This window comes from Arenibacter sp. ARW7G5Y1, assembly GCF_003201775.1.
In the GTDB taxonomy this organism is placed as follows: Bacteria; Bacteroidota; Bacteroidia; order Flavobacteriales; family Flavobacteriaceae; genus Arenibacter.
The window spans coordinates 57,672-288,357 of record NZ_QJJZ01000002.1; the positions used below are offsets into that span (position 1 = coordinate 57,672).

Sequence of the window (230,686 nt, forward strand, 5' to 3'; positions counted from 1 at the left end):
AGCCCTTAAAAAATGTAGGTTACCAATCCATCCATTTGGGAAAATGGCATGTGGTAGGTCCCAATCCAGTAGAGGAAACGGCTTATCCATTTGAAAAACCCTTAAAGCAACCTGCTAACGGAAACTTGGATTGGTTGGCAGACCACTTATCCATCGATATTCAAAAATATTATCCTTTGGGAAAGGGGTTTCATGAGAATGTAGGAGGCACCTGGTGGGGTGATCCTGCCCGCGGGTATACGGAAGGCTACCAATCCGGAAGTGGAGGTTATAAAGCCCCTTTCAAAAATCCTTTTATTGAGGATAAGGAAGATGATGAATGGTTGACGGACAGGTTGACCGATGAGGCCATCCATTTTATAAAGCGCAATAAAAAGGAACCGTTTTTTGTAAACCTTCACTATTATGCACCACATCGTCCTACAGTGCCTAGAGACAAGGATTCGTTTCAGAAATTTATGGGCAAAGCGGCTGATTCCATAACAGGTCAAGGAGAAAATAACCGTGAAGAAATTGCCGGCTACGCCACCATGATTGCCTCCATAGATGAAAATGTGAAGCGCATTTTTGATTATTTGGATCAGGAGGGGTTGAGGGAAAATACAATAGTGATATTCACTTCCGATAACGGATTTAACGGTTTGCAAAGCGGCACAAATACCTTGCGGGGGGCCAAGGGAACTATTTATGAAGGCGGCCTACGGGTACCTGCTTTTGTAAATTGGAAAGGTCATGTTGCCCCTGGGGTTTCGGAAACCCCCATTTGCGGAATGGACTATTTTCCCACATTTTTAGAGTTGGCCCAGGTGAAGGATTATGACGGAAAACTTGATGGGGAAAGTTTGCTACCCTTGTTGAAAAACACAGCGTTGAAAGAGCGGGCACTATTTTGGCATGTGGCAAGTACCTATAAAAATCTGCCCTGTTCCATAATTAGAAAGGAGAAATGGAAGCTGATCCAGTATTTAAACGATGGTAGGGTAGAATTGTACAACTTGGAAAAAGATTTAAAGGAAGCGAATAATTTAGTTGATGAAAATCCGGAAATAGTTTCCCAATTATTGAATGAACTCATAACTTGGCGAAAAAACAATAAAGTACCGCTTCCAGCAGCGTCGGTACTACCATTTTAAGGAAAAATTAAAAACAAAAAAAGTTATGCAAAGATCAATTAAAGGCAATCTGTCCGTATTCTATATTTGTACGGCGATGGTAATACTTTTTTTGGCTAGTTGTAAGCCCAAAAACGAGGAGAAACCAAAAGAAGTAGAAGAAGTTGTAAGTCAATCGCAAGGGGCGACTACCACATTTACCTATCAGGAGATTCCGGGCATTGGTATAGATAGTCTTTACAACAGACGGGACAATAGCGACATCATCAAGGTGGGCGACACTTATTATGTGTGGTATTCTCGAATGGATAGTCCAACAACGGCAGGGTATTGGGCAACCATATGGTATGCTACCTCAAAAGATGATGGACATACCTGGGAGGAGCAGGGCATGGCCTTGGATGTTGGTCAGCAGGGTGAATTTGACAGTCACTCTGTATTTACTCCTAATATTTTGGCATATAAAGGGAAATACTATTTGTATTATACAGGGGTTAAGCCCACTCCCGGCAATGCCAAAAAAGAATTCGAGAACAATTCGGAAACCGATATTACGGCTATAGGGTTGGCAGTTGCCGATAGTCCGGAAGGCCCCTTTGTAAGGGTCCAGAATAACCCTATATTGGAAATTAGTGAGGTGCCCGAGGATTTTGATAGCTACCGCATTGATGATGCCGCTTTATTGGTAAAGGATAGTAAGATTTGGTTGTATTACAAGGGTCGATCCATTGTTCATGGAAAAAAGGGGCCTGGACTCACAAAAATGGGAGTCGCCATAGCCGACCAACCCGAGGGACCTTTTAAAAAGCACCTAAACCCCTTAATTGATAAGGGACATGAAGTATTGATCTGGAACCATAATGGGGGAATTGCATCCCTGGCATCAATTAGTAAAACCATACATTGGGCCAAGGACGGATTAAATTTTTCCCCAAGGGAAGAAAATCTAAAGAAAATTCCAATAGCTCCAGGCCTTTATCGTCCACATTTGGAGGATGGGAACCAAGCCATGGAAATTCCGGGATGGGGTATTTCCCTTAAGGGCAAAAAAGGAGTCGTCTACCTAGAGCGTTTCGAAATGGAGTAATAGGGATAGGGCTCCCACTAAAAAATTGGTTAGTGCTCATTGGCAACTGTGGCATTATTCCAAATTAGTTCCTGACGATCAAAACAAAAAAATCCAACCTATGCAACTAGGTTGGATTTTTTTGTTAGCCCGTAAGAGGGCTTAGTTTACCTTCTACGCTGCCCGGAATATTGCATGGCCTCTCCCTTTCCAAAGCCATAGCTAAAGCCTAGGGCTACAAATGTGCCTCTTTGACGGCGATTGTAAACCTCGTAATTGGCCTGGGCAATTTGGCTCTCGTCCACTCTGGAGGCAAACAGGTCCCTGACGCTTAAATTGAGGACGGCCTTGCCTTTCATAATGTTTTTTCGTAACCCTAAATCCATATAGAGATTATCGCTAACATCACTTTGTACAGTTTGGTAACTGGACTGATAGTTGCCGGTCATTTCCACATCGAAATCGGATGGAAGTTTAACCTTTGTCATTAATTTGGAAGTCCATTGATCATTGCTAAAATCGAAAACAGTGGTCTCGAAGATGCCATTCCTTTTAAATTGATTGTAATTAAAGTCCCCGTTCAAGGTAAGCCATTTGGCCGGACTGTATTTGGCGTTGAACTCTATACCGGTGGCTTTGTTTACTCCAATATTTTCGGGTCTATAGGTGCTTACATTGTTTTCGAAGGTAGTAATACGTTCTATAACGTCTGTGGTATATCGATGATAAACCCCAAAATTAATACTGGCAACGCCTAAAATATATATACTGGTAATCTCATAGGAATCGGTAAATTCTGGCTGTAATTCAGGGTTACCTTGGCGTACACTATAATTGTTTCTGATATTGAAAAAAGGATTCAAATCCCACATTCTGGGCCTGTAAATCCGTTTGGAGTAGCCTGCTTGGAGGGATATCTTGTCGCTAAATTTATAGGAACTATGAAGGCTGGGGAAAAAGTTGCCATAATTTTGACCGTTGGCCGAGCTTGTAGTGACAAGAAATGTATTCTGATCGGTCTGTTCCAAGCGCAGGCCTCCTTTTATGCCCCATTTTTTTCCTTCGTAGGATCCAGTGCCGTATAGGCCAAGAACTTTTTGGTCAAATTCAAAAACATTGGTCAAACCAGGGTCGTTTACAAAGGCGCCGTCCGCGAAATTATTTACCTCGTAATCATTGCTAACGTCGTTCAGGACATATTGGCCCCCTGTCTCTATAGTCCATTCCTCTGTAATGGGATTGGTATAATCCAGTTTAAAAGTAAATATAGCTTCTTTAAAATCGGTTCTAGTCTGTTGTCTACTATCATTGTCATCCCCAGTAATAGTGGTATTTAAGAATTCGGAGGATTGGTCCTTCCCAAAGAAATTTCCCAAACCACTAAAGAGCAGGGTATGGTCCTCATGGTTTTCAAAGTCTTTTTTATACTGTAGTTCGTACTGGAATTTGGGATTTTTTGCATCAGTAACTTCGGTGCGTTCCCATTCCGAGCTGACGGCATTGTTGGAGTCCAGAGCTACGAAACTGGTGTTGGAGGGTTGTTCCTCTATTTCCATGGCAAAGTTGCCTGAGAGAGTCAATACGTTATTATCGTTGATATGATAGTCTGTTCCCAGGACAAAATTGTAATAGGTTTCATTGCGGTATTCGGTACCATTACTAAGAATAGTGGTGTTGTTTTCCAAATCTACGTTACGGGTTTCAAGATCGTTGGGCATATCCCGAAGACCTACCCCTAGTTGGGTGAACAGGTTGAAATTCTCTGTACGCCTATTTAAGCTTACGCCCACACTATGGCTATCCGGGGCTCCGGTATTCACTGAAATGGAACCATTAAGGCCTTTTCGTTCTTCCTTTTTTAGAACAATATTGATAATTCCAGATGTTCCTTCGGCCTCATATTTGGCGGAGGGATTGGTCATTACCTCCACCTTCTCAATCATGTCTGCCGTAATGGTTCCCAAGGCATTGCCTTCATCACTTGCAATGATGGACGGCTTACCATTAATGAGAATCTGCACTCCCTGACTCCCTCTAAGACTAATACGCCCCTCTATGTTGACATTAACGGAAGGTACATTGTTTAAAACTTCCAAGGCACTTGCACCGGTAGTACTAAGATCTTTGCCGACGTTGAATACACGTTTGTCCAATTTAAATTCGGTACGTGAAACTTCGCCCTGTACCACTACTTCCTGTAATTGTTCTGCGTCCTCCGAAAGGGCCACATTCCCTAAATCTATCGTTTTCCCCTGGGTTGGTGGTGGTCCAAATGTTTTGGTCCTGAATCCTAAAAAACTTACTTCTATATAGTATTCGGAAGCATCCGTTTCCAAGCTAAAACTGCCATCATCCTTAGTGGTAGTTCCATTTATGGGCTTTTTGGTTTCGTTATCGCCGACCATAACCGTGGCATAGGCAATGGGCTGTCCATTGGATTCCTCCACTACAGTTCCCTTAATGGTTACCGTGCCTTGTTGCGCCAAGGCAACAGGACAACAGAGCATTAAAGAACCAGCAATTAACATTTGCACCAATATTTTTTTCATGACTTGCTTTAATAGATTAAAAATGGATTGTAACAATTGCAAAGATTCATTTTTTTATTGAGAAGGGTGGGGTATTTTCTGTGAACGACAAAAGTATTCCATTAAACAGCAGTTAGTAGTTTTCATGAAGGGCATGCGCTGTTTAGGGGTTTAATTTTGCCGTTGGCGTAGCACTATTTTTTGAAACGGGGGCAATAGCTTAGATTTGAAGTATGAAAAAAGCAAGGATATCCAGAAAGGAATTGTTCTTTCAAGTCGTACTCCATATCTTGGTGTTGCTTTTCTATTCCTTTGATAAGAACAATCCGGGGATTACATTTGCCCAACTGGTTTTCTTTTTGGCCTATACTATTTTTGCCGCTTTTATTACCTACTTTCTAATGCCTAGATTTTTATACCGAAAAAAATATTGGCAGTTTTTAGGATTGGTGGTTTTGGTATTGTTTGGACTTATTTGGGCCGAGGAGCTTTTGGAACTGGTTTTTTATCCAGGAACAAAAAAAGCCATAATTGTACCTGGGATTTATTATGCCATCTTTGATGTGTTGCCGGTAATTGCAATTTTGTCGGGGTTTAAATTTGCTTGGGATGCGATAAGTTCCCAAAGTGAAGTGGAAAAGTTAAAAATGTCGGCGCAGGAAAATGAACTTCAATTTTTAAAATCGCAGATCAATCCCCATTTCTTGTTTAACAACCTTAACAATCTTTATTCTTATGCCATTGACAACTCCCCAAAGACACCTACCATTATTTTGGAACTATCCTCGGTATTGCGTTATATGTTATACGATTGCAAGGAAAGGTATGTACTCCTATCCAAAGAAATAGAACATTTGAGAAACTATACCCAATTAAGTGAACTGCAAATAGAAAATCGGGGCGTTGTTGATTTTAATACAGATATTACAGGGTCAGGATACCACATTGCACCACTAATATTGACCGTATTCGTGGAAAATGCCTTTAAGCATAGTACCGCTAGCCAATCTGAGGATATTTTTATTAGTGTGGATATCAAAGTATCTGAAAATGGCCTTTTACATTTTGAATGCACCAATTCTTTTAGGCGCGAAACCAATACGGATGACCTCTCCCATGGTATTGGTCTACAAAACGTGAAAAAGCGCCTTCGGCTTATTTATCCCGCTGCCCATAGTTTATCAATTGATGAAACAGATACCACCTATTCGGTTAAGTTGGGCATTGACCTTAAAAAGGACAACACATGATTCGTTGTATCATTATAGAGGACCAACCGCCAGCACAGCGTGTACTTCAAAAGTACATAGGTGAAATGAAGAGTTTGGAGCTCATGGCTACTTTTGCGGATGCCCTCAAAGCCATGGATTACTTAAAGGCCGAAGAGGTAGATCTTATATTTTTGGATATCCATTTACCCAAGATTTCTGGGATGGACTTTCTTAGGGCCCTGAACAGGAAACCCCATGTTATTTTAACAACTGCCTTTTCGGAATACGCATTGGAAAGTTATGAATATCATGTGCTGGATTATTTATTAAAGCCATTTTCGTTTGAAAGATTTGTAATGGCCGTTTCCAAAATCCCGGTTCCTAACTTCCAAAGGCCTTCCATAGAAAAGGGGCTGGAAAGAAAGACAGTTCCAGAGGTGATTTTTATAAAGTCGGGCTACGAACATCTTAAAATTGCCCTTGCAGATATCTTTTATATCCAATCAGAGGCAGACTATACCGAAATTTACACGGCTGATAAAAAACATCTCACCTCACACTCCTTAAGGTATTGGTTGCAGACCCTACCCTTGGACCAATTTGCACAGGTACACAAATCCTATATTGTAAATACCCTACAAATTGTGAAGGTATCGGGCAAGCGCATTCTTTTCGACAAAGAAATCCATGTCCCAATAGGTCGTGCCTTTAAGGAAGGGTTTGTAGAAAAATACCTTAAATAATTGGGAACCTGTCCTTAAACAAATTATACGGTAGATAGAATATTCTCCTAGTCTTCCCTATGGATAAACTGCGCTCGGTACAAGGTGTATTTAAGACATGGGATTTCAATGGGCCCAATTTCTAAACTGTAGGACAAGTTAAATTTGATATATAAATTATGTTGAAAGCCAGAACTTTATTATATTAGTACAATCGATTGCATAAATCTTAATGTTATGAATGTCAGCCTTCGCTTTTTTCTAAATACATCACTCATTATTCTGTTTTTAGGTTCTGTTGCCACTGCCTGTAAGGAGGCACCAAAAGAGCAAAAGGAGGTTGTGGATGCATTTGCCGCTGCCGATAGGATAATTAAGGATATAGTAGTGCCTCAATTTCCTGATAGGGATTTTAATATTGTCGATTTTGGTGCCGTAGCAGATGGCGGTACAGATAATACCCAGGCCTTTAAATTGGCCATTGAGAGTTGTAATAAAGAAGGCGGAGGTAAGGTGATTGTACCGGAAGGAAGTTTTTTAACCGGGCCAATTCACTTGAAAAGTAATGTGAACCTGCACTTGGAGGAAGGTGCCGTAGTTTTGTTTAGTAAGGATTCCAAAGCGTATTTACCCGTTGTACATACCTCTTACGAAGGGGTGGAGATCATGAATTATTCACCGTTGATTTACGCCTATAAACAAAAGAATATCGCTGTAACCGGGAAGGGAGTTTTTAATGGACAGGCAAGCAATACTAATTGGTGGCCATGGTGTGGAGCGGAAAGATATGGGCATATGGATGGGGAACCGCAACAAAAGGATGGGCATAACTTGCCAAGACTGCGTAAAATGAATGAAGAAGCAACGCCGGTTTCAGAACGTTTGTTTGGGGAAGGTTACCAATTACGCCCTAGCTTCTTTCAACCTTTTGAGTGTGAAGACATCCTAGTTAAAGGCGTAACCTTCACCAATGCCCCATTTTGGGTTTTGCATCCCATAAAATGCAACAATGTTACGGTTGATGGTGTAACGGTGAAAAGCCATGGCCCAAACAATGATGGATGTGACCCTGAGTATTCCAAAAATGTGCACATTACCAATTGTGTTTTCGATACAGGGGATGATTGTATTGCAATCAAATCCGGTAGAAACGATGAAGGAAGAAGGGTAAATATTCCAAGCGAGAATATTGTTATAGAAAACTGTGTAATGAAAGATGGTCATGGGGGTGTGGTCATGGGCAGCGAAATTTCCGCAGGGGTAAGGAATGTGTACGTGAGAAACTGCAATATGGATAGCCCAAACCTTGATAGGGCTATTCGCATAAAAACCAATACGCTAAGGGGAGGTTTTGTTGAAAATGTGTTTGTTAAAAATATCCAAGTAGGGCAGGTAAAAGAGGCGGTATTAAAAATTAATACCTACTATGCAATTTATGACAATCAAGAAGGGAGTTTTATTCCTACCATCAAGAATATACATTTAGAGGATGTTGAGGTGGAAAACGGTGGGGAATATGGAATATTGATAAAAGGAAGGGCCGAAAGCCCAGTTGAAAACGTAACCTTGACCAATGTGAACATAAAGGGAGCTAAAACTCCATTATCTGTTGAAAATTCGCAACCTATTATATTCAAGAATACTACCATAAATGGAGTAGCGTATTAATCTATAAATAACCACAACGAATAAATTATGAAAAAAATAGCTGTACTAAGTTTTGCCCTTTTAGGTTTATTGGCCTGTAAGGATAAATCCGCCAAAAATGAAGCCATGACCCATGCTAGTAATGTCGTAGCCGATACACCGCTTAAAACCTATGCCGAAATATCCATAAAGGAGGGCGGGGAATGGATGGGCAGAAAGTATGTGGGTGGAGATGGTTTTAGAAATGTTCAAGAATTGGAGGTTCCTAAAAATCACACTGACCATTCTTTTTTTATTCGTTACGAGGGCCCGGGATGGGAAAACAATCAAATTGGTTATAGGCTATATTTGGATTGGAGGAACGCCATAGACATTTATGGCAAGAAGGTAGATTCTTTGGTCTTGCCCTATGTAGGGCAAGATGGTTTCGATTCCTATCACGAGCCCGCAGATTGGGGACAGGATATTTTGAAGGCCGGAAAATCCATGGGTATAGGCGGTTATGGTAGATTGGTAAATGACACGGTGGCCCATTTTAGAAATGTGGACAATACTTCTGTACAAATTGAAAATACGGAGAGTAACTCTACGGTGTATATTGACTACAAGGGTTGGGAAACGGGTAATGAAAGTATTGATTTGGATGCCACATTGTCCATTTTTAAGGAAGACAGGTACACACTTGCAACATTGACCCCGTCCAAAGCCATTTCAGGTATTTGTACTGGGATAGTGAAATTCCAGGATATTGCCCTAAAGAAAAAAGAAGGGATAAAGTGGGGGTATATAGCAACATATGGTGCCCAGACATTAGTGAATGACACCGATAAATTGGGGATGGCTATTTTTTATAGGATCGATCAAGTTGCCGAACAGAAAGAGGGAATCAATGATCATCTTGTTGTATTTAAACCAACCACAGATAAAATCGCCTACTATTTGCTTGGGGCATGGGAACAAGAACCCAATGGCATTAAAGATGAGGCATCTTTCATTTTGGATTTGGACAAAAAATTGGAAAGGCTAAACACTACTAATTCACTAAACTTATAAAGCATGAAAAATTTAAGAACTTACATTTCTATTTGTGTATTGACTATTGGTTTATCTGTTACTTCGTGTAAGGAGACCAAAGGGGAATCCAAACAAGTAACAGAGGACACTACTGCCTCGATAATTGTTCCTGAAAACCTTAAGTGGTCCGAAAGAATGCTGATGTCAGAAATTGAGCGTTTTCCGGATCCAACCAAACTGGATTTTGTAGATAAGCCAAGATGGAGCTATACTAATGGACTGGTGCTATCTGCCGCCATAAAAGTGTATGGGGAAACCAAGAAGCAAGAATATTACGATTATATCTATGCTTACGCCAATGATCTAATTGACAGTACCGGAACCATAAAAACGTATTCTTTGGAAGACCAGAATCTAGATATGATAAAGTCTGGGGATGTTTTATTGTACCTATATGATAAAACCAAGGAAGAAAGGTTTTTAAAGGCCATGCAGATTTTAAGTAGCCAAATGGATTCCCAGCCCAGAACATCGGATGGAGGTTTTTGGCACAAGAAGCGTTATCCCTATCAAATGTGGTTGGACGGCTTGTATATGGCAGAACCTTTTCATGCCCACTACACTAAATTATTCGAAAAAGATGGGGAGGAGGCAAAAAAAATCTATGATGACATTTTACTACAGTTCGATTTGATCCAAAAGCATTGCCATGATGAAAAAACGGGTCTTTTGTACCATGGATGGGATGAAAGTAGGGAACAAAAATGGGCAGATAAGAAAACTGGAACCTCACCTCATTTTTGGTCCAGGGCCATGGGTTGGTATGGCATGGCACTGGTAGATGTTTTGGACTTCTTACCAAAGGATCACCCAGGACGTGAAAGAATTATTACCTACCTAAATCAATTTGCCGAAGCCGTAACAAAGTATCAGGATACCTCAGGATTGTGGTATCAAGTATTGGATCAGGGCGATCGGGAGGGCAATTACTTGGAGGCTTCCGGTAGCTCAATGTTCACCTATACCTTTGCCAAGGGTGCCCATAAGGGATATTTGCCGGAAAAGTACTTGGGTATTGCGGAAAAGGCATACTCGGGAATATTGGAGAATTTAATATCTATTGAGGATAACGGTGTTGTAAACCTCAATAAAGTATGTGGAGTGGCCGGTTTGGGAGGCGACCCATACAGGGATGGATCCTATGAATATTATGTAAATGAAATTATTCGCTCCAACGACCCAAAGGGAACCGGTCCGTTTATATTGGCCAGTTTAGAATTGAATAAATAAACTGATAAGGAAATAACGGGGGTACTTCTGAGGATAAAGTTCTTAGGAACCCCCGTATGTGTAAAATAAAAAAGGACCAAAATGTTTTAATACAATTTGGTTATAACCACGATGGCCCATCAAATTATGACCCTGGGATCAGGGTTGGCATAAGGGGAATTGGGGAGGAAATAGACCGCTCACTTTCGGATAGGCATGTAGTTGTTCATAGTTACGGTTGGTATCTTGGAACAATGGTTGCAGAAATCAAAGAAAGTGGGGCCATACCCATTATTCGGCCCATGCTTTTGGGTATTGTTCCTTATTTTTAAATATGGATATAGTTGAATTGGGATAATACCATTTTAATTAGTGCTTATAAGCTGCCTGAATCAACAATTGCCATGAATTTTAAAGTAGACAGAATTTTGATTGGAATAAGATTTTGGCCCTTTTTTGTGTCCCTTATATTTTTTGGTTCTTCGCTCTGGGCCCAACAAAAACCTCATAAGGTTGAACCCTATACCATTGCTTCCACCTATAAAAAACTGAAAGCCGAATACCCTTTTGTTAAACCGATAAAATCTTTACGGTCCAATAAAATTAAATCAAAAAGGAATGTAGTTTATAAGGGGGATGGGACTAAAAAACTAAGGGCCGATATGTATTTTCCCAAATCAGGGAAGGGCAAAGTCTTTCCGGCCGTTCTTTTGATTCATGGAGGGGGGTGGATAACGGGAAGCAAGGAAAACTTGGGGGTATTGGCACAACATTTGGCGCTAAACGGCTATGTTGCCATAACGGTATCCTATACCTTGAGTACGGAAGCTCCCTATCCGGCCAGTGTTTTGGATCTAAAAACGGCCATTGCATGGATGCGTGCCAACGCAAAAAAATATCATTTGGATCCTGCCAAGATTGCAATTTTGGGAACTTCGGCCGGAGCCCAATTGGCTACCCTTGTAGGACTTACCCCTAATTCTCCCATTTATGGTAATAAAACGTCCTTTTCAGATGAAGTACAGGCCATTATCAATATTGATGGTATCGTATCCTTTGTACATCCCGAGGCACATGAGGAAGGAAAATCGGCCGGAATATGGCTTGGTGGGTCGAGAACGGAAAATTGGAAAAATTGGAATGAAGCCTCCCCCTTGGGCTATGCAGGACAACATTCGCCCCCGATTCTATTTGTCAATAGCGCACAACCCCGTTTTCATGCCGGAAGGGATGATTTGGTAGCCCTTTATAACGACCATGGCATTTATAGTGAGGTGCATACCATTTTGGATAGTCCCCATTCGTTCTGGTTACTACATCCTTGGTTTGGGACAACGCTTGGTTACACCCTTGGTTTTTTGGAGAAGGTCTTTGATCCTGGAAAATGAGGGATTCCTTTAAAGGATCAATCAAAATCCAACAACATTATGGTTGGGGATTTTTGGGCAAATTGCTGTGCCAATTCTCCTCTTGGGTCGCCGTTGATGGCCATACCGGTAAAGGAACCTAGGAGCAATTCGGGAAAGCCGTTTTGATCAAAATCCGTAGGCTCCATGATGAGCCATCTTCCCGAAGAAGCTTGTTCAAAAGTGCGAAGATTGCATGTAATGGAATCGCCAAAACTAGTGTTTTCCAAGTATATAAATCCTTCCTTAGGATTCCGTAATAGATCGGGAAAGAACGATATCATGGCAATGTCTTGGTCCCCATCATTGTCAAAATCGTGATTAATGGCCTTATAGGCACCATTTTGATGTTGAAAAAAGGCCTCGTTAAAATTGTTTTTGCCATCGTTGAGGTATATCCTGAGCCCGTGATAGGGTTTTAAAAACCTTGAAAAATCGGCATTATCCCCATTAACATAAATAATATCCTCATGGCCATCAAGGTTCCAATCTACCAATGAAAATGACACTGAACCGTATGAAGAAGGGAATTTTAATAAGGTACTGACTTTGAAATTGCCTTCTCCCAGGTTGTAATGAACATCAATTCTTTCGTTGCCTTGGGACATCAGAACAACAATATCGGGCCGGCCGTCTTGGTTTAGATCCCGTATAACCACTGCGGCTGCTCCAGGGTCCGTGGATAATATTTTTCTGGAGTATTCACCGTTGGGGTGTTTAATAAAAAGGCTGAGTTTTCCAGTGTGATTGCCGTATTCACAAACGATAATATCCTCTAAATGGTCTCCCGTTAAATCCGTAAAAGTGGTGTGGACCGGTCTTTGTAAGTTTTTTAAGATGCTCATAAAGCCTCGGTAGTCCTTTTCCCCTGGCCTTTTGAATATCTTTACCACACTTCCAGAAGGGTTGTCGGTGGGCATGAACCCGCCCATCAATGTAGCTATAATGGTGTCCGATTTACAATCTAAATATGAAATAGGGGAAGGGAGAGCCAAGGTACTAACGGATTTTAAATTATGATCCAATATATTTATGGCGCTATATTCTGTTTTGGTATCCGCTACATATACTTCATTGAGTTCGGGGTTATATTTAATTGCGGTTACCATTGGAGGGGAAACATGAAACTCGGGTACTTTCACATTAAGTCCCTTGATTCCCATTTGTATTTTCTTGTTCGGAATGACTAGGCTATCCGGAGCACTATCGATGTAATATTTTTGAATCAGATTCCATTGTTTTATTGATAGGATGGGCTTTGGGGGAAATATATTTTGCCGCTCAACTAGCTGACCTCCCGGATTGGATTCTATCAGGCTTTGTCTGGTCATATCTTCATATATTCCCATTCTATGGCCCATTTGGGGGAGCACTCCTAATTGCCAAGTTTTTTTATCCAACAATTCCGGTTTTGGAAAAACATGGCAGCTGGCACAATGGTTCTTTGCCAAGCTTTCTCCTGAGAGATTGATTGTTTCCTTATCTTTTGAAACCTCAATGGATTTGGCTTCAGGTTCTCCCTTGCAGGAAACGATCAAAACCTGAAGGCAGCCCAGGAAAATATATAAGGTATTATGCATAGAAGGTATCAGTGATAATGTTCTTCATATAAAAATGCAACAAATTCGGTACTTATAAAAGGATTTTCCAAAAATTTGGACAGGTTCTTCTGTAATGATAGGAGGGTATAATGGTCCCCTTTGTTTTATAAATAAAAAAGGGGAGAATTTTATCTCCCCTTTAACAACTTTGTTATGTTATGGATTTAGAATAGGTTAATATCCCGGGTTTTGTACCAGTTTCGGATTCTTGTCCAAGGCTGTCTGGGGCAATGGGAAAATGGTATTATGGTCATCAAGCTCATAGAAAGTAAGGTTGGGCGAGTATTGTGCTATTCTGTCCAACAAGGCCTGATCCGGGGTAAATACATCCCCATTGTCATCGTACATGGTAGGAACCGTATAAGTGGCGTAAGCCGTCTTATTGGACAGTAATTTGCCCTGTCTTACCAATTCCTCATAGTCTTGTCCTTCAAAGCAGAGTTCTTTTCTAAATTCGAGATAAATGGCCTCCCTAAGTTCTTCCTTGGTCAAACCTGATAAGTCGTCCAGGCCTGCTCTATCCCGTACCCTGTTCACATATTGGTAGGCATTTCCTGGACCCTCATCTTCGTTTGTAGCTTCGGCCGCGGTAAGAAGTACGTCGGCAAATCGCAACACCTTGATGTTGTAGGCCATACCATCCCCAACCTTGTTTTCTGGGTCCCTGTATTTATTTATATGTGGTAGCGGGTAGGTGTTTTCCTGCCATTGTACTAGTTCGCCTCCACCGTTCAGTTTAGGGAATTCTGTTAGCCATGTAGCCGCTTTTCTTTTATCGTTTTCCTCAAATTGATTGAACCACCAGAGGCTACCGATTATTGTTCCCCATTGTCCGGGCCCATAACCATTGTTATTGGGTTCAAAATTGTTGCCCAAAGCATGGCCTTGGGGAGCAACCCCATTGTATTGAACCTCAAATACACTTTCTATGTTATTGTCCACATCGCCATTGCCCATCCACCAATTGTCTTTTGGGTCTTCCATAAGGTCAAGGCCACTGGGAGAATTTATTACAGCTATGGCATTGGTTTTGGCATTGGCCCAATCTTTTTGATAAAGTTGCACTTTGGCCAAAAGCCCTTGTGCAGCTTCTTTGGATGCCCTTCCAACATTGTTGCCGGAATAGGAGGATAGGAGGGGCAATGCGCCCATGGCCTCCGTTAGGTCTTGGACAATTTGAGTATATACTTCGGCCTCTGTATTACGTGCCACCTGTAACTCTGTAATATCGGAAGACTTGGTTTCGGTTAAAATTAAGGGTACACCTCCCCATCTTCGTACCATATTGAAATAGGTCAATGCCCTTAAAAATTTGGCTTCCCCTATGATTCTTGATTTAAGGTTTTCATCCATTTCAATATCCGGAACATGGTCAATAACGGCATTGGCTCGGTTAACAGCTTGCCATACTGCTCCCCAAATCGCAATATTATAGCGCGAGCTTTTTACCATTCCGGCATCGTTCAACTGTATAATTTCGGCCCTATCCGAAGTAGTACCAAGACGGGTAAAGACCCCATCTGATGCCAATGCACTGGACGTCATCCAATATCTGGAATAATAGTCGTTTACCCTCAAAGCCGCATAGGCACCGTTTACTGCGGATTCGGCATCTTGAGCGGTTTGATAAAAGTTTACCGGCGAAATGGAATCCTTTGGAATCTCATCGAGATAATCAGAGCATGCGCTTGCAAGGATTGCAATGCATAACAGTATTAAGAATTTTAAATTTTTCATATCGTTTATTTTTTTATTAGAAGTCAAGTTTCAGTCCCATTAAAACGGTCTTGGCCAATGGGTAGGAACTGATGTCCCATCCAAAGGAGCCCCTTACATTGGCACGCCCATTGGTATCCGGGTTATAGCCTTTGTAATCTGTTATTGTGAACAAGTTCTGACCGGTAACATAGATTGATGCATTGGCATTTCCCAGTAGTCCTTTGGGCAACTCGTAGTTAAGGGTAATTTCCTTCATCCTTAGATAAGAAGCGTCTTCCAAGAAAAAGTCAGAATCTCCAAGACTTGCAGAACCACCAATGGAAGGAGGGGTTTGTATTGGAGTGGGCCATAGGGCATCAACATTGCTTGGAGTCCAATAATCCCCAACTTCCGCCAATACATTCTGACCTCTGGTAACAGTTGAATTAAACCTTCTCATGGAATTGTAAACAAGTCCACCCTTCTGTCCTTGTAAAAAGAGCCTAAGTTCCAAGCTTTTATAAGATATGGTCGAGTTTATTCCATAGGTAAAATCGGCATGCGGACTTCCGAGCACCGTACGGTCATCGGTATCTATTTCCCCGTCGTTGTTCACATCCACATATCTCGTCATCCCGGGAATAACGCCTGGTCTCAAGGATTGTTCCGCGTCGGCTTCCGCCTGCGAACGATATAGTCCATCTGTTTTATATCCATAGAATACGCCTACAGGTTCTCCAACAGTTACATAAGACCTTGGAGTGGAACCGGCAAAAGTAGGTTGTGCTATTTCATAGGATTGATCACCTTCTCCCACTTCCGCGGCAGATCCCAAGGAGGTAATTTTATTTTTGTTTTGGGAAATGTTAAATCCAAGGTCCCACTTAAAGTCATCATTTTGTACTACAGCTCCGTTCATGGATAGTTCCCAGCCAATATTTTCCATCTCTCCCAGATTCTGTACGGAAGGGTCCAAAATACCGGATGTTTCGGGAAGATTAACCTCTAACAATAGGTCTTCGGTCTTTTTTACATAATAATCAAAAGAGGTATTAAACCTACCTCTAAGCAGGGAGGCATCCAGACCAACATTGGTTTGGCTGGTGATTTCCCATGTTAAGCCCGGTACGGCTACACGTAAGGGGGCAAATCCACTTACAATGGTACCATCCCCAAAATTATAGGGATCTGCCTGTAATAGGGCCAAAGACCTATAAGTGGGCAATTCTTGGTTACCAACTTGTCCCCATCCAATCCTTAGTTTTAGATTGTCGAAGAAATCCGATTCGGCCATAAAAGCTTCGTTGGAAATCCTCCAAGCTCCTGCTACAGAGGGGAAAAATGCCCATTTATTACCTTCTGCAAATTTGGAAGAGCCATCCCGACGTCCTGTTGCGGTAATCAGATAACGATCCTTATAGTTATAGTTGATCCTTCCAAGGAATGACATAATACTAAATTCGGCATACTGTGAATCTACAGCTGGGGCCACTGATCCGGCACCCAGGTCATAAGGTCCTGTAATATCGGTGGCAAACCCACTAGCCGTAATCAACCTGTATTCTTCGGTTTCCTTTTGTACTGTAAAACCGGCCAACGCCTGTAAATTATGGTCCCCAAAATCTTTATTGTAGTTTAAGGTATTTTCATTTAATAGGGAGGTTCTATTTACAGAGCTGACATTGGCGGTATTGATAGGGCTGACAGCATCGAAGAGTGACGTTCTATATACATGCCTGTCACGGTTCTCCAAGTCGGCCCCAACACTTACCCTAAATTTTAAATCTTCCAGTAAGTCATATTCCCCGAACAGGGAGCCTAGAATTCTAGTGTTGACACTTTCATCAGAAAATTCATTGATAAAGGCTAAAGGGTTTCGGGTTCCCTGCGCATCAGGAACGGTCGAGGGCATGTCGTTCAGAACGGAGTAGGAGCCATCAGGTTGGTAGATTGGCAGTACAGGTGCCATTTGCAAGGCAGTGGCGGTTATACTATTGGTTGCCTCTCCTTCTGTTTCGGCGGCATTGTTTATGGATCTGGATACATTCAGGGAATTACCGAATTTTAATCGGTCACTGGCATTGATATCCAGGTTTACCCTTAAGGAATATCTGGTAAAGTCCGATCCTTTTATAATTCCTTCCTGATCAAAAACAGCTCCTGATAAACTGTATTGTATGGATTCGGAACCTCCGTTTATCCCAATTTGGTGATTCTGTATCAAGGCACTCCTGAAGATCAAATCCTGCCAATCCGTATCGTAGGCTGGTGCGTTGCCAAATACTACAGGATCCGGAGTGGGACTATTGGCAGCAGCCTCGTTGTATATGTTTTGATATTGCTCGGCATTCATCATATCAATTTTGTTGCTGATGGTCTGTATACCTGCATAACCGTTATAGGATATTTTTGGCAAGCCTTTCTTACCTCTTTTAGTTGTGATCAGAATAACACCATTGGCACCCCTAACCCCGTATATTGCGGCAGCCGAGGCATCTTTAAGAATCTCTATCGATTCAATATCGGACGGATTTAGTGCAGCAAGCGGATTTTGGTTAACCGTGTAGTCTGTACCCGTACTACTATCTAGTCCCCTACCTGCGCTGGTAGCAAATTGCGACTGTCCGGTTACCGGAAACCCATCGATTACATATAAGGGTTCACTTCCATTCAAAATAGAAGTAGTACCCCTAATTTTTACACTGATTCCACCTCCGGGAGCACCGGAATTGTTCGTTATGTTTACACCGGCTACCCTACCTTGTAAGCCTTGCTCCATGGAGGTAATGGGAGCCGCGTTGAGCTCTTCCGAAGAAAGTGACCCAACCGATCCTGTAAGATCACTTTTTTTCTGTGTTCCATAACCTACAACAACCACTTCCTCGAGCTGGCTGGCATCTTCCAATAAATCTACATTTATGGTGGATTGCCCACCTACCTCAATTTCTTGGGTCTTAAAACCAATATATCTAAAGACTAAAATGTCATTGTTGCTTGCATCAATGGTGTAATTACCATCGAAATCGGTTGCGGTACCCGTTGTGGTATTCTTAATAATGACCGATACCCCTGGTAATGGGGTTCCAGATTCATCGGAAACGGTACCAGTTACAGTGGAGGTGTCCTGCGCATAAATGGGCAGGTATAATATTACTCCAAAAAGTAGGAGATAATATTTCATGTTTTTTCTTGTTTTCATACGTCTTTGTTTAGTTGAGATTGTTTTTAAATTAATTTAGGTGATTTGAAAGTGTGTTCTTTTTCTTTCCATTTTTTTGTAATTTTAGTTAAGGTTTTTTATACAATCGATTGTATTTTTTTCTAGGTATTTTAACTTGATGTACGTTTTCCTCGGCTATAGAAAAATGTACAATAAGTCCATTCAACTAATGCAATCGATTGTACTAAAGTAATTAAAATATCATATCTTACAAAGAATTTGGAAAAAAATGAAGGTACTTTTTGAGGATTAGACAATTATCCTCCCGTAAAAATATCATTATAAAGGGCTAAAAGTCTTATGTCAATTGGGGTTTTTGGTTTTTATGACAGCCCTAAGGTTTTAAGATTTACTTTTCTTTTTTTCGATTTTAAAAGATGTTAATTGATAAAAAACTTAATTATTCACATAATTCATGGTCACCAAGGATATTAGGGAATAATAAATCATCTGTTCCGGACAGATTGCGTTACACTGTAATTTCCTAAAATAATGTATTGATCCTGAGACTTGCATAAAAATGTTAAAAGTAGATAATAGGGCTTTATAGTAATGAGTGGGAATATATATTCCCAGTCTAAGATACCGTTTTGGCCCCTTCATCGAGACAACTGGACAACAGTGTACAGGAGCCCTAAAAAGATAATGGGAATGATCGTGGAATTCAAATGAAGCATCATTTCGTAAGTTCTGGTTTTGCTCCATTAAAATTGAATTAAAAACAAAAAAACAATAACCAAATGAAAAAACAATTCTTATTAATATGTGTTACGGTAATATCGGTACAATCCATTCGTGCCCAAATTTCCGATAAATCCAACGTATTGGAGCATATGCAATTGGCCAATGAATACTTTATGAACAAATGGCCCGATGTTGGGAAAACGATCATTACCAACAAGGAGCGCCCTAGCAATATTTGGACCCGCGGGGTATATTATGAAGGACTTATGGCATTACATGATATTTATCCCAAAGAAGCGTATTATGATTACGCCTATGATTGGGCAGAGTTTCACGGATGGGGCTTTAGAAATGGCAACGCCAATCGCAACGCCGATGATTATTGTGCTGCCCAAACCTATATAGATCTGTACAATTTGGAGCCAGACCCCAAGAAATTGAAGAACACCAAGGCATGTATCAATATGTTGTTGAACACTCCACAAATGGACGATTGGTCCTGGATAGATGCTATACAGATGGGAATGCCGGTGTTTGCAAAATTGGGTGTTTTGGAGAAGGACCATCGCTATTATGAAAAAATGTATGGGATGTATATGTTTACAAGGGACAAACATGGCGATAAGGGCCTTTTTAACCCTATAGATGGCCTGTGGTGGCGGGATGCCGATTTTGATCCGCCATATAAAGAACCCAATGGTGAGGATTGCTACTGGAGCCGCGGTAACGGATGGGTAATTGCAGCACTTGCTAAGGTTTTAAGTATAATCCCCAAGGATGCCCCCCATAGGGATCAGTATATTAAGGACTTGAAATCTATGGCGGAAGCCTTGGTCCCCATTCAGAGAAAAGACGGATTTTGGAACGTAAGTTTGCACGACCCTAAACATTTTGGGGGAAAAGAGTTTTCTGGAACCGCACTTTTTATCTATGGGATGGCTTATGGCGTTAACAGCGGAATTTTGGATAAGGAAACCTATCTTCCCATAATAGAAAAAGGTTGGAAAGCTATGACCGAAGAAGGCTTGCATACGAGTGGATTTTTGGGATATTTGCAGTCTACCGGAAAAGAGCCAAAAGACGGTCAGCCCCTATCCTATGACAAGGTCCCCGATTTTGAGGACTATGGACTGGGCTGTTTTTTGTTGGCGGGAAGTGAAATATATAAAATGAAATTATGATTCGGAAAAGAGGAGTAAAATTATGTTTTTATGTAATAATTGCATTTTTTTCTTTTGCAGAGGAAGTAAGTATATATGCCCAGGAAGTGCTACCAGTTTGGCCTAATGGAGTGCCAAATTCGTTACTGAATAAGGAATATAACGAGGTATTGACTTATGATGAAGCCAATGAAATTAGAGGGGTAAGTAAGGTGACCAACTCTAGCTTGACCGTTTATTTGGCAGAGGGGAACAAATCCAATGGTGCTGCCGTAGTTATTTGTCCCGGAGGGGGATATTCGCATTTAGCTATCAATAAGGAGGGGTATAAGGTTGCCAAATGGTTCAATAGTATTGGAGTTTCAGCCTTCGTTTTAAAATACAGACTGCCCAATGATTTGATTATGAACGACAAATCCGTAGGACCTTTACAAGATGCACAGGAAGCTATAAGATTGGTGAGGCGTAATGCGGTTCAGTGGAAGATAAATCCGAATAAAATTGGGATTATGGGCTTTTCGGCAGGCGGTCATCTTGCCTCCACGCTTTCCACCCATTACAATGAAAAAGTGTATGATTCTGGGCCCCTTAGTGCCCGACCGGATTTTTCCATTTTGATCTATCCGGTTATTTCCATGGAAGATGGGGTTACCCACCATGGTTCCAAAAGAAATTTGCTGGGAGAGAAGGTCAGAGCTGACTTAGTTGATAAATTCTCCAATGAAAAGCAAATAGATGCCAACACCCCTCCTACTTTTCTGATCCATGCTGTGGATGATAAGGCTGTTCCCGTTGAAAATAGTATTAATTACTTGCTAAGGCTAAAAGAGAATAATGTACCTGCCGAATTACATATTTATGAAAAAGGGGGGCATGGTTTCGGATTGGGCAGGGAAGGTACCAGTACTTATTGGCCCGAGTCCCTCAAAACCTGGTTGAGTGCCAATGATTTTATATTGGATGAATCGGTGCTTTTATTTTCATATTTTAAGGGAAACGGAGAGGATGGTTTACACTTGGCTTACAGTAATGACGGTTATAAGTGGAGAGCTCTAAAAAATGACACCTCATTCTTGACTCCAGAAGTTGGGAAAGATTCTTTAATGAGGGATCCATGTATTATTAAAGGTGGAGACGGCAATTATCATATGGTCTGGACAGTAAGTTGGACCGATAAAGGAATTGGATATGCTTCTTCCAAAGACTTGATCAATTGGTCCAAACAGAAATTTATTCCGGTAATGAAACACGAAAAAGGAACCCGAAATACCTGGGCTCCAGAGATAACCTATGATGAAGATACGAAGGTGTATATGATTTATTGGGCGTCCACCATTAGTGGGCATTATCCGGAAACCCAATCCAAAGAGGAAAATGGGTATAATCATAGAATGTATTACACCACTACCCAGGATTTTAAATCCTTTGGTAAAACACAATTATTGTATGAACCTGGTTTTAATGTAATTGATGCGCATATTTTAAAACACGACAATAAATATGTAATGTTCTTAAAAGATGAAACGAAGGAACCGGCTGAAAAAAATATTAAAATAGCCTATAGTGATAATTTAACAGGACCTTATTCCAAAGCCAGTGAGCCCATTACCGGGGACTATTGGGCCGAGGGTCCAACGGCCATTCAAGTGGATGGCCAATGGATGGTATATTTTGATAAGTACATGGATGGAAAGTACGGTGCGGTACGTTCCAAAGATTTAAAAAATTGGAACGATGTATCGGACAAAATTGATTTTCCTAAGGGATCAAGACATGGAAGTGTTTTTAGAATTTCCTTAGATGAGTTTAAAGCAATTCAGAAGAAGTTAGGGGAGTAGTTCCATTCTACTATATATGCATTTAGAATTTTATATGTTGCTTTTCCAATTCGTCAAGGGCTAACTGGGCAACCAAGGTTGCTCCAATTACCGATAGGTGGGTATTGTCCACAATGCCATTTGGCCTGTGGGGATTTTCTCCTGGGGCAAAATGAAGATGGAGTTTTTTGGACCCTTCAACACCATATGATATTTCCATTTGTTCTGTCAATAATTGTAAGTCAATAAATGGCACTTTTAAATCCTTGGCCACCATTCGTGTAACTAAGGGGTAGGCACCATGAGTGTCTATCAACACCCCATTTTCGTTAAAATTTCGTCTTGTTATAGAGCTAAAAAGAATGGGAAATGCCTCTTTACTCCTAGCTTCTTTTACAAAACGTTCAAGGTTATAACGGTATTGGGTATAAGGGTTGGTATATCGCGATGAATCTTGGCGCTTTTGGTCATTATGCCCAAATTGAATAAAAATATAGTCTTTGGGTTTCAGCGAATCCAATACTTTTTGCCAGCGTCCCTCAGCTATAAAGCTACGACTGCTCCTGCCGTTAACAGCGTGGTTGTGTACATGCACAGATTCTCCCAATAATTCGGGAAGCATTTGTCCCCACCCACGTTCCGGATTATTTGTTGGATCGGGTTTGTTGGCCATGGTAGAATCACCGATTAGGTAAAGGCATGTTTTCTCTTGGGAGTGATCCGTTGTTTCATGCTTCTGGGCACTGACCACAACTGAAAAAACAAATAGGATCCATTGAAATATATTTTTCATATCCACGTGTATTAGGATTTAAAATTTAAATACCACTCCAACGGTTTATCTTGGACCTTTTCACCCAGTATATTTTTTGTGGTGTATTCTTTTGCCTGTGATTTTGTTAATTGGCGGCTCCATGAAACCCTTTGGGAGGGTTTGTATCCCGGTCCAAAACAACCGTACTCGCCATAAAAAGATTGTTTTTCAGCCTCTGTGTTGGACCAATTGTCCCATCCTATGGGGAGAATATGTTGACCCATGTAGCAATTAATGAAAACTGTTTTGGCATGGGTTCTCCATGGTCTTCCCAAATACACTTGGTCGGTCTGTGGATCTGCGGTTAGCCTACAGTCTATGAACACATATCCGAAGTCCATTCCTCTTGGGGTGGATGCAGCGGTAATAAAGGAATTGGATTTACTATGTATGGTACATTTTTCAAAAACTACAGTAGCGTTGCCAAAAATAAAATCCGTTGTTCCTTCTATAAAACAATTTTTGTAAAACTGTTTAAATCCCTCGCCAGAAGTATAAAGTGTATCTTGATTTCCAATTATCTTACAGTTTTCCACACGGGCTCTGTTCGCATTCACAGCAAGGGCTACTGCTTGTCCTACTGCTCCTGCCGTATTTTGAATGGTTAGGTTGCTGGCGTAGAAATCGTTGCCCTCAACAAGAAGGGTAGGAGTATGAAAAGTGCTGTTCCTGCCCAAATTAATCTTGTCAAAATAATCATCATAGGTAATAATGGTATTTTCCCGGTCCTGACCTATTAATGATATTTTGGGATTCCAGGAATATACGTTTACCTTCTCATAGTAAACGCCGTTCTTTATATGGATCAAGACTCTTTGGTCTGGATAGGCTTTGGCAGAATTAATGGCCTCTTGAATGGAAGTATAATCTCCACTACCATCTTTGGCCACGCTAATGTTATATCCTTTAAGGGATGCTGAAGTGCCTACAGGGTTGTTTTGAGCTAAAACGGATAGGTCTGCAAAGAATGTCAGAAGTAATAAAGTAAGGATAAACGAATTATTCATAATGACTCTTATGGTCCGGTCCACAGTATCTGAAACCAAGGGATTACATTTTTCAAATCTTTAATGTAATCGATTACACGAATATAGATAAAATATTATATCTTGTCAAGGTCGTATTTAATGATGGGATTTTTTAGGATGGTTATGGTAAAGTATATGGAATATTTGGTCCATATAATCTACATGTATTGGCTATATCCTTTAATTTTGCCCCAATTTAAATAGTAAACTAAGTTATCAATTTTCAGTGAACATTAGTGGTATTGTTATAAAAACCAAGTTAAATAATTCATGAAAAAGAAAACGACCATATATGACATAGCGGCAAAACTTGGTCTCACTGCTGCTACAGTCTCTAGGGCCCTGAACAACAATACCAAAATTAGTTTAAATACACGGAAGCTGGTTCTGGAGACTGCCTTGGAAATGAATTATGAGCAGAACAAGTTGGCTTTGGCTTTAAAAAGCGGTAAGAGCTATAATGTTGGTGTCATTGTTCCTAGAATAGATAGTAATTTCTTTTCGTCCGTTATACGGGGTATTGAAGAAGAATTGTACCCCAAGGGTTACCATGTTATAATCTGCCAGACCCATAATCAGGAAAATATAGAAGTCGAAAAAATAAATTCCCTTGTAAATGTACAGGTGGATGGTATTTTAATGTCTATTTCCAATGCCAATCTGGAAGAAAATAAGGGTTTTAATAAACTTCTAAAAAATAAAAATACCCCTTTGGTTTTTTTTGATAGGAAGAAAGATATTAAGGGTGTCAGTTCCGTAACCATAGATGATTTTAAAGGTGGTTATGATGCTACCCAACATTTGTTGGACCAAGGTTGTAGGCGTATAGCGCACTTATCCAACGACCGTAAGTTTGAAATTTTTAGGAATAGGTATTTGGGATATAGGCAGGCTTTATTGGACAATGGTATTGAATTTGATGAAAGCCTGGTCATTGAGACACATAGTAGTGTTCTTGATGGTAGAAGGGCGGCACGCCTTCTTTTGGATATGGAAACCCCACCGGACGCTATTTTTTCTTCCAGTGATTTCGCTGCTTTGGGTGTTATTCAGGAAATTAAGGAAAGTGGACTACATATTCCAGAAGATATTTGTGTTGTTGGCTTTTCCAATGAGCCATTTACCAGGTTTATGGAACTTACGACCATTACGACTGTTGATCAATATCCGTTGGAAATGGGAAGAAAGGCCGCCCAAGTTTTTTTGGAAGAAGTGGGCAATACAGAAGATGCCAAAACAACCCAGAATATAGTGCTTACCCCGGAATTGATCGTTAGGAGGTCATCTTCAAAAAAATGGAAAGGTTGAAGAAATGGAACAATTTCTTCAACCTTTAATTGGATCATGCCTAATTGTTGTTTTTATGTAAAAAATGGGATTATTAGGAATTGTCGTGTATTTTGATTTTAGGTTTTATTTATTGGTAAAAATCAAATTAAACTTATGTGGAAATTATTCTATCATTTTACTCAATTGGTTGTTATTGTTTTTTATCGGATTTCGTGAATCTTCGATTTCTTTGCTTTCCAATGAAACCGACGCAGGAGGTTCATAAATACCTTATTATAAAATAGAATGGCAATGAATAAAACGAAACCGCAGGTTCACGAATTCATCTTTAAGAAAATAACCAGCCATGAGCTAAATAAACCCGCCTTGCCGTCGGGCAGGAGAAAATACCATTCTTCACTAGGTGGCCCCTAAAATCGTGGGATTTTATGGACCAATGCCATGGCCTAAATTATTTCCAAGGCTTCAATAATTCTTGGCGGCCATGTCCTCTCCACTACGGAAGAAGATCGCCCTAACATTGCACTTTGGAGAAGATGTTCAACGGTATTCAGTAACGGTCAATGATTTATCGGAATTGGTTAGGTTGCAGGAACAAAGGACCGGCCTATTTTTATTTTAGTAGTAAATCAAGGGGTTTTCACACGGGGTGCCGGTAGGCGTCCAAAGAGCATTTCACCCTAGTGAAAGCGGTCTGGACGCTGCGGCCGTGAGAAGTCCGTAGATTTCAAGAAAAGAAAAATCAGCCTAGCGTTTTTTGGTTCGTTTTTTGGGCGATGCAAAAAATGAACAGAACATGAACTCTGGAATTGATTATTCTATCTTTTTCTAATTAACTCACAACTTTTGAGATAGATCTATTTAATTATTGAATATTCAGTGAAATAGTCCAAAATAAATTATAAAGACACGCCTCTACGCCATGGAATAAAATCATTTTGATTTAACAATTTTGCCTTGGTCTGAATTTTTCCACTGGCCACTTCGATTATAAAGTCCAACATTTCCCCCGCCATTTCCTCGATGGTTTTTTCACCTCGTATTACCGCACCGGTTTCAATATCAATTATATCGGGCATTCTTTCCATTAGTTCGGTATTGGAGGAGACTTTTATAATTGGGGCAATAGGATTGCCTGTTGGTGTTCCCAGACCTGTTGTAAACAAGACAACATTGGCTCCTGAACCTACCATGGCCGTAGTGCTTTCCACATCATTTCCTGGAGTACACAAGAGGTTAAGCCCCGGCTTGGTAATGTATTCGCCATAATCCAAAACATCTTGAATGGGGGAGGTGCCTCCTTTCTTAGCGGCACCTGCAGATTTCATGGCATCGGTAATTAATCCGTCCTTAATATTTCCTGGTGAAGGGTTCATATCAAAACCAGATCCGGCATCCACCACCGACTTTTCGTAGGCCTTCATTAACTTTAGAAACTTTTGGCCCTTATCGTCCTCAACACATCGGTTTACCAATTCCTGTTCCACACCACATAGTTCCGGAAATTCGGATAGTATGGCAGTACCATTCAAGGCTGCCAATAAATCTGAAACGGCCCCTAAAGTGGGATTAGCCGATATCCCTGAAAATCCATCCGATCCCCCACATTCCAAGCCAACTCGTAATTTGGACAGTGGTGCCGGTTTACGTTCGGTATTATTGGCTTTTTTAATGGCTTCAAAGGACTCTTTGACAATGGTGGACAACATTTCATCCACTGTGCCCATTTGTTGTTGTTCAAAAATGAGTACAGGTTTATTTAGGTTGGGATTAATGGATTTTAAGGCATCTTTAAATACACTTATTTGGAGGTTTTGGCAACCTAAACTCAATACTGTGGCTCCTGCAACATTAGGGTTGTTTACGTAACCTGCCAGGAGTTTTGCCAAACTTTCGGAATCCTGTCTTATACCGCCACAACCTCCTGGGTGTGTAATGAACTTTACATCAATATTGTTGAACACATTGCTGGAATTAAGATCTGCCGCAGTTTCTTCTATAGTATTGTTCACCAAAGATCGCAGTAACATTTGATGTGGGTTTACTTTCTGTTGCAACAACTCCTTTTCAAAAACTTCCTTCAAAACTTCTATGTTCCTATTTTCGCAGAAAACCAAGGGAAAAAAAAGCCATACGTTTTCTGTACCAACCTGTCCGTCTTCCCGATGGTACCCTAAAAATGTTCTGTCTTTCCACTTCTCCACATTAGGGGTGGTCCAACCAATGGTGCCCGTTTTTTCAAATACTTTTTCACTTTGGTGTTTAACATTTTCAGTAGTAAGTACATCTCCTTTTTCTATAAAACCATTGGCGCTCCCTACGAGAACACTATACATAATAATACGATCCCCGGATTCAAATTTTTGTAGGGCAATTTTATGCTTTGATTTTGTATCCGATACCACGGTGATTTCCTCACCTTCAAATGAAATTACTTCCCCAGCTTTTAAATCGACCAAAGCAACTGCTACGTTGTCCGTTGAATTTACCTTTATAATTTTACTTTTCATTTTATCAACCTCTAATTAGTTTTAGTTTAATGGCTTAAAACCTTTTACTGTAATTGGCATACCCTACTTCAATTCCATTTGTTTCAATTTCCTCCAGGGCTAGGGCAACTGCTTCGGAGAGATTTTTAACTTGCGTTAAATCCTCCCCCCAATAGGATTTGTTGCCCAAGGTTTTATTGGCGATTTCCAAATAATTATTGGATTCCCATATTTTGGCAAAGGCCTCCACTATTTCATCACTGTCATTTACGGGTAAATTTTCACCCTTCCAAGTTCCTTTGTAAAAACGTATTAGCGCAGCAAAGGAAAAAGTTAAGTTGGTAGGTATTTTTTTATGAATGTCCATATACTCCAATAAACTTGGCAGTACCCTTACCTTAAATTTTGAAATTGAATTTAAGGCAATACTGGATAAGTTATGAATAATAAAGGGATTTCTAAATCGGTCCAAAACCTCTTCCGCAAAGCTGTCGAGTTCTTCCTTGGCCATTGGTAGGGTGTGGTTTATTTCATTAAATATGGCATTGTTTACGAATTGGCCGGTAAAGTGGTTGTCTACCGTTTGTTTAACCGTAGTATTCCCATATAAAAGGGAAAATGGTACCATGGCGGTATGCGCACCGTTTAAGATCCTTACCTTCCTAGTTCTATAGGGCTGCATATCGTTTACAATCTTAACGTCCAGATCTGTTTTGTGAAAGGGTAATTTTTCTTTTAGAGCTTCATCCCCTTCAATGACCCACAGCAGAAATGTTTCGGCAGCGACTATTAAATTGTCCTTATAGGATAGTTGGGCATTGTACTCTTCAATTTCATCCTTTGGGTACCCCGGTACTATGCGGTCTACCAAGGTGTTATGAAACGAGGAATGTGTAGTAAGCCAATTCTTAAAGTCTTCACCAAGATTCCAGTCATCGGAGTATTTTAAAATTATTTCCTTTAAGGTGTCCGAATTATGATTTATCAGCTCACAGGGAATTATAGTTAAACCTTTACCGGGATCGCCCTTGAAGTGTTTGAAACGTTCATACAATAGTACCGTTAATTTGGCCGGAAATGAATTCGGCGGCTGCATTTCCATTGTGTCCGTGTCAACATAGGCAATACCGGCCTCCGTAGTATTGGAAATAATAAACTGAAGGGCCTCTTCCTTGGCTAAATTTAAGTATTCCGTGAAATTGCTGTAAGGGTCAACTCCCTTTACAATATTGGTGATAAGCTCTTTATGCTGAATTTCCTTGCCTTTCTGAATTCCCTTTAAAAACAAGGTATAAAGTCCATCCTGCCCATTAAGCATATTTACCAAACCGCGTTCAATAGGTTGTACCACCGCTATGCCGGCATCAAAATTTCCTTCTTGGTTTAATTTTTGGAATGCATAATCCACAAATGCCCTTAGAAAATTTCCTTCTCCAAATTGTACTACCTTAATGGGCGATGTCGATTTTAAATGGGTAACTGTTCTGTTTAATGGTTGCATATTATTTTTTTATTATGTTACTATGGCTTTAACGGATTACCAGGGGAAGCTCCTAAAAGCATTTTAGTTCATCCCATCATAAAAATGTAATCGATTGCACAAATGTAGTATAATTTATGTTATCTACAATTTATTTCATCTTGGTTCTGATAGATTTTTTTTGATTGAAGGTATTATGAGTCCAGTAAATAAAAGGTGTTCAGCTTCAGGCTTTTCCCAAACGCCGATTGTGTGCATGCCTTGTTGGACGCTGTTGAATTTATTCAACACCAATCTATTTGTCAGAGGCAGGCAATACCCGTTTCAAAATTAGTTCCTATCTATAATTCCACGACCCTCTTTTCCTTGTCGCTTTGCAGGGCCGCCTCGATTATTTTTATAACGTTCATACCATCTGTGGCGGATACCGGGACCGACTTATTATTTCTTAAAGCTTGGTAAATACCTTCGTAATACGCCATATAGTCTCCATTTAGAGTTGGGACGTATTCCCTGATAATTTTACCGTTCTTCTCTGTATGCAACAATCCTTTTTCTTTTTCCGGTTCGGCTCCCCAGTCCTTTGTATCCGGTGTTTTCCCGGCCTGTAGGGAAGCCTCCTGTACATCGGCTTTGGATTTAATAAAGGACCCCTTGGTTCCGTGCAGTATATTTCCCGGTAAAATTTCACGAACGTAATAGCTGGATTTTAATGTTACCCGGTGTGTACCATAAATTAATTTCACATCAAAATAATCTTCTACCTTGGAATTTGGGCGAAAAGTATCCAAATCGGCATATATGGCATTTGGCATGCCAAACAATACCAGTGCCTGATCAATTAAATGGGAGCCAAGGTCATACAGACATCCGACTGCAGCTGTGGGGGTTTCTTTGTGTACTTTGTAACTTAGACCTGGGTCATAACGATCATAATGGATCTCCGCCTCAACAATGGCTCCTAACCAGCCTTCGTCCAATATTTTTTTCACCGTTCTAAAATCACTATCATATCTTCTATTGTGATACACAGAAAGTGTTACATTTTTTTCCTTGGCCAATTGGATCAATTCTTCCGCTTGTGCAACTGTGGCGGTAAAAGGTTTTTCCACGATTACGTTTTTCCCTGAAATTAAAGCCTGTTTGGTAAAATCATAATGTGTTACACTTGGGGTATTCACCACTACCAATTCTATGTTTTCATCTTCCAGCATAACTTCCAGGTGTCGGAAGGTTTTTATATGGGGATATTTGGCTTGGGCATTATTTTTTGTTCTTTCCCAAACTCCATATAAATTGAATGCTGGATGTACCTCGATGAAGGGAGCGTGAAAAACGTATCCACTCATTCCAAATGAGCATAAGGCTGTGTTTATAGGTTTCATAAGCTTAAATTTTAAGTATACTAATTTATAGGTTTTAGATAATGACCAATTGAATAGTGGTCATTTGTACATTTTTTTAAGTTTCATTTTGGCGCCTGAAATATTAATACTTCCATAATTTCACAATAAGGATGAAACCTCAACCAAACTAGTTACAAATTAATCGATAACCAGGTTTGGCAACGCCAAGGAGAGCCACGGAAATAAAGTGACCAAAATTAGCACCAAAAAGCTTACCAACAGAAAAGGTAGTCCGGCCTTACTAACTTCCCCAATGGAAATCTTCCCAATGCTCGATGCCACAAAAAGACAGACCCCTACAGGGGGGGTGGTTAACCCAATAATTAAATTCAATACGGCGATTACTGCAAAGTGAATAGGGTCTACATCCACGGCAAGGGCTACCTTTAACAAGATTGGAAAAAGTATAAGCAAGGCTGCAATGGTTTCCATAAAGGTGCCCACCACTATCAATAAAAGATTGATCAATAGTAAAACCACATATTTATTGTCGGAAAAGCCCAGGATTTCATTGGATATGCTTTGTGGAATTTGCTCCGTAATCAAGATATAGCCAAAAAGGTTGGCAAAACCTACCAAGACCATCAAGGAGGCCGAAGTCTTCATGCTATCCAAAATAATGACCTGTGTATTTTTTAAATTCAATTTTTTATAAACGAATTTGCCTATGATCAGCGCATAGACCACTGCAATAATTGAGGCTTCCGTTGGTGTAAAGATACCCCCAACAATACCATAAAGGATAATAAAGGTCATCAACAACGACCAGAAGGTATCCACAAAACTATTTGCAACATCCCTAAGGCTGCTCCGCTTATGCTTGGGGTATTTTTTTCGTTTGGATATAAAATATGCCGTAAACAAAAGTCCAACCCCTAATAACAAACCAGGAAGCGCTCCCGCCAAAAATAATTTCCCTACGGACAGGCCACTCAAGGTGGCGGCTATGATCATGGGCACGCTGGGGGGGATTATAGGTCCTATAGTTGAGGAAGCTGCGGTAACGGCACAGGAAAAGTCCGTGTCGTAACCTTCTTTTTTCATCGCAGGTATCATTATAGACCCCATACTGGCCGTATCCGAGATGGCCGTACCGGAAATTCCAGCAAAAAGCATGGAAGCGCCAATATTCACTAGGGAGAGTCCGCCCCGAATATGACCCAAAAGATGGTTGCAGAACTTAATTATTTTTTCGGTGAGCCCGCCCTGGTTCATCAAATTTCCTGCAAGGATGAATCCAGGAACACTAAGTAGGACAAAAACGTCTATGCCCGAGTACATTTTCATGGGTACTATGATCAAAGGGACCCCTTTGACCACCAAATAGCTTAAACAGGCCAGTCCTAGGGCGAAGGCAATAGGAAAGCGAAGTATCAGACCAAGAATAAAAACGATAACCAATATCCAAATCATGGTCTTGTATTTTTTATAATTTTCATAACTTTTCTTAGGAGGTAATAACTTATAGACGCGGACATAATAAACATGCCAAAGAAGGCTATGCCCATATTGAAGCCCATGCTAGGGGATTTTTCCGGGATTCCCAAAATCACGAATTTAATGGCATAAATGGCCATAACAACAAAAAGAATCAGACTCATTGTGGGCACCGTTATATTTAATATTTTTTTTATCCTTTCCGGGAGTCGATTGTAGAACATATCCAAGTGCACATAAAATTCATTTTTCATAGCCAGACCTGAAGCGAAAGACATGGCATAGATAAAGAAAATGCGTGAAGCTTCCTCCGTCCAATGCGGAGTGTTGAAGGGTGTAAAGCGGCAAATAATCTGAAGTAATACAGTGAATATAAGTCCCCATGTACTAAGTAAAGTACCAATTTTCAAGATACGGCCTATCATTTTATTGAACAACATCTTCCACCTTTTTAAATTCGCGATATATTTTCTGCATGTTAGGAGACAGACTTTCAAAAATGGCCCTTTCGCTTTTTTTAGCAAAGGCTTCTTGGTCCACCTCAATAAATTGCATGCCCTCGGCCTTCAATTGTTCTTGTACGTTCTTTTCGTTTTCTAGGTAGAGGTGGTGCTCATAGGCCTGCATTTCTTTGCCCGCCTTTAGCAATATTTCCTGTAGGTCCGGAGGAAGTTTTTGAAATTGTTTTTCGCCCACAACAGGATATACCCAACTTATGACATGACCGGTTAAGTTGAGGTATTTCTGTACTTCCGAGAAACCAGCATTATGGATCATGGCGAATGGATTTTCTTGTGCTTCGATGGTGCCCTGTTGTAGGGAGGTAAACACTTCGGAAAAGGCCATAGGTGTTGGTTTGGCGCCGAGCGCACTCCATGTGGTTACAAATGCGGGCACATTGGGTACCCTAATGATGAGTCCTTTTAGGTCGTCTGGATGTCTTATTGGTCGGTTGGAAGTTAAGTGCCGAGGCCCCCTTTCAAAATGGCCGAGGGAGCGTAACCCGGCCTTTTTGATCATTTCCTCTTCCATTAACTGTCCTATAGGGCCATTAATATAGCGATTCATATCCGTTGAGTCGCGCATTAGAAAGGGTAGCTCACAAAATGTAGCAACCTCGAACCAATTCGTTAAAGTGGATCCAGTAGCGGTCATGTCGATGACTTCGGCCTGGATCAGGCGAATGGCCTCGATCTCTTTGGCCAATTGTTCCGAGGGGTAAATCTCTATTTGGATACGACCTTTTGAGCGTTCCTCCACAATTTCTGCAAAATAAGCGAAGGCCTTGTACCAGGTATGGTCTTCATTGACCAAAAGTGCCGCCCGCATTAAAAACTCAGGGCCTTTTTTTTGAGGTTCGCAACTGCTGAATAGGAATATGGAGAATAAAGAAAGTACAAATGTAGCACAGAAACAGGCCATCCGAAGAGGGTTATTCATGGTTTTGGTCCTAAAGTGATTATTCCATATAAATATAACTATTTAGTTTTAACGGCCATAAAAGTTATATGGTTACAATATGGGGCGTATATTTTCAGGAATTCAGGGATAACCTTGTTGCAAGCCGATTTATTAGAGGAATTAGTATAAGCACTTGGGATTACTGCTATGGTATAGGGCAAAAGTCCTTGGATCAAAGCTTATAATTATGCAATAAATTCATTCATTATTGTTATGGCTTCCTCATCGGAAACCTGATCGAAATCCATATAAAATTGTCCCACGGCCTGAAAATTAAAGGGTGTTTCCAAACATACCACCTCGTCAATATAGGGGGCTGCCTGTAATTTTTGTACCGTTAATTTGGGGGCTACTGGTATGGCGACCACTATTTTTTTTGGCTTTTGGTCATAGGCCAACTGTGCGGTGACCCGTATAGTGTTACCTGTGGCGATACCGTCATCGACAATGATTACCATCTTATCTTTTAAGGGAATGGGAGACTTATTTTTAAAGTATTTGGTTTGATTTTTTTTTAGCTTTTCGCGAAGACGTTTTTTTTCTTTCTCGATATATTCGATCGAAATTTCAATGTTGTCGTCCAGGACAATATTGTGGAGGCTAAGAGCCCCAATGGCAAATTCCTTGTTGAACGGATGCCCTATTTTTTTGGAAAGGGCAACATCCAATTTTGCGTTTAATGATCTGGCCACAATAGCGCCCAAGGGCAATCCGCCCCTAGGGATTGCCAAAATTACTACATTTCCCTTATCCCTGTATGGATGTAACTTGTTGGCTAGTTGCTTCCCGGCATCAATTCTATCCTTGAACATTTTTTATGGGATTTTAGTTAACAACCATTCTCCTAGGCTAGAATACGGAGAGTTCGGCTATTTTTCCAGCTTTCCCGCCTAGTCAAAAAGTCGGCCTGCATCCGAAATGGTTTCAATTTTACCTTCGCATTCCATTTTAACAAAGACCCGGATAGTCCTAGTACTGCCCAATCCTTTTCTCCAATTACAAATATTGATGCAGTAACCTTGGGTATTTCCTCAATGACAAGGTAGGGTATTTCGTTTTCTATAACATGACATTTAATAAAATAAAGTAATTATAAGTGTAAAACAATGATAAGGGTCATATACCAAAATCAACCATAAAAAAACCCTTGGGATCAAGGGCTTTTAATTGGAATGTCTTTTGCCGTGCTGCACGATTTATTAGCACAGGTGCTATATTGACCTACTAAAGTCTGACCAGCTCCTCTGTGTCAATAGCTTCCTTAAGCCTGGCTTTTATATAGCTATGGCTATTAAAAAAGCGTTTCCCGTTTTGTCTCTTAAGGTGCACTAATTTGCTACCATCGGGCATCACTATCATTTTGGAAACGATTACTTTGCTTTGGAAAAGGGTTTTGTAGTTTGGGATGCCCCCTTTCTTAATGACAAAATTCATCCTTGGAACTTCTATATGTTCATATAGATTTGCCGAAGGACTTCCAATCATTAATACCGAGCCAACTTCCAAATCATCAATTTCGTTTGTTGTTGTCGATGCTTGTAGTAATGTAATTCCCAAAAAGAAATAAATTGCTGTTAATACTGTTTTCATAGTTTTACAGTTGTTTTTTAATTGTTTTAATCATTTTTACCGCTTAAAAATACTAATAATGGAATATTTTATTTCTTAAGATTTTCATAAATCGGTTGAAACAAAATCCAAAGGGAGGGTCAGTGATTTTACAATGCTTTTTGGCGGACTCCGCTTATAACTATAGCGCTGTGGGGTCGAGAACGGGTAAATTGTTTTCATCCGGGAGTGCCATAGTAGTATATGGCAAAAGGATAAAGGGGGATTGGATAATTGGGGAAAAATAGGCCTTTGGTCTAAAGGCCATGACGATTAAATTTACCATAAACACCACTGGGCGAATTGAAATGGATCAATATCGCCCAGTAGGGCTTATAGCGCCATTATCCTTTGGAGGATTATTTATAAAGGATATTTGGCCTCTCCGCCAAGATTAATACGTTATTTTGTATATGGAGCCGTTTAGATCATCGCTTACATACAATTCACCGTCCGGTCCTTGCGCCAATCCACAGGGTCTGTGCTCAATTGGGCCACTGGGATTTGCGAGATCTATACCGGAAAAGTTATCTGCAAATACTTCCCAATTTCCATTGGGTTCGCCATCTTTAAAAGGTACAAAGGCCACGAAATATCCTTTTTTTAACTCAGGGGACTGTCCATGGAAGGCAACAAAAGCACCGTGTTTATATTTTTCAGGGAACATATTCCCGGTATAGAAAAGAAGATCGTTTGGGGCCAAATGTGCAGGGAAGGCCATTATAGGGTCTATAGCGTTTTCGCCGGCTGTTATTGCCCCGTCCCCACCATATTCCGGAGCTAGCATTTTCTTCTTCTTAAATTGATCGTAGTAGATATAGGGCCAACCCGCATCGTCACCATCATGAAGTTCATATAATGTTTCTGCAGGCAGCTCTGCACTGTGCTTGGCGGTATAGTGGTCAGGATAAAAATCATGGAAAGCCCCCCGTCCATGAACAGCAGCAAACAGGGAGTTGGTTTTGTAATTCCAAGCTATGGCCACGGCGTTTTTTACTCCGGTGGCATAGCGTTTACCATCGGCAAAGGTCTGGTTTAATTTGTTGGCCTTGAATTGCCATATACCACCTGCAGAATCCAGAATAGCACAGGGCATAATCCCATTTCCGGTACCCTCCTCACGACAGGAATCGTTCCATGAGCCTATGGTAACATAAAGGTTGGCATCATCATCCATTGTAAACGATTTGGCATTGTCACGTCCTTTATCAGCCAATCCGTCTACGATGTTCTCTGGATTTTCAATATCGATGATTTCTTCCTTTTCATTTAATTTGTAACGATAGACCCCAGAATTGGAGGAGGTATATAAATAATCATTTTTGATCAATATTCCTGTTCCAGGGAGATTGCCAAATGATTGTTCCATATCAATTTTTCCATCATTGTCAGTGTCCCTTAAGTGTATGATTCCTTTTTCATCTTTCAACTTGGATCTATTAACATAGATCTCCCCATTTTTTGAGACGGTCATATGTCTTAGGTTTCCCAAATCCTTGGCCATAAGTTCAACGGAAAATCCATCAGGAACCTCTATATTGGTATCATTGATAGGTTCTGCTTTTTTTGGGGATTTTTGCTTGCATTGGGTTGTAAGTGCCCCCAGCAAAACAATCATGGACAATGACTTAATGAGAGGGAAGGAGATTGCGTTCTTCATGAATATTTTTTAGTATGGTTTGATCAAGAGCTAAAGATAGTATATCAATCTTATTTTTTGGAAAAAAACCCCAAATTTGGCTTGGGAAGTTTTAATATTTTAAATTAATTCTCCCCATGGGCCAGTGTAAATAATATGCTTATTTTGGTTGTTGGATTATTTGTTCAAAGGAGCGCTCAGCAAAAACGAACCATGCCAATGGAGTATAACAAAATTCTAATTACAGCCGATGAGGCCATCAATATTGTCCTTGAAAATTTTAACATTCTAGGAAGCGCTAAACCCTTGCCCGGGGAAATCGATTTTAATTTTAAGATCGATGCAGCTGATGGTCGGGAGTATATTTTAAAAATCTCCAGGCCCAATGAGAATGAGGATTATTTGGATTTTCAACAGGAATTGTTGCTTTACGCCAGGGAACATGACGGAGATTTAAACACTCCCAAGGTCATTGAGGATATAAATGGAAATCCAATATCAGAATTTAAGGATAATTTTGGGCGGATACGAAAGGTGCGACTCTTGTCTTGGGTAGCCGGCAGGGTCTGGAGTGGGGTGAATCCCCAATTGGAGGAGCTGCGCTATAGCTTGGGGAAACAATGTGGGAGACTAACGCAAGCCTTGCAAGGTTTTGACCATCCGGAGGCCCATCGGGAATTTGTTTGGGATGTGGCCCAGGGCAATTGGACCACTGCCCACCTAAACCTCTTTGAAGGGGAGAAAAGAGAGATTGTTTCCTATTTTCAAAATTTGTTTAAGCTATCCCAGTCTGGTTATTCCCAGTTGCGCAAGGCCGTGGTACACAATGATGCCAACGACAATAACGTTATTGTTTCCCAAGACCTTATCGATCCCAAAGTGGTCTCGGCCATAGATTTTGGGGATTCGGTCTATACCCAGATTATTAACGATTTGGCCATCGCCTGTGCCTATGCCATTATGGGGCACAAGGATCCGTTGGAGGCGGCATTGCCCATTGTACGCGGCTATCACCATACATTTCCTTTGGATGAGAATGAACTGGAGCATTTGTATATGGCCATCGCCATGCGTTTGGTGATTTCGGTAACCAAATCGGCCATTAATAAGTTAGAGGAACCGGACAATGGGTATCTGTTGATCAGTGAAGAACCGGCCTGGGAGCTACTTCGAAAATGGAGGGATATCAATGCGGATTTTGCCCATTTTAGCTTTAGGGGGGCCTGTGGTTATACCGCTCATCCCAAAGAAGTAAAATTCTTGGCTTGGACCAGAAAGCATATTTTTTCCATGGAAAATCTTTTCCCCACAGTTGGTTCCAATACAGTGTTTCCTCTAGACTTAAGTGTGTCCAGCACGTGGATAGGGCATGAAAAGGACTTTAACGATCTGGACTACTTTCAATACAAACTCAATAAACTACAGGGAGAACATCCTTCCAAAATATTGGCGGGCGGCTATCTGGAGCCACGCCCTATCTACACCACTTCGTCCTATGATAAAATAGGGAACATGGGCAGGGAGAATAGGAGTATCCACTTGGGGGTCGATTTTTGGTTGCCGGCTGCAACGCCGGTACATGCTCTTTTTGACGGGGAAGTGGTTACCGCTGTAAATGATGCAGGGGATAAGCAATACGGCGGACTGGTAATTTTGAGGCATAAAGAGGAAGGCCTGGAGTTTTATACCTTATACGGACATCTATCAGTGGATAGTGCTACCAGCCATGTGGTGGGTGCTGGGCTAAAGGCTGGCGATACGATTGGGGTTCTGGGCAATCGTGCAGAGAATGGTAATTGGGCCCCTCATCTTCATTTTCAGATCATGCTTTCCATGCTCCATTTTAAAATCGATTTTCCGGGAGTAGGTTATTACAGTCAGGTGGACCTATGGAGAAGCCTTTGTCCCGACCCCAATATGTTGTTTAAGGAAAAGGCCTTGGCCCAAAGCGAGTCGGTTTCCAATTCGGACATCTTGGCCTATAGAAAACAGCATTTGGGAAAAAGTTTGAGCCTTCAGTACAAGCTGCCCATTAAAATGGTTCGGGGTGCAGGGCAGTACCTATTGGATGAATGCGGTAGAAAATATTTGGATACCGTAAATAATGTGGCCCATGTTGGTCATGAACATCCGGCCGTAGTAAGGGCAGGGCAGGAACAAATGGCCTTGATCAATACCAATAGTCGGTATTTGCACGAAAATATAAATGAGCTGGCCAAGGTGTTGTTGGAGACCCTGCCGCCAGCATTGAGTGTGCTCCATTTTGTAAATTCCGGTAGTGAGGCCAACGAATTGGCAATCCGAATGGTAAGGGCCGCTACGGGGCAGCGCGACATTATTGCTTCTGAGGTGGGCTATCATGGCAATACCAATATGTGTATCGATATCAGTTCGTATAAGTTTGACGGTAAAGGTGGCCAAGGCGCTCCGGAACACACCCATATTTTTCCGCTTCCAGATGCCTTTAGGGGCAAGTACCGTGGGGAAAATACCGGAAGATTATATGCAAAAGAGGTAAAGGGGCAAATAGATAATATACATGCCAAGGGAAGGGGAGTAGGGGCCTTTATCATAGAGCCGATTATTAGCTGCGGGGGCCAGGTGGAATTGCCAGAAGGATTTTTGGCCCTGGCCTATCGATACGTTAGGGAAGCGGGCGGACTCTGTATTTCGGATGAGGTGCAAGTGGGTTGTGGCCGTATGGGCACTACCTTTTGGGGTTTCCAATTGCACGGGGTGGTCCCCGATATCATTACCATAGGGAAACCCCTTGGCAACGGACATCCCCTGGCTGCCGTGGCCTGTACCCAAGAAGTAGCGGAAAGATTTGCCAATGGCATGGAGTATTTTAACACCTTTGGGGGCAATCCCGTATCCTGTGCCATAGGCGCCGAGGTCTTGAGGGTAGTGAAACGGGAGAGGCTACAGGCACATGCATTGAAGGTTGGAACTTATTTGAAAAAGGAGCTAAGAACTCTGGCAAAGGAGTTTCCTATTATAGCTGATGTAAGAGGTCAGGGGCTTTTCTTGGGAATAGAGCTGGTAAATGGCCACATGGAACCTTTGGCGGAACAAACCGATTATTTGGCCAACCGTATGAAAGATCACGGTATCCTTATGAGTACGGACGGCCCAGACCATAATGTTCTAAAAATAAAACCCCCTATGGTCTTTACCCAAGCAAACGCCGAAGAACTAATTTTTTATCTAAGAAAAATTTTGGCCGAGGATTTTATGAAATTGTAACTCATTGTCTGCAATTATCCCAATAAACATGATGATTGTACGGTCGAGTCTGTTTGCGGACAAGCAAGGCTCGAGGAGACGGCCCAAAAGGATCAATCGCGGATATTCAATATTGTAAGCCTCAATGCCTGTATAAACTAATCCATAATAAATTTGGCGCCCAATTCGAATATACTGGCACTTAGGCCGGTGGTTCTTTCATATTGGTTAAACCTAAAACTAATGCTCTTTAATCCAAATTTCCACACTTTGCTCTGGGTAAAAATGTCCTTGTAGGTTATGCCGAAACCGTATTGATTGCTATTAAATTCGGACAAGTCATAATCAGAGGTATAGTATTCATAGGTCGATAATGCCGTTTCTTTGGGATAAAAGTAATCGGAGGCTGTTTGGGTATAATAGCGGTACATGGGAAACACGGTAAACTTTTCCGATATTTTTATGGGGATTTCCAAACTTGCCGTATAGGCGCTAACCCCCCAATCGTCATAATAATATCTAAAATAAGCGCGTAGGCTCATTAGATCGTTAAGGTAGTACGAAAGCCTTCCACCAATGGGCAATTTAAATCTGGAAGTTGGCAATAGTTCCACATTGTCCGCCAACTGAAAATTCTCAATAAAAAAATTGTTCTTATCCTGTAAGTATACTCTTTGGTGGGGAGTAGAAAGTAATCCATCCTGTAGAACAAAATCCAACGACAGCGACGCTTGAAAACGTTTAGTGATAATCTGTGAAAAATTAAGGGAAAGTGAATAGGAATTTCGGTTCAAGTGGTTAAACTCATTAAATAATGGAGAATAGGTACCTGTTCCACTAATTCGGTCATCAAAAAAACCTTCCCGTAGTTCTATGGGATATTGTGGCTTATAAGTGTCCAAATATACTTGTGCACTAATTCCCAATTCTGTATTTTTTTCGTTCATGAGATGGGTATAACCGCCTCCGAACCCCACGGAAAAGTAATCGTACTCTGCAGAAATGGCTATGTTTCCGCTAAGGATGTTGTTTCTATTCTTGGAACTATGGGTAAAGGTAGGGTGGAAATAGGTAAGGGCATCGCTTTTGGAGGCGCCTGAAGACTCCACCCATGGGCTGGCGGTCTTGTTGCCGTCAAAAGGATTGATATTGCTGGAGGAAGCGGAAGTATAGGCGGATATTCCCGCATCCAAAGTAAGAACATTATCCTCTCCCAATGGGATACTGACAATAATGGTCGGGGTCATATCCGTTAATTTTTCTGTTCCCTCCCCACCGGTAACAGCGGCATTGTTCCCATCTTGACTATAGTAACTATATAGTAGCTCCACTTCAGGAGTTTCCAAGACTTTCTTAACGTATTCCTGATTGTTTCCTTGGGAAAATCCAGCCCATGAAATCAACCCCAAAAACAATATAGATCCTAATTTCTTCATTTCTTTTTAATTACATCCACATCCACCACCTGTTTTGCCCCCATTGGCTCCTGCAGCAGCTTCCCTATATATTTGAAAATTGGTTTCGAAGCGTTCCAGGCTTTTGGTGGCCAAAATCATCTCTTCGTCATTGAGGTAGACTTTGTCGTACTCCCTGACTGCAACGCAGGAGGATAGTGATAACATGCCCATAATAAGTATAATCAATTGTCGCATAATGCTATTGGGTTTTGTTAAGTTCAATATTTTTGGAAGTGTGGATGTTGTTCTCGTCGTCTATAATAATACATTCTACCCCTTTTATTTGATTAATTATATATAGGCCCGTTTCCACCCCGGTAATAAAAACGGAGGTAGCCAAGGCATCACATAATTCCGCACTTGGCGCAAAAATAGTAACACTTAGGATGCCAGTGGAAGGGTATCCTGTTCTTGGGTCAATAATATGGCTATATTTTACACCATTGAAGGTAACATATTTCTCGTAATTGCCCGATGTGGCAACGGCGGCATTGACTACCGGGAACCAGGAGAATATGTTGTCCTTGTTAAGGGGGTTGGTAATGCCCACCATCCAGTCCGTACCATCGGGTTGTTTTCCCCAGGTAGTTAAATCCCCAGAGGCATTTATTATTCCAGACTTTACGCCTTCCGTTTTTAGCATGGTTCTTACCTTATCAGCTGCATATCCTTTGCCAATGGCCCCAAAACCTATTTTCATACCTTCCAATTTTAGGAATACGGTTTGCGCATTCTTATCCAGTACAATGTTTTGATAACCAATTTTGGAAACCGAATTGGTTATGGCTTCCTTAGATGGCATTTGGGTCATGCTGCCATCATATCTCCATACCTTATCGATGGAGGCATAACTAATATCAAAAGCGCCATCGGTAATTTTCGAGATAGTAATACACCGTTCTATAAGGTCTATTAGTTCCGGATCAACTTTTACAGCTGATATGCCAGCATTTTTATTTATTTCAGAGGTTTGTGAGGAAGGATTCCATGAAGAAATCAACTTTTCAATTCTGGTGATTTCTGCAATGGCGGCGTCTATATAATGGTCAGCAGCAACCTCATCCTTTGCAACCACAGTTATATCGAACCTACTTCCCATTAATTTAGTGGTTCGCCTATGTGCTATGTCCTGAGCAAAGACGAAACATGGGATTAAAACTGCAAATGCAATTAATAATTGGTTTTTCAACCTTCAAATGATTTTAAAAGTGCTATGTATTCTTGCACGGATATGTTTTTAAATCCGGTTTGTCCCAGAATATTACCATTCGGGTCCAGGAGAAGTACCAAAGGGAAATATCCATTTTTATTGTATTTTTCAGCGAGTTGGGCGTTTTTAATCTTTTGATCCTCCGGGAGTAGATTCGCTTTTTTTCTGGGAAAATCTGCCCTTAGCATAGTCCAATGGTCCTTGGCATAATCCTGAAATTCGGAGGACTGCCAAATACTTTTATCCAGTCTAATACAAGGGGCACACCAATCGGAACCAGAAAAGACCAAGAGCACATTTTGGTGGTTTTGTTTGGCCAGGGCGGCAGCGGCTGTCCAATCGCTTTCCCATTTTTGAGCGGATAGGAAACTAGACAAAAGTAGGGTCATTATTAAAATCCGCTTCTCCATTCTATGAGGTTTTAATGATAAAAGTAAAGTTTTTGGGTCTATCAAAACATGACAACTATCATTAGATTTTGTCGGGCTTATATCAATACCTTACATCTATTGGTCCAAAACCATTGTTAAAAGAAAGTTCATTTCCAATAGAGTGGAGGATTATCATTTTAAATTGTTTAACCATCCTACCCATTGATTGGTCCATGTGGCCAAATGGGTGTCTTGTAGCCCCAGGGCAAAACCGTGACCTCCTGTTGGGTAGATATGCATTTCTGTGGGAACCTTATTTTTTATTAGGGCCGTATAGAACAAAAGACTGTTCTCCACGGGGACAGCGGTGTCGTCCGAGGCATGCAGCAAAAATGTGGGAGGGGTATCGGCAGTAACCTGTAATTCGTTGGAGAAATGTTCAACCATCTGTTGTGAAGGATTTTCCCCCAATAAGTTTCTTCTAGAGCCACCATGGGTATTTGGTTCTCCCATGGTAATAACTGGATAGGCCAAGGTCATGAAGTCAGGTCGTGCACTAAGGTTATCAATGGCATCTTTTTTGGGATATACCTCGTCATTATAGTGGGTACCCAAAGTAGAGGCCAAATGACCACCTGCAGAGAAACCTATTATTCCAATATTGGTAGGATCAATATTCCATTCCGAGGCTTTGGACCGCACTGTCCTTATGGCCCGTTGTGCATCCTGTAAGGGTACTTTGTGTATTTCTGTTTGTGATTTTAGACTGGGCAAACGATATTTTACTACTATTCCCGCTATGCCTTTGGCGTTAAGGAATTTTGCAAAATCAGTGCCTTCCCAGTCATACGCCAGTATACCATAACCACCGCCCGGGAAAATCAATACCGCCTGTCCGGTGGCTATTTTTTTCGCAGGAAGATATACTTCTATTTGTGGTACCTGTACTTTGGCTATCCTAACAATATCCGCGCTTACTACTTCCTCTTTTTCATCGGTCTTAATGGAGTTGGGTATGTTGTTGGGCCAAAGAGGCAGTACAGTGTTTTGGGCGTAAGTGGTCATGCTTAGTAAAGTGGAGAAAAGGAAAATAAATGGTTTCATTTTAATTTTTGAATAGTTTGATACGGATAAAGATAGAAAATATCGTTGAACAAGAAGGTTTAAAATTTTTCAGGCACATCTTGGCCCATAAGAAGGTTCGTATAATCAATTTTTGAAGCTGTACGGTCTATATTTTTGATGCCTTGTGGTTATTACAAGTGACATATTGATAATTGTATGATATTATTTATTTTATAAAACACTGATTAAGAATTGTTTATATATTTGCTAGACTGCTTAGTTCTCTTTTGGAAACATGCCTACAGCATAAGACTCCTTCCCCTAGACAGGGGAAGGTGGATCCTGCATCCAAGCGCAGGAGACGGAAGGGATTGAAAGTCCAAGACAAGTGAAATAAGCTTATAGCCAATACAATTCCTTAGGCAAAACCACCGAGCGTTATATTATACATTAAGTTCCAGCCAAGGATGTGCGATTCCTCGTCGTCCCGAAAAGGGGTTTGGTGTCGAAGTGACTATTGCAGTCATTTCGATCGATAGAGAGAAATCACACAAGTAGCTAATATGCAGTTTAATGAATACCCTTAAGATAAATAATCCCTTATCAAAATCACACAACTGGCTACCTTCAAATCTAAGGCTTATTCAAATCCAACAGAAAAGTCAAATATGTACAACTTCTCTCCCTAAGGTACCTATCTGGAGTTGCAAAAGGGCAACTCATTTCGAAGTGACTTTGGAGGTTCTTTTTGAGCTTTAATTTATTCTACTCTTTCTTTGTTGCAATCTCTATAACCCCGTGTTTACCTAATTTTCCATACTTATTGGAGGTGGATTCACCTGGTGCAAAACTGCCAATGCTTTCAATTTCCGAATACTTCATAGTAGGCACATAGTTTTTTCCCTTGTTTTCACCGTTGACAAAAATCACAGCTTTTTCCATCCCTTGCTTTCTATATGAACTTAAATCCAATATATCATCTGGGTCGTTCGTGTTGATACCGTAACCTACTTTCCATTTACTATTTGGAGTTTTGCCATCTTCCCCTTTTATGACCTCATTACTTTCATTGTAGCTCGTTACATTGGTAGTCCAGTTGGCGTTGGGATGTACGGCATTGTTGTTAGTGGATTGCACCTTCCATCCACTTTTTTTGGTAGTAATCTCTACTACGCCACTTTTTTTTCCTTTGATGCCATATTTTTTAAAGGCTGCTTCCCCTTTTAAAACGTCTATGCTTTCAATGGTGCTTGGAAGAATACTTCCCATGTCAAAATCCGAATCTTTTTCTACTCCATCGATTATAAATAGTGGTTCTTCATCGGACTTAATGTAGAGGTATGGATTATTTTGGGAAGTGTCTGGGGTTGTTTCTGAGACAATGGCATTTTGATAATTTTTAGTCGTGATCTCAATTGCCCCATTTTTTGCTTTTTCCCCATATATATTTGTGGCAGTGACTCCTTTTACCACATTAATACTGTGAATGTTCTTGGGATCTACTTCACTAACCTTGTAATCCTTGGAAACTTCAATGGCATCTATAATAATAAGAGGGTCGTCCGTCGCTACTGAATTTTTCGTCGTAGTGGACGCCTTGATACGGATCGTTTCGGAATCATGGTTGGTTTTTTTAATTTGTTGATAGGCCTTAAGTCCATTCATGTTGTCATTTCCCTCCAACGCATGCCCCATAGAAATAATTTTATTATCCTTATCGGTTTCAATATATATTGAAAATGGTTTTATACCATTTAGATCCTTAAATGTATTGGTGCCTGTCATGGTCGTCTCATCAAGTTTGGAAACTGTAAACGATGATGATATGTTTGTGATTGCCCCATTTTGATTTCGCTCTATGTCTGCGAAAGTTTGGGAAACGCTATAATTTTTTTTGAGAGTGTTGGAGATTTTCTCCAGGTCTTCTGGCGTACTGGTCTTGTAAATGGTAAATTCAACTTTGGTAGTGTCTGTATTGTTGTTCTCCAATGTTGATACCGGTAGGTTGGTCGGGGTACTTACCTGTGTTACCGTTTTGGTATTAAAGGCAACTAAAAAATAGGCAAGGAAAGGTACTACAAGCGTAAATTTCCAAGCTCTGAGATTGTTTGATCTGCTTTTGTTTAACATGACGATTCGTTTTTTGATTGATGAAGTAAAAAATGGATTGATGATTGATGAATATTGTTGGGCTGCCGAGGCGTTTTTCAGCAATAAGTATTGATATTCCTTAGAACTTCCCAAGTTATTTGAAACACATTGGTCTGCAATGTACTCCAGATTCTGTGAGACCGATTTTTTGTATAACCAGACAAAGGGATTTACCCATTGAAACGCAGAAAATAGATGGACCAACAAAATATCCAAGGAATGCCATTGAAGCGCGTGTATTTTTTCATGGGCAAGTATTTTTTCCAATTCATCGGGCTGGTGTAGGGCCGGATTGTAAACTATGAGATTGAAAAAGGAAAAGGGGGAGGTATCCGCCTTGGATTCTATTAACTTAAAAGCATTGACTTCCATAATTGTTCCCTGTTTTATCAATCGTCTTAAGGATAATAGTTGCATCCCAAGTCGGCCCAGGAAAAAGAGAACTCCACCGGCGTAAAGGATGGCAATTATGTTCCACCAATCAAATCCAGGAGTATTTATAGGAATGGATTCCACAGTCGCGGATTCCTCCAAAGTAAAGGGCAGGGGGTCTACCAGTACAATTTCGGTGAGTGTCCAAAGTGGAAAAAGTAAGGCTATTAAAATCCCAGAAGCCAGGAACACTCTATGTAAGGCAAATAGGGTTTCCTTTTCCAGGAAAAGTTTATGGCAACACCAAAAAATGGCAAGAACACCACTGCTTTTTATCAGGTAAATAAGGAAGTCTTCCATTAATTCTTATTTTCTATGAGCTTTATAATTTCTTTCAATTCTTCCACGCTGATCTTGTCCTCGGAGGCAAAATGAGAAACCAGATTCTTATAGGAATTATTAAAATAATCCTCAATGGCCCCGCTAATAAATTGTTTTCTGTACTCCTCCTTGGCTACCACTGGGTAATATTGGTGTGTGTTTCCATAGGCTTCATGGGACACATATCCCTTTTCTTCCAAGTTGCGGATAATGGTGGAAAGCGTATTATAATGGGGCCTTTCTTCGGTAAACTTGGCTAGAACGTCCTTTACAAAAGCTTTCTCCAATTCCCATAGAATTTTCATTACCTCTTCCTCCTTATTGGTCAATTTTTTCATGGATCCTTATTTTTTTGTGCGTTACGGCTTAGGCCGTCAGGCTTTACGCTACAAGTCCTCGTTCTGGTAGAACTGCGGGCTTTTCACTCCAATCCTTAACGCTATCCAAACATATAACTATTTTTTTAGTTATACAACTATAAAAATAGTTAAACAACTAAATATGTAGTTTTTATTGGGTAAAGTCAGAATTTTAGAGACTAAATGATCACGAATAATGTAAAATAGAAATGCCATGGGCTAAATCACAAGTGTAGATAAACCAAATCATTAATTGTGTGAATAGTGTTACTGATACGAACAATAAAAAAAATGTGCCGCGACCAAAACCAAAATATGTGAGACTTCGCTCCCGATAATCATCGGGAGTCCCAAAAAAGTGAGGCCGTCGAAGTGACTATTTTATACTACACTTGCCTTGTAGTAGAATGAGGTATCTTTGGTTATTCTATGGTTAGTTGGGAGTTGTCGTATGTTTGGATAGCGCTTTTTTTAAGGCATCTTTATAATTGGGGTCATCCGTGCTAATTTTACGGTTTCTTTGCTGATGGATATTTTCCGGTAAGGTATTGTTATAGGTTATGGCCGGAGTTTCTCCATTCGTGAATAAATAGTTGTTTTTTACGAAGTTGGTCTGGGCTTTATGAAAGCGTAAGGGAGATTTTGCTATATTATAGATAAGGTTGTTTTCCACTAGCACGTCTTTGGTTCCTTCATCCAAAAACATCCCGTTGCTTTCAGCCCTCCCCGCATTTACCGAAATATCATGAATATGATTGTCAATCAATTTACTTCCTGGTTGTAGGCCCAACATATAAATTCCCCCACCGTCACTAAGTTTTTGCATTACATGATGAATATGGTTTTCCGCTATGGTATTGTCCCTACAGGGGGTGGGTTCCGGGCTCCACATCCAACCTATAGAAATACCAGTGTAAGGCAGATTATATATTTCATTGTTCTTCAGTATGGTTTCAGCAGTTAATCCGCACCATATACCAACGGCACCGTAAAACTGTGTCCCACAATCTGAAATATCAGAGTCTACAACTTTGTTTCCAAGAGCTGCTTGGTGCGGGGCAATTTTCCACCAAGGCCCGCCAGAAACCCGTCGGTCTTGTCCTTCGCCTATCATAACTCCATTTCCTGAAATATCCCGGATCCTACAACTTGTGATAGTGCTATTTATCGTTCCAGTTCCTAACCAAATGCCACTTCCTCCCAAGGAAGAGAATTCACAATCTTCAAACCGAATATTGTGGGCCCATGTTGTCCGGATAGCGGTTGGCACCACTGCCCATTCTTTATTGCCCTGTTGCGTATCAAAATTACAGGCCTGTATTCCTGCATAAGTATGGTTAGGGATATTCCATCTGCAGTGTTTGAAGCTAATCCCTTCAAAGCTAATATTGGATATAGGATTCTGTTCACTGCCCTCCACGATCAATAGGGATTCTGCCAGTGGCACCTCTATGGATAGTTGGGAAGGTTCCAAGTCCGTTGGTAATTTTAAATATATTTTGGAGGCCAAGGAGTCCAAATACCATTCATATTCCGCATCCAAAAATTCAATATCATTTTCTAAGTAATATCGAGGGTTGGGTTCCCAATTATCCAGATTAAAGAAATTCAAACCTTTTGCCCCGATCGAATCCGAAGCGGTAATAGTGTGGGAGTCCAATGATATATCTTTAATCGGAATTCGCGTTATGGACCAATCGTGAAATACCACCAGTTCCACTTCCCCAGGTTTTTTTGGTTGTGGAAAGTCGCCTATGTGATAAGTGAAGTTGGTTCGTCTATCAGCCCCGACTTCCTTCACCCTAAGATATTCTTTGTTGGGATGTCTGGCCCGTATAGCGCGTTTGCCTTTAACGAACAATTCCCGAAAAATCCCAAGATTTTCGGGTACCTCGGAAACCCATATGCCATTATCTAAATTAGTCCAATCCTTGAGTTCCACGGCCCCGGATATTGTAGGACTTGAACCTTCAACCGCCTTAAATTTGAAGGTAGTTCCCCTTTTCTTTACGGTTGAATCTAATACAATGGCATTGCTTATGCGGTAGACCCCATCATTAAGCCAAACTACAATTTTCTCAAGTTGATGGGAATCCATGGCTCCCAATACAGCAGTTGCCCTACCTAGAGATTTAAGAGGTCTTTCAAAGGTTCCCGAATTGTTGTCGTCTCCGGAAGGCGATACATGGATTTCTCTAATTTCCTGTGCCAAGGAAAAGTTGGCCATCAAAACAAATACAGCAAAAAAAAGTATTTTAATAGGCGATTCTCTTTTCATATTACCGGCCATTTTGGATCTCTCCTTCAGATATGATTGCAGGCATCAAATTATTTTGCATATTTATGGAGAGGTTATTATTCACTAAGGTTTAAGCCATATTTCTTGCCCTGGATCGGTTTGTATGATCAGTGTATCGCCATCCCAGGTATGGGTTATTTTATCGCCAATGGAAATTTCTTTTTTCTGAAAGGGGTTCTTAAGCTTAATTTCCCCACCTCTTTCAGAAACGATCTTTACCCATTTTAGTTTTCCATCTTGTTTTTGGGCAGATATCAAAAAGGCCCCTTCTGTCCGTAATTTGCTAAATCCAACGTTTTTCCAGTCTGAGGGTATAGCGGGGAAAAGGCGTACGGTTCCTGTATGACTCTGTATCAGCATTTCCTGTAAGCCAGCGGCAAAGGCGAAGTTGCCTTCCAAAGTAAATGGTCTGTACGTAAAATTTGATTTTCCGGTACCCGATTGGTCACCGTTAACGTGAAAACTATTGGGCAGTACAAAGGAGGTGGCAAAATCCTTTAATGCTTTTGCTGCCCCTTCCCCATCAAAAGCCCTCGCTTTCAGATTTCCCAGCCAACTAAAGGAATAACCAACCCATTGGCTAGAACCAGTTGCGTCCAAGTTGGCAATGGTCTTTTCTATGATCTCCATATCTCTTGCGCCATTTGCCGGGTCTATCAATCCAAGAGGATGAATGGCCATTAAATGGGAGAAGTGGCGATGGGATTCATTAAAGGGTAGGCTGGGGGAGAACATTAGGCCTGATTCATCAACGGCATAATCCGGCCATTCCTTAAGTGATGCTTTCCATTGTTCCGCTTCCTCCTTTAGCCCCAGTTCCAAGGCCAGTTCTTCCGCATGGGAATAGGTCCATTTAATCAAGGCAAGGTCAAAATTGGTCATATCGCCAAACCAAGCTTCACGGGAATTATTATGTATTTCAGGGCTGGAACTCAAAGGCAGTTTTCTTTTTCCATCCTCATCCAAAATAGATAATTCATTAAAGTGTATGGCCACCTCCTTGATCCAAGGATAGGCCTCGTTTTTAAGAAAATCCTTGTCCATGGAATACCGCCAATGCAGATAGAAATGATGCCCCAACCAAGCCCCCACGGTAGGTCCAAAAGAATATTGGATCCAACCGCCCATGGGGTCTCCCGTTAGAGTGGTCACTCCCGGAACGTTAAGTCCGTTAGTACCATAAAAATCTTTGGTATACTTCTTAAAAGTAGGCTTGTAATGGGAAAGCCAGTCAATAAACCCCTGTTCCAAATCCAAATGATTTCCCGAATAAGTAGGCCAATAACTTAGTTGTGTATTTAGATCGTGGTGGAAATCACCTTTCCAAGGCGGCAATTTTCCATTATCTGCCGTCCATACACTCTGAAGTGATATTGGTGGTGCCCCTTGTCTGGCCGCCGACCCCAATTTGTACATTTCCATATACCATTGGTGCTGCAGAACAGGATCTGGAACCTTAATGGTAGACTTGTTCCAAAAGGAATTCCACCAACCCATATGGCTCTCCATAGCAGATTCAATTCCCTGTTGGAGCGATTTTGTTACCACCTGTTCCGCGGTTTCTACTGGATCTTTTTCCGAGCCTTGGGAGCTGATGCTCCAACTACCTTGTAACCCTTTTGGTGTAGGTTTCCACTGGGTGTGCACTTGAAATTTAAAGTCGGACCAACCCTTTTGGTCATAGGTAATAACATGGTCTTTTTGGGTAACCCTACCCCCATCATAATTTAGTCTTCTAAGGTCTTGCCCTGTTACCGGATTATCTGCGCCGGCCTCCTTTACTGAGACATAGGCAGGTGGAATTATGGTGGGGTTCAGATCTCCGCTAATGTTTTCAAAGATATACCAGCCCAAAGGTTCAGTGGCATGGACAAAAGTTTTTAAAATGGCGCCATTCTTCCATTTTACTTCGCATATTGCTGAATCCAAATTTAGCGTTACCGATGCTATCTCTCCCAATCCTTTTACATCAAATTCCAGGGCTCCCCCAGGAATTTTTGAGGGTGCCGGTAATTGGTCGTAGGGAGCATCATATCTATCCTGTACATTTTTATAGGTATCCTTTTCCCATTGCTCCTTTACCCAATCAAATCCATAGTTGGCGAAATCTAGATTTTCCATGGGCCGTAGGTCCCAGAGATCGGCCCGGTCCAGGGAAAGTCGAAGTTTTCCGTCTTTTTCCCAAACCAAGGCTCCTACAGTGCCATTCCCCAAAGGAATGGCTTCGTCCCAAGTCGTGGCCAGTTGATTGAACTTAAGTTTGTATTTGGGAATTCGGTCGAGCTCCACTTTTTTTGGCGTGGAATCGCAACTTGCCATGAAGAGAATTATGGCCAAGATGTAAATTGTTTTAGTCGTCATATGTTTTGTTTTATCGCTTAATAAATTACAAACCAAGTGCTGCCGTTGGCGGGGATTTCCACTTTTAAATCTATCGAATAATCCCTAGCCAATTTATAGCTTATTTTTTCTCCGTCCTTCTCCTGAATGTTTACTACCTGCGAATGCCCAGTATAATACATGGGGAGTTTTATGGTTTGCGACAAGGTTTTGTTGGTTGGGTTAAAGAACAATGCCAACCCTTTTTCGTTCAATTCCGGGTTAACGTGCATTATTCCATCCATGTCCCTTCCATTCGCTCTTTTAATATGTACTATGGGAGAATTAAGGATGTTACGGTATTTCTTGTACCAATCAACTACCTCTTCGACGGTGTTCTTGGTTTTCTCGGTGTCGTACAAACGAGGCCCTCTATAACAGGCCTGAACTCCCATGCCATAGTTTTGCACCATATGGGCCTTGTAGGCTTCTAAATGGGTGTCCAATGGCTCTATAGTGGCTTCTGCTCCGCCACCGTGGTATTCTGTAAGGGGAACAAAGGTCCAACTCATGCTTGGAAGCCTGTCGTAAGTTCCGTCATACATATTTTGCCTACCCAGTACCAATTGACGTTCTCGGGGTAGAGACCAATTGACTTCCCTATATCCAATTCCGTTTTTAGTGCTGCCACTTAAATAGTACCAATCTGGGATATTAAGGGAAATTCCTTTTTCATTGCACCACTTGTAGAAATCGGTAATTCGTTTCCAAGATTTCCATTGGGAATCCTCCAACCCCTTATGTCCCACATGACTGGTTGAAGCACATAATTGACCAGGGTAGGAACCATCGTGTTCCAAAAGATCAAAACCGGTCTTATTGAAGAAGACCGTTAATTTTTCAAAATAATCAATGCCCCACTGGCTATTTAAACACGGGGAACTACCGTGAATTACGCCACCTCTTTTGCCCGTTTCCGGATTAATTACATCTACTTCCTCACTGATCCATCTGCTGGATAAAAGGGAATATCCACCGAGTTCTATACCCTTGGAATGGGCATAGTCTGCCAAGGCTTTAAATTTATTTATATTGTTATCGGACAGATCTTCCATATTTAAACCACTGCCAAAACTTAAAATGACCATTTCATAACCCGTTTCCGCACATTGGTCAATGGCTGCCCTTACTTTGGCATCGTCCGTAGTGGTCAAATGTAAAAATAGGGGATTTTCCGTAGTCCAAGGGGCTATTAATTTGTACATGGCATTGGTATAAAGGCCCTTGCGCTGTTTGTCATAACTATCAAAGGGCATTTCCCAGACTCTAAAAGATTCAAAATTGGTTCCTGGGGTTATGGTTTCATTGGGTCCGAGGGGCAATTTACACTCCAACAAACATGGTGTGGACAATAAATAGCTGGCTTGTGAAGTATAACGTGGGTCTTTTTCCCAATGAACTACTTTGTTGGCATTTTTCATGGACATGGAATGAAATGCAAAATCGCTTTCCACATGAATATTGGGGGTCTCCCAGCCTTTTTGTTTTTCTACCGCACTTTCGGCCTCCACCATCGCCAGGATTTCACTTTTAAAATTGTTTAAGACAACAGGTTTTGATCCGCTGTTTTCAAGGGTGAACCATTTGCTGATCAAAGGAATGCCATCATAGATTTCATAATGCACTTTTACCAAGAGGTCTTGAAAATCTGGATGCGCATAGAAAAAACTTATTTGTTTTCCTTGGGTTGGACTTTTAGGTTGGGAAGACCATCTTTTATTTGGCCACTTAATGCGCTCTTGAATTTCATCAACCTTAAAATCGGTAAGTTGAAATGAACCGGCCGGACTCCACATTTGGTCCAACCATTCTTCTTTTAAATAACCGTATTCAATCTGTCCATCCAGACCGCCCACTGTATATTCCTGCCCGTTTATGGTAAGCATGGCTTCCGGACTTACACCGCGAAGAAGCGATTCTCCAGAAACAAGATTGTCAAAACCTACCGTGGCACAGTTTGGGGTGAGTCGGAATGTTCTACTGATCAAGCCGTTGGAGATTACAATTTCCTTTCCGTTGGCCTGTTGATATACCTGGGAAGGGAGACTTACTTTTTTAACCAACCAATCCGTTTTTATCCCTTCTTTAAATATGTCTTGACCCAGGGGTAATTTTTGTATTAGGGGCTTAATACGGTTATTAAAAATGGCATCGACGGTCTTTAATTTATTAAAATAGTTGGCATCTACCAGTTGTGGTTTAAAATTGGAATAGTTGATGGTTGCATTCGCCCAAACGGCATGGTCACCGGAGACACCATCACCACCATCCTCAACGCTGAGTTCCAAAACCTGGACACCTTGGAGGTTTAGTTCAACTGTTGTAGTTTTGCCCCCACCATTTATTTTTTTACTTTTCCACAATAATTTTCCGTCCCCTTTTATTAGGAATCTAACACTGCCTTTGCCCATGTTGTCTTTAGAGTTGGCAATGCCTACAAAGGTTTTATCCCCTTCGTGTTCGGAATAGAATAATTTATTGCCATCGCTTAGGGTGTTATATTCAACATCCTGCGGAAAGTTTTGCATATCCTGAATGCCTACTTGGGCCTTAAATTTTTTACTCTTACCATCCAGGAAAAAGAAGAGTTTACTTCCAGACAAGGTCCCAATACCATTTTTAAAAGATACCCCCCCAATTTGAATCGTTGCTCCGGTGATAGCCTTGTTTTTCTGGGCAGACCACCAAGGTTGTTCTGGTTTTTCAATATCCAATTCGGAAAGGCTTACCAGCTTTTTTTCCGTATGTTGCGAATGGGTGGATATGGAAAAAATGAGTAATAACGGTAAATATAGTTTTAGGAATTGCATTGTGATTTAAATCTGGAAATTTGGTGTTCTTTAGGTTATTAGGGTTTAAGAAAAATATAAATCTCAGTAATAGTGGTCGTGTAAAAGTTGTTTCGCTATTGCTGACTTATGGCTCTTCTCATTCGAATCTATTTGTTTAAGGTGAAAAAACCTACACTTTACATTATTAAAAATATTGACTCTTTGTTAAGACATTGTGAAAATATCGACCAATAGCGATTTCAGAAAGCTAAGTAACGGAATAAAAGCAATAGCTTTTCACTTCATTATGTACGCAGTAAACTCTTAAATAAAGGAATTTGTAATGTTTTGGGAATATTTGGAAAAATTAAGGACCTATAATTGAAGGAAAATGTTTTATGGATTCGGCAAGGTGATTTTTAATGAACCCATTAATTTCCCATTGATCCCCTAGCGGTATTTTAGTGTTTGCCTTGTATATTGAATAGGGATGTGGGCCATATTCAGGAGTAACAGTGATATAGGGGCGTTTTTTTGTTTGGGCAGACTTTATCATTAAACACCACCATTCAGTAAACAGGTCCAACTCAGTTTTATAATTCCCGTCCCGGGGGTCTATGACCTGCGGACTCTGGGCCGAACCTACCCTGGCATGGATGTGATAGGTATGTTCAATGGCCCTTTGAACTGCTTTGGGCTGATTTTCCAATAAGGATTCGGCAACGCAACACCAATGGGACAGGTCGGAAGTAAGTTTTAGAAAAGGGTATTCCTCCAAATACGGTAAACAGGCATGGGCGGCATAGGAAAAACGTGAGCGATGGGTTTCATGGGTAATGATAACCCCGGTTTCCAATTCTACTTTGTGGGCCATTTCAATCAAAGTGGCATTTTGGGAGTGGGAGAAAAAATCCATTCCGGTATGTGAATTCACGAATAGGGGATGAGCTTCCACGAGATTGTACAAATGCCTTCTGTACTGTTCTTGATGTTTGGTAAAATCCACCTCCTTGGTTTCCCAATGCTGTGCTACGAAATCTAGCTCCAAATCCTTCAGTATGGAACAAATTTCGTTCTTTTTAATGCTTTCTAAGGGAAGGTCTATTTCTACTCCCTCATAACCGGCATTTTTTATCTTGTTTAAAAAAACGGACCACCTTAAATCCGAACTTCCCCAACGTGGATATATAAATTTAATTTGCATGCATTGTATTATTTTAATTTCTCTGTTTTCTTTCCCCAGTATGATCTACCCCTTGTTCCCTTTCAAATTCGATCATTTTTTTGGGTCTAAAGTTTAAAATTAATGCTCTTCTTTGGGTTTCGGTAGTGTTGCCTTGGCTAAAGTGAAGCGTAAAACCATCATGAAAAGTACATCCGCCCGGATTTAAGGGTATGCTTAAGGCCTGTGAGCTGTCGGTTTCGCAATATAGGGCGCCCCCATTGGGTAGGTTTTTGTGGGGAAGAATAGGTATGCCGGTTGTTTTTGGAATAAACCACATACAACCATTTTTTTCATATACCTCGTCCAATGCAATCCAACAACTGGCCGATCTTTTATCTGGCATAGCTATCCAATAGGCAGCGTCCTGATGCCATGGCGTAGGGGTATTGGTGTAAGGCGCTTTATTGATCATCATATCGAAATCCAGTTCCATATCATTACCTAAAAGATCTTTGGCCCATTGTTCCGCCTTTTTATAGGAACTTTTCTCCAGCATTTCAGGAATTAAGGTGCTGGGTCTCATAATTTGGGTTATACGCTCCACCTTCTTGTCGGCATTATTGTCTGCGCCCGCAAGATCACTTCTGAGGTGGGCTGTTTTAACTTTGTCCTGTAACAATTCATCGTATATCATTCCAAGGCTGTCCACTTCCTCTGGTGTGATTAATTGGTCTATTTTAATAAATCCATCCTTGATGAATTTTATTCTTTTTGTTTCCATGTTGCTAATTTAAGTGGATCAAAGATGTAGTTAAATTACATTAATATCTATCAATTTTATACTATATTACTTTTTTATACATTTTGTGGATATGTCAACTCAGGGTAGAAAGGTGTTTAATCTTCAGGATTTGGGAATAAAAAGGGGCTTATCCTTTGGTTATTACCGGTACAAAGAGGTGAAGCCTGGTCTGGTGGGACATCAACACCCAGGGGCTTTGGAAATATGTTTTTGTATGAAGGGCCGACAATATTACAGGATAGGGGAGGAATTATTTGAACTAAATGGAAATGACATTTTTGTGGTACCGCCGGATACTGAGCACAGTACCGGTGAGTTTCCCGAGGATAAAGGGGAATTGTTTTGGCTACAAGTACTTGTAGACAGTTCATATGGGAAACTTTGTAACATGCCCAAAAAGCATTCCGACTTTTTGATGGCCGCACTTCTGGATAAATCCAAATATATATTTAAGGGTTCGTTTCAACTAAAATTTATTTTGGAGAAATTGTTGGATCAATTGGGCAAAGGGGATACCATGCTCTCCAACATAATGGTAGATCAATTAATTGCCCAACTCTTATTGCACACGGTTATCCTATCCCAAAAGCAGCAACAAAGTCCACCATCCATTAAGTTAAACACCTTGGAAATATTTATCAGAAAAAATCTGTTTAGAATTATTTATGTGGATGAAATGGCCAGTTTGGTGGAAATGTCCACAGGTTACTTTAAGGCTTGGTTTAAAAAAGAAACAGGAATGCCCCCAAAGGAATATGTGAACCGACTAAAGATGGAACAGGCCAAAATGGAATTACATACCGCCAAAACGATTACGGAAGTGGCATTTGGCCTAGGCTTTGGTTCCTCCCAGTATTTTGCCACCACCTTTAAGAAGTTTACTGGGGTTACGCCCAAATCCTATAGAAGACAGCACAGGGAATAACGAATCATTGATTTAAGCTTTATCATACCAAAAAAAAATCCGGAACCTAAAAGGTATCCGGATTTTTCAAAACTAACTCAACTCAAACTCTTATCAAGTTCATTCAGAAGAACTTGTAATTTTTAAAACTCAATTTTTCAACAATTTAATTACACTTATTAAATCGTATGCAAGATAAGCAGTTAGTGTCTATTTGGCTACCTATTTACTGACAAACACTGATAGTTTTTTTGCACTTTTATGTTTACTTGATAGTTTGGGGTATATAATTTTAATGAATATATGAAGAAACAAGGTGTAAGCTTTAATGAGATTTGAGCTGGCTCCCTGCCAGAAGTATGGTTTTGGTCATAGTATTTGGAGGGGTAAAATTTAATTACTGATCCAAAGTTTTGATCAACTACGGATGTACATAGCATAATAAACAAAGACACGGGTGGAAATTTCCTGCCCGTGTCTTGATTAGCCATCTATGTTCTGTAACCTAGTTAGGCTACAAAAAGAGAATGTTAAGTACTAAATGTTGTTTTGCCCTTGTGGAATAGCTGTTTCCACTTTTCTGGGGGCAGTATTTATTAGTAACCTGTATTTTGTACTAGATTTGGATTGTTCTGCATTTCTGAGGTTGGTATGGGAAATAGAAGTTCCCTTTCGGTTAGCGATTTATTGGGCAAGTAAGAAAAGTTATGGCCCACAAAATCTTCCAATGCATTGGTTTCAGGGTTATATGCCTTTCTCCACCTAGCCATGTCGAACCAAGTCTTGTTTTCAAAACTCAATTCGTGAATTCTTTCTATTCTCACCGCATCTCTAAAGGCGTCTTGTGAAAGGCCCTCCAATTCATCCAGTTCTGCACGATCCCTAATCTCGTTTATAGCGTTATATGCTTCTGTAGTAGGTCCGCTTTCAGCTTCATTTAAGGCTTCCGCGTACATCAGCAATACATCGGCATATCTATAGATACACCAATTCAAGTCGGATTGGGCGCTCCCTTCGTTCGCTTCAATATCAAAATGTTTAAAGATATAGGGTGCTCCTAGATTAACACTGCTGTTGCGATCGGCCTCTAACGAATAACTGGTAAAATAGAATTGTTTTTCTTCTGTCCGTTTATCACCTAGCTCGTAGGAGTCCACAAAAGCATTTGTTGAAAAGATACCACCGGTTTGGGCCGAATAGGCCGATATTCCTAAGTTATAGGGTAAAATTCCTGGTTGCCAGTTACCGGATTGAATTCCCGCTGCAAATTGGGTCATAAAGATATATTCCCCTGTGTTTTTGGTGGCAGGGTCATGTAGTTCGTCATAGGTGTCAAAAAGTGCAAACTCGTCCGAATCCATTACCTGTTTGGCCTTTGCGGCTGCAAGAGCATAATTTTCGGTTTTTTGAAGAGGGTAACCTGCCATGGTCAAATACACATCTGCCAGTAAGGTTTTAACAGCTCCCATTGATACCCTTCCAGATCCATCCCTCCATGGTAGGTCGGAGTTCTCTGCATCGGTGAGATCACTGACAATTAAATCATATACCGCTTCAGGGGAAGATTGTTCAGGGTATAATTGTTCCGACCCCAAATCTACCGAATTGGTGATGATAGGAATGTTTCCGAACATGCGTACCAAACCAAAATAATAATAAGCCCTAAAGAATTTGGCAGTGGCCAAGTAATTTTGCCTATCGGTCTCATCCATATTTATTTCAGGGATTTTTTCTATCGCCAAGTTGGCCCTAGAGATACCGGTGTAATATTCTGTCCAGAAACTGTTTCCATATCCATTGTCCGAATTGTTAATTAAATCCTTTACCAAATAAATATTGGTGGCCTGCCCCAGTGAAGTGTTGGCCAAACCAGTGGCGAATTCCAGCATCATCCAAGTACCGCCTCCAAAACCACTGTTCGTTATAGGTACCAAAGGTTCATATATCCCATTAACAGCACTTTCGGCATGTGCGGCCGTGGTAAAATAGGTGTCTGTTGTGAAGTTGGATTCATCTTCTTCATCCAAAAAATTACTACATGCCGTTATGCTCGAAATTGTGGTTAAGACGGCTATAGCTCTTATAAAGTTTCTATAGATTTTCATTTTTTTATCTTTTATATGGTTATAGTCCAACATTTAATCCTAACATAAAGGTTCGGGGCCTCGGATAATCGTAAAGGGAGAATCCTTGGTCGAAAGCTTGACTTCCATTTGAACTTTCAGGGTCATACCCTGGATATTTGGTGGATACAAAAAAGTTCTGTACCGAGGTATATATCCTGAGACGATTCAAGTGTAAGCGCTCTACCAATTCTGGTTTGAATACGTAGGATAACATTAAATTTCTTCCTCTTAAAAATGAGGCATCCTTTAATTTTCCTGAATCGTTATTGGTATCATAACCAGCAGCAATTGGTCTAATCTGGGCAATGTCGGTATCTTGATTGTCCGGAGTCCAGGCATTAAGAACGGTCTTAAAGCTATTGGCAATTGTCTGACGGTCTTCCGCCGAGTGCTCGTCACGGTACATTATACTGTTGCCATATTGAAATTGTAAGTCTACCAGTAGCTCAAAATTGCCATATCTGAAGGTATTTGAAAAGGTTCCGAAACCGTCGGCAATACCTTTTCCTATGATGGCCCGGTCATCGCTATTGATGGCGCCATCGTTGTTTAGGTCACGGTATTTGATATCTCCAGGTAATCTATCGTAGATGGCGGCCTGGGCTGCCTCATCGGTATTCCATGTGCCTTCATCAATATAACCGAAGAAAGTACCTACAGGTTCACCAACACGGATCAACGTAGACCCTAAGAAAATATCGGAACCTCCCGATAGTGCTTTTACTTCATTTTTATTAATTGAAATATTGAAGTTGCTGCTCCAGCCAAAAATTTCATTGTCTACATTTATCGTGTTCAAATTAATTTCAACACCCTTGTTTTCCAAACTACCAACGTTTCTAAATACATTGCTGAAACCACTGGAAGATGGAATAGGGGCATTGAGGAGCATATCCGTGGTCAACTTTCTATACAGATCGATCTCTAAGCCTATACGGTTGTTTAAAAGGCCCAATTCAATACCCGCATCTACCTGTTCCGTTCTTTCCCATTTTAGATCGGGGTTGGCCATACGGCCCGCTACAGTGTAAGAGGCAAGGGCATCATCAAAGATTACAGTGCCGTTGGATAGGCCTGCCAATGCTCGGTAGGCAGGTAGTTCAGAGTTACCTGTTGCACCGTAACTGGCTCTAATTTTTAGATTGGAAATGGTTCCATTCTCTCTGAGGAAATCTTCTTCAGAAACCCGCCATGCCAATGCTGCCGATGGGAAAAAGGCAAATTGATTTTCCGGTCCAAATTTAGAGGATCCGTCTGCTCTTCCCGTAAGGGTCAACAAATATTTGTTCATGTAATTATAGTTGACACGCCCAAAGTAAGAGTTGAGTCCGTAAGCGATTTTTTCCGAGGTGGGTGTCTGTGGGTTGGAGCCTGCACCCAGGTTGTTGAAGCCGTAAAAGTCATCGGCAAATCCTCTGGTCGATGCTGTTGCACTAAACTGGTCTATATGTTGCCAAGAAAGCCCTACCATGGCCGTTAGCGAATTATTGCTATCAAAATCCTTGTTATAGGTCAAGTAATTTTCAAATTGCCAAGAATTGTACCGTGCGTTTGTGACACTTGCAGCACCATCGGGCATGGCTATATATCTTAAGTCCTTACCTCCGTAATAATCGTTCCTTTGGTTAATGATATTGGTACCTAGGGTAGTCCTTAATTGAAGGTTTTCATTAAACTCGATATTGCCGTAAAAATTACCTAGAACAGTTTGGGTTTTAAGGAAATACCGGCGATCGTGTGCAACCGCCACAGGGCTGCCACCACCTTCCATACCCGGATAATGTATATTGGATCCCCAGCTGCCATCCTCATAACGTACTGGTATTATAGGCAAGGCTTCGTATACTTGGCGCATGGTGGTGATACCACCGCCCCCAAGTTGGTCTACCTGCTTTTCGTTTTGGTCGTTATAGCTCAGGCTACCTCCAACTTTTAGCCAGTCGGTAACCTCGGTATCCAAAGTAAATCTACCTGAATAGCGCTTCAACCATGATTCTACAATTAATCCCTCTTCATCCCTGAAACCCATAAACAATCCGAAATTGGATTTTTGGTTACCACCGGTAAAGGAAAGTTGGTGGTTTTGGGTAATAGCGTCCCTAATAGCTTCATCTTGCCAATCGGTGTCGTAAAGTGGGTTGCCATTGGTGTCAAAAAGTCTAGGATCGGTTCTTTTTAATCTAGGATCGGTATATCTACCACCTGCCCATCCATCCGGATCAAATTTTTCAGCATTGGCATAAGCAATTTCCTCAACGCGAAGAAACTCTTCAGAATTTAAGAGATCAAGTTTTTTAGGTAAAGTTCCTATGCTGAAATCCACATCATAATTAAGACGTGTTTCACCAGAAGTAGTGCCTTTTTTTGTGGATACAAGAATTACGCCATTGGCACCTCTGGCACCATAAATGGCTGTGGCAGAAGCATCTTTTAATACCTCGATGGATTGGATGTCATTGGGGTTCAGGTAATCTATGGGGGTACTCCCATTGGGTAAGCTGGCGGCATTCAGGATTACACCATCTATTACATAGAGTGGTGTATTGGCGATACTTACCGAGGTATTACCACGGATTCGTACAACGGTTCTACCCCCTGGTCGTCCAGAGCCGGAAGTTATGTTCACTCCTGCTACCTTTCCGGCCATTGCCTGGTTTAAAGAAGCCGCCGGTCTTTCTGCCAATTCTTCCGATTTAATAGAACCTACAGCACCGGTAAGGTCACTTTTCTTTTGCGTACCATAACCGATCAATACCACTTCGTCCAATCCTGCGGCACTTTCTTCCAAACTAACGGCAATAGTGGTTTGTCCGTTAAGAGCTACTTCCTTGGAAGCGAATCCAATATAGCTTATAACCAGTGTAGCATTTTCATTGGCTACATCAAGGGTGAAATTACCGTCAAAATCGGCAGTAACCCCATTGGTGGTTCCTTTTTCCACAATGTTCGCTCCAGGTAAGGGGGTGCCTTCGGTATCCGAAATGGTCCCACTTATAGTATTTTGGTCAATGCTATTATTTGCGTCGGGAATGGTTGTTTCCAGCTTGCCCGTTTTTAAGATAATCTGCTTATTCTTAACAGTGAAATAGATATCGGTAGCTTTAAATATCCTGTCCAAAATATTTGAAATGGGTTCCTTTTTTACATTTACGGAAACAATTCTCTTTAAATTAACCTTTTCATGGTTGTACAGAAACCTAAAATCTGAAAGTGATTCTATTTCTTCAAAAACCTGTTGAACGCTTACGTTTTTTAGGTTTAATGTGATTTTTGTGCTCTGTCCGTATGTGTTGGCCTGAATTTTAAAGAGAGAAACTATTAGTAATAAGGTCGTTAGTTTCATCTTTAAATGATGTTTGCTAAGCCAATCCGAACGGAAAGGCCCTACTAAATTTAATTTTTTCATACTTTTGTAAAGGTTTGGTGATTAAACATTTCGTTTGTTTATATCACTTTCTTATGCCGGGGAATGCGCCAACATTTTCCGGTTTTTTTGTAAAAGTGATACGTTTAGTGCTCATGTTTTCAGTTAATTTTCATTGGCATCTTCTTTAGGTTAATATTAGTCGAGTATTGTTATTTTTGAACCTTCCTGTATAAATTCAAAGGGAATGTCTTCCTTGAAGGCTTCCAAGATTTCCTTAATGGTCTCATTTCGAAAAGTGGCCGTGTATATTTGATTTTTCAATCGACCGCTTCTATCTTCTATGGTAATGTTGAAATGACGTTCCAGTTTTGATTTAATGTTGGAAAAGGGAGAGGCCTTGAATAAAAGATACCCGTCTTTCCAAGCGGTATAAATGTTGGTGTCCACCTCGTTAATGGTCATGGTATTACTAATCTTATTCCATGCAGCCCTTTGCCCAGGAACCAGCTGGGATGAAGTGTTTGTATTTATGTCTGCCCCTTCCTTGTAAAGGACTACGGCCCCTTCTACCAATACGGTGCTGATGTCCTCATCTTCCGGATAGTAGGAAAGGTTGAACTGTGTACCCAATACCCTAATGTTCATTTCGTCCGCATTTACAATAAAAGGGCGGGTCTCATCTGTGGTAACGTCAAAGTATGCTTCTCCTTTTAAATAGACTTTTCTATCCTCTCCTTTAAGGAAGCGCACGGGATATTTAATGGAGCTTCCGGAATTCAATTTTACTTTGGTGCCGTCGGAAAGAACAAGATCGAATTGTCTTCCATGCGGTATATTAAGAGTGTTGTAAACCAGTTTGTCATGAGCTTCAGCTCCGGTATATTGCAAAGTGTTCCCCTGCTGCGAAGCAACTAAATTTCCGTTGGTACTGGTAATTTTCCGTTCCCCGTTCTCCGAAATGGTTTCAACCGTACCATTGTCCAATTGTAAAGTAATTGAGTTGGACTTTGGGTTGTTTTCAATAATAAGTGGCGGGATGGGTACTGTAGTTGTGCCTACAGAATTTTGGTTATAAAAGTAGATGCCCATGAGCAATAAGAATGTCGCTGCCATACCAGACCAAAATCCAATATTCGTGTGTGCAAAAAATGGCTTAACTTTTTTTTTCTTTTCAATGTCCTCTATTTTATTTAGAATATTCTGCAATAAAACTTCGGAATCACCTTTTATTCTTTTCCTAATGGGCAGATTACCTTCTTTTGCACTATTCCAATGTCTGGCTAAAAGCCCATTCTTAACTTCATCCGGATCGGAACTATTAATAAGCTCCATTAAACAATCCAATTCCTTTTCGGAAATGGTATTGTCTACCAATTTCTGGAAGAGCTTGTCCATTTTGTTCTCGTTCTGCATCTACATTATTTTAATAGCAATATTATGGGCTATATAAGTAATACACTTCAATAATGCAAAAGTCCCAAATTAAGAACCATTTTTTTACGAAATAGATAAATTAAGACGTAATAAGTAAGATTGTTGTAAAAAAACAAATGGTATCAGCCAGATACGGTTTTAATTCCGCCCTGATAATTTGCAGTGTTTTCCAGAGATGGTTTTTTACTGTTTTTTGCGTAATTCCCAAAAGTTCCGCTATTTCCTCATTGCTTTTTCCCTGTTGTTTGGACAAAATGAAAATGCTGCGTTTTTGAGTGGGAATATTTTCTAGGATATCGTTTACCAAATCCTCATATTCGGCAAGGAGAATACTATTTTCGGTTTCTTCGTTTAATGAGCTAATGTTTTTCCAGTATTCCTTTTTTAAGGATTCCTGGGAGGCAATACTTCTTAAGTAGTTGTAAGCCGAATTTTTAGCAATAGTAAATAGAAAGGCATCAAAAGAATATCTTACATCAATGGTTTCCTTTTTTGTCCAAATTTTAATAAATACTTCTTGTAGAATTTCCTCGGAGGCATAATCCGACTTTGTAATGGAATGTATGTAATGGTACAACCGTTTTTCATACAGATCAAATATGGTCTTAAATGCTGTCCTGTTACCTTTTATCAAGGAAGCAATCAATTGGTCTAAGGGTTGTCCTGCCATTTTGAAAAAAGTTAAAGGATTTGGGTTCTAATAAAATACTTTAGGGTTCTAATCCATAAAGATTTAAATGGTACTTAAAGGGTAACGTTCGAAATTAAGTGGAAATTTCTTTCATTTCAACTATAAAATCAACATTTAGCAATACTTTTTTTGCCAATTTTTTGTCCGTATAAAAAAAGATGTATATTTAAAATCTCAATCAAGCCTTTTGTTATTTATCTTTTTATGAAATTACACCTTCTTAATAGGTCCAGTTTACAGAACAGCTCCTTTACAGTTACACATAATAGGTATTCCCATTTTTTAAAAATTTGGCATTACCACCCGGAATTGGAATTGGTATACATTGCACAAAGTACAGGGACCCGTTTTATTGGTGATGGAATTGAGAAATTCTCCCAAGGCGACCTCGTTTTGATAGGGAAAAATTTACCCCATATGTGGCTCAATGACGAGATTTACTTTGAGGCTGATTCGGGCCTGATTTCCGAGGCCATTGCCATACACTTTAAGGAAGATTTTTTAGGGTTGGATTTTCTAAATGCCATAGAAATGAAACCAATACTGCAATTGATCAAAAGGGCTAGCCAAGGAATTAAATTTTCCAATATTGATTCTAAACTTATTGAAAAAATTGAGAAACTTCAAAACCACGAACCTTTTGATAAGACAATAAAGCTAATTGAAATACTGTACAAATTGGCTAATCATGAGGAGTATCAATTATTGTCAAGCCCGGGATTTTTGAATTCCTTTAACAAGACGGATAACAAAGGCTTGGATGAAATTTATGAGTTTGTCTTTAAAAATTTCAATCAGCCCATAGGGTCCAAGGATGTAGCAGAGATAGCCAAAATGAACCCTTCTGCCTTTAGCAGGTTTTTTAAACGTATCCACAGAAAGACGTTTACCCGTTATTTAAATGAAATACGAATTGGGTATGCCTGTAAATTATTGATAGAGAACAAAAATAACATTACGCCGGTGTGCTATGAATCCGGTTTTAACAATATTTCAAATTTTAACCGACATTTTAAGTCCATAACTGGGATGTCTCCCTCCGATTATATTAAACTTCATACTCAAAATTGACAAAAATAGTAATGTTGGCAAAAAAAGTATTGAAATTGGTACTTCTTGTGGTTGCTATGGATGTGGTTTGGAATTAGTTTTGTCTTGATTAATATTTCACATAATGAACAGCAAAATTATTATAACGGATGTTCTGGTTAAAGATGTCCGATTTCCTACCAGCAAATCACTGGACGGATCAGATGCCATGAATCCGGATCCGGACTATTCCGCAGCTTATGTAATACTGAAGACCGATCATCCAGACGGACTGGAGGGCCATGGATTAACCTTTACCATTGGTAGGGGCAATGAATTGTGTGCTGCGGCCATCCATTCATTGGCGCCTTTGGTAAAAGGAAAATCTTTGGAGAGTTTTACTGCAAATATGGGGGCGTTTTGGAAGATGATCACCGGGGACAGTCAATTGCGTTGGCTGGGTCCTGAAAAAGGTGTTATTCATTTGGCAACGGGTGCTGTGGTAAATGCCGTTTGGGATCTTTATGCCAAGGTAGAAAAGAAACCATTGTGGAAATTGCTGGCCGATATGACACCGGAGGAATTGGTTTCCTGCATAGATTTTACTTACATTACGGACGCCATTACACCTGCAGAAGCTCTGGAACTTTTGAAGGCCAAAGCTTCTTCCAAGCAGGAGCGTATTGATAAACTTTTAAAGGATGGATATCCTGCATATACCACCTCTGCCGGTTGGCTTGGTTATTCGGATGACAAAATGAGGAGACTTTGCAAGGAAGCAAAGGCTTCTGGATTTAAGCATATGAAAATAAAGGTAGGATCAGATTTAAAGGATGATATGCGGCGCGCATCCATAATCCGTGAAGAGATCGGTACCGACCTAAAATTGATGATGGACGCCAACCAGAAATGGGATGTGGACGAGGCCATTGCCAATATGGCTGAGCTAAAAAAGTTTGATCCATGGTGGATCGAGGAGCCAACTAGTCCTGACGATATTTTGGGCCATGCGAAAATAGCAAAAGCCGTTTATCCTATAAAAGTGGCAACAGGGGAACACTGTCAGAATAGGGTTGTATTTAAACAATTAATGCAGGCCGATGCCATTGGTATCTGTCAGATAGATAGCTGCAGGGTAGGTGGGGTAAATGAAATTTTGGCCATTCTTTTAATGGCGGCAAAGTTCAATATTCCTGTTTGTCCCCATGCAGGGGGAGTAGGACTCTGCGAATATGTGCAACATCTGTCCATGATAGATTATATTGCTATAAGCGGTTCTTTGGAAAACCGAATAATAGAATATGTGGATCATTTGCACGAACATTTTTATGACCCTGTGGTAATAAATAATGGGGCCTATATGCCCCCGTCAATGTCGGGCTATAGCATCACTATGAAAGAACAATCTTTGGAGGATTATAGTTTTCCGGAAGGTGTAATTTGGAAGGATGGTGCAAAGGCCAAACAATAGGGAACAAAATAGAATAGTAACCGAGATAAATAACTTTAAGAAAATATGTCACTTTTTAGTCTAGAAAATAAAACAGCCATTGTTACCGGTGGTGCCAGTGGTATTGGTGAAGCTATATCCAAAGCCTTTGCCGGCCAGGGAGCGCATGTGCACATCCTGGAATTTAATGTGGAAAACGGAGAACGTGTAGTTGGGGAAATAGAAGCTAAGGGCGGTAAGGCCAAGTTTCACGCTTGCGATGTTTCCAATAATGCCCAGGTAGCCGAAATTATATCCGCTATTGGCGCCCAGAGTTATATTAATATTTTGGTGAACAATGCGGGGATAGCCCATGTGGGAAATTTGGAGGGAACCGCAGTAGAGGATATGGATCGCATATATAATGTAAACATCAAAGGGGTTTATAATTGTATGCATGCCGTTATCTCCAAGATGAAGGAGAAAGGAGGGGTCATTTTAAATATGGCTTCCATTGCCTCCACGGTTGGTATCTCGGATAGATTTGCTTACTCCATGTCCAAAGGAGCAGTGCTAACCATGACCTATTCCGTGGCCAAGGATTATTTGGATCTGGGCATTCGCTGTAATAGCATTTCTCCGGCACGAATCCATACGCCGTTTGTAGACGGATTTATAAAGAAGAACTACCCAGGTAAGGAAGCGGAAATGTTTGAAAAATTATCCAAATCCCAACCTATTGGAAGGATGGGCAAACCTGAAGAGGTGGCTAACTTGGCAGTTTATCTCTGCTCGGACGAGGCTTCCTTTATAACGGGAACCGATTTTCCTATAGATGGAGGGTATATAAAATTAAATGGATAGGTTATTCTGAAAACCTGTTTTTGGACCAATTTAAAAATGGAACTAAATATCAAATGGATGTTTTAGTTCCATTTTATAAAACCAGTAACACCTGCTCCGGGAATATTCGGAAATATATTCAAACATCAATTCTTAATGAATAAAATAGTTCAATACCTAGCCATAATATCTCTTTTGGCCGCTTGTACCCAGAAATCGGAGCCAAATGCCTTGGTGATGCCGGTGTCCAACACCATTGAAGTAAAAGATACGGACAGTAAGGATTCCATTTTGCTCAAGGCGGCCCATGTGGTGCCTACAGCCAATCAGTATGAGGCTCTGCAAAACGAGTTTATCGCTTTCATCCATTTTGGCCCAAATACCTTTACCCGTATGGAGTGGGGTAATGGGATGGAAGATCCTAAAATATTCGACTTACGGAATTTGGATACGGACCAATGGTGTAAGGCTATGAAGGCTGCCGGGATGAAAATGGTAATTTTTACCGCCAAGCACCACGATGGTTTTGTTTTATGGCAAAGCCGCTATACCGATCACGGGCTAATGTCTTCGCCTTTTAGGGAGGGCAAAGGGGACGTCCTCAAGGAATTGTCCGAATCCTGTAAAAAATACGGTCTTAAACTGGGGGTATATTTATCTCCGGCCGATCTGTTCCAAATAGAAAGCAAGGATGGCCTATATGGAAATTTAAGCGAGTACACGGATAGAACCATTCCGAGACAGGTGGAAGGTAGGCCATTTGAAAACAAGACTACATTCACCTTTAAAGTGGACGACTATAATGAATATTTTTTAAACCAGCTCTTTGAATTGCTTACCGAGTACGGACCCATCCATGAAGTTTGGTTTGATGGTGCCCACCCTAAAAGAAAAGGAGGCCAGACCTACAACTATTTGGCATGGAAAGAATTGATAAGGGCCTTGGCCCCTAAGGCGGTTATTTTTGGGAAGGAGGATATTCGTTGGTGCGGCAATGAATCTGGCAAAACCAGGGATACGGAATGGAATGTGATTCCCTATCTGGAAAACCCCCATCAAATGAACAGTTTTGCAGATTTGACAGAGGAATCCTTAGGAAGTAGGGAAGATCTTTATAAGGGGAAATATCTACATTACCAACAGGCGGAAACCAATACCTCTATCCGCGAAGGATGGTTCTATAGGGATGACACGGACCAGAAAGTCCGAAGTACGGATGATGTGTTCGATATATATGAAAGATCGGTGGGTGGTAACTCTACCTTTTTGCTGAACATTCCCCCGAATAGGGAAGGGAAATTCTCTCCAAGGGATGTTGCCGTATTGGAAGAGGTCGGCCAACGGATCAATGAAACCTACAGTGTCAATTTGTTGTCCAGCGCCAACGGACCTAAAGCTATTTTGGATGAAAACTTAAACAGTTTTGAATTGTTGGGCAAAGGACCTCAAGAGATCATAATTGAAAACAATGCACCAATCACTATAAACAGATTGGTTATTCAGGAAGCTGTAGCTTCCCATGGGGAAAGGGTTGAAAAGCATGCCTTGGATGCTTGGGTGGACAATGCCTGGAAAGAAATTGCCACAGCTACCAATATTGGTTATAAACGCATATTGCGATTCCCGGAAGTTGCTACCCAAAAATTGCGAATTAGAATCTTGGATTCGCGCTTTTATCCTGCTATAGCGAGCGTATCCGCCCATTATTACAAGGCAAGGCCACCCCAGCTCAGTATTGTAAGATCTTTGGAGGGAGTGGTAACCATATCGCCCAAAAAGGACACTTTTGGATGGAAACCACACGGGGAAGATATAGCGGGAAACATCAATTCTGGTTATAAAATTCGTTATACTACTAACGGTGGGGAGCCCACGGCCGAATCTACAATTTATAAGGAAGCTTTTGAAATACCGTCGGGAGAGGTGAAGGCAGTAGCCGAGGTCAATGGGCAATTGGGTAGTGTTGCTTCACAGCTTTTCGGAATGGTAAAAAAGGATTGGAAACCTGCAGGAGTGGATAGTGTTAAAGGGGAACATGCCGCCTTGAATGCTTTCGATGGCGATTCTGAAACCTACTGGAGTTCGGTTGAAAAATCTGGATCGCACTACATCAATATAGACCTTGGAAAAGTATATGACATGAGTGGATTTACCTATACCCCACAAACTTCCTCTTCAGAAGGGATGATAGAAAAGGGTGTTGTTAGGATAAGCGAAGATGGAAAAGCTTGGGAAAATGTGGAGGACTTCCAGTTTGGGAACTTAATAAACGATCCCACTGCCAGAACCCATATGTTCAAGGCCAAAATTAAATCAAGATATATCGGCATTGAAACGAAAGTGATTGCAGGAAATGGCAGAACTGCGGCTATTGCAGAATTGGATTTTTTATTGGACTAATATTTAGGATATGATTTCTTACTAAAATATAATGAAACAAAAGGCCTTATATTATTTTGTATTTGCCCTATCCTTAATTGGTTGTTCACCATCGGTCTCTGACATTTATATAACTGCCAATAGGGAGATTTATAAAAATGGAGAGCTGGTATTTGGCACTATCAATGAAGGGATAAATGCTGTGGACCAACTTCGCAAAGAGCGAAACAAAAATACCCTGACCCTTCATCTAATGGAAGGGGAATATAGAATAAGCGCGCCCATTAGAATATCACCAGAAATTGGCCCGTTGAATATTATTGGGGAAGGCGTTGGGAAGTCTGTGGTTAAGGGGTCCAAATTGCTCAACCCTCAATGGGAAAAGTTTAATGACCATATTTGGGTGGCACAATTACAGAAAGAGGATGATTTTGATCAGCTGTTTGTTAACGGGCATAAGCAAATATTGGCGCGTTACCCCAATTACGATGAGAATGGCGGGCATTGGCAAGGACATGCCGAAGATGCTATTTCCCCAGAGAGGATAAAGACCTGGGACAATTACATCGGGGTTATAGTCCATGCTATGCATAGTGGGGAGTGGGGCGGATTTCACTATGTTTCCACAGGGATTGATGAAAATGGGGACCTTATATTGTCCGGAGGGAATCAGAATAATCGTCCCTCAAAAATGCACGCCAAGTATCGTATGGTAGAAAATGTATTCGAGGAATTGGATGCTCCCGGCGAATGGTTCATGGATAGGGATCATAAATTATATTATTGGCCTACCGAGGGAACGGACATTGGGAATGTCTTGATAGAAGGGGTCCAACAAAAACATTTGCTGGAAATAGTGGGCTCTGAGGAGAATCCAGTTCGGGATATAGAAATAAGCGGAATAAGGTTTGAACATGCCCAGCGTACTTTTATGGAAAAGTATGAGCCATTGTTGAGAAGCGATTGGACCTTTTATAGAGGGGCGGCCATTATTCTTGAAGGGACACAAAACGTGAAAATTGGAAATTGCGAACTGACCAATTTGGGGGGGAATGCTATTTTGGTTAATAACTTCAACAGGGACGTGACCATTTCCAACAACCATATACATGACATTGGGGCGTCTGGTATCAGTTTTGTAGGTAGTCCCGAAGCCGTGAGATCACCATCGTTCCAATACGATGAATTTGTTCCTATGGTGGAAATGGATACCGTTCCCGGGCCAAAATCAAACAAATACCCCAGCAAATCCATAGCGGAGAACAATCTAATATATCGAATAGGAAGGGTAGAAAAGCAAACGGCCGGGGTACAGATTGCCATGGCCATGGATATTACGGTTAGTCACAATAGTATATATGACGTTCCCAGAGCGGGAATCAATATTGGCGATGGCACTTGGGGCGGACATATAATTGAATACAATGATGTATTTAATACTGTCTTGGAATCTGGAGATCATGGGGCTTTTAATTCTTGGGGCAGGGACCGGTTTTGGCACCCTAATCGCGAGACTTTGAATGAAATAGTAGCCGCCAACCCAGAAATGCCCAAATGGGATGCCATTCACACTACCGTAATCAGAAATAATAGGTTTCGCTGCGATCATGGCTGGGATATAGATTTGGATGACGGAGCCTCCAATTACCATATATACAACAATCTGTGTTTAAATGGTGGAATTAAATTGAGGGAAGGATTTTATCGCACCGTGGAAAACAACATTACCATTAATAATGGTTTCCACCCACATGTGTGGTTTAAGAGTAGTGGGGATGTTTTTAAACATAATATTGTATTTACGGAACACAAGGATATACGACTACAGGATTGGGGCAAGGAAGTGGATTATAATCTTTTTCCAGATGAGGCAAGCCTGAAACAAACCCAAAAAAAAGGGGTGGACAAACACAGTATTTTTGGTGATGCATTATTTGTTGATGCAAAATTGGGGAATTATACGGTTAAAGAGGAATCGCCTGCCTTTGAAATAGGGTTTAAAAACATAGATATGGATAGTTTTGGGGTTACCGATATTGAGCTCAAATCCTTGGCCAAAACCCCTACAATACCTACCATGTTTTTTGGTGATAGCGGTGAAGGGGACGCAGTGGTCCAATGGTTGGGTTCACAAATCAAAAGTGTAACTACAATGGCCGAGAGGTCGGCTTCAGGCCTAAACAAGACAGCAGGTGTCCTTGTATTGGCCATAGAACCGCAGACTGTTATAAGCAAATCCCCGCTTCAGGTAGGGGATGTTATTATATCCGCCGAAGGCGATGAAATAAATACGGTGGCAGATTTAATGAAAACTTACCAAAATAATAATTGGAAAGGGAAATTGAATCTAACTATATTTAGGAATCAAAAAGAAAGGCAGATTTCATTGACGACTAAAAAATAATGGATTGGAATTATGAAGGGTTGGTATAAGTATTTTATTGTTGCAGTTTTGATTGGTGGAACCATCTATGGCCTTAATGGCAAAAGATCCACAAATGTTGAAAAACAGCCGAATATTATTTATGTTTTGGCGGATGACCTCGGATATGGTGATATAGCAATCTATAATCCTGACAGTAAGATAAAAACACCCAATCTGGATGCTATGGGATCTGCAGGGATAATATTCACGGATGCCCATACCTCTTCCTCTGTTTGTACCCCTACGCGATATGGAATTATTACCGGAAGGTACAATTGGAGGAGTCCATTAAAAAGTTCGGTCCTTACCGGAAATTCCAAGGCATTGATTCCTAAAAATAGAACTACCGTGGCCTCCTTGCTTAAAAAGGAGGGCTACGAAACTGCATTTATTGGCAAATGGCACCTGGGATGGGACTGGGCTCTTAAAAATCCTAGTTTAGAATCAGGTGAAGGTTGGAATGCAGAGGATTTTGATAATATAGATTTTTCCAAAGAAGTTAAGAATTCACCAAAAGGCCTTGGTTTTAAATATTCTTATGGGCACTGTGGTTCCTTGGATATGGCGCCATATGTTTATGTGGAAAACGGTATGCCGACCATGGTCCCTGATACCGTTACAGAAAGCAAGGATAAGTATGGTTGGTGGCGTAAAGGGCCTACTGCCCGGGATTTTGATTTTGATGATGTTACCCCCAACTTCTTTAGAAAATCCTTTGGCTATATCAAAGAAAAATCCCAAGAAAAGTCTCCTTTCTTTTTGTATTTGGCATTGCCTTCGCCCCATACCCCCATTTTACCTACCGACGAATGGAAGGGAAAAAGTAATCTAAATCCATACGGGGATTTTATGATGATGATCGATGACTATATGGGACAATTGACAGAGGTGTTAAGGGAAGCAGGGATCGAAGATAATACCATGGTGATCTTTACCAGTGATAATGGTTGTTCCCCTGCCGCCAAGATTAATGAAATGATGGCCAAGGGGCATAGTCCCAATGGAATTTTAAGAGGCCATAAGGCAGATATTTTTGAAGGTGGACACCGTGTGCCCTTTATGGTAAAATGGCCCGCAAAGATTAAGCCGAATACCCAATCGGATAAGACCATATGCACCACGGATTTGTTGGCTACCTGTGCAGATATAGTGAATGTTGAATTGGAGGATGACGAAGGTGAGGATAGCTTTTCCTTTTTACCACTGTTGACCGATCCAGCGTCCAAAGATTATCATAGGGAGGCAACGGTACATCATTCCATCAACGGCAGTTTTGCCATAAGAAAGGAAAATTGGAAAATGATTTTCTGCCCGGGTTCTGGTGGATGGAGTGATCCCAAACCTAATTCGGAAGGTATAGGCGACCTCCCCAAATTTCAGTTGTATGACCTGAGCAAGGACCCCCGGGAAGAAAATAATGTTTACGGTCAGTTTCATGAAGTGGAAAGTGCCCTGACCAGACTATTGGTCTCTTATATTGAAAATGGAAGAAGTAGGATTGGGGAAAAGCAAAAGAACGACCCTGAAGGATATGGTACTAAGGATTGGAAACAATTGAAGGTATTTTATAATTGATTTGAAAATTTGAAATTGCTTAATTTGAATATTTATTCCCAAAACCATAAGCAAAAATTATATTAATAGTAATTCAATAAATAGAGACAAATGAAACTAATAAGATTTGGAGAAGTAGGAAAGGAAAAGCCGGGAGTGCAATTGGAAAATGGTACCCGATTGGACGTATCGGCCTTTGGAAGGGATTATAACGAGGATTTCTTTGGAACGGATGGCTTGGCCCAGCTAGAAGATTGGTTGGCAAAAAATGAAGGTAGTTGTCCTAAAGTGGCTAATGATGTACGTTTGGGTGCACCCCTGGTGAGACCATCAAAAATTGTATGTGTGGGTCTTAATTATGCCAAACACGCAGCAGAAAGCGGAATGGCAGTTCCTAAGGAGCCGGTATTGTTCTTTAAAGCTACCTCCGCAATGGTTGGCCCTAACGATGACGTGATTATTCCAAAAGGAAGTGAAAAAACGGATTGGGAAGTGGAGCTGGCCGTAGTTATTGGCAAAAAGGCGTCCTATGTTTCGGAAGCCAACGCTTTGGATCATGTTGCCGGTTATGTGTTGCACAACGACTACAGTGAAAGGGCCTTTCAAATAGAACGTGAAGGACAATGGGTTAAAGGAAAAAGTTGTGACACTTTTGCTCCTGTAGGACCTTTCATTGCCACCAAAGAGGAAATTAAGGACCCTAACAATTTACATTTGTGGTTAAAACTAAATGGGGAAACCGTACAGGATAGTTCAACTTCCGATTTTATCTTTAATGTGCAAGAGGTGGTGAGTTATATCAGTCAGTTTATGACCCTTTTGCCAGGGGATATTATTTCAACTGGGACTCCTTTTGGAGTAGGATTAGGATTCAACCCCCCTAAATACTTAAAAGCTGGGGACGTGGTAGAATTGGGCATTGAAGGGCTTGGAAGTTCCAAGCAAACTGCAAGGGCCTATAGCGGGAAATAAAACCAAACTTATTTTTAATGTACCCTAATATATGTGGACGGGTCCATCCCGATCACATATTTTAATTTTTGAATTGTTCAGGTCCTGCCTTTGCCTGTCTGCGGATAGGCAGGCCGTACCGGACAATATTTTATCCTTTAGTGTTCCTTCGAGCGGGATCGAAAGGTCATCGGTTTTGTACGCCACACAAAATCTATAGTGGAAACTTAATTTAAAAACGAAACTAACATGAAATCCAAATTCCAGGTAATTATATTGTGTCTATTGGCTACTATTAAGGTTGCCACAACATATGGACAGAAGTTGGAATGGACCGAGATCGAAAATGGAATTTGGAAAGCCAGTATAGGGGATCCGGAGGATATAAGCTTGCTTCGGGCTGCGGATATAGAGCCCATGGTAAAGGCTCTAAACAGATTGCCCGCCGCCGATTTTCCTTTTCAAAAAGATAGGATCAAAACTAAAATAGTGGACGGGAAGACCTATTTGCAGTTTCCGCTGACCAGGGAAGAGCAAATTTATGGCTTGGGACTCAACTTTAAAACAGTACACCAGAGAGGCCGTATCATGCAATTGCATGTGGATCATTACGGTGGTCGCGATGATGGCCGTACGCACGCCCCGGTTCCTTTTTATGTATCTTCCAAAGGGTATGGAGTGTTGATAGACGCGGCCAGATATATTACGGTGTACGCCGGAACGGGTGTTAGGGTGGAGGCCGATGATAAACCGGTTTTGAGGGACAGGAACACTGATCCCCATTGGCAGGCGCAACCTTATTCCGATGCCGTGGAGATTTTGGTGCCGGCAAAGGGAACCGATGTCTATGTATATGGCGGTTCTACCCCTATGGAGGCCGTACAACGTTATAATTTATATAACGGAGGTGGTTATATTCCCCCGAAATGGGGCCTTGGTTTTACCCAGAGGGTACCTACGCTTTACAGTCAGGCTGATATTGCCCAAGAAGCCCAAGAGTTTAAAGATCACGATTTCCCATTAGATTTTATTGGAGTGGAACCGGGCTGGCACAGTATGGCCTATCCCTGTACATTTGAATGGGACAGTACAAGATTCCCTGACCCAAAGAGGTTCAATAATGAATTGTTGGAGGATGGGATTAGAACAAATTTATGGTTGAACCCCTATGTGTCCCCAGAAGGTTCCCTATATCCGAAATTAAAGGGTCTCTCCGCTTCGCATACGGTGTGGAACGGTATAGTGCCCGATTTGATGCTTCCCGAAACCCGGGATATTTTGAAGGCACACTTTGTTCAAAATCATTTGGACCTAGGGGTTAGCGGTTATAAAATAGATGAGGTGGATGGTTTTGATTTTTGGATTTGGCCAGATGTAGCTACGTTTCCATCAGGCTATAGTGGCGAACAAATGAGACAGGTTTACGGACTGTTGATTCAGGACATGACGGCCAAATGGTTCAAAGAAAGAAATCAGAGAACCTACGGTTTGGTAAGGGCGTCCAACGCCGGGGCAAGTTCCTTGCCCTACGTTATTTACAATGATTATTACAGCCACAGGGATTTTATAACGGCCCTGGTAAATAGCAGTTTTATTGGAGTGCTTTGGACGCCGGAGGTAAGAGCTTCCAAGACGGCCGAGGAGTGGTTAAGGAGAATGCAATCTGTTTGCTTTTCACCTATGGCCATGCTGAATGCCTGGGCAGACGGTACCAAGCCATGGTCATTTCCCGAAGTGGAAGAGGCGGTACGGGATGTGGCCAATTTAAGGATGCAGTTATTGCCTTATATTTATTCTACCTTTTCCCAATATCATTTTGAAGGGTTACCACCTTTTAGGGCCATGAATTTGGTAGACGGATTTTCCTATGACCAAGAGATAGCCGAAGGGGAATTGGACTCTACGGACAATCCCTATAAAGTAGCCATTAAAAGTGAAATAAAGGATCAGTATATGATGGGCGACAATATTTTGGTGGCCCCCATGTTCGAAGGCGAAAAGGAGAGAAAGGTAATCCTGCCCAAAGGAAAATGGTTCGATTTCTACGACGGTAATTTCGTAGGTGAAAATGAAGTGATTACAGTTGCTCCCGGTTTGGAAAAAATTCCCTTGTTTGTCAGGGATGGGGGTATAATTCCTATGCGACCGGTTAGGAGACAGGCTCCAAAATTGGGCGAGAAAGTAGATTTGATTATTCGGCATTACGGAACAAAAGAAGGAAAGTATACTCTTTACGATGATGACGGACTAAGTTTCGATTTTGAAAAGGGACAATTTACCAATGTAGAAATACAGGTCAAAAAGGACCGCAAAGGAAAACTTGTAGGCACCATAGGTAGCCCTGAAAAAGGGAAGCCATATAGCTATAACAAAAAGGTGACCTGGGATTTTAAAACCAAATAATATCTATATAAGAACTGAAATATGAAAAAACTATTGGGATTGTTGCTCTTGCTTTTTGCCTCCAATACCTATGGAGAAATCTGGCTTCCTTCCATTCTTTCGGATAATATGGTGCTGCAACAAAAGTCGAACGTTACTATCTGGGGGTGGACCACAGCTACCAGCGAGGAGATTACGGTTTATGGTACTTGGAACAATGAAAAAGTGACCACCAAGGCGTTTCAAGGGGTTTGGTCCTTGCAATTGCCTACACCTAAGGCCGGAGGTACGTACAGTGTAATTGTGGAAGGCCACGAGAAATTGGAGTTGAGGAATGTCCTGATAGGCGAAGTTTGGCTGGGTTCCGGACAAAGCAATATGCAATGGACCCCAAAACACGGTTTGGACAATGCGGAAGAAGAAATAAAAAATGCCAATTACCCAGAAATACGGTTTTTTCAGGTAGCGCAGCAAATATCGGACAACCCCCAGGACCAACTAAGGGGTAAATGGGAGGTTTGCACGCCCGGAACTATGGAGAAATTTAGTTCCGTAGCTTATTTTTTTGGTAGGGAGCTGCATCAAAATTTGAGTGTCCCTGTAGGTGTTATCAACTCCAGTTGGGGTGGTACGCCAGTGGAAGTTTGGTTAAAAAAGGAATTAATTACCCAAGATGCCCAATTAAAGGAAGCGGCCAAGAAACTGAATGAAGTTGCCTGGTGGCCCAGTAAGCCGGGCTTGGCCTATAATGCCATGATACACCCCATTACTAAATTCAAAATAGCAGGTTGTATTTGGTACCAAGGGGAATCCAATAGGGTAAACCCGGTTTCCTATTACAAATCCTTTCCCTTGATGATCGAATCCTGGAGGGAGGAATGGGGCAAAGATCTACCCTTTTATTTTGTGCAGATAGCCCCATATAAATATGATGATCCCATGGATACGGATGCGGCACATGTAAGGGATGCGCAATTGTATACAATGCAAAATTTGGACAATACGGGTATGGTGGTTACCAATGATATTGGTAATTTGGAAAATATACATCCCACAAACAAGCAGGATGTAGGGTATCGTTTGGCACTTTGGGCATTGGCCAAAACCTATGGAAAGGAAGGGATGCAATATTCGGGACCTGTGTACAGGTCCAAGGAAATTAAAAATAAAAAAATTGTCCTCAGTTTCGATTATGCCGAAACGGGTTTAATGCAAAAAGGCAAGGACTTACGCGAGTTTTTTATTGCCGGGGAAGACGGGGTGTTTTATCCCGCCAAGGCCAAAATTAGGGGTAATACGGTAGAGGTGTCTTCTTCAAAGGTCAAAAAACCAGCAGCGGTCCGATTTGCTTTTACCAATGGGGCATTGCCCAATCTATTTAATTTAGCGGGCTTGCCAGCTACGGCTTTTAGAACGGATAATTGGGAATTGGAATAGTTTAAATTACTTAGTTTTTACACATGAAGAGACTTATTACCACTTTATTTATAATGTCGATCGCGACAAATTTAGCCCAAGAGCAAGCAGGTGATACCGTTCTGCGGAACGAGCAAAAGATGCAATGGTTTAAAGACGCCAAATTGGGAATCTTTATCCATTGGGGCTTGTATTCCGTAAACGGGATCGATGAATCCTGGTCGTTTTACAATGGTTATATTTCCCATGAAAATTATCTAAAGCAAACCAAGGGGTTCACCGCCAAAAAATACGACCCAAAAGCCTGGGCCGATTTAATTAAACGCAGTGGCGCCAAATATTCGGTGATCACTGCCAAACATCACGAAGGCTTTGCCCTTTGGGATACTAAATTTGGAGATTTTAACGCCGTTAAGAGCTCGGCGGCAAAAAAGGATGTGTTAACGCCCTTTGTTTCCGAACTCCGAAACAATAAGATAAAGGTGGGCATTTATTACTCCTTGCCCGATTGGTCATACCATGACTATACCCACTTTACTAGGGATTCCATTAGATATAAAATTTCCGAAGAACCAAGACGATGGAACAAGTTCCTAAACTATTATCAAGGGCAATTAAAGGAATTGTCCCATAATTACGATCCCGACCTTTATTGGTTTGATGGGGATTGGGAGCACAATTCGGAGGAATGGGAAGTGCCCAAGGTGCGACAAATGCTTTTTGACAAGAATCCCAATACCATTTTGAACTCCAGATTACGGGAACAAGGGGATTACGCCACTCCGGAACAAGGGATGCCCATTACCAGACCAAAGAACAAATTTTGGGAACTATGCCTTACTATGAACGATTCCTGGGGTTTTCAAAAAAACGATCACAACTACAAAACTACGGACCAGATTATTGGAATTTTTGCCGATGTAATAGGTAACGGAGGCAATATGTTACTGGATATAGGTCCCAAGGGCGATGGCAGTATTCCTGAGGAACAGGTTGCGATTTTGGAAGGTTTGGGACGGTGGACCAACAAACATAAGGAGGCTATCTATGGTACGCGTTCCGGGATTCCCAAAGAACATTTTTATGGTCCTACAACCTTATCCAAAGATGGGAAAATTCTTTATTTGTTCGTGAAGGGCAATTCGAATGGCGAGGTAGTTATACGAGGACTTAAAAATAGGATCAATCGAATTTATGTTGTGGGGGAGGGGACAAAGTTATCACATCAGGTTATTGGCAAGGTATATTGGAGCCATTACCCAGGGATTAACTATATAAAGTTGCCGGAACATGTTCTGGATGAAAACATGACCGTCCTGGCCGTTTTGTTGGATGGTAAGGTAGATCTTTATCGCGAAGATGGTGCAGTAATAGAGAGCAACTAAGCCTTGAATAGAAAAAATTTTTAACAGATGAAAAGACATTTACTTAGGGTTTTAAGCATTGGACTTCTAATATTGGGATGTAAGGAGACCACAAAACCTATTAATGCCAATAAAACCCAACCACCAAATATTGTATTATTCTTAGTGGATGACATGGGATGGCAAGATACATCTGTACCTTTTTGGAGTCAAAGAACGACTTATAATGATATTTATCAAACCCCAAATATGGAGCGATTGGCTAGAGAAGGGATGAAATTTACCCAGGCTTACGCTACTGCGGTATGTTCACCAACACGTGTTAGTCTAATGACAGGGATGAATGCGGCCAGACACAGGGTAACCAACTGGACCTTACATAAAGATAAATTGCAACCCATGGAAACCAACCATAAGGTACTCCAATTTCCAGAGTGGAACGTAAATGGGTTAAGTCCGGTTGCCAGTACTGAAAAAGCGGTGCATGCCACTCCCTTGCCTCAATTGTTGAAAGAGGCGGGGTACTTTACCATACATTCCGGGAAAGCCCATTTGGGAGCTATTGGCACTCCAGGGGAAGATCCTTTGAACCTTGGCTTTGTTGTAAATATAGCCGGACATGCTGCAGGAGCTCCAGGAAGTTATTTAGGTAAGGAAAATTTTGGGAATGGGAAAGCAGGAAAGAAAGTTTGGGCCGTACCTGGATTGGAGAAATACCATGGCAAGGATATATTTCTAACCGAGGCCATTACCCAAGAGGCAAAACAGGCCATGGATTCCGCCTTGGAAAAAAAACAACCCTTCTTTTTGTATATGGCACATTATGCAGTCCATACCCCCATTATGGCGGATAGTAGATTTGTTCAAAAATACTACGATAAGGGGCTGGATTCCACCGAAGCTAAATATGCATCCTTGGTAGAGGGAATGGACAAGAGCCTGGGGGATATTATGGATTACCTGGATGATAAGAAGATTAGTGACAATACTATAATCCTTTTTATGTCGGACAATGGTGGGCTCAGCGCCGGGGCCAGGGGAGGAAAAAAGCACACCCATAATAAACCCTTGAGCAGCGGAAAAGGCTCTGCCCACGAAGGTGGGATTAGAGAACCTATGTTGGTAAAATGGCCGGGAAAAACAGTGCCTAATTCCATTACTGACCAACAAGTTATAATCGAAGATTTCTACCCATCCATTATGGAAATGGCAGGGGCTAAGAGTTATGAATCAGTACAGAAGGTAGACGGCATTAGTTTTGTCCCAGTACTTTCGGGAAAGGGAGCTATTGGTGACCGGCCCTTATTTTGGCATTATCCCAACGAATGGGGGCGATCTGGTCCCGGAATTGGGGCTTCAAGTAGTACCCGGGTGGGCGACTGGAAGTTTATTTATTATTATAGGGACGGCAGTATGGAGTTGTTCAATATTAAAGAAGATATAGGGGAAACCAAGAATCTAATAAAAGAGCAGCCCGAAAAAGCAAGGGAGTTGGCCGTGATATTATCGGAATATTTAAGGAAAGTAGGGGCCCAGATACCTTATAGAAAGGATACCGGAGAGCAGATTGCCTATCCCGATGAGATTTTAAATTCTTACAAAAGCTAAAAGGAATATGAAGTTAAGATTGTTTGTACTTAGCTGCTTTTGTTTTGTTTTGGCTTTTGCCCAAAACAGGGAGGACGATTTATATCTATACGATAATTTCGGACAGGTGTCCAGGGATAACATTTTTAAAACAGACGCATACTACAATTGGGGAGGTTCCATAATCAAGGAAAAGGAAGGGAAATACCATTTATTTTATTCCCGATGGAAAAAAGAATATGGTTTTGGAGGGTGGCTTACCCACTCCGAAATTGCCCACGCCACAAGTAAAAACCCGGTGGGACCATGGAAATATAAGGAGACTGTGCTCAGTGGTAGCGGTAATGGGAATTGGGATGCCATTACGGCGCATAACCCAAAAATCAAATATTTTGAAGGGAAATATTATTTGTACTACATAGCGACCAATATGGGTGATAGGGCTTATTCGGATAATGAATTGGTGGAAACCGCCAAAACAGGTTACAACCATCCCAATTGGAAAATATTACGTCCCAACCAGCGTACGGGCGTGGCGGTATCAAATTCTTTGAAGGGACCCTGGAGGAGAATGGATAAGCCTTTACTGGAGCCCTCAGGACCCATTACCACACTTACTGTTAATCCGGCTATTGATAAGGGTGTGGATGGCAAGTACTATTTAATAGTAAAGGGTGATAAGCCCAACGAAAAGAGATTTATCAGGAACCAGGCAGTTGCAGTTGGGGAACATCCCGATGGCCCTTTTGAGGTTCAGGAGAAACCGGTAATAGATTATATGGACACCGAAGATATGTCTATTTGGTATGATAAAAATAGGGGCCGGTTTTATGGTGTTTTTCATGCCCATAATTATATTGGCTTGGTGACTTCGGTGAATGGTACCGAGTGGGAAAAGGCCAATGAGTTTGTCCTTAAGAATAAAGAAATTTTATTGGAAGATGGGACTGTCATCAATCCAGATAGAATGGAACGTCCTTTTGTATATCAGGAAAACGGAGAGCCCATTGTGTTGTCTGTAGCGGTAAAGAAAGGAGATGAATCCTTTAATGTTTTTATCCCCATCATCAAAAATGAATTCCCCGTCCCCAACAAGAGACAGTTGGCATGGCAGGAGGCGGAGTTGGGCGTAGTTTTCCATTATGACCTGCATGTGTTTGATGGGATAAAATATGGGCAGGGAAACAATAGGATTGATCCAGTAGCAGACTATCAAATTTTTAATCCTGAAAAATTGGATACCGACCAATGGGTAAAAGCGGCCAAAGATGCCGGGGCCAATTTTGCCATTTTAACAGCTACCCATGAGACCGGATTTGCATTGTTTCAATCCAAAGTAAACCCTTACAGTGTTAAAGCCTTGAATTGGAAGGACGGGAAAGGGGATGTAGTGGCAGATTTTGTTGCATCATGTAGAAAATACGGCATAAAGCCAGGGATATATCTAGGAATCAGGTGGAATTCCTTTTTGGGGGTGCACGACTTCAAAGTAAATGGAGAGGGCGACTTCAAGGAGAATCGCCAGGAATGGTATAACAGGATGGTAGAGGGAATGGTCAAGGAAATTTGTACCAATTACGGAGAGTTGTTCGAAATCTGGTTCGATGGGGGTGCGGACCATCCAAAAAACGGTGCCCCGGGCGTATTGCCCATTGTAAGGCAGTATCAACCAAATTGTTTATTCTACCACAATGGTCAATTGGCGGAGGCCCGCTGGGGTGGTTCCGAATCGGGCACGGTTGCCTATCCCAATTGGTCCACATTTCCCTATAGGGCTACAGGAGCAGGTGAAAGTGCCAAAAAGAAAATAGCGGACAACAATTTTCAATTGCTGAAGGAAGGGGATCCCAAGGGCGGGTTTTGGGTGCCGGCCATGGCAGATGCTCCTTTAAGGGGATTTAACGGCCGTCATGAATGGTTTTGGGAGCCAGGGGATGAGGCCCACATATTTCCTTTGGAAAATTTAATGGATATGTACTATAAATCGGTTGGAAGAAACGCCACTTTGATAATGGGGCTTACCCCTGGTCCTGACGGACTCCTGCCAGAGCCGGATGTGCAGCGTTTGAAGGAGTGGGGAGATGAAATAAAAAGAAGATTTTCCAATCCCTTGGCAAGTACCAATGGGAAAGGGCATCTGTTGGAATTAAAATTGAAAGAACCCATGGAAATAAACCATGTGATACTTCAGGAAAATATTGCTGACGGGGAAAGAATAAGAAAGTATCAAATTGAAGGTTATTCTGAGGGCCGTTGGAACGTCTTGGCCAGTGGAGAGAGCATTGGCAATAAAAGAATAGAAAAATTTGATACAGAAAAATTAAGTAGAATACGAATAAAAATTATAGATTCGGACGGTTTAGTACAAATTGGGAATATGAGTGCCTATTTTGTTGAGGAAAATGAACTATAAATAAAGGAAAATGGATTTACAACTCAAGGATAAAGTAATTTTAGTAACCGGAGGTTCCAAAGGAATCGGTAAGGGAATAAGTGTTCAATTGGCAGCTGAAGGAGCTATTCCGGTCATTATTGGTAGGGATAGAAAAAGTATGTTGGAGGTGGTTGCCGATATCGAAAGAAGTGGTGGTAAAGCCTCATTTGTGACGGCAGAACTTACAGATCCGGAACAATGTAGACTTGCTGTGGAAAGTACAGTGGAAAAATTTGGTAAGATTGATGGCGTCGTTAATAATGCAGGAGTCAATGATGGGGTTGGACTGGAGAATGGGAATTATGAAGATTTCCTGAGGTCCATTAACCGTAATCTTACCCATTATTATTTAATGGCACATTATGCGTTGCCAGAACTAAAGAAAACCCAGGGAGCCATTGTTAATATCGGTTCCAAGACTTCGGTAACGGGTCAAGGGGGTACCTCGGGTTATGCCGCGGCCAATGGAGGGCGCAATGCCATTACACGGGAATGGGCAGTGGAATTATTGCCCTATAATATAAGAGTCAATGCAGTTATTGTGGCTGAATGCTATACCCCATTATACGATAGATGGATAAAGACTTTTGATAATCCCGAAGAAAAATTAAAGGGCATAACCGATAAAATTCCGTTGGGACAAAGAATGACGACTGCAGAGGAAATTGCCAGTACGGTGGCCTTTTTACTTTCCAATAGATCTAGCCACACTACAGGGCAATTGCTCTTTGTAGATGGAGGTTATACCCATTTGGACCGTTCAATTTCATAAACATGTGAATAAATAATTAAAGCATAAGAAATCAATACAAAACAATAATCAACAATTCAATGAAAGACCAAAGACCGCCCGTAGTATCCAAAAAGGTGCTTATTCCCTTTATTTTAATTACCTCCCTTTTTGCCCTTTGGGGATTTGCCAATGCAGTTACAGATCCCATGGTACAAGCCTTTAAAAAGGTATTGGAACTATCCAATTCCCAAGCTGCTTGGGTGCAAATGGCCTTTTATGGGGGCTATTTCTGTATGGCCCTTCCCGCTGCGCTTTTTGTGCGTAAATACTCTTATAAGGTAGGGGTGTTAATTGGGTTGGCCTTGTACGCAGGAGGGGCTTTATTATTTTATCCAGCAGCAATTACGGAACAATTTTGGTTCTTTTGTTTGGGGCTTTATGTACTTACCTTCGGGTTGGCATTTTTGGAAACAACTGCCAATCCTTATATTTTGGCTATGGGGGCCCCGGAAACTGCCACCCAGCGTTTAAATTTGGCCCAGGCCTTTAATCCAGTGGGATTATTACTGGGATTGTTGGTGGCACAGCAATTTGTACTTAAAAAATTGCAATCCGATGATATTGAGGATTACTCATCCTTGGCAGAGGCAAAAAAGGCCTTGATCAGGACTACGGATTTAATGGTGATTCGGGACCCTTACGTTATTTTGGGATTGGTAATCCTTGCCGTATTTGTATTGATAGTAATAAGTAAGATGCCCCAGGCCAAGGATGAAGGGGGCATACCTAGTTTGGGAGATACTTTTAGTGGCTTGTTCAAAAATAAAAAATATGTCCTTGGAGTATTGGCCCAAGTTTTTTATGTAGGTGCCCAGATCATGTGTTGGACCTATATTTATCAGTATGCAGAGGCTATTGGGATGTCTAGTGAAGATGCGGCAACATACCAATTTGCGGCCTTTATACTTTTCTTGGTGGGTAGGGCCATTGGCACCTATATGTTGCGATTTATGAGTCCGGGAAAACTATTGATGTACTTTGCTGTTTTTGCAACCTTGTGTTGTTTGGGAACTATTTATATCGAAGGTATGATTGGCTTGTACTGTTTGGTGGGAATTACCTTTTTCATGTCCCTTATGTTCCCAACTATCTATGGTATTGCATTGAACGGACTCAATGAGGAAGAATCCAAGATTGGTGCGGCAGGTCTCGTTATGGCAATCGTAGGTGGGGCCCTAATGCCAAAGCTTCAGGGGATGATTATTGATGCCGGGGGGAATGCCGTAAACGATATACGGATTATGGGCGCTACGGAGGTGAATTTTTCTTTCATCCTTCCAGCACTTTGCTTTGTCTATATCGCATGGTACGGATTGCGTGTATTTAAAAAGTATGAACTACAGGCCTAAGGAATGGGACTGGTCCCATGGGTGGCTTTTGTAATAATAAACCAAAAAAATTAAAGTAATGAAAAGATATTGTTTGGCATTGGATCTTAAGGATGATCCCGAGTTAATAAAGGCTTATGATGATTACCATAAGAAAGTTTGGCCAGAGATCCTTCAAAGTCTAAGGGAATCCGGTATAAAGGATATGGAAATCTATAGGGTGGGGAACCGTATGTTTATGATCATTGATGCGGATGACAATTTTTCCTTTGAAAAAAAGGCAAAGATTGATGCCAAGTATCCGGAAAATGAGAAGTGGGAGGAATTGATGTGGAAATACCAACAGGCACTTCCATTTGCAAAACCTGGGGAAAAATGGATGTTGATGGAAAAGGTTTTTCAATTATAAAACTAAAAGGCAAAGACTAAATTAAACTGGTATGGAAAGTAGAGTTAACTTTTACGGATTTGGAATTGTTCTAAGATCAATAGTACTCTGCGCTTTTCTTAGTTTATTGGCTTGTAAAACAAAAAATGAACAAAGTGCAAATGCCCTGTCGAATGACGAAGTGGCGTTTTCCTTAGGCTCATTTGGATATGACCGGGAGTTTTTGTCCAGGTACTATAAAGACTTGGTGGTGCTGGAAAATGGGGAGTCGAGCATCTTGATTTCCCCGGAACTCCAAGGTCGGGTCATGACTAGTACTGCCTCTGGTGATGAGGGCCAAAGCTTTGGGTGGATCAACCATGATCTTATTTCATCAGGAGAAATAAAAGAACACTTTAATCCCACTGGTGGCGAAGAGCGTTTTTGGTTAGGACCTGAAGGCGGACAGTATGCCCTTTACTTTGAAAAGGATGCCAAGTTTGGGTTGGACAATTGGTACGTTCCCAGGGAATTGGATACCGAGGCCTTTGGTTTGGTGCGAAGAAGTGAAGATAAGGCCTTTTTTGAGAGGGAAATGAAACTGGTGAATTATACCGGAGCTACTTTCAATTTACGTGTTCAAAGGAATATTACACTTCTAACCAGGGAGGAAACCGCTCAAATCCTTGGAATCAGTATTCCTGAATCCATAAAAATTGTAGGATTTGCTTCCGAGAACAGTTTGACCAATATAGGGTCTGAAGATTGGGATAAGAAAACAGGTCTGTTGTCTATATGGATATTGAGCATGTTCAATTCCTCGGATCAAACCACTATAATTATACCTTTTAAAAAGGGGGATGAGGCCATTTTGGGCAAAAAGGTAACGGACGATTATTTTGGTAAAATTCCGAAAGAGCGATTACAGGTCAAAGATAGCGTACTATTTTTCAAGGCGGACGGAAAAGAGCGTGGTAAGATTGGAATTTCCCCCCAAAGGGCCCTGCCGGTCATGGGAAGTTATGATGCAAAGAACAAGGTACTTACCATTGCCAAGTTTAGCTTACGTGAAGGTGCCATGGATTACGTTAATTCATTATGGGAGTTGCAGGAGTTTCCCTTTTCGGGCGATGTGGTAAATGCCTATAACGATGGTGGTGGGTTAGGTCCATTTTATGAATTGGAAAGTTCATCCCCTGCCATGGATCTGAAGTCCAATGAAAGCAGTAGCCATATCCACCAGACCTTTCATTTTGTGGGTAACGAAGGAGAATTGGAGAAACTGGCTAAAGGCATATTGGGAGTATCCATTAAAGAATTATCGGGAGAGTAATAAAGAAAAATATCCAATCCCCTGTAAGTTGTCAATAGCAATTTGGGAGCGGGAAATTAAAAGAGAAAAATTCAAGAACAATTGCAGATAAAAATGCCATGGAGAAAAAAAAGGAAATAAGGATCAATAGCAAATATCCATCCGTTGTTGATTTAAGGAACAAAGCTCAAAAAAGGATTCCCAAGTTCGCATTTGAATACTTGGATGGGGGCTGTAATGAAGATGTAAACTTACATAAGAATACGGCTGAAATTAGGGACATAGAACTCTTGCCCTATTATCTTAGCAAGCATACCGGTTCCAGTATGAAGACAGAATTGTTCGGACATGTTTATGATGCTCCTTTTGGAATAGCGCCAGTGGGACTACAGGGTTTAATGTGGCCCAATGCCCCTGAAATATTGGCTAAGTCGGCCTTTGAACATAACATTCCGTTTATTTTAAGTACGGTTTCCACCAGTAGTATAGAACGCATAAGTGAGATTACCGAGGGGAGGGCCTGGTTTCAACTATATCATCCTACAGAAGATGTTGTTAGGGACGATATTATTAAAAGGGCCGAAGCGGCCGAATGCCCCGTGTTGGTTATTTTGTGCGATGTGCCCACTTTTGGCTTCCGTCCTAGGGACGTTCGCAACGGTTTGGCCATGCCTCCAAAAATGTCCGTTAAGAATATATTGCAGATAATGGGCAAGCCTAATTGGGCAATGCAGACCCTAATCCACGGTCAGCCCAACTTTGAAACCCTTAAGCCCTATATGCCCAAAGGCTTGGATTTGGCGCAATTGGGAAAATTCATGGACAAAACCTTTTCCGGAAGATTGAATGAGGAGAAGATAAAACCGATAAGGGATATGTGGAAGGGTAAATTGGTGATAAAGGGAGTTGCTAACGAGGCCGATGCGGAGAGCGCCATTAGACTAGGATTGGATGGCATTATAGTTTCCAATCACGGGGGTAGGCAATTGGATGCCGGCGAATCTACCATAAAGCCGTTAACAAGAATAGCTGCAAAATATGGCGACCAAATAAAGGTGATGATGGACAGTGGCCTTAGAGGTGGTCCGGATATTGCCAGGACCATGGCCAGTGGTGCGGAATTTACTTTTATGGGTCGGTCCTTTATGTACGGGGTAGCGGCATTGGGCGCCAAAGGTGGGGACCATACCATTTCACTTTTAAAAACTGAATTACAACAAGTAATGGAACAGATTTGCTGTGAGGAGGTAAAGGACTTCCCAAATCACCTTATTTAGTAATTCCTTTTCTTGAGAAATATTACAGTCCAGTAGGCATTGGGCCCCTAAAGGATTTTAGGGCTCCATTGGTCTGCTTTCCAATCTAGTATCAAAGGATATCTGTTGTAGCGCTTGGGTAGGTTCCTGGATCTGTTCTATAAGGATTCTCAATGCTTTTTGTCCTATTTCCTTAATGGGTTGATGGAGATAGGGGATAGGGTCTTCTAAGAAATTGTAGGATGAATTTTGATCGAATACAACCACATCAACCTTCTTAAGTATCTTTCTGTCCAGGCTCAACATTTGTGTTAAGCCCTCCTCAGCTAGGGTGTTGGTGTGAAAATAAATGGCATCCACTCCCGCGTCCTGTACCAATTCTTTAACAACATTTTGCATTTCCACTTTTAAGGACCCGTGATTAATTTTTTTTATAAGTTGGGCATCAATGGGCAAGCCGGCCTGTTTAAGGGCTTCTACGTAGCCCTGATGTCTTTCTTTGTAGTGGTGTAAGGTTGATTTGTAAAGAACAGCCCCTATTTTTTTGTTTCCCTTTCCCAGAAGATAGTTGGTGGCCTGCATAGAGGCCTTAAAATTATCTACGGTTACGTAATTGGTGGTAAGGTCATTGAAGAATCTATCTATCAATACAAAGGGAATTCCGGCTTTGGCCAGATCGGCAATTATATCCCTGGAACCTTCGGGCGCTGCGATGATAAAACCATCTACCTGTCTCATTTTAAGAAAATCCAACACCTTATTGAATTTTTCCACCTTTTCGTCCGAAGATCCAAAAATTACCGTATAGTCCTGGGAAAAGGCTTCGTCCTCTATAGTCCTTGCCAAATTGGAGAAGAAGGGGTTTGAAATATCGGCCACAATAACTCCTATAGACCTTGTTTTATTGGTCTTAAGGCTTCTCGCATTCCAGTTGGGATGATAATTCAATTCCTTGGCTACCTCCCTTATTCTTTTGGCGGTTTTTTCGGAAACCCTATTCTCCTTGCCTTTATTGCTCAATACATACGAAACCAGGGGTATGGAAACCCCTACAATTTTTGCAATATCCTTTAATGATGTTTTAGGTTTCATATTCGTCTTAGGTTAAAATTGACGGGTTGGGGTCAATCCTGTAGGTAATATGTTGTTAATAAGTAAGTTATTTGGTTTGTGGGAAGGGTTTTCAAAAGGTTAAAATTACGAAATTCATACCAAATGGGCATATTTATCTTTGTTGGCAATTGATAACAAAATCCTTTTCTTGTGTCCTTTCAACCCAATTAAACTATTTCCTCAATTTAATTTTCATACATTTCATCGGTCTTTTTATTGATTATGGAGATCAAGAAGCCCACTAGGAATATGGCCGCGGTTCCAAAAACAATAGTTAAATAGGTATGGAAGGAAGCACCAAGGGAATCCTCTCCGAAAAGGGTGCCGGATAAGCTCATCCATACGATGACCAAAATACCTACCAATACCCCGATAAGAGCACCTTTTACATTTTTAGTTTTGGAGAACAGTCCCAAAAGTAATAGTCCCAACATGCCCCCACTAAAAATGGAGGAAAGTTTCCACCAGGCATCCAAGGCACTTTTTACATTGATCATTGCTATGGCAATAACGATACCAATAACGCTAATGATAGCCGAGGAAATATAGAGTACACGCATTCCCTCCTTGTCCGATGCCGTCTTTTTAAAATATTTATTGTAATAATCCGTAAGAAAAACGGTCGCGGAACTATTAAAACTAGTAGAGATGGTACTCATTCCTGCCGCAAAGATTGAGGCGATCATTAGTCCTGTTATCCCTGCAGGCAAAGCATTTACAATGAAATGGGGGAATACACTATCGCTCTTATTTATATCTTGAAGTTCTATAGGCAAAGTGGCAGCCGAATGGTAATATGCAAAAAGCGAAGTTCCTATAAAAAGAAATACGGCGGAAATGGGTAGATAGATCAACCCACCTATCAATGCAGATTTTTGGGCCTCCTTGTCAGATTTCGAAGCCATATATCGCTGTACATAATTCTGGTCTATACCATAATTTTGCAGATTGATGAATACACCGTAAACGAGTACTACCCAGAATGTAGGTTCTGTAAGGCTAAGACTGAAGCTCCCCAATCCAAATTTATCATTATCTGCAGCAATTTGGAATACTTGTCCGGGGCCTTCCGGCATGTTAAAGAGAATAAAGCCAACACATACAAGGGCGCCAACAATTAGAATAATGCCCTGAATGGCATCGGTCCATAATACTGCTGTAATTCCGCCCAACATAGAGTATACGGATACTACCAGACCGGTAAAAATTATGATGGTGACCATATCCCAACCAACTATTGCATTTAGGGTCAGGGCCAAAAGGTAGAGTATGGTCCCAATTCGCATTAATTGGGTCAATAAGTAACAAAGGGACACATAGATTCTGGCCCAAGCACCAAAACGTTGTTCCATATAGGTGTAGGCAGACGGACTATTGATCTTTCTGTACAACGGAACAAAATATTTTACGGCTATCAAAGAGGCAATGGGAAGGGACAGGCTAAAGGCCAGGGCGTTCCAATTGGATTGATAGGCATTCCCCGGTAGGGCAAGGTAACTTATACTACTCACAAAGGTAGCAAATATGGACATGGTAACTACCCATCCAGGGATGTCCTTGTTGCCCATGGTGTAGGAAGAGGAAGTTCTACTCTTTTTAAAAAATGAGCCTCCGAAAAGGGCTATTCCCCCTATGTAAATAAAAAATACGATTAAATCTAAACTGTTCATTGGTGTTGGCTATTTAGCTTATATGGTGTTAGCTACTAAAAGTAGGATTTTTGCACCACTTAAAGATTGGTTATTTGCAAAATTCTTAATTTACCTCAACGATCAAAGCAATGGATCAATTGGCCTTCACAAAGGAAATTGATTGTCAGACCGTTAATAGGTGCTTTATCGATTAAGCAATGATAATTAATTATTTCGTGATTTCAAAAGAAAGTGGATTTATTTTGAGAGGGCAGTTAGTGGTAGGCACTTAATTTTAGCATACTGTACAAGGTGGGGCAGATGGTAAATTACTTATTCCGCATCTTCAACTCATCCAAATCCGAGACTTTTACTTTTACCACTTCTATTTTCTGTTTGGCATCCCCTGCAAAGGCTATCAGTAGATATCCATCGTGCTCCAATACATGGGGGTAATCTATGTGTCTTCCTCCAACTAAATATCCAATTTTTGTGAATACCATGCCATCGTCACTTATAGCCAAGGTTAAAGGGTCCCGTTTTTTATAATTGGAATTGGATACCAGGACATATCTTCCATCCTGCAATCGGAGGCCGTGAAATTTGGATCGGGCATCCGGAAAGTTGGATTGAATGGGTGAACTCCAGCTACGGCCATTGTCGGTTGAAAAGGAGCGATACAAAAATCCACTTTTGCGATTGTCCCGAAAAAGTGCCATCAAGTTTTTATTGTCGGGTAGGATCCACCAATAGGGTTCTTCCGCTTCCAGATGCGTACTGGTTCCAAAAACGGGATAGACTTCCCATTGGTCAAAACTGTCTTTTGCCCCAACCATAAAATCGACTCCCCTTTCAACATAGTCAAACGACCTGCGAGACATGAGCCACTCCCCGGTAGGTAATCTCTTGGGAGGGAAATTATTGATCGCATTTTCCATAACTATGCCATGGTACTCCCATGATTCTGATTCTTTGTTCCATTTAAAGGCATGGAGGGCCAATACTGGACCAAAAAAGCCTTTAGCCTCATCCAAGGAAGCCAATGCCAAAAATTCTCCTTTGTATTCCCAAAAACCTCTCGAAATCCACCTGAGGCCCTGATCTGTTCTAGTGTTGTAATTGGGGGACTCCGGTCCTGAACCTTCAGGATATGTGGTTAGGAATTTTGGTTTGTCCCATTGCAGACCATCGGTGCTGGTAGAATATTTAACTACCTGACCCACTCTATCCTCAACCCCTGGGCCATCGCTCCACATAATCCAATAGCGATTGTCATGATAGGCCAAATAATTGTGTTGGTTAACTCCGTCTGGGGTAACATCGCTTACCACAGTATGCTCAACAGGGATTTTGGGGAGTTTGTCAAAATCAATTTCATGTGGATCTTGAAGCCAATCTCCCTGTAGCATCAATTTGGATTGTGGATTGGAAACCGGATTGGGATAATCTTCGGTTTTATCCTCTTTACATCCAGAGAATATAAGTGGAATAAGTATCAACAAAAACATGATAACCACGGACTGCCACTTTTTAAGTATTTTATATTTCTCCATGCTTATCTTTTGGATGTCATAAGTGTTTTCTGATACCAATATCTTTCCAGTTGTTCTTTGGACCAATTACTTTTTACAGATTACAACTGCTTTGGGTCTATTACTACATGTTTTACAGATTGCCTTACATAGGTGTAGGTAATGTGTACCAAGCCATCCGAGGTTTGTATTACAGCAGGGTATGAATATCCTGATTCGGCCGGAACATTCTCCAAGGTCATTACGGGCTTCCAGTTGATGCCGTCATCGGATATCGCCAAATTCAGCATATTTCTCCCTTTGGGTTCTTCCCCTTCTTTAGTGGTATGATTGTATATGAGCAACTGCCTGTTATCTTTTAATGTCACGGCATCGGTGCCGGAATTGGGATTGGGAAGTTCGGTAGCGGTCATTTTACTCCAGGTCCGGCCTTGATCCTCGGACCAACTTTGGGAAATTACATTTTGTCTCGTTCTACACAGAACTTGCATTTTACCATTGGGATAAGTAAGAATGCTAGGCTGAATGGCATCAAATTCCTTTCCATCGTTGATCGGTCCAACTACCTCCCAAGTCTTGCCATTGTCCTTGCTTATTTCAAAGTGTACCATCCAATCCACATCCCCATCTTCCAGTTTATATTCGGTACTGGTAGGTGAGATTATGGTGCCATCGGCCAGCTGGATGGGTTTGTTTTTTACAGGCCCCAACAAGTGTCCAATTTTCTCGTCGGTTCCCATTTTTTCTGGTTTGGACCATGTTATTCCCCCATCGGGGGAGGTCATCAACATTCCCCACCAAGTCCTGGGGTCGGGGCCTTCTTTATAGAACAACATTAGCGGACCTTCTGCCGGCTGAAATAGTACTGGATTCCAAAGAGGGTAGCGAAGAGTATCATTTTGCACGCCATTGACCACTTCTTCCGGCCATGTCCATTCCCCATCGACCATACGGGATACCCGAATACCAACATCCGGGTGTTTCTCATGGGTACCTGCAAAAAATGCGCTCACCATCCCGGTGGGGGTTTCCACTATGGTAGAGGCATGGCATTCCGGTGTGGGTTTGTTATCCAAGGGGTAGATAAGCTCCCCACTGAGGTAGGCTCCTTGACCTGGTTGGGACAGGGGGGGCAAAGTGAAATTGCCAGTAATGTCATTGCCGCTTTTAAGTTCTTCTGTTGTTGCCGTTTTTTCCGTTTTGTCTTTGCAGGAAAAAATCATTAAGGTCAATACTGTTAGAAAATAGTGAATGCTTTTCATAGTGATTTTTGTTTTATCTATTAGACAATCAATAAATGGGAACTTTTATCAGGCTGTATGTTAATAATAATGAATTTTAATCTTCAATGGATGGGGGATTCCAAATGGTGGCCGCTATATAACGTTCCGGGCCAGTGTTCTTGTCCATAAAATAATAGAGGGCCACAATTTTTCCGTCTGCCCGTTGCACTACCCTGGGGTAACCGAGATCTTTTCCGGAACCGTCGTCACGTAGCACATAATCCTTGCTCCATGTTCTTCCATTGTCTTTACTAATTTTGGCCCTGATCTCGCTCTTGTCCCGTTTGTTTTTGATATCCTCCTCCAATGCCCTGTATCCATAGATCAGGCATATTCTTCCGTCTTTCATTTTTACCATGGCGGGGGGATTTCCCTGTCCGCAATTGTCCACTGGGTTGGGCAGGCGGTTCCAGCTTAAACCATTGTCCTGGGAAAGGTAGGCGTCAATAAATTTTCCTGATTCCTCTCTTCTGCGAGTGGTTACCAAAATTTCTTTATCGGATATCCTAACGGAAGCTGGCATAATGGAAAATCCTTTTGGTTCCGGCCCTATCCATGAAACGAAGTTCCATTTTTTACCGCCATCAATTGTTTTTACACAAAGCACACGCCCCTCTTTTCCATTCTCTTTGGCTGCAGTAAGAAATAGCATACACTCATTTTTACCATCAATAATATAGTCGGTTCGTGCTCCAATTCCAGGCGTATTAAAATTGGGCAACTTAAACGGACCTTCCCAATCCTTTCCCCTGTCATAGGAATACCAAAGACGTGATTCTGCACCGTGGTGGTCCGTCATACGTATTGTAAAGGCCAGATCGGGATTGGTGAAATCGATTTGTTCGGCAGCGATCGGTTCAGGGGCTTTGACATCTTTTCTGATAATGCCGTGATAACTTCCGTTATCGGGTACCACCAGATCCCCGTTTACTGCTCCGGGGTCTTCCATGGTCCATGTTTCACCTCCGTTAAGACTTCGGGCCAGCACATGAAGCTCTGGATTATCCTTGTCGAAATTATGACGATCGGGACCCAGATCCTTGTAATGGCCCTTGGAAAAACCTACCAAAATCTCATCGCCCCAACTCCATATCCCATGGTTGGCCGGCCAGCCCCCGAACATACCGGGCTCATAATACACTTTTACATGTTTTACCGTTCCTTCTGTACCCTGAGCCTGTAGGTACAGGGTACAGAAAAAGTACATTAGCTTTATAAGTTGGGTGCATCTATTGTGGATCATGTTCTGTGTCAAGGTGTGGTCATAATTTTTAATTTCCATCAATATATGAAATATGGACGTTCCTTTCAGTAAGAATAATTTTCACTGGTCTAATAAAGGGGGCCATAATTTTGGCAGGCCCTATAGTCGGCTGCTTCCTGATCCATGCCAAAAGAAGCCCAGTCCTTGGGCCTAAAAATTCGTTCCGGTTCAACATTGTGCATATTTACCGGAATTCTCAGCATGGAACAAAGTGTTATTATTTCGTCCCCAAAATGACCATAACTAAAAGCCCCGTGATTGGCTCCCCAATTGTTCATTACGCTATATACATCCTTAAAGGCTTGATCTTTGTTTAATCTAGGAGCGAACCAAGTGGTGGGCCAGGTAGGATTGGTCCTGGCATCCAAAGTATTATGTACATCTTCGGGGAGGCCTACCGTCCATCCTTCAACAATCTGCATAACGGGCCCCAATCCTTTTACCACATTGATCCTACACATGGTCACTGGCATTTCGCCTTTGGTAACAAAATGGGAGGAGTATCCCCCGCCTCCAAAATACTCGTACATAGCGGGTGGCCAGTCTGTGGCTTCCAGGCATTTTGCAGCTTCCGATTCCGAAATTTCCCAGAAAGGTTTCATGGCCGGTTTCCCGTCTATTTCCTGCTCTCCTGTCCCGTCGAGCGTTGATGATCCGGAATTGATAAGGTGTATAATTCCATTGGCCGCCTTGCCTTGAAGCTTGTGGCCAGTGACCCTTTCTACGGAAGCCGGACTCCAAAAGGTTCTTACATCGGAGAACATTTGTGCTTGGTTGGTCAATAGATAACCAAATAGCATGGAGATGCCGTTTAAACTGTCATTTTCAGTAGCCATCATATATGGAGGGCGAACTCCAGACCAATCAAAGGAGGAGTTGAGAATGGCCTCCATAAAATCGCCATTGGGCATATAGTCGTTCCATTGTCGTTGCCCTTGGAATCCTGCTGCAATGGCGCCGTGCCCTAGCGCTTCCTCACCGTAGCCCAATTCGGCCAATTTGGGGTTGCCGATCATAAGGTCTCTGGCTATCAATGTCATTTTTACCACGGTTTCCCATTCTTCATCCATACGAGGCCTTGGTTTTTGTAATTCTTTGGCATTGTAATTTTTACCTTCCTTGCAGTTCTCCTTGGTCCATTCCAAGGCTTTTTTAAATTCTTCCGGATCAAATATGCCGTGCTGCATCCTACGGTTTACCTCGCTCATATCCACATACTCATTCCGCATGCCCAAGTAATCCTGAAAAAAACTTTCATTGACTATGGAACCGGCTATCCCCATGGAAACAGAACCTATGGATAGGTACGATTTACCGTTCATCATGGCCACTGCCAATCCGGCTTTGGTAAATTGCAATAACAGCTTTTGAACATCTTCAGGGATGTTCTCGTCATCGCTGTCCTGCACTTCTTTTCCGTAAATACTAAAGGCAGGCACCCCTTTTTGGGCATGTCCGGCCAAGGCGGCCGCTAAGTATACCGCCCCAGGTCTTTCCGTACCGTTAAATCCCCAAATGGCTTTTGGGCGAGTGGGGTTCATATCTATGGTTTCGGTGCCGTAACACCAGCATGATGTTACTGTGATGGAAAGTCCTACCCCTTCCCTAAGAAATTTTTCCTCACATTTCTGTGCTTCGGGAACCCTGCCAATGGTGGTATCCGCAATGACACATTCTACCTGGCTGCCGTTATAGTTTCTGAGGTTGTTGGAAAGAAAATCGGCGACCCGTTGGGCCATGGCCATGGTGGTCTGTTCCAAGGATTCCCTTATTCCACCCAATCGGGCATCGATTACCGGTCTTATCCCTACTTTGGGTACGGCTCCTAAATGGTTGTGTTTGTTTTGCATTACTTATATTTTAGTGTGTTGATTTCTAGCATTTGAGTTTATTGTAATTCTTGGGTTTCTACAAAGTGGCCCAATGCGTTGTAATTGGCATATAGCTCCTTATATTTTTTTGCATTTTCAGGGACAGGGAAGTATTCTTTTTGAAATCCGCTGCCCATAGCATTTTGTGCCTCCAGAAAGGTGTTGTGGATACCCGAGGCTACTGCTGCTGCCATGGCCGCACCAAGGGCACAGGTTTGTTCCGATTTGATTATGCGAATGGGAAAGTTGAGGACATCGGCTAGGATCTGCATAACAAAGCCCGACTTTTGGGCTACTCCGCCCATCGCGATAATACCGTCTATACGGACACCCTCCGCTTGGAATTGTTCTACTATTTTTTTGGAACCAAAGGCCGTAGCCTCTACCAAGGCCCTAAAGATATGTGGGGCCGTAGTTCCCAAGGTCAGGCCTTGAATGGCTCCTTTAAGGTTTTGATTGGAGTCTGGGGTTCTCCTGCCGTTCATCCAGTCGAGCGCAATTATTCCAGAGGTGTCTATATCTATTTTGCTAGCGGCTAGTGTCAATTCGTTAAGGATGCCATCGGCCATTTCTTCCAACAATTTTGATTTGGTTTCCCTATCCAATAAGTTGCTGTCCCCAATGATTTTGTTTGCGGGCCAAAGCAACAATTCCCTATACCAGGCATAAAGATCGCCGAAGGCAGCTTGGCCAGCTTCCAGTCCGATCATATTTGGAAGAATGGACCCATCTACCTGTCCACAGATACCGCGGATGGCCTTTTTTCCTATTTCTTCCGTAGGAGCAACGATCATATCGCAGGTAGAGGTGCCGATCACCTTTACCATATGGTAGGGTTTTATAGCGCTGCCAATGGCCCCAATATGGGCATCGATAGATCCTGTGCCAATAATTACATCTTTGGGCAGTCCCAATATTTGTGCCCAATCTTCGGAAATAGTGCCTACGGCCTGATCTGAGGTGTAGGTGTATTTATATAAACGCTCTCTTAATCCGGTTAGGAGAGGGTCCAGTTCGGTCCAGAAACTTTCTGGTGGCAGGCCGCCCCAGTCGGGGTGCCACATGGCCTTGTGCCCTGCCGCACATCGGCTTCTTTTTATACTTAGGGGATCGGTAGTTCCTGTGAGTAGTGCCGGTATCCAATCGCAGTGTTCTATCCAGGAGAAGGCCGCTTCCCGTACTTTGTTATCAACGCGCAGGGTATGTAGGATCTTGGCCCAAAACCACTCAGAGGAATATTCGCCACCACTGTATTTGGTATAGTCAATGCCATTTTCTTGGTGTGCCAATTCGTTGATTTCCTTGGCTTCCCCAACGGCTGTATGATCTTTCCAAAGTATAAACATGCCGTGTGGATTTTCTTCAAAACCCGGGAGCATTGCCAAGGGCGTGCCCTCCTTGTTGATGGCTATGGGAGTAGAACCGGTGGTGGCAATAGAAATGGCAGCTATGCCGTCTATGATTTCTTGGGAAAGAGGTGCAGTGGCCTCTTTAATGGCTTTTTTGAGGCCTTCAATGTAATCCAAGGGGTGTTGTCTAAACTGATTTATTTCCGGACGACAGTACATATCTTGGCCCCATCTTTCGTATAAGGCAACGGCCTGACCCATAATCTGGCCATTGCTGGTATCTATTATCATGGTCCTTACGGAGTCTGTTCCATAGTCGACCCCAAGGGTATATTTCCGGTTTTGCATTAGCGGTTGGAATAAAGGTTTAACGAATTTAAACGTTTAAGCAAGCAATTTAAAAAATTATCCCCATACTCCTGTTATATATTTAGTTATTTAACAAATGGGGCTATTGGTTAACAATTGCGGCAATTTATTGACTTAAAAATTGTATTTATGAGGTTTTCTGCTGAAAAAGACACCGAAAAAGCAAATACATTGCAATTATTCAAAAACTATCCATAAAGTATCGAGTTTTTTTATCAAATATATTTTACTTTTGCAGCCGCAGTTTAAAATAATGAACTGCCAATGGCCTCATAGTTCAACGGATAGAATAGAAGTTTCCTAAACTTTAGATCCAAGTTCGATTCTTGGTGAGGTCACTTTTTAACTTGTAAAGTGGGTTAATTTAATACAAATTAAACTGATTTACAGTGTTTTAGATAAATTTTGATATCAAATGGGTTTATTTGATATCAAAGGATAGAGTTCACAAATCGTCAACATTTTTTTCAAATGTTTTCGTAACTTGAAGCAACTTATTTTCAAGGTCTAAGATGAACTATTATTGGTGATTTGACTTTCGTCTTCAATTAAGTTCAACTTAAAGATGATTGTTATGCGCTCTACCACAACTTTTTCTATCCTATTCTGGATATACGCCAAAAGAACTAAGAATAATCTTGCTCCGCTCTATGCAAGAATAACCGTAGATGGGAAAAAGCTCAATATTAGCCTTAAAAGGCGAATCGATATACAGCTTTGGAACCCTCAAAAACAACGGATAAGGGGAACAGGCAAAACTGCAAGGGACCTCAATCAGTACTTGGACGAGGTGCATTCTAAACTATTTCAATGTTATCAGGAATTAAGGGCGGAGGATAGGCGTATTACTCCCCAGATAATCAAAGCCAAATTTGTTGGGGATGTCAAAGTGGTGCATTACACCTTAAAGGATATTATCGAGTATCATAATACCAAAATGTTCCACAAACTCCATCACAATACTTCACGGCTATACCTCATTAGCCAAAAGTATATTTTACTTTTTTTAAAAAAAGAATACAAAATGGACAACATAGAGTTGTCGGAACTCGACTACCAGTTTATCTTGAATTTTGAGAATTTCCTCCGTGGTCATACTCCTAGGCATTACCAAAAGAAAATAGGAAATAATGCAGTAATGAAGCATATACAGCGACTTCGCAGAATGGTTACCCTGGCTTATCAAATTGAATGGAAAAAGGGGAAGGCTACAAAAAGGGGAAGGCTACAGTTGGATGGTATAAAATTCCAATCAAAACAGAATTATCATAAAGGGAATTTGAAATTATATTGAGTACAGATTCTGAGCATTTTATTTCTCACCCGATCCATTGTGCTACATTCTGACAAAATTTCCATGAGAATGTGATTTTTTGTAAATTTGAAGGAAAGGAATCGAAATGGATATCAAAGCATCAAAAATAGAACTTGTCAAAATGATATTGAATATCGAAAATGATAACTTCATAAAAAAAGTAACGGATTTTATTAACAACGAAAAATCCGACTTTTGGAATGAATTAAGCGAATCAGAACAAGCCGAAATTAAGAAGGGAATCAAGCAATTGGAAGACGGAAAACGGACTTCATTTAGCGAAGTGCTTAAAAAGATTTCTTGATGGAGGTTTTCTTTTCTGAACTTGCCGAATACAAACTCAGAAAACTTACCGAATATTTATTGGAGGAATGGAACCTTAAGGTTAAAAAAGACTTTTTGGCAAAATTGAATGCAAAAATTGAGCAGATTTCGGAATACCCTGAAAGTTGTCAAAAATCAATGGAATTTGGAGGAATGTACAAATGCGTGGTTACAAAGCAAACTACATTTTTCTACCGCGTAAATTTCCCCTAGAAGGAAATAGAAATTATCACTCTCTTCGATACAAGAGAGGATCCCAAAAAGTTAAAACAGCGATCTAAATAAATATAAAAGCACAATTGACTAGGAATAGGTTTGTCACACCTCTAATATTCCCATAGAACTGTATGCACGGTTGCTGTTTACCTGAGTAATAAGACCAAGTGAAATGCACTTTAAAATATTTTAATAAAATTACAACGGGCATTACAATTATTCAACATAAGCTCAATGCGCCCTATTTCGATTTTATGTAACGCTTATCTGCCTGAACACTATAAAATCGAAACAGGATCCGGCGCAAGGTTAGTCCTGGTAAGATTTGGAGAAAAATGGTCTGGGCAAATCAAGAGCTATAACAGTCATCAAATAATTAAAAGTGGGGTCAAATTCAATAATTCTGTATCTTTGAGTAAAAGCTAATTAAAATGGACCTACAATCTAGAAAAATTAAGTTTGTACAGGAGTTTTTGAAATTACAAAGCGAAGAGGTCATTTCCCATCTTGAAAAAATATTGAGCAAAGAAACCAAAACTTTAACTAACGAAGAGTTTGAGCCTTTGACGATCGAAGAGTTTAATGACCGAATTAATCAATCGATGGACGATTCCAAAAATGGGAGACTAATCAAGGCAAGCGATTTAAAAGCCAAAATCGACAAATGGGTTTAGAAATATTTTGGACGGGATTCGCCGAGGATCAACTTCATAGTATATTTAAACATTATCAGAAAAAAGCAGGTAATCGTATAGCCAAAAAACTTGTGGACGGAATTTTTAATGAGCCTTCTAAATTAAATATCCAACCTGAAATTGGCCAAATCGAAGAATTATTAAAAGACAGGGGGCAAGGTTTTCGATATCTGATCTACAAAAAAAATTATAAAATTATTTACTGGGTAAACAAAGACGAAAATCGCGTTGAAATCATTGATGTTTTCGACGTTCGACAATATCCCCTAAAAATAAGGAGGTCGCAGTAAATACGATAGTTCAGTCACAGATTAACTCATAAGTGATGGAATTACCTTGATTACTATTCGGTTTTAAACATGGGTAGTTTTAAGCAATACCTTTTATATCCATTTGATTACTTTTGTAATGACGGAAGAAAAATCCTGAAAAAAGTTCACAAATCGTCAACATTGAAAAGCCTTATAAGAGGAGTACCTATAAAATATAGGGCTTGCGAATAGAGGTTCGATTCTTGGTGAGGTCACGAACCAAAGGTGCGCAGCACCAAAAGCGCCAGCTTTTGAATCGAAGCCTGTGCTGAGCGGAGCCGAAGTGATTCCTGACTTGGCTGCGGAGTAGTTGTTATAGGCGTGATCAGCACAAAAGGAGTTGGTATTTGAATGCAATCCTGTGCTGAACATTCTAATATAGAACCAAATTTTTAAAGGCTCCATCCTTTTTGACCACAGCATTAATTGGATCATATCTGTATCTCAAAATGTTGTGTTATATACACCACTGTAAGCAACAACATTGCTACCTATTTATTTTTTTAGATATTTCAAAAAACTACTATGTTTTTTACGAGGTTTTTTTATCGAACTGAGGTTTTGTAACTCATGTCCGCTATTTGCTTAACTAATAAATGGCTGATGGACGTGGTTCTCTAGCTTGGCTTTGCTGGTATGTCCAATTTCAATGTCCTAGGGGTTCTGGCCACCTTCTTTCAAAATCGGGATTTGACCAGTGTTCTATTTACAACTTAAAACTCGGAAGGCTTACCTGTTTTTTGATAGATTAAGCCCATATATTTCAATATGAAACTTAACTGCGGAATAGTAATGCTATACGGAATACGGTTATTTTTTATCTGAATTTAGGTATATGGACAGTGTAAGTCGTCTATATGGTGATAAATCTTTAAGGCCGATTGTTTTAGATTCCTATATGCCTAATAATCAGATAAATTGTTGTGGCAATTTTAATATGGCGAGGTCCCTATTGGAGGTTATCTTAAGATCAAAGTTTAATTAAATCAACCGAAATAATATTAATACTAGAATTATTTTATGAAGCAATTAGTTGTATCCTTTTTTGCCTTTGGGCTTTTAGTGAGTTGTAATTTGAACAAGTCCAAATCTGATGTTGAACGACCTAGGGACGTTTGGGTCTTTAGGTCGGTTTTGGATGAAAAACCTAGAATGGCTACAGCTGCTCTGGACGAAAATCTTTGGCTTTCCTATGACACCCAAACCGCTACCTTGTATAAGGCCTGGAGTGGGGGAGTGTCATTTGATGGGGCGGTATATACAACCAATCACGGTCCCCAACCCACTAGCCTTGGGTATGCCTATTACTCCCATGAAGAGTCCTGGGTTCTGTTAAAGGATGGAGTGGAAGAGGTTCCAGAGGTCCAGTATAAGGGACATAGGTTTGAGAAGGGGGAAGTAATTTTTAAGTTCCAACTTATAACTCCTGAAGGAAGGGTAATATTGGTAGAGGAATCACCCAGGTACCAACGCGATGGGGATAAAAACGGATTGATCAGGTATTTTACGCTGGCCAACCCTACTGATTATAAGGTGGGTTTAAGGACTGTACTTTCTTCCCTGGAAAATGAAGGGGATTTTTCCACGGATGGCACTTTTGGGGAAATAAAGAAGGAGTTCGTACCCTTTGATGATGGCGAAATTATTGAAATTGAAGGCACCCTTCTATTAAACAAAGTCAATACAAAATTAAGCCTCTTTTTTCATCCCGGTTTTGATAAGCTGGAGGGGAATGCGGTAATTTCCGGGTCAGGGAATGGTGCACAACCAACAGGTGCGGCCCTTGTAGCGCAAAACGATTGTGTGGCCTGCCATAACGAAACGGCAAAGACTGTTGGGCCTTCGTATATGAGCATTGCGGAAAAATATGGTGATGATTCGGGAACGATCGAAAAATTGGTCGGTAAAATAAAGACGGGTGGAAGTGGTGTTTGGGGCCAGGCGGCAATGACCCCACATCCCGACTTGGATGATAATGACCTAGAGGAAATGGTGAAATATATACTTGCTTTGGATGACAATGGCAATAATGACTCCGAGGGCAACCCTTTAAAATACACCTTGGGCGAAGCATCCAATCCATTAAATTTCGAGTCGGATATGGAACCAAAAAATGGTGCCGGCCTTGTGGCCAATTTATATGTTAAGGATCCTATTGACAAGGAGGGGGGATATACCGAAGCTCCAATAAAGAACGGGGTAACCAATAGTATTCATGTACTCTCCACCAAGGACTTTGGGGAGTATGGCAAGGACATAAAAATTATTTTCCAGGGCGAGATAAAGATAGAGAAGGAGGATAGCTATGTGTTCAGATTAATTAGTGATGACGGTTCTCACCTGTATATTGATGATAAATTGGTTATAGACAATGGGGGATATCATGCTTTTGAGGCCATAGATGGGGAAACCTATCTAAAGGCGGGGAAACATGCGATAAAGATAGTTTTTGAACAGGGAGGTGGGGGCGCTGCAGTTTCCTTGCAATGGTTTGATAAAAAAACCAACACATTTGGGATTGTTTCCGAAGAAGTACTTTCCTATTCTTCCAAAGATTTTATAAAATCCAAACCATTGCCGCCTCCCCCTCCACAAGAGGTGCACATGCCGGGCGACAAAACATCACTGGTAGCTGTACACCCATCCTTTTCCCTTTACGATATGAGGCCCGATGGTTTTGAACCAAGGGTAGGGGGCATGGACTTTAAACCAGATAGCACCCTCGTTTTAAGTACTTGGGATGCCGATGGCTCTGTGTACTATATTAAAAACTATTTGGCGAAGGACCGCAATGACATTGAGGTAAAAAGAATCGCGACAGGTCTGGCCGAACCTTTGGGGGTCAAAGTAGTGGGCAATGAGATCTACGTATTGCAAAAACATGAGCTTACCAGGCTCATTGACCATGACGGTGATGAAGTTGTAGACGAGTACGAGACGGTGAGCAACGATTGGAGGGTTTCGGCCAACTTTCACGAATTCGCATTTGGTCTGGCGTATAAGGAGGGTTATTTCTATGCTACACTGGCAACCGCCATATTACCTGGTGGGGCAAGTGCCGATCCACAGATAGCGGATAGGGGCAAGGTCGTTAAAATAAATCCATTGGATGGAACTGTCCAATTTATAGCTTCTGGCCTTAGAACTCCCAATGGAATCGGACTCAATGGGGATGACGAGATTTTTGTGGCGGACAACCAAGGGGATTGGCTGCCCGCGTCCAAAATCGTTCATATTAAAAAGGGGGAATTCTATGGGTCACGGTCCGTAGACTTCAATGGTACTAAGGATTTGAAAGAAAAACTTCCAGTGGTTTGGCTGCCCCAGGACGAAATAGGCAATTCTCCCAGTCAGCCAACCTACTTAAACCTCGGCCCATATAAAAACCAGTTGATTCATGGGGAGGTTACCCATGGAGGTATAAAGAGGGTTGCTTATGAAGAGGTAGAAGGGCAATTACAGGGGAGTGTGTTCAGGTTTTCCCAAGGAGTCGAGGCCGGGGTAAATAGATTGGTATGGGCCCCTGATGGATCTTTGATTGTGGGTGGTATTGGTGTTTCGGGGAATTGGGGTCATTATGGGAAATTAAACTATGGTCTCCAGCGTTTGGAATTCAATGGGAGTTCCACATTTGAAATGTTGCGCATAAATGCGTTGTCCAATGGCTTTGAAATTGAGTTGACGGAGCCATTGGCCGGGGATATAACTTTAAGTCCGTCGCATATGGAAGTGGAAACTTGGTATTATTTGCCCACTCCAGAATACGGAGGCCCTAAATTAGGGAAAGCCAAAATGAAATTATCGCGGGTACAATTATCCAAAGATCGTAAGAAAGTATTTGTGGCTATCAATGGATTGCAGGAAAATCATATGGTCTACTTTCACCTAAACCCCACATTGAAAAGTGATACGGGGAAAACACTCTGGTCTACCGAGGCTTGGTACACCTTGAACAAAATACCTAAGGACAAGTCAATAAACGTAACGGACTATTAGTTGAAAGTCCATTGAACAGGGTCATGTAATCATGGCCCTGTTTTTTTATTACCTCTGGAATAAGCACTGTTCCGATAGCCAATGTTAAGATACCGTAGGTTTATGAATATTGACAAGGAGTTTTTAATTGATCTACAATATATTTTTGCTTATATCTATGTTTATTGGTGAAGGCTAAAAGTATCTTGTATATATAATTGAATTGCGAACTCTGGTCTTTGCTGTTGGAATACTGGGTCTCTAATGTAGTTCCTAAGACAGGGTGAATGGGACAAGGGTATATATATCCTATAGGAATTTTGACCTGGAATTTAGGGAATGGCCCTGTATTTTACCATTAGGCCTTCATATTGGGGAAAATGTATATATTTAACAAAAATCCTGGAAATTTAATATTATTGATAGGGCCAAATTGTGGGATAGAGATTTATAGCGTTTGAAATTCTGGTAATATATCCTATATTGGTAGGCGTTTATTTTTAATGATTGCTATGGAGAATTAATAAAATGGGTACCAGTTCCAGTTAAGAACCCTAGGGTTTATATTGGACATCATATATAAAACCCCTGTACTTTCCGATCCATTTGGAAAATACATGGACGATTACAATAATTTGGAACGAGGAATTTATTTAATTAAAAATACTATCGCAAACTAGACTGAGACTTATAATTAAAATCCTGAAAAACCACCACCACCAACGTGCATTCCATTTTTTTTATTGATCTTTTAAAAAAGGGAGATGAAGAGGCCTATGAAGCTTTGTTTCGCCTTTATTACGATAAACTATTGCATATATCCAAAGGGTATTTAGGTTCAATGGAGGAAGCAGAGGATATAGTTCAGAATGTATTTTTAAAGGTTTGGGAGCAGAAAGATAAGCTTGATAAGATCAACAATGTCAATAATTATCTTTATACGATGACCAAAAATGCATGCTTGGACCAAATTAAGCATAGAAAGGTTAAGAATTTATATTCCCATAATTATTACCAAGGAAACATGGAGGCACAATGCCGGTTTATAAAAGATGAATCGGCCTCTTTACTTTTGGAAAATGAACTAAATAAAAAGATTAGAAACAGTATTGAATTGCTTCCGGAAAAGTGCAAAAATGTCTTTATAAAAAGCCGGGTAGAGGGGCTGAGCAACAGAGAGGTTGCGCAAATACTTAATCTTTCCAAACGAACGGTAGACAACCATATCTTCAATGCCTTAAAACATATGAAATTCCATTTAAAGGATTTTTTGCCTTTTTTTTTATTTTTTTCAATTTTGGCTTAAGTACCTTTCCATTTTGAATCGTCTATACTTTATAGTATAGCAAAAAATTGTGGACAAGGAAAAAATAATAAAATATATAAGGGGTACCTCCACCCCTGCCGAGAATAATGCGGTTAAGGCTTGGATTGCTTCTTCGGTGGAAAACGAAAAACGATTCCATTGGATAAAGGCAGAATATATTGCCTCTACTTTTGACGAAACCACCAAACGTATAGATCTTGAAAAGGGCATTTTCCAGTATAAGGAAAACATAAGGCAACATATTGAAAATAGGCGTAAAAAGGTTAAGATCACAACTTTGAAATACGCTGCTATGTCGGCAGTTGTTTTTGGTCTTGGATGTGTCTTGTACCTTGTGAAGGGAGGGTTGGGTAGCCAGGTTGAAATAACCGATAATGCTATAAAGCTAGAATTGGAAAGTGGCAATACCCAAGTTATAAAGGAGGATGGCTCTATTTTGGTACTGGACTCCGAAGGAAGGGAGATTGGAGCCCAAAAAGGACAAAGCTTGGTGTATAGTAATAAGGTGGTCAAGGAAGTATTGGAGTACAATACGTTAAGGGTCCCTTATGGAAAACGATTTAATCTACTCCTTTCGGATGGTACCAGAATTATATTAAATGCGGGTACATCCCTTAAATATCCAATACAATTTATCAAGGGAAGTAAAAGGGAGGTTTTTTTATGTGGTGAGGCATTTTTCGAAGTTGCCAAAGATTCTTCCCATCCATTTGTGGTGAATACAAAAGGGTTGGATGTCAATGTGCTGGGAACCAGATTCAATGTTTCGGCCTATCCCGAGGATAGTAAAACCAGTACTGTTTTGGCCGAAGGGTCGGTGAGGGTCCATTTGCGTGGGCGGAAAGAAGGTGCCGAAAAACCAATATTATTGACACCTGCCCATATGGCTGCCTGGGAAAAGTCCCAAAATAAAATTAAGGTGGATCCGGTGGATGTAAATGAACATATTGCCTGGGTTAGTGGAAGGTTGGTCTTTAAGAGTAAACCTTTTTCCGAAATCCTCAAAGTACTCGAAAGACATTATAACGTCTCCATAATAAACAATTATACCTTTTTAAACGACCAAAAATTCCTGGCAAAGTTTGATTCCGAAACCATAGAGGAGGTGCTGAGGTCCTTTCAGACCAGTGAAGATTTTTCATTTGAGATAAATGGAAACAAAATAGAAATCAATCAACCCTTAAAACATGAGCCCATGACATAGAAAGCAATTTAAATTTCTTAAGAATTCGCTTTATAAAAAAATCGGAATATGCTACGAACATATCCCGATTGGGTAAGGCGATCAATTAAATTAATTAACCACCAAGAAACACATTAAAAGTATGAAAAAAATACTTAATATTTGGGGGCCTATATGGTATGGCCTTCCCAAGTATAATTTAAAAATGAAACTAACTACCTTATTTTTAATTATCACTTTCTTTAGGATCGAGGCCAATACGTATTCCCAGAATACAAAAATCTCCTTAGATCTTGATGCTGTGCATGTTATAGATGTGCTAGAGGAGATAGAGGCGCTGAGCGAATTCAAAGTGCTGGCTAACGAAAACCTATTGGACAAGCATCGTTTGGTGTCCGCACATTATAAGGAAAAAAGAATAGACCGAATACTACGGGACCTGTTTTCAGGGACCCAAGTTACTTTTACCGTTGTTGGCAAACAAATAGTTCTCCGCAAAAAGGAGGAAAAGGATAATCCTGGAATCAAGGTAATTCCATCTGCTCCCATTAGGGCCCCAATGTTACAACAAAAGATAGGGGGTACTATTACGGATGATCAGGGAACACCCTTGGCCGGGGTCAATATTTTAAAAGAGGGGACATTGATAGGTACCCAGAGCGATTTTGATGGCCAATATTTGATTTTGGCTACCAAGGGGGATCGTTTAACTTTTTCCTATTTAGGAATGCTATCCAAAACCATAACGGTGGGAGATTCGGATACAATTGATGTTGTGATGTTGGAAGATTCGGCCAAATTGGACGAAGTGGTCCTAGTAGGTTTTGGAACTCAGAAAAAATCCAGTGTAGTGGGAGCCGTTGAAACCATTTCCCCCTCGGAACTTAGGGTTACTTCAAGCAACCTTACCACAGCTCTTGCAGGAAGGGTTTCCGGTCTTATTTCTTATCAGAGAAGTGGAGAGCCCGGGGCGGATAATGCTGAATTTTTTGTGAGAGGTGTAACTTCTTTCGGTTATAAAAAAGATCCCCTAATATTAATTGATGGGGTAGAATTAACCCTGGACGACCTTTCTAGATTACAAACCGATGATATTGCCAGTTTTTCCATTTTAAAAGATGCTACTGCCACCGCCATATATGGTGCAAGGGGTGCAAACGGGATTATTTTGGTAACTACCAAGAGCGGTGTAACGGGCAAGGTAAAGATATCTGTTAGATTTGAAAATTCGTTTTCAAGCCCAACAAGAAAAGTGGATTTTGCAGACCCTATTACCTATATGCAATTGCATAATGAGGCGGTTAGAACAAGAAACCCAATAGGTCCACTTCCATATAGCGAAAGTAAGATTGCAAACACCATGGCCGGACTCAATCCAAATGTATATCCAGCGATCAATTGGCAGGAAGAATTGTTCCAGGACTTTACGAACAACCAAAAAATGAACCTTAATTTGAGTGGTGGAGGTAGTGCTGTCCGCTACTACTTGGCAAGCTCCTATGGTGTGGACAATGGTCTCTTGAAGGTGGATAAGCGCAATAATTTTAATAACAATATTAAGCTAAAACGCCTAACACTGAGATCTAACATTAATATAGACCTTACCAAGACCACAGAGGCCATTGTTAGGTTCAATGGTACATTCGATGACTATATAGGGCCAATAGACGGTGGAGCCGAAATCTATAAAAAGGCCTTGAGAACAAATCCTGTATTATATCCGAAATATTATGAGCCAGATGAGGCAAATGCTTCTACTGGTCATATTTTATTTGGAAATAGTGCAGGGAGCAGTAGTACCGGGGCCAGATATCTAAATCCTTATGCCGATCTGGTAAAAGGCTATCGTGAGAATAGTAAAACCTTGCTGTTGTCCCAGGTAGAGATCAAGCAAAATTTTGATATGATTACCCAAGGCCTAAAGGCCAGAATATTGATGAATACGACCAGGGCATCAGATTTTGATGTTATAAGACAGTATAATCCATATTTTTATGAAATAGGCCGCTATGATAAGGACACCGATACCTATACCCTTAATTCCTTAAATGAGGAAACCGGTACAGAATATTTGGATTTTAATGAAAATACCCCAAATATTTCAACCTCGTTTTATTTAGAGGGTGCAATTGATTACAGCCGTACATTTAATGAAAAACACGAGGTAACCGGGCTTGTGGTCTATACCAAGAGATCGTCCTTGAGAAATAATACAGGGAGTTTCCAAAAGTCATTACCCTATAGGAATTTGGGGGTTTCCTCTAGACTTTCCTATGGTTATGACAGTAAATATTTTGGGGAATTCAATTTTGGTTATAATGGTTCCGAACGTTTTTCCAATAATAACCGGTTCGGATTCTTTCCTTCTGCCGGTTTAAGCTGGGCTGTGTCCGAGGAATCCTTTTTTGAGCCTTTGCTCTCAGTAGTATCCAGGTTAAAATTAAGAGCTAGTTACGGAATTGTCGGTAACGATGCCATAGGTGATCAAGATGATAGATTTTTCTACCTATCGCAGGTAAATCTTGACGACGACGGTCGTGGGTATCGCTTCGGGAAGAATTTTGACTATTATCGCAGGGGGGTAAGTATTGGTCGCTATGCCAATGATAGAATTACCTGGGAAAGGGCGTACAAGTCCAATTTGGGTCTGGAGATCAACTTTTTAAACGATAGGGTGAAAGTATTGGCCGATGTCTTTAGGGAGAAAAGGGACAACATTTTAATGAACAGGGCTTTTATTCCTCCTAGTATAGGACTTGAATCGGATGTAAGGGCCAATGTAGGGGAGGCACAAAGTGAAGGAATCGATTTTTCCATAGACTATAACAACAGTTTTAATAAGGACCTGTGGCTTTCGGGAAGGGTCAATTTCACCTATGCAAGAGGTGAATTCAAGGTTTTTGAAGAACCTAATTATGTAGATGCACCTTGGCGTTCCCATCCGGGACAGGCAATTAACCAACAATATGGATTAATAGCCGAACGCCTTTTTGTAGACGAGGAGGAAGTAGCCAATTCCCCCCAGCAATTTGGTATTTATGGTGCCGGGGATATCAAATATCACGATTTGAACGGTGATGGCCTAATAGATGATAATGATAAGGCCCCAATTGGCTTTCCTACAACACCGGAAATTGTTTATGGATTTGGTTTTTCTATGGGATACAAAAATTTTGATCTATCCGGCTTTTTCCAGGGATCCGCCAGATCCTCTTTCTGGGTAGACCCTTACGCAACCGCTCCATTTATAGATAATCGTGATGCCGGTTATGAAAACGTTATTGATAGTAATGCCCTTTTGCAAATATATGCCGATAGCCATTGGTCGGAAGCCAATCAAGATGTATATGCCCTATGGCCAAGGTTATCAACGACCGTAAATGAAAACAACAGTCAGACCAGTACCTGGTTTATGAGAAATGGAGCCTTTTTAAGGTTTAAGGAAGTAGAACTCGGTTTTTCATTTCCTGACAGTTTGATCGATAAATGGCACCTTACAAAGTTTAGGATGTACCTGACCGGGACCAACCTTCTTTCCATTAGCAAATTTAAACTGTGGGATCCTGAGATGGGCGGTAATGGTTTGGGGTATCCTGTACAGAGGGTATTTAATTTTGGGATGCAAATAACATTATAACAGAAATTTAGGATGAAAAAATCAATATATTTAATCGTATTTCTCATGGGGTTATTTGCCTCATGTGATAATTACTTGGATGTAGTCCCTGATAACGTGGCTACCATAGATAATGCCTTTACGGATGAAGTACAGGCCAGGAAATATTTATTCACCTGCTATTCGTATTTACCAAATGTTAGTGGTGTGGGCTGGGTTCCAGGTTGGTATACAGGGGACGAATTTTGGCCCAATTCAGAGGTTTACAATTGGCTGCAAAATCCGTCCAATATTGCAAGAAATGCCCAAAATGCCAATGAACCCTTGCTTAATTTTTATGAGGGAAGAGGAGGTGGAAGCGATTTATTTCAAGGAATCAGGGTCTGTAATACCTTTATATCCAGGGTAGACAATGTTCCTGGGCTGGACAATGTTGAGAAAATAAAATGGAAGGCAGAAGCAAAATTTTTAAAAGCTTACTACCATTATTACCTCACAAAAATGTACGGGCCCATTCCGTTGATTACAGAGAACATAGATGTTTCGGCCACACCTGATGAAGTTAGGTTGCCTAGGGCATCTTTTGACGAGTGTATAAATTTTATCGTGGACCTACTTGATGAAGCTGCGGAAGGTTTGCCTACCACTATTCTAAATGAATTGGACGAGTTGGGCCGTATTACCAAATCCATAGCATTGGCGGTTAAGGCAGACGTATTACTTACGGCGGCTAGCCCTTTGTTTAACGGGAATCCTGATTACTCCACTTTTAACAATATAGATGGGACTCCTTTTTTTGGACCATATGACAAGGAAAAATGGAAGCGGGCAGCCGATGCCGGTTTGGAAGCTATAGAAGAAGCTGAGGCGGCGGGTGCCGTCCTGTATGAGTTTTCCGATTTAGTCGTTACAAACCCGTCAGCGGAAACGGTTCGCAAGCTTACATTAAGGGGTAGGGTTACGGATCCTTGGAACAAGGAAATTGTATGGGGTAGCTCGCAAAACGATGACCGGCAATACGACTCCCAAGCCAATTTTGTTACGGCCGGGGAAACGGTAACAGGACAATGGATGGCGCCCACTTATAGAATTGTGGAACAGTATTACACCAATCACGGTGTCCCCATTGAGGAGGACATTGCATGGGCAGGTAGAGATCCACTAGCGTTCAGAACGGCCCAGGCTTCACATTCCCTGGATATCCAAGAGGGAGCTGAAATTCCACAAATACACTTTGATAGGGAACCTAGGTTTTACGCCGATCTAGGATTTGATCGCGGTACCTGGTATGGTCAAGGTAAATTGGACGAAAATGATCAGCATATTGTAAAGGCCAAAAGAGGGGAGACTTCGGGAAAAAAGACCATTTCCAAATTCTCCATTACCGGATATTTTCCAAAGAAGCTGGTAAATTATGAAAATGCCTTTGGAACTAGCAATTCATATTCTAGTAAGCGCTATTCATTTCCTTATATCCGTTTGGCAGAATTGTATTTAAATTATGCAGAGGCCTTAAATGAATATAGTGGTCCCAGTGCAGAGGTATATTCCTATATAGACAAGATTAGGGAACGTGCCGGTCTGGAAGGGGTGGTGCAAAGTTGGGGGAATTATACCAATAACCCAGGGAAACCTACCAACGTAGATGGGCTGCGCGATATAATTCAGAAAGAACGCTTGATAGAACTGTCCTTTGAGAACCATAGATATTGGGACCTTAGACGGTGGAAACTACTACAAGATCATATGAACGGCCCAATACAAGGGTGGAATATAGATTCTGATCAAAATGATGGGTATTACAACTTGATTACCTTTTTTAATCAAAAGTTCACCATGCGCAATTACCTATGGCCAATAAGGAGCGAAGTCCTTTTGTTGAATCCTAATTTGGTTCAAAACCCGGGCTGGTAATTATTAACTAAAAAACATAAAAAATGAAATTTAATATACACCTTGTTGTTTTGGCATTGGGCATTATAGTTTTTGCCGGATGTTCACAAGATCAAAATCAACCCATCTCCAATGATGGCATAGCACCGGGCAAAATTATAGAGGCCGTAGTCACCAATATACCTGGCGGGGCTATTATTAAATATACCCCACCTAGTGATGAAGATCTTTTGTATATAGAAGCTAAGTATAGATTAAAGAATGGTAATGAGTTTAAGGTGAGGTCTTCTGTTTATTCCGATACCTTGGTTGTAAAGGGTTTTGGCGACACCGATACTTACAACGTGGATATCTATAGTGTAGATCGAAGTGAAAATGTCTCAGAGCCATTAAAAGTGGAGGTAGCGCCCTTAACGCCTCCAATTGAGAATATTTTCAAGACCATCAATATGAGAAAAACTTTTGGTGGCGTGAATATTACTTGGGAAAATGAAGATTCTGATCCAATTGCGGTCATATTAAGTGCCTCCACAAAGGAGGAAGGACCGGACGGTCCCTTGGAGGTCATTGAAACTTTCTATTCGGATGCCCCTAGTGGCAAACAATCCGTAAGGGGTTTTGATACCGATGCCTATCGCTTTAGGGCAAGGATAAGGGATAGATGGGGAAATTTTTCCGCGTACAAGGATGTAGTAATAAATCCGTACTTCGAGTCCAAGTTGGATAAAGGTTTGTTCAAGGAAGTAATCCTTCCTGGAGATGTCAAGCAAACAGAACCTTGGAATCCAAATGGCGGAAGTTCTATCCCAAGATTGTGGGACGAGAATACCGATAGTCGATTGGTTGGTTTCAATGGTGATATGCCGGATAATTACACCTATACTTTTGACCTTGGTGTTTTAGCCAGCTTGAGTAGGATGAAATTTTGGCAGTTTACACAAGGCGATGGCTATTATTTATACTTCGATGCCCAATATAGAAAATTTGAAATATGGGGTGCCAGTGAGTTGAATGTTAGTGGAGGCTGGGAAGGATGGACCTTACTCAAGGACTATGAAGTTGTAAAACCTTCGGGATTACCGGAAGGCCTGGGTAGTTACACCAATGAAGACAAGGAAATTGCTTTTGCAGGGCACGACATTGAATTTGGATTGGACATTCCAAAAGTACGGTACATCAGAATTAAGGTCAAATCTACATTTTCAGGCTTGGATTGGGGATCTTGTGGGGAAATGACCTTCTGGGGAGATATCAATTAATATTGAGGCCTAAATAATTAAATAAAATAAAGATGAATAATCTATCATATATAAGAAAAACAGTGTATTCCTTTTATCTATTGGCAATTATGGGTCTAGTGCTAGGTTCCTGTGATAAAATGGAAGATAATTATAAAGCGTTTATTGCGGATGGAGAAGTAACCTATACGCCAAAAGCACTCGATATAGAAGGAAAGTCCGGTAATAAGCGAGTCCAATTGGAATGGGATGTTACCAGCAATACCAATATTGAAAAATGGTTGTTTTCCTTTGGGGAAAAGACTATTACGTTGGACAATACAGACCGGGAAAACTCTCATAAAACCTATATCCTAGAGGATCTGGAAGAAGGTGATTATGTCTTTTCTGTACAGAGCATAAGTAAAAATGGCAGTAAATCTCTCGCTACAGAACTACCATTAACCGTATTTGGGGAAGCTTATAGGGCTTCTTTAGTACCCAGAAGGTTAAAGTCCTTTGCCTATGACGGGGTTCAGGGCCTTGCCGATTTTGCTCCGGCTACCTCCTTGATTAGAAATACCGAAGTGAGATATACTTCAAATGGGGAGAGTATCACAGCAATTTTGGATAAAGAGGACGAGGTCATTGAACTCCCAAACTTGGATTTTACACAGGTGGTGGAATACCGTACCTTTTATGTTCCTACGGGTGAAAAGGATGGGGAGGAAACCGTGATAGATGAATTTGCGTCCGATTGGCTAACGGTAGAAAGACCAGTGGCTTTGGAGGCCATCCTGGAAAGTGCTGTGGTGAGTCCCGTTCTTGGGGGAGCCATTATAAGTTGGGAAAACACCGATTTGATGAATATTGATGTTCAAATGAATTATCTCAATTGGGATAATCAAGAAGTTTCTGTTTCCCTGAACTCAATGGCCGACACCGAGGAGGTATACCTCCCTTTTATGATGGGAGGGACGCAATCTATAAGGGTAGCAATGGCAGATGAAAAAAAGAATGCCATAGTCAGATTTATCGAGGTAGATGTTGTGCAAACCAATTACTTGGACAGAAGTGGCTGGGTTGCTTTGGAAGTTTCATCCGAAGCCTATGACGGCTGGAATATAGAAAGAATGTGGGATGGGGACCTAAATACGGCATGGCACTCGCCCTGGGGAGGAGCTTCCCAATATCCGCATCATTTTGTCATAGATATGGGTGAGGAAAAGACACTTACCGGTTTTAAGATTGCAAATAAATGGGACGATAGGGTGCCAACAAAAACAAAGTTTGAAGTTAGTACGGATAATGTAAATTGGACCGATCTAGGGACATTTAACAATCCCGACCAATACAGTAATGATCCACAATTATATGGATTGGCCGGTGAGCCCAAGGCACGCTACTTTAGAGTAACATTTGTTGAAGGTGTAGGTTCCGAAGCCGTAATAAGGGAATTTGATGTTACGGGTATTTAGACAACGTTATGCCCTTTTAATTTTATAGGTTTTGGTGTAAGGCCACCTTTATAAAATAGGCTCCCAGGAAACTGGGAGCCTATTGTTTTTTAAAACCGATGCTCCATTAGGACTTTAAAAGTGGGATGGATGGCAATTGGGAATATAGGGTAGTTTGGGAATTAATGGGGTATTATAATATATCTGCCAGTCGCGTATGCTGGAAAGAATGGGTAACCGCTTCCATTCATTGTTCTCCTACCCATGAACCAACTGGTTTTTGGGAATACTGGAATAACCCCCATTTTTTCCAAGTATTTCCAATAACTTTTGTATCCTGGATTTCTTTCTTTCAACCTTTGATTATTTAGGTTGATCTATTTTTAAGATTTCCAGTGGGGCATTGTTTTTGGCAACTATCAAGTGTTGCCCGTTGATCAATTCCAAGTCCCTAATCTCTCCTTCGACCCATAATCCGCTTTCGTTGGGACTTACGGACTTAAAGCCCTGTGGACTACCTTTTAGGAAACTGCCAAAACTGGCATCATACCTGCCAAATTCAGGTTTAACACCATATAAATTACCTCCACAAACCAAGTCCAAATAGCCGTCATTGTCAAAATCTTTTACTACAAACGCGTATATGGGAGTAGTTTGGACTTCATAGGGAAGTGTCTTTACTTCGAAATTTCCTTGGCCTTGGTTAATTAAGAGAGAGGATTGTAAGTTGGTAACCTCTAATGTAATACTGCCCTTCATCTCCTCCGCAGTAAAAATGTCATGAACCGAATTGAATTTATAGCTCTCATATTTGAGATATTTTTTTTTGAGATGGGGCATTTGATTTACCAAATCGTGTTTCAATGCAATGGGATAAGATTCGTCGTTATTGTATCCACTTATTATCTGTTCAACCTTTCCGTTGGAGTCAAAATCATTGACATACATGGATATGGGTTTGCTCAAGGTAGCCCTGAACCTGGAATTTTCCCCATGGTTGCCCAAGACGAAGTCCATATCCCCATCATTGTCAAAATCCCCTTCCTCGATTGTATTCCACCAGCCATTGGTTCCGGACAAACCTGCACTTTCTGTACGGTTCAGAAGTGCTCCCTCCACATTTTCAAAAACACTTACTGGCATCCAATCTCCCACGGTAATCAAATCGGGGTCTCCGTCTAAATCGATATCGCTCCACACAGCATCTGTAAACATACCGTATTTTAACAATCCTGGGGCCTTTGCCGAGGTTACGTTTGTAAACTTTCCTTTATTATTCTCCAGTAAGTAGCCATTGCAAGGGAATCCATAGACATTGGGGACCAACCTAATTCCCACAAACAAGTCGGTATCGCCATCCCCGTCATAGTCTGCAGCCTTTACACAGGAGCTACTTTCAAATTTACCATTAGGAAGGATTTGTGAAGACTTAGAGAAACCTCCTTTGCCATCATTGATATACAAAATGTCGCTTAAGGCTACCGAAGTATTGGAAAATTCATTGCCCCCATTGGCAACATATAAGTCCATATCCCCATCTTGATCTGCATCAAAAAAAATAGCGTCTACTACTTCCCCCTCCTTGTCTGCTTCAAAAAGTGCCACATTGGTTTGGAGGTAGTCATTTTGATTATTTTGTATATACAGTGCGCTGGAAGAACTCTTTGCACCGCCAATAAAGAAATCCTCAAGGCCATCCCCATTAACATCTCCTACCGTTACTTTTGGCCCCTCGGTGGACAACATGAAATTTATTAGTGGGTCCCGGTCAAAATCCACATACTTGTTTTCTTTATGGGAATATAGACTTTCATACCGGGACAAGGGAAAGGAGAAAATTCTATTTTCCTGTTCAATTTTATTTTTGGCAACTGCTGGGTTGGTATCTTTGAAATAGGATAGCTCCAACATCTGATTTATGGCTATGTCCTTCCGGAAAGTTGTTTTTCCATCTGGCCATTTCACTAATAGGGAATCAATTTTGGCAGATTTGCCTAAACCAAAATTGGGCCTTGGATCAACTGAAGACTGAAAGCCCCTTGTGGCGTTTAATTCTTGAAAATGTGCGGTGCCATCTACCCAAACGGTAATTTTGGAGCCAATTGCCATGGTGTTGTTTTTACGGCCATCAAGTTTCAATTTTAAATAGCCATTTTCAGGGAAAAACTGCCTTGCCTTGTTTTTATATACAAAACATGGCATATTAACATTGTTGACTACAAGGTCCAAATCCCCATCGTTATCCAAATCCCCATAGGCCGATCCGTTGGAAAAACTGGGCTGCGACAAACCGTAATTCTGGGATACATCTTCAAATTTGTTTCCATCCAGGTTTTTAAAGGCTACATTTGGTATGGGGTTGGATGGGATGACCTCTACCAGTTTTTCAAAATTTATTTTGTTATTGGTCGCCATTTCCTTTCTGGTAGCTTCATCCGAGATAAACTGGATATAATCTTGATCGGTAAGGTCCTTGAAAATTCCATTGGCTACAAAAATATCCTTTAGGCCGTCATTTTCCATGTCGAAAATTAGGGCGCCCCAACTCCAATCCGTCGCTTCAACTCCCGAGAGACGACCGGCTTCGGAAAAGAAAATATCCTCGCAATAAGGTTTTTTCCCCTGGTTGAATTGAAGTGTATTCCTGGTAAATTGATGATAGTAATCATTCTCCAGGTTAAATTGATACTTATTCCAATTTTCAAATGTGGTCTTTGTTTTCAGGCGGGCTTCATCCTTGGGTAACATCTCAGTCACAAAAATATCCAGAAGTCCGTCGTTGTTCAAGTCGGCAGCATCGGCTCCCATAGAAGTTGCGCTAATACTTTTGGTTTGTGACTCCAAGGTCTCTCTAAAGGTTCCATTTCCATTGTTCATGTAAATATAGTCCCGTTCAAAAAAATCATTGGAAACATATATGTCTGGCCAATCATCATTGTCAAAGTCTCCCACGGTGACTCCCATGCCAAACCCTATTATACTACCGTATATTCCGGCATCCTGGCTCACATCCTTAAAATATCCTCCTTCATTTCTATATAATTTATCACCACCAACACTATCCCGTACAAAACGTTCGTTTATCCGTAAATTAAAGGTGCCGATAGGTCTAAAGGAGTTGTTTAGTAAATACATATCCAAATCGCCATCCCTATCATAATCGAAAAATGCGGCATGCGTACTAAATCCCATATCCGCCACTTGAAACTCGGTGGCTTTTTCCGTGAACGTTACTAAACCTTTACTATTGGGACCATTATTGATAAACAATTCATTTGGCCTATTACCTCCTTTAATATTCCCTGAATTACAAACATAAATATCCAGCCAGCCATCCCCATTAACATCTGCCATGCTTACCCCTGTAGACCAGGACTGTCCTCCCTGTACACCAGCCTTTTCCGATACATCCCTGAAACTAAACCCGTCCTCACCTTTATTAAGGTACAGTTTGTTTTCAGACATATTGGAGGTGAAATAAATATCCAAAAATCCATCGTTATTAACGTCTCCCAAGGCTACCCCTCCTCCGTTGTAATAATTTCTATACTTATACACATTAAAATCCGAACTGAATGTCAATTTATTAATAAAATCAAGGCCAGTTTCTTCCGTGGATAACAAACTGAAAAGCGTATTGGATGGGGGCTTTTCCTCTATACGGTCCCCACATGAATTGCAACAGTAAAAAACCCAGAGTATTACCAGGCCTTTTTGAATTATTCCCAATTGAACTATTTGGTTTAATCGCATTATGTTTTAGATATTAACACTATTTAGCTATTGGTTTTTCTCAGATTAGTGAATCTGGCATTCACTTTTGCCTCGTCCTTTTGGAATAAAGTGATTCTTTGGTTGCCCAAAACCCATACTAGAGCTGGTCTAGCACTTTGGTTGGATTTAAATTGAATAAAATTTGGACCATATTTATTCCTATAAAGATTAATAACATCTTTCCACAGGAGGTCATCTGTGGTGCGTTTGTTCCAAGGAGCCCAGCTAACATAGCTATAGGTAACCCTCATAACCTGAATGCTGTCATTGATATATTCTGGAACAAAATTCATTCTGATCTTGGTGTCAAATTCATCAATTTCGCATTGTACACTCATGTCACCCCCTTGTGACACTTTGCCCTGGTGTCCCAGCGCTGTAATATGATTATAATATTCATCATAGGTCATCCCAAAATATACGCCATGGAATAAGGTGTCATTGGTAATTCCACTATTTAATTGGTTTTTCACCAATTTTCGGTATTGTATTGCAGGATCACAACCAATTAACATTGATAAAAAGAATCCCAAGAAGAAAACAATACGTATTTTTTTTACAAGCTCGCTTAATGAGAAACAGTTCTGCATAGTCAATTCTTTTGAAAAGTCATTGTTGTTTTCTTTAGTATCCAATAGGAAATAAATAGTTTCATATAACATTTCCGCCAATACACATGGCAATTCTATTAGAGATAATGCAATGATTTTGAATTTACTAGAGGATCTATACACAAAAAAGCAATGACCTCGAGGAAGGATTTTAAAGATACTAACCTCGAGGACCATTTGCAATCAAACTAACTAACTCAATTTTCTAATTATCAATATCCAGGATTCTGGGTCAAACTTGCATTGGAGTCAAGTTGATTCTGTGGTATTGGAAATATTGTTTTGGTGGCATCTGATGGAGCTTTTTCAAACCAGGCATCACCATATGTTCCAAATCTAATCATATCATGTCTACGGATACCTTCAGCAAACAACTCCCGGCCCCTTTCATCATAGATATTCTTTTCTGTGAGTTCCGTATAGGGCAATACTCCTGCTCTATCCCTTACGGCGTTTACAAGGGCTAAGGCAGTACCTTGTTCCCGATCCAATCTCCATAACATTTCTGCTTCCAAAAGCACAAAATCTGTGTATCGGTATATTGCAAAATCATTGTTCATGTCTATCCTACCACCTTTTTCATATTCAAATTTCGACAATCTTGCACCATCTTGCCTTAACCAGAATAAGCCATTGGTAGAAGTTGGGTGCGGTGTAAATACCAGGATGGCCCCATCTGGGTCTTCTGGTTCAAAACCATTATCAATCAAAGGTTCGCCGCTGCTACTGAATTGTTGTCCCACAAGAAAATTCCCTCTTACACTGGCATTTTCTGGCACCCCTTTTCTCTTATCCGTATCTTCATAGGAATCATAAAACTCGCCGACCGAAGTCCAGCCGTTCCAAGGTTGATAGGCTAAATCATAGGTATCCTGATTAGCTGCATGCAAGGATATTACTCCCATAATATTGCCCCTGGCATTGGTTTCATCATAAGGAATGGCAAAAATAAACTCGGATGTTCCCTGGGTATCCGCATCAAAATTGATAAAGTATTCCAACGTCATGCTAAAGGCACCAGAACCTGTTATTTCCCTACAGGCCGCCAAGCAATCCTCCCATCGAGCTTCTCCTATATATTCCTCGGAATTCGCATATAATTTGGCCAAAGTTGCCTGTGCGGCATAAAAGTTCATCCGTCCATAGGACGATGACACATTTTTAGAGAGATCGTTAAGCGTAGATTTAAGCTCACTTTCTATGAAGTCGTAAACCTCTTTACGCGAAGCACGGGAGGGTTTGGGGTTGTCGTCCAAGAAATCGGTAATAAGTGGTACTCCCCCGTACAGATCCATCAAGTGAAAGTAGTAAAAAGCCCTAAAGGCCCTAAGCTCGGGCACAAACGCCAGGGCTTCATCCGTACCTATTTCCTCCAATTGATAAATGACCCGGTTACATGAATTTACACCAAAAAATAGCATGTTCCAATTGATGTTGAAATAAGGCTCCGTAGGAAGCCATTCATGCCGGTGCAAACGCTGCCAATGTCCGTTTTCATACCAATCCGTTCCTGTAGTAGGAATAGTCATCTCGTCTGTGGAAGCCTCGTTAAGAGACCACATATTGTCATTGCCCAGATAGTTATATAGATTCGTATAGATACTTCCTATAGAGGTGACCACCTGTTCATCTGTTAAAAAGAAATTATCGGCGGTAACCTCGCTATATACCTCCTCTTCCAAATCGAAGCATCCTAAGAATAACAAGGCGCCTATGAGTAAAGTTCCTATTTTAAGATTATTTATTTTCATTACAAGTCTTTTTTAAAATTTAGCATTTAGTCCCAATGTGAAAGTTGTTGAGGTAAACCAAGTATTTCTACGGTCTATTCCTGGAGCCAATACATTTCCTCCGTCGGCATATCTAACTTCTGGATCCACACCGGTATAATCGGTAATTGTAAACAAATTTTGACCTGTAGCGTATAATTTTAATCCCTTCAAAGCCTTAAAGTCTGAAACATCAAAATTATAGCCAATATCTAAATTTTGTAATCTAAAGAACGACGCATCTTCTACATGATAGTCTGAATAAATGGCTCTATCGGTCAACTCGGGCAGGTAGTATTTGGTTTTAGTTACATTATATGCCAAAGACACTGATTGAGCTTCATAAAATGCTCTAAACGTATTGATCAAATCATGTCCAAAAGACCCTCTGAAGAACGCATTCATATCAAATCTGCCGATTTTAAGTGAATTATTAAATCCGATTTCGTAATCCGGCAGACCATTTCCAATAATCATTTCATCTTTGGTGTCTATTGTTCCATCACCGTTTTGATCCTTAAACCTCCAAGTTCCGTCATCATTGACACCGTCAAATTGCCATCCAAAAAACTGGCCAATTTCTGCGCCTTCTTCTACTTGGATCAAATTAACATTCTGGCCAGGAGCACCCATAATGGCCAATTTTTGAACCCCATTATCACCAAAAGTGGCATCGTCTCCCGAAAGTGATATTAATTCAGTTTTATAGGTTGAAAAGGTGAAGGTAGGTGTATAGGAAAAAGTCTTTCCTAAATCTAGATTGTAGGCAAGGGTTACCTCTATTCCGGCGTTTTTAATTTCACCTACATTCAACCACTTATCTTGATACAGGTTAGGTGGAACTGAAACAGGAAGATTAAAAATTCCATCAGTCGTTCTTCTATCGTAGTAGTCTATAGAACCGGAAAGACTGTCGTCAAAAAAGGCAAAGTCCAAACCAAAATCCAATTCCTCCTTCTTTTCCCATTTTAAATCCGGATTAGGGTTGCTAGAAGGCCGAAAGGCTGGTATAAATTCCCCATTATAGAAGAAATTATTTCCAGAACTGAATCTTAATTGGGAAAGATAATTGCTCGAGGGCACAGCACCGGTGATACCATAACTTCCCCTAAGTTTTAATTGGGTTATTTTGTCACTATCCAATAGCTGTGAAAAATCTATACCAGCACCAACCCCGGGGAAATTTCCCCATTTGTTATTTTCTCCAAATTTGGTAGACCCTTCTCTTCGTATGCTCGCATTAAGGAAAAATGTATCCAGATAATTCAGACTCACTCTTGCAAAACTGCCGATCAATTTGGAAGCACCCTTATAACTTCCCACATTCCCCAGTCCATTGGTAAAATCTTGAGAAAGTCCGAGGTTGTTGTACAATAGCTCATCGGTAATAAAATCTCCTCCATTTGCATTGAAGCTTTCATTTGTAAATTCTTGATACGAATAACCGGCAACGGCATCCAGACCAAAATCCCCCAAATCTTTATTGTAGGACAAGGTAGTTTCAAAAAGCTGGGTCTCAATATCATTTATATTCCTTGAAGCACTTCCGTTTGAGGAAAATCCATTCAAATAACTATCACTCCTGTAGTAGGAACCATCTAGCCAGCTAATATCTTCTCGGGAGTATCGGGCACCAATCTTCAAACCGTCAATCAACTTAAAATCCGCATCTACGTTAATTAGACTGGCTTTGCGTTTTTGATCGTTATTGTTTTGTTCAAGAACGGCTACAGGATTGTAATAGCCGAACAAAATTTCCTGCCAATATCCGCCAAACCTTTCAGCTTCAGGCCCTCCATGCACAGGGGCTGTAGGATTGTAGGTAGTGGCAAATTGAAATGCCGCAGCATTACCTTTTTGCTCTTTTCTATTTTGACTTGTTAGGTTTAAAGACACCCTTAACCTATCATCAATAGCTCTGTGGGTAATATTGACCCTACCTATAAGTTGTTGAAAACCAGTATTAAGTGCAATGCCTTCAGCATCCCTGTAATTTACAGAAGCCCTATAGGTAGTTCCTCCGTTACCTCCACTAAAGGAAAGGTTATGTACATGGGTTGCAGCAGATCTGGTAATTTCATCGAACCAATCCGTCTCACTGCCATGGTCTGTACCACCAACGGCTATAAATTCGGAGGGGGTCATTACAGAGGGCTTGCGAGCCACATTTTCCAGGCTTACATAAGTATTGTATTCCAGAACGGATTGACCCGCCTTCCCACTCTTCGTGGTAACCAATACTACACCACTGGAGCCCCGTGTGCCATAAATGGCTGCAGCAGAGCCATCTTTAAGGACATCCATAGATTCAATATCATTTGGGTCGATAGTTAATAGCGAAACCCCTGGAACACCATCAACAACGATTAATGGACCTGTATTGGCCCCTAAGGTGGACAATCCTCTTAACCTGATCGAAAAACCGCCATTTGGATCGGATCCCGGATTAGTAATGCTTAAACCTGCCACTTTACCTTGTAGCAATTGTGCCGGATTGGTAATATTGCCTGTGTTAAAGTCCTCTGCCTTAATACTTGTTACGGCACTGGTTATTTCCTTTTTCTTTTGTGTACCGTATCCCACAACAACTACTTCATTTAATTTGGAAGCGTCAGGTAACAGTGCTACTTCAATATTGGTGAGCCCATTGAGCGGAATTTCTTTGGAGGTATACCCGAGATAGGAAAACACTAGTATAGCATTCCCATCGGTAACGGATATGGAAAAGTTTCCATCAAAATCGGTCTGTGTTCCCTTGGTGGTTCCTTTTTCCAGTATATTGGCACCTGGCAATGGCAAACCATTTTCGTCCAATACGGAACCTGTAACCAAATGTCCTTGTTTTAAGGGTTTGGTTATTGCACTCAATGCAAACTCCGATTTTGAAGGTTGTATTTCCTTTTTAATTATTATGTGCTTGCCATATATCTCATAAGTTACTAGATCGTTATTGAAAATCTTATCCAAAATGGGCTCAATACGTAAATTTTTCACCTTTAAGGTTATTAATTTATCGAGTTGCACGTCCTCATTTTTATAAAAGAATTTAAACTCGGTCTTACTTTCAATCTCCGAGATAACGTCTGCCAAAGTTGACAGGGAAAGGTCAAGACTAACCTTCACGTTTTGGGAATATCCGGAATTTGCCTTTAATTGAAAGAGGGTGACAATAAGAAAAAGGAAAGTTAATTTCATTTTCAAATCAATTTTAGGAACGATTTTGCACAACCATTCCACGGTGTTTGGTTTTTTCATAAATTTGAATGATTTTTAAGTTTGTTACAGACAGCTGTAAAATCAGTTTTGAAATCGGGGAATGCAGCAACATTTCCCGATTTTTTTTTTGATGAATTATGTCTTTCGGTTTATCTCATAGGCAGCATCAGTTTAGTTTTCTATAGTGTTTAGTTGAATTCTGTGGGTTCCTGGGTAGGCTCAATAATTATTTCACCATTCTTCTTTAAATAGTCAAATTGGCTATTCTTTTTAAAAGTGTCCAATATCTGATCAATTGTTTCCGAATCAAAGGTTCCAGTATATCTGGTACGGTTCAAATCCAAATAATTGTTTTGGATTTTGATATTAAAATGCCTTTCCAATTCTTTGATGATATTCTCGAAACAATCATTTACAAAGTATAGTTTACCTGTTGTCCAGGCAATATGTTTCTGAACATTTACCTCCTGTACTATGATATCATCTTCTTGAAATACCGCTTGGTGTTTGGGAGGGAGAACAACATTTTTATTCTCATCAAAAATTTCCGAGGGTCTGTATACGGCAACACTTCCCTCTACCAATACGGCGGAGGTATTGCTTTCGTTTTTATAACTGGAAACATTAAACTTGGTCCCCAAGACACGTACGTTCATTTTTTCGGTATGTACAATAAACGGTTGGGAGGCATTTTTCTTTACGCTGAACATGGCTTCCCCATCTAAAAATACCTCCCTACTTTTTGGATCGGTAAACAACCTGGGATATTTGAATTTTGTGCCGGCATTGAGATAAACAATTGTACCGTCCGCCAGTTCCACCTCAAATCGTTTTCCGTAGGGCACGGTAAGTTGATTGTAGACCAACTCGGTCCCTTCAATCTCTTTGTTATCCTCATATTTAATTTTGCCGTACTCTTGGCTAACCACTTTTTCGCCTTCCTTGTTGGTAATGGCCGTGCGTTTATTTTCCTCTAATATCTGAAGACTTCCGTCCTCCAATTCCAAGGTAATCTCTGTAGCACTTTCTATTTGGGCATTGGACCTAAACGAAGCGTCAACGTTTAAAATATGGTAAAGAAGAAAAGAGGTGCCCACTATTAAGAGCAGGACGGCAGCATATTTAAATATACTACGGCTCTTTCCAAAAGTCCATTTATTATTTATGGTAGTTTTCTTAAGAATACTGTCATAAGCTTTTTCTGAATCAATTGTACGCAATACGTAATCCAATTCTTGATTGGCTCGCACTGTGGCCTTAAATTCCTCTCGATTTTTTTTTGATTCCTTAAGCCAGTCCCGCAAGATTTCGGTTTCCTCTTCTGAGAGAGCACTAGTTAAATATTTAGCAATAAGTGTTTTCACTTTATATGATTATGAATTAGAAATGGGTACTTTTAGTTGTATGATACAAAAACCTGCATTTACCCCTAAAGAGTATTCTAGTTTTTTTTTTTAATCTTTACATAACCGTACTTAGATTACAGAATTCGATCAAATCATTTTATGGAGGAAAAAATCTTGTGGAAGCGCATCCAAAAAAGTGATAATAATGCTGTAAAAGAGCTTTTCGATTTGCATTATAGACCACTTTGTTCTTACGCTTTTCAGTTTACAGGCCTCATGGAGGATGCGGAAGATATTGTTCAGAACGAATTTATAAAGCTCTGGACAAGAAGATCTGAACTACGGATACATACTTCTCTCAAGGCTTATTTGTACAAATCTGTTTACAACGCCTTTTTGCATCAAACCCGGAAAGTGAAAAAACAAGATGACTTCCTGGTTGCCTTAAAGTATGAAGCAATGTCCTATAGGGTTGATGAGGATGACACAGTTTTTTTGGAGAAAATAGAAAGGATAAAAGGATTATTGGATCTTTTGCCGGATAAATGCAGGGAAATTTTGCTGCTTAGTAAAAGGGATGGATATCGAAATAGGGAAATCGCGGATAAATTGGGGATTTCCATCAAAACGGTGGAATCTCAGATAAGTATCGCTTTCAAAAAAATAAGAAATGGTTTTCTTGATAAGAATCTGCTTTTGTTTATCGTGTCAAAAAAAATCGGAAGGTGTATTGGCCGGTCTTGGCGGTAATCAAATGCCGTTCTTGGAATAGTTTTTTTCAAAAAGTATATTGAACTCCGCCCACCTATATTTTGTTGGTTTTGCGTTGGGAGGTCTTTTTTCTGTAAACATTGTCTAGGACGCTGGTTCCATACCAAAATCCGTCCAAATATACAGCCGAGGATTTGGTTTTTCTAGGCCTTTTTCTTTCGATATTCCCTTGGGCTCATTCCCTTTACACTCGCAAATTGATTGTTGAAGTTGGAAAGGCTGTTAAAACCACAGTCAAAAGCTATTTCAATGATTTTTTTTTCGGTATTCAACAAAAGCTGACAAGCTTTGCCAACCCTAAATTCAATTAAGAATTTTGAAAAGGTCATATTGGTTCTTCTTTTAAAATACCTACAAAAAGAATTAGGGGTCATGTTTGCTATATCTGCCACTTCCTTCAGTGTTATACTCTTCTTATAGTTGGACATTATGAATTCAAGACAATTATCCAAACGGTCATAATCCCTGTAGCTTACATCTGGAATGTAACCTTTACTACAAAGGACCTCAGATGTTTCAAACTGCGCCATTTCATTCAATAGTCTTATCGATGTTAGTATTCTGTCAATTCCCTTTTCATTATATGCCTGGAGCATTAAGTTCTTCAATTTTTCAGAACGATGACCGGAAAATCTTAGTCCCCTTTTAGCCTCGGTCAACATTCTCTTAATATCTGACATTTCTTCGATTGACAGAAATTCAGTACCGAACGTCTCTTCCTTAAAAAAAAGCAATAAACACTCGGAATACAGGCCTTTATTTTCATAATATTCATTGTGATTTCGCCAAAGATGTGGGGTATGGGAACCTACCAAAACAAAATCTCCGGCATTAAATTGCTGAATACTGTCCCCTACAATCCTTGTTCCCTCACCATTAATGACGTACATAATCTCAATCTCTGGATGAAAGTGCCAAGGCACCACAAAATGATTTTGCTTGGCATGTCTCATATAAATTGAGGCGTTTATAGGGTTCACATGCTGAAAAAATATATCCATAAATCACCATTTTAATTGAACAATGTACTAAAATAATAATAAGTTGGATTAGGGATAATCCAAAATGAAATAATGAAGTGTTGGATATTCACAGACCTTACATTTATAAAATACACAAATTGGGATTGTGATGAAATAATTGTGTCATCGAGAGAAAATAACTTAGGGCACCCTTCTGGAACCTGCGGTTGGACTTCAATATGGTATGATATTGAAACCCCTAACCTTTGGGCCTAGGAGTATTTCTTTAATTTTTGAAGGCCTTTCTCAATAAAACCAACGCTTTGGCCTTGATCATTGTTTGTATAAACAAACTATGATTAGTCCATTTTAATTTCTTTACCCATGTGATCATAAAATCTTTTGGCCAATTTTAGTCTCTTTATAATTCCTGGGTCCTTCGTTTTTCCCTCTTTTACCTCTTCCTCGATGATATTGATCAATTGCAGTTGTTTTTTAATAATTTCAGGGGCTTTTTGAGCATTCCAAGTTGGTTTTCCATCTACTATATAATATACCGGGGTAGTGTGGGCTACGGCACCATTATCGCAGTATACAACGGCGGCCAACCACTGGCTCCGATCAAGATGGTGTTCTAGGCCGATCGTGATGGCATGGTCTTTTTCCGGATTCAATCTTTCTGTCAACAGGCCATCTGAATTATAAATACGGACACTTTCAATATTACCTATTTTTTCATGGGAACGGGCTTCTACCCGAATATTGCTAACTGTGCCCCTGGAACGGATAAGCTCTGACCCAGGGAGCTCTCCATCGGCCTCTAAAAATATAATAGGACCATTGGAAACAAAGGTATGGCCGTTCTTAAATCCTTCAAACCAGCTAGTTGAATTAAAATTGTCTCCGGTATAAACAAAAGTTCTTACCTCTCCCAAGGTAGATCCCCAAGGTATATCACTACCCGCAGCGGCTGTAATTCGAAACCCTAAATTTAAGTAGTCGTAATAATCAAGGGTATTGATTTTCGAGAATTGCAGCAATTCTACAAAATCTATCTCCCCAGTGGTTACATACCAAGGAAATCCACGAGGTAAATCGCAACCATTCCATGAAAAATGGGCATAACCAACGATGGCTCCCGGCTGATCGTGCAATTGCTTAAAAACTAGATCATAATAATTATAGTTGGTATGGTCACTAATAAATTGATTTATATTTAAGCCTATAACATGGCCATAGGTACTTCGTGGTCCCTCCTGTCCCGAGACCAACCAGACATCCCCTTCATTGAGGTCGAATTCATCTCCAAAGCCTTCCTGTTTAAATGCTGTAGTTGCATCTATGTGATGCCCCATTTCAAGAGTATTGACCAGATGGATGTCCACTGCCTTGCCATATTCCAACAAGAATTTTCTAAACGCTGGCCGGTTTGTTGGATGATGTACATGGATATCGCCAGAGTACCATCCTAGTTGGGGCATATCGATCCAACGTTCAAGTTGAAATGTCCTGGTAATTTCCTTATCGCCTTCCTTAACCTGAAACTCTTCCTTTATGGGAATGTATTCATTACCGTGTTCCATGCTTATCTGCCATGTCCCTACGGGCAAGGTAATGGTAAAATCGCCCGATGTCTGGTAGGCCACTGGTTCCTCCCAATGTGGAATGGAAGCCAATTCCCCATAAACAAAACTCCTATCCTCATTATTACCTATGCCATTCATTTTACGCACCGGCCCTATCCAATTTTTATGGTCCCGGTATTCTATGCCTTCGTAAAAATCCTTTGTGCTGGACACCGTGTCTACAATGGCGGCATTAGGTGGGATTCTGACCTTGTTGTCCGTGAGGCTTCTTATGCATGCCATAACAGGTGTTATTGCGTTCGATTCCGATTCTACCACCCGAATATGCACTAGGGCCGTATTAACCGGTTTTGTTTGGGAATGTAAATACGTATGCAAGCCCAGTAAGGCAACAAACATCATTAAGTTATTTACAGCCCTTAACTTTATAATATTTGTCATTCTATTACTTTTTATTGAAAAATCTACATTTCCTATTTTAGAACCTGGCCATTTCTACCCTAAATGGGATTTAAATGCTCCAACGCTTCCCTATAGGGAATTGATCTTTAGCCCTATCTGAGTTCGGTCCTAGTTGTCACTTTTGGCAAAGGAAACATCCAATTGCTGAACTTTGGGGTTCTTCTCCGGGGTCAATGTAAAAAATATTTCCACCAATCCCTTATCGCCCTCCAGTTTAAAGCGTCCCCTAAGTTGGTTGATCGGTTCCAATTTGGAAACGGAATTTATTTTTCCTGCTTTTTGTAAAATTTCTTCAATTTGGTCAATGCGATGTTTTCGCGAGAAATCCAGGTAAAAATTTTCAGCCAAAAATTTATCTTCCATTTCTTGGTTCCAATTCCCGATCCATTGAGTCAACTGCTCTTGTCTTTGGTTCAATATTTCAGAAACCGGAAGTTGTCTTGGCTCCAGCCCCACTGTTTTGAAAAGTAATTTTCCAATATCATTTAAAGGCAATGGGCCTGTATAGGTAAGATTTCCAAAGGCTATGATTCCAATTCCGTATTCTGGAAAAAATGAGTAACTGCTTCCATATCCAGGAAGCGCCCCACCATGTGATACCCGTTTAAGCCCGTTACAATCTTCGGTAATACCCAGACCATATCCGTAACTTGATATGGAAGGACATGTATCCCCATTAAAATCCCTGCCCTGGGCATTTAATCTGGGGAAATGGGGTCTGTGCATTTCCCTAAGTGTGCTTCTCTTTACAGGTCCATTGTCCTGATCGCTTCGGGGTGGCCAAGCTGAAAGATGAAAGCTTACATATTTGCCAAAATCTTCTATGGAGGTAATCAAGCCTCCAATAGCTCCAAAGGCACCGTCATGTAACATTGGCTCTTGCTTCCATTCCTCGTCTTCCCAGCGGTACCCGAGAACCAACTGTTCTTTGGGGATATTGGAATATTCCCAATAGGTTTCTTCCATACCAAGAGGCCGTAGGATATTATTGGTTATATAAGTCTGATAAGGGGTCCTGGAGACCCTTGATATAATCTGTCCCAATAGGGCATAGGAAGTGTTGCTATACTCAAAAGCATGGGAAGGCGGATTGGCGAGGGACAGACCATTTTTAATAAGATCGAATAGCATTTGTTCAGATTCATCCAATTGTCTGTCTCCCCAGGGATTATCTTCAGGGAGCCCGGATGTCATGGTCATAAGATTTTCAATATCAATGGATGGTGAGTCCGTGGTAAGATGCCTCATTGAACCCAACTCGGGGATGTATTTGACCACGGCGTCATCCAATGAAAGTTTTCCTTCATCCCGTAATTTTAAAATGGCCATAGCCGTAAAACTTTTGGTTAGGGAGGCAATCCTAAATGAGGATTTAGTGGTAGCGGGTTGCTTGTTCTCCAAATTCATAAGACCCATTGCCGAAGCTGCTACCAACTCGTTGTCTACCACAATACCATATGCTACTCCCGGAATGTTGTGCTCTTTCATATGCTCTCGTATCAAATTCTCCACTTCAGGTGCATGTTCCGTTATCTTTTTTCGACGGCTGTCCTGAACAAATTCCTGGGCTTTGTAAGAACTGGAATACAACATTTGCGTATTCTTATCCTTTGGTTCTTCGGATTTCTTTGTGGTACAAGACCAGAGACTTGCCACTATACAACTACAGATAAAGTATTGATAAATGTTTTTCATTCTTAAAGTATTAAAATTTAGTGCATTCTATTATCAAATAATATAAGGGTAATTACGTCAGTGCCGTGCACTTCAATAATCTTCCAGTATTCTTCTATATATTTCCTTGGCCTCTTCATAGTCTTTTTTTGCCATAATCCTATCTTTCTCGCTCATTAGCCCATGTTTTGATTGCCAACATACGTCTACGGCCTGTAAGCACCATTCGGCACTTTTCTTGTTGGCTCTTATAGGTTTTCCATCAACTAAAACAAATATGGGATTGGTATGGGAGGAAGGATATATACGTAGGGCAGCCCAACTACTTTTCTCTATAAAGGTTTCAAATTCAACATCTTGTATGTTTCCATCAGCCTTTATCTGCTTTCTTTCTATGGCCTCCCCATTAACGATAAGTTCTACGGCAACCATTATACTTTCGCCTATCCTGCTCCTTTCCAGTGTCCAAAATGGCTTCTGTGCCCATATATTTTTTTGAACATTTAAGGGTTTAACGGACGGATCCCTGACCTTATCAAGTAGGGCCGCTACTTTGGCCGATATTTTTATTTTTGAAGGTTTTTCCAAAGCAAGCTCACTGTTAAAAGTGCCGACCTCCAGAGTATCTACCTTAAAATCGAATAGATGGCTTTTTCCTTCCGAGGTATACGTTCGCCCCGATTTTATACCCTCTACCCAGTCAATAAAATTTAAATCTTGACCCAGCTTTGTATAACTTCTGCCGTGTGCGACTTTTTCATCGCTCATACACGGAAAATCTGTTTCACCACTAATCCTTGTACGAAAACCATTGTTCAAGGTATGATACCAAATATTTAATTCCCAACTGGGCGGGGTATCCATAGTGGATATAAAATCTACTAGATTATGGGCTACGGCAACAATGAATTCATTGGCTCCGATACCGTCAAACCCGGGCATTTCGTAGTTGGGAAGCCTATCATCGCCCACGGCCAAACCCAAACCGGAATGGGCATATCCCGAAATGGCACCCTGTGATTTTGCCCATCTTAGTACAGGTAGGGTGTAACTTGGCCAATCCTCAATTACCTTGGTATTTGGATAATCCTGTTCCCTTAATCCTAGAAGGACAATATGACCTGCATGACCCGATGGGAAACCGGATACTTCCAGATCATAACGCATCAAATGTTTCTCTGTAGAGAGCGGATGTGTTTTGCCATCAAAAAATTGTTTCTGATGATAGTAGCCTGGTCCCCAATTAAGAATGCTCCCCATATTTAAACCCTCTCCGACCAAATGTTTAAATATGTCTTCAGGGTTAACCCCCTCTGTTGGGGAAGTGTAATGGGAGCATCCTGCGGCATGTATGTGATGATCTCCGGAATACCATCCTAGTTTAGAGGGATCTATCCATCTTTCCAAATTTATCGCCATACGCTGGCCTGGGGTGTCCGTAACCGTAAAATCTTTATAGAGGGTCAAATATTCCGGCCCGCGCCCATATTCCAACGAATAGTTGCCGGGAGGTAATTCTATGGTTTCAAGATGACTTCGGTAAATCTGTTTTTGAAAGAAAAAATCAGGCGCCAAACGTTTCATTTGGCTGGGATAAATATGGCCTTGTTTATCCGAAATGGTCAACGAAGCCGTTGTTGGCTTAATGTTTTCGTCAAAGATTTCAAGTACAATTTTTTGGGAAGGGGCACAGTCGAAAAGCATACTCGTTTCATTCCTAAATCCAACATCCTGGGTTCCTTGCCCGCAATTAAAAGCAAACTTGGCAGCCCGTTTACCTGCATCCCTGCTGTATAATTGTAAAATAAAGTATTCCACTTCCAGCCCCGAAAGACGCGCTTGCATGGGGGGGCTGGTATAAAGGGATAGGTCTAGCCAACGATCCTCAATATCGGAGTGGGTTAAGGTTTCGCCCATACCCTCACTACCCATACCTTGCATGGCACCACCGTTGAAAGTACTTTTGGCCTGATCACTTTCTACCGCAAATTGGGCTGTAATGCCCGCTTGGTTGTCTATTTTTATTAAGAAAGTACTCCAACCATTTTGTGCCAATGTTTTTTCGGCAAACCCTGGTGACGCTTTTACCCTACTTTCCGGATTTATGTGAACATTAAATAAGGCATATTTATCTAAAATCTTCTGTATTTTCTTGGTTTCGGCCTGCTGTAGAATAAGTTCCAAAATACTGTCCCTATCGTTTTCGGAAACTGGAGCTCCAATATACTCCAGACTTTCCATTGTTCTTTTTACCTGAAAGTAAAATGGCTGTTTGTCTTGTGACCAAACATTGCCAAATTGGGCCAATACCATAACAAAGAGCAAACCTTTTGAAATAACATTATTCATAATCTTTATTTTAAACAATAGTTCCAATTTCTTGTAACATAAAACAGAAGACAACTACAATTTAATCCAATAATTGGTTCCAATTCCGGTACACTCAAATTTAATTGTTGCTTCACCAATTATGATCCAATGATCAATTCAATTTAGAACACAGTTTTAGGCTATACTCCAATGTAGTCCAATTTCCCCAAGACTCTATGGTATCCTTCATATATAAAAGGTCTGTACGGCCCTTGCTATATGCCTTCAGATTAAATGGTTTTCCCTTATATTTATAATACAATCCCTTATAGGAGGCTTAGCCAAGCAAAGTCTTGGCAACCTCATGAGATAAGGGATGTTGGCCTCTTGCTATAGCATATAATAAATACCCCAGGTCCATCCCCGTACACCATTTGTTTTCCGGCACTGCCCTGATAGGGTTTGCCAATTTACAGAGTACAATCTCAAGGTGTTACAGAGCAATTGAATCCTTATGACATGATGGGCGGGCCTTTTCAAATTTACGTGTAAAACATTATCAAAATACTAGTTCTATTGCCTAAAATACTTGTGTATTTGGTATAGAATCTGCCTTTAAATCACAATCACACCCAGCAAAGGGTATGACCATCTGAAACGGTATCATTTATCGTTTACCCTGGCTACTTTTTTATTGGATAAACAAAGGCGACGCACAAGGTTCTAAATATTTTTTCCCATGAATACTGGTTTTATATCGATTATATAGTTGGTAAACATTAGACCATAATTGAATATTTAATCCAAAAAATTTGATTTTTAATTTTTTTCAAATGCCCAATTGGTCATCGGGCGTTTATAGGTAAAATACTTCAAGCACGACTTATAATCAATACAAACGTAAAAGAATGGGCCTTATAATACTTCTAGTAGATATTCATAAATTAACGGTATTTTACCCTTTATAGTGATTTTGTGGGTACTGGTATAAGGGTTTGGTAGTTTTGCCATTTGAGTGGATATAAATTAAATATGTAACCACTATTGGGGCTGGGCAGTAGATTTATGCGTAATTATTCCATTATCGCAGAAACATCCCAATAGTAAATTGGATTTGACAATAGAGTAGTCAATAAAGATAACTTCCCTGGTACTTAATGGGGAAATTTGATTGAAAAGGCAGCACAATTCTTCATTAATGGTTTTCTTATTTTTTAATGGAAGGCTATTTAAGATTAAATGAATGCCTTAGTGTAACGCTAATCTTGCTATAGGCGTGTTTGTAAACCCATTTGCGATAATTGGAGGAGTACTTAAATAGGGTAGAGGGGTATTTACTTCACAGGTTAAGAGATGTAGGGCGCTGCTTTGTCACTTGTTAAGGTATGTCAATCTGTTTACTTAATTATAGTCCATGTTATAGGTTCAGCGCTTTTTCCGATATCCCCTTGGACTCTCCTTATACATTCCCAAATTGATTGCTACAGTAGGAAGAGCATTAGAACCATGGTCAAATACTACTACAATGTTTACTTGGGTATTCATCAAAAGCCGACAAGCTTTGCCAATCCTAAATTTTAAATAAGAGCTAAGAATTTGAAAAGGTAATCCGGGTGCTTCTTATGCATTTCTAAAAATGAATTAGGGGTCATCTTTCCTATATCCGCCATTTTCTTTAGTATGTTACTTTTTTTATAGTTGGCCAATCCCTTCAACAAGTGGCCGCCCAAGGTCTTCTGCGAATAGTGGAAATGTACAAGGCAGGTACTCAATCTTGATAAGAGGTAACATACAGTTACTTTTTGAATATTCACTTGTAGTATCAAATACCTTCATTTTATAAGTTTGTCGGGGACATCAATTACAAATGCTGTTTGAGAAAATTGTTAAATAACACAATAAAACGGCTATATATTTTTCCAAATAGGAGTTGAATCCATTGTTGTTTCTATTGAAGCTATCTATTTAGCAGTATATAGGAATTGGAAGCAGCTAAAGTTGTCATTCATTGTTTTTAGAAATATGGTACAGAATAAAATAGATTTAGGTTTTTTTCCAACTCCAGTTCAATATTTGAACCGGCTATCCCAAGAATTTCCAGATTATTCAATTTATATTAAAAGGGATGACAATACCGGATTAGCTTCTGGAGGCAATAAAACCAGAAAACTGGAATACCTGCTAAAACAGGCGTTGGACGAGCAATGCAATGCTGTAATCACCGCAGGGGCCCAACAATCAAATCACTGTCGCCAAACTGCAGCAGCTTGTGCAATGATTGGTTTGGAATGTCATTTATTGTTGGGGGGCAATGAACCAACTAAATATGATGGCAATTTGCTGTTGTGTAAAATGTTGGGAGCCACCATTAGTTTTACGGGGGAAAATAGAAAAGGGGAGACAATAGCAGATTATAAGAAATCTCTGGAAACCAAGAAGCGAAAATGTTTTGTGATTCCTTATGGAGGTTCCAATATTACTGGGGCTCTAGGTTTCGTTAATGCTGTAAAGGAGTTGAAAGCCCAATTAATTGGGAACAATTTGCAAATCGACTATATATTTTTTGCCTCCAGCTCTGGTGGAATGCAGGCTGGGTTAATGTTGGGCCTTGAGTTATATGGATTAAATACCAAATTGGTGCCCATCAATATAGACAAGTCCGAAACCAATGGCATTCCATTGGAGGAAGTAGTGGCGAATATTTTAAATGACGGGGCCAAACTACTTAATAGTTCCAAAAACTACGGTCCCCATAATATTCCCCTGAATAAGGATTATGATTCTGCAGGCTATGGGGTAGTTACCGATAATGAGCGTTATAGTATAAAGGAATTGGCTGTGAAGGAGGGGATTTTATTGGATCCTGTCTACACGGGAAGAGCTTTCTATGGGATGTTGGATTGTTTACAGAACAAGAGAATTAAAACCAATTCCAATGTGTTGTTTTGGCATACAGGTGGTTTGCCGGCAATATTCAAGTATGCTGAAGAAATTGTTTAGAGCCAAGGGGGATTTGGGAAGGGCTGTAAATAAATGAACAGCAGTGCCTGATAAATCCCAATGTAAAAATAATGCCGAGGAGTAAACTATTTGCCGGTTAATCAGTCTAGGAAGAAATTGCCCTTTGCCCAATGGCAACGATACAGGTTAGATATGATATGCGCTGCGAAATTATTAAAGGCACATATGGCTATAAACCGTTTGTAATTTTTTAACCATAAGGATAATTATATGAAAAGTATTAATGACCAAGTTATCTCTAAATTGATTCTTTGCTTTGTTTTTGTTTTAACACTGTTAAGTTGTGGAACCAAGCCTCCACTTGAAAAAGGGGATTTTATAGCAACGGATTTAGTGGAACTTATTACGCTGGATTCCTCCTTTCAACTAGACATAAGGTACGCCTCCAGTAACAATTTTGTGGGAAAACCAGTTTACAAGGAAGCTCGGGCTTTTCTTCAGAGACCTGCCGCTTTGGCCTTGGTAGAAGCCTCCAAAGAGTTAAAGAAGCATGGTTATGGGGTCAAAATTTTTGATGGATATAGACCTTGGAGTGTTACCAAAACATTTTGGGATATCACTCCTAAGGAACAACGGAACTTTGTAGCCGACCCAAGTGAAGGTTCCCGCCATAATAGAGGCTGTGCCATAGACCTTACCTTGTATGAGTTATCGACTGGAGAGGAAGTAATTATGCCAAGTGAATATGACGAATTCAACGAACGTGCTTATCCTTATTATGAAGGGGGCACCGATGAACAAAGAAAAATGAGAGATCTCTTAAGGTCTGTGATGGAAGCACATGACTTTAAAGTCTACGAATATGAATGGTGGCATTTTGACTACAAGGATTGGAGAAAATATCGCATTCAAAATATTCCTTTTTCGAATATCAAAACTAATTAAAGTAAATCTTTAAGTATCATTGAAAGAAACTATTATTGTAGTCAATGCAGGGTTATGTGCTCCTAGAATGGTAGGTTCCATTTCTTGAAACATTGCCATAAAGGCTTTAAAAAAGTTTGAGAATGAAAGGTAGAATATTTGGTTTAATTGCAATGATGTTCATACAGTCCACGGTCCTAAATGCACAGCTATTGCAAGGGCCATTGCCTACGGACAAAAATCTATCATTTGATATCTCCTCCAAGGAAAGTCACAGGTTTACAATACAACTGGAAGGGGAGCAACTTACAAACTTCGAATTGGTTCAAAAAGGGATCGATGTGGTCATAACCACATATAATGTTGAAGGGCAGAAAATTAAAGATTTTGATAGTCCAAATGGTAAGTCTGGCTCAGAATTCTTCCATATCAAGTCTGATGTTGGAGGAATTTATGGTATTGAAGTTAAAGCCATTGATCAGAATGGTTTGGGCAGTTATGACATTGGTGTAATTCAATCAGAAACGCTAGCTGGCTCTCCGGAGCAACAGATGGAACAATTGCTTGCCCCGTGGGATAGGTCCTCTTCCCCTGGTTTTGCTGTTGCAGTAGTAGACAAAGGTGCAGTGGTTTATAAGAAAGGTTATGGAATTGCCAATTTAGAATACGACATTCCTATTGGTCCGGCCACAGTTTTTCATATAGCCTCTGTTTCAAAACAATTTACGGTGTTCGCCATACTACTACTGGAAAGGGCGGGTATGCTAAGTCTGGAGGATGATGTAAGGAAATATATTCCGGAGCTTGCTGATTTTGGTGAGACCATTACACTTAGACATTTGGCATCCCATACTAGCGGATTAAGGGATCAATGGGATATACTGGCCATGGCAGGTTGGCGAATGGATGATATTATAACCACCGAACACGTTATGAAACTTGTGGGCGCACAAAAGGAATTGAACTTTAAGCCGGGTGATGAATTTCTTTACTGTAATACGGGGTTTACTTTACTGGCCGAAGTTGTGGCGCGTTTAACCAATATGTCATTTGCCGAATTTACCAAAATTAAAATCTTCGATTCCTTGAAGATGAAGAACACTTTTTTTTATGATGATTACGAAAGAATTGTAAGGAACAGGGCGTATTCTTATCAAACGAGCGACACGGGATTGAAAAAAAGTGTTCTGAATTTTTCGAATGTGGGGCCCACAGGCCTTTTCACAACAGTGGAAGATCTGAGTCTTTGGGCTATGAATTTTTCTGATCCTATAATTGGCGACAGCGAGATGTTTAAAACCATGGATACACCGGCAGTTTTAAACAATGGCGAATCATTTGGCGGCGCCCTTGGCCAGTTTGTGGGCACCTATAAAGGACTGAAGGAAATACAACATGCGGGTAGCGATGCGGGGTACCGTTCTTATTTGACTCGTTTTCCGAACGAAGATTTGTCAGTAATAATTCTTAGTAATTCAGCAGATATTAAACCAGATTGGTTGGCCCATGAAATTGTGGATATATATCTTCAAAACAAAATTCAGATTCAGAGGAAGGAACCCTTGCCGAGTCCAAAACCAAGAGTTGGAAAATTATTAAGTAAAAAAAATGGGCTTCATAAATATAAAGGAAAATACAAGTTATCATCAAACTCATTGATAGGCGTCGATATAAATAATGGCAAGCTAACCTATCAAATTGATGGAGATGGAAAACATCATTTGGAGGCTATTTCCTACAACAAATTTTATGCAAAAAGTACCAACACCCAAATTCATTTTAATGCTGATGAACAAGGGATAATCAGGTCTATGAACTTAATAATGGGAGGTAAAAATTCCAAGGCTCAAAAATTGGTTACAACCCAACTTCAGGATTTTACGGGAAGTTTTTATAGTGGGGAATTATCAACTACCTATACCATCCAACTGATTCAGGGAAAACTAATAGTGAAACACCAGAGAATCCAGGATTTTGAATTATTCCCCTTAGGAGAAGATGCTTTTAAGGCCCGACCTTGGTTTTTTAAGAATATTAAGTTTATAAGAAACAAGAATAATGAGATAATTGGATGTAGGGTGTCTTCGAACAGAGCTAAAAATGTAGCATTTAAAAAAATAGTAACTCCCTAATTGGCATAAAAACCGAAAAAAACAAGGGTGTTGATTAGAAGCCCACAAAAAAAAACGGATATCATAGACATTGTATTGTTCTATCCGACTTAGGCTTATTAAAAATTAAAAACAATAAAACTTGAACATGAAAAAAGCAATTAAAAGTGAAATGGCCCCGAAGGCTATAGGTCCTTATAATCAGGCCATCGAGTGTAACGGAATGGTTTTTGTCTCGGGACAGTTACCCTTAAATTTAAATTCCGAAATGCCACAAAATGTCGCGGATCAAACAACGCAGGTTTTGAAAAATTTGGAATATGTTTTATTTGAAGCTGGGTTGAGTTTTGATAACGTGGTGAAAACCACATGCTATTTGACCGATATGGATGATTTTGCAGAAATGAACAAAGTGTATTCCTCCTGTTTTCAGAATGTACCGCCAGCAAGGGCTACAATCGCGGTGCGTTCATTGCCTCTTAACGCCTTGGTTGAGATTGAATGTATAGCAATTAGACCAAGTTAAATTGCTGATAATAGTTTGTTTTTTGTGGTAAACCGGGAATATGGGGCTGCTATCTGCTTTGGGAATTTATCACAATAACTTGCAGGTCCAGTAATCTTCCAGAAAATTTTGATCGAACAAAAATATGCCTTCAAATAAAATTTGAAGGCATATTCTTTTATAGCATCTTAAATTAGGACTTAATAGGTAAGGGGTTTAACCAAGGTATTATATCAATCATTTACGGATTTGTCCACCGCATATAGGATGCCTCCTAACACATGTTTTAAGAAATACTCTTCGGAGTAAGATTCCTCCGTGTGCCCCAAGGCGGTATAGAACATTCGTCCACCTTCAAATGGTTTGTACCAGGCAATGGGATGTTTATCTTTGTGATTCCCACCTTCATAGGTGGTTTCGTCCAGTGAAATGAGGACGTGGAAGTCTTCATCTATCCAACGAAAATTGTACCATTCGTCAAAGCGTTTCCATGTTTTTGGTAAGTGCTGTGTTGACAAATGATTGGTGTCGTTAACGATAAGGGTAGCCTCCTGTGGTTCTGGATGTCCATTAAAATAGCCGCCGATCATTCTGCCAAACCAGTCCCATTCATATTCTGTTGTAGATGCCCCGTGGATTCCAATAAAGCCTCCACCGGCTTGCATATATTCCCTAAAGGCAGTTTCCTGTTCCGTATTGAAAACATTTCCACTAGTGTTAAGGAACATGATACCATCATACTCCTGAAGTTTTTTGTGGTTGAACCATTCTGAATTTTCAGTGGCATCTACCTTAATCCCATTTTGGGCACAAAGGTTTTTGATTGCCTCTATGCTAACTTCAGTAGATTCGTGGCGGAAATCTTCGGTCTTTGAAAAAATAAGCAACTTTTTGGGCGACATATTCTGACACTGTATGTAAAACGGTGCTAAACATACCATGCAGAGGATCAGTAATGTGCTTTTTGGTTTCGTTAAAAAAGGTTTGAAAATCCCAAATATTTTTTCGCTCCCGAGTATCTTGACATGCATGTTGCTGATATTGGATTTTTTTTTCATTTTACTTAAAATTAAGTTTATTAAACATTGTATCGGTTTGGCAATATACAGGCATGTTCTACAAACCTGTACCCGTCTGCCAATCCCAAAGCGTACGGATCGTTCCCTGTGATGGTTCCATCACTTGGTTTCTGTGGCGGCGCTGCTAACCTTAAGGAATTCCAGGATGGCGTCGGCCTGTTCTTTGGATAGGACATCTTTGAAACTTGGCATTCCTTTGGTTAATCTACTACCATTCATTAGTATATTTTCAAATTCCTGTTCTACTCTAACTTTTAATGGCATTAGCTTTGGTGCTCTACCCGTGTCGTGACAGCCGGCACAGTTCATATCAAATAATTCATGTCCCAGTTTAATATCGGCTTTCGAGTAGTCCTCTATGCCACTCCTTCCCACAAGCTCGTCTTGCCGATCAAGTAAAGGTCTTTTAGGTACATCTCCCCTGCCTATTTTAAAAGCTACTATACGACCCTTATTGCCATAGAGGTAATCTGCATTGGTTTCCTGGTCGCCACTGACACCTGCCATGAGTGCAACAAATTGTTCATTTCCAACTTTATAGGTCATAGGGGCCGCTATAATACTGGTCCCAACATCAATATCATGAAGAAGTTCGCCTGTAGAAGCATCGTATATCTTAAGGAATCCATCTATACCGCCTTGAAAGACCAAATTGCCTTTTGTGGTCATTACACTGCCGTAGCGGCGATCTAGTCTTAATGTTTTTTTGGGATAGGTTATTTTGGCTTCCCAAACTACTTTTCGCTTTATGGGATCCCAGGCCTTAAGGAAAGATCTAGGTGAGGAATCCGGTTCCCCTTTTATGATTTCCTCAATGGGAGGCCAATCCTCGGGGAATGAACCATTGTCGTAAGCTGACCTTAAAATAGCTCCAGTATTCCAGCCTTTTTCCTTTACCTTAAATGGTGTTTTTTGGGCACTGTATATCTGACCGGCCTCTGTTGTGGGAATATAAACCAAACCCGTTTCAGGGTTAAAGGCCATAGGATTCCAATTATGTCCCCCTTGACTACTGGGGAAAATGAGTTTAGGGGTTTGTCTATAGTCGCCTTTGCCCGTTTCTACGGGTTTTCCGGTTTTTAAGTCCACATGGCTGGCCCAATTAATATATACGTAGGGATCGGCAGAAATGAGTTCTCCTGTTTTTCTATCGATTACATAGAAAAAGCCATTTTTTGGAGCCTGCATTATAACCTTTCGGTCACGACCATCAATAGTTAATTCTGCCAGGATCATCTTTTGGGTAGTGGTATAGTCCCAGTTGTCGGCAGGAGTAGTTTGATAGTGCCATAGGAGCTGTCCATTATCGGGGTTGATGGCCAATATACAATTTAAGAAAAGGTTGTCTCCACCGGCCGGACTTCGGAGATGTCTGCTCCACGGAGCTCCATTGCCAGTGCCTACGTATAGGATATTGAGCTCAGGGTCATAGGCCATACCATCCCATGCAGTGCCTCCCAAGCCATTTTCCCATACGCTATTGGGGTCCCAAGTCTTGGCTGCCATTTCCAATTCCGGATGCTCAAAGCCTTTTTTAGGATCTCCAGGTACGGTATAGAATCTCCAGGCCAATTCCCCACTTTTACTGTTATATGCAGAGATATATCCCCGTGCGTTGTATTCCCCCCCGCTATTACCAATAATAACCAAATCCTTTGCAATATATGGTGCTCCCGTACTGGAGTAGCCTTTTGTTCGGTCTACAATGGTGTCTACCCGCCAAACCTGCTCTCCTGTGCCGGCATCCAATGCATACAGGTAACCGTCCACAGAGGCAACATGCACAAGGCCTTTCCATACAGCAACGCCGCGGTTAGGGCCTGCACAACAATGGTTGTCAAAGACTTCCGCTGCTATCTCAGGTTTAAATGACCATAACAATTCCCCATTGACAGCGTTTAGTGCGTAAACATTGCCTTTATTTCCAGAAGTAAATAGAATACCGTCGACCACTATGGGTGTAGCTTGAAATGCAGTTTCAAAATCTATGTCGTACTGCCAACCAAACCCCAAGTGATCAATATTTTTTTTATTGATGTCATTTAGTGGTGAATAATAGGTTTGCTTATAATCACGTCCACCCGTTAGCCAGGATTCGGGTTCGTTATCAGCATTTAAAATACGTTCTTCGGTTATGTTACCTATTGTTTTATTTTTAGGGTTGCACCCAACAATACCTATAAGAATTAATAATATACAAATATTACAAATTGGCCTACGAACTTTGGGTATCATTAAAAGTTTCATTAAAGTATTTTTTAATACAGTACGTTTTTCTTGTAAAGTAGGAAGGCTATTTTTCATTGGTTCGTTTAGTGTAAATCATTTCCAAAAATTTTTCAACTGCTTTTTCTGCGAAGATCGGGTCATTAATATTGGCATCAATTTCTTCAATATCAATTTCAGGACTGAGGTTGCTCTTTAAAGCATCCAGAAATGCTTGGTCCGCCTGTGGATCCCAAAACAATTGTGGTTCATCTTTTTCATTTATTGAATCGAGCATAGAATACCCCTTGGTCGGTATAACAAATGCTATTTTTCCCTTTGCAGCATTGGCCTTTTGAGCAAATATTTTTCCCAGTTCCCGGTTTTCGTCTACAGTGGTCCTCATCAAAGTAACATTGGGGTTCCACTGATAGAACAATCGGTTGTTGTACTTTGAATTGATGGTTTCGGGGCTTCCAAAATTGCACATATCAATGCATCCCGGGGCTATAAGATGGGGGATGCCCATTTTTCCTGGGGCTTCAAGCCTTTCATTTCCTGCGTCGAAGACCCCGCCACATAAGGTGTCGGCCCATTCAGTGGTGGTCAGGTCCAATACACCTTCTATGACTCCATCGTTAACCAATTTTTCCATGGTTTTGCCACCTGCTCCAGTAGCGTGAAATATGAGGACCTCAAAACCTTTTGAACTGAGCATATCGCGGCAGCGATCGATACATGGCGTGGTATTTCCAAACATGGAGGCAGCAACTATGGGCTTTCCTTTCTCGATTTCCAATTTTACATCAAGCATTCCTGCCAATGCAGCTGCGGCATTGGTCAGGAAAATTTTACTTATGGTATTTATCCCGGCTATATCGGTCAAGGAGGGTGCCAAAATAATATCACTGGTCCCCAAGTAGGGGCCAACATCCCCGGATGCTACTGTAGAGATGCATATTTTGGGCATTCCGAAGGGCAGCGATCTCATGGCGGCCGTGACCATATTTGTACCTGCCGTGCCACCCATTCCTATTATGCCGTCAAATTGCTCTTTTGTGTGTAAACCTTTGGTTATCTCACTGGCGCCATTGGACATAACTGCAATTGCCTTGCCCCGGTCATTTGCTTCACGAAGGGTCGAGAGATCGGTTCCGGCAGCCCTTGCTACTTCCTGGGCGTCTATATCAATTTGAAATAGATCGGTAGCACCCATAACTCCGGTATTGATAGTAATTACTTGGAATCCTCTTTTTATAAAAAGGTCTATCACGAATTTGTATTCGATCGCCTTAGTATCAAAAGCACCAATGACTACAATTTTTTTAGACATTTTTTGGCTTGTTTTGTTTAAAGCTGATTTGTTTAAACCTTTTGATTTGATTGGTTATGGCCGTTTCGGTAGGGAGTCGCTCCATTGAACTGGCTCCGTAAAACCCATCGACCCCTATTACCCGGTCCATGATATATTGGGCATCCTCAGGTTCTGCAATGGGACCACCATGACATAATACTATGACTTCCTTGTTCAAGTTTTTACAAGTGTCGACAATCTCCTGAATATCCAATACACATTGTTCCATGGATTTGGAAGTTTGGGCGCCTATTTTTCCTTTCGTGGTTAGCCCCATATGCGCAACTATGACGTCCGCACCAGCTTCGGTCATTAGCTTGGCTTCAGTGGGGTTAAATACATAGGGGGTCGTTAGTAATTCTAAACTTCTCGCTGCCTTTACAAGTTCTACTTCCAACATATAACTCATACCGGTCTCTTCCAAATTGGCCCTAAATCCCCCATCTATCAAACCTACCGTTGGGAAATTTTGAATACCGGCAAACCCCATTCTTTTAAGGTCCTTTAAAAATGAATCCCGCAGCATAAATGGATCTGTCCCGCAAACCCCGGCCAATACGGGGGTATGTTTTACTGCTGGAAGGATTTCATAAGCCATTTCCTTGACAATGTCATTGGCATTGCCAAAAGGCAATAAACCTGATAACGAACCTCTGCCTGCCATCCGATAGCGACCGGAATTATAGATAACGATAAGGTCTATACCTCCCGCTTCTTCACATTGGGCGGAAATTCCTGTGCCGGCTCCCCCCCCGATTATGGGTTGCCCTTGGGCGATTTTTTCTTTGAGACTCTCAAGAATCTCCATTCTAGTTTGTGTATTCATTTTTTTAAAACGTTAAGTTACTCCCAATTGGCAATAACTGTTCCATTTCTAATCTGTATATCTGTTAAATATATAAATTACTTATTATCAGATATTTAATATTTCAATTATTTTAATTTTAATTTTTTTTTACAATTTTAACGAAAAAGAAGTGTTACCTTAGTTAACATTTTGTATCTATAAAGGTAACATTTTATGTAAACTTTGAATGGCTGTGTTTTCACTAAAAAATCTTGTTCGGGATACTTCAAAAATCTCATCGCCCATCATTTCAGTGGTGGCCGGAAATGGTCAAATAACCAAGTCCGCAGTGGCCTCAGGAGCCGATATGATAATAGCCCTAAATGCAGGGTTGTATCGAAACATGGGCTTCGGTTCCCTTGCGGCCTTTATGCCATACGGTAACGCAAATGATCAAACCGAACAATTGCTGAGACAACATATCCTGATTCATACAAAAAATACTCCTGTGGTGGCTGGGGTTTTTGCCGCTGATTCTACCCAGCCCATTAGAAACCGATTGGATAGGTTAAAGGAACTTGGGGTGGAAGGCATAACAAATTGGCCAGCAGTTGGATTCATTGATGGTAATTTTAGGTCCCACTTGGATGCGGAAGGAATCGACATATATAGTGAAGTGGAAATGCTGAAACAGGCAAAGGAATTTGGGTTTGTTACCTTCGGTTTTGCCCTGTCGGCCGAAGAAGCTTTCATATTTGCAAAAAATGGTGTTGATGCATTGATACTTAATGTAGGACTTACTTTTGAAATTCAGGATACCATAGAAAAACGCAATCAATTACAACTGTCCATTACCAAGGCAAAAGAGATGTTGTCTAGAGTACATGAATCGGGACGCGAACCCTTTTCCCTCATTTATGGCGGTTCCATCACTGAGCCTGAAGATTTTGTAGAGTTTTTTAAACAAGTTCCGATAAAGGGTTATGCGGGAGGGTCGGTTTTTGAGCGTTTCCCTGTAGTGGAAACTGTCAACACCAGGGTAAGAAGCTTTAAAAGTATATTTCTGGAAGATCATGGAACGAATCATCCTGAAAAATTCGGAACCTTAATCGGGTCTTCGCCAAAAATGAAGAACCTGTTCAAATTAATACAGAAGATCGCCCCATATGATGTAAATGTGTGTATTGGGGGTGAATCCGGTACAGGTAAAGAACTTGTGGCCACTCAAATCCATATGCTCAGTTCAAGGAAAAACAATCCGTTCATTACGGTCAATTGTGCCGCTATTCCCGATACTCTTGTGGAAAGTGAGTTCTTTGGCTATGAAAAAGGAGCATTTACCGGGGCCACATATCGAAAGTTGGGCAAATTTGAACTTGCCAATAAAGGGACACTGTTTTTAGATGAAATAGCCGATTTAAGTCCACACGCCCAAGCTGCTTTGCTTAGGGTAATACAACAAGGGGAGATTGTTACACTGGGGGGGCAAAAACCAATTCCCGTAGACGTAAGAATTCTTTGTGCCTCCAACCAAAACCTTGAGGAACTTGTTAAGGAGGATAAATTTAGATTGGATTTATACTTTCGTCTCAGTGCCATTACGATCAGCATTCCCCCCCTAAGGGAAAGAATAGGGGATATTCCCCTATTGGTAGCAAACATACTCAATAAACTCTCCATAAAATTTGACAAAAAATTATTGGGTACTACCAAAGATTTTATGGATCAGCTCAAAAGTAATTACTGGCCCGGAAATGTTCGGGAACTGGAACAGGTGGTAACACGACATTCATTAATTGAGGATAGCCCAATTTTACAAGGGGATTCCACGCTTTTTGGAGAAATGACTTTCCCTCAACAGGTGGTAACCTTGGATAAATACCAAAAAGCGCAAAAAGCCTTGATCGAGGCAGGATATAATAAATCCAAGGCCGCACTGGCATTGGGTATAAGTCGCAAAACACTTTACCAATGGCTTGAATCAAATAATTAGTCCGTTAAATGGGTCATCTCTTATATCCTTTGGAGGAAGAAAAAGAAAAAGGATAGGAATTGAAGTATCCTGTAGATAGCTTGTTTAATGTTTCTTATACACAATTAAAGCTTCTTTGACTGAAGCCAAAAAAAAAAAAAGTGGCCAAAGTATTATGGTTTATGGCGATTAGCAAAGATTCATTTTATTTTGCACCAAGTTTGACCCATCCAAAAATGAACTACTGATGAAACAAATAACTGTAATTAAGGGAGATATTTTACAACGCAAAGGAGATATAAACACTAAGGCGTATATTGTTGAAAGTGGTTTACTGCGTAGCTATTCTATTGATGATAAAGGGAAGGAACACATTTATATGTTTGGACCGGAAAACTGGTTAGTGGCCGATATTTGCGAGTCCAACACCCCTTGCCAACTTTATATAGATGTAATTGAGGACGCTGTCCTGACAGTGGCTTCCAAAGAGGAGTTAATGGAAAGAGGTCCGGACATTGATGCTCTGTTGAGACGATTAAATACAATGCAGGCCAGGATTATAATGTTAATGAGTTCCAATGCTTTGGAGCGATATGAACATTTTGTTCAAACCTATCCAAACATTATCCAACGGGTACCTCTAAAAATGATTGCCTCTTATTTGGGAATTACACCCGAAGCTTTGAGTCGTGTTCGACATCAACTAACCCAAAGAAAATAAGCCTATTTCATTTCTTGATGTACATCAAGGCAGGGGTTCTCCAAATGAGGGAGTTTTGTGCCATCAAATAAATATAAGAGAAATGACAAATCAAAAAAACAACAAGGCAATTCATATAGTATTGTGGGTTGCACAGGGATTATTGGCAGCTATGTTTATCATGGCGGGTTTAATGAAGGCATCCCAGCCTATTGAAGTATTGGCGGAATCAGTTCCGTGGGTAACGGAGGTTTCCTCCGGTTTGGTACGCTTTATTGGAATTAGTGAATTATTAGGGGGCTTAGGTTTAATAATACCTTCCATTTTTCGATTCAAAACCTTTTTAACTGTTTGGGCTGCTCTTGGTCTTGCTGCAGTAATGGTATTGGCTGCTGGATTTCATGCCTCACAAGGTGAATTTTCCGCTATCGGAATGAATATTGTATTACTTGCAATTGCTTTATTTATTGCTTGGGGCAGGAGTAAAAAAACACCAATTCTGGCCAAGTAAAAAACACGGTTCTTTATTGCTCCTTTACAATTTAAGTATGATATCAATGAAAGTTGCCAACATCCCATAAGAGGTATTAAGGGATTTGTCCAATGTATTGGCATGTAGATTCAAGTTGCCCATTGCTACTACTTCGGGTTGTTTTTCCTAAATTTACTGCCTATGGAGAAGAGCAAAATTAAAAATATATTTGTGTCAGGAGCAATAAGCCCGGAGTTCATTGCCAATTCCATTGCAAAGCACCAGTCCAAAACCACTATTGGGGCACACGATATCTTTTTGGGCCAGGTACGGGCAGATCCAATTGATGGGCAGGAAGTGGCCGCTATAGAATATACGGCCTATGAGGAAATGGCCAATCAGAAATTCCACGAAATCAGGGAAGCTACCTTTGCCAGGTTTAACTTAAGCTGTATGCACATCCACCACAGTTTGGGTAAGGTAAATGCGGGAGAAATATGCCTCTTTGTTTTTGTGTCATCGCCACACCGAAAAGAAGTTTTTGAGGCCATGCACCATGTGGTGGAAGAGATAAAAAATCAGGTTCCCATTTTTGGTAAGGAACTGTTTGAGGATAATTCCTATCAATGGAAAGTAAATAAGTAAAAATGGTAGATATTACCCATAAAAAAGCAACCTTGCGTACAGCTGTAGCACAAGCTATAGTTCAAGTAAGTTCGGCAGATACCATTAGCGCAATACATAATAAAACCGTGCCCAAGGGCGATGTGTTTGCCATGAGCAAAGCGGCCGGTTTATTGGGGGTTAAAAAGACGGCAGACCTTTTGCCGGACTGTCATCCCTTACCTATAGAATTTACCGATATTTCCTATGCTATTGACGGTCTTCGGATTACGGTTTTGGTTACGGTGAAGACTATCTACAAAACCGGCGTTGAGGTAGAGGCCATGCACGGCGCCAGCATAGTGGCCCTAAATATGTACGATATGCTAAAGCCCATAGACAAGGGCATCGAAATACAGAATATTAAATTATTGAGAAAAACGGGAGGTAAGTCCGATATAGGTAGCGACCTATAATTTTCCAGTCAATAATATTTAACAGTTACTTAAGAGAATCTGTGCATATCTTTGTGGTGTGAAAAAAACAAGGCACTTGCTTTTTTTTAGGATTCTAGCGCTTATACTTTTATTAGCTATGGGCCAGGTCTCTATGGCTACCACCAAGGAGGCCAAAGAAGTTAAGGCCGGGGTTCAGGGTGAGATCCAAACGGATCATCATCTAAGCTACCAGATGCCGAACTCTGGGCATACTATGCTCCTGGCGGATGGCAATTATCAATTGCCAACAGTTAACGAGCTAAGGCCCAATCTCAATTTATTTTCCCCTAGTACTATAAGTTGCCTTTCCGTACTCAAGGAAAAGGAGCTTATGTCCCTAAAAAGGGAGGTCCAAATTATTGCTAGTTTGGACGCGCTAACCATTATCTACCCCTTTCACACCTTTTTATAAGTTTTTCCATTAGTCGCACAAAATTCCAGAATAACCAATTTTGGAAATTCCCCCATGGCATACATTGGTTATGGCTGGAGGGAAGACAATTAATAAATGGAATAATTATAAAAAAATATATTATGAATATATCAATGTTGTTGGTATCAGCTTTATTGGTGCTTTGCACCATCATACCTTTTGTAGTCCTCAATAAATCGGGAAAAGGGGATTTAAAAATAATGTCCAAGGAGATTAAAAACTTAATGGTACAATCAAAACTGAAACTCGATTTAAAGGAAAGCTGGGGCAATACTTTCATTGGCCTGGATTCAGAGAATAAGAAACTTGTTTTTTCAAAAGTATTTGATGGCATTGTGGCGCTGGAAAATATTGATCTCAATACAGTTTCAAATGTCAAAATAGTAAAGAAGACCCACGTGGTCAAGTCCAAAAACAAGAAGGAGTTGGTTTTGGAAAAATTGGATTTGGAGATTAGTTTTTTAGATACTGAATTAGCAGCCAAGACCCTTAACTTTTATGACATCAACAGTATTTACATGGAGGATTATGAACTTGTCCGGGCCGAAAAATGGAATACTGCCATTAATGGTGTTTTAAAAGCAACTATAGAAAGGGCCAAGGTGGCCTAATTTCCTAGGTTTTTTATTAGTTAACATAGTTAAGGGCAATCTGTATTTTGGAAAATAGACTTTTCGGAATGCAGATTGCCCTTTTTAATGCCATATATTTTTGCAGGCAAAGGATTTAGAATTACTCCCGTTTTGTCCAAATTTCATTTAAGGGGTCGCCCTTACTGCTTTTACCGGTATGGTGCCAATCCTTGCCGTTTAACTCATAATTGAAGGATAGCGCCGCTCCCACCCGGGAATTGTCCCTGGAGAAATAGTTTATATTTTCTATGTATTTGCCATTGGTAGCGTTATAGGTTCCGCCCCCGCTGCCAAAAAATTCAAAGGTTTCGGTATTATAGGCAATCCATTGAAAGTGACCGTTCAACAAATATTTCATAGTCTTTCTTGGTCTGGACGTATCCCTTCTTTGCTCCCCTTGCTCCGTTACCCTTCCGGTCATTAACCACTTGCCGTCCAAATCCTGGGTGCCAAGTTTGGTGGGCGTAAAGGTCATAGGCTTTGTGCCTTGGAGTATCAATTTCCCTTTTTGTAGCCTATAGGGAATATTTATACTGGTAATTTTATCTTCTTTATGGTTGGAGTTAAACTCGAGGTCAACCATCAGCTTATTGCCAGAGGTAGAGTAGTATCCCCCCATCGTTTTTATAAATTCTGCAGGCGACTCTTTATAGATGGTATGTACGTAATAATCCGCGTCCAATTTCAGCTCGTGATGAAGGGTGCCATCCTTGTTTTTTTCCTCAAAATGATAAACGTTGGCCGGTATTTGGGCCGTAATTGTATTGAAAAAAGTGAGGAAGAGGGCAAGGCCAATAAAAATATTGATTTTTTTAAGCTTCATAACTATCTGGTTTTTATTTAAAAATAGTCAAGAAAAGGTTAAAAATCAACGCTTTGGGTTTAATTTTTAGTTAATTTTTTACTATTTGGAAAATTCATTTTTTACTTCGACGTAAAATTTTTTAAAACGCTTGTTTTTTCATTTTTTTTGTTTTCATTTGTCACATCAATTTAGCCTTAAATTTTATATTGATATTAGCATCTAGTTGAGTATAATGAACCATATTTACAAATTTGGATTTCTGGCAGCAGCAAGGTTTATGTCGCTGAAATTTAACGGTATAGGTAGCCCGAGTTTGCTTGGTGTTCCAAATTTTTCTTCCATAGTGTGCAGTCAGCATGACTATTTTTTTATTCCTACCACTGAAAAGCAGATAATTGTTTAGGGATTTAGTTATAATTTCCAATATTATTTGCATTTGGCGATGCTATTTACTTATTTACAATTCATATATTTATTTAAATGAACACGAAGTACATTAATCTGATAGATCAGACCTACTATTTTCCACAGGAAGAGTTTTCTTTGGATGGTGAAAACCTAAAGTTCCATGGAATACCCCTTATGGATTTGGTAGCGCAATATGGTAGTCCTTTGAAGTTTACCTATTTGCCTAAAATTTCGGAAAATATCAACAAGGCAAAGGAATGGTTTAAAATAGCCATGGAGAAAAACAATTACAAAGGCAAATACCACTATTGCTATTGTACTAAAAGTTCCCATTTTAAGCCGGTTTTGAACGAGGCATTAAAGAATGATATCCATATAGAGACGTCTTCGGCCTTTGATATTAATATTGTTGAAAAATTAAAGGAAAACGGAAAGATCAAGGATAATACCTATATCATATGCAACGGATTTAAAAGGGATCAATATATTGTCAACATAGCTAATCTTATAAATCAAGGTCACCAGAATTGTATTCCCATTATTGATAATTACGAGGAAATTGACCTTTTGTCCGATGTCATCAATGATACTTTTAAGGTGGGAATCAGAATTGCATCCGAAGAGGAGCCAAAGTTCGAATTTTATACTTCTCGATTGGGGATAGGATATAAAAATATTGTACCTTTTTACGAGAACCAAATTAAGGACAATGACAAGGTAGAATTGAAAATGCTACACTTTTTTATTAATACCGGTATTCGTGACAATGCCTATTATTGGAACGAACTGGTGAAATGTTTAAAGGTGTACGTAAGGCTTAAAAAGATTTGTCCATCCTTGGACAGCCTCAATATTGGTGGTGGTTTCCCCATTAAAAACTCTTTGGCTTTTGATTACGACTACCAGTACATGATAGATGAGATCATAAACCAAATTAATATTGCCTGTCAGGAAGCGGATGTTGCAGTCCCAAATATTTTTACCGAATTTGGTAGTTTTACGGTAGGTGAGAGTGGTGGTGCCATTTATGAAATACTATATCAGAAGCAGCAGAACGATCGGGAAAAGTGGAATATGATCGACTCTTCCTTCATTACCACCTTGCCGGATACCTGGGCCATTAATAAACGTTTTATTATGTTGGCCATTAACCGTTGGCAAGATGAATATGAAAGGGTGTTGTTGGGCGGACTAACCTGCGATAGTGATGACTATTACAATAGCGAGCAAAATATGAATGCCATTTATTTGCCCAAGTACAGAAAGGATAAACCGCTGTATATTGGATTCTTTAATACAGGTGCCTATCAGGAGACCATTGGGGGTTATGGCGGGTTGCAGCATTGTTTAATACCGCATCCGAAACATATTTTAATAGATAAGGACGAAAACGGAAATATAACGACCAAATTATTTAGTGAACAACAAAAGGCAGAGGATCTGCTTAAAATTTTGGGATATGAAATGAATCTTAGCGGCAATAGTGAAGTTAGCGAACCCGTTGAGCAGAAAATTAAATCTGACTTTTAAAATCAATAAACTTTAAACAAATGAACACAACTAACAATTACGCTGGCATACCAGACGAGTTTGCGCAATTGGAAAAGGCAAAGGTAGTTTTAATTCCTGTGCCTTATGATGGAACCAGTACCTGGGGAAAAGGGGCGAACAAAGGGCCAAAGGCTTTTTTGGAAGCGTCGGAAAATATGGAATTGTATGATATAGAAACCGATACGGAAGTCTATCAGCAAGGGATATATTTGGCGAATTCCATAGATGAGGACAGTTCTCCGGAGGCTATGGTCAATGAGGTACACAGGGTTACCAAGGAGTATATAAAACGCAATAAGTTCGTTACCCTTTTCGGAGGCGAACATTCTATCTCCATAGGTACCATTAGGGCTTTTAATGAGTGTTTTGATAACCTTACCGTGTTGCATATAGATGCACATGCAGATTTAAGGAAATCATACGATGGCAGTAAATTCAATCACGCCTGTGCTGTTCATGAGGCAAGTCAGACCACCAACCTTGTTCAAGTTGGGATACGTAGTATGGATGCCATTGAAAAAACCTTTATGGATGAGGAAAAAACTTTTTTTGCCCATGATATGGTTAACGATGAATATTGGACAGATAAGGTAATAGATCTAATGACGGACAATGTCTTTATAACTTTTGACCTGGACGCATTGGACCCATCCATTATGCCGTCTACCGGCACTCCGGAGCCAGGGGGGCTGTTTTACTATGAGACCTTGGAGTTTCTAAAGCAGGTGTTTGAGGATAAAAATGTGGTAGGATTTGATATTGTTGAACTTTGTCCCAATAATACGGATAAATCTTCCGATTTCCTTGCGGCCAAATTATATTATAAAATGCTGAGCTATAAGTTTATGAGCGAGGCAGTAGGGGATGAATACGACAATACGTATGACGTTGATTCCAAAGTGGGAGGCAATAACATTTTAAAATTCGACGATGACGAAGACTAAAGGGGAAATTTCCAATTTTATTGAAAAGTATTATTTACATTTTAATGCGGCCGCTTTGGTGGATGCTGCAAAGGGATATGAAGACCAGCTAAAGCAGGGGTCCAAAATGTTGGTTTCCCTGGCGGGAGCCATGAGTACAGCAGAATTGGGAAAAATATTTGCCGAGGTTATCCGGCAGGATAAGGTGCATATCGTTTCCTGTACAGGTGCCAATTTGGAAGAGGATATCATGAATTTGGTGGCCCATTCGCATTATAAGCGTGTGCCCAATTACCGAGATCTAACCCCTCAGGACGAGTGGGATCTATTGGAGAAGGGCTTAAACAGGGTAACGGATACCTGTATCCCGGAGCATGAGGCATTCCGAAGACTGCAAAAGCATATTTTTGAAATTTGGAAAAAAGCAGAGGACGCCGGAGAAAGATATTTGCCACATGAGTTTATGTACAAATTGTTGCTTTCCGGGGTTTTGGAAGAATATTACGAGATAGATATCAAGGACTCGTGGATGTATGCCGCTGCTGAAAAGAATCTGCCCATAGTTTGCCCAGGTTGGGAGGACAGTACCATGGGGAATATCTTTGCCTCTTACGTGGTAAAAGGGGAGTTAAAGGCCAGTACTATGAAGTCTGGGATTGAATATATGACCTTTCTGGCAGATTGGTATACCGCCAATTCTGAAAAAGGGATCGGATTTTTTCAGATTGGTGGTGGCATTGCGGGAGATTTCCCAATCTGCGTGGTGCCTATGTTGTACCAAGACCTTGAAAGGACCGATACACCGTTTTGGAGTTATTTCTGCCAAATAAGTGACTCTACCACAAGTTATGGTTCCTACTCGGGTGCTGTGCCAAATGAGAAAATTACCTGGGGAAAATTGGATATAAACACCCCTAAGTTTATTATTGAAAGTGATGCAACCATTGTTGCGCCCTTAATTTTTGCATACCTATTAGACATGTAGTATATGGACAATTTAAAAAGAGTTATTGTAGACTTTAAAAAACTTACTCCTGAAGTTTTGAAACTTTTGGTTGAGAAGTATCCAGATGGGTACGACGATCTTAATATCATCTCCTTCAAGAATGCACAAGGGGAGCGTATTGAGGCCGTTGAGGTAACCACCGAGGATACCAAATACCTGGTTAAGATTAGCGCCAAGTTGGAAAAAACAATGGCCAATTACGATGAGGACGATTATGAGGATTTTGATGATGACGATCCAGAGGCCATTCCAGATGTGGATTTGGAAGGAGTAGAGGGAGAGGATGACGATGATTAACCAATGATGTTTGAGGTTGTTGCCGTTCATATAGCATCTTCGATCAATATTAGGCAATGCAAATCCCAATTGCCATTGGAAATATTGTTTTCGGACAGTGATGAACTCTATTTGAAAAATGGCGAAAAAAAATTCGTTTATATCTTTCAATACGGTCTAATATCCTTTTTTAATCATTCCGAGGATGAAAAATCGAAGATTCTAGACGCTCTATCCACCATTACCAAAGAGAAAAATACTCCCCAATTTACAGAAACAATGCAAGTAGAAATAATCGAAGGCCACCAAAAGGTGGCTTTCGATAAAGTAATCTTGCCCAGTTTTGATGCCGAGTTTATTAGATTGGTAATGTTGAATACTTCCCAATCGGTGGCCTTGGACCAATATTCTGAAATTACACAGCAGTTATTGGAGGAAACCAATGAACATACCCAATATTTGGAAAAGAAGGGAAGGCTCAATATTTCGGGCATCAAGCTCAGGCGGTTTATAGGGAAGGTATTGAATATTAAAAATCAGATATCTGAAAACCTGTATATTTTTGATGAGCCGGACAGTACTTGGGAAAATGAGCAGCTGAACAGATTAAACCTGGAACTAAAGCAAACTTTTGACCTAAAGATCAGGTACAGGAATATACACGAACAATTGGGGATCATTAAGGAAAACCTAGAGCTTTTTAAAGATATCTGGGACCATAGGGAAAGCAGTAGGTTGGAGTGGGTCATTATTATTCTGATCCTGGTAGAAGTTTTGGATCTTTTTGTATTTAGATTGTTGAGGTAAATTGTAATTGATCTTTTTACTACCTTAGTTAAAGCATCAAGATTAAAATGGGCGCATTATACTTGGCCTAAATAATTCTTGAAACCTCACGATGATAATTGGGAGGGGATATGTAAGGCGAATTGCACCCGATAAAGGTGTCGGGAAACCCTCATTTAATAAGAATTAAATATAAGCAGATGAAAAATGCACCCTTCCACATGTCATTGCCTTGTCTAAGTATAAGCAAAACAGAGGATTTCTATGTAGACGTTATCGGTGCCGAATTGGGAAGACACTCTTCCCGATGGCTGGATATCAATTTGTTTGGAAATCAGATTACCTTCACTAAAGCCGGTAATTTTAATTTTACATTTAAGACTTATAAGTTTGAAGATACAGTATTGCCTTCTTTTCACTTTGGAGTAATAGTGGATGAAAGCACTTGGGATAATTTGTATGCCAAATTAACAAAGTCGCATTACGATCTTACGACCGAAGTAGTTTTTTTAAAGGACAAGGTAGGCGAGCACAAGTCTTTTTTTATTCAGGATCCCAATGGTCATATGATAGAATTTAAATGTTTTAAAAAGCAGAAAGAAGTATTTTTATCCTGATATTTAGGATTTTAGCCAAAATATACTGCTGTTTAATAATTTAATAATCATTTATTTTTGATTCCCGGGGGTCAAGGGTTTTATTTTGCAATTAATTAAAAAGAAAATATAGAAATAGAAATGAAGTATAAGGACCTGGATATTATTGGTAGCGAGGAATGGTGTGTATTTGAGGATTTGGAGATTCCCGCTATAAAGGCTAGGGTAGATTCCGGGGCAAAAACCTCCTCCATACAGGCAAATAATATAAAAGTGTTTACCAAAGGGGCCCATGAATGGGTAAAGTTCGAGGTTAATCCCCTTCAGGACAATAGGGGTATCAATATAGATTGCAAGGCACGTTTGGTAGACCGTAGAACAGTAAAGAGTTCTTCGGGGATATCGGAGGAACGGTATGTTATAAGGACCCCTGTACGTGTTGGCAGTCTTGTATTTGAGATAGAACTCACCTTGGCCAATAGGGATACTATGGAATATCGTATGCTTTTGGGAAGGGAGGCGCTCAATGAACGTTTTGTGGTAAACCCAGCCGTAAGTTTCACTATGGGGGAGTTTACAGCAGCAGAAATAAGCCAAAAATATGCTTCCCATTTTAAAGAAAAAACAGGGCTTAAAATTGCATTGTTGGCCAGTAACCCATTATTGTATAGCAACAAGAGAATAATGGAAGCCGGTGAGGCTTTGGGCCACGATATGGTGTTTTTAAATGTGGAGCATGCCTATATGAAATTGGATGCCAATTCCCCAGAGATAAGATATAGGGGTGGGAACATATTAAATGAGTTCGATGCCATTATACCCAGGATAAAACCGGCGGTTACCTTTTACGGTTGTGCTTTGATAAGGCAATTCGACAATCTTGGGGTGTACTGTTTAAATTCGGCGGAAGCCATAACCCAATCCAGGGACAAATTGTTCGCATCCCAATTATTTTCCAAAAACGACATACATATCCCCATTACCGGATTTGCCAAATCTCCCATGGATACCAAAGATCTTATCAGGATGGTCAATGGGGCACCTTTGATTATAAAATTATTGGAAAGTACCCAAGGCAAGGGAGTGGTACTGGCAGAAACAAACAAGGCGGCAGAAAGTGTTATCAATGCCTTTAAAAGTGTGCAGACCAATATTTTGGTGCAAGAGTTCATAAAAGAGGCAAACGGCCAGGATATACGCTGTTTTGTGGTAAATGGAAAAGTTGTGGCCTCAATACAGCGGCAAGCTGAAAAGGGTGAGTTCCGTGCAAATCTGCACCAAGGCGGGAAGGCATCCATTATAAGAATTACTTCCGAAGAAAGGAAGTTGGCCGTAAAGGCGGCCAAAGTTTTAAACCTAGCCGTTGCCGGAGTGGATATTATCCGTTCCAACAAAGGACCTTTACTACTTGAAGTTAATTCATCGCCAGGTTTGGAGGGTATTGAAAATGCTACTGGAAAGGATATTGCCAATATTATGATCCGGGCAATAGAGAGTAAGATTAAATTTAATGGTTAGTAGCTGATTTTTGAATTAAAACCTAGTTAAATATAAATGCTGCAGAAGCTGGCGTTTATTAAAATTTGTACCTTCGCCCTATGGGAAGAATATTGCTTTACGTCATTGTTTTTATTTTGTTGGGCTCTTGTAAACAGCAGGTAGCCATAGAGGCCACGGAAGATAAGGCAGATGTCTTTTTCAGTGTGGATTCGCTCCCCAAGCCCAAAGAAATTAATGCAGAGGCCATGGCACTTATAAAAGAGTGGCAGGAGTTCAATGTCTTGGAAACCACTTTTGAATCGTTGTATCGCGTGGCGAATAGGGAGGATTTGGAATTGGTCATTGAAGATTTGATCGAGAAGCAAAAAACACTGGAAGCATCTACCTATCCCGTATTATTTGACAAGCCACAGATTAAAAGCAGACAAAAGGTATTTAAGACCTATATTCTTAAAACAAAGGGGAATTTGGAGTATAGGGTTGGAACCAAAGCTTCTACCATAGAAATGATAGACGCCTATAATGCATTTAGGAACCAGTTCAATGTTATCGTTAATAGCCAGTTGGACACTATTTTGATTTTAAGTGAGTAGGACCCTGTTGTTTATATCGATGATCCTTATGACCTTTCAGATGAGGTCCCAAATGCAAGGGGATAAAATGGAAATAGGGAACATTTTTGATGCCTGGCACAGAGCGGCGGGAAGTGCCGATTTTGATGCCTACTTTAATTTAATGACTTCCGATGCTGTGTTTATTGGAACCGATGCTTCCGAAAATTGGCAAATCGAAGAATTTAAGGCCTATGCAAAGCCTCATTTTGATAGGGGTAAGGCTTGGAACTTTAAAGCTGTGGAGAGACAAGTGTATATTGATACGGAAGGGAACTATGCATGGTTCGACGAATTATTGGATACCCAAATGAAACTATGTAGGGGTTCCGGGGTACTTAGGAAAGAGTCCGGGGAGTGGAAAATAGCCCACTATGTTCTGTCTCTTGTGATTCCCAATGAAAATGTTTCCGAGATAATCCTGATGAAACAGGAAAAGGATGATAGTATTATCAAAGATTTGACAAGGCAATAAACTGAAAAGCATAAAAAAACCACTGCTGAACAGTGGTTTTTTTATGCTCCATTGCAATCGGTACGGAAATTGCTGGACTATTCCTTAGTTTCGGTTTCCTTATTCTCTAGTTTGTCTTTCCTAGACTGTAAAGCTTGTCTACTTAGACTGGCCAAATTAAAATTGGGGTCTATTTTTAAAGCTTCATCAATGGTAGCCAAAGCACCATCTATATTGCTCTGATCCTTATTGAATTCTACCAGGGCCTTCAGGTGGATAAATGCGGCCTTTAAAGAAACTTCGTATGGTTGTTGCCTTTCATAAAAGGCATATTTCATATCGTCTTTTGCATTGGCAATCCCAAACTCAATATTGGCAGCTGCACCTTCATTGTCACCGGTCTGAATTTTTAGATCTGCCAATTCGTATGCCAAATACGGATTTGGTTCCCTTTTATTAAGAATTTCAAACTGTTCCAAAGCCCTTTTTGGTTGGTTCAAGGCCTTTAAAGAAATGGCTTTTACCTGTACGGCCAAATCCGAGTCCGATTCGTTTTTTTCAATTCCAATCGTGTTTAACGCTTGTAAATGCTGATTGTCCGTGGTATAAATGTACGCCAAGGTGTCCTTGCGCTCTTTACTGGGTGCAAGTATGTTTAAGTGGGTAATGGCGCTAATAACTCCATTGATATCCCCCTGTTGTCTCATTTGGTCATAATAGGCCTCATAATGCTTGAGCAACTCACTTTTTGTCTGTGAATTTGCCGTAAATCCTACCATTACTAGGAGGATCAGTACTATTTTCTTCATTGTTCTAATTTTTGGTGTGCCAAAACTAGTAAATTATTTCTAACCATTTGTTAAGGAATGTCTTAAACCTTGGATAGCTAACAAAAAAGGATGCCATTCGGCATCCTTTTTTATAATATGGTTGGGTTGGTCCTTCTTAAACAACGGTGAGCGTAACATTCCTGTTTTCGTAAGCCCGAATAAGTCTTGCATAAAATGCAATACTCACATTGTCCTTGTCCAAACTGGAACTTAAAAATTCCTTTAAATTCTTAAAAAGAAAATTTGCCCTAAGAATAGGTAGGGTAGAATTCACTTTTTTTGGGTCATAACAGCTGTCGTCCATAACAATATCCATAATGACTCTTTTTCGGTGGTAATCTATGGATACATCTGCAGCATTGTAATATTTTTTTAATATGGCAACATGCAGATTTTGAAATTTTTGGGACATTTTGCTTTTGGAGCAGCTTTTGGAAATTAAGTTTTCAATTTCGGTAAGCACTCTTGTTTTTAGACCTGAATTTTCCATGATAATTGTATTTATTCGTTTACTTAAAGGTACGGACTAATCGGTAAACGGTTAATAATCAAGGATGTAATTTAACCTAAAGCAGGTAACTTTGTTGTGAAAGTTCAAAATTGTGTGGTGTATTAACCTACAATTGAAGTGTTAAAAGGGTAGGTTTTAACATTTAAATACTTACTTTCAATGCTTTTGTTTCCTATTTTTTCTGAATCTTGGGTGTAACTTGGGGGTAAAAGTCCTCTTTTTATAGCTTCTGAAGTATAATAAGTCTCCTTTGTTGGATGGTGGGGGTACACCCCATTTACAACTTTATTTTTCCATTTCCCATTTATGGCCATCTTGATAATTCCAATACAGTCATTAAGATGGATTAGATTCACAGGGTCGTTGCCATTGTTAAGATTGGTTTTTCCTGCAAGATATGTTACTGGGTGCCTTGAAGGGCCAATTAGGCCCCCAAACCTTATAATGGTAGTATGCAGGAGCACGTCGTTCAAAAAAATATTTTCTGCGGCCAGAAGTTGCCTGCCCGATTCTGTTTTTGGTCGGGTAGGGGAGTCTTCTGTGACCTGTCCGGCCACATCACCATACACAGAGGTGCTGCTTATGAAAATTATCCGGTCTAAGGTGGTGTTTTTTATTTTGTGGTATAAATGGTGCATTTTTTTAATATAGCTCTCCATGGGGCCCGAGCGCAATTTTGGGGGAACGTTTATGATCAGCAGTTCCAATTCTGCTAGAAAGCTATTGATATCCCCTATAATCCCATTCTCTGATAGATCAATTATAAAAGGGGTGATAGTGGCTTTCTGCAAATCCTTGATTTTGGAATCAGAGGTGGTAGTGCCATATACCGTATGTTGCCCCTCTATTAAGGATTTGGCTAGTGGCAAACCTAACCACCCACACCCTAATATGCCGATCTTTATACTCAAAATCTTATCTTTTTGCTAATCAGAATGGCATCGTTTAAAACAAATGGCATGGGGATATTGTCTTCCGGCCTGGGAGGAACAGTAAACAATGGATTGTTCAATAGATCGTTGGAAGCCTCGTAAAGGCTAAGTTCCAGATCGCTCTCCTTGGGGATCGTGATCTGTAATTCGGTATAATCGTTATTGCTGATATAGTGGGTAACCAACTTATTGTTTTTCCTGTTCTTTAGATAGTAGTCGGATAGTTCAATTTTATTTATTTGAGCCTCGATAATGTCTACATCATTCGTAAATATTTCCAAACGGTTTGTATTTCGCTGGGGCGTAATACAAATTTCCAATTTTCTATGGTCCCCAATAATGGTATCTAAGGTAGTTTCTATTTTAGGAGGGGCAATATTTTTTACTGGGGCTTCGGATATGTAACTAAACCCTGTTCCATATTTGCTGCTTAGGGCATCGTAGTTGGCGTTGTTGGGCTGTGTTTTGTTTACATCTATGTACTGTGCTGTCCAACTGGATAGGACATGGTCATAGGTAGCCCATTGCGCAGTGTTTTTATCCGCATCGAGAATATAGACCAGGCTGGTGGGTTTTGCATTTTCCTTATTAAAACCAGAAGAGAAGTGGGCGGACAAAAGAAAACCGAAACACAGTACGAGCAATAAATAGGCCAGGCGTTTTTTGTTTTTAAAGGGACCAAAAACGGGAAGTAATAAGAAAAAGGTCAATGAGGTTAAAAGGGTAGCGGTAATCATCATTTTAAGGCCAAGACCTACTGGAAACATTTTAATTAGAGGGGAATAGATCCATATGGCGGGTAATGTTAAAAATAACAATACGTACGGACTGGGCGATTTTTGGTGTGTTAGTATGAGTAAGGAGGCCAGCAAAGCAAATACGGGTATTATAAAAAAGCTGGCACCTTTTAAATGTATGGCGACCAAGGTACAAAGAGTAAGCCACAGAAATAATGGGGCAATCAGTAGGTTCTGTGTCTTGGCCTTTCCAATTTTATGATAGGCCCAAAAACCGACTGCCACGGAAAATAGTACAAAAGCCGCTATGTAGGCATAACCGTTATAAGTAAAACCATGAAGTATATCCTGATATTGCGGGTAGATATTCTTAAGTGCGGTCCAGCCGAAATGGCCTACGATCCCGTTAATGGCCAAAATTAGGAAGAGGGGAACAAATCCCCTTCCAATTTCCTTGATTTCCAAGGAACTATTTCTTAGCCCGAGGAACAATAGTGTTAAAAAGCCCACTATGGCAAGTGCAAGCATAGGGAAAATCCAATCGAAAGGATAGGAGACCAACCTAAAGAATGGAATATTGAAATAGATGGAATCGTTTGGGCTTTTTAGACCGGTAAGGTCAGAGTTGCCAAAATGCTTTAACAAGGGCATCAGATAACTTCCTTGGTGGGCAAGGGTATTGCGGTCTAAACGCTCATAATTATCGCGTGCGGTATGGTAGTCATAATGGTCGTCAATAAAGGCGAAATTGAGGCCTTCTATGTCCATATCTTCCCGGAAGACGGTAAGGTCGGTATCATTCGGGAGCATTTTGTAAACACTATAGACCAAGGAATTGGCCGCAGGATATTTCGGGTTTGCCTTTATAAATTCATCAATGACCCTCGCATTGCCTCTATTGGTTTCCAGTAGCATATAGGACGGCCCTCCGCTGCCCCGGGCCTCAAAATTTAAAACCAATCCTATTTCCCCTACCCATGGATGATTGTTTACAAATAGATCTGCCCCGTTAAGTCCTAGTTCCTCAGCATCGGAAATTAGGATAATGATATCGTTTTTGGGAGGGCTGTTTTGCTTTAGAAAAGCTCGCACGCCTTCCAGTATGGTAGCCACCCCACTAGTGGCATCGCTGGCGCCCAAAGATGAATGGGGATTACTGTCGTAATGTGAAAGTAAAAGAAGGGCCTTTCCCTTTTCACTGCCCTTTATCCGGGCCAATATATTGGTAGCACTGCTAAAATTGCCCCAGTCCCCTGCGGTATATCCTTGTTGGGTTGTGGTTTCCAATCCCAGCTTGGTCAGTTCCGAAATAATATAATCCCTAACCTCTGAATGCGCCGGGAAACCCACGGCATGTGGCTTTTCGGACATGTTTTTCACATGTACCAGTGCTCTATCCGTTGAAAATGAAATATTCTCAAGATTGGCATCCGGAGTGTAGCTTGGCATAGAGGCTTCAAAGCTCCAATAAATGGCAAGCAAAAGTAGTAGAAGGGTTATGGGAGAAGAATATCGCTTCATAATATGTCGTAAAAACTTAAAAGTAAGAAATTATCCCTGTATTACATGATGGACTGTGCTATAACCAATGAATTATGATTTTAAAAAGGTTGTGATATTGAATTATATGGAACAATTTTAAGGGATATTTATCAATACAACTGATTAAATATTAAATAGTTGTGTAATTCTTTAAAAAAGACTATCTTACAAATTAACCTAAAAATAAACGATATGGGAATAAAAAGTTTTCAGGGAGTTCGCAGGGTCGTAAAAAAGGAATTTGATGCTCCCATTTTAGTAGAGGACTATATGACAAAAAAGCTGGTCACCTTTAGTCCTGATCAATCTATTTTAACGGTTATGGAACATTTGGCCAAATACCATATCTCTGGGGGTCCTGTATTGGATAACAACGGATTTTTGGTGGGTATCATCTCGGAAGCGGATTGTATGAAACAGATTTCGGAAAGCCGCTATTTTAACCAGCCTATATTGGACAAGAGTGTAGAGCGATTTATGACAAAGGAGGTAGAGACCATACCTCACGATATGTCCATTTTTGATGCTGCCGGTATTTTCGACAAGCATAAAAGAAGAAGATTGCCAGTTATGAAAAACGGCATATTGGTGGGGCAGATAAGTCGCAAGGATATTGTAATAGCAGCCCTTAAATTAAGCGGACATAACTGGAAATAGGAAGCTGTTTCGTTTCCTGTGGATGCTTATGGCTTTCATAAGATTGAATGCAATGTATTTTTATGCCCTTGTTCTATATTGAAAAATAGTTCAGGGGCATTTACTTTTGGGCTATTCCCTCTTCACTATCATATAATAATCATTATCCAACGGAAGATATCCCAGATCGTATACGAAAAAATAGGTAGTTCCCTTTTTGGTCGTATATAAATTGGTGATATACTCAAAATCGAAACCCTTGTCCATTAATCTTGTCTTGGTTGTTTTGGTTTTGCCGTCGGTTAGGCGATAGCTATCCAGGATTCTGTAGTTCTTGCGCAAGCGGTTATTGATGTTCCTGACCAGGTTTTTACTGTCTTTGTTCAGCTTATTATTATAGGCATTCCTACAATAGTCCGAGCAGAATTTCTTGTCTATCCTGCCCAAAATTTTAACCCCACATTCCAAGCATTTTTTTTCCATTGCTGTTTCAGTTGTCTTGTTCTATAAGTTCCAATCGTTTTACCACGTAACCCATGGGCAATAAGGTACCTGGTGAAAGTACGGCATTAGCTCCTATTTTAGAATGGTCGCCGATCAAGGCGCCGAATTTTAAGGTTCCAATATTGGTTCTCACACCGTTTACTTGGGCCCATATGGTCTTGTCCGATCTTTCGTTATAGTGGTTGGCAACCAGGGCTCCCGCCTCAAAATTTACATGCCCACCTATAATGCTATCTCCTATAAAATTAAAGTGGGCCATGGCGGAATTGTTGCCAATTATACTGGATTTGACCTCGACACCTGGGCCTATCCGTACTTCTTGGTCCAAAAAAACCCCATCGCGGAGATAGGCGTGGCTCGCAATAAAACAGTTTTCGGAAATGATGAGGGGCTCTTTTAACACTGCCCCCTTTTCTATAATTGCGGTTTTATGGATGGCAATATTGCCCGTAACGGTATAATTGTCAGAATCCAGTTGGACGATCTTCTTGGATATTATGGATGATAGGGACTGGGTAATCTCCCATGGTGATATTCCTTTCTGCTTGGGAAAAAGGGTGTAAAAATGTGCTATGTATGTATCTATAGCAGTCATTTTTGGTATAGTTCAATAGGTAAATTGTCCGGGTCAAAGATGAAGGTGAACTTTTTTTGGGTATACTCGTCAACGCGTATAGGTTCTGCCTTAATGCCCTTTTCTGATAATTCCAATAGCTGGGAAGCCAATTCGTCTACCTCAAAGGCCAGGTGCCTTAGACCGGTTGCTTCCGGCATGGTAGATCTGGGCGGAGGTTTGGGAAAGGAGAATAGTTCAATGATATAATTTCCGTTCAATGCCAAATCCAGTTTGTAGGAGTCCCGTTCTTCCCTATAGGTCTCGTGTAAAGGTTCCAGGCCTAAATCTTCCACATAGAACTTTTTGGATTTTTTATAGTTTGAACATATGATGGCAATATGGTGTACTTTATTTAGGGTCATTTTTTATAGTTAAAGGCAACCTCCTCTTTGGAGCCATTTTTCTGTTCAAGTACAACATAGATATTGATTTCGGAGTCATTGATTTTTTCGAAGGTAAAATCATCAAAATAGACCTTATTGCCTTCTATTTTTACCAATTTAAAGTCTACCGTCTTGTCCTTTTCCTCCCAACCTGTCAAGTTGCCATTAAAGTGCTTCAGTCTAAGGATAAGGGATTCCTCTTCCTGCCTAATGTGCCCAACCTCATACAAGGCCACTTTGTCATCCACGACCAACTTAAACACGAACATCATGGAGTCGCCCAGCGGGGGACTCCAAATTTCTTCGGTTATTCCGCCAAAGGCTTCTCCTTTCCAATGGCCTGCTATCCATGAAACATCGGCTAAGGTGGCATTGGGGGAGGTATTGCCGTCCGTATAGGAAATGGTGTTCTGACCAAAAGATGGCAAATACGCGGTAAGCAAGAGTATTAAGGTCCACTTCATGTGTAAATTGGTTTAGGAACCAATAAGATACAAATTATCCGTTTACAAACGATTAATTTTTTACGCTGGTTTAGGTTATTTGAATGTTGTATTTCTTTAATAACCCCAAAACACCTTGCTTGGAGAATTTGGCTTTGGCAATTTTGTTCTTTTCGGGATCCATGGTAAAGTTGAAGGCTGTACGGAAATCGGCTTTTTCCAAGTTGCAATTTTCGAAGAGGGCACTTTCAAGATTACAACAGTCGAATATTGTTTCGGTTAAGTCGGTTTCCGCAAAATCCACCGAAATCATTTTACAATTGTCAAAGGTGGTATTCTTTAGTTTTAATTTATAAAAAGAAGATAGGTTTAGGGTACATTCAAAGAAGTTGAAGGAGAGTAGAAAATCATTGCAATGATCAAAGTGGATTCCCAAAAGTTTACACCCTTTAAAATCCGTTTCCTTAAAGGTGGTATTTTTTAGGTTTACATTGCTTAAATCACAATCGGTAAAAACGCATTCCATAAATGCGATGTTGGATATGTCCGCTTTGGAAAAGGTACAGGAGTCAAAAATGCAGTTCTCATATTCTCCTTTGGATAGTCTATGGGAGGTAAAATCGATTCCCTTAAAGGTCTGGTCCGTAATAAATTGGGTATTCATCTTATTTTTCTAATTTTTGGCAATTTAATATCCACCATTGGAAGGATAGGCCAAGGAGAGGATTATTATTGGCACAGGAACAGCCTGCTACTTCCTTTGAAATAGGTTCCTCCTTGGATTTCTTATTAAATGGAAACTACAAACAACTGTAATAATAGCGCTATGATGGCCGGGAGGGCTTGGACAACAAATATCTTTTTGCTTGCAGACCAGGCACCGTATACACCTGCAATGGCTACACAGCTTAGAAAGAAAATGGCAACGTTGGTACTCCAAACCGGGTCTTTGATGAAAAATGTCCATATGAGCCCGGCGGCCAGAAATCCGTTGTACAGTCCTTGGTTGGCAGCCAGACCCTTTGTGGGTTTAAACATGTTTTCAGGGAGTGCTTTTCTAAAGGTTTTTTTGCCCAAGGTTTCCCAGGCAAACATTTCCATATATAAAATATAAAGGTGCTCCAAGGCTATGATGCCTATAAGAATGTTTAATACGATCTCCATATTTCAATTTTTGTAAGGATTATTTATTCCTAAATATAAGGGATTCCATTGATTAATTGTTGTTATAGGGCATTGTATTGATCGGAGGTTTAGGAACCATTGGAGAGGGAACTATATATAAGTTCAAACGACTACAAACGATTACAAACGAAATTAAATACTTGTTAACCGAATAACGCTTAGAGGGGTTACTAAGTTTGTTCCATCAAAAATCATTAATTGTTTAACCATTCCCGGAGTGGATTCGGGATTTAAAAATTATGTATTATGAACGCACTTAGAAACAAAGTACAGTTGATCGGAAACTTGGGTAACGATCCAGAAATTATTAACCTGGACGGCGGTGGAAAATTGGCTAAATTCGCCATTGCTACCAATGAAACGTACAAAAATGCCAAGGGAGAAAAAGTAACGGATACCCAATGGCACAATATTGTGGCCTGGGGAAAGACAGCGGCAATTGTGGAAAATTATCTCAATAAGGGCAAGGAAGTTGCCGTTGAAGGAAAATTGACCACTCGGTCCTATGAGACCAAAGAAGGGGAAAAAAGGTATATCACCGAAATTCGATGTAATGAACTCCTGATGTTGGGGAAATAGACAGCTGTGCCTACCAGAAAGTCTGTTCCGGATATATAAGAAGCAAGCTGATGGCTTTTTTCAAAGGGCTGTTGGGTTGCTTCTTTTGCTTTTTTGGGAAGGTATTTCCTTGCAATTACTTTTTTCGCGCTTAATTAGTATAAAGTTGCTAATTAACAATGGTCATTTCGATCGACCGGAGGAAGGAGAAATCACAGAAGTAACTGGAATTAAATATTACAGTGGATGTAATATCAAATCCCTCCATAACTGCCTGATAGGCTTATCCAAGGGAAGGAGTCCTTGTTATCGTCATTGCTTGTCTATTTTGGTTTTAGCCTATGTCGTCATCGGTACCTTAAGAGACAAATTCCATAAGCTCCCCAATAATTAATCAATTTTATAAGGATATAACTTTCTGTTCTTGCTAAAAGCTAAGGAAACTGGAATTTTAAAAGTTCCTTGTGCGACTTCTCAATCGCCCCAAAAAAGGGCTTATGTCGAAGTGACAAAAAGTCCTCCCCCTAACCCCCTCCAAAGGAGGGGGGGAAATTCCAGCTCAAATGTATATTTGCCATATTCTAACAAATTCCCTCCCCTTGGGGGAGGGTTAGGGAGGGGTCCAAGGGAAGGAGTCCTTGCTATCGTCATTGCTTGTCTATTTTGGTTTTAGTCTATGTCGTCATCGGTACCTTAAGAGACAAATTCCATAAGCTCCCCAATAATTAATCAATTTTATAAGGATATAACTTTCTGTTCTTGCTAAAAGCTAAGGAAACTGGAATTTTAAAAGTTCCTTGTGCTACTTCTCAATCGCCCCAAAAAAGGGCTCAGGTCGAAGTGACAAAAAGTCCTCCCCCTAACCCCCTCCAAAGGAGGGGGGGGAATTCCAGCTCAAATGTATATTTGCCATATTCTAACAAATTCCCTCCCCTTGGGGGAGGGTTAGGGAGGGGTCCAAGGGAAGGAGTCCTTGTTATCGTCATTGCTTGTCTATTTTGGTTTTAGCCTATGTCGTCATCGGTACCTTAAGAGACAAATTCCATAAGCTCCCCAATAATTAATCAATTTTATAAGGATGTAACTTTCTGTTTCTTGCTAAAAGCCTTAGGAAACTGGAATTTTAAAAGTTACTTGTGCGACTTCTCGTCGTCCTGGAAAAGGACTCTGTCGAAGTGACAAAAAGTCCTCCCCCTAACCCCCTCCAAAGGAGGGGGGAAAATTCCAGCTCAAATGTATATTTGCCATATTCTAACAAATTCCCTCCCCTTGGGGGAGGGTTAGGGAGGGGTCCAACGGAAAAAGTCCTTGCTATCGTCATTGCTTGTCTATTTTGGTTTTAGTCTATGTCGTCATCGGTACCTTAAGAGACAAATTCCATAAGCTCCCCAATAATTAATCAATTTTATAAGGATATAACTTTCTGTTCTTGCTAAAAGCTAAGGAAACTGGAATTTTAAAAGTTCCTTGTGCTACTTCTCAATCGCCCCAAAAAAGGGCTCAGGTCGAAGTGACAAAAAGTCCTCCCCCTAACCCCCTCCAAAGGAGGGGGGGAAATTCCAGCTCAAATGTATATTTGCCAAATTCTAACAAATTCCCTCCCCTTGGGGGAGGGTTAGGGAGGGGTCCAAGGGAAGGAGTCCTTGCTATCGTCATTGCTTGTCTATTTTGGTTTTAGCCTATGTCGTCATCGGTACCTTAAGAGACAAATTCCATAAGCTCCCCAATAATTAATCAATTTTATAAGGATATAGCTTTCTGTTTCTGGCTAAAAGCTTAGGAAACTGGAATTTTAAAAGTTACTTGTGCGACTTCTCGTCGTCCTGGAAAAGGACTCTGTCGAAGTGAGAAAAAGTCCTCCCCCTAACCCCCTCCAAAGGAGGGGGGAAAATTCCAGCTCAAATGTATATTTGCCATATTCTAACAAATTCCCTCCCCTTGGGGGAGGGTTAGGGAGGGGTCCAAGGGAAGGAGTCCTTGTTATCGTCATTGCTTGTCTATTTTGGTTTTAGCCTATGTCGTCATCGGTACCTTAAGAGACAAATTCCATAAGCTCCCCAATAATTAATCAATTTTATAAGGATATAACTTTCTGTTTCTGACTAAAAGCTTAGGAAACTGGAATTTTAAAAGTTCCTTGTGCTACTTCTCGTCGTCCTGGAAAAGGGCTCATGTCGAAGTGACTGCCAATGTCATTTCGACCTAATGGGAGAAACGTAAGGTTCACGAATACCCTTAGATAGAGTTGACATGAGCTAAATCACACAAGTTGCTCTAATTTTGATGGACAAGTCTTCAAAAAGGAAGATTTTGGATTAGTGTACAGTTCGCTATTCTACATTTGTATGAACGTGCCGCACCTATCAGAAGAAAATTAAATAGGCAATTGCGGCAATGTTAACGTGAATAAAAGATTATGCCACCTTTTTCATCAGATCAAAACACGGACAGCGATTGCACCTTTTGGATTCCGACTTTTTATACTTTTCACAGCATTTGGTTTTACAGCCATTTGGTACCATTTCCTTTAAAGCAGCTTTTAACTCCTTTTTTAAGGCTTTTTGCAGCTTTTTTTCGGTTTTCCTGTGCTGTTTCTTTTTTTTACCCACTCTAGATCGGAATAAGAATCTGGGCAAAAGTATTTATTTTAATTAAATCTAAATAAGATTAAATGTTAAATTTAGTTGAGGGGTCAATATTTTTAAAGCAGTAGGTTTTTTGAATTGCCCCGCCGAAAAGGCGGGGTTTCATGTTTTATATCCCAAGGTCCCTGCTAGTCTGTGAAAGTACACTTCCCTTGTTTATTGAGGTGGAATGGCTGCACTATTGGCAGTAATCTGCTGTATGTCACGATCAAACAAATACAGGCCGCCTTTGTCGTTCCCAATAAGATTTATCTTGTCCAAAATATTTCGAGCCAAGGCCTCCTCCTCAATTTGTTCGGCTACATACCATTGAAGAAAATTATGGGTAGCATAGTCTTTTTCCTGCAGGGTTACATGTACCAGTTCATTAATGCTATTGGAAACAAAAATTTCATGGTCCAATAGCTCGTGGAACATTTTTTGGAAACTACCAAAGTCGGTTTTAGGTGCTTTAAGTGAAGAAACAAATGCGTGCCCACCCCTTTCATTGATGTATTTTACCAGCTTAAGCATGTGCAAACGTTCCTCATCCGATTGGTTGTACATAAATTGGGCAATACCCTCCAGCCCTTTGCCTTCGGCCCATGAGGCCATGGATAAATATACTTGTGAAGATTCGGCCTCTATACGGACCTGTTCGTTCAATGCTTTTTCTAGTTTTTCGGATAACATATCTTTGAATTTTAACTAAAGTTACAAATAAAAGGTACTTTGTGCCAGTTCTGTGGCTAAGATTGGGAGTTATTTGTGCAAGGCCAATTGAATCCTTTTTCTGGGAATATCAACTTCCATGACCTTTACAATGATTTGCTGGTGTAAACTAACATGTTCGTTCACATCTTTCACAAAACTATCGGATAGGTTGGAGATATGGATCAGTCCACTTTCCTTGATTCCTACGTCTACAAAACAGCCAAAATTGGTAATGTTGTTCACTATTCCCGGTAATAATTGCCCCTCTTTTAAGTCGGAAATGGTTCTGATGTTTTGGTTAAAGGTAAATACCTTTGCTTTTTCCCTAACGTCCAGCCCAGGTTTCTCAAGCTCCTTTATTATATCCTGAAGGGTGGGCAAACCTACATTTTCCGTACAGTATTTATTAAGATCGATCTTTTTGAGGACTTCCTTGTTACCTATTATTTCGGAAAGGGCCACTCCCTGGTCTTTTAGCATTTTTTGGACAAGGGAATAGCGCTCTGGATGCACTGCTGAATCATCCAAAGGATTTTTAGCTTGCTTGATCCGTAAAAATGCTGCTCCTTGCTCAAAGGCCTTTTCTCCCAAACGGGGTACTTTTTTTATTTCGCTCCTACTGGTAAAGGCGCCTTTTTCGTTCCTATAGGCCACAATGTTTTCCGCCAGTTTGGGACCAATTCCCGAAACATAGCTCAATAGGGGGACGCTGGCCGTATTAATGTTTACACCTACGGTATTTACACAACTTTCCACCACTGTGTCCAGCGAATTTTTCAATTGATTCTGGTCCACATCATGCTGATATTGTCCCACCCCTATAGATTTGGCATCTATTTTTACCAACTCGGCCAGCGGATCTGCCAGGCGCCTTCCAATGGATACGGCTCCCCTAACGGTAACGTCGTAATTGGGAAATTCCTCCCTGGCAATTTTTGAAGCGGAGTAAATGGAGGCTCCGGCCTCGCTAACTACAAATACCTCAATATTATTTTTGAATTGGATCCGTTTTATTAATTGCTCCGTTTCCCTAGAGGCGGTACCATTTCCTATGGCGATGGCTTCAATCTTATAGGCATCCGCCAAACTGCTGATTTTTTTTATGGCCCCCGTACTGTCATTTTGCGGTGCATGGGGGTAAATGGTCTCATTGTGCTCCAAATCGCCTTGAGCGCTAAGGCAAACTACTTTACAGCCCGTTCTGAAGCCAGGATCTATGGCTAAAATTCTTTTTTCCCCCAAAGGCGATCCCAGCAATAGTTGTTTGAGGTTTTTGGAAAAAACCTGAATGGCAGACTCATCTGCTTTTTCCTTGGCAGATTTTAGGATTTCATTGGAAAGGGAAGGGAATAGCAATCGTTTATAGGCATCCTGTATGGCCAATTGGAGATGGGGGGCGGTGGCATTATTGTTTTTGATGACCCTATACTCCATATTGGAGATGGCCTTTTCATCGTCAATTTCAATCTTAACACGGATAAAACCTTCATTTTCTGCTCGCAGGATAGCTAGGAGTCGGTGCGATGGACATCGATTCAGGGGTTCGCTCCATTCAAAATAATCCCTAAATTTTTGGGCCTTGTCATCCTCCTTTTTACTGGCAACGACCTTGGTGGAAATCAGGGCGAATTTTTCCAATTGGTTCCTGATCTGATTTCTTATATCGCTGCGCTCATTGATCCATTCCGAAATTATATGCCGGGCTCCCTCCAGGGCATCGTCTTCGTTGGGCACGGCATCATTGATATATTTGGAGGCTTCAAAATCGATTTCATCGGTCCGTTGGGCCAATATAATTTTTGCCAAGGGCTCCAGGCCATTTTTTTTAGCGGTTTCTGCCTTGGTTTTGCGCTTTTTCTTGAAGGGTAGGTATAGATCTTCCAAAGTGGTAAGATCTTCTGCCTCATTTATTTTTTTGGCCAATTCGGGACTTAATTCTTCCTGTTCCTCTATGGCTTTAAGGATGGCCGACTTCCGTTTTTCCAAGGCTTCAAACTGCGATTTGAACTGTACAATGGCGCCAATTTGTACCTCGTCCAAATTTCCGGTTCGTTCCTTTCGGTATCGGGAAATAAAGGGTACGGTACAATCCTCATTTAAAAGGGCTACCGTATTTTCTATGCCTTTTAATGGGAGTTGGGTGTTTTTTGAAATGTAGGATATAAGATTCATGGGGACTATGCTTTAGATAAGGTCTTGACTCCGCTGGACCTGACATTGATATTCAATATAATTATTTCATTACAAAAGCGACATGGTTTAAAAGGAATTGTTGACCCTCGTAAACAAGTGGGCAAGGTCCAGGTCTATGAGGTCGAGCGGAGCCGAGGTCTAATTGATAGCCTCCCCGTTGTTAACCCCATCTTCATCCGGATTGACAAATACCAATTTGCCATCGGTGTTTTCCGTCATCAGGATCATGCCCTCACTTTCCACTCCACGTAAGGCCCTGGGGGCCAAGTTTACCAAAACGGTTACTTTTTTGCCTACGATATCTGCCGGTGAAAAACTTTCCGCAATTCCAGATACTATGGTTCTGATGTCCAGGCCTGTATCCACTTTTAAAACCAAAAGTTTTTTTGCTTTCGGCATTTTTTCGGCTTCAATAATGGTGCCTACGCGCATATCCAACTTTGAAAAATCATCAAAGGTTATGGTTTCTTTTTGTGGGGCTACTTCTTTGTTCATGTTTTCGTTTTCTTTTTTGGTCGCTTCCAGTTTGTCCAATTGCGCCTGTATGGTTTCGTCCTCAACTTTGCTGAACAATAACTCGGCTATATTTATCTGATGTTCTGCCGGGAGCAATACTTCCTTTTCCGATATGTCTTTCCATTCAAGCGAGCCTTCGGTTGAACTTTGGGAAATATTGAGGATTTGTTTCAGTTTAGCAGCGGTAAAAGGGAGAAAAGGTTCGCTCAATACAGCCAAGGCCGAGGCTATTTGAAGGGCGACGAACATAATCGTCTTAACCCTTTCCTCATCCTGTTTAATTACTTTCCATGGCTCTTCATCGGCCAAATATTTATTGCCGAGTCGCGCTAAATTCATAACTTCCTGTCCCGCCTCACGGAAACGGTATCTTTCTATGGAACTGGAAATGATTCCGGGATACTTTTTCAGCTCGGACAGTGTTTCCTTATCAACTTGGCCGTATGCACCCGGGGAGGGAACAATTCCATTGTAATATTTGTTGGTAAGCACTACAACCCGATTGATGAAGTTCCCGTAAATGGCCACCAGTTCATTGTTGTTTCTCGCCTGAAAATCCTTCCAGGTAAAATCGTTGTCCTTGGTTTCTGGCGCATTGGCGGTCAGGGTATATCTAAGTACATCCTGCATATTGGGAAATTCCTCCAAATACTCATGTAGCCAAACGGCCCAATTCTTGGAGGTTGATAATTTGTTGCCTTCCAAATTTAAAAATTCGTTGGCTGGGACATTTTCCGGTAAAATAAAATCGCCATGTGCCTTTAGCATACTCGGGAATATAATACAGTGGAATACAATATTATCCTTGCCTATAAAATGTACCATTTTGGTATCCTTGGCCTTCCAATAAGGTTCCCAGTCCTTACCTTCCCTTGCGGCCCATTCCTTGGTAGAGGAGATATAACCAATAGGGGCATCGAACCAAACATACAATACTTTGCCTTCCCCCCCTTCTACCGGGACCGGAATTCCCCAGTCCAGATCGCGGGTTACTGCCCTAGGCTTTAGTCCGTCATCGATCCATGATTTGCATTGTCCATATACATTGGGTTTCCAGTCATTTTTATGGCCTTCCAGAATCCAAGTTTTTAAAAAATCTTCGTAACGGTCCAATGGTAGGAACCAGTGCTTGGTTTCTTTTAGGGAGGGTACTGCCCCTGAAATGGTCGACTTAGGATTTATAAGGTCAGTGGCATTTAATGTGGAGCCACAATTTTCGCATTGATCCCCATAAGCCTCTTCATGGCCACATTTAGGGCAAGTGCCAATTACAAATCTATCGGCCAAAAACTGTTTTGCCTCTTCGTCGTATAATTGTTCGGTGGTTTCCTCGATAAAATCTCCTTGTTCATATAATTTCACAAAGAAATCGGAGGCCGTTTTATGGTGAACTTCCGCAGATGTTCGTGAATAGTTGTTAAAGGTAATTCCAAAATCCTGAAAGGATTGCTTAATAATGCCGTGGTATTTGTCTATTATGTTTTGGGGGCTTACACCCTCTTTTTTGGCTTTCATGGAAATGGCCACCCCGTGTTCGTCGCTTCCACAAACGAAAGCCACATCATTTCCATTTAATCTCAAATATCTGGCATAGATATCCGCGGGCACATAAACCCCTGCCAAATGACCTATATGTATAGGCCCATTGGTATATGGTAGAGCTGCGGTTATGGTATATCTGGCTGGATTCTGAAGGTTCTGCGACATTATTTGTGGATTAGGCTGCAAAAATAAAGATTTTTACTTGCAGCTGGCATATTCCTTCAAAAAATAAGCCCTCGTTACCCTGAAAAGAATTCAGAATTTACGAAGGCCTTCTTGCATAGTAAGTAGGGGTGTCTTTAAGCTACCATTATGGATTTACTAAGTTTTTGATCCTGGACCTGTATTCTGTATATGTACTTCCCTGAAGCCAAATAGGTCGAAAGTCGCTCCCTCACATTGATCTCAACAGAACCTTCGAACATTATTTCGTTAAATACCGATCCTAAATATTGGCCCATAATGTTGAACAATTGGATGTCTACATGTGCGCTAAAGGGCATTTCCAGATAAATGTGTGGAGTGGAATCAGTAGGGTAAAAAGGTTTGTGCACAATGGCATTTATCAACTCCTGGCTTGGATTTTCCTCTATGGGGTCTGTTGGAGTTGGGGGAGTGGGGTCTCCGTCGCTATAAACGATATCGGGGAAATCTACTCCGCTACAGTTAAAGCCCAGGTTTACCGGGGTATATGTATATCCGTCCATTATGTGTTGTTCCACTAGGGGAATATCCACACAAAGCCATTCTGCCAGTACGGTTGCGTAGAGGTTTCTGAAATCCATAGTGTATTCCAGGTTGCCCCTACTATTGGGCTCGTCCAAGGCGGGATGGTCGCCCACAAAAGCACTACCGTTTAACCCAGAGCCAAAAAATAGGGTGGGGGCGGCTTTTCCATGGTCGGTTCCATTGGACCCATTTTCGAAAATCCTTCTACCAAATTCGGAAAAAGTCATACTCAATACCTTGTCGTCCTGCTGTGTAAATGCAAGGTCATCATAGAAGTTGTCAACGGCAATGGACAGTTGCGTCATTAAGCGTTCGTGTACCAAGGGTTGATTTCCATGGGTGTCAAAACCTCCCATACTGATCATGTAGACCTTGGTGCCAAGGTTACCTTTGATCAATCTGGCCAGTAATGCCAATTGTCTGGCAAAACCATTGTCTTGATATTCAATTTGGTTTGAGCCGCGCATATAGGCTTCGTGTATGGTGCCAGCGTATTCATTGGTTACGTTGGATACACCTCTAAGAAATTTAATCTGATCGCTGTACATGCAATTGTCAAAGAGGGAATCCTCTACGGAATATTGCAGTCCAGTTTCCGCAATTTGTTCCAACTGATCTATATTGTTGGTTACAAAGGCGTAATTGGTCTCTTCTCCTTCAAAAACCAAACTTCCGTAGTTTCCAACTTGGATAGCAGCAGGACCCTCTGGTCGGCTACCGGGAAAATCCGATAAATAATCCGGATATAGATGTTCAAAATGTCTTCCCATCCAACCGGTATCCCTTCCACTGAAACCAGTAGTGCTTAGGTCGGTATTGGCAAAAATATCGGAACCTGTAAAGTGGGACAGGCTTTGGCCTTCATAACCTACACCATGTACCGCTTTAAACTGACCTTCGCCCCACATGGGTTCCAAAGATTTCATATAGGTTGGTACCCCAAATTCATCTGTTAATCTCAGTATTTTACTCTCCGGAAGGTAAATATTGGGCCGTGCATTGGCATAGATGTCATATTGTTCAATGGGGATGATGGTACTAAGTCCATCATTTCCGCCCGACAAACGAATTAAAATTAAAATATTATCGGTTTCCGCCATGGCTATAGCCGAGGTCAGGGGTGATGGGGCCGATGCTGTTAGATAGTTGCTCCCCAGCATCATGGATCCGGAACCGGCAATACCAAGGGCTTGAAGAAAGGAACGTCGACTCCAGGTCTTATGTTCCAAATCGTGACCATCATGGTCTTTGCCTTTATGGGGTGATTTATGATGAGTATCGCACATAATGGTCGGTTTTATTTAAGTTGAAATTCGGGTTGTCTTGTAAGGTGTCTCAACAATAGATAAACTTGAAGAGGTACTGATGGGTAAAAGCTCAATACCCAGGTTGAATTCCCGCCCGGGTAAAAATCCGGACTGTAATATTCTTCTGGGACGTCTTCTATGAGAAAGGCAGACATCGCATTGTCAAAGTCCTGTTGGGTAAACATTCCTTTGGGCGTAATTTTATCTATAATAGCCTGTACAACGATCTCTGGGTTACTGGTATTGCTATTAGCGGGTCCAACGGCGTCCATGGCGAATGTTGTAAATTGGTCAGGGTTGTCCTGGTAAAAACCATCCATTATAGTCTCCATGGTAAGCCAACGTCCAATCATAAAATTGGTATTGATCCAATCCCTGTTTCGCTGCCATCCCGCAACATCAAAAGGATCAAATAAATCTTGCCCCAACATTCCACTATAGTTTATGGCACTGCCAAGGGTAGTATCGTTATAGGCAAAGCCAGTTTCTTTAATGGTATTCAGGTATAGATCGAACGGACTTTTAATAATAACACCTATGGCTTCATCGTCAAAAAAGTGTTGACTTTTAAAAAGCTGGCTTAAGACTGGTGCCAATTCAAAATTATTGCTGATAAAGGTTGCGGTTAGACCATCAATAATGGTCTTTGCATTATTGGCTTCATCCGTAGAATCCGGGTGTACAAAAAACTCGTATAATTTTTTACAGATGAAATAGCCTATTTCGTTGGCCCTTTCTTCAAAAAGAATGTCTATAACGTCATTATACCCCCAATTGCCCGTACGGCCAAAAATAGTTTTGCTCTCTGAATTAAATTTGGAAGCATCAAACGTTACCTGCTCACAGCCTAGTTCCCCTCTTTCCACGTATCCGGAAAGGGCTTTGGCAGTTTCAACTATATCCTGTTCGGTATATCCATTTCCCTCGCCCAAGGTAAATAGTTCATAAAGTTCCCGGGCATAATTTTCGTTGGGGTTACTACCATTGTTATACACGCCATCCAAATAATAGAGCATGGCACTGGTAAGGCCAATTTCACTGACAAAGGTCTTAAAATTGCCAATAGCGTTGCGCTGAAGGCAGTTGATATAATGGTAGAGGAATGAGTTGCAATTGTAAACGTCCAGTTCAGTTACGAAATGATTGCTCCAAAAAAAACTAAGACGGTCCCGAAGGTTGTTTTCTAGTAAGTCATTGGTATAGGCCAACTTAAATTCTTCCTGTTGAGACCTTATCATTTGGCCTCTCGCGTCATCATCTTCAGGATAATTGCTATTGTTCCAGTCTGCCCAGATGGGGGCAGCCAATGGGGGCATGTTCTGCGCTTCGGAAATGAGAGAATTAACCAAAGTACCGGCAGTTTGGCCAATAGCTTGATTAATGGTCTGGACGGAGGCGCTAAAACCCAATCTTCTATATAGATGTTGAGCCCTTTGTCCATCCAATGGGGTGGTATAGGGGGCCAAACTAGAAGTATTACAGTTTATGAAAAATTCCATAATTTATTCCGCATTTGATAGGTTACTAGTAAGGGGTCATTGCATAACGCAAATTCTAATAAGAAATTATGGCTCTTACGAAATTTTCGTTATACTGCATAACAAATTACGTGGTTTATGGAAATTTGGACGACAGTATGTTAGGTTTTTCGACAAAATGCACGTTTTTTGATAAATAGAATTGAAATGTTATGGCAAAGCATAATGAATTGGGAAAAGAGGGAGAGCAATTGGCGGTCGACTATCTAACAGAAAATGGATATAAGGTAGTTCATAGAAATTATAGGTATTTGAAAGCAGAGATAGATATAATTGCAAGAAAAGGTGATATTTTGGCCATTGTGGAAGTAAAATCGCGGAGTTCCGATTATATACAACCCATTGCCGACACGGTTACAGAAAAGAAAATTAAACTCTTGGTCATGGCTGCCGATCATTATATTATTAGCAAGGATCTTGAAGTGGAGGCTAGGTTCGATATTATTACCATATGTAAAAATGGGACAAAATTTAATATTGAGCACTTGGAAAATGCGTTTTATCACTTTTAATTATTTGTTTTATTTGTAACAATTTGTTATTTTTACCAAAAGTTTAAGGAAATGAAGACTATTTCATCGGTCGTGGAAGACTACATTAAAAAGAAACCTTTTTTGCAAAGTGCTTTGGCGCAGGGTATTATAAACTTAACATCGCTTTCCAGGATAGTAAAACCTGAAATAGAAGGTGAGTTGGGCAAGGATATTCGCAATGGCGCTATTGTAATGGCCTTAAAACGTCTTTCCGATGATTTGGAGTTTCGAGCTACCCATAAAATTATCAAAGTTTTAAAAAATATAGGGGAAATTACGGTAAGGTCATCATTGACCGATTTTACCTTTTTGGTATCCGAATCCATCTTGGAAAATCAGACTGTTTTGTTAAATGAGGTAAATAGGAATAAGGATGTTTTCTATACCTCCTCAAGAGGGGTCAACGAACTCAATATTGTCGTCAGCAATATTTTGGATGAGGCTGTGGAAGAATTATTCAAGAATGAGAAATGTACCCAGAAGGCCGAAAACCTCTCTTCCATTACCGTAAAATTACCAGCGGAAAACGTTTCCGTACCCGGTATCTATTACTTTATTTTTCAACGCTTGGCCTGGGAGGGAATTGTTTTATATGAAGTAATTTCCACAACCAATGAATTTACTATTATTGTGAATGATGAACAGGTAGATGTGGCCTTTAAAACCATTAAGGACCTTAAAACCTTGTAAGGCATCCATGTGGCAATTGGTTAATGGAAGAATGTTTCAATGTGTAAATGTGATAATATAAAAACGTATTGTCTCCAATTGCAGAGTGTTAATTATTCCCTTTTAAGAATTTCACAACCTCTTGGTAATCATCCGGATTGGCAACGATGCGCTTTTCATTGTCCAGAATGTAATAAGTAGGGGTCTGGTGAATATCGTAAATTTCCACATACGGACTTTCCCATTTCCCCAATGCAATGCCATGTATAAAGGCAGGCAGTTTGGCCGATTCCTTTTTCCATGTTAGATCGTCATCCTCCAGGCCAATAGCAATTACCCTTACTCCCGAAATATCTTTTATTTTTTTATGGAGTTCTGGAAGTTGTCGCAGGCAATGCGAACACGTACTGCTCCAAAATACGATTACATAATTTTTTGACCCGGTGAGATCACTGAGTTTTTTGGTCTTACTGTCCTCTTTCCATGTAATTTCTGGGGCTATAGCTCCCAATCGAAGTCGATTTTGGATTTCTATCTTTTTTAGGAGTTCGGATTTATTGGTTTCGGTTGCCAGAGATTTTAGATAATTATAGTAAATATAATCGGCCACATTGTGTAAATTATCATAGGATGCCTGTGTCCATAGGCTATTGAACAACTCTACCTTGTTTTTGGCGCTAACATTTTCCAAAACGTGGGCCAATTCCTTTACATTCTCTATTATTAACGGCTCTTTTTCCTTAGTGGGAATTTGATGTTGGGGTAGGGCCGTAAATACATAATTTACTACTTTGCCCTTTAAAAATTCGGATCCCAACAGCACGGGATCGTTGAAGTCCAAGGCATCAAAGTAATGATTCTTTTTATGTTTTATATAGGTTTCAGCCTCCTCATAGCCAGAAGGGATATAGGGTCTGTTAGCCGAAATAAAATGTCCGCAGAGCATTCCTTGTGATTGGGTTTCGAATGATTTTTGTACCTCGGCCAACTTCTTGTTGAGGTGTAGAAATAGGTTGCGATCTGTCTTTTGTTCTGAATAAAACTGGGTAATTTGTTGCTCCAGCAAATGGATTTCTTTAAAGTATCTGGTATATAACAGGTTTTCGGTGGAAGCCGTAAAAGACAGGCCCTTTTCTGAGTCAAAGGAGAGTACAATATCTTCTTTGCCATTATAGATAAAATCAAAATAGAATTCCTCCTGTGGCACTGCATATACCAGTCTATACATGCCGGCTTGGGCATTTGCCGGAATATTTAAGGAGAAGGCCCCGTTCTTGACCGCTGTGTCCGCTATATAATTCTGATGGTCTGGATTTAGTTTATAGGCAATTAACCATTTGTAATCGTCGGCCGGGGATAAATTGCCTGATACGCTGTGTTGGGCTTCCGAAAATAGTGTGAAACATAGGGTTAATAGAAAAAATGCATTTTTTGGTTTCATCTATTTTTGAGTGTTTTTATGGGACTGTTACTCCGGCTTTAGGGATAAGGGAATCGAAGGGTTGAATGGATTTGTATGCCTTGTCCAAAGAATCTATATGTTCAAAGACCAGTAATAAGCGCAAACCATTTCGGGTCTGCTTTTCCTTTAGTTTTGCCAGCTTGGGATGGGCTTGTACAAATTGTAATACGGCGGTAAAGGAACTGCTTTGGTAAAAATCGGATTGCTGGTCCGCTATAAAATAGCCGATCATTTTGCCCTTCTTCATTACTATCTTTTCCAGACCAATACTGTTGGCTATCCATTTAATACGAACCGAGTTTAACAAATCCTCTGCCTGGGTGGGGAGTTCCCCAAATCTGTCGACCAGTTCTGTTTCATATTTTTGTAAACCTTCCTCATCGGAAACCTGGTTCAGTTCGGTATAGAGATTTAGGCGTTCGGTAATGTTGTTGATGTAATCATCAGGGAATAGCAATTCAAAATCGGAATCTATCTGGGTTTCCTTGACAAAGATCTTTTGTTTACCGCTAACTTCCTCATATAGTTCCTTGAATTCGTTTTCCTTAAGTTCGTCTATGGCTTCGGCCAATATTTTTTGATAGGCATCAAAGCCTATTTCATTGATAAATCCGCTTTGTTCTCCTCCCAGTAAATCCCCTGCACCCCTAATTTCCAAATCTTTCATGGCAATATTGAAGCCGCTGCCAAGATCTGTAAATTGTTCCAGGGCCTGAATTCTCTTACGGGCATCATTGGTCATTACATCATAGGGTGGGGTAATAAAATAACAGAAAGCCTTTTTGTTGCTTCGGCCTACACGTCCCCTCATTTGATGTAGGTCGCTTAGGCCAAAATTATTGGCATTATTGATAAAAATAGTGTTGGCATTGGTAACGTCCAGACCGCTTTCCACAATGGTCGTAGAAATCAGCACATCGAACTCACCATTCATAAAGGCCAACATAAGGGTTTCCAATTTTTTACCATCCATTTGCCCGTGGCCAATGCCAATTTTGGCATCTGGCACCAGTCTTTGGATCATTCCGGCAACTTCCTTAATATTTTCAATCCTGTTGTGGATAAAGAAGACTTGCCCACCTCGTTGGATTTCGTAGGAAATGGCATCGCGAATAGTCTCTTCGTTAAAGCGGATAACCTCACTTTCTATGGGGTATCTATTGGGCGGTGCCGTATTGATGACCGATAGATCCCTTGCGGCCATTAAACTAAATTGAAGCGTTCTTGGGATGGGTGTGGCGGTAAGCGTTAGGACATCTACATTTTCCTTAATGGATTTTAATTTGTCCTTTACCGATACCCCAAATTTTTGTTCCTCATCCACGACCAACAAGCCAAGGTCCTTGAACTTCACGTTTTTGTTGACCAATTGATGGGTGCCAATTATGATATCTACCTTGCCAGCTGCCAGATTTTCCAAGGTCTCTTTTTTCTCCTTGGCGGTCCTAAACCGGTTTACATAATCTACGGTTACCGGCATTTCCTTTAAACGTTCCGAAAAAGTACGGTGGTGCTGAAAGGCCAAAATGGTAGTGGGTACCAATACGGCAACTTGCTTTCCATTGTCCACAGCCTTAAAGGCAGCTCTTATGGCGACTTCCGTTTTTCCAAAACCAACATCCCCGCAAACGAGTCGGTCCATGGGTCTTTCGCTTTCCATGTCTTTCTTGATGTCCTCGGTAGACTTGCTTTGGTCCGGGGTGTCTTCGTAGATAAAGGAAGCTTCCAGTTCGTGTTGTAAGTAGCTGTCCGGGCCATATTGAAACCCTTTTTCCAATCTTCGCTTGGCGTAAAGTTGGATAAGGTCGAAAGCAATTTTTTTAACGCGCGATTTTGCCTTGTCCTTGATTTTTTTCCAAGCCCCGGAACCTAGTTTGTATATTTTTGGGGGAGCACCGTCCTTTCCATTGAATTTCGAAATTTTGTGCAATGAATGGATGCTTACATAAAGAATGTCCCTTTCCCCGTACATTAGCTTTATGGCTTCTTGTTTCTTGCCTTCAACGTCTATTTTTTGAAGGCCTCCAAATTTTCCAATTCCGTGGTCTATATGGGTAACATAGTCCCCAATTTCCAATTTGTTGAGATCCTTTAGGGTAATGGCCTGTTTTTTGGCGTAGCCGTTTTTTAAATGGAATTTTAGATAGCGCTCAAAGATTTGATGGTCTGTATAACATGCAACCTTTAAATCCTGTTCTATAAATCCTTGGTAGAGTGGTAGGACAATGGTTTTGTAATGGACTTCCTTTCCTACTTCATCAAAAATATCATGGAACCTTTTGGCTTGCTGCTCCGTAGCGCAAAACAGGTAATTGGTAAATCCGTTTTTATAATTATCGTTAAGGTTTTCAATCAACAAATCGAACTTTTTGTTAAATGAAGGTTGTGGCTTTGTGTTGAACACGATTGTCTCCGGATCACTTGAAGCTTTTGTGCCTCCATCAATCTCTATCAAACCAAAATCTGCCAACTGTTGTTTTAATAAGTCGGAATTGCAGAACAATTCCTGAGGTTTGGTATGTTGTATTTCTTTGGACAGTTTGGTAAAAGCCTCTTCTGCCTTTTCAAAAAATGAATCCAACCTAGCGTATAGCAAACTAAGGTTCTTGCTAAAGATAAGGGTGTTAGGGGATATGTACTTTAGGAAGCTCTCCCGGTTTTCGTCCAGGAACTTGTTTTCCACATTGGGAATGATGGTGATCTTTTTAACCTTTTGTGTAGACAACTGGGTTTCCACATCAAAAGTTCGAATACTCTCTACCTCGTCTCCAAAAAATTCAATTCTATAAGGTTCATCGTGGGAAAAGGAAAATACGTCCATTATGCCACCCCGAACTGAAAATTCTCCGGGTTCCGTTACAAAATCGACCCTTTTAAACTTGTATTCGAACAATACCTCATTTAAAAAGTCTAGTGAAAGGGTGTCCTCCAGTTTAATTTTTAAGGTATTTTTTTCCAGTTCCTTTCTGGTTACCACTTTTTCAAAAAGCGCATCGGCATAGGTTACGATAATGGCCGGTTTTTTTCTGGAATTGATGCGGTTAAGTACTTCTGCACGTAAAAGTACATTGGCATTGTCCGTTTCCTCAATTTGGTAGGGCCTTCTATAACTTCCGGGGTAAAACAGTACGTCACTGTCACCAATGAGCTGTTCCAGGTCGTTTAAATAATACGCAGCTTCCTCCTTGTCATTTAAGACAAATAGGAACGGTACTTCGGATTTGTGAAATATTTCTGCAATAACAAAGGAGAGGGCAGAACCGTTAAGTCCTTTGATATTTGTTTTAGTTGGGGATGTCGCGGAGGTGCTACTCTGGAAATTGGCAATAAGGGACCTCAGTTTTCCCAATTGGGGAGACTGTGCGAACAGTTGTAACATTGAAGATTTTGTCAACCGTAAATTTTATTGCAAATATAAACCTTGATTATCCTTTTTACAAAAGATGACAGGGAATTAAAATTTGAATATGTTTTAATTCACCAATTCCATAATTTTGGATACCGTTTCCTTATTGTTGACTCCTAGCCCTTCTTGCTGATAGGCCAATTCCCCTTCTTGGTCAAAAACGCTTATGATATTGGAATGTGAAAAATCCATAGGCGATATTTTTTTGTAGTTGACCGCCAATACTGCCGAAAATTCACGGGTATCCGCTTCCGAACCTCTTAGAAACACCCATTTTTCAGAGTCCATTTGATTTTCCTGTGCAAATTCCTTTAAACGCTGTGGCGTATCTGTTTCAGGGTCTATACTGACAAAAACAAGGGTAACCTGGTCTTTTTTATCCTCGGGGATTTGCTCTTCTATACCTCTCATGTCTGCAACCAATCTGGGGCATGCCGTCTGACAAGAGGTGTAGATCATGACCATGACCAATACATCGCCTTTCAGCGACTTCAATTGTATTTCCCCATTGTTCTGATTGGTCCATTTGGAAGGAAGATTATAAATGGACATATCGGAGATTTCACCTTCTTTTTTGGAGTTCAGGGCCAGTAGTTGTAGATCCATTTTACAAACGCCGCATGTACCGGGTTTATCATAGGTCTTGTCTCCCTCACAATGCATGGGACATTGGTATTTTTCCGCTGTTGTTTTGGTTGAATTTTTTGTATTGCACCCTATAGGATGTATTGCCAAAAAGCATATCAATCCAGCATGGAGAATTTTTTTCATTTCCTTAATAAGTTACGTTTTTGTTGTTTTTCCCTTTCGCCTGCACACATCGGAATCCCAAATTGCGTATGGCATAATTGGCCTTTAAACTTCCCCTAAAAGCGTAACGCATGAAGGCGGCATAGTTCATCAAGTCCGATGCTCCTACCGCGGCACTTCCACAAAAAAGATTACTGTCCTTGTCCACATCCTTTCTGGATTCACCGGAAATTAAAACGGAATTAAAGTCCATCGTCCACTCCCATACAAGGCCGTGAAGGTCATAAATACCCCAATAATTTTTAAAGGTGGAGCCTATGGAATTGTTAAATGTTTTTGGAGCTTCGTACCAATCCAGAATAAGTTGATTATAGGATTCCTTTTTACGAGCATCTGGATTGCTTTTATCGGCCATAGCGGCATATTCCCACTCATCAACCGTTGGTAATCTTTTTCCTTGGCATTCACAATATTTTTTGGCGGCGAACCAAGAAACGTTGGTTACCGCTGCATCGGCGGCCAACTGGTTTCCAAAGGAATTATCACTTTCCCAATTCACCAAGTAATTGCCATCTGCAAATAAGCGCTTAACCTTACTTTTTTTCCATTCAGGGTATTCCAGGACAAACTGTAAATACTCCCTGTTGGTTACTGGGTAGATGTCCATCGAAAACGTCTCTACGGTAACGGCTGTTGAATCTACACCATATAGGGGAATATAAGTCCCTCCTTGAACGGTAACCATATTTTCTGATTGGGCGGAAACAATATTTACTGTTATGATACCGATCACTGTAATGGCTACTTTAAAAAAGGGACTTATGTTCATTTTATTGTTATGCAATTATGTTATTTATTTCTTACACTTTTAACCATGGCTGGAGTGACGTCCTTTTTGGAATTGCCCCAACTGTTGTACACATAGGTCAGTACATTGGCAACCTCTTCGTCAGATAAGGTCTGCGCGGTCATAACACTGTTGTATTTTTGTCCGTTCACGGTTATTTCACCTGTTTTTCCGTGCAATACTATATCTATAGCGCGATTAACATCGGCATTCAGGTAATCGGATTTCGCCAAGGGCGGGAAAGCGTTGGCAATACCTTGGCCCTCTGCTTGATGGCAGGCAAAACAGGTTTGCATATAGGTGGCTTTTCCAAACTCCATCTTTTCCTCCATTGATTTGGCGGGAATTTCGGACTCCACAACGCCATTGGTCGATGGCATTTTTTGTATCCCACTACCTTCGGGCAGGTATATTCCATCTTCCAATTCTCCGGAATAGATAGTCTTATTTTTTTCGCCCTGCACCTTCAACATTCCCAATGCACCTTTATTAAATGCTCTGAAAATGGAATGGTCTACCAGGATAAAGGTTCCGGGAACATCTACTTTAAATTCTACTATAGCGGCCCCACCGGCGGGGATTAAGGTGGTTTGCACATTTTCATTGATCAAATCGCCACCTTCAACATGCACCTTGTCAAAAATCTCACCAATTACATGAAAGGAGGATACCAGATTTGGTCCACCGTTGCCAACGAACAGGCGTACTGTTTCTCCCACGTTGGCTGTAATTGCATTATCCCCGGTCAAGGCGCCCATTTTACCATTGAAAACCACATAGTCTGCGCGTTCATCCACCGCTTTTTGCATATCAAAAGGTTGTAAGCCTCGCTCCCCATTGGCACCTTTGGTATAAAAGTCGCCTTGCATAATGTAATATTCCTTATCCACCAATGGCAATCCACCTTCCGGTTCTACTAAAATTAAACCGTACATTCCGTTGGCAATATGCATACCAACCGGTGCGGTAGCACAGTGATAAACGTACAGCCCAGGATTTAAGGTTTTAAAGGAGAATACTTTCTCGTGTCCAGGGGCTACAAAAGAAGATTCTGCACCGCCTCCAGGGCCCGTAACCGCGTGTAAATCAATATTATGGGGTAATTTATTTTCTGGGTGATTTTTTAAGTGAAATTCAACCTCATCACCAACCCTTGTTCTTATAAAGCTTCCTGGTACGGTACCTCCAAAAGTCCAATAAACATATCGAACGCCATTGGTCATTTCTCCTTCCTGTTCCAGGATTTCCATATCGACCTTTAGCAACTTGGCCTTTCTGTCGCCAACGGGGGTTGGTACATGTGGAGGGGATGTTAATTCTGCAATCATTTCACGATTCGCTGGAATATCCGCTGTGCTTTCATAAACTTTCTTTTCCTTTTTTGCACATGAGAGGATCAGGCTTCCAAATCCTACTGCCAATATTAGGGAGAGGAATATTTTTTTTGTCAGTTGTGTGTTCATAAAAATATGTTTTGGTTGTACATTCAAATAATAAAGGATATTTTAGTCTTTTATTAAGGCAAAAATAATTGCCATTGATAAATAATAACATGACAGTTGTCATGTTTAAAATTAAGTACTGAAATTAAGTGTTTTACAAGGGTCAATTGCAAATACTAAATTATACTGGGTATAATAAAGCCTGTCCTAATGCTAATTAGGACACTGTTTTTTGATAGAAGTTGTCCTATGTAAATTTTTAGGTCGATTAGTACGAAGAGGGTATAGTAAAAAGAATTATAAAAGGAAAAACTTTATAAGTTTGCTTGGGTTTTTTAAATCTTAGCAGGGAATATTTTATTAAGGTGCCATTTATAGTGGTAAATGCACACAATGGATTGCCAATATCTTTAGTGCAATAAACCTATTGAAAACTAATCCTATATTGTTTAGGGGTCTTCCCCATTAATTGCTTAAACTTTTGATTAAAATGTGTCATATGATTATAACCTGAAAGAAAACAAACTTCGGCAATGGAAAGATCGGTATCCATAAGTAATTTACATGAATGTCCAATTCGGACTTCCGCAACAAAATCCGTAAAATTCTTATTCATTGATTTCTTAAAGAGCCTGCAAAAGGTGGCTGGCGACACACTTATCAAATCTGATAGCTCTTCCAGGGATAATTTTTTATCAAAGTTTTCCATTATATAATTGTAAACTAAGGTCATGCGCTTTTCTTCCTTTTTTTTTGCTACTGGTTGATATCCGGGGCTACTTAATAGTGTATAGCTTTTTACCTTACTTAAATCGTTGAGCACATCTAAAAAACACATCATTTTGTGAAACGGTTCCAAATCGTTTATAAGTCTAATTTTTTCTTTTAAATCTTCAACCTCCGGTCCATAAAAATGGCAGCCCAGCGAAACAGTGGAAAGTAATTTTGCAATACTGGCATTTTGCGGGGTATCAAAGAAATTATGTCCAAACGAGTCTTTTGTAAAATGGATGCAAACGGCATGACTTTTTTCAGGATTATCTACAATCAAAGTATGAGGCAGGTTAGGACCCAAAAGAAACATATCCTCTTCATAGAAATTATGGATGCTGTTACCTACGATTCTTTTTCCCGAACAATTATACAGCACCGTAAGTTCATATTCCTCATGTACTTTAAAGACTGGCGGCCCAACACTTTGTAATGATTTGTAAACTGAAATATCGAATGAAATTCCTTGGCTAGGATTAAACTGCTCAACTTGAATCGATCTCATTTTAAGACATTTATTGATGTTAATTGATTCAATTATACAAAAAAATGCACATATACTGCTATTTAATGATTAAATCATGTAATTAAATGAGCTAGATACCTAATAAGTTTGTATCCGATGAAATTTTAAATAACTATTGTTTAACCAATTATTAATATAAAAGTAATATGATTTAAACTCAAGTTTAGCATGGACAAAATCGTGTGCAGCTAAATATTTTGCACTATTTAAACTAGCAAATAGTGTTTCATTGAATTAATATAATTAACTAAAACCAATCAAAAAAATATGGAAAAATCTTATCGCAGTTTGTATACTGTAAGAAATAGTATATTTTCAATTTTAAACTTAAAAACAAGATTAGTGTTTCTCTTGTTTATAACTATCGCACTTTTCTGTCCTAATTTTTCTTCAGCAAGTTTCACTGAAAATTTAGGATTCCTAGAGGTAAAGGAACAAACAATTGTACAAGGTGCCATAGTTGATCAGGAAGGCGCTCCTCTTCCAGGGGTAAACGTACTTCTAAAAGGCACAAATAATGGTACACAATCAGATTTTGATGGGAAGTATAGTATTCAGGCCAAAAGTGGGGATCAATTAGTGTTTTCTTATTTGGGAATGAAAACTATAACCCTAACTGTGGGAGATAATACAATTATGAACCTTACCATGGAGGAAGATGCCAGTAGTTTGGATGAGGTAGTTGTGGTTGGATATGGATCTCAGAAAAAAGCAACATTAACTGGTGCTATTACCAACATAAAGACGGAGGAGATTTCAGAAATTTCAGCATCTAATTTAACGTCTTTGCTAGCAGGGAGACTGGCTGGTGTTAGCATTTCTAGCTCGACCGGAACTCCAGGTGTAGCTTCAAATTTAACCATACGGACTAGGGGTACATGGAATTCGGATTCACCAATTTATGTAATAGACGGAATTGTAAAGGATAAATCCGATTTTGACGCTTTGGATGTTAATGAAGTAGAAGAAGTCAGTATATTAAAAGATGCAGCCTCTGCCGCAATTTATGGTTCAAGAGCTTCTAATGGTGTTGTGTTGGTCAGTACTAAAAAAGGTAAGTCGGGTAAACCTACAATAACCTATAACAGTTCCTATAATTTCGAAAAGCCAACAAAATTACCAAAAATGATGTCCGGGGTTGATATTGCCAATATGGTCAACACTGTGAGCACTACTGAATGGTTTTCATGGAGTCAAGAAGATATCGACTGGCTTAAAACAGTAAATAATGGGTACGGTTATGATTATCTGGATGAAGTGTATAAAGATCCCGCTAGTAATAGGCATGCCTTAAGTATATCTGGCGGTAATGAAAACGTTAAATATTATTTGGGGGGTTCAATTTTCGAACAATCCGGATTCTTGAAGCCATTGAAATTTGATAAACAGAACTTAAGGGCAAATGTAGAAGTAAAAATAAGCGAGAATTTAACTGCTAATGTAAATTTGGCCATAGTAAATAGTAAGCGCGAAAAATTCAACTGGCCATATGACTGGGGAGACGACGCCCTTCCAGACTTATGGAAAAAATTACAGACTTGGCAGTTTTATGAACCTCTTAGTGTTGAAGGTAAGCCGTCGAATTTAGGATGGTTGGGAAATATGCAGGAGTTGATCAATAATTCAGGGTATTGGAGCAATAGAACCCAGAATCAAAGTGCCATCCTAAGTTTAAATTATAAGATTCCTGGAGTTAAAGGTTTATCTGTAAAGGCAACTTATGCTTTCGATAATTCCGTAAGTGATTTGAAAATCTTTGAGAAAAAGCATACTCTATATAATATTACGGGACAAACCATTCATAATTATTCCAATGCTCAACTTGATGGCACAACTGTTTTAAGTGGCAATCCTTCAAGAGAATATATATCTGAAACTGCTAGTTTTGATAGGTCTTATCAATTCAATACCCAAATAAATTATGACAGGACTTTTGGAGATCATCACATAGACGCACTATTTGTTTATGAGCAAAGTGAAGGGTTCAACAATAATTTTAATGCTACACGCTATGATTTTCCAATCTTAGTAAGGGATCAGTGGAATCAGACTAGTGGTGCAGCTGAAGATTCAAGAGCCGGGGGTGGAGAAAGTGAAACAGGAAGACTTTCATATATTGGTAGATTAAATTACGATTTTGGCTCAAAATACTTGTTATCTGCCTCCTTTAGGTATGACGGCTCCCTGATTTTTAAACCGAGTGAACGTTGGGGCTTTTTTCCTTCTATTTCTGGTGGTTGGGTTATCTCAGAAGAAGAGTTTTTTAATATTGATTATATAACAAGACTTAAGCTAAGAGGGTCTTTTGGTACCTTGGGTAACGATAGGGTTGATCCTTGGAGGTGGCAGGAGCAATATGTTGCGGATAATGGCTTCTATTTCGGGGAAACCCCAGCCGAGGTCAAAGGAATTAGGTACGGGGGTATAACCAATCAGTTAATGACATGGGAAACCTCGGAGTCTACAAATATTGGGTTGGATTTTAGCTTAAACAACCATTTTGATTTTACCCTGGATGTGTGGGGCAAGAAGACCAAAGATATTTTAGGAACCCAGATTAGTGAGCTGCCTTCAACTTTCGGAGGATCATTGCCAAATGTGAATTATGGTGAAATGAAATCAAGTGGTTTCGAAATTGATGTAAATTATGATAATAATATTGGGGAATTCAATTATTATCTAGGTGCTAATTATGGGTATGCAACAAATGAGGTGGTAAAAATATCCCAAGGTGAGAACATTAGGGACTACCAAAATAGAATAGGTCGTTCATGGAATTATATTGTGGGTTATGAATACGACGATATTCTTAGAACCCAGGCAGATATTGATGCACTTCCTGCAGGATATACTATTGGAGGGCAAGCTCCCCAACTCGGACAAATTAATTATAAGGATTTAAGTGGTGTTGATGGGGTTCCGGATGGAAAAATTGACAGTTGGGACCAAACTGTTATTGCCGATAATGCGGCTCCTACCTCTACTTATGGTATAAGATTTGGTGGAGAATTTAAAGGCTTTAGCGTAGATGCATTATTTCAGGGAGCAGGAGGTTATAAAAAAATTCTAAGTGTGCAGCCCCCTTATGCTTGGACTAGAGTGTATGGTATATGGGAAGATTATTATTCAACCGATAACCTTAATGCCTCAATGCCTAAGCCAGATACAAACGTAGGTGCAAATCAATGGACATCAACATTTTGGTTAAAAGATGCCGATTACTTGAGATTGGGGTATTTAAATGTTGGATATAGTCTCCCTAGAGATGTTATAGGTCAAATAGGCCTGAAAAGTGCTAAGCTATTCGTTTCGGGAACTAATTTGTTCACTTGGTCACAATTCAAAGCATACGATGTTGAATTGAGTTCCGCAGGTTCATATCCGAACATGAAGAATTATAGTTTAGGCGTAAATATTACTTTTTAATTTTAAAATAAAATCTGATGAATATTAAAAATTATATTTTAAAGCTTTTCATGTTAAGTGCAATAGTACTCACTTCATGTGAAGATGTTTTCGACAAAGAAAATTTGAATGCGGTGACTCCTGAGGATGTATGGATGGATGAGGGACTTGCTGAGGCATACGTAAACAATATTTACAGTCTATTTATGCCAGGTATGCCCTTTAGCGGGGGCTCTTCGGACGAATCTCCCAACAGTAATGGCATTACAATGCAAACCTTGTTGAAAGGTGCAGCGGACATAAATACTGTAAATTATTGGCCATACGAGAGTATTCGAAAAGTCAATATTCTGTTGGAGGAGTTGGAAAGTAGCGAACTTGATGCGGAGTTTAAAGAAAATCTGAAGGGTCAGGGCCTATTCTTTAGGGCGTGGGCATATTTTAATATGACAAAACTATATGGAGGTGTACCTTTAATTTTGCGATCTCAAGGAATTGATGAAGAAGAATTATCAGTGCCCAGGAGCAATGCTGCTGCATGTTTTGCCCAAATCGTTGAGGATTTGGACGAAGCCACATCTCTTTTGCCAGAGGAGTGGACTGGAAGGGATTACGGCAGGATAGATAAAGGAATTGCCATGGCATTTAAAGGAAGGGTGTTATTATTTGCGGCCAGTCCGCAATTTAATCCCTCAGGAGATATCGCCAAATGGACCACGGCATATAATGCAAACAAGGCCGCTAAGGAGTATTTAGAATCCAAAGGTAAAGGATTGTTTCAAGGGAATTTTGCGGATATATGGTACCAAGAACAACATGAAGAGGTGATTATGGTTAATCAATATTTTAATCCAGGCCACACGCACAATCAGAATTTTCTTAGACCACTTTGGGCAACAAGAGATAATGTAGGTTTTGATCGGCCTGCACTGAATTTGGTTAATGCTTTTCCAATGAAAGATGGTTCACCATTTGACCCATCAGGTGGATATGGTGAATTTTATAAAAACAGGGATGATCGTTTCTATGCAACCGTTGCCTATAATGGGACAACTCATTATGATATCAAGGAATTGGTTGATAGAGGGTCTTACCTCTGGTTGTACGATGACGCTACCGGGGCACATTCAGAGCAAGATCTATATGGGGTTTACGGAAACAACTGGACGGGGTTTTATAGACTGAAAGCTGTGGATAAGGATATAGATGCAGCTGCCATTGATCAAGCGGATGTGGATTGGATCGAAATTAGATTTACTGAAGTTCTGATGAATTTTGGAGAGGCTGCCAATGAAGTTGGAAATACCGCCGAGGCATTGCAAGTACTTTACGACGTAAGGGCACGTGCAGGAATAGATATGGGATCTGGAAATTATGGAGTTACTGCTACCGATAAAATTGGAATTAAAGAAGCCTATATCAATGAAAGATTTGTAGAGTTTGCATTTGAAAACAAAAGATGGGATGATATAAGAAGATGGAGAAGATTTGATATTTTAAACGATCAAGTTGTTCATCAGGGTTTATTGTTTAAGCTTAATCCTGGTGAGACCGCTCCTAAATTATTAGATAATATCGATGATTTCTGGGATAAATTCTCATGGGAGGTTTTTGATGTTGAATCTGCTGCAGGAGAAATCTTTAATATTCCAGATAACTATTATTTTTATGGTATCCCGGAATCCTATATTCAACAAGATGTCAATTTGGAACAGACCGTTGGTTGGGATGGTGGCACATTTGATCCATTGTTATAAAGTTATAATGAATTAATGTGGTTATATATTAGGTTGATCATTATGACAATATAAGTGAATTGAGTTAGTAATTTGTTAGTTGATCCAGAATGGAGTGGTCAAAAATCACTCCATTCTTTTTTTATTTCTCGTAAGACATGAAGATTAATACAATTGTGTTTCTTGCTTTATTTGGTGTATATGGTCTAAGTTCTCAAACTGGGCCTAAAACGCGTTTTACACTTCTAGATTCCATAACTACAAATGTTTCTTTTATTAATTGGATTGAAGATAATTCTGAAACCAATATTTTTGAGGAAGAAAATTTTTATAATGGTGGAGGGGTAGCAATTGGAGATATTAATAATGATGGGTTGCTGGATATTTATCTCGGAGGGAATCAGGTTCCCGATAAACTTTATTTAAATTTAGGTAATTTACAATTTAAGGATATAACCCCAAACGCGGGTATTTCCAATAATGGAACATGGTCTTCAGGTGTCACCATGGTAGACATAAATGGTGATGGGTTATTGGATATTTATGTATGTAAGGATACCGATCCAAATGCAGATTTCCGAAAGAATAAACTGTACCTGAATAAGGGAAATTTAACTTTTAAAGAAGTAGCAAATGATTTGGGCTTGGATAGTGATCGCCGATCAGTTCAAGCTACTTTTTTCGATTATGACCGAGACGGCGATTTAGATGTTTATCTATTGAACAGACCGCCAAATTACGGTTATTTTTCAGATAGGACTCAAAACGTGATGATTCCAGAGAATGGGAGCCAATTTTTTCAGAATAATAATGGGCAATTCACAGAAATTACGGAAGAAGTAGGTTTAAGCTCGATTGCCTTTACTTTAAATGCCATTACTTCTGATTTTAACAATGATGGCTGGATTGATATATATGTGTGCAATGACTTCGCCACACCAGATCTTCTTTTTATTAACAATCAAGACGGAACTTTCAAAAATGTTATTGATAAAGCCGTTAAGCACCTGTCATATTTCAGTATGGGATCTGATGCAGCTGACATTAATAATGATGGTTTTTCAGATTTTATTTCGGTAGATATGGTATCGGAAGATAATCGTAGGCTGAAAGCGAATATGAGCGGCATGAATCCTGATAAATTTTGGGATAATGTTGCTAACGGAGGCCACTATCAGTACATGTTTAATGCCTTACAGTTAAATAGGGGGATAGATAGTAATGGTGATTTGCATTTTAGTGAAATAGCTCAAATCTCTGGAGTGGCCACAACGGATTGGAGTTGGGCACCACTTTTTGCCGATTTTGATAATGACGGCTTCAAGGATTTATTTGTGACAAACGGATTGAGAATTGATTTTCGAAATACGGATGCTACCAAGCAACTTACAAAATATGCAGAAACGGTTTTTGAATCCTATATGAAACAGGCAAATTCTAAACCTAAAAGTGTCTGGGATGTTTTGGATTTTGATACTGTTTTCGAAATGTACCCTTCTGAAAAATTATCTAATTATATTTTCAGAAATATGAATGGTATTCAATTTGAAAACAAAGTTGAACAATGGGGTTTAGAAGAAAAAACGTTTTCCAACGGAGCAGCATATGGCGATTTGGACAATGATGGTGATATAGATCTGGTAATAAACAATATTAATCAACCAGTTTTTATATATAGAAATAACACCGAAAGTTTTGATAATAGTAATTACTTAAAGGTAGAATTGATAAATAAGGATAAAACTAATTCTCTTTTTGGAGCTAAAATTAAAATCGATTATATAGAGGAGGAAAAGAATAAAAGTCAATTTTTTGAATTCACCAGTTCGCGTGGTTTCCTTTCTTCAAGTTCACATATAGCACATTTTGGACTGAATAAGGTGAATAAAATTGACAAACTAACCATATTCTGGCCTGATGGGTTACAGACTGTAAAAAATAAAATTAGGGCTAATCAATCAATTGAGATTGACTATAAAGAGGCTAAAGCAAAAAATACCAATAAGGAAAATGCAACTCCCTTTTTTGAGGAAATAACAGCATTCATTGGAGTGAATCATAAACATCAAGAAACAAATTATGATGATTTCAAAAATGAAGGATTATTGCCGCATAAAATGTCAACTGTGGGGGCATCGGTAAGTGTAGGTGATTTAAATGGAGATGGGTTGGAGGATTTCTTTGTAGGAGGAGCTTCAGGCCAATTTGCCGTATTTTATTTTCAAAATACCGATGGTTCTTTTTATAAAAAAGAACTTGGAGAGGATAAAAATCAAGAAGATTTAGGGTCTACTTTTTTTGATGCGGACAATGATGGGGACCTGGATTTGTATGTGACAAGCGGGAGTAATGAAATTGACGTTAAGCTTGCTTATTATTACTATGATCGTTTGTATCTTAATAATGGACAAGGAACCTTAACTAGGGCCAATAATAGTTTGCCATTGATTGCAGAAAGTAGTTCAGTTGTAAAACCATTTGATTACGATCAGGATGGAGATTTGGATTTATTTATTGGAGGTAGGCAAATTCCGGGGAAATACCCGTCACCTGCCAGTAGTTATCTTTTAAAAAATGAGGGAACCAATCTAAAGGGCGAACCAATCTTTGTAGATGCAACGAATGACAATGCTCCCGAATTGATAAATGTTGGCATGGTAACGGACATGCAATGGTTGGACTTTGATAATGATAAACAAGTTGATATAGTGTTAACTGGAGAATGGATGTCACCAACTTTTTTAAGGAATGATAATGGGCAATTTACAAATGTCACAGCATCTACAGGATTAGCAATTGATGTTGGTTGGTGGTTTTCCATGAATAGTGCCGATTTTGATAATGATGGTGATGTGGACATTGTTTTTGGTAATTTGGGGCTGAATTACAAATATAAAGCTAGCAAAAGTGAGCCTTTTGAAATTTTTTATAACGATTTTGATCAAGATGGGAAGTTTGATATAGTATTGAGCTATTACAATTTTGGGGAGCGTTACCCACTACGTGGAAGATCTTGTAGTTCTACCCAAATGCCTGTTTTAAGAGAAAAATTCCCTGATTATGCTAGTTTTTCAACAGCAAACCTCGATGAGGTATATACGCCTGCTAAATTGACGGAATCAATCCATTATAGTGCTACGGAGTTTGCATCGATATATGCAGAAAATTTGGGGAACGGTACATTTAGGGTTCATTACCTTCCTATTGAAGCACAAGTTTCCAACATTGAAGATATATTGATCGACGATTTTAACAATGATCAATTTTTAGATATAGTTATCGCTGGAGGATTATATGATTCTGAGGTAGAAACATCTAGAAATGATGCTGGAGTAGGGCTCTTATTAGTGGGTGATGGTAAAGGAAACTTTACAACAATTAGTCCATCAAAATCTAAACTTTATTTAGATTCCAATGTAAAAGATATGGAGTTTATCAATATTGGTAAAAGCAGAAATATTATTTCCACATCGAGTAATGACTATGTTAAAATATGTAAGATTCAGGAATAAAATTGAACAGCATATAATTGATCAATTGCGAGGCAGATATTTTATATCTTGGTAAAGATCATAAAGCTAAAGTTAGCTCTGATTTTCAATTATGTTAGTTTTTTATAAATATATTATGGTACCATTATATAATAAAAAACATCTCAAAATTGTATCAGGGCATGCCATTCTTTATGGCGAAATATAGCTTTTTTAACAAGTGTCTTGCCTATTTGCCACTGGATCAGAATTGATTAGTATATGTAATTTGGCTGCCAGTGTTTTATTTACTTGCCAGCAATTAAATGGGAATTTATTGTGAAAAATGAACTTAATTATGACGGTTTAATAAACCGATTGAGAAATAAATAAACTTGATTGAATATAGATGAATTACAAAATAAACTTTACAAAAAATCTTAAAGCTAGCACATTAAATGATTCCATCGCAACGATTAATAATTGCAGGGGAACTATACTTTTAATACCCTTTTTGATTTTAATCTTAAGCTGTGCCAATAATGACCAAACCAATTATAAGACCAAGTATTTGGACATTAGCTTGAATAATGAAGGGCGTATATACAGCCTAAAGGATATTACAAAGCAACAAGCTCGGGAATTGAGTCCGTCCGATAAGACATCATCATTGTTGTCCTTGTACAACAGTAAACTTGACACCATTTACGAGGCACAAAGTGCCGGATATAACAAGTCCGAGAATTCAATTAAACTTACCTTTCCCAATAATTCCGTAGCTGAAATCAGGGTTGAGCCCAAGGACAAGTACCTTAAATTCACCTTACTTTCACTTACTAATCGCGAAGATATTGAGGGCGTGCAATGGGGTTCAATCCACACTAATATCACCAATCTTTTTGGTGAAATAATTGGGGTGGCCCGAGATACTAGTGAAACTATCAATTATGCCATAGGAATGCTCGCCCTTAACGACAATACCCTTGGAGGACCTTCAAGGACCATAGCCGACGCGGCCCCTTTTCAATATGTCATTCACTCCCCTGATACTCTCCAATACCCATTGCCCAAGGACCTTAATGAAGGACAGGTTTTTACCCTAGGTGGTAATGGAATAAGTGATGTGGCCTTTTACGCCCATAAGGAGCCCTATTATAGGATTGTGTACGGCAATGCTGCTGAAGTAGATGATAAGGGAAGAATATCCATTACTTATAATTCAAGGGATAGGACTAAAAAAAGGGAAGTGTATTTTTCACTAATTCCGAATATGCCAGCTAACATTCCTAATCATATTGATGTTGAACCGATACCCGAGGTGGATTATATTGGGTCATCGGTAGCATTATGGGGTAGCCCGGATCATACAGCACTTATGGATGTTATTCACGACATAGTAAAGGAAGAAAACCTGCCATACCCTACCATCAAGGATAAATGGGTCAAAGATCCTACTGCCTTTGTACCTGATGTACTTACTTACGGCAAGTTATATGATAGTATTATTTCGTACACCCACCAACTTGGTTTTAAAACCATCAGTTTATATGATCAAGGATTTATTCGTGCAGATCGAGGTAATAAGGGATATTTGGATGGTTTTAATTTTGAAAAGAAACCAATACGATTAACTGCAGGCAATGTGTCTCACAAAGAATATGCAGATATGGCCGCTAAATACGGAATTACCATCGGAAGAACGCCTATTACCACAGCATTGGCCCCTGGAACTAAAGATGCCAGTCCCGTTCCGAGCGATAGTTTGTGTTATCAGCAAAAGCGCATATTGGTAAATAATATTAGTCCTACAGATACCATAATAATTGTGGATGACCCCAAGTATTTGGATGAGATTGCCAGTTGGGAGGGTCATGCCAAAAACCTGAATATGGTAAAAATAGGGAAAGAACTTATCCATTATCTAGGTATATCGCAAGAGGAACCCTACCGCCTATTAAATGTAAAGCGTGGCTATTGGGACACAACACCCAACCACCACCAAGAAAACGATACTATTTATAAATTACAAGTAACCATTAATTATGGGTATGATGGTCTGATTCCAAATCTGGCATTACAAGATGAAATTGCAGAATATTACGCCGATGTGTGTAAAATAAATGGTCTTGGTTATTACGATTTTGATGGACAAGAATTCTTATTTAATAACGGACACGGTTATTACTCGGCGAAACGTTTTTTTGGTAAAATGTTTAAAAAAGCCAATGAATACGGATTGCCTTCAATTCGTTTTACGGGAGCCACCCTATCCGAAGGCTCATGGCATTACCAAAGCATCTGGAATGTTGGGGGCGGTAAGAACCTATATGATATAGATACTAGGGAATGGGGTAGTACAACAAGTCAAGGTAAAGATTTAAGGGATGTTACATATGCTAACTTTTTCCCAGTTGGTGTTGGGGGCAATTTCCCTATTACGGCCAGTTCTACTGTTGAACAATACGAGCACATTATGGCCTTATCCTGTGGTATTGGCATGACATTTAGTTTAAAACTTAGTCAAAAGGATGTGGAGAGTTGTCCCCAGAAATATGACATATTTAAAGTGATAAGAACTTGGCAAGAGGCCCGAGAAGCAAATGCCTTTCCGAGGGATATAAAAAAACTTTTGGTAAAACCGGATAGAGATTGGCAGTTGGAGAAAGTAGATGATAATAATTGGGATCTATTTCCAATATTAAATAATACAAGGGGCGCCGTTATAAAATTATCCAGGGATGTTGCAGAAGGATATTAATTATATATTCCTTATTTAGAATACTTTATGAATAATTGGAAATAAGTAAATATGTAATTTTTATATGTAGAAAAAATAATGGAATTTCAATGGGATAACGATGTCGAATTGTTTGATATTTTCAGGAAAGTATTATATACCCCAGTAGTAGGTGATATTTTGGATGAACTTGGATATTATCACCAGTTTCTGTCGCAAGAGATTTATCCTATAAGGTTAACGGATAAAATTGTAGGGCGTGCCATGCCAGTTTTGATGAAGGATGTTTACGGGCCACAGCAAAAACCTTTCGGAAAATTGACTGAGGCTCTTGACCAACTTATGATTGGTGAAGTATATTTAGCCAGTGGGGGAGCCATGAACTGTGCATATTGGGGGGAAGTTTTAACTGCTACAGAAAAAAAAGAGGTGCTGTAGGGGCTATAATTGATGGATTTCACAGAGATACTCATCAAGTAATGGAACAGAACTGGCCAGTCTTTAGCCGAGGAAGGTTTGCTCAGGATTCCGGTGTAAGATCGGTAGTGCGAGCTTACCGGTGCAATATTGAAATTGGCGGAGTATGGATATCACCGGGTGATATTCTATTTGGAGATATGGATGGGGTACTGGTCATCCCTAATAAAATTGAAAAAGAAGTGATAACAAAAGCTCTGATAAAAGCTAGTCGAGAAAAAGTAGAACGGAAAGAAATAGAAAATGGAATGTCGAGTACGGAGGCATTTAAGAAATATGGCATTTTATAAATAAAAATGGTGCAGATATGAAACTTGGATTAGGTCTATACCGACATATGCTTGATAAAAATCATTTTGCTTTTGCGAAGCAATGTGGTTGTACCCATGTAGTGGTACACCTCGTGGATTATTTTAACAAGGGAGTTAATGCAAACAAAAACAATCAACCTGTTGGTTCCAATAATGGTTGGGGCATTGCAGGTAATTCTAAAGAACTCTGGAAGTTAGATCATCTTATTAGACTTAAAAAAGAAATTAATGACGCCGGACTTGAATTGGAGGCGGTAGAGAACTTTGATCCTGCGGATTGGTACGATATTTTATTGGACGGCCCCAATAAACAGCAGCAGTTAGAAGTCATTAAACAGCATATACGTAATGTTGGGCAGGCGGGCATCCCAACGATTGGTTATAACTTTAGTTTGGCGGGAGTTTGCAGTAGAACTACAGGGGATTATGCAAGAGGTAGTGCTGTATCCGTTGGAATGGAACATATAGACACTAGCCCTATTCCCAAGGGAATGATTTGGAATATGACCTATGACAGCAATCCGTCAGATGGCGTCATGGAAAATGTTACTCGGGAAGAATTATGGGAACGATTGCAATACTTCCTTAACGAAATAATTCCGGTTGCCGAAGAAGCTGGGGTTACAATGGCGGCACATCCGGACGATCCACCCATGCCCGTATTACGGAATACACCAAGGTTAATTTATCAACCCAACATGTACAGGAAATTGTTGAGCTTAAACCCAAGTAAGCATAATGCCCTAGAGTTTTGTCTAGGGTCTATAGCTGAAATGACAGAAGGTGATGTGTATGAGGCTACAGAAGAGTATGCCAACAATATTGCATATGTGCACTTTAGGAATATTAAGGGCAAGGTGCCTAATTATAAAGAAGTTTTTTTGGATGAAGGGGATATTGATATGATCGAGATATTAAAGATTTTAAAACGTAAAAATTTCAAGGGTGTATTAATACCCGATCACACTCCTCAAATGAGTTGTGAAGGACCTTGGCATGCTGGAATGGCATATGCATTAGGGTACATCAATGCAGCCTTAAAGTTAATTAAGATGGTGGATTAATGACTGTAAAGGATGTAAAAATAAATTTCGGAGATAAAAGAAAAGAATATGGTTGGGACGAATATCTTTGAGATGAAGTTTTAAAGGGATTTTAAAGAAATGTACCATAAAAATTTATTGTAATGAAATTGGTAAAGGTAGTAGTTGATTGTAAAAATGACTTAGGAGAAGGTCCGGTTTGGGATCAGGTAAATGGGAAATTATTATGGGTAGACTACAACAATGGAAAGATCTGCCAATATAATCCCAAGTTGAAGGCATATTCATTTATTGAAATAGCGGATACCGTTATGGTGACTATACCGACCAATCGAAATAACTGGATTGTGGCAATAGATAAAAATGTCTCTATTTACGATCCGAATAATAAGCATTTTGTTAAAAAGGTAACCATTCAAGAAAATAAGCCGAATAACAGGTTGAACGATGGTAAATGTGATGCCAAGAACCGTCTGTGGATTGGTACAATGAGTACGACCGCAGATGCCCCAGTTGGGGCTTTGTACAAGGTAAATGCCGATTTAACGTATCAAAAAATGGACGAACCTTTTATTATACCCAATGGCATCGCATGGAATAAAGAAAACACCGTCATGTATGTGGTGGATAGTATGATGAAAAAGATTTTTAGCTACGATTTTAATTTGGAGAACGGAACTATCAGCAATAAAACGGTCTTTATAGATACTTCTAATGAACGGGGATTACCGGATGGTATGACCATTGATGCTGATGGTAATTTATGGGTGGCCTTCTGGCAAGGGCAATCGATACTATGTTACGAAACTAAATCCGGTAAAGTGCTGAAGCGTATTATTGTCCCAACTGTTATACCAAGTTCATGTTGCTTTGGGGACGAGGACCTGGGCACATTATACATTACCTCAAGTCGCAGATATGACACAGTAGAAAACATCGAAAATTTCCCCTTTGCAGGGGGATTATTTTCTTTTAAACCAGGCGTAAAAGGATTGCCGACCCAGATTTTCAACGAAAGTTAATAATTTATGTTCGCAATCAATAAAATTCCATTTGGAAGTACTTATTTAATCCAGCTTCGCAATGAGTATACCAGCGAATATGTCACTGTAATTCCAGAAATGGGTGCTAGTATATGCCAGATTTGTTTGGCCTGTAATAATAACTTACACCCTTTACTTTGGGCCGTAAGTGATGAAGATGAACTATATAAGGAAGGTTTGCCTCAATATAGGGGTTCATTGCTTTTTCCATTCCCCGATAGACTTGAAAAAGGTAAATATACTTTTGAAAACATTGAATACACACTGCCCTGCAATGAAGCCAATCATAAAAACGCCCTACATGGCTTTTTTAACAATCAATCATTTCAGGTTTTACATTTAAACTACCACAAGGAAGAGGCATCGGTCGAACTATTTTATAAATATGATGGCACTTTGGAAGGCTATCCTTTTGCATGTTCAGTTACAATCCAGTACGTTTTGGATGCAAATGGGTTTAGCTGTAAGACCAAGGTTCAGAACATGAGCGGCCGCAGAATGCCGGTAGGTATGGGCTGGCATCCATATTTTCGTATTACAGAAGACCCTTCCCAATACGAGGTGTTAGTCCCAGCTGAAGCTTCGTTTATAACTAGGGAAGATTATATTAATACAGGGAAGAAATTGCCCATTGGGAATATCGGTAAATTCTTAAAAATAGATAACTTTTCTTTTAATGTCTTTGCCCTTGACCAAGATAAAGACAGTGCCAATACGATTGTGAGGGATAAGAAAAAAAAGTTGGATATAACAATAGATAGTTATGGATTCCCTTTTTTGCAATTATATGTAGTGGACAATAAAGCTATTGCTATTGAGCCTTGCACGTGTATCGGAAATGCATTCAATAATGGCATTGGGCTTACCGTCTTATTGCCCACTGAGATAATGAAAAATAGATTTGGGGTGAAGCTTTCTCCCTATAATGGCATAGAAGGATTGAACGCTTCCAGATCGTAGTATTTTGGATTAATTATTAAATATTTAATTATGCAGTTTACAAACAAAAAGGTCATTGTTACTGGTGGGGCCAAGGGAATTGGTGAGGCCGTGGTAAATAAGTTCTTGGATGAGGGAGCAACAGTAATAATTTTGGACAGGCATAAACCGCTAACTTATTCCAAGGAAAAAACTCCAGCCCTTCATTATTATAAGTGTGATGTATCAAAGTATGAAGAATTAGAAAAAGTGTTTTCAAATATCAAGGATACGTTTAAAACCATAGATGCATTGGTCAACAATGCTGGGATACAAACCTATGGAACAGTAACGGATACTTCGGAAGAACTTTGGGATAGAACCATGAATGTAAATGTAAAAAGTATGTTCCTATGTTCTAAAATGTGTATTCCATTAATGGTCAAAAGTAAAGGTGCTGCCATCATAAACGTAAGCAGTGTCCAGGCAATGGTTACTCAACGGGAAGTAGCTGCTTATGCTACTTCAAAGGCAGCTATACTGGGGTTGACCAATAGTATTGCCGTGGATTATGCTCCTAGTATTAGGTGCGTCGCTATTTGCCCTGGCGCCGTTATGACGCCAATGCTAAAAAACACGATTGAAGGGTTGGCAGATTTCGATGAGGCGATTAAAGATACAGAGAATATTCACCTCTTGAAACGTATCGCTAAACCTGAAGAAATTGCAGATTTTATAGTATTCGCAGCAAGTAGTAAAGGTAGTTTTATGACGGGTCAACACTATCGTATTGATGGGGGCATCGGCGTAGAACTTGGAGGGAGATGAAAGTAAAAGAGAGGTTTAATAAAATCTATGGAGAAAGGTAAAACAGAAAGTACTGGTTCCGCGATTTAAGGTTTAGTGCAGGTGGTTTCAGTCATTACTCATATTGAAATTATCTATTCTGCCGAAACGGGGACTGAAAATAATTGGTTGTTTGAGAATACAAATTTAACCCAACATAGGAAGAAGTAAAATTAATTACTATGAATATTATTGATAAACTTACCGGCTTAGACTTTGCTGTAATCATTTTGTATGTTCTAGTATTATTGGGCATTGGTTTTTGGGCTAGTAAACGTTCAAACGACATCGGGGGCGATCTATTCTTGGGTGGGCGTCAACTAAAATGGTACAATATTGGTTTGTCTATTTGGGGGACTAATGTGGGTCCTTCTATGTTGATTGCGACTACAAGTTTGGCTTATTCTACGGGGTTGGTGGGAGGTAATTTTTCATGGTTGGCATTTCCCATTCTATTCCTTTTATCCAGAGTATTTATTCCACGTTATTTACATGCGCAGATAAATACAACCCCCGAATATTTAAGTTTTCGATTTAATGAAACTACTCGGGATATCGTCGCGGTATATAGCGTAACGTCTATCCTCATTCTTTGGTTAGGGGGAACATTATATGCAGGGGGAATTATTGTCAGCCAAATGATAGGTTGGCCCTTGTGGATATCCGTAACTGTTTTAATGGTAATAGCTATGAGTTTTACCATAACTGGAGGTCTAACGGCAGTTGTTTATACCGATACCTTTCAAATGATATTATTGATAATCAGTTCCATCGGCCTATTAGTAATGGGGATTAATGCCGTTGGTGGTATAACAGTCCTTTATGAATCCACACCTGACAATTATTGGAAACTTTTTTTGCCTTCATCCGATGAGGTATACCCATGGCATGCCCTTGTTTTAGGTTATCCTGTTATTGGAATTTGGTTTTGGTGTACCGATCAGACTATTGTGCAAAGAGCCTTAGGTGCAAAAAATGTAAGGCATGCGCAAAAGGGGGTATTGTTGACGGCCGGATTAAAAATCATGGACACTTTTATTTTTGTAGTTCCGGGAATCGTGTGCTATTTGTTATTTCCAACCTTAGAAAATCCCGATGAAGCCTTCCTTACACTTTCTATTGAAGTTTTACCAGCTGGTTTATTTGGTCTTACCATTTCGGTGATTCTTGCGGCGCTTATTAGTACAGTGGATTCTGGCTTAAATTCCTTGAGCACTGTTTTTACCTTGGACATCTATAAGAAAAGATTCAACCCCAACATTGCAAAAAATAAAGAACGAAAATTGGGGCAATGGGTTACTTTCATTGGAGGCCTATCGGCAATAATCTTGTCAATTTTCTTAGATAAAGTTGATAAAGATCTATTTGGGTTATTACAATCCATAATTGGTTATTTGGCACCACCAATGGCAGCGGTATATTTATTAGGGGCCCTATGGAAAAAGGCAACTGCTCCTGCGGCAAATTTAACACTCATTGTTGGGTTTATTCTATGTTTATTTGTTGCCGTTGCAGATTTAGGCGGATTTCCATACAAAGGCTTTTTTCCGCCCTATCTGTTAATGTCCTTTTATTTGTTTGTTCTTCTTTCTATTATGATGATAGTAGTTTCATTTATTACTTGCAGTGAAACTAAAAAAGATAAATTTTATTCTTTAAAAAGTATATACCAACAATTGCAATTATCATCCACCTATTTAGTGGCAGGTTGGATACTAATTGCCTTAATTATGTTAAGCATTTATGTGTTTTTCAATTAAACCGACAATTATGAAAAAAGTTATTCAAGTAACACTTATCTGCTGTTTACTATTTTTTTCAAACGGCTGTAAACAAGATATACCACAGTTTGACGAATATGTGTTTGCCGTTCAATTGGTGAATGATTCCCATAAAAAACGGGAATATTTGGATTATCACAAAAAGGTATGGCCTGATGTAGAAAAAGGGTTCAAAAAGGCCGGTTACCATAGTATCAAGTTATATATATATGATAATTATATAACAATGGTTGTAAAAGTGCCAAAGGGTACCGATTTAGAACAAATGGGGGCCACTAAAGAATTGAATACAGACAAAGTTAAGGACTGGAACTCACTTATGTCTTCCTATCAAAAGGGATTGCCTGGAACAACTGAAGGAACAACATGGGTTCCAATGGTTAAATTTTATGAATTCGAAAATAATAAAAGCTCAAATGACTAATAATAAACGAGTCTTTGAGCGGGTCACCTTGGGGACTGCTGGTTTAGGTGGGGCTTGGTATCCTGTTGATTTGGAGAAGTCCGTGGATACGATACACTACGCATTGGAGCAAGGGATTACAAACCTGGATATGGCACCCGCATATATGGATGCAGAATTGATTGTCGGAAAGGCACTAAGGCAATGGGAAGGCGAGGCTCCCTTTTTAAGCACCAAGGTAGGAAAGCGTAGAGGTCGGGCAGATAAACAAGGGCTGAGCGATTATAGGGTAAACAGTATAAAATCTAGTGTAGATAGAAGTTTAGAGCGGTTGGGCAGGGATAATATAGATTTACTCTTTTTGCACGAGCCCGGGGAAGTTCCAGTAAGCGCTCTTAATGGCGTTATGGACACCTTACTACTTTTTAAGGACCAAGGTTTGGTAAAAAAAATTGGCCTGGGAGGGAAACCACCATTAGTATTTGCCCCTTTTATTGAGATGGGTTACTTCGATGTGGTGATGGATTTCAACGGATATAATTTGGTAGAAAATAAAGCCTTGAAAGTTGATTTTCCATTCTATAGACGAAACAAGTTAGAGATTTATGAGGGTAGCCCTTTAATGATGGGCCTATTGGGAAGTAGATTGGATACTTATGCCGAAAAAACACCTAAGTGGTTGCCATTAAAAACTTTAGAGCGGGCTATGACGTTAAGGGCTTTGGCTTCAAAATTTAAGATGTCCTTGCCGTCAATGGCACATCGCTACCTAATGCTGGACTATAATATAGATAGGATGGTTATTGGTCCTGATAATTTAGAACAATTGAAGGCTACGTTAACTGATTTAAAAATGGGTCCATTGGATAAACAATTAACTATGGAAATAATTAAAATAATAGAAATATAAATAATGAACGATTACAACATTCTTAAAGAACGCTTCTCAATTACTGAAATTCGCTGTAAAATATTAAAACCTGAAACCTTGCCAAAACCTTTTTATGATGCCACCATGGGTCCCTTTAGCTCTTACCATACAAGTATATTGACTTTGGTTGACAACAGTGGATTTAAAAGTGAAATTGAATATCCACTATCATGTTTGGAAATATTCAAGCAGTATTTTGCCGCTGTACTATTGGAGTCTAAGGAAACTTTGTATTCTGACCTTTACAACACCTTGTTTTGGAGAATTAGGAACGAGGGTTTTAGAGGTGAGGCGGCCAGGGCCTTAGGGTACTTGGATAGGGCATTTTATGATATTGCCTCACAACGGGCCTCCATGCCATTGCATCATTATATTGGAGCAAAGAGGAATTGGGCTAAATTATATGCCTCTGGTGGAAGCACAGGCTTGTCGGATGAAGAGCTAGTGGATGAATGTTTAAGCTTTAAAGAAGCAGGGTATAGCATAATTAAAATTAAAGCTGGAGGTGATTTTGGCACGCACTTAAAAGAAGATGTTAGAAGAATTGGGAAGGTGAGAGCAGGATTAGGTGATGATATTAGATTGGCGGTAGATTTAAACCAAGCGTTAACTGTTCCGCAAACTCTGGATTTTATAAAGGAAATTGAAGACCTTGACATAGAATGGTTGGAGGAGCCCATACATTCTGCAGATATTAAGGGCATGGAAGAATTAACCTCAAAAACATCAATGTGCATTTCCTTTGGTGAATCAGAAAGGACATTTTACCCTTTTCAATTAATGGTAAATGCAGGCATAGGACATTTTCAACCCGTGGGCAATAATATGATTTCCATGATAGAATTTGATAAGGCCTGCAAATTGGCAACTAAACATAATCTAATGCTTAGTTGTGGGTCTTTTCCCAATGTAAATGCTCAATTAATTGCGGCACAAAAGGAGGATTCCATGTGCGAATATCTTATCCCCTATTTAAAGCCTATGGAAAAATATTATAAAATTCAACCGATTATTAAGGACTGTAAGGCATATTTGCCGGAATTAAATGGTATATCTACTAGGTTCGATTGGGAGAGGATCAAAACAGAAAAAATGATTCAGGATTCAGTGTGTTGGAAAAAATAAAAATGTTAATAGGTGAGCTAAAATTAAATGTTTTGGTCTTTCATGAATTAAATTATGTATTACTAAAACGCTATTAAAACGACCTAATAAATCATGAAAATGAAAATTATAAAAATTGCAGCATTTTTTCTAATCGGAGTATTCACGGCCTGTACTACCAGTAATGAAAATATATATTCTGCCGGAAATCTAACTATTGGATTTGATTCGGAGGGAAAAATTACGGATCTGAAAGATTCTAAAAATAATATCCAATATGCTTATACCAATACAGATCCCAAATCCATATTGGCCATCAGGGTCAATGGTGAATTGGAATATCCAGCATCCTTTGAAATAAAGGAAGATGAGGAAACTATTTTGTTAAGCTATCCTAAAAACGGGGTAGAAGCTACGGTCAATGTCATAAAAAAGGAACGATATCTTACTTTGGAGCTCACCTCAATAACCAAGGAGAAGGAGATTGAATTGGTTCTGTGGGGCCCTTTTGAGACCAACATTAAGGAAACTGTTGGAGAAACCGTAGGAGTGGTTCGCAACACGGATTTTGCAATTGGTATTCAAGCCCTGAACAAAAGAACACTGGGAGGTTATCCTTCCATGGAGGACGATTCAACACCCTCCTTTGATATTTTTGGAACCACAAGTTTGGTGGATATTTCAGACTCCTTGAATATTCTTTATAGGGGCCATACAGCGCTGCCAAAGGAGTACGGGAGCTCTTTACAGGCCTATACCAGAAATAGGGACAAGGAAAGGGTGATAAAGGCAATGGGGCACGATCATTACGTGGCTCCGGCATTCAAGGATGAAGGAATTGTAGGGTCCAAAATAGCCTTATTTGGTTGCGAACCTGAAGAAGTTTTGAATACTTTGGAGGTCATAGAGTTGGAAGAGGGATTACCGCATCCTACCATAGATGGGGTATGGAGCAAACGTGCCGTTTCCGCCACTTCTGCTTATTTAATTCAGGATTTTAGCACCGCTACAATTGATGATGCAATTGCATTGACCAAAAAGGCCGGCTTACAATATCTGTATCATTCGGGCCCATTCTTAAATTGGGGGCACTTCGATCTGCATGAAAAGGCATTCCCGGATAATTGGGAAAGCATGAAGGAATGTGTTGATAAGGCAAAGCAGGCGGGGATTAAATTGGGGGCCCACACTCTTTCAAATTTCATAACCAGCAATGACCCCTATGTAAGCCCTATTCCAGATGAAAGACTGGCCAAGGTAGGATCTAGCGTTCTTGTAAACAATATAGATGAACAGGAAAAAAACATTGAAATCAAGGACCCTACCTTTTTTAACCAAATGAGCAACAATAGCCTTCATGCGGTGGTAATTGGAGAAGAGATAATTAGGTACGAAAGTGTTTCGGAAACTGCTCCTTGGGTTTTATTGGATTGTCAGAGAGGAGCATTTGGCACACGGACCAGTAGTCATAAAAAAGCCGATAAAATTTCGAAATTGGCAGACCACGCCTATAAGACCTTTTTGACCAATACGGAACTGGGTATTGAAATGTCCACAAGAATTGCAGATCTCTATAATCAGACTGGTCTAAAACAAATATCCTTTGATGGTTTGGAGGGGAATTATTCCACAGGAATGGGTGCCTATGGGGAATTGTTGTTCGTTGATGCCTGGTACAATAATCTGGAGGCAGAGGTAAAGAACAATTACATAATGGATGCCAGTAGGCCGGGACATTATTTTTGGCATATGTTTACCCGTATGAATTGGGGTGAGCCTTGGTATGCCGGATTCAGGGAGAGTCAGACCTCCTATAGACTCCTGAACCAGGATTATTTTAGAAGAAATTTCATTCCGTGTATGCTCGGTTGGTTTAGTATGCGGGACAACACCAGTTTGGAGGATATAGAATGGATGCTGGCCAGAAGCGCCGCTTTTGATGCAGGCTACGCCTTGGTTACCTCTGTGGATTTGGTGGACAAGAATGGATTTGGTGATGAAATTTTGGAAAAGATCAAAGAATGGGAAAAAGCAAGGTTGGGAGGAGCCTTTTCTGTAGCACAAAAAAAGAGAATGGAAAATATTAAGGATGAATTTTCCTTGGTGAAATTGACCGAAAATAGTTGGAATTTAATTCCCTATGATGTCCAACGTTTTGAGCACGAGTTAAAAATAAGACAGCCAGGAGAGCCAGTGTGGTCGGTGTTCCAGTACAAGAATGAATTTGCTCCACAGCCTTTGCAGTTTATTTTGACCACAAAGAACAGTACCGTTTCCCAAATAACCATTGAGATCGATGATTTCAAAACAGTTGAATTGGACATATCCATTAATAAGGGGGAGAATCTTAAATACGATGGCGGCAACGAGGTAGTACTCTATGATAAATCATGGAACAGAATAAAAGGAATCCCTATGGACCCGGGAAAACTGAATGTCAGTAGCGGGGATCATAAGATAAAGGTCCACTGTACGTTTTCTGCCAAAGAGGAGGCAAGCCTGAAATTGGAAATTAAAACAGCGGGAGCACCAGAGGGAGTAGCGATTAATTGAGCAGACTTAAATGAAAAAGTAATTCATTGTAAAGGCACAAAAAAATATGAAAGGGTTGGACTACTATATTGTCCAACCCTTTTTCATTTGTCGGATGTAATATTTTAACCATATCTACCTAAGCAATTATATAAATTCCTTAAAAAACGGTCTATTTATTTCAGAAAAGTTCACGATATTGAAGCCTGCAAATAAGTATTGAGTGAAATGTTCACAATAAAATGAGTATTTATAAAAACGTATTCCACCAGAATATCATAGGGGGAGCAACTACAGTTTTGTAGATTTTTTTGAAAACCCAAACGGGATTTAGTGTTGTGGTTGTTTGTTGACAGCGCCAATTTATTTGAATATAAATACAGTAGACCATGAAAACGATGGCAAGAAAAAAAGAGCAATACCGTCCCCAATTATGGATAGGGGCTATGTAAATTTATATGAGGTACATTTGGACGCGGATATGGATTTTTTACAAGGGAAATCGGGAGGTGAGGTCCCTAGGGATTCCCATAAATACTATTGATTAATCATGGATTTTAAGGATAAAGTTGCTATTGTTACAGGAGCTGGACAGGGTATAGGCTTGGAGATTTGCAAACAATTGGTGGCCAACGGGGCCAATGTTATTTTAAACGATTTGGACGCCGCTTTAACAAAGGAAGCGGTGGCCAACTTGGATGGTAATGAAGGAAATTGTATTGGTCTTGCAGGTGATTCCAGTGATATGCAGCTAATAGATAAAATGGTAGATTCGGCAGTGACAGAATTCGGGAAACTGGATGTGGTGGTGGCAAACGCAGGCATTACCCTATTTGGGGAATTCCTTAGCTATACTCCGGAATCTTTTTTTGAGGTTATGAAAGTGAATTTGGGAGGGAGTTTTTTTCTGGCCCAGGCGGCAGCCAAATTAATGAAAAAGCAAGGCTTTGGAGGGTCAATTCTTTTTATGTCTTCGGTAACAGGGCATCAGGCACATGAAAACTTGGCGGCCTATGGTATGAGCAAGGCCGCACTGGAAATGCTGGCCAAGAATTTGGTCATAGAGCTATCTCCCTATAAAATAAACGTCAATACCGTGGCGCCCGGTGCTACCTTGACCGAAAGGACAATGAGTGATAAGGACTATTTTGGAACTTGGCAGAAGATCACTCCAATGGGTAGTCCGGCTACTGTTAATGACATAGCCCAGGCCGTGTTGTTTATGGTTTCCGATAATGCCAAGCACATTACGGGTCAGAGTTTGGTGATCGATGGAGGTTGGACCGCGGTCAGTCCGTCTCCTTACAAGAAATAGCGGTTTCCAGATGTTTAACCGATTTAAATTTAATATGACCTTAATTGGTCAAGAAATAAATGACATTTCTAATTATGAGTCCAGAAGTTGTATGTGATAAAATATGTGAATTAGGGGAGGGCCCGCTGTGGGATCCAACCAGAAAGTTAATCTGTTGGGTAGACATCCTAAAGGGTCATATCCATGAATGGTCAGTAGTATCCGAAGAACTAAATACCATTCAGGTAAGTCAAATGATCGGAGCCATGGCCATATGTAACGATGGGAACTATATTGCCGCCATGAAAAATGGTTTTGGTTTTGTGAATCGCGAAACCGGTAAAGTTGATATGATTGCCAATCCAGAGGAACATTTACCGGAAAATAGGTTTAACGATGGCAAATGTGACCCTTACGGTCGCTTTTGGGCTGGCACTATGCCCATTGCAGAAGATAAATCCTCCGGAAGCCTGTACTTTTTGGATACTTCATTAAATGTTCAAAAAAAGGAAATTAATATTGGTGTGTCCAATGGTCTGGCTTGGAGTCTGGATCATAAAACAATGTATTTTATAGATTCCCCGACCCGCCAAGTAGTGGGATATGATTACGATAAGGAAAGTGGGAAATTGGCCAATAAAAGAACAGCCATTGCGATTGCCGAGGAAGACGGCTTCCCCGATGGCATGACCATAGACCATGAGGGAATGTTATGGGTTGCACATTGGGGAGGATGGCAGGTGGCCCGTTATGACCCTGTAACAGGAAAAAAAATGTTGTCCATTAGTATGCCGGTTTCCCAGGTTACCTCCTGTTCTTTTGGGGGTGATTCCATGGAAGATTTGTACATTACTTCGGCAAGGAAGGGGCTTAGTAAGGTGGAGCTGGAAAAGCAACCCTTGGCGGGGTCTTTATTTGTGGTTAGGAATAGTGGTCACAAGGGGTTCCCTGCCCATCGGTTTATGAACCTGACTTAGGATATTGTCCTTCCAAATCTATCTACAGAAATTGCTAATAACATAAATCAACGAAACCAAATTAAATTATAATGAAGGGACTGGACGTACTGGATTGGGTTGTGATCATTGCTTATTTTGTGATACTGCTTGGTGTTGCCTGGTGGGTAATAAAACAAAAGCAGAAAAATACAGAAGACTATTTTTTGGCAGGACGGAACATTGGCTGGTTTATGGTAGGTGCCTCCATATTTGCTTCCAATATTGGATCGGAGCATGTGGTGGGATTGGCAGGCAATGGGGCCGGGGATAAAATGCCATTATTGATTTATGAGCTCCATGCCTGGATCGTTTTAATGTTGGGTTGGGTGTTTTTGCCATTTTATGCGAGAAGCGGGGTATTTACAATGCCCGAATTTTTGGAAAAGAGGTTTGACGCTCGTTCCCGTTGGGTACTTTCCATAGTGTCCTTAATTGCCTATATCCTTACAAAAGTATCCGTAACCATTTATGCTGGCGGGGTAGTGGTATCTGCCCTTTTGGGAATTCCCTTTTGGATCGGGGCTGTGGCTACGGTGGCTCTTACCGGATTGTATACGGTTTTGGGTGGAATGCGGGCGGTAGTCTATACAGAGACCATACAGGCCATTGTATTGGTACTCGGGGCAGGAATCCTTAGCTTTATGGGACTTGAAGCGGTAGGAGGCTGGGGAGAGTTAAAGGAAACCATTGGAGTGGATTATTTTAATATGTGGCGGCCCAATTCGGATCCGGATTATCCATGGCTTCCATTATTTCTTACCAGTACCATAGTTGGAATCTGGTATTGGTGCACAGACCAAGTAATTGTGCAAAGGGTGCTTACTGCCAAAAGTATTAAGGCGGGTAGAAGGGGAAGTATCTTTGGGGCACTTTTAAAGCTGATGCCCGTTTTTCTTTTCCTTATCCCAGGGGTAGTGGCCCTGGGGCTTAAAATGCAGGGGAAATTGGACTGGGACAGCCCGGATGAGGCTTTTCCGGTATTAATGAGCAACCTATTGCCTTCCGGTCTCCGAGGGTTGGTGGCGGCAGGCCTATTGGCAGCCTTGATGAGTTCACTGGCTTCCGTATTCAATTCCTGCTCCACTTTGTTTACCTTGGATATTTACAAGAAACTAAAACCGGATAAGCCGGAGGAGGAGTTGGTGAAAACCGGTAGGACGGCAACCTTTTTTGTGGTAGGTCTGGGCCTATTGTGGATACCTGTAATTACAAGGTTGTCCGATGGGTTGTACGAATACCTGCAGAATGTACAGGCCTACATTTCCCCACCGATCACCGCGGTGTTTCTTCTGGGGATTTTTTATAAGCGAATAAATGCCAATGGGGCAATTGCTACCTTGGTAGGTGGATTGATTATAGGGTTTTCCAAACTGACCTTGGAAATTATGAAATCCAGTTTTTCGGAGGGCAGTTTTCTTTTTAACCTGGCCGACATTAACTGGTTGGTATTTGCGGCTTATTTCTTTGCCCTCTGTGTGGCTATCGCGGTTATCGTGAGTATGTTTTATCCGGCCCCGTCGGCAGCACAGTTGTCCGGTCTCACTTTTGGTTCGGTAACGGATAAACAGAAGGATGAAAACAAGGCCAGCTATAATATGTGGGATATTATGGCCTCCGTACTGGTGGTGATCATAGTGGTGTACATCATGATATCTTTTAGTACGCTTGCGTTGTAAGGATTATTCGAACCCTTTTTAAGTTCGGCTCTTACCGAAGTTTTTTTCTAAAAAAATCGATGGTCCGTCCCCAGGCCAATTCGGCCGCTTCCTGGTCGTACCTTGGGGTGGTATCATTGTGGAAACCGTGATTGGCCTTAGGGTATATATAGGCCTTATATTCCTTACCATGTTTCTTTAAGGCTTCTTCATAGGCGGGCCACCCTTTATTGACCCGTGTATCCAATTCGCCAAAATGGAGCATCAAGGGGGCGTTAATTTTGTCTATGTCTTCTGTGGGTTGTCCGCCGTAAAAAGGAACGGAGGCCCCCAGATTCGGCACTTTTACAGCCATCATATTGGATATCCAGCCTCCAAAACAAAATCCGACCACCCCCACCTTCCCGGAGCACTCAGGGTGGGATGTCAAATGTTCGAAGGCGGCTATAAAATCCTCCAACATCTCATCGCGATTTCGATTGCTTTGTAGTTCACGGCCCTCATCGTCATTGCCAGGATAACCGCCCAGAGGTGTCAAGGCATCTGGGGCCAAAGAAATAAACCCTGCAAGGCCGGCTCTACGCCCAACGTCTTCGATATGTGGATTTAATCCGCGGTTTTCATGGACCACAATTATTCCTGGTAGCTTTCCCTTGGCATTGGCCGGTCTGGAAAGCAAGCCTCTTATAGTACCTCCACCCTTGGGGGAATTGTAATGGATGTGCTCCGATTTTAGTTTTGGATCATTAGGCTTTATCTGGATTTTCTTTACGTAATCAGGAGAAATAAAACTAAGCATTGAAGCTACTGTAAGCCCACCTACTGCATAGGTCGATAATTTATCCATGAACAGCCTTCTGCTCACCCTGTTGTGGGCGTAGTCATCATAAAGGTCAAAAACCTCTTGTGTAATGTCTTCTTTTTTCAATGGTTTCATGAGTGTATATTTATCGTTAAATGTGTTTTGCCTCCATAGGATACATAAGGCAAAAATGAAGCCTTATAATGCAGTACTTATTAAAAGTATGAAATTAGTTTTAACTTTTATGGGTAATTATGGGGCCTGGCTTATATTCTTGTGTCAAGAGTACAATTATTGTTGAAACAAGGGAATTATTAAATCGAAGTTGCATGTGTGGTTGTATTGTGAAATGGATTTCTGCATGTCTATTTTAACAGTGGTTCGGAAGGTAAATTCTTAAAATGATTTAAAATTAATAATGAATTTTAAGGTTGAATTTTGCTTATATTTGTTTTCCGATTTAATGGGAAATTGAACCATTAAGGCTTCCCCCCAAATGAGTTTGTTATGCATTGGCCGGTGTTCGGATTCCAACATTAGGTTTAACCATATAATAGATTTCAATTTGCTTAAACGATTGCTTTTAAAATTTGTCAAATATTACCTTCCAATACTTATATTAAGTGTTTTGGCGGTTTTTTGGCTATACAAAAAGGAGCATAAAAAGTTGATTTCCTTACAGCAAGAAGAACTCTCCGATACAAAGCAACTGATCGTTGAACTTCTAAAACCCATGATAGCCAGTCTCTATTATTGGGAGAAATATAATTTTGTTGCGAGCGATTTTGATCCAGAACAGAATGCACATTTAGAAAAGAAAATTGGTGATTTTGTCATTGGGATGGACAGTTATAATCAATTTAGACTTATTGACTTATCAGGAAAGGAGGTATATAGACTTAATAGGCAGGACGATGGCAAAATAGTAAAGAGTTTAGCGCTTCAAGATAAAGCCAATAGGGATTATTTTAAAGAGACTACAAACCTTAAAAAAAATCAAATCTATTTGTCGCCATTAAATCTAAATCGGGAAAACGGGGTATTGGAATTGCCATATAAGCCAATGATTCGAGGGGTGGCACCTATATTCGATGCTCATGGAGCCCGGTTGGGAATAGTAGTCATTAATTTTAGTGCCGAAAGGTTCTTGAACTTGTTGAAAAAGGACAATCTTTATTCCTTTTTGTTGTTAGATCGTTTTGGCAATTACCTTGTAAGTAAGGATGGCACAAATGAGTTTGCCCATTTAATTCCCAATAGCCGTAATGTTACGTTTTATGAAGAACATCCCGACATGGCCGATTCATTGCGTAGTAAAGAATCTATATCCCTATACAAAAATGGGGGTCTCTGGATAAAAACCGAATTGGATTTTAAAAATGAACTCGCCCAAACTCCTTTGTTTCAGAATAGATTAGCAGACATTAAGACCAACAATAAATGGGTGCTTATAAAACATCTGGATTCCAAGATTTTAAATGCAAGGCTGAAAAGCGAGATCATTACAATACTCCTTATCAATATGTTGGCTATAATGGTTGTTTTTTGTTTGTCATATCTTGAAGCAAAAAGTGATACTGCAAAAAAGAAGTATATGCAGGCTCTTGAAATGATTAACAAGGAACTGGAGGACAAAACTACCGAGCTGGAAAATAAAAATAATACCTTGGCGGTCATGCAGAATAAACTGGAACTGCGCAATGCCCAACTTTTGGAGTATAACAATATTGTTGCCCATAATCTAAGGGCACCTACCACAAGCGTTTCTGCTTTGGTGTCCATGTTAAATGAATCCAAGGATTATGAAGAGGCCAAGAGTTATTTTCCCAAATTGCAAAAAATAACCCATGCCATTAATACCCTAGTGGATGACCTTCTGGTCTACGTAAGGATTCTGAACGATGATGACCAGGTTGATATGGAAAATATTGACTTGGAACCGCTGATTGAGGCCACCTTGGATTTATATGTAGAAACTTTGGATAAAGAAACCATAGACGTGAAGACCGATTTTAGTGCATGGAAAGAATTGACTTTTTCAAAAATCTATTTGCAGAGTATAATGCAGAATCTAATTTCCAATGCAATAAAATATAGGGATCCCAACAATAAGTCCGTCATTTTTATCCGTACCTTATGGGAGAACCATCGGAAGGTTCTGGTAGTGGAAGACAATGGTGTAGGGGTGGATCTGGATCGTTATGGCCGTGATATTTTTAAATTATATAAAAGATTTCATCGTGGATTATCTGGAAAAGGTATGGGTCTGTTTCTGGTGAAAACACAATTGGAATCGTTGAACGCCAACATTGAAGTTACCAGTAAATTGGGTGTGGGGACCACCTTCAAAATAATATTTGACAGCTATGAATGACCTAAGTTTTTTTCTAATCGATGACGATGAGATTTTTCAGTTCATAATGAGAAATACGATTTCGGAAATAAGTCCAAATATTAAGATCCAGTTTTTTTCCGATGGCGAAAAGGGAATCGAATTCCTGAAACACAATCTAGGTACTGCAACCAATCTTCCGGATATTATCCTTTTGGATGTAAACATGCCTTTTATGGATGGATGGGAGTTTCTTAACGAATATAAGTCACTTCAAACCGAAATTAAAAAGGATATTAACATTTACCTATTAACATCTTCCAATAATCCCAATGACATAGCCATGGCAAAAGAAATTAGTACATTGTCGGGTTATTTGGTAAAGCCAATATCAAAGGAAGGAATCAAAAAACTAATTGGTCATTTTCCAACAGATGAATGGTATCATAACGACTTTTAGATGACAGCCTATTTTTAGGTTTATTTCAAGGTTAGTTTATGGTAAAGCAATAAAACAAATGCACCAAAACCGTTTTATTGCTTGTTGATCTTATTGTTCATATTTGGGACGGGGGAGCCTGCCAAAACTACCTTAGACTTACGTTTGCCATAGCCACCACTATCCCTTTTAAGGGAGTTGGTTCTTATGTTTCTCCCTCCAGGCTTTAATATTATAGAAAATTTCCTGCTTAAATAAGAACATTGTAAGCCCTATATTTGCTCAATTCCATTATCATTAATCATCTCCATTATGGTCAAATATATATTATTCATTTTTGCATTTGGCAGTTTATTGTTGGTTGTGTATAATGGTGTCCCAAACAAACAGAATTGGACCGATCGGAAAGTTGTTGCCCAAACAGGTCAAGTTTTATTAACGGACAGCTCGATAGTTTATAAAACAGATAATTTAATTGTTCAGCGCCTGTCCAATCACATTTACCAACATGTCTCATTTTTAAATACTAATGATTTTGGAAGGGTTGCCTGCAATGGAATGTTGGTTGTAAACGAAAATGAAGCCATTGTTTTTGATACCCCAACGGATGAAGAATGTTCGTTGGAGTTGGTAAACTATGTCACCGAAAAACTCAATTGTAAAATTAAAGTAGTGGTTCCAACGCATTTTCACGGAGATTGCGTAGGGGGGTTGGAAATCTTCAATAAACACGACATTCCAGTATACGCATCCAAAAAAACGATGGAATTGTTGGGGGACAGGGGCAAAGAATTCTCGAAGCCCTTAAACGGTTTTGTCGATAGCCTTACTTTAAATATTGGGAGCAAAAAAGTTTATGTGGCATATTTTGGGGAGGGACATACAAAAGATAATGTTATAGGCTATTTTCCTTGGGACAATGCCATTTTCGGCGGATGTCTTATTAAGGCAGTAGGCGCCAATAAAGGTAATTTGGAGGATGCCAATGTAAAGGCATGGTCCAATACGGTGGAAAAAATAAGTCAAAAATATCCCGACATTAAAATTGTAATTCCGGGACACGGAAATTATGGAGGAACCGAATTATTGGAATATACCATAAAACTGTTCCAATAAGTATGTTCTATTCCTCAGCTATGTATTGAGGATCATACTTTACAAAATATTTGATTCCTGATCGGCGCTTAAGGAAGTGGTTAAAAAATAAAAACCCCATAAACCATATGATTTACGGGGTTTTGTTTGTACTCGAGGTGGGAGTATCCTAAAACAGGCCTAAAGCCATATTCTAGGGCATTATCAATGATGCGATTTGGAGTGCGACCGAATGTCGCACCTTTAACATAAGTTTAATATTTGCATAATGATTTTTTGGGTGCTTTTGTTTGAATTAGGTAAACAGGTTGGGTCATTTTTGCACCAATTTTAAGGTGCGGAATCATGACTCCAAAATCCTTGTCAAAACTTAACTGGACTTGCAACAAAAAAGTGGACTATTAGATAAGAGTCATGCAGCTAATTTTTGATTATACAATTCTGATTCAATTTCCTTTATTTATTTCCTAAGTAAGAGTGTATTCTTTTACTGTTATTCTAGGTCTCAAACCATTGGAACACTGATGATGCAGTTACTACTACGTGCTCCCAACAATAACCATTTCTGCTCATACTTTGTTTTACCGATCCAATACAACTATTCAGGATCTCAGTAAAACAGGAACTCGCATACTGTGAACCTCTAGCCCGGTGGAATATAAGTTCTTTTATAAAATTGCTAGATCTAGTTGCCATATTCCATACAATGATGACTGTGTAACTGTTGCCCCAAGATCGGCCTATTGTCCAATCAAGGACCAGGTCTCGATAATTTGGAAATCCCATTACGGAATTTGCCCTCTTTGATTCCATTGCCAGATACATACTCCTTTTGGCTCTGGGTAAGGTGCCGAAACTCCTTTACCCATTTACTCCCCCGCAACGAGGGACCCTTTTTGTCATAACACAAAGAGTTTACGCCAAAGGAAAAAAGCGAAATCAAGATAAAAAAGAAGTGGTTAAAACGTGCGAAACATTGAAATATTATTAGTTAATATGGAACCTCACCCTAGTATAAAAAATATGATAATTAATTAACCATTCATTAAAAGACGAGCCATTTTATTTTTTTAGATTTGAACTGTAAAGATTAGAATAATGTGACTTATGTTATAAAAATTTTATTTTAACTAAAATATTGATATATGGCCATAATTGACGAAAATTTTTTATTTTGTAAAAAATTCTTGAACATCATTAATTCTCATGAATCTATAATTTAGGTTCTTTGTATAACTTACTGGTAGGTTATAGTGCGATTATTGTATTGAAAATTAGTTGATTATGTTTAATTTCGTTATAACTTAGATTAGAGGGTGATCAAATAACAATTTGGACTAATGTTAGATATATTTGGGAAAAACATCTTTGAAAACAAAAAAAAATTGGAAACCCTTGTTAAAAAGGAGCCCGAATTTGTTTTTGAAACCATTTTCCGTTTGTATTATGATAAATTGTTTCAAATAGCTAAGATATACCTAAACAATAAGGAAGATGCCGAGGAGATAGTCCAAAATGTATTTTTAAAACTTTGGGATAAATTAAATCTGTTGACCGGGATCAATAATATTAATAGTTATCTATTTACGCTTACCAAGAATGCATGTTTAAATTTCTTAAAGCATCGGAAAATTAGATCAAATTTCCATAACAATAAGAAGGAGGCCATTCAGATCCAATATCTTCGAAGCGAGACAGAATCACTTTTGTTGGAAAATGAACTTCAAACTAAAATTGATGAGGGCATTGAAGCACTACCTGAAAAGTGTAAATTAATTTTTATCCAAAGTAGATTTGAAGGACTAAAAAATGCCGAAATCGCAGCGATTCACGGGATTTCCAAAAAAACTGTGGATAATCAAATTTCCAAGGGAATAAAACACTTAAGACTCCACCTAAAGGAATTCACACTTCTTTTTTTATAATTTTTCATACTCTTCAGTAGGTATATTTCTTTTCTAGATTGTCTTTATTATATAGTCAATTGTATGGATAGGAATTTACTTGTAAAATATTTGGAAGGTTTAACCTCCCCAGAAGAAACTGCAAAAGTTGAGGATTGGATTTTATACTCAGTTGACAACGCACAGGTCTTCAATAGGATTAAAACCAATTTGGCCATAGGTTCGCTGGGGAAGACTCCATCGGAAATGGAAAAAGATGAGACTTTTCAAAATTTTAAGGCTGTACATCTCAAAGAAGGAAAAGCTATTTCATCTAAATGGACTCCACTTTTACGTTATGCGGCTGTAGTGGTTTTAGCACTGATGACAACTTTTTTAATTTATCATGGTCTTGGGCAAAAAGAACAATTAATTGTACCTGATAATGCCATAACCCTAAAACAGGAAGATGGATCTATTAAAGTTATAGATGAAATTGGAAATAATAATGTGCAAGATGGTACGGGGAACATTATCGCCAAGCAAATTGGGAAAAGTTTAGTGTATTCAAAAGATGCTGCCAATAGTAAGTTGGAGTATAGTACTCTTACCGTACCATATGGAAAAACGTTTGAAGTGGCCCTGTCCGATGGAACCTATGTACACCTAAATTCAGGTTCCTCACTTAGATATCCGATCCAATTTATAGAGGGGATGAAGAGACAGGTTTTTGTCCAAGGGGAAGCATTTTTTGATGTTGCCAAGGATTCCCTCCATCCTTTTCTGGTATCTGCGGCTGAGTTGAATGTGAGGGTCTTGGGCACCACATTCAATGTAAGTGCATATAAGGAAGACGAGGTAACGGAAGTAGTACTTGTTGAAGGTTCAGTTAGCCTGTTTTCGAACAGCAATGGGGATGACCCTATTAAGAACACTATGATGGAACCTGGTTATAAAGCTTCTTTTGAAAAAATACAGGAAGGGATTAAGTTAACACCTGTCACGACAGATGTCTATACTTCTTGGAGACAGGGCGAACTTGCTTTTAGGAATATGACCCTTGAAAATATCCTTAAAAAATTGGAAAGACATTACAATATTAACATAATCAATATGAATGGGTCAGTATCTAAAAAACGCTTCAATGCCAATTTTGGCAATGAGCCTATACTATCCAATGTTCTAGAAGATTTAAAACGAAATTATGGAATTGATTATAAAATTGAACGTAACATAATAACCATCTATTAACCAAAAATAACCAAAGCGCCAATGAAATAAAAAATGTCACAAACATATAAATCATGATTTTAATAGTTCTCTAATTAAGAACAAAAAAAATCGGAAAATGCGTCAACATTTCCCGATTTCAAAATCGTGATTAAACAAAGAGTTTATCACTAAAAAAACATAACAAAAGTATGAAAAAATTATATAGGCTAAAACATGGCCCTATTTTACTATTGAAATTAGACTTAAAGATGAAGCTAAGTGTTCTGTTGTTTATTGCTACGTTTTTTGCCCTCCAGGCAAATACTTCTTACGGGCAGTTGACCAAAATCACTTTGAATTTAAAAAATGTCTCGATAGAGCAATTGCTTGATGAGATTGAGAAAAATACTGAATTTAGATTTGTTTATAAGATAGAGGATATCGATTTAAATAGGATAGTATCGGTTAAAGCGAAAGAGGAAAAGATAACCAAAATACTACATGGAGTGTTTTTGCAGGACAATATTGAATTTGACATTAGAGATCGTCTTGTGTATCTGGTAGAACAAAAGTTATCTCCTATTAAATCAAAAAAAGATGTGGTCCATCTACAAAAACAATATAAGATTTCAGGTATGGTCTCCGATGAAAACGGGCTGCCATTATCTGGAGCCAGCATCTTGGAAAAAGGGACAGTAAATGGAACACAGGCCGATTTTGATGGGAATTTTTCAATAGACGTAGAGAATGAAGATGCAATACTGGTTATTTCCTACATAGGTTTTGCTACTATAGAGCTGAATACGAATGGGCAGTCCTATTTTAAAATTGCATTAAAAGAAAGTGCTTCAGGTTTGGAAGAGGTAATTGTGGTAGGCTACGGTACCCAAAGGAAATCGGATATTACGGGGGCCGTATCACAAGTTAAAGGCGCTGATTTTGTCGAAGAAAGGCCAGTTATATCTGTTGGACAGGCATTGCAAGGAGTTGTTCCAGGACTTACTGTAAGCAAATCCAATGGAATCCCTGGTGAAGGATATTCTTTTAATATTCGGGGGTACAACTCCATAAACGGTGGGTCGCCATTGGTATTGGTAGATGGTTCTGAATTGGATCCAAATCTAATACCTCCATCAGACATTGAGAGTGTTACCGTCTTAAAAGATGCTTCTTCAGCTGCGATTTACGGGGCCAGGGCTGCTTTTGGGGTTATTCTTATCACTACTAAATCCGGGAAAAAAAATACCAAGACTCAATTTACATATACCAATATTCTGTCTAGTACAAGACCAACCACTTTTCCGGATAAGGTTGACCCTGTAACACAGGTTAAGGTGGGAGGTATTCAATGGGAAAATGCAGGTAGAACCCCTGGCTGGTATTGGGGCAGAAATGTGGATACTTGGGCGGGGCTTTACGAGTCCCCGGATTATGTCCCAAATTCCATTCCTGTCATAAATGATATAGCATATCCCTTAGGAGATAATAACAATATGATCGAATATATGGTTGAACCAGGATTGACACTTAATCATAATTTATCTGTTTCCGGTGGATCAAATAATACGACTTATTTTTTAAGTGCGGGTTTAATGAATCAAAACGGCGTGCTGGTACTGGATAAGGACAGATACAATAGAAAAAACGTTATGACAAAGGTTGATTCCGAAATCAATAATTGGCTAAGTATCGGGGCTACCCTGGGTTTTACTAGAGGAATACAGAATATGCCCTATATTCCAAATAATGCCTCATATATGTATAGTGTTTCCTATTTAAGACCTACATTCTGGCTAACCGGAACAGATGAGGTATCGGGTGCTCCATGGGGCTTTTCACCTGCTATGGTAGATTTGGGTGCAAAAAACACATACGAAACGAAAAATACCAATGTTCAATTAAGGGCGTCAGTAAAACCTTTTGAAGGGATGAACATTGAAGCAAATTATACTCATAGGAGTATTAGCCAAAATGATAGTTACCATGTAAACAAATACGCAATGGCCAATCCTACGGATGGTCCAGGTATCGTTTACTATTACAGGAACGACCCAAATAGCCTTCGGAAAACGGCAGGGTTCAACAACTATGACAATCTATATTTTACTGGGGAATACCAAAAAAAAATCTTGGACCATAATTTTAAATTAATGGTAGGATATAGTCAAGAAGAAAGCAGTGAGAACTCTTTCTTTGCCCAGAGACAAGGGTTAATTTCAGATGAGGTACCGGCCTTAAGCTTAGCTATAGGAAATTCTAGCGTAGGAGATGGCACCACTGAATGGGCTACACGTTCTGGATTGTATAGGCTTAATTACGATTATAAGGGAAAGTATCTTTTGGAAACCCTTGGGCGATATGATGGTTCGTCTAGATTCGAAAGGGATAACCGATTTATTTTTTCTCCTTCGGCCTCTGTTGGTTGGGTAGTTTCTAGGGAGTCTTTTATGGAAAGTACCAACACTTGGCTGAATTTCTTAAAGATAAGGGCCTCATATGGTACCCAGGGTAATCAACAAGTTGGTGCCTATTCCTACATCCCATCCATGAATACAGGTACGGCCAACTGGATTTTGAATGGCGAAAGACCCCTCTATACTGGACCGGGCGGGCTTGTAAGTGATTACTATACTTGGGAAAAAGTGAACTCCATCAATTTTGGTATGGACCTAGCTTTCTTTAAGAATAAACTACAAACAACTCTTGAGGTCTATGAAAGGGAAACCATTGGAATGTTGACAGCAGGGCAAGTACTGCCCGATCTCTTGGGAACGTCAGTGCCCAATGAGAATTCGGCAGATCTAAAAGTGAAAGGCTGGGAACTTAGTTTGAATTGGGCGGATAGGGTCTCCGATAAGTTTTCATATTCTACCAATGTAATACTCTACGACGACAAGGCCACCATTACCAGCTATGAAAATCCAACAGGATTTTTGGGAAGCCTTTATGAAGGCAAGGAAGTTGGAGAGATTTGGGGATATGAAACCGATAGATTGTTCCAGGAGACAGATTTTGAGAGCGTGGATTCGGAACGC

General features: G+C 40.2%; 166 protein-coding genes, 1 tRNA gene and 1 pseudogene (2 of these 168 only partly in view). 93 read left to right on the forward strand and 75 right to left on the reverse strand.

The genetic code is table 11. The features are described from left to right. Together C7972_RS03550 and C7972_RS03555 are read left to right on the forward strand one after the other, a co-directional pair. On the forward strand, positions 1 to 1,133 hold the 3' portion of the coding sequence (locus C7972_RS03550; RefSeq protein WP_110354862.1) for a sulfatase. The gene continues 394 nt to the left of window position 1, outside the view; 1,133 of the gene's 1,527 nt are visible here — the last part of the coding sequence; its start codon lies beyond the left edge, outside the window; the stop codon is at positions 1,131 to 1,133. 25 nt (positions 1,134 to 1,158) lie between these two features. Continuing rightward, a complete protein-coding gene (locus C7972_RS03555; RefSeq protein WP_110354863.1) occupies positions 1,159 to 2,199 on the forward strand; it encodes a family 43 glycosylhydrolase in 1,041 nt (346 codons plus the stop codon). A 146-nt stretch (positions 2,200 to 2,345) separates the two neighbouring features. On the opposite strand, the gene C7972_RS03560 is transcribed toward C7972_RS03555, so the two are convergent. Continuing rightward, positions 2,346 to 4,727, reverse strand: coding sequence for an outer membrane beta-barrel family protein (locus C7972_RS03560; RefSeq protein WP_110354864.1), 2,382 nt, complete (start codon positions 4,725 to 4,727; stop codon positions 2,346 to 2,348). A gap of 212 nt (positions 4,728 to 4,939) precedes the next feature. Between C7972_RS03560 and C7972_RS03565 the strand changes: the two genes are divergently transcribed. The 7 genes from C7972_RS03565 (at position 4,940) to C7972_RS03595 (ending at position 11,957) form a co-directional block, all read left to right on the forward strand. Then, the gene (locus C7972_RS03565) at positions 4,940 to 5,956 is read left to right on the forward strand and encodes a sensor histidine kinase (RefSeq protein WP_110354865.1); all 1,017 of its coding nucleotides are present in this window, start codon (positions 4,940 to 4,942) and stop codon (positions 5,954 to 5,956) included. Continuing rightward, the gene (locus C7972_RS03570) at positions 5,953 to 6,660 is read left to right on the forward strand and encodes a LytTR family DNA-binding domain-containing protein (protein ID WP_110354866.1); all 708 of its coding nucleotides are present in this window, start codon (positions 5,953 to 5,955) and stop codon (positions 6,658 to 6,660) included. Before C7972_RS03565 ends, C7972_RS03570 begins: the two co-directional genes overlap by 4 nt. 216 nt (positions 6,661 to 6,876) lie before the next feature. Next, the gene (locus C7972_RS03575) at positions 6,877 to 8,307 is read left to right on the forward strand and encodes a glycoside hydrolase family 28 protein (RefSeq protein ID WP_110354867.1); all 1,431 of its coding nucleotides are present in this window, start codon (positions 6,877 to 6,879) and stop codon (positions 8,305 to 8,307) included. 27 nt (positions 8,308 to 8,334) lie between these two features. After that, on the forward strand, positions 8,335 to 9,339 hold the full coding sequence (locus C7972_RS03580; protein WP_110354868.1) for a DUF4861 family protein: 1,005 nt from the start codon (positions 8,335 to 8,337) through the stop codon (positions 9,337 to 9,339). 3 nt (positions 9,340 to 9,342) lie between these two features. After that, entirely contained in the window at positions 9,343 to 10,590 is a 1,248-nt protein-coding gene (locus C7972_RS03585) for a glycoside hydrolase family 105 protein (RefSeq protein WP_110354869.1), read from the forward strand. Positions 10,591 to 10,646: 56 nt separating this feature from the next. Next, a complete protein-coding gene (locus C7972_RS03590; RefSeq protein WP_110354870.1) occupies positions 10,647 to 10,901 on the forward strand; it encodes a hypothetical protein in 255 nt (84 codons plus the stop codon). 72 nt (positions 10,902 to 10,973) lie between these two features. Next, a complete protein-coding gene (locus tag C7972_RS03595) occupies positions 10,974 to 11,957 on the forward strand; it encodes an alpha/beta hydrolase (protein ID WP_110355139.1) in 984 nt (327 codons plus the stop codon). Positions 11,958 to 11,974: 17 nt separating this feature from the next. On the opposite strand, the gene C7972_RS03600 is transcribed toward C7972_RS03595, so the two are convergent. From C7972_RS03600 to C7972_RS03610, 3 genes are all read right to left on the reverse strand, one after another. Further along, positions 11,975 to 13,555, reverse strand: coding sequence for a VCBS repeat-containing protein (locus C7972_RS03600; protein ID WP_110354871.1), 1,581 nt, complete (start codon positions 13,553 to 13,555; stop codon positions 11,975 to 11,977). Positions 13,556 to 13,750: 195 nt separating this feature from the next. Then, entirely contained in the window at positions 13,751 to 15,313 is a 1,563-nt protein-coding gene (locus tag C7972_RS03605) for a RagB/SusD family nutrient uptake outer membrane protein (RefSeq protein WP_146216260.1), read from the reverse strand. 16 nt (positions 15,314 to 15,329) lie between these two features. After that, on the reverse strand, positions 15,330 to 18,473 hold the full coding sequence (locus tag C7972_RS03610) for a TonB-dependent receptor (RefSeq protein ID WP_110354873.1): 3,144 nt from the start codon (positions 18,471 to 18,473) through the stop codon (positions 15,330 to 15,332). 761 nt (positions 18,474 to 19,234) lie between these two features. On the opposite strand from C7972_RS03610, the gene C7972_RS03615 reads away from it, so the two are divergent. After that, positions 19,235 to 20,359 (forward strand): glycoside hydrolase family 88 protein, encoded by a 1,125-nt coding sequence (locus C7972_RS03615; protein ID WP_110354874.1) that lies wholly within the window; start codon positions 19,235 to 19,237, stop codon positions 20,357 to 20,359. Continuing rightward, a complete protein-coding gene (locus tag C7972_RS03620; protein WP_110354875.1) occupies positions 20,356 to 22,176 on the forward strand; it encodes a prolyl oligopeptidase family serine peptidase in 1,821 nt (606 codons plus the stop codon). Before C7972_RS03615 ends, C7972_RS03620 begins: the two co-directional genes overlap by 4 nt. Before the next feature lie 22 nt (positions 22,177 to 22,198). On the opposite strand, the gene C7972_RS03625 is transcribed toward C7972_RS03620, so the two are convergent. Then, on the reverse strand, positions 22,199 to 22,948 hold the full coding sequence (locus C7972_RS03625) for a rhamnogalacturonan acetylesterase (protein ID WP_110354876.1): 750 nt from the start codon (positions 22,946 to 22,948) through the stop codon (positions 22,199 to 22,201). Positions 22,949 to 22,959: 11 nt separating this feature from the next. Then, positions 22,960 to 23,976, reverse strand: a complete 1,017-nt coding sequence (locus C7972_RS03630) for a pectinesterase family protein (protein WP_110354877.1) — start codon at positions 23,974 to 23,976, stop codon at positions 22,960 to 22,962. Positions 23,977 to 24,267: 291 nt separating this feature from the next. Between C7972_RS03630 and C7972_RS03635 the strand changes: the two genes are divergently transcribed. After that, positions 24,268 to 25,305: a LacI family DNA-binding transcriptional regulator gene (locus C7972_RS03635; protein WP_110354878.1), complete on the forward strand. Its 1,038-nt coding sequence runs from the start codon at positions 24,268 to 24,270 to the stop codon at positions 25,303 to 25,305. Between the two features lie 881 nt (positions 25,306 to 26,186). On the opposite strand, the gene C7972_RS03645 is transcribed toward C7972_RS03635, so the two are convergent. The 9 genes from C7972_RS03645 to C7972_RS03685 form a co-directional block, all read right to left on the reverse strand. Then, positions 26,187 to 27,797: a UxaA family hydrolase gene (locus C7972_RS03645; RefSeq protein WP_110354880.1), complete on the reverse strand. Its 1,611-nt coding sequence runs from the start codon at positions 27,795 to 27,797 to the stop codon at positions 26,187 to 26,189. Between the two features lie 34 nt (positions 27,798 to 27,831). Beyond that, positions 27,832 to 29,277, reverse strand: a complete 1,446-nt coding sequence (locus C7972_RS03650; protein WP_110354881.1) for a tagaturonate reductase — start codon at positions 29,275 to 29,277, stop codon at positions 27,832 to 27,834. A 320-nt stretch (positions 29,278 to 29,597) separates the two neighbouring features. Continuing rightward, positions 29,598 to 30,641 (reverse strand): Gfo/Idh/MocA family oxidoreductase, encoded by a 1,044-nt coding sequence (locus C7972_RS03655; protein WP_110354882.1) that lies wholly within the window; start codon positions 30,639 to 30,641, stop codon positions 29,598 to 29,600. A gap of 159 nt (positions 30,642 to 30,800) precedes the next feature. Continuing rightward, on the reverse strand, positions 30,801 to 32,075 hold the full coding sequence (locus tag C7972_RS03660) for a TRAP transporter large permease (protein ID WP_110354883.1): 1,275 nt from the start codon (positions 32,073 to 32,075) through the stop codon (positions 30,801 to 30,803). Beyond that, a complete protein-coding gene (locus C7972_RS03665) occupies positions 32,072 to 32,539 on the reverse strand; it encodes a TRAP transporter small permease (RefSeq protein ID WP_110354884.1) in 468 nt (155 codons plus the stop codon). The genes C7972_RS03660 and C7972_RS03665 overlap by 4 nt, the downstream gene beginning before the upstream one ends. Continuing rightward, entirely contained in the window at positions 32,526 to 33,539 is a 1,014-nt protein-coding gene (locus C7972_RS03670; protein WP_220020862.1) for a TRAP transporter substrate-binding protein, read from the reverse strand. Before C7972_RS03670 ends, C7972_RS03665 begins: the two co-directional genes overlap by 14 nt. A gap of 206 nt (positions 33,540 to 33,745) precedes the next feature. Continuing rightward, positions 33,746 to 34,372, reverse strand: a complete 627-nt coding sequence (locus tag C7972_RS03675; RefSeq protein WP_110354886.1) for a phosphoribosyltransferase — start codon at positions 34,370 to 34,372, stop codon at positions 33,746 to 33,748. A gap of 412 nt (positions 34,373 to 34,784) precedes the next feature. Then, positions 34,785 to 35,150: a hypothetical protein gene (locus C7972_RS03680; protein ID WP_110354887.1), complete on the reverse strand. Its 366-nt coding sequence runs from the start codon at positions 35,148 to 35,150 to the stop codon at positions 34,785 to 34,787. 412 nt (positions 35,151 to 35,562) lie between these two features. After that, positions 35,563 to 36,828, reverse strand: a complete 1,266-nt coding sequence (locus C7972_RS03685) for a sorbosone dehydrogenase family protein (RefSeq protein ID WP_110354888.1) — start codon at positions 36,826 to 36,828, stop codon at positions 35,563 to 35,565. A gap of 198 nt (positions 36,829 to 37,026) precedes the next feature. On the opposite strand from C7972_RS03685, the gene C7972_RS03690 reads away from it, so the two are divergent. Continuing rightward, the gene (locus tag C7972_RS03690; RefSeq protein ID WP_309148908.1) at positions 37,027 to 40,053 is read left to right on the forward strand and encodes an aminotransferase class III-fold pyridoxal phosphate-dependent enzyme; all 3,027 of its coding nucleotides are present in this window, start codon (positions 37,027 to 37,029) and stop codon (positions 40,051 to 40,053) included. Between the two features lie 137 nt (positions 40,054 to 40,190). On the opposite strand, the gene C7972_RS03695 is transcribed toward C7972_RS03690, so the two are convergent. The 12 genes from C7972_RS03695 to C7972_RS03750 all read right to left on the reverse strand — a co-directional run bounded on the left by C7972_RS03695 (position 40,191) and on the right by C7972_RS03750 (position 56,793). Then, on the reverse strand, positions 40,191 to 41,468 hold the full coding sequence (locus C7972_RS03695; protein WP_110354889.1) for a DUF3570 domain-containing protein: 1,278 nt from the start codon (positions 41,466 to 41,468) through the stop codon (positions 40,191 to 40,193). Between the two features lie 6 nt (positions 41,469 to 41,474). Further along, entirely contained in the window at positions 41,475 to 41,684 is a 210-nt protein-coding gene (locus tag C7972_RS03700) for a DUF4266 domain-containing protein (RefSeq protein WP_110354890.1), read from the reverse strand. A gap of 4 nt (positions 41,685 to 41,688) precedes the next feature. Then, the gene (locus tag C7972_RS03705) at positions 41,689 to 42,588 is read right to left on the reverse strand and encodes an FAD:protein FMN transferase (RefSeq protein ID WP_110354891.1); all 900 of its coding nucleotides are present in this window, start codon (positions 42,586 to 42,588) and stop codon (positions 41,689 to 41,691) included. A gap of 86 nt (positions 42,589 to 42,674) precedes the next feature. After that, positions 42,675 to 43,109 (reverse strand): thioredoxin family protein, encoded by a 435-nt coding sequence (locus tag C7972_RS03710; protein ID WP_110354892.1) that lies wholly within the window; start codon positions 43,107 to 43,109, stop codon positions 42,675 to 42,677. Between the two features lie 153 nt (positions 43,110 to 43,262). Then, positions 43,263 to 44,174, reverse strand: a complete 912-nt coding sequence (locus C7972_RS03715; RefSeq protein ID WP_110354893.1) for an alpha/beta hydrolase — start codon at positions 44,172 to 44,174, stop codon at positions 43,263 to 43,265. Positions 44,175 to 44,900: 726 nt separating this feature from the next. After that, positions 44,901 to 47,018, reverse strand: a complete 2,118-nt coding sequence (locus C7972_RS03720) for a M56 family metallopeptidase (protein ID WP_110354894.1) — start codon at positions 47,016 to 47,018, stop codon at positions 44,901 to 44,903. After that, positions 47,018 to 47,377 (reverse strand): BlaI/MecI/CopY family transcriptional regulator, encoded by a 360-nt coding sequence (locus C7972_RS03725; RefSeq protein ID WP_110354895.1) that lies wholly within the window; start codon positions 47,375 to 47,377, stop codon positions 47,018 to 47,020. The genes C7972_RS03720 and C7972_RS03725 overlap by 1 nt, the downstream gene beginning before the upstream one ends. 454 nt (positions 47,378 to 47,831) lie before the next feature. Beyond that, positions 47,832 to 49,676 carry a right-handed parallel beta-helix repeat-containing protein gene (locus C7972_RS03730; protein ID WP_181422810.1) on the reverse strand — a complete coding sequence of 615 codons (1,845 nt, stop codon included), beginning with the start codon at positions 49,674 to 49,676 and terminating at the stop codon, positions 47,832 to 47,834. An 84-nt stretch (positions 49,677 to 49,760) separates the two neighbouring features. Then, a complete protein-coding gene (locus tag C7972_RS03735; RefSeq protein ID WP_110354897.1) occupies positions 49,761 to 52,058 on the reverse strand; it encodes a glycoside hydrolase family 95-like protein in 2,298 nt (765 codons plus the stop codon). Positions 52,059 to 52,075: 17 nt separating this feature from the next. Further along, positions 52,076 to 54,886 carry an NPCBM/NEW2 domain-containing protein gene (locus C7972_RS03740; RefSeq protein WP_110354898.1) on the reverse strand — a complete coding sequence of 937 codons (2,811 nt, stop codon included), beginning with the start codon at positions 54,884 to 54,886 and terminating at the stop codon, positions 52,076 to 52,078. A gap of 328 nt (positions 54,887 to 55,214) precedes the next feature. Then, entirely contained in the window at positions 55,215 to 56,051 is an 837-nt protein-coding gene (locus C7972_RS03745; protein ID WP_110354899.1) for a sugar phosphate isomerase/epimerase, read from the reverse strand. 13 nt (positions 56,052 to 56,064) lie between these two features. Further along, entirely contained in the window at positions 56,065 to 56,793 is a 729-nt protein-coding gene (locus C7972_RS03750; RefSeq protein ID WP_110354900.1) for a phytanoyl-CoA dioxygenase family protein, read from the reverse strand. A 91-nt stretch (positions 56,794 to 56,884) separates the two neighbouring features. Between C7972_RS03750 and C7972_RS03755 the strand changes: the two genes are divergently transcribed. Next, positions 56,885 to 57,739, forward strand: coding sequence for an AraC family transcriptional regulator (locus C7972_RS03755; RefSeq protein ID WP_110354901.1), 855 nt, complete (start codon positions 56,885 to 56,887; stop codon positions 57,737 to 57,739). Positions 57,740 to 58,314: 575 nt separating this feature from the next. On the opposite strand, the gene C7972_RS03760 is transcribed toward C7972_RS03755, so the two are convergent. The 4 genes from C7972_RS03760 to C7972_RS03775 form a co-directional block, all read right to left on the reverse strand. Beyond that, positions 58,315 to 59,823, reverse strand: coding sequence for a RagB/SusD family nutrient uptake outer membrane protein (locus C7972_RS03760; protein ID WP_110355141.1), 1,509 nt, complete (start codon positions 59,821 to 59,823; stop codon positions 58,315 to 58,317). Between the two features lie 19 nt (positions 59,824 to 59,842). Then, the gene (locus C7972_RS03765) at positions 59,843 to 63,250 is read right to left on the reverse strand and encodes a TonB-dependent receptor (protein WP_181422811.1); all 3,408 of its coding nucleotides are present in this window, start codon (positions 63,248 to 63,250) and stop codon (positions 59,843 to 59,845) included. A gap of 156 nt (positions 63,251 to 63,406) precedes the next feature. Further along, positions 63,407 to 64,624: a FecR family protein gene (locus C7972_RS03770; RefSeq protein ID WP_110354902.1), complete on the reverse strand. Its 1,218-nt coding sequence runs from the start codon at positions 64,622 to 64,624 to the stop codon at positions 63,407 to 63,409. A gap of 100 nt (positions 64,625 to 64,724) precedes the next feature. Further along, positions 64,725 to 65,315, reverse strand: a complete 591-nt coding sequence (locus tag C7972_RS03775) for an RNA polymerase sigma factor (protein WP_110354903.1) — start codon at positions 65,313 to 65,315, stop codon at positions 64,725 to 64,727. A gap of 225 nt (positions 65,316 to 65,540) precedes the next feature. Here C7972_RS03775 and C7972_RS03780 point away from each other — a divergent pair, with 225 nt between their 5' ends. From C7972_RS03780 to C7972_RS03860, 17 genes are all read left to right on the forward strand, one after another. Next, positions 65,541 to 66,407 (forward strand): AraC family transcriptional regulator, encoded by an 867-nt coding sequence (locus C7972_RS03780; protein WP_110354904.1) that lies wholly within the window; start codon positions 65,541 to 65,543, stop codon positions 66,405 to 66,407. Between the two features lie 103 nt (positions 66,408 to 66,510). Continuing rightward, positions 66,511 to 67,836: an L-fuconate dehydratase gene (locus C7972_RS03785; RefSeq protein WP_110354905.1), complete on the forward strand. Its 1,326-nt coding sequence runs from the start codon at positions 66,511 to 66,513 to the stop codon at positions 67,834 to 67,836. Positions 67,837 to 67,881: 45 nt separating this feature from the next. Beyond that, a complete protein-coding gene (locus C7972_RS03790) occupies positions 67,882 to 68,658 on the forward strand; it encodes an SDR family NAD(P)-dependent oxidoreductase (protein ID WP_110354906.1) in 777 nt (258 codons plus the stop codon). Positions 68,659 to 68,793: 135 nt separating this feature from the next. Further along, the gene (locus C7972_RS03795) at positions 68,794 to 71,037 is read left to right on the forward strand and encodes an alpha-L-fucosidase (protein ID WP_110354907.1); all 2,244 of its coding nucleotides are present in this window, start codon (positions 68,794 to 68,796) and stop codon (positions 71,035 to 71,037) included. A gap of 31 nt (positions 71,038 to 71,068) precedes the next feature. After that, positions 71,069 to 73,420: a PDZ domain-containing protein gene (locus C7972_RS03800; protein WP_110354908.1), complete on the forward strand. Its 2,352-nt coding sequence runs from the start codon at positions 71,069 to 71,071 to the stop codon at positions 73,418 to 73,420. Between the two features lie 12 nt (positions 73,421 to 73,432). After that, the gene (locus C7972_RS03805) at positions 73,433 to 75,016 is read left to right on the forward strand and encodes an arylsulfatase (protein WP_110354909.1); all 1,584 of its coding nucleotides are present in this window, start codon (positions 73,433 to 73,435) and stop codon (positions 75,014 to 75,016) included. A gap of 90 nt (positions 75,017 to 75,106) precedes the next feature. Then, positions 75,107 to 75,967 (forward strand): fumarylacetoacetate hydrolase family protein, encoded by an 861-nt coding sequence (locus C7972_RS03810; protein ID WP_110354910.1) that lies wholly within the window; start codon positions 75,107 to 75,109, stop codon positions 75,965 to 75,967. 228 nt (positions 75,968 to 76,195) lie between these two features. After that, a complete protein-coding gene (locus tag C7972_RS03815; RefSeq protein WP_110354911.1) occupies positions 76,196 to 78,349 on the forward strand; it encodes a TIM-barrel domain-containing protein in 2,154 nt (717 codons plus the stop codon). Between the two features lie 21 nt (positions 78,350 to 78,370). After that, positions 78,371 to 79,765: a sialate O-acetylesterase gene (locus tag C7972_RS03820; RefSeq protein ID WP_110354912.1), complete on the forward strand. Its 1,395-nt coding sequence runs from the start codon at positions 78,371 to 78,373 to the stop codon at positions 79,763 to 79,765. A gap of 23 nt (positions 79,766 to 79,788) precedes the next feature. Further along, entirely contained in the window at positions 79,789 to 81,129 is a 1,341-nt protein-coding gene (locus C7972_RS03825) for an alpha-L-fucosidase (protein ID WP_110354913.1), read from the forward strand. A 27-nt stretch (positions 81,130 to 81,156) separates the two neighbouring features. Beyond that, the gene (locus C7972_RS03830; protein ID WP_110354914.1) at positions 81,157 to 82,716 is read left to right on the forward strand and encodes a sulfatase; all 1,560 of its coding nucleotides are present in this window, start codon (positions 81,157 to 81,159) and stop codon (positions 82,714 to 82,716) included. Positions 82,717 to 82,723: 7 nt separating this feature from the next. Continuing rightward, a complete protein-coding gene (locus C7972_RS24140) occupies positions 82,724 to 85,108 on the forward strand; it encodes an alpha-L-fucosidase (protein WP_258364763.1) in 2,385 nt (794 codons plus the stop codon). 10 nt (positions 85,109 to 85,118) lie between these two features. After that, positions 85,119 to 85,901 (forward strand): SDR family oxidoreductase, encoded by a 783-nt coding sequence (locus C7972_RS03840; RefSeq protein WP_110354915.1) that lies wholly within the window; start codon positions 85,119 to 85,121, stop codon positions 85,899 to 85,901. Between the two features lie 59 nt (positions 85,902 to 85,960). Then, positions 85,961 to 87,271, forward strand: a complete 1,311-nt coding sequence (fucP, locus tag C7972_RS03845; RefSeq protein ID WP_110354916.1) for an L-fucose:H+ symporter permease — start codon at positions 85,961 to 85,963, stop codon at positions 87,269 to 87,271. Positions 87,272 to 87,329: 58 nt separating this feature from the next. Continuing rightward, positions 87,330 to 87,659, forward strand: coding sequence for an L-rhamnose mutarotase (locus C7972_RS03850; protein WP_110354917.1), 330 nt, complete (start codon positions 87,330 to 87,332; stop codon positions 87,657 to 87,659). A gap of 31 nt (positions 87,660 to 87,690) precedes the next feature. After that, positions 87,691 to 88,950, forward strand: a complete 1,260-nt coding sequence (locus tag C7972_RS03855; RefSeq protein ID WP_220020863.1) for a DUF6786 family protein — start codon at positions 87,691 to 87,693, stop codon at positions 88,948 to 88,950. A gap of 98 nt (positions 88,951 to 89,048) precedes the next feature. Continuing rightward, positions 89,049 to 90,206, forward strand: a complete 1,158-nt coding sequence (locus C7972_RS03860) for an alpha-hydroxy acid oxidase (protein WP_110354918.1) — start codon at positions 89,049 to 89,051, stop codon at positions 90,204 to 90,206. 57 nt (positions 90,207 to 90,263) lie between these two features. Here the strand turns inward: C7972_RS03860 and C7972_RS03865 are convergent, their stop codons facing one another. From C7972_RS03865 to C7972_RS03895, 7 genes are all read right to left on the reverse strand, one after another. Next, entirely contained in the window at positions 90,264 to 91,277 is a 1,014-nt protein-coding gene (locus C7972_RS03865) for a LacI family DNA-binding transcriptional regulator (protein ID WP_110354919.1), read from the reverse strand. Between the two features lie 206 nt (positions 91,278 to 91,483). Next, on the reverse strand, positions 91,484 to 92,968 hold the full coding sequence (locus C7972_RS03870; RefSeq protein WP_110354920.1) for a sodium:solute symporter: 1,485 nt from the start codon (positions 92,966 to 92,968) through the stop codon (positions 91,484 to 91,486). Positions 92,969 to 93,258: 290 nt separating this feature from the next. Further along, on the reverse strand, positions 93,259 to 94,482 hold the full coding sequence (locus C7972_RS03875; RefSeq protein WP_110355145.1) for an exo-alpha-sialidase: 1,224 nt from the start codon (positions 94,480 to 94,482) through the stop codon (positions 93,259 to 93,261). An 80-nt stretch (positions 94,483 to 94,562) separates the two neighbouring features. Continuing rightward, positions 94,563 to 95,723 carry an exo-alpha-sialidase gene (locus C7972_RS03880; protein WP_220020864.1) on the reverse strand — a complete coding sequence of 387 codons (1,161 nt, stop codon included), beginning with the start codon at positions 95,721 to 95,723 and terminating at the stop codon, positions 94,563 to 94,565. Positions 95,724 to 95,799: 76 nt separating this feature from the next. Next, complete coding sequence (locus C7972_RS03885; RefSeq protein ID WP_110354921.1) at positions 95,800 to 97,026, reverse strand: sialidase family protein; 1,227 nt, start codon at positions 97,024 to 97,026, stop codon at positions 95,800 to 95,802. Between the two features lie 50 nt (positions 97,027 to 97,076). Continuing rightward, complete coding sequence (locus C7972_RS03890) at positions 97,077 to 98,858, reverse strand: L-fucose isomerase (protein ID WP_110354922.1); 1,782 nt, start codon at positions 98,856 to 98,858, stop codon at positions 97,077 to 97,079. A 38-nt stretch (positions 98,859 to 98,896) separates the two neighbouring features. Then, on the reverse strand, positions 98,897 to 100,576 hold the full coding sequence (locus C7972_RS03895) for a ribulokinase (RefSeq protein WP_110354923.1): 1,680 nt from the start codon (positions 100,574 to 100,576) through the stop codon (positions 98,897 to 98,899). Positions 100,577 to 100,863: 287 nt separating this feature from the next. Between C7972_RS03895 and C7972_RS03900 the strand changes: the two genes are divergently transcribed. The 13 genes from C7972_RS03900 (at position 100,864) to C7972_RS03960 (ending at position 118,147) form a co-directional block, all read left to right on the forward strand. After that, positions 100,864 to 100,935, forward strand: a tRNA-Arg gene (locus tag C7972_RS03900). Between the two features lie 236 nt (positions 100,936 to 101,171). After that, the gene (locus C7972_RS03905) at positions 101,172 to 101,891 is read left to right on the forward strand and encodes a phage integrase SAM-like domain and Arm DNA-binding domain-containing protein (RefSeq protein WP_181422812.1); all 720 of its coding nucleotides are present in this window, start codon (positions 101,172 to 101,174) and stop codon (positions 101,889 to 101,891) included. A gap of 142 nt (positions 101,892 to 102,033) precedes the next feature. After that, complete coding sequence (locus tag C7972_RS03910) at positions 102,034 to 102,216, forward strand: hypothetical protein (protein WP_258364764.1); 183 nt, start codon at positions 102,034 to 102,036, stop codon at positions 102,214 to 102,216. After that, a complete protein-coding gene (locus C7972_RS03915) occupies positions 102,216 to 102,449 on the forward strand; it encodes a type II toxin-antitoxin system RelE/ParE family toxin (RefSeq protein WP_258364765.1) in 234 nt (77 codons plus the stop codon). The genes C7972_RS03910 and C7972_RS03915 overlap by 1 nt, the downstream gene beginning before the upstream one ends. Positions 102,450 to 102,883: 434 nt before the next feature. Next, positions 102,884 to 103,126 (forward strand): hypothetical protein, encoded by a 243-nt coding sequence (locus C7972_RS03920; protein WP_110354926.1) that lies wholly within the window; start codon positions 102,884 to 102,886, stop codon positions 103,124 to 103,126. Further along, complete coding sequence (locus C7972_RS03925) at positions 103,117 to 103,437, forward strand: type II toxin-antitoxin system RelE/ParE family toxin (RefSeq protein WP_110354927.1); 321 nt, start codon at positions 103,117 to 103,119, stop codon at positions 103,435 to 103,437. The genes C7972_RS03920 and C7972_RS03925 overlap by 10 nt, the downstream gene beginning before the upstream one ends. 1,041 nt (positions 103,438 to 104,478) lie before the next feature. Then, positions 104,479 to 107,454, forward strand: coding sequence for a PA14 domain-containing protein (locus C7972_RS03930; RefSeq protein WP_110354928.1), 2,976 nt, complete (start codon positions 104,479 to 104,481; stop codon positions 107,452 to 107,454). 703 nt (positions 107,455 to 108,157) lie between these two features. Beyond that, entirely contained in the window at positions 108,158 to 108,739 is a 582-nt protein-coding gene (locus tag C7972_RS03935) for an RNA polymerase sigma-70 factor (RefSeq protein ID WP_110354929.1), read from the forward strand. A 49-nt stretch (positions 108,740 to 108,788) separates the two neighbouring features. Further along, positions 108,789 to 109,964, forward strand: a complete 1,176-nt coding sequence (locus tag C7972_RS03940; RefSeq protein WP_110354930.1) for a FecR family protein — start codon at positions 108,789 to 108,791, stop codon at positions 109,962 to 109,964. Between the two features lie 121 nt (positions 109,965 to 110,085). After that, positions 110,086 to 113,580 (forward strand): TonB-dependent receptor, encoded by a 3,495-nt coding sequence (locus tag C7972_RS03945; protein ID WP_110354931.1) that lies wholly within the window; start codon positions 110,086 to 110,088, stop codon positions 113,578 to 113,580. A 12-nt stretch (positions 113,581 to 113,592) separates the two neighbouring features. After that, positions 113,593 to 115,473, forward strand: coding sequence for a RagB/SusD family nutrient uptake outer membrane protein (locus tag C7972_RS03950; protein ID WP_110354932.1), 1,881 nt, complete (start codon positions 113,593 to 113,595; stop codon positions 115,471 to 115,473). Positions 115,474 to 115,496: 23 nt separating this feature from the next. Beyond that, entirely contained in the window at positions 115,497 to 116,711 is a 1,215-nt protein-coding gene (locus C7972_RS03955; RefSeq protein ID WP_110354933.1) for a DUF4959 domain-containing protein, read from the forward strand. A gap of 32 nt (positions 116,712 to 116,743) precedes the next feature. Further along, the gene (locus C7972_RS03960; protein WP_110354934.1) at positions 116,744 to 118,147 is read left to right on the forward strand and encodes a DUF4998 domain-containing protein; all 1,404 of its coding nucleotides are present in this window, start codon (positions 116,744 to 116,746) and stop codon (positions 118,145 to 118,147) included. A 161-nt stretch (positions 118,148 to 118,308) separates the two neighbouring features. Here the strand turns inward: C7972_RS03960 and C7972_RS23735 are convergent, their stop codons facing one another. The 6 genes from C7972_RS23735 to C7972_RS03990 all read right to left on the reverse strand — a co-directional run bounded on the left by C7972_RS23735 (position 118,309) and on the right by C7972_RS03990 (position 128,860). Beyond that, on the reverse strand, positions 118,309 to 118,482 hold the full coding sequence (locus tag C7972_RS23735) for a hypothetical protein (RefSeq protein ID WP_181422813.1): 174 nt from the start codon (positions 118,480 to 118,482) through the stop codon (positions 118,309 to 118,311). A gap of 7 nt (positions 118,483 to 118,489) precedes the next feature. Beyond that, a complete protein-coding gene (locus C7972_RS03970) occupies positions 118,490 to 121,879 on the reverse strand; it encodes a VCBS repeat-containing protein (protein ID WP_110354936.1) in 3,390 nt (1,129 codons plus the stop codon). Positions 121,880 to 121,902: 23 nt separating this feature from the next. After that, positions 121,903 to 122,490, reverse strand: coding sequence for a hypothetical protein (locus C7972_RS03975; protein ID WP_181422814.1), 588 nt, complete (start codon positions 122,488 to 122,490; stop codon positions 121,903 to 121,905). A gap of 233 nt (positions 122,491 to 122,723) precedes the next feature. Continuing rightward, positions 122,724 to 124,262 carry a RagB/SusD family nutrient uptake outer membrane protein gene (locus C7972_RS03980; protein ID WP_110354938.1) on the reverse strand — a complete coding sequence of 513 codons (1,539 nt, stop codon included), beginning with the start codon at positions 124,260 to 124,262 and terminating at the stop codon, positions 122,724 to 122,726. A 12-nt stretch (positions 124,263 to 124,274) separates the two neighbouring features. After that, positions 124,275 to 127,475 carry a TonB-dependent receptor gene (locus C7972_RS03985; protein ID WP_181422815.1) on the reverse strand — a complete coding sequence of 1,067 codons (3,201 nt, stop codon included), beginning with the start codon at positions 127,473 to 127,475 and terminating at the stop codon, positions 124,275 to 124,277. 209 nt (positions 127,476 to 127,684) lie between these two features. Beyond that, the gene (locus tag C7972_RS03990; protein ID WP_110354940.1) at positions 127,685 to 128,860 is read right to left on the reverse strand and encodes a FecR family protein; all 1,176 of its coding nucleotides are present in this window, start codon (positions 128,858 to 128,860) and stop codon (positions 127,685 to 127,687) included. Between the two features lie 141 nt (positions 128,861 to 129,001). Here C7972_RS03990 and C7972_RS03995 point away from each other — a divergent pair, with 141 nt between their 5' ends. After that, positions 129,002 to 129,592 (forward strand): RNA polymerase sigma-70 factor, encoded by a 591-nt coding sequence (locus C7972_RS03995; protein ID WP_110354941.1) that lies wholly within the window; start codon positions 129,002 to 129,004, stop codon positions 129,590 to 129,592. A gap of 164 nt (positions 129,593 to 129,756) precedes the next feature. Here the strand turns inward: C7972_RS03995 and C7972_RS04000 are convergent, their stop codons facing one another. The 4 genes from C7972_RS04000 to C7972_RS04015 all read right to left on the reverse strand — a co-directional run bounded on the left by C7972_RS04000 (position 129,757) and on the right by C7972_RS04015 (position 136,646). Then, positions 129,757 to 130,614: an AraC family transcriptional regulator gene (locus tag C7972_RS04000; protein ID WP_110354942.1), complete on the reverse strand. Its 858-nt coding sequence runs from the start codon at positions 130,612 to 130,614 to the stop codon at positions 129,757 to 129,759. A 320-nt stretch (positions 130,615 to 130,934) separates the two neighbouring features. Beyond that, positions 130,935 to 132,602 carry a CehA/McbA family metallohydrolase gene (locus C7972_RS04005; protein ID WP_110354943.1) on the reverse strand — a complete coding sequence of 556 codons (1,668 nt, stop codon included), beginning with the start codon at positions 132,600 to 132,602 and terminating at the stop codon, positions 130,935 to 130,937. Between the two features lie 129 nt (positions 132,603 to 132,731). After that, a complete protein-coding gene (locus C7972_RS04010) occupies positions 132,732 to 134,318 on the reverse strand; it encodes a serine hydrolase (protein WP_110354944.1) in 1,587 nt (528 codons plus the stop codon). 72 nt (positions 134,319 to 134,390) lie between these two features. Continuing rightward, positions 134,391 to 136,646 (reverse strand): CehA/McbA family metallohydrolase, encoded by a 2,256-nt coding sequence (locus C7972_RS04015; RefSeq protein ID WP_220020865.1) that lies wholly within the window; start codon positions 136,644 to 136,646, stop codon positions 134,391 to 134,393. A gap of 1,983 nt (positions 136,647 to 138,629) precedes the next feature. Between C7972_RS04015 and C7972_RS04020 the strand changes: the two genes are divergently transcribed. The 4 genes from C7972_RS04020 (at position 138,630) to C7972_RS04035 (ending at position 143,129) form a co-directional block, all read left to right on the forward strand. Then, entirely contained in the window at positions 138,630 to 139,607 is a 978-nt protein-coding gene (locus C7972_RS04020) for a D-cysteine desulfhydrase family protein (RefSeq protein ID WP_110354945.1), read from the forward strand. A 231-nt stretch (positions 139,608 to 139,838) separates the two neighbouring features. Further along, positions 139,839 to 140,513, forward strand: coding sequence for a M15 family metallopeptidase (locus tag C7972_RS04025; RefSeq protein ID WP_110354946.1), 675 nt, complete (start codon positions 139,839 to 139,841; stop codon positions 140,511 to 140,513). Positions 140,514 to 140,635: 122 nt separating this feature from the next. Beyond that, positions 140,636 to 142,624, forward strand: coding sequence for a serine hydrolase (locus C7972_RS04030; RefSeq protein WP_110354947.1), 1,989 nt, complete (start codon positions 140,636 to 140,638; stop codon positions 142,622 to 142,624). Positions 142,625 to 142,751: 127 nt separating this feature from the next. Beyond that, positions 142,752 to 143,129 carry a RidA family protein gene (locus C7972_RS04035; RefSeq protein ID WP_110354948.1) on the forward strand — a complete coding sequence of 126 codons (378 nt, stop codon included), beginning with the start codon at positions 142,752 to 142,754 and terminating at the stop codon, positions 143,127 to 143,129. Positions 143,130 to 143,341: 212 nt separating this feature from the next. Here the strand turns inward: C7972_RS04035 and C7972_RS04040 are convergent, their stop codons facing one another. From C7972_RS04040 to C7972_RS04055, 4 genes are all read right to left on the reverse strand, one after another. Further along, a complete protein-coding gene (locus tag C7972_RS04040) occupies positions 143,342 to 144,166 on the reverse strand; it encodes a ThuA domain-containing protein (protein WP_110354949.1) in 825 nt (274 codons plus the stop codon). A 120-nt stretch (positions 144,167 to 144,286) separates the two neighbouring features. Then, positions 144,287 to 146,434: a PQQ-dependent dehydrogenase, methanol/ethanol family gene (locus C7972_RS04045; protein ID WP_181422816.1), complete on the reverse strand. Its 2,148-nt coding sequence runs from the start codon at positions 146,432 to 146,434 to the stop codon at positions 144,287 to 144,289. Positions 146,435 to 146,480: 46 nt separating this feature from the next. Beyond that, on the reverse strand, positions 146,481 to 147,725 hold the full coding sequence (locus C7972_RS04050; protein ID WP_110354951.1) for a Tm-1-like ATP-binding domain-containing protein: 1,245 nt from the start codon (positions 147,723 to 147,725) through the stop codon (positions 146,481 to 146,483). Further along, positions 147,718 to 148,572: a phosphoenolpyruvate hydrolase family protein gene (locus C7972_RS04055; protein WP_110354952.1), complete on the reverse strand. Its 855-nt coding sequence runs from the start codon at positions 148,570 to 148,572 to the stop codon at positions 147,718 to 147,720. Before C7972_RS04055 ends, C7972_RS04050 begins: the two co-directional genes overlap by 8 nt. A gap of 214 nt (positions 148,573 to 148,786) precedes the next feature. On the opposite strand from C7972_RS04055, the gene C7972_RS04060 reads away from it, so the two are divergent. From C7972_RS04060 to C7972_RS04090, 7 genes are all read left to right on the forward strand, one after another. Beyond that, positions 148,787 to 150,526: a phosphoenolpyruvate hydrolase family protein gene (locus C7972_RS04060; protein WP_220020866.1), complete on the forward strand. Its 1,740-nt coding sequence runs from the start codon at positions 148,787 to 148,789 to the stop codon at positions 150,524 to 150,526. 226 nt (positions 150,527 to 150,752) lie between these two features. After that, positions 150,753 to 151,226, forward strand: coding sequence for a Crp/Fnr family transcriptional regulator (locus tag C7972_RS04065; RefSeq protein WP_110354954.1), 474 nt, complete (start codon positions 150,753 to 150,755; stop codon positions 151,224 to 151,226). An 82-nt stretch (positions 151,227 to 151,308) separates the two neighbouring features. Next, complete coding sequence (locus C7972_RS04070) at positions 151,309 to 151,716, forward strand: DoxX family protein (RefSeq protein ID WP_110354955.1); 408 nt, start codon at positions 151,309 to 151,311, stop codon at positions 151,714 to 151,716. Positions 151,717 to 151,878: 162 nt separating this feature from the next. Continuing rightward, positions 151,879 to 152,322: a molybdenum cofactor biosynthesis protein MoaE gene (locus C7972_RS04075; protein ID WP_110354956.1), complete on the forward strand. Its 444-nt coding sequence runs from the start codon at positions 151,879 to 151,881 to the stop codon at positions 152,320 to 152,322. Positions 152,323 to 152,324: 2 nt separating this feature from the next. Continuing rightward, positions 152,325 to 152,756, forward strand: a complete 432-nt coding sequence (gene moaC / locus C7972_RS04080) for a cyclic pyranopterin monophosphate synthase MoaC (protein ID WP_110354957.1) — start codon at positions 152,325 to 152,327, stop codon at positions 152,754 to 152,756. A gap of 118 nt (positions 152,757 to 152,874) precedes the next feature. Then, on the forward strand, positions 152,875 to 153,189 hold the full coding sequence (locus C7972_RS04085) for a hypothetical protein (protein WP_146216262.1): 315 nt from the start codon (positions 152,875 to 152,877) through the stop codon (positions 153,187 to 153,189). Between the two features lie 122 nt (positions 153,190 to 153,311). Then, a complete protein-coding gene (locus C7972_RS04090) occupies positions 153,312 to 153,821 on the forward strand; it encodes a hypothetical protein (RefSeq protein WP_110354959.1) in 510 nt (169 codons plus the stop codon). Between the two features lie 121 nt (positions 153,822 to 153,942). Here the strand turns inward: C7972_RS04090 and C7972_RS04095 are convergent, their stop codons facing one another. Further along, positions 153,943 to 154,665, reverse strand: coding sequence for a hypothetical protein (locus tag C7972_RS04095; RefSeq protein WP_110354960.1), 723 nt, complete (start codon positions 154,663 to 154,665; stop codon positions 153,943 to 153,945). A 462-nt stretch (positions 154,666 to 155,127) separates the two neighbouring features. Here C7972_RS04095 and C7972_RS04105 point away from each other — a divergent pair, with 462 nt between their 5' ends. From C7972_RS04105 to C7972_RS04145, 9 genes are all read left to right on the forward strand, one after another. Beyond that, entirely contained in the window at positions 155,128 to 156,585 is a 1,458-nt protein-coding gene (locus tag C7972_RS04105) for an arginine decarboxylase (RefSeq protein ID WP_110354962.1), read from the forward strand. Positions 156,586 to 156,605: 20 nt separating this feature from the next. Continuing rightward, positions 156,606 to 157,550, forward strand: a complete 945-nt coding sequence (gene speB, locus C7972_RS04110) for an agmatinase (protein ID WP_110354963.1) — start codon at positions 156,606 to 156,608, stop codon at positions 157,548 to 157,550. Beyond that, positions 157,537 to 158,514, forward strand: a complete 978-nt coding sequence (locus C7972_RS04115; RefSeq protein WP_110354964.1) for a deoxyhypusine synthase family protein — start codon at positions 157,537 to 157,539, stop codon at positions 158,512 to 158,514. Before speB ends, C7972_RS04115 begins: the two co-directional genes overlap by 14 nt. A 3-nt stretch (positions 158,515 to 158,517) precedes the next feature. Then, positions 158,518 to 158,832, forward strand: coding sequence for a hypothetical protein (locus tag C7972_RS04120; RefSeq protein ID WP_110354965.1), 315 nt, complete (start codon positions 158,518 to 158,520; stop codon positions 158,830 to 158,832). A gap of 3 nt (positions 158,833 to 158,835) precedes the next feature. Then, complete coding sequence (locus C7972_RS04125) at positions 158,836 to 159,618, forward strand: RMD1 family protein (RefSeq protein ID WP_258364766.1); 783 nt, start codon at positions 158,836 to 158,838, stop codon at positions 159,616 to 159,618. Positions 159,619 to 159,797: 179 nt separating this feature from the next. Continuing rightward, positions 159,798 to 160,214 carry a VOC family protein gene (locus C7972_RS04130; protein ID WP_110354967.1) on the forward strand — a complete coding sequence of 139 codons (417 nt, stop codon included), beginning with the start codon at positions 159,798 to 159,800 and terminating at the stop codon, positions 160,212 to 160,214. 120 nt (positions 160,215 to 160,334) lie between these two features. After that, positions 160,335 to 161,711: a 30S ribosomal protein S6--L-glutamate ligase gene (rimK, locus tag C7972_RS04135; RefSeq protein ID WP_110354968.1), complete on the forward strand. Its 1,377-nt coding sequence runs from the start codon at positions 160,335 to 160,337 to the stop codon at positions 161,709 to 161,711. Positions 161,712 to 161,791: 80 nt separating this feature from the next. Further along, positions 161,792 to 162,286 carry a hypothetical protein gene (locus C7972_RS04140; RefSeq protein WP_110354969.1) on the forward strand — a complete coding sequence of 165 codons (495 nt, stop codon included), beginning with the start codon at positions 161,792 to 161,794 and terminating at the stop codon, positions 162,284 to 162,286. A 28-nt stretch (positions 162,287 to 162,314) separates the two neighbouring features. After that, positions 162,315 to 162,779, forward strand: a complete 465-nt coding sequence (locus C7972_RS04145; protein ID WP_258364767.1) for a nuclear transport factor 2 family protein — start codon at positions 162,315 to 162,317, stop codon at positions 162,777 to 162,779. A gap of 77 nt (positions 162,780 to 162,856) precedes the next feature. Here C7972_RS04145 and C7972_RS04150 read toward each other — a convergent pair whose 3' ends face one another. The 4 genes from C7972_RS04150 to C7972_RS04165 all read right to left on the reverse strand — a co-directional run bounded on the left by C7972_RS04150 (position 162,857) and on the right by C7972_RS04165 (position 167,289). Next, positions 162,857 to 163,567, reverse strand: coding sequence for a hypothetical protein (locus C7972_RS04150; protein ID WP_110354971.1), 711 nt, complete (start codon positions 163,565 to 163,567; stop codon positions 162,857 to 162,859). Positions 163,568 to 163,703: 136 nt separating this feature from the next. Continuing rightward, on the reverse strand, positions 163,704 to 164,078 hold the full coding sequence (locus C7972_RS04155) for a hypothetical protein (RefSeq protein ID WP_110354972.1): 375 nt from the start codon (positions 164,076 to 164,078) through the stop codon (positions 163,704 to 163,706). A 122-nt stretch (positions 164,079 to 164,200) separates the two neighbouring features. Continuing rightward, entirely contained in the window at positions 164,201 to 165,010 is an 810-nt protein-coding gene (locus tag C7972_RS04160) for an NAD-dependent epimerase/dehydratase family protein (RefSeq protein WP_110354973.1), read from the reverse strand. Then, positions 165,007 to 167,289: a M28 family peptidase gene (locus tag C7972_RS04165; RefSeq protein WP_110354974.1), complete on the reverse strand. Its 2,283-nt coding sequence runs from the start codon at positions 167,287 to 167,289 to the stop codon at positions 165,007 to 165,009. The genes C7972_RS04160 and C7972_RS04165 overlap by 4 nt, the downstream gene beginning before the upstream one ends. A 213-nt stretch (positions 167,290 to 167,502) precedes the next feature. On the opposite strand from C7972_RS04165, the gene C7972_RS04170 reads away from it, so the two are divergent. Continuing rightward, on the forward strand, positions 167,503 to 167,967 hold the full coding sequence (locus C7972_RS04170; RefSeq protein WP_110354975.1) for a CBS domain-containing protein: 465 nt from the start codon (positions 167,503 to 167,505) through the stop codon (positions 167,965 to 167,967). A 111-nt stretch (positions 167,968 to 168,078) separates the two neighbouring features. On the opposite strand, the gene C7972_RS04175 is transcribed toward C7972_RS04170, so the two are convergent. The 6 genes from C7972_RS04175 to C7972_RS04200 form a co-directional block, all read right to left on the reverse strand. Further along, positions 168,079 to 168,429, reverse strand: a complete 351-nt coding sequence (locus C7972_RS04175; RefSeq protein WP_110354976.1) for a hypothetical protein — start codon at positions 168,427 to 168,429, stop codon at positions 168,079 to 168,081. A 7-nt stretch (positions 168,430 to 168,436) separates the two neighbouring features. Further along, positions 168,437 to 169,045 (reverse strand): LpxA family transferase, encoded by a 609-nt coding sequence (locus tag C7972_RS04180; protein ID WP_110354977.1) that lies wholly within the window; start codon positions 169,043 to 169,045, stop codon positions 168,437 to 168,439. After that, positions 169,042 to 169,428 carry a VOC family protein gene (locus tag C7972_RS04185; RefSeq protein ID WP_110354978.1) on the reverse strand — a complete coding sequence of 129 codons (387 nt, stop codon included), beginning with the start codon at positions 169,426 to 169,428 and terminating at the stop codon, positions 169,042 to 169,044. Before C7972_RS04185 ends, C7972_RS04180 begins: the two co-directional genes overlap by 4 nt. Beyond that, positions 169,425 to 169,913, reverse strand: a complete 489-nt coding sequence (locus C7972_RS04190) for a DUF6265 family protein (protein WP_110354979.1) — start codon at positions 169,911 to 169,913, stop codon at positions 169,425 to 169,427. The genes C7972_RS04185 and C7972_RS04190 overlap by 4 nt, the downstream gene beginning before the upstream one ends. 70 nt (positions 169,914 to 169,983) lie before the next feature. Beyond that, a complete protein-coding gene (locus C7972_RS04195; protein WP_110354980.1) occupies positions 169,984 to 170,556 on the reverse strand; it encodes a pentapeptide repeat-containing protein in 573 nt (190 codons plus the stop codon). A gap of 125 nt (positions 170,557 to 170,681) precedes the next feature. Further along, complete coding sequence (locus C7972_RS04200; RefSeq protein WP_110354981.1) at positions 170,682 to 171,056, reverse strand: DUF1304 domain-containing protein; 375 nt, start codon at positions 171,054 to 171,056, stop codon at positions 170,682 to 170,684. A gap of 267 nt (positions 171,057 to 171,323) precedes the next feature. Between C7972_RS04200 and C7972_RS04205 the strand changes: the two genes are divergently transcribed. Continuing rightward, entirely contained in the window at positions 171,324 to 171,656 is a 333-nt protein-coding gene (locus C7972_RS04205; protein ID WP_110354982.1) for a single-stranded DNA-binding protein, read from the forward strand. Between the two features lie 2,780 nt (positions 171,657 to 174,436). Here C7972_RS04205 and C7972_RS04220 read toward each other — a convergent pair. The 5 genes from C7972_RS04220 to C7972_RS04240 form a co-directional block, all read right to left on the reverse strand. Beyond that, on the reverse strand, positions 174,437 to 174,952 hold the full coding sequence (locus C7972_RS04220) for a ferritin (protein WP_110354985.1): 516 nt from the start codon (positions 174,950 to 174,952) through the stop codon (positions 174,437 to 174,439). Positions 174,953 to 175,021: 69 nt separating this feature from the next. Continuing rightward, positions 175,022 to 177,145 carry a Tex family protein gene (locus C7972_RS04225; protein ID WP_110354986.1) on the reverse strand — a complete coding sequence of 708 codons (2,124 nt, stop codon included), beginning with the start codon at positions 177,143 to 177,145 and terminating at the stop codon, positions 175,022 to 175,024. Between the two features lie 159 nt (positions 177,146 to 177,304). After that, positions 177,305 to 179,389, reverse strand: a complete 2,085-nt coding sequence (metG, locus tag C7972_RS04230; protein WP_110354987.1) for a methionine--tRNA ligase — start codon at positions 179,387 to 179,389, stop codon at positions 177,305 to 177,307. A 134-nt stretch (positions 179,390 to 179,523) separates the two neighbouring features. Next, the gene (locus tag C7972_RS04235; protein WP_110354988.1) at positions 179,524 to 181,239 is read right to left on the reverse strand and encodes a DUF1501 domain-containing protein; all 1,716 of its coding nucleotides are present in this window, start codon (positions 181,237 to 181,239) and stop codon (positions 179,524 to 179,526) included. 11 nt (positions 181,240 to 181,250) lie between these two features. Next, entirely contained in the window at positions 181,251 to 182,759 is a 1,509-nt protein-coding gene (locus C7972_RS04240) for a DUF1800 family protein (RefSeq protein ID WP_110354989.1), read from the reverse strand. Positions 182,760 to 182,950: 191 nt separating this feature from the next. Here C7972_RS04240 and C7972_RS04245 point away from each other — a divergent pair, with 191 nt between their 5' ends. Together C7972_RS04245 and C7972_RS04250 are read left to right on the forward strand one after the other, a co-directional pair. Continuing rightward, positions 182,951 to 183,310 carry a YraN family protein gene (locus C7972_RS04245; protein ID WP_110354990.1) on the forward strand — a complete coding sequence of 120 codons (360 nt, stop codon included), beginning with the start codon at positions 182,951 to 182,953 and terminating at the stop codon, positions 183,308 to 183,310. Positions 183,311 to 183,361: 51 nt separating this feature from the next. Further along, a complete protein-coding gene (locus C7972_RS04250; protein WP_110354991.1) occupies positions 183,362 to 184,021 on the forward strand; it encodes an aspartate kinase in 660 nt (219 codons plus the stop codon). Positions 184,022 to 184,109: 88 nt separating this feature from the next. Here the strand turns inward: C7972_RS04250 and C7972_RS04255 are convergent, their stop codons facing one another. The 6 genes from C7972_RS04255 to C7972_RS04280 all read right to left on the reverse strand — a co-directional run bounded on the left by C7972_RS04255 (position 184,110) and on the right by C7972_RS04280 (position 193,183). Then, the gene (locus C7972_RS04255) at positions 184,110 to 185,441 is read right to left on the reverse strand and encodes a TlpA disulfide reductase family protein (RefSeq protein WP_110354992.1); all 1,332 of its coding nucleotides are present in this window, start codon (positions 185,439 to 185,441) and stop codon (positions 184,110 to 184,112) included. Positions 185,442 to 185,457: 16 nt separating this feature from the next. After that, complete coding sequence (mfd, locus tag C7972_RS04260; RefSeq protein ID WP_375334778.1) at positions 185,458 to 188,841, reverse strand: transcription-repair coupling factor; 3,384 nt, start codon at positions 188,839 to 188,841, stop codon at positions 185,458 to 185,460. Between the two features lie 93 nt (positions 188,842 to 188,934). Then, positions 188,935 to 189,639: an SCO family protein gene (locus C7972_RS04265; protein WP_258364768.1), complete on the reverse strand. Its 705-nt coding sequence runs from the start codon at positions 189,637 to 189,639 to the stop codon at positions 188,935 to 188,937. Between the two features lie 4 nt (positions 189,640 to 189,643). Continuing rightward, on the reverse strand, positions 189,644 to 190,447 hold the full coding sequence (locus tag C7972_RS04270; protein WP_309148909.1) for a formylglycine-generating enzyme family protein: 804 nt from the start codon (positions 190,445 to 190,447) through the stop codon (positions 189,644 to 189,646). 20 nt (positions 190,448 to 190,467) lie between these two features. Then, positions 190,468 to 191,928: a copper-containing nitrite reductase gene (gene nirK, locus C7972_RS04275; RefSeq protein ID WP_110354994.1), complete on the reverse strand. Its 1,461-nt coding sequence runs from the start codon at positions 191,926 to 191,928 to the stop codon at positions 190,468 to 190,470. 403 nt (positions 191,929 to 192,331) lie between these two features. After that, positions 192,332 to 193,183 carry an AraC family transcriptional regulator gene (locus tag C7972_RS04280; protein ID WP_110354995.1) on the reverse strand — a complete coding sequence of 284 codons (852 nt, stop codon included), beginning with the start codon at positions 193,181 to 193,183 and terminating at the stop codon, positions 192,332 to 192,334. A gap of 288 nt (positions 193,184 to 193,471) precedes the next feature. Here C7972_RS04280 and C7972_RS04285 point away from each other — a divergent pair, with 288 nt between their 5' ends. From C7972_RS04285 to C7972_RS04365, 18 genes and pseudogenes are all read left to right on the forward strand, one after another. Continuing rightward, entirely contained in the window at positions 193,472 to 196,630 is a 3,159-nt protein-coding gene (locus tag C7972_RS04285) for a TonB-dependent receptor (protein ID WP_110354996.1), read from the forward strand. 17 nt (positions 196,631 to 196,647) lie between these two features. Continuing rightward, positions 196,648 to 198,366 (forward strand): RagB/SusD family nutrient uptake outer membrane protein, encoded by a 1,719-nt coding sequence (locus tag C7972_RS04290; RefSeq protein WP_110354997.1) that lies wholly within the window; start codon positions 196,648 to 196,650, stop codon positions 198,364 to 198,366. A 137-nt stretch (positions 198,367 to 198,503) separates the two neighbouring features. Next, entirely contained in the window at positions 198,504 to 201,857 is a 3,354-nt protein-coding gene (locus C7972_RS04295; protein ID WP_110354998.1) for a VCBS repeat-containing protein, read from the forward strand. A gap of 472 nt (positions 201,858 to 202,329) precedes the next feature. Next, positions 202,330 to 204,573: a hypothetical protein gene (locus tag C7972_RS04300; RefSeq protein ID WP_220020867.1), complete on the forward strand. Its 2,244-nt coding sequence runs from the start codon at positions 202,330 to 202,332 to the stop codon at positions 204,571 to 204,573. A gap of 78 nt (positions 204,574 to 204,651) precedes the next feature. After that, positions 204,652 to 205,319 (forward strand): annotated as a pseudogene (locus tag C7972_RS24375) (RraA family protein). Positions 205,320 to 205,336: 17 nt separating this feature from the next. Beyond that, positions 205,337 to 206,404 carry a mannonate dehydratase gene (locus tag C7972_RS04310; RefSeq protein ID WP_110354999.1) on the forward strand — a complete coding sequence of 356 codons (1,068 nt, stop codon included), beginning with the start codon at positions 205,337 to 205,339 and terminating at the stop codon, positions 206,402 to 206,404. 122 nt (positions 206,405 to 206,526) lie between these two features. Further along, entirely contained in the window at positions 206,527 to 207,405 is an 879-nt protein-coding gene (locus C7972_RS04315) for an SMP-30/gluconolactonase/LRE family protein (RefSeq protein WP_110355000.1), read from the forward strand. A 6-nt stretch (positions 207,406 to 207,411) separates the two neighbouring features. Next, positions 207,412 to 208,386, forward strand: coding sequence for an aldose 1-epimerase (locus tag C7972_RS04320; RefSeq protein WP_110355001.1), 975 nt, complete (start codon positions 207,412 to 207,414; stop codon positions 208,384 to 208,386). Positions 208,387 to 208,416: 30 nt separating this feature from the next. Then, positions 208,417 to 209,172: an SDR family oxidoreductase gene (locus C7972_RS04325; RefSeq protein ID WP_110355002.1), complete on the forward strand. Its 756-nt coding sequence runs from the start codon at positions 208,417 to 208,419 to the stop codon at positions 209,170 to 209,172. 200 nt (positions 209,173 to 209,372) lie between these two features. Then, positions 209,373 to 210,950, forward strand: a complete 1,578-nt coding sequence (locus tag C7972_RS04330) for a sodium/solute symporter (RefSeq protein WP_110355003.1) — start codon at positions 209,373 to 209,375, stop codon at positions 210,948 to 210,950. 10 nt (positions 210,951 to 210,960) lie between these two features. Further along, complete coding sequence (locus C7972_RS04335) at positions 210,961 to 211,395, forward strand: L-rhamnose mutarotase (protein ID WP_181422818.1); 435 nt, start codon at positions 210,961 to 210,963, stop codon at positions 211,393 to 211,395. Continuing rightward, the gene (locus tag C7972_RS04340) at positions 211,388 to 212,284 is read left to right on the forward strand and encodes an aldo/keto reductase (protein WP_181422819.1); all 897 of its coding nucleotides are present in this window, start codon (positions 211,388 to 211,390) and stop codon (positions 212,282 to 212,284) included. The genes C7972_RS04335 and C7972_RS04340 overlap by 8 nt, the downstream gene beginning before the upstream one ends. Positions 212,285 to 212,287: 3 nt before the next feature. Continuing rightward, a complete protein-coding gene (locus C7972_RS04345) occupies positions 212,288 to 213,430 on the forward strand; it encodes an enolase C-terminal domain-like protein (RefSeq protein WP_110355006.1) in 1,143 nt (380 codons plus the stop codon). A gap of 99 nt (positions 213,431 to 213,529) precedes the next feature. Beyond that, positions 213,530 to 215,962 (forward strand): hypothetical protein, encoded by a 2,433-nt coding sequence (locus C7972_RS04350; RefSeq protein WP_146216263.1) that lies wholly within the window; start codon positions 213,530 to 213,532, stop codon positions 215,960 to 215,962. Positions 215,963 to 216,308: 346 nt separating this feature from the next. Beyond that, positions 216,309 to 216,485 (forward strand): hypothetical protein, encoded by a 177-nt coding sequence (locus tag C7972_RS23740; protein ID WP_181422820.1) that lies wholly within the window; start codon positions 216,309 to 216,311, stop codon positions 216,483 to 216,485. A 6-nt stretch (positions 216,486 to 216,491) separates the two neighbouring features. Next, positions 216,492 to 217,256, forward strand: a complete 765-nt coding sequence (locus C7972_RS04355) for an SDR family NAD(P)-dependent oxidoreductase (protein WP_110355008.1) — start codon at positions 216,492 to 216,494, stop codon at positions 217,254 to 217,256. Positions 217,257 to 217,315: 59 nt separating this feature from the next. Next, on the forward strand, positions 217,316 to 218,212 hold the full coding sequence (locus tag C7972_RS04360; RefSeq protein ID WP_220020870.1) for an SMP-30/gluconolactonase/LRE family protein: 897 nt from the start codon (positions 217,316 to 217,318) through the stop codon (positions 218,210 to 218,212). Between the two features lie 71 nt (positions 218,213 to 218,283). Next, on the forward strand, positions 218,284 to 219,909 hold the full coding sequence (locus C7972_RS04365) for a sodium:solute symporter (RefSeq protein ID WP_110355010.1): 1,626 nt from the start codon (positions 218,284 to 218,286) through the stop codon (positions 219,907 to 219,909). Positions 219,910 to 219,940: 31 nt separating this feature from the next. Here C7972_RS04365 and C7972_RS04370 read toward each other — a convergent pair whose 3' ends face one another. Further along, entirely contained in the window at positions 219,941 to 220,825 is an 885-nt protein-coding gene (locus tag C7972_RS04370) for a dienelactone hydrolase family protein (RefSeq protein WP_110355011.1), read from the reverse strand. A gap of 493 nt (positions 220,826 to 221,318) precedes the next feature. Here C7972_RS04370 and C7972_RS04375 point away from each other — a divergent pair, with 493 nt between their 5' ends. From C7972_RS04375 to C7972_RS04400, 6 genes are all read left to right on the forward strand, one after another. Beyond that, positions 221,319 to 223,064 carry a sensor histidine kinase gene (locus tag C7972_RS04375; RefSeq protein WP_181422821.1) on the forward strand — a complete coding sequence of 582 codons (1,746 nt, stop codon included), beginning with the start codon at positions 221,319 to 221,321 and terminating at the stop codon, positions 223,062 to 223,064. Next, a complete protein-coding gene (locus tag C7972_RS04380) occupies positions 223,057 to 223,482 on the forward strand; it encodes a response regulator (RefSeq protein WP_110355013.1) in 426 nt (141 codons plus the stop codon). Before C7972_RS04375 ends, C7972_RS04380 begins: the two co-directional genes overlap by 8 nt. Positions 223,483 to 223,773: 291 nt before the next feature. Further along, the gene (bla, locus tag C7972_RS04385) at positions 223,774 to 224,577 is read left to right on the forward strand and encodes a subclass B1 metallo-beta-lactamase (RefSeq protein ID WP_110355014.1); all 804 of its coding nucleotides are present in this window, start codon (positions 223,774 to 223,776) and stop codon (positions 224,575 to 224,577) included. Positions 224,578 to 225,896: 1,319 nt separating this feature from the next. Beyond that, positions 225,897 to 226,481: an RNA polymerase sigma-70 factor gene (locus tag C7972_RS04390; RefSeq protein ID WP_110355015.1), complete on the forward strand. Its 585-nt coding sequence runs from the start codon at positions 225,897 to 225,899 to the stop codon at positions 226,479 to 226,481. 63 nt (positions 226,482 to 226,544) lie between these two features. Continuing rightward, entirely contained in the window at positions 226,545 to 227,690 is a 1,146-nt protein-coding gene (locus C7972_RS04395) for a FecR family protein (RefSeq protein ID WP_110355016.1), read from the forward strand. Positions 227,691 to 227,860: 170 nt separating this feature from the next. Continuing rightward, on the forward strand, positions 227,861 to 230,686 hold the 5' portion of the coding sequence (locus C7972_RS04400; protein WP_110355017.1) for a TonB-dependent receptor. Its footprint extends 627 nt past the window's final position; 2,826 of the gene's 3,453 nt are visible here — the first part of the coding sequence; it begins with the start codon at positions 227,861 to 227,863; the stop codon falls past the right edge of the window.

Bases quoted from the DNA above. Each gene is read 5' to 3' on its own strand.
- C7972_RS24140 (WP_258364763.1), top strand. From the start codon at position 82,724: ATGAAGTTAAGATTGTTTGTACTTAGCTGCTTTTGTTTTGTTTTGGCT.
- C7972_RS03875 (WP_110355145.1), bottom strand. From the start codon at position 94,482: ATGGAGAAATATAAAATACTTAAAAAGTGGCAGTCCGTGGTTATCATG.
- C7972_RS04010 (WP_110354944.1), bottom strand. From the start codon at position 134,318: ATGAAAAACATTTATCAATACTTTATCTGTAGTTGTATAGTGGCAAGT.
- C7972_RS03970 (WP_110354936.1), bottom strand. From the start codon at position 121,879: ATGCGATTAAACCAAATAGTTCAATTGGGAATAATTCAAAAAGGCCTG.
- speB (WP_110354963.1), top strand. From the start codon at position 156,606: ATGAACACAACTAACAATTACGCTGGCATACCAGACGAGTTTGCGCAA.
- C7972_RS04185 (WP_110354978.1), bottom strand. From the start codon at position 169,428: ATGACCCTAAATAAAGTACACCATATTGCCATCATATGTTCAAACTAT.
- C7972_RS03595 (WP_110355139.1), top strand. From the start codon at position 10,974: ATGAATTTTAAAGTAGACAGAATTTTGATTGGAATAAGATTTTGGCCC.
- C7972_RS04105 (WP_110354962.1), top strand. From the start codon at position 155,128: ATGAACACGAAGTACATTAATCTGATAGATCAGACCTACTATTTTCCA.
- C7972_RS04335 (WP_181422818.1), top strand. From the start codon at position 210,961: ATGAAAAAAGTTATTCAAGTAACACTTATCTGCTGTTTACTATTTTTT.
- C7972_RS04290 (WP_110354997.1), top strand. From the start codon at position 196,648: ATGAATATTAAAAATTATATTTTAAAGCTTTTCATGTTAAGTGCAATA.
- moaC (WP_110354957.1), top strand. From the start codon at position 152,325: ATGGTAGATATTACCCATAAAAAAGCAACCTTGCGTACAGCTGTAGCA.
- C7972_RS03610 (WP_110354873.1), bottom strand. From the start codon at position 18,473: ATGAAAACAAGAAAAAACATGAAATATTATCTCCTACTTTTTGGAGTA.
- C7972_RS03770 (WP_110354902.1), bottom strand. From the start codon at position 64,624: ATGCAGAACGAGAACAAAATGGACAAGCTCTTCCAGAAATTGGTAGAC.
- C7972_RS03710 (WP_110354892.1), bottom strand. From the start codon at position 43,109: ATGGAGAAGCGGATTTTAATAATGACCCTACTTTTGTCTAGTTTCCTA.
- C7972_RS04285 (WP_110354996.1), top strand. From the start codon at position 193,472: ATGGAAAAATCTTATCGCAGTTTGTATACTGTAAGAAATAGTATATTT.
- C7972_RS03810 (WP_110354910.1), top strand. From the start codon at position 75,107: ATGAAACTAATAAGATTTGGAGAAGTAGGAAAGGAAAAGCCGGGAGTG.
- C7972_RS03820 (WP_110354912.1), top strand. From the start codon at position 78,371: ATGAAAAAACTATTGGGATTGTTGCTCTTGCTTTTTGCCTCCAATACC.
- C7972_RS04000 (WP_110354942.1), bottom strand. From the start codon at position 130,614: ATGGATATATTTTTTCAGCATGTGAACCCTATAAACGCCTCAATTTAT.
- C7972_RS04155 (WP_110354972.1), bottom strand. From the start codon at position 164,078: ATGGAAAATTCAGGTCTAAAAACAAGAGTGCTTACCGAAATTGAAAAC.
- C7972_RS03840 (WP_110354915.1), top strand. From the start codon at position 85,119: ATGGATTTACAACTCAAGGATAAAGTAATTTTAGTAACCGGAGGTTCC.
- C7972_RS04055 (WP_110354952.1), bottom strand. From the start codon at position 148,572: ATGAATACACAAACTAGAATGGAGATTCTTGAGAGTCTCAAAGAAAAA.
- C7972_RS04170 (WP_110354975.1), top strand. From the start codon at position 167,503: ATGGGAATAAAAAGTTTTCAGGGAGTTCGCAGGGTCGTAAAAAAGGAA.
- C7972_RS03785 (WP_110354905.1), top strand. From the start codon at position 66,511: ATGAACAGCAAAATTATTATAACGGATGTTCTGGTTAAAGATGTCCGA.
- C7972_RS03630 (WP_110354877.1), bottom strand. From the start codon at position 23,976: ATGAATAATTCGTTTATCCTTACTTTATTACTTCTGACATTCTTTGCA.
- C7972_RS03915 (WP_258364765.1), top strand. From the start codon at position 102,216: ATGGAGGTTTTCTTTTCTGAACTTGCCGAATACAAACTCAGAAAACTT.
- C7972_RS03945 (WP_110354931.1), top strand. From the start codon at position 110,086: ATGAAAAAAATACTTAATATTTGGGGGCCTATATGGTATGGCCTTCCC.
- C7972_RS03860 (WP_110354918.1), top strand. From the start codon at position 89,049: ATGGAGAAAAAAAAGGAAATAAGGATCAATAGCAAATATCCATCCGTT.
- C7972_RS03750 (WP_110354900.1), bottom strand. From the start codon at position 56,793: ATGGAAACAAAAAGAATAAAATTCATCAAGGATGGATTTATTAAAATA.
- C7972_RS03575 (WP_110354867.1), top strand. From the start codon at position 6,877: ATGAATGTCAGCCTTCGCTTTTTTCTAAATACATCACTCATTATTCTG.
- C7972_RS04095 (WP_110354960.1), bottom strand. From the start codon at position 154,665: ATGAAGCTTAAAAAAATCAATATTTTTATTGGCCTTGCCCTCTTCCTC.
- C7972_RS03790 (WP_110354906.1), top strand. From the start codon at position 67,882: ATGTCACTTTTTAGTCTAGAAAATAAAACAGCCATTGTTACCGGTGGT.
- C7972_RS03635 (WP_110354878.1), top strand. From the start codon at position 24,268: ATGAAAAAGAAAACGACCATATATGACATAGCGGCAAAACTTGGTCTC.
- C7972_RS04040 (WP_110354949.1), bottom strand. From the start codon at position 144,166: ATGAAAAAAAAATCCAATATCAGCAACATGCATGTCAAGATACTCGGG.
- C7972_RS03975 (WP_181422814.1), bottom strand. From the start codon at position 122,490: ATGCAGAACTGTTTCTCATTAAGCGAGCTTGTAAAAAAAATACGTATT.
- C7972_RS03885 (WP_110354921.1), bottom strand. From the start codon at position 97,026: ATGGAAATTAAAAATTATGACCACACCTTGACACAGAACATGATCCAC.
- C7972_RS03645 (WP_110354880.1), bottom strand. From the start codon at position 27,797: ATGAAAAGTAAAATTATAAAGGTAAATTCAACGGACAACGTAGCAGTT.
- C7972_RS03825 (WP_110354913.1), top strand. From the start codon at position 79,789: ATGAAGAGACTTATTACCACTTTATTTATAATGTCGATCGCGACAAAT.
- C7972_RS04175 (WP_110354976.1), bottom strand. From the start codon at position 168,429: ATGGAAAAAAAATGCTTGGAATGTGGGGTTAAAATTTTGGGCAGGATA.
- C7972_RS04340 (WP_181422819.1), top strand. From the start codon at position 211,388: ATGACTAATAATAAACGAGTCTTTGAGCGGGTCACCTTGGGGACTGCT.
- C7972_RS04115 (WP_110354964.1), top strand. From the start codon at position 157,537: ATGACGAAGACTAAAGGGGAAATTTCCAATTTTATTGAAAAGTATTAT.
- C7972_RS04320 (WP_110355001.1), top strand. From the start codon at position 207,412: ATGTTCGCAATCAATAAAATTCCATTTGGAAGTACTTATTTAATCCAG.
- C7972_RS04390 (WP_110355015.1), top strand. From the start codon at position 225,897: ATGTTAGATATATTTGGGAAAAACATCTTTGAAAACAAAAAAAAATTG.
- C7972_RS04370 (WP_110355011.1), bottom strand. From the start codon at position 220,825: ATGAAACCATTGAAAAAAGAAGACATTACACAAGAGGTTTTTGACCTT.
- C7972_RS03805 (WP_110354909.1), top strand. From the start codon at position 73,433: ATGAAGGGTTGGTATAAGTATTTTATTGTTGCAGTTTTGATTGGTGGA.
- C7972_RS04085 (WP_146216262.1), top strand. From the start codon at position 152,875: ATGGGCCAGGTCTCTATGGCTACCACCAAGGAGGCCAAAGAAGTTAAG.
- C7972_RS03895 (WP_110354923.1), bottom strand. From the start codon at position 100,576: ATGCAAAACCGGAAATATACCCTTGGGGTCGACTATGGAACAGACTCC.
- C7972_RS04150 (WP_110354971.1), bottom strand. From the start codon at position 163,567: ATGAAGAAAATAGTACTGATCCTCCTAGTAATGGTAGGATTTACGGCA.
- C7972_RS03590 (WP_110354870.1), top strand. From the start codon at position 10,647: ATGTGTAAAATAAAAAAGGACCAAAATGTTTTAATACAATTTGGTTAT.
- C7972_RS04315 (WP_110355000.1), top strand. From the start codon at position 206,527: ATGAAATTGGTAAAGGTAGTAGTTGATTGTAAAAATGACTTAGGAGAA.
- C7972_RS03870 (WP_110354920.1), bottom strand. From the start codon at position 92,968: ATGAACAGTTTAGATTTAATCGTATTTTTTATTTACATAGGGGGAATA.
- C7972_RS03855 (WP_220020863.1), top strand. From the start codon at position 87,691: ATGGAAAGTAGAGTTAACTTTTACGGATTTGGAATTGTTCTAAGATCA.
- C7972_RS03650 (WP_110354881.1), bottom strand. From the start codon at position 29,277: ATGCAACCATTAAACAGAACAGTTACCCATTTAAAATCGACATCGCCC.
- C7972_RS04120 (WP_110354965.1), top strand. From the start codon at position 158,518: ATGGACAATTTAAAAAGAGTTATTGTAGACTTTAAAAAACTTACTCCT.
- C7972_RS03670 (WP_220020862.1), bottom strand. From the start codon at position 33,539: ATGAATAACCCTCTTCGGATGGCCTGTTTCTGTGCTACATTTGTACTT.
- C7972_RS04280 (WP_110354995.1), bottom strand. From the start codon at position 193,183: ATGAGATCGATTCAAGTTGAGCAGTTTAATCCTAGCCAAGGAATTTCA.
- C7972_RS04025 (WP_110354946.1), top strand. From the start codon at position 139,839: ATGAAAAGTATTAATGACCAAGTTATCTCTAAATTGATTCTTTGCTTT.
- C7972_RS03615 (WP_110354874.1), top strand. From the start codon at position 19,235: ATGAAAAAACAATTCTTATTAATATGTGTTACGGTAATATCGGTACAA.
- C7972_RS03955 (WP_110354933.1), top strand. From the start codon at position 115,497: ATGAAATTTAATATACACCTTGTTGTTTTGGCATTGGGCATTATAGTT.
- C7972_RS04325 (WP_110355002.1), top strand. From the start codon at position 208,417: ATGCAGTTTACAAACAAAAAGGTCATTGTTACTGGTGGGGCCAAGGGA.
- fucP (WP_110354916.1), top strand. From the start codon at position 85,961: ATGAAAGACCAAAGACCGCCCGTAGTATCCAAAAAGGTGCTTATTCCC.
- C7972_RS04345 (WP_110355006.1), top strand. From the start codon at position 212,288: ATGAACGATTACAACATTCTTAAAGAACGCTTCTCAATTACTGAAATT.
- C7972_RS04265 (WP_258364768.1), bottom strand. From the start codon at position 189,639: ATGAAAAAAATTCTCCATGCTGGATTGATATGCTTTTTGGCAATACAT.
- C7972_RS04180 (WP_110354977.1), bottom strand. From the start codon at position 169,045: ATGACTGCTATAGATACATACATAGCACATTTTTACACCCTTTTTCCC.
- C7972_RS03960 (WP_110354934.1), top strand. From the start codon at position 116,744: ATGAATAATCTATCATATATAAGAAAAACAGTGTATTCCTTTTATCTA.
- C7972_RS03695 (WP_110354889.1), bottom strand. From the start codon at position 41,468: ATGAAGAAATTAGGATCTATATTGTTTTTGGGGTTGATTTCATGGGCT.
- C7972_RS03685 (WP_110354888.1), bottom strand. From the start codon at position 36,828: ATGAAGAACGCAATCTCCTTCCCTCTCATTAAGTCATTGTCCATGATT.
- C7972_RS04235 (WP_110354988.1), bottom strand. From the start codon at position 181,239: ATGTGCGATACTCATCATAAATCACCCCATAAAGGCAAAGACCATGAT.
- C7972_RS03675 (WP_110354886.1), bottom strand. From the start codon at position 34,372: ATGTTCAAGGATAGAATTGATGCCGGGAAGCAACTAGCCAACAAGTTA.
- C7972_RS03850 (WP_110354917.1), top strand. From the start codon at position 87,330: ATGAAAAGATATTGTTTGGCATTGGATCTTAAGGATGATCCCGAGTTA.
- C7972_RS04165 (WP_110354974.1), bottom strand. From the start codon at position 167,289: ATGAAGCGATATTCTTCTCCCATAACCCTTCTACTACTTTTGCTTGCC.
- C7972_RS04020 (WP_110354945.1), top strand. From the start codon at position 138,630: ATGGTACAGAATAAAATAGATTTAGGTTTTTTTCCAACTCCAGTTCAA.
- rimK (WP_110354968.1), top strand. From the start codon at position 160,335: ATGAAGTATAAGGACCTGGATATTATTGGTAGCGAGGAATGGTGTGTA.
- C7972_RS03560 (WP_110354864.1), bottom strand. From the start codon at position 4,727: ATGAAAAAAATATTGGTGCAAATGTTAATTGCTGGTTCTTTAATGCTC.
- C7972_RS04130 (WP_110354967.1), top strand. From the start codon at position 159,798: ATGAAAAATGCACCCTTCCACATGTCATTGCCTTGTCTAAGTATAAGC.
- C7972_RS04355 (WP_110355008.1), top strand. From the start codon at position 216,492: ATGGATTTTAAGGATAAAGTTGCTATTGTTACAGGAGCTGGACAGGGT.
- C7972_RS03690 (WP_309148908.1), top strand. From the start codon at position 37,027: ATGGAGTATAACAAAATTCTAATTACAGCCGATGAGGCCATCAATATT.
- C7972_RS03755 (WP_110354901.1), top strand. From the start codon at position 56,885: ATGTCAACTCAGGGTAGAAAGGTGTTTAATCTTCAGGATTTGGGAATA.
- C7972_RS04330 (WP_110355003.1), top strand. From the start codon at position 209,373: ATGAATATTATTGATAAACTTACCGGCTTAGACTTTGCTGTAATCATT.
- C7972_RS03715 (WP_110354893.1), bottom strand. From the start codon at position 44,174: ATGAAACCATTTATTTTCCTTTTCTCCACTTTACTAAGCATGACCACT.
- C7972_RS03830 (WP_110354914.1), top strand. From the start codon at position 81,157: ATGAAAAGACATTTACTTAGGGTTTTAAGCATTGGACTTCTAATATTG.
- C7972_RS03765 (WP_181422811.1), bottom strand. From the start codon at position 63,250: ATGAAAAAATTAAATTTAGTAGGGCCTTTCCGTTCGGATTGGCTTAGC.
- C7972_RS04270 (WP_309148909.1), bottom strand. From the start codon at position 190,447: ATGAACATAAGTCCCTTTTTTAAAGTAGCCATTACAGTGATCGGTATC.
- C7972_RS03665 (WP_110354884.1), bottom strand. From the start codon at position 32,539: ATGTTGTTCAATAAAATGATAGGCCGTATCTTGAAAATTGGTACTTTA.
- C7972_RS03580 (WP_110354868.1), top strand. From the start codon at position 8,335: ATGAAAAAAATAGCTGTACTAAGTTTTGCCCTTTTAGGTTTATTGGCC.
- C7972_RS03800 (WP_110354908.1), top strand. From the start codon at position 71,069: ATGAAACAAAAGGCCTTATATTATTTTGTATTTGCCCTATCCTTAATT.
- C7972_RS03740 (WP_110354898.1), bottom strand. From the start codon at position 54,886: ATGCAATTCCTAAAACTATATTTACCGTTATTACTCATTTTTTCCATA.
- C7972_RS04365 (WP_110355010.1), top strand. From the start codon at position 218,284: ATGAAGGGACTGGACGTACTGGATTGGGTTGTGATCATTGCTTATTTT.
- C7972_RS03925 (WP_110354927.1), top strand. From the start codon at position 103,117: ATGGGTTTAGAAATATTTTGGACGGGATTCGCCGAGGATCAACTTCAT.
- C7972_RS04140 (WP_110354969.1), top strand. From the start codon at position 161,792: ATGGGAAGAATATTGCTTTACGTCATTGTTTTTATTTTGTTGGGCTCT.
- C7972_RS03745 (WP_110354899.1), bottom strand. From the start codon at position 56,051: ATGCAAATTAAATTTATATATCCACGTTGGGGAAGTTCGGATTTAAGG.
- C7972_RS04245 (WP_110354990.1), top strand. From the start codon at position 182,951: ATGGCAAAGCATAATGAATTGGGAAAAGAGGGAGAGCAATTGGCGGTC.
- C7972_RS04395 (WP_110355016.1), top strand. From the start codon at position 226,545: ATGGATAGGAATTTACTTGTAAAATATTTGGAAGGTTTAACCTCCCCA.
- C7972_RS04250 (WP_110354991.1), top strand. From the start codon at position 183,362: ATGAAGACTATTTCATCGGTCGTGGAAGACTACATTAAAAAGAAACCT.
- nirK (WP_110354994.1), bottom strand. From the start codon at position 191,928: ATGAACACACAACTGACAAAAAAAATATTCCTCTCCCTAATATTGGCA.
- C7972_RS03950 (WP_110354932.1), top strand. From the start codon at position 113,593: ATGAAAAAATCAATATATTTAATCGTATTTCTCATGGGGTTATTTGCC.
- C7972_RS03930 (WP_110354928.1), top strand. From the start codon at position 104,479: ATGAAGCAATTAGTTGTATCCTTTTTTGCCTTTGGGCTTTTAGTGAGT.
- C7972_RS03795 (WP_110354907.1), top strand. From the start codon at position 68,794: ATGAATAAAATAGTTCAATACCTAGCCATAATATCTCTTTTGGCCGCT.
- C7972_RS03680 (WP_110354887.1), bottom strand. From the start codon at position 35,150: ATGAAAACAGTATTAACAGCAATTTATTTCTTTTTGGGAATTACATTA.
- C7972_RS04070 (WP_110354955.1), top strand. From the start codon at position 151,309: ATGACAAATCAAAAAAACAACAAGGCAATTCATATAGTATTGTGGGTT.
- C7972_RS03700 (WP_110354890.1), bottom strand. From the start codon at position 41,684: ATGCGACAATTGATTATACTTATTATGGGCATGTTATCACTATCCTCC.
- C7972_RS04255 (WP_110354992.1), bottom strand. From the start codon at position 185,441: ATGAAACCAAAAAATGCATTTTTTCTATTAACCCTATGTTTCACACTA.
- C7972_RS04310 (WP_110354999.1), top strand. From the start codon at position 205,337: ATGAAACTTGGATTAGGTCTATACCGACATATGCTTGATAAAAATCAT.
- C7972_RS03735 (WP_110354897.1), bottom strand. From the start codon at position 52,058: ATGACGACTAAAACAATTTACATCTTGGCCATAATTCTCTTCATGGCA.
- C7972_RS04240 (WP_110354989.1), bottom strand. From the start codon at position 182,759: ATGGAATTTTTCATAAACTGTAATACTTCTAGTTTGGCCCCCTATACC.
- C7972_RS04195 (WP_110354980.1), bottom strand. From the start codon at position 170,556: ATGAATACCCAATTTATTACGGACCAGACCTTTAAGGGAATCGATTTT.
- C7972_RS03760 (WP_110355141.1), bottom strand. From the start codon at position 59,823: ATGAAAATCTATAGAAACTTTATAAGAGCTATAGCCGTCTTAACCACA.
- C7972_RS04045 (WP_181422816.1), bottom strand. From the start codon at position 146,434: ATGAAACTTTTAATGATACCCAAAGTTCGTAGGCCAATTTGTAATATT.
- C7972_RS03720 (WP_110354894.1), bottom strand. From the start codon at position 47,018: ATGGAAGACTTCCTTATTTACCTGATAAAAAGCAGTGGTGTTCTTGCC.
- C7972_RS04030 (WP_110354947.1), top strand. From the start codon at position 140,636: ATGAAAGGTAGAATATTTGGTTTAATTGCAATGATGTTCATACAGTCC.
- C7972_RS04200 (WP_110354981.1), bottom strand. From the start codon at position 171,056: ATGGAGATCGTATTAAACATTCTTATAGGCATCATAGCCTTGGAGCAC.
- C7972_RS04065 (WP_110354954.1), top strand. From the start codon at position 150,753: ATGAAACAAATAACTGTAATTAAGGGAGATATTTTACAACGCAAAGGA.
- C7972_RS03775 (WP_110354903.1), bottom strand. From the start codon at position 65,315: ATGGCAGGACAACCCTTAGACCAATTGATTGCTTCCTTGATAAAAGGT.
- C7972_RS04295 (WP_110354998.1), top strand. From the start codon at position 198,504: ATGAAGATTAATACAATTGTGTTTCTTGCTTTATTTGGTGTATATGGT.
- mfd (WP_375334778.1), bottom strand. From the start codon at position 188,841: ATGTTACAACTGTTCGCACAGTCTCCCCAATTGGGAAAACTGAGGTCC.
- C7972_RS04380 (WP_110355013.1), top strand. From the start codon at position 223,057: ATGAATGACCTAAGTTTTTTTCTAATCGATGACGATGAGATTTTTCAG.
- C7972_RS03780 (WP_110354904.1), top strand. From the start codon at position 65,541: ATGAAATTACACCTTCTTAATAGGTCCAGTTTACAGAACAGCTCCTTT.
- C7972_RS04015 (WP_220020865.1), bottom strand. From the start codon at position 136,646: ATGAATAATGTTATTTCAAAAGGTTTGCTCTTTGTTATGGTATTGGCC.
- C7972_RS04360 (WP_220020870.1), top strand. From the start codon at position 217,316: ATGACATTTCTAATTATGAGTCCAGAAGTTGTATGTGATAAAATATGT.
- C7972_RS03985 (WP_181422815.1), bottom strand. From the start codon at position 127,475: ATGAAATTAACTTTCCTTTTTCTTATTGTCACCCTCTTTCAATTAAAG.
- metG (WP_110354987.1), bottom strand. From the start codon at position 179,389: ATGTCGCAGAACCTTCAGAATCCAGCCAGATATACCATAACCGCAGCT.
- C7972_RS04075 (WP_110354956.1), top strand. From the start codon at position 151,879: ATGGAGAAGAGCAAAATTAAAAATATATTTGTGTCAGGAGCAATAAGC.
- C7972_RS04145 (WP_258364767.1), top strand. From the start codon at position 162,315: ATGACCTTTCAGATGAGGTCCCAAATGCAAGGGGATAAAATGGAAATA.
- C7972_RS03730 (WP_181422810.1), bottom strand. From the start codon at position 49,676: ATGAAAAGAGAATCGCCTATTAAAATACTTTTTTTTGCTGTATTTGTT.
- C7972_RS03555 (WP_110354863.1), top strand. From the start codon at position 1,159: ATGCAAAGATCAATTAAAGGCAATCTGTCCGTATTCTATATTTGTACG.
- C7972_RS03605 (WP_146216260.1), bottom strand. From the start codon at position 15,313: ATGAAAAATTTAAAATTCTTAATACTGTTATGCATTGCAATCCTTGCA.
- C7972_RS03905 (WP_181422812.1), top strand. From the start codon at position 101,172: ATGCGCTCTACCACAACTTTTTCTATCCTATTCTGGATATACGCCAAA.
- C7972_RS03660 (WP_110354883.1), bottom strand. From the start codon at position 32,075: ATGATTTGGATATTGGTTATCGTTTTTATTCTTGGTCTGATACTTCGC.
- C7972_RS03570 (WP_110354866.1), top strand. From the start codon at position 5,953: ATGATTCGTTGTATCATTATAGAGGACCAACCGCCAGCACAGCGTGTA.
- C7972_RS03980 (WP_110354938.1), bottom strand. From the start codon at position 124,262: ATGAAAATAAATAATCTTAAAATAGGAACTTTACTCATAGGCGCCTTG.
- C7972_RS03920 (WP_110354926.1), top strand. From the start codon at position 102,884: ATGGACCTACAATCTAGAAAAATTAAGTTTGTACAGGAGTTTTTGAAA.
- C7972_RS03880 (WP_220020864.1), bottom strand. From the start codon at position 95,723: ATGAAAAGCATTCACTATTTTCTAACAGTATTGACCTTAATGATTTTT.
- C7972_RS04350 (WP_146216263.1), top strand. From the start codon at position 213,530: ATGAAAATTATAAAAATTGCAGCATTTTTTCTAATCGGAGTATTCACG.
- C7972_RS03995 (WP_110354941.1), top strand. From the start codon at position 129,002: ATGGAGGAAAAAATCTTGTGGAAGCGCATCCAAAAAAGTGATAATAAT.
- C7972_RS04225 (WP_110354986.1), bottom strand. From the start codon at position 177,145: ATGAATCTTATATCCTACATTTCAAAAAACACCCAACTCCCATTAAAA.
- C7972_RS04205 (WP_110354982.1), top strand. From the start codon at position 171,324: ATGAACGCACTTAGAAACAAAGTACAGTTGATCGGAAACTTGGGTAAC.
- C7972_RS03655 (WP_110354882.1), bottom strand. From the start codon at position 30,641: ATGAAACCTATAAACACAGCCTTATGCTCATTTGGAATGAGTGGATAC.
- C7972_RS03910 (WP_258364764.1), top strand. From the start codon at position 102,034: ATGATATTGAATATCGAAAATGATAACTTCATAAAAAAAGTAACGGAT.
- C7972_RS03865 (WP_110354919.1), bottom strand. From the start codon at position 91,277: ATGAAACCTAAAACATCATTAAAGGATATTGCAAAAATTGTAGGGGTT.
- C7972_RS04220 (WP_110354985.1), bottom strand. From the start codon at position 174,952: ATGTTATCCGAAAAACTAGAAAAAGCATTGAACGAACAGGTCCGTATA.
- C7972_RS04190 (WP_110354979.1), bottom strand. From the start codon at position 169,913: ATGAAGTGGACCTTAATACTCTTGCTTACCGCGTATTTGCCATCTTTT.
- C7972_RS04125 (WP_258364766.1), top strand. From the start codon at position 158,836: ATGATGTTTGAGGTTGTTGCCGTTCATATAGCATCTTCGATCAATATT.
- C7972_RS03815 (WP_110354911.1), top strand. From the start codon at position 76,196: ATGAAATCCAAATTCCAGGTAATTATATTGTGTCTATTGGCTACTATT.
- C7972_RS03600 (WP_110354871.1), bottom strand. From the start codon at position 13,555: ATGCATAATACCTTATATATTTTCCTGGGCTGCCTTCAGGTTTTGATC.
- C7972_RS03565 (WP_110354865.1), top strand. From the start codon at position 4,940: ATGAAAAAAGCAAGGATATCCAGAAAGGAATTGTTCTTTCAAGTCGTA.
- C7972_RS04005 (WP_110354943.1), bottom strand. From the start codon at position 132,602: ATGACAAATATTATAAAGTTAAGGGCTGTAAATAACTTAATGATGTTT.
- C7972_RS04050 (WP_110354951.1), bottom strand. From the start codon at position 147,725: ATGTCTAAAAAAATTGTAGTCATTGGTGCTTTTGATACTAAGGCGATC.
- C7972_RS04035 (WP_110354948.1), top strand. From the start codon at position 142,752: ATGAAAAAAGCAATTAAAAGTGAAATGGCCCCGAAGGCTATAGGTCCT.
- C7972_RS04090 (WP_110354959.1), top strand. From the start codon at position 153,312: ATGAATATATCAATGTTGTTGGTATCAGCTTTATTGGTGCTTTGCACC.
- C7972_RS03620 (WP_110354875.1), top strand. From the start codon at position 20,356: ATGATTCGGAAAAGAGGAGTAAAATTATGTTTTTATGTAATAATTGCA.
- bla (WP_110355014.1), top strand. From the start codon at position 223,774: ATGGTCAAATATATATTATTCATTTTTGCATTTGGCAGTTTATTGTTG.
- C7972_RS03585 (WP_110354869.1), top strand. From the start codon at position 9,343: ATGAAAAATTTAAGAACTTACATTTCTATTTGTGTATTGACTATTGGT.
- C7972_RS03725 (WP_110354895.1), bottom strand. From the start codon at position 47,377: ATGAAAAAATTGACCAATAAGGAGGAAGAGGTAATGAAAATTCTATGG.
- C7972_RS03625 (WP_110354876.1), bottom strand. From the start codon at position 22,948: ATGAAAAATATATTTCAATGGATCCTATTTGTTTTTTCAGTTGTGGTC.
- C7972_RS03890 (WP_110354922.1), bottom strand. From the start codon at position 98,858: ATGCAAAACAAACACAACCATTTAGGAGCCGTACCCAAAGTAGGGATA.
- C7972_RS03705 (WP_110354891.1), bottom strand. From the start codon at position 42,588: ATGGGAAGTAGGTTCGATATAACTGTGGTTGCAAAGGATGAGGTTGCT.